Below are 230,686 nucleotides of genomic sequence, written 5' to 3' on the forward strand. Positions count from 1 at the left end.
ACCTCTCCAAGAAAGCAGGATGAGGTACAGACCTCATTCAAACCCTCATTTCCCCCCCTGAAATACTTTTTTTCCAAATGATTCGTTATGCTTTCGTAAACAAACAGGGGTTTCTCAACAGCCTGAAAAGTGCAGGTATTTTTCAGTAATCCGCTCGTTTGGAAGAAATGCCTGCAATTGTGCAGGCATTTCGGTAGCTTGGTCAGTCTTAGCCCCAAATTTAGCGAAAAAAACTGCACATTTGCAGGAATTGCTCAGATTCAGCGTATTGGGGAATAAAAAAGATGTATTTTTGCAGGTTTTCTGCGCATCCGCTGTCCGTTTTGCGGTGGAGACGTCGAAAGAAGTGACGAACGGCACGTGCGCCTTTTACAGTGAGGAAGAATTTGGTAAAATGCAGCAAATTTGCGGTTCGATGAAAGTTTTCCAAACGATGGGGAGCATGTCTGTCAACGGGTCTCCCCGTCATGTTGTCGAACGCGCCGGTGTCCAAAATCATTTCGGAAATTATTTGAGACGGGAAGCGAAATCGATGGACTAATCTTTGATCGAAACGAGCAGGGCGCGATTTCCGCCGACTATGACAAGGTCAGTCAGTTAACCGACAAAGTGACAGCGGTGCTCAGCCGCGGTAAGCAAGGCGATCTGCTGATTAAATAGCAAAAAGCCTGGTCCTTCGCCGAACCGAACGGCAGGGGGCCGGGCTTTTTCGTATCAGAGCCGTCCGGGCGGCTTTAAACGACGACGATATGCCCGGCATTCGGCTGCAGCCGGATATGTTGTCCTGGCTTTACGTCCTCTTGAAGACCGCAGTTCACAACGATTTCATGCAAATCCCGAACGCCCTGAATATGAACGGATATTTCCTGAACCGGGCCCATGAACGAGACGGATTTGACGATCCCCCGTATCGTTCCTTCGGCGCACAGGGTCAGACTTTCCGGGCGCAAACAAACGGTTGCCTTGCTGCCGCGGTCGGGAATGTCGCTGCAGGGGAAAGCGCCTATATCCGTCTGCACGAGTCCGTTCGCAATGTCGGCCTGTCCGGGCAAGGTGTACGCTCCGCTAAGAAAAGAGGCGACAAACGCCGTGCGCGGCCGGAGAAACACCTGCTGCGGCGTCCCGGCTTGCTCAATCGCTCCGTCTTTCATGACCAAAATCTGATTCGACAGCTGCAGCGCGTCCTTCTGATCGTGGCTGACGAAAATGGCCGCGACCCGTTCCCGGTTCAAAATTTGCTTCACTTCTTTGCGCAGCCCTTTCTTCAGCTCTTCATCCAGATTGGAGAACGGCTCGTCCAGCAATACGACCGCAGGCTTCGCCGCCAGGGCGCGGGCCAAAGCAACCCGCTGCTGCTGGCCGCCGGACAGTTCATGCGGGTAGCGGCCGGCCAAAGCTGTTAGCCCGACCAGCTCCAGAACTTCTTCAGTGCGCTGGCGGCGGGCTTTTTTCGGTAATTTGAAGAGTGCAAAGCTAATATTGTCATAAGCGGTCATATGCGGGAAAAGCGCATAATTTTGAAACACCATCCCCAGACCGCGGCTCTCCGGCGGAAGCGATGTTTCGGCGGAGGAAACGAGCCTGCCCTGAATGTAAATCTCGCCTGCATCGGGAGTTTCCAAACCCGCAACGAGACGCAAAGCCGTCGTTTTTCCGCATCCGCTAGGTCCAAGGAGCGTAATAATTTCCCCTTCGCCGACTGACAGGTCTATCCCGCATAAAGCTTGCTTGGAACTGCCCGGATAAGTTTTTGCAAGCGAACGGATGCGTATCACTTCTTTTGATGCATGATCTGTCACGTTGTTATCCTCCCATTGTTTTGGTTCCCAGCAGCGATTTTAAAGAAATAAGCGATAGGATCACGAGGATAAGCGCTACCGGTGAAGCTTCCATGAAGTAATAGCCTTGAGCTTCCGTCCAGACGCGAAAAGCCAATGTCTCAAAGCCGATGGGACGAAGCACCATAGTAGCCGGAAGCTCCTTCATGGAATTGACGAAAACGAGCGACCAGCCGGCGACAAGCCCCGGTGCGATAAGAGGCAGCGTCACTTTGGCCAGTGTCCGCAGCGGCGTATGCCCCATTACGCGGGATGCTTCATTCAGAGACGGGGCGAGCTGCTGCAAGGAAGCTTCCTGCGACTGCATCGCTTGCGGTAGAAAGCGGATGACATAAGCCAAAACGAGAAGCGCAACGGTTCCGTACAAAACAGGCACATAACGGTTAAAGAAAAAGATGATGCCCAGAGCTACCACTGTTCCGGGAAGCGCGTAACCGGCGTACGAAAGACGGGACAACAGCTCGCTTGAACGCGATGGATATTGGGTGCGCAGGAAAGCGACGGGAAAAGCGAGCAGTGTCGCGGCCGTTGCCGACAGGGCGGAGACCGATACGCTGTTCCAGGCGTACTGCAGCGTTTTAAAGCCTATCATGTTCGTTTGCAGTGCCTGCACCGTCCAAAATACCAACATGCCCAACGGGAGGGCGGCAGCGATGAAAACAATGAAAATCACATACAGCAGAGCGGCCGGCTTCCATTTCCCGAGCGGAATAAGTTTGACGTCTTTTGTCGAGGCGCCTGTCTGGAAGTATCGGACCCGTTTGCGGCTGCCCCATTCCAGTCCGATCACAAGCAAGGTCATGAGCGTCAGCACGAGGCTGAGCACGGCCGCCCCGGAACGGTCCGAGCCGCGGTTCAGCTGATCGAAGATCGCGTAGGTGAACGTGCTGTAGCGCAGCATGCCGACAGCGCCAAAGTCGGACATTACGTACAAGCTGACGAGCAGCGCCCCGCTTGCCACGCTCGGACGAAGCATCGGCAGAATGATTCGGAAAAAAGCGTGTGCCGGTGAATAGCCTCCCACCCGCGCCGCTTCTTCCAGGCTGACGTTCATTCGATTCAGCGCAGCCAGCACGAGCATATATACATACGGAAACATGAAGATCGACATAATGATCCACACGCCCCAAAAATGGTATACGGAAATGTACTTGAACGTATAGACGGGAGCGCCCGTCAACCGGCTCAGCCATTTAGGCACGAGTCCTCCCGGCGTCAACAAAGAAATATAGGCAAATGCCCCAACATAAATCGGGATGACCATCGGCGTCGCCAGAAGCCAGCGCCACGCCTTGCGCCCGGGCAAATCCGTGCGGGCGACCAGCCAGGCCAGCGATACGCCAAGCGCCAGCGACAGCAGGGTGACGCAGACGGTCAAAGAAATGGTGTTCCACAGCAAGAACGGCAAAAGGTGGCGGCTCAGTTCGCCCCACAGTTCGAGCTTGGCCGATAATGCATGGACGATAACGAAAACAAGCGGCAAAAGCATAAGAAGTACTGCCGCTACAGCTAAAGCGGCAGTACTTGCAGAAGGTCTCTTTCGATTGCGGATTCTCAGTGTCAAAGTGATGACCGTCCTTCTATTTAATCGGCAAGCCTCCGACCGAATCGATCAGCTTGCGGGTTTTGTCCAACTCGGCGGCGAGCTGCTCCAGCTTGACATTGGCGAATTTCAGCTCGCTCATAGGTTTGCCCCGCTCCTTGAACGGAACGCCCTGCACAATCGGAACCTCGCTGTTCAAGCCCGCAAACATTGCCTGGCCTTCATTCGACAGCAAAAACTGCACGAACTTTTCGGCTGCGTCTTTGTGCTGAGCTCCTTTGACGATGCCGATAGCGGCAACATCGTTGACAATGCCCATTTGGCCTTCCTGTTGGTCCGGATAAACGATCCCGACATGGTTGTTGTCTTTCTCGTCCAACTGCTGGTAGTAATAATAGTTGTTGATCAGGCCGAACTTTCGTTCGCCGGCTCCGACAGCTTTGCGGATATCGTCGTGATTGCTCAAGACGGAAACGTTATTTTTGACCAGACCGTCCAGGAACGACTTTGCCGCATCTTCGCCTTTAACAAGCCGGATTGCCGACACTTGAGCTTGCAGCGATTGATTGGACCCTGGCGTAATGAACAGCTGGTCTTTATATTTAGGGTCGCTTAGCTCAAGAACGGAGGTAGGCAGCTCGCTTTCTTTGACAAGATCCTTATTGTATAAAATGACCCGATAGCGCGAAGACAGGCCGGTCCAATAGTTTTTGGAGGAATGCCACGCAGGGTCGACCGGTTTCAGCGTCTCGTCGCTCATTTGCTCAAGCAGGCCGTTATTGCCCATGGAATCAATAATGCCCGCATCCAGCGATATATAGACATCTGCTGCGGGATGCGCCGCTTCTTCCTTGATTTTGTTGGCAAATTCATTGGAGGCGCCGAACTGGGCTTTCACTTTAATGCCGGTTTTCTTCTCAAAAGCGTCCATGATCGGAACAAGCAGCTTCTCCTTGCGTCCGGAATACATGACGAGCTCTTTGGATTCGGCTGCTGCCTTGGCTGTTTCCGCAGGCACGGCGGACTTGTCGTCAGGCTTCGGGCTTGTCCCGCAGGCGCTGACGATAGCGGCCATAATGACGATAAGGGAGGCTAGGGTGACAGCTTGTTTTTTTGCATGTCTGCGGTGCGGGTGTTTCTGGTTCAACTTGTTTCTCTCCTTTAAAATTGTTTTCGTAAAAAAGGTGATTTTGATAATCATTATCGTTATAATACATTAGAGTTGTGTAATTCGTGTGAATCGATTCAAAATAAATGAATTTTAATGTTAACATAGATGGCGCAAGAGAAATGAATGAGGTGAAAGCGTGCGGAGAACTGTTTTGATAATTGAAGATGAAAGGCGGATTCGCGAAATTGTAGCCGATTACTTTAGCGAGGCCTCATGGCATGTTTACGAGGCGCAGAACGGCGTCCAGGCGCTTGAACAATTCGGCAAGCATCGGGTCGATCTCGTTATACTTGACATTATGATCCCCCAGTTGGATGGATGGTCCGTATGCCAGCGCATCCGGCAAATGTCTGCGGTGCCCATCATTATGCTGACCGCCAAATCGAATGAAGAGGACAAGCTGCTCGGTTTTGAGCTGGGGGCGGACGATTACGTGACCAAGCCGTTCAGCCCGAAGGTGCTTGTGGCCCGTGCGAAAACGCTGATGAAACGGGTCGAAAGAACCGTCGGTCATGAAGATCATATCGTTTCATTCGGCAAAGTCAAGCTTGATAACTTGGCTCACACGGTGCACGTCGACGGGCAGAGCATCGATCTGTCGTCCAAAGAGTACGACGTTCTCTTGTTTTTAATTAAAAACGAGAATATCGCTTTGTCCAGGGAAACGATTCTTAACCATGTATGGGGGATCGACTATTATGGCGACCCGCGGGTCGTGGACACCTATATCAAAAAGTTGCGCGGCAAGCTGGGTGCGGATGCCCGGCATATCGCCACTGTTTTTCGAACCGGTTATAAATTCGGGGAAGTTCAATGAAAGGACAGGGGATTGTAGCAAAGCTGTTTGCCGTGACGTTTTTGTTTTTCGTCATGTTCTTTGCCGTCGTCATCTTGGGGCAGTTCTGGTTTTTTGAAAAATTTTATCAGCATCAACGAGCCGAGGAACTGGATCAGAAGGTGGCGGAGTTTACAGAACAGTACACGCGCCAAAATTGGACGCGAAGCGAAATGATGCCGGTTATCGCCCGTTTTATTAATCAAAATAGAGCGCAAGTCGCCATTCTTGATGCTGAAGGCAATGTCAAATACGACAACCCGTTTCGAATCCGCCTGCTGACGGATCAAGGGTTGTCCGTCGCAGTTCCCGTCTCCTTCTTCCCCGATATAGAGCGCTTGACGGAGCTTGGCCTGAAGCGCGGGGACCGGATTACAGTCCGAGGCAATTATTATTCGGAGATCAACAATCAACTGTTCTCTCCCTATGTGATCTCCAAACAAGGCGTGCCTGCAATCGGCAGCTTGCCTAACGGTCTTGCGGAGGGGCAAGCTCAAGAGGTGAGCGGTACGATAACGGACCTGCTGCTGCCTGCACCGGCACAATGGAACAAGCGTGAAGGGATTTTGGCCGCTGCGTTGAAAGAGTGGCTGCCGATTCCGCCTAAATATGCGGATAATGTGAAGAATGGACAGGCGTTTCATGCGGAGTGGACCGAACCGGTCAGCGGGGTCAGCAATATTATATTTATACGGCCTATTATGGCGGACGGCAAAATCAGGGAATATGTATTCGTTCTTACGCCGCTAACACAGCTCACGGAGTCATTCGGCGCGCTGAAAGTTTATTATTTATATTTGGGAATCGGCGGATTGTGTCTGATCGCCGTATTGTCCTTCCTTTTTTCCAGAATGGTTTCCCGGCCGCTTATTTCATTAAACCGCACTGCCGTTCGCATGGCGAACATGGATTTTTCAACGAAATCCCCCATCCGCAGTCATGATGAAATCGGCAGCTTATCCAAAAGCTTGAATACGTTATCGGAAAATTTGAACCGGACGCTATTTGAGCTGCAGCAGGCGAACGGCAAGCTGGTGGCGGACATGGCGTATAAAAACCGCATGGAACAGTTGCAAAAAGATTTCGTATCCGATGCGTCGCACGAATTGAAAACGCCGATCAGCATCATTAAAGGATATGCGGAAGCATTGCGTGACAATGTGAAGCAAAATAAAAGAGAGAGTTACATCGAGGTCATTCAAGACGAAGCCGAGAAAATGGAGAAATTGGTCGCCAGCATGCTGGAGTTGGCGAAGCTCGAATCCAAAACGGTTAAATTGAGAAAAAGATACTTTTCCATCCATCGTCTTATTCTGGATTCCGCGGAAAAGCTGGCTAAGCTTCTGGCCGACCGCAAATTGGAAATCGTTGCGGACGGAGCCGTGGAAACCGAAGTATTCGCGGACCCGGAAAAAATCGAGCAGGTCGTTCTCAATCTGCTCGGCAATGCGATCCGCTATGCGGCGGAAGGCGGCTTGATTCGGGTTCATGTCGAAGTCGAAGCCCGGCAAGCCGCCATTTTCATTGAAAATGAAGGGGAACGGATTCCCGAAGATCAGCTCGGACAAATATGGGAACGCTTCTACCGCGGAGAACGCTCCAGAAACCGCGACAGCGGCGGAACGGGATTGGGATTGTCGATTGTCAAACATATTTTGGAGCTTCATCAAAGCGAATACGGAGCCGCGAACACGGATCGGGGAGTCGTATTTTCTTTCCGCCTGCCTGTCCGCTGACCTGGCTTGCATTTGCCGGAGATCAGCCGAGCAGTGCGCCGGCCGAACCCCGGGAAAGTGCGCAGCTGCGGAAAGTTTTCATCCGCAAGCAAGCCGGTTCAGAGAGCGAACTGCTTAACGATTCCGTCCGTGATGGCGTCCGACATGTCCAAAGCTTCCTGCTCGATTTTGTCATAGGTGTCGATGCTCGCCTTATAGTCCTTGTTCAGCATAGTGACCGCTTCGTTTTTGGTCAGCGCCAAATGCTCGTAGAACATTTTTTTCACGTCTTTTTCGGATAAGTAAGGATTGATGCTATGCAGGAATTTGGCGATCTCGTCCGCATTCGCATACCACGCTTTTTCTTTCGCTTTTACCGCTTTTTGGTCTCCGGCTTTCGCCGCTTTGACGAGATCCGCCGCTAGAACCAGATGTTCTTTGATCAGGTTTGCGTACGTATCTCCCGCCTGGTCGCCGTAGTAAGGCTTGAGCAAGTTCCCCATATCCGGAGCGTTGCGGAGGAGACGAGCGATCGTATCGTTCGCATCCGGCAGGCCGAAGACGATGCTGACGATGGCAAGCCGCGTCCACGTAATATGCTGTTCCCAAAGCAGCCGCATCTTTCTTTGCAATTCGACTTCCGCCTGGCTCAGGCATGGGGCGGCCTTCTCCGCGCGAAACATCGGCTCATCGGGCATCCAGCCCGGAAATGCCGGCGGCATGCTTGCCGAATAATAGGGCTGCCATCCCGAATAGGCCGCATCGGCGGCGGGATAAGTCCGAACAGGCCAAGGCCGGTAGCTCTCCCGCGGATCTGAGGGATATCGGAATCCCTCGTACGGATAAGGATACATGAGGATACGCTCCTTTAAAAAGGTTATATCACATACTATGGGCGATCTGCCCAATGGGTTCATCGAGGGGGGCGGCCGCAAACATACGTATATTTCAAAAAAAAATAAATAATTATAACTTTTTCTAAAATAATTCCATTTTTATCCATATTGCTTCGCCTTATAATGGGGGTACGCCTTCAAGGGTGAATCTCAGAATGAAGGGGAGATGCGATGGAGGCAACTGCCTGTATTTCCGCTGCGGACGGCATGATGCGGGTTTTGAGGTAACGGCACATGCGTCCGGGTAAAAATGATTGCGCTTTCAATACATGCTTGTCATTCCAAATTTTCGAGGAAGGAATGAACATAATGGTGAAAAGAAGTTTTTCTCTGCTCATAATTAGCAGCATGATCTTCAGTTTGTTGACGGCAATTCCGGTCCCATCCCTGGCGGCGCAGCCCCAGCCGCAGCAGCTAGAGCAGGGGGGGCCAATCCTGTGGTACAAGTTCGATCAGACGAACGGATCGACGGTCACCGATGCGACCTACCATGGGCGGGATGGGACGCTGCATGGCGGAGCCTCGATAGGAACCGGGCCTGTCGGAGGCGCGTTAAGCTTGAACGGAACGGACGGTTATGTCAGCCTGCCGGAAGGCATTTTTCAGCAGGTCAACGATTTTACCGTTTCCGCCTGGGTGAGAGTGAATCAGAACAAAAACTTTCAACGCATTTTCGACATCGGCACGAGCAAGGACAGCAACATGTTTATGACCCCGAATGCAGCTGAAGCCGGGCTTCGGTTCGCCATTACGACCGGCGGCTTGAACAACGAGGACAGAGTCAGTAAAAATGCGAATATGGCTTTGAACGTCTGGAATCATGTGGTTCTTGTGCAGCAAGGCCGTACGGCAACGATCTACGAGAACGGCATTGAGGTTGCTCAACATACAAGCATGAACTTAAAACCGTCGGATTTGGGCCGCACGACCAACAACTGGATCGGCAAGTCCGTGTATGCCGCAGACCCTTATTTCGCGGGACAAATAGGCGATTTCCGCATCTATGACCGGGCGCTGAGCGGCCTGGAAATCAAAGATTTGTCCAGCGTTTCCGGCTTAACCGATAACGAGGCTGTAAACGCCGTGCAGCAGTCGCTCACAATCGGCGATACGAGCGCAGTCAAGGCAAATGTGCAGCTGCCGACAGCCGCGGGGCTGGGCGTAACGGTCAGCTGGGCTTCGAGCCATCCGGAAACGGTAAGCGCTGACGGTACCGTTGTCCGTCCCGCCGGGGGAGAAGCGGATAAGAACGCAGTCCTGACGGCGACGATCGCGAAAGGATCGGCGAGCGTTACGAAGTCGTTCAATGTCCGCGTGCTTGCGCAAACTTCCGTCAAGACGCTGACGGTCGATGCCGCTCATCCCGGCATCGAGATAAGTCCGACTTTGAACGGCATCTTTTTTGAAGATATCAACCATGCCGGCGACGGCGGAATTTATGCCGAGCTTGTCGCCAACCGTTCTTTCGAGGACAATGCCTCGAATGCGGCGAACTGGTCGCTCCTTAAGAACGGAACCGCCGGCGGGACGATCTTGCTTATTACGGACGGCCTGTTGAACCAGGCCCAGAAAAGGGCGCTTCGCCTGCAAATCGATTCCGTCGGAACCGGCGAAAGTGTCGGCATTGCGAATTCGGGCTACTGGGGAATCGGCGTTAAAGCCGGGGAGCGGTACGAACTGTCATTTTTCTCCAAAAGGGATGCGAATTTTAGCGGACCGCTTAGCGTTCGGCTTGAAAGCGCCGACGGCACCAAAACTTATGCGGAAAGCAGCGTCGAGCAAGTGACCGAAAGCTGGCAGCGGTACCGCGTAACACTGATGTCAACCGGCACGGATCCCAAGGCAAGATTGGCCATCACAGCCAGCCATGCCGGAAGCCTCGATTTCGACGTCGTTTCTTTGTTCCCGCAGACATGGAAAAACACGCCGAACGGTCTGAGAACCGATCTGGCAAGCAAGGTGGAGGAGATGAACCCCAAATTCGTCCGTTTCCCAGGGGGCTGCTTCGTGGAGGGAGACGTGCTCGCGAATGCGCTGCGCTGGAAGACGACGATCGGCGATATTTCGGAGAGGCCGGGCCATTACAATTTGTGGGGCTATCAATCGACCGACGGGCTCGGTTTTCATGAGTTTCTCGTATGGGCCGAAAAGTTGGGTGCAGAGCCGCTTTATGTGACCAATGTCGGCATATCGCACAAAGAGAGCGTGCCGCTCGATCAAATTCAGCCGTGGATTCAAGACGCCCTCGATGCGATCGAGTACGCCAACGGCCCTGTGACCAGCACATGGGGCGCCAAACGCGCAGCGAACGGGCACCCTGAGCCATTCAATCTGAAATATGTGGAGATCGGCAATGAGAACAACTTCCAGATGACGGACTATTTGCAAAGATACCCGCTCTTCTACAACGCAATTAAACAAAAATATCCGGAAATCACAACCATTGCCGATTCCTTCCTGAACGGTTTGCCTGTGGAATGGGTCGATGAGCACTACTATCAAACGTCAAAATGGTTCATGGACAACTCCAACCGCTATGACAATTACGACCGCAGCGGCCCGAAAATTTATGTCGGCGAATATGCGGTAACGACAGGCGCAGGCAAAGGAAACTTGGGCGCTGCGCTCGGGGAAGCTGCGTTTATGACAGGCATGGAGCGCAATTCGGATATCGTCAGAATGTCCTCCTATGCTCCGCTTTTGGTTAATTCGAACGACCGCACATGGAACCCGGACGCGATTGTATTTGACAGCTCGCGCTCTTACGGAACGCCCTCTTACTATGTGCAGAACATGTTTGCCGGCAATCAGGGCGACCGCGTGCTGCCGACGACGCTGACGGGCGGCGGTCAGGCTGCGAACAACGACGTAACAGGAAGCATCGGCTTCGCTACATGGAAAACGCAGGCCGAAATTGACGACGTCGCGGTTACGAGCAACGAGAATGGCAGCACCCTGTTCAGCGACAATTTTGCGGCGGCGAACGGCAGCTGGAAGACAAGCGGGGGAACCTGGAGCGTCCGGAACGGGACTTACGGCAATGCCGGCAACGGGGAAGGAGACCGCTCCACAGCCGGGGAGTCGAGCTGGAGCAACTACACGTATACGCTCAAAGCGAAGAAGAACGGCGGCAATGAAGGTTTCCTGGTCATGTTCGGCGTTAAAGACAGCGGCAACTTTTACTGGCTGAATTTGGGGGGCTGGGGAAATACGCAGCATGCGATCGAAAAAGCGACCGACGGGAACAAATCGTTGATCGGCGTCGCCAAAGCGGGTTCGATCGAAACGAACCGTTGGTACGACATCAAGATCGAGGTGTCAGGCAACCGCATCCGGTGCTATCTGGACGGAACGCTGCTGTTCGACGTGAAAGACAATCCTCCGAATTCGGGGCCTCTGTATGATGTGACAAGTATGGATCAGGACAGCAAAGAAATCATTATGAAAATCGTGAACAGCTCGGACAGCGAACAGCCGGTGCAGATCAAGATTGACGGAGCGGCGCATGTCAGCGAAAAGGGCCGGGCTATCGTGCTGACCTCCGGCAGCCTGAACGACGAGAATACGTTCGAGGCGCCGACGCGCATCGTACCGGAAGAAAGGCAGTTGACCGGATTGGGGCCTCAATTCGAGTACAGCGCAGATCCGTATTCCGTCACTATTTTGCGGCTTTCAACCGCGGATTCGAATCCTTCTTCGCCGGGAGCGGTTCTGCACGGGCCGGATCAGGCCGTCAAGGGCGCGTCGTTTGATTTGAATTACGGTCTAAACGAAATCCGGCAAAACGTATATGCGCAAGATTTAACTTTTACGTTCGATCCGAGTCAAGTGGAATACGTATCGGCGGACGCTTTGAAAGAGCAGATCGTCGTCGTCGATCAAGCGCTGAAACCCGGCCAAGTCCGGCTGATCGTTGCGAATATCGGAGCCGATCCTAAGCCTGGCGGCGAGCTGCTGAAGCTGCACTGGCAAGTGAAAGCCGATGCGCCGGAGGGTTCGGCGACGATCGCATTGACGAAGGCTGTGCTTGCCGATGAAACCGGGCGGGAAACCGAATTGGCGGGCAAGTCGCACACGGTTCAATTGAGCGTTGTCGACAAAGCGGCGTTGAATGCCCTGATCGCAGACGCACAGAATAAGCATGACGCAGCCGGCGAAGGCTCAAGTCCGGGCCAATATCCTGCAAGCTCCAAAGCGGCGCTGCAAGCGGCCATTCATCAGGCGCAGGCTGTCGCCGACAGCGCTTCGGCAACGCAGCAGCAGGTGGAACAGGCGCTGAGCGCACTGAATGCGGCGCTGCAATCGTTCCTGGACTCGGTCGTTCGCACCCTGCCTGGCGATACGAACGGAGACGGCCGCTATTCCATAGGCGACCTGGCTATTGTTGCAGCCGCCTACGGCAAAACGTCCGCCGATCCGGATTGGGCGAATTACCGGAAGGCCGATTTGAACAATGACGGCAAAATCGACATCGAAGACCTCGCCGCCATGGCTCGAAAAATATTGCAGTAGGGCCAATTTGTGTGTTTGATGATACAAATTGTATCAGAATCGCGAAGATGACGTTAATCGATCAAAAACACAAAATAGTGGCTATCTCAAAAGTCATGAATAATGACTGAGGGACAGCCTCTTTCGAGCTTGAGGCTCATTTTGAGGAAAGGTCTGCGATTGTGCAGGTGTGCAGGAATTCCCGTTAAAAATGGACCTGAGCTCATGCAACAGCCAAAAAGCCTGCACATTTCAGGCTGTTGAAAAACCCCCGCGATTAGAGGAGATAGCCGTAATCTGCCTGTCTGCACGAAAAAAACCTGCAAAAATACATGAATTTGCGTCCTTGATCGCTGGTCATGAAGAATTCCTGCAAAAGTGCAGGTTTTTCACTTAACACATGGACTCAAATTCACTTTCAGCGAAAATTCCTGTACATTTGCAGGTTTTCACCAAAATAGGCCGATTTCGCCGAAAAAAAACTGCACTTTCGCAGGTTTTCTCCCTGCAAAGCTATCTCCTGCCCAGTTGTGTAGCTCCGCGACCAACACTGGGAGAGACGCGCGCCCAGAAAAAGCGGATGCTCTCAAATTAGGGCCCCTCTTAAGGTTATATCACATACTATGGGCGATCTGCCCGATGGGGGTTCGTCGAGTCAAGCCGGTTCGGGCGCCAAAAGACCTCGCGCAGCCGGATCCCGCGCCCGAACGCAGTAGAAGACGCCTCCATGGAGGCGTCTTTTATATTGCCGAAGGGCGGGGCGCCCTACCTTATGCGCCGACGGTCGGGCCGGCTGCCGGAATGCTGCCGGCGGCGGAATCGGCCTCTTTGCGCTGTTTGCGCGATTTCCTGAAGAAGAACAGTTCGTAGACGACCGGAATGATGATCAGCGTCAGCAAGGTGGCTGCGCTAAGACCGCCGATGACGACGATCGCCAAGCTTTTGGAGACGATGCTGCCCGTTTCGGATTTGCCGAAGATGAGCGGCAGCATCGCGCAAACTGTAGCTACAGCGGTCATCAGAATCGGGCGCATCCGCGTGGCAGCGGCTTCCAGCAGCGAATCGCGAATCGTCATATGCTGCTCGTTATGAATGACCCGGTCGATGAGCACGATAGCATTGGTGACGACAATGCCGATCAGCATCAGCGCGCCGAACATCGCGGTGAAATCCGGCGTAACGCGGGAGATGACGAGCCCGAGCACGGAACCGATCGCCGCCAGCGGCAGCGAGGTCATAATGGCCAGCGGCGAGCGGAACGTTTTGAACGTGATGACCATAATCAGATAGACGATGCCGATGGAGATGAGCGCCGTCTTGCCGATCTCGGCAAAATCGTCCGCTTGCTGGGCGGAAGCTCCGCCGAACTTCATAGTGATGCCGGCATACTGGGGCATTGCGCTCACTTGAGCCTGCACGTCGTTGCCGACGAAGGACAGCTTGGCAGGTTCGGCCTCCGCGGTTACGCGAATGTACGGCTTCCCGTCTTTGTGGAACAGCGAGCTCGCTTCATTCGTTTTTTCGACTCTGGCGACCGAGGATACCTGGACGTTGCCTTTGGTCGTGCGGATCATAATTCGGGAAAGATCCAGCGTGCTGTTCGGCTCCACAACCGGGGCCATCTTCACGATCGTATCGTGGTCCTTCAGCTTGATTTGGCCGATCGCCACTTCATTCAGCATCGACTGCAGCTGCGCACCGACTTCCTGCGTGTTGGCCTTGGAAGGATCGACCTTGAAGGAGAATACAGGCTTGGTCTCTTCCTGGTTGCTGGTCACTTTCTGCACGCCGCTCACCGTTTTCATTTTATCCATAAGCTCGGCGGCGGCGACCTCGACCATTTTGGAGTCTTCGCCCATAACGTCGACGTAAACGGCGGAGGAGCTTGTGCTGCCGGTTTCCAGCTTGGCTTCGGGATAATTGTCTTTTTGTTCCTTGATGCGATTGGTAAACGCAGTGGCGTTGACGTCTTTGTTCAAGACGATCGAATAATCCACTTTGGACGGCGAAGTCACGTTCCCCCATTTGGCGGCGTCCGCGCTGTTGCCGTTTTGCATCAAAACGTATTTGGCTTCCGGCTGCTGCATAAGGAACGCCTCCAGCTTTCTGCCCTCTTCCAGCACTTTGCTGGACGGCGTGTCGCTCGGGTACGTGAGGGTAACGCTCGCAAAGGTGGAGTCGGACGAATCCAGCGCGCCTTTCGGCATCATCATATAAGTGGCGATCGATCCGACAAAAAGCACGATCGAGACGACGATCGGCACCCATTTATGATTTAAATTCCATTTTAAAAAGCCGACGAACCGCTGTGAAGGCGGATGCTCTTTCATTTTGTTGTTTTTCAGCAGCACCGAGCTGAGCAGCGGCACTACGGTTAAGGCGACAATGAGCGAAGCGAGCAGGGAATATGTCACGGTCAGGGCAAAAGGAAGCAAAAACGCCTGCAGAGAGCCCTTCAAAAGTCCCATCGGCATGAACACGGCGACGGTCGTAATCGTCGAGGAAGTGATAGCCGTCGAAACTTCTTTCGTCGCTTCGATGATCATGCCGATCGAAAATTTCTCTTTCTCCAGCTTGCGGTAAATGTTCTCGATGACGACGATACTGTCGTCCACGAGCCGCCCTACGGCGACGGCAACGCCGCCCAGTGTAATGATGTTGAGCGTGACGCCGGAAATTTGCAGCAGGTAAAGCGTAATTCCGAGCGAGAGCGGGATCGAGACGATGGTGATCAGCGTTGCCCGGACATTCCGCAGGAACAGCAGGATGACGACCGTTGCGAACAACGCGCCCATCAACACTTCCCGCAGCATGCTGTTCACCGAAGTGACGACCATGTCGGAGGAGCTGTAGAAGACGGCGAGCTCCGCTTTAGGTATATCCTTGTTCATACGGTCCACGGTGTTTTGCACGTCATGGGCTAGCGTCACCGCATTCGCGCTGGCCGCTTTCGAGACGATGGCATATAGCACGTCTTTTCCGTTCAAGCGGCTGACGCTGTCTTTGGAATCCTTGAGTTCTATGGTAGATATGTCTTTCAAAGTGATATCAGACGTTACTTTTAAATCTTGCAGCGTCTTCAGATCTTCGATGCTTGTGCTGACTTTGATGTTGCCGGCTTGCCCTGCGATCGTTTTTTCGCCGACGGCAGCGGAGATGTTGCGTCCTTGCAGTACGGTTGCCACATCTTGCGAAGTCAGGTTGTACATCGTAAGTTTATCCGGGTCCGTTTTGATCAGGACGATCGGCGACGTTTTGCCGTAAAGAATAACGCTGCCGGCGCCATTTATTTTTTGCAGCTCGGGAATAATTTTCTTTTCCGCCGTTTCCACATTTTCCTCGGTCAAGCCGTCCTGGAATGCAATGGAAATCTGCGAAACCGGAATCATCGACGTGTTGAGCTGCAGCACGTTCGGCTTCGATACGCGGTCAGGCAGCGTCACTTGCGCAAGCGCCTCTTGAACTTCGGTTTTGGCATCCTTCATGTTGGTCTTGGATTCGAAGTTCAGATCGATTTTGGCGAACCCTTCCCCCGATGTGGAGAACATGTCCTTTTTTCCTTTAACGAGCATGACGGCATCTTCGATCGGTTTGGTGACAAGGCTTTCCATCGATTTGGCATCGTAGCCTTGCCCGATTACGGTAATCGACACCTGCGGATTATCGGCCTGAGGCAGAAATTCCATGGGCAGCGATCTGTAGCTCATGAACCCCATGGCCAGCGCCATAATGACGAGAAACAGGATGGCCGCTTTATTGCCGAAGGACCATTTTGTAAGAAAAATCATTTATTTTACTCCCTTCAATTCCACTCGATCTTGTATGCTCCATTTTCCATTATAAAGTAGCATTACCAAATGAATAGATGAAGAAAGGCATTTTCTGACATGACTTCGGTCATATGACTTGGACGCATTTCTTTCAAAATGTTCAGAAATCCTTTAGAATATCATCAACCCGTTCTGAAGAATTGGCGGCTATTATAAAAGATATCAGGAAAAGGAAGGGAGCATCTTCATGATCAAGGCGCTTCAAGAAAAGCTGTTGTTTTTATATAAATTTTCCCAGGCTCCGGGGCAAATCGGCAGTGTAACGCCGAGCTCCGTGTTTTTGGCGAAAAAGATGATCGAGGCCGTTTCCTGGAGCCGCGTCCGGTACGCAGCCGAGCTGGGAGCGGGTACGGGAGCGATTACCAAATATTTGGAAATGGCGAGAGACGATGAGACGAAAATTCTTTTGTTTGAAAAAGATCCCATTCTCCGCGCCCAACTGGCCAGGCAATTTCCCGAATCGTCCTGCTATCCCGATGCCTGTGAGCTTGACCTGGTGCTGCTGAAAGAAGGTATCGAGCAACTGGATTGCATTTTGAGCGGCCTTCCGTTTTTTAACTTTCCGCAGCAGCTGCGCGATCGGCTTATGGAGCAAATCATAGCCTCGTTGAAACCGGGCGGCATGTTCATCGCTTTCCAGTACTCGCAGCAGATGAGAAAGCAGCTTGGCGAGCATTTTGACATCGAGCAAGTCCATTTCGTTCCTTTCAATCTCCCTCCGGCGTTCGTATATGTGTGCAGGAAAAGAGAAAATCCGGCTATTTCCAAACCTGTTGAAGGAGATGGGAAGGAAAGGGAGAATGCAGTCCATGAGCTATGAGACCCTGCTGACGTTTATTCAGCATTACGGCTATGCGGCGCTGTTCTTCGCCTTATGGCTCGGCATCGTCGGAATGCCTATTCCCGATGAAGTCGTGGTGATGACGGGAGGAGCCGCAGCCGGCAGTACGCTGCTGCATCCGCTGCCGGCTTTCATCGTCACTTACCTGGGCGTAGTGTCCGGTTTGTCGCTAGGCTACGTGCTGGGCCGGTTCATGGGAGTGTCGGTACTGGATCGGCTGAGGCGCAAAAACCGCTTCGCCAAGCAGCTTGAAATTTCCGAAAAGCTGGTGCAAAAATACGGCAGCTTCGCCTTATGCATCGGCTACTTTTTTCCGGTAGTCCGGCATGTGATGCCTTATGCGGTCGGTCTGAACAAAATGTCGTTTAGACGCTACGCCCTATTTTCCTACACGACGGGCTTCGTCTGGACGCTCCTTTTCTTTACGCTCGGCCGTTATGTCGGCGACCATACCCAGGAAATCGGCACGCTCATTTATCAATACGGATTGCGCTTCCTGTGGCTGCCGATTCTGCTTATTGCTGTCATTTATTGGATACGGAGAAGGAGGAGTTCGATTTGAGCTCAAAAGTGTTAGTGACTGACGACGATCCCGAGATTCGGGATGTAATCCGTATTTATATGCAAAATGAAGGCTTTCAGGTGTTTCAGGCTGAAGACGGTGTCCAGGCTTTGGAACTGTTGAGCGTGGAAACGGTCGATTTGATCATCCTCGACGTTATGATGCCGGTCATGGACGGAATCAAGACCTGCCTCAAGATTCGGGAAATTACGAAGGTGCCCATCATTATGCTGTCGGCGAAAGGCGAAGATATCGACAAAATTACCGGGCTCACGACGGGGGCCGACGATTACCTGGCCAAGCCGTTTAACCCGCTGGAGCTGATCGCAAGGGTCAAGGCGCAGCTGCGCAGACAAACTTTCACCAGCGCCGCGGCAGACAGGACAGTCGATGAAACCGTCATTGAAATCGGCGATCTGATTATTAATAAAAACCGCCACATGGTTTCCGTGCGGGGCAAAGAAATTACGCTCACCCCGATCGAATTCCAGATTTTGGAGCTGCTCGCGACCAATCGCGGGCGCGTGTTCAACGTGGAGCACATTTACCGGAAGGTGTGGAAAGAGGATAAGCTCGCATCGGATAACACGGTGATGGTCCACATCCGGAAAATCCGCGAAAAAATCGAAGACAACCCGCGTGAGCCGCAGTACATCAAAACCGTATGGGGAGTGGGATATAAGGTTGAATAGAGACCTGCTTTCGACTCTGAATTGGAAAAAAAACATCCGGGTCCGCATGTTTTTGGCCGCATTTCTGAGCTTTGTCATTGCCGTAGCCTTATCGTCGGTTTTGGATCATGCGGTAAAAATAGTAACGGGCCCCGTCGGCACTTTATTGGTTCTTTTTATATTGTTCCTGGTTTTCTTTTTCTTTTTTACGCGTCCTATCGCCCGCTATTTGCGGACGCTTGCCGACGGCCTTATGTATATCGCCAAAGGGAACCTCGATTACCGGGTGCCGCTGTCCACCCAGGACGAGCTTGGCTTTGTGGCGCAAAACATCAATTTTATGGCGGAACAACTGCAAATCATGATGAACAGGGAGAGGCAGATTGAAGTGTCGAAAATGGAGCTGATTACGAATGTATCGCATGATTTGCGCACGCCGCTGACGAGCATTATCGGATATTTGAATTTGCTTAAAAACGACGATTACAAAGATCTTGACGAGCACAAACGATACATAAACAACGCATACAACAAAACGCAGCAGCTGAAAAAGCTGATCGACGATTTGTTCGAGTATACCCGCCTGACGAGCGGGAACGTGAGCTTTTCGTTCGAAACGATCGACCTGAGCGGTTTGCTGGAGCAAATTATTATTGAATTCGAGCCGATTGCCCAGGAGCATGAGCTGACGATCCGCAAGATCTGGGAGCAAAAGCCGGTATTTGCCCCTGTGGACGCCGAAAAATTGGTGCGGGCGATCGACAACCTGTTGATGAATGCGCTTAAGTTTTCCAACAAACCGGGAGAAATTACCGTTCGCCTCAACGAAGAGGAGCAAAAGGTCGTTCTCGCCGTGGAAAATTCCGGCGTCCCGGTGACCGAGGAACAGGAGCAGCTTTTATTCGAGCGGCTTTACAAAGTCGAGCCCTCGCGCAATGTGAAGGATATGCCGTCCGGGGCGGGGCTGGGTCTCTCGATCGGGAATTACATCGTAGGCTCGCACGGAGGGCGCATGGGGCTGAACCATCAGGACGGGTATTTTTCGTTTTTTATTGAGCTGCCCAAGGCTGGCGCTGGCGGAATCCGGAGCGATAGAGCGGCGGAGAAATGAACTGCCGTGGAAAGCAGCCGCTTTCACGGTATCGGAGTAACGGCCGTTGACAAGCGCCCCGAACGCTGTTTAAATGTAGTAGTATTTATCTTACTAACGGGGTGTACATGTTGAACTCTTATCCGCCGGTTTTCCCTTATTCCGAGACGATGAACGATTTTACCGAGCCGGCGCCGCCGCCCGATATGAAAGAGATATGTTCGAAGTACGGGGCGTCGATTTTTTTTCGAAGATGGGCCGCGACGGTCCTGGACGCTGTAATCGGACTTTGCCTGCTCGGGATACCGTTCATTATCCGGCATTATTACGGAGAAGACGCCTATTATACGGCATTCGGGGTCTTTACTTTATGCTGTTTGTTTTATTACTTGTTTCTTGAAGGATATTCGGGCTACACGTTCGGCAAGTTCGCGCTGCGCATTCGCGTCGTGAATCAGGAGGGGAGAGCCCCCGGGTTTGTCAAATCGCTGCTCAGGACCTTGCTTCGCCTGTTTGAAGTCAATCCCTTCTTCATAGGCGGCCTTCCCGCAGGGATCAGCGTCCTGGCTTCGCAGAAGAAGCAGCGGCTGGGCGATATGGCTGCGAATACATACGTCGTCAGGACGCGAGATTTGGAGCAGGAGGTGCAGGGCAAAACGACGGCTATGATCGTCTTTTTATCCGGTATGCTGCTGGTAGCATTGGTTTCCGCGGTCTGGGGCCTGTATGCAATAGGTGCGGAGAGCGGCAAATTGAAAATGTTTTACAGCAGCGACAGGCAGTTTCACGTCTCGGCCCCTTCCGGCTGGACAGCCGACAAAAGCTTGAACGAGGACGCAGATATCGCCATTTCCAACCGCTATTCGGAAAAATATTTGTTGGTCATGTCGGAATCCAAAGACGATTTCGATGAGGATATGACGGTCGAGGATTTCGAAAATTTGGTCGAGCGGCACATGATGAAGCAGTTGGACGGAGCCCGCATGAAGGAGCGTCCTTATCCCGTCACCGTAAACGGTAATGACGGTTATCAATTTGTGCTGCAGGGAAAAGTGGACGGATATTCGATCACTTATATCATTACGGCGCTGGAAACTTCGGATCATTTCCACCAAATTCATACATGGACGGAATCGGCGAAATACGAACGGGTGCGCGAGGAGCTTCTGAATATCGTATCCAGTTTCAGCGACGCCGCCGAAATGTCCATTTGAAAAAAGGGCCGGTCACCAGGAGGTGGTGACTGGCTCTTTTTTTGCGAAGTGCAAAACATGGACTCCAGTCCACCTCCCGCTGGTAAAACTTGCTCCCGGTGTAGGCCGCAGAACTTCGCAGCTGGGCAGGAAGCAGCCTGACAGGGAGAAAACCTGCAAAAGTGCAGGAATTTTCGCTGAAAGTGATCTTGAGTCCATGTATTTGCTGAAAAGCCTGCACTTTTGCAGGAATTGTTCGCGGCCGCCGATCAAGGACGCAAATTCATGTATTTTTGCAGGTTTTCTTCGTGCAGACGGGCGGATTGCGGCTCTTGCCTTTGACGCGGGGGGTTCTGGGCATTTTGCAAAGGGAGCCCTTCTTTGTAGTAAAGAGCGGGGGACAGCAGGATGAAAAATATATGCACCTGGCTGAATCCGTACCGGCAGAGCAGCGCGTGCATGTCCCGAGCGATTGTATCGTGCATCTCCTGTTCCCGCGGAAACATCAATATTTCCAGCGAAAGGGGCGAGTTGGCAATCAGCTCCGCCTGAAGCAGCTCGACTTTCACTTTTTCATGAAGGAGATGGGCCGTTTCCGCGAACGTTTCCACGATTTCTTGGGAAATATCGGATAAAAAATGTTTGTCAAAACCTTTGAATCTAAGATAAGGCATGTCGGTTCCTTCTTCGCAAAGTAGTTGGAATTGTGCCATTATAGTCTAGTAAAAATAGCGCATGGAAATCAAAATAAATATTAGATCGAATCATTCTCGGTTTTAGAATGAAGGAACCGCTTAAGAGCGAATCGTCACCCCGGTATGAAGCGGGACAAGCCTGGCTAATTCGAGCACGTCATGGTTGTGCAGCCGGATGCAGCCGTGCGAAACGTGCCGTCCGATCGAGGAAGGATCGTTCGTGCCGTGAATGCCGTAGTGGGGCTTGCTGAGCCCCATCCAGAACGCTCCGAACGGGCCTCCGGGGTTCGGTACTTTATTGATAATGGTAAAGTGCCCGGTCGGCGTTTGCGTGAGCATTTTGCCTATGCCGATCGGATAAGATTTGACTACCGTATCGCCATCCAGGAGATAGAGCCGGAAGCTGGGAAGGTCGATAATGATGCGGTATTTGGGCATGATCGAATCACCTCGCTATATTCTATGCGGCGGGCGATGCGGCAAATTCAACTGCGACAAAAAAATAACAGTTGTTGTTATTTACCCGAAAACGCTGAATACAATATTAATGTGAGAGCGCTGCCATTTGCATGCCGGCCGGTTGGCTCCATTCATGTCATTCTTTTTCACGTATGCGAAACAGCCCAATCGTTTGGATGGGTTTATTATATAAGAGAAAATGTAATCGCTTACAACGTGTGATATGAAAGGGAAGGCGCCCTGCGTCCGACCTTGCATATACCATATGGGAACTTTTCCAAGTTTTCATATGAAATTACATGAATGGAGGGGCATACATGAAGTTTAAACATGCCGGCAGCCCGATTGCTGCGCTTACCATGGCGGCAGTCATGTTCACAGGATGCACCACACCGCCGCCTACCACCGCGAGTCAGCAGCCCAGTCCGACAGTGGGGCAAGAAACCGCCCGGACCGCAACCCCGCAGCCGACGGCGGCACAGCAAGCAGGGACGGGCGACGCCAAGGAAACGCCGAGAAACGAGACGCTTTACGTCAACGGTTTGCAGTGGGGGGCTCCCACCAACTTCAACCTGCTCAGCGGCAACCCGGCTTTTCCGATCAACTACGGAAATTCCCGGGAATTGATTTACGAGACTTTGTTCATGATCAACCAGTTGGATGGCAAAATGGAACCGCTGCTCGGCTCCAAATACGCCTGGACCGACGACATGACTTTAAAAATCGATCTGAATAAGGATGCGAAATGGAGCGACGGCAAGCCTTTTACGGCGGACGATGTCGTCTACACTTACAAGCTGGCGAAAAAATATGACATTAACTGGAGCAGTTACTGGGCTTATATAGAGGATGTATCCGCCGACGGAGCGAATGCGGTCAACATCAAACTGAGCAAATCGAATCCGAACAAGCTTACGGTGCTCGAAAGTATCGAAATGATCCCCATGCTTCCGAAGCATGTATGGGAAGAGGTGGAGAAGAAGGCGGGCAACGACCTGGCCGCGATCCGCAAGGAAGTCAATGCCGATCCGGTAGGAACGGGTCCGTACAAAATGTATTTTTACAACGACCAAAAAATTGTCGTCAGCCGGGATGACAACTATTGGGGCAAATCGCTGTTCGGCAAGCTTCCCGCGCCCAAATATATCGCGCATATCATTTACAAGGATAATGCCGCAGGCGACCTTGCTTTCAAGAACGGCCAGGTCGACGTATCCCAGCAGTTCACTCCGCAGGTATGGAACATGTGGAAGAACGGCGCTCCCATCAAAACGTATTTGAAGGACGCCCCTTACTATTTGCCGGGCTCGATGCCGTCCATTTTCTTCAATTTGTCGAAAAAAGGGCTTGATAATGCCGATGTCCGGCGGGCGCTCGCGATGAGCATCGACTACAAAAAAATATCCGATCTCGCCATGAGCGGATATTCGGCGGCCATGCAGCCTTCGCTGACGCTGGCCACCGACGCCGAAGCCAAGTATGTCGATCAGGCCGCCATCAAGCCGCTGCAGTGGACGACGGACGTCAAAGGCGCGAACGAGCTGCTCGACAAAATCGGCGCAAAGAAAGGCGCCGACGGCATCCGCGTGCTGAACGGCACAAGGCTCGGGCCTTACGACATCGAATGTCCGTACGGGTGGTCCGATTGGAACGCCGCGCTGGAAATCGTGGCGCAAAGCGCCAAGGCGATCGGCATCGAAATCAGAACGAAATTCCCCGAGGCGCCGGTATGGACCAACGATTATCAGACAGGCAAGTTCGATATCATTATGAACACCCCGGCCGGCGGAGTCAGCCCGAGCCAGCCATGGAACAGGGCGCGGACGATTATGTACTCCAAGGGCGTTGCGCCGATCGGCGAAATGGCGTTCTGGAACTGGGGCCGGTACAAAAACGACAAGGCGGACGAAATTATCGATAAAATCCCGACCCTATCCGACGGGGCGCAGCTTAAAAATCTGTATACGGACCTTACCACAATGTGGCTGACCGACGTTCCGTCCGTGCCGCTGATGTACAGACCATGGGTATTTCATACCGTAAACGAAACTGTTTGGAAAGGGTTCCCTGTGGACGGCGACGGAAGCAACATTCCTCCGCAGATCGCCATGGACGGGGCCGGCGTCAGAGCGCTGTATCAAATTCATAACTAACCGGAAAGGGGCCTGTATGGGAGAAGCGGATTTGTCCTGTATAGGCTTCTTTTTGTCCGAAAAGCTCAAGCAGGAGGTGCTCAAGCTTTGAATGCCTATGCCAAATATTTTGTCAAAAAGTTGTTCTGGTATCTGCTTACGCTCGTCATAGCGGTCGCCTTAAATTTCATTTTGCCGAGACTGATTCAGGGAAACCCTGTCAGCAGCATCGTCTCGCAAGTGACCCAGGGCATGACCGACAGCGATACGATCAAAAAAGTGTACGAAACGTTCATGACCGAATTCGGCGTCGATAAGCCGCTCGGCACGCAATTTGCCATCTACGTCAAAAACTTGCTGACAGGCAACCTGGGTACGTCCTTCGGCCTGTATCCGAAAAAAGTGACGGACATTTTGGCTTCCGCCATTCCGTGGACGGTTGCGCTCCAACTGCCCGCCATATTGGTCGGGTGGCTGCTGGGCAACATGCTCGGCGCCGTAGCGGCTTACAAAAAGGGCGTTCTGGACAAAGTGATTTTTCCGGTCGCTTTATTTATTAATTCGATTCCTTTTTTTACTTTGGCGATTATTATGCTGTTCGTCTTTGCGCTTCACTTGCATTGGTTTCCGCCGTCCGGAGGGTACGATTACCAGATGATTCCGAACCTGAGCATGGATTTCATCCTTTCCGTCATCAGGCATCATACGCTGCCGTTCCTCTCGATTGTGCTCGTAACCATCGGCGGGCAGGCGATCGGCATGAGGGAGATGTCGATTTATGAATTGAATTCCGACTATGTGCTGTACAGCAAGCTGCTCGGCATCCGCGATTCGAAAATCGCCAAGTACGTGTTTAAAAATGCGATGCTGCCGCAAATTACCGGCCTCGCCTTATCGATCGGCACGATGGTCGGCGGTTCGCTCATTTGCGAAATCGTATTCAGCTATCCCGGCATCGGCACTTGGCTGTTTACGGCGATCCGGCAGCTGGACTACCCGCTCATCTCCGGCTGTACGCTGTTGATCGCGGTCACCGTCCTGCTGGCGAATTTCCTGATCGAAATCATTTACGGCATTGTCGATCCGAGAATCAAGGCTGCGCAAATGGAGGATCAATGACTATGACGCATACGGTCCGAATTTTACTGAAATCCCCCAAATTTATGATCGGAGCGGTGGCGCTGGTGATCATGCTGGCGCTAGTTACCGTGTACCCGCTTATCAACCGCAGCGATCCGCTTGAGATGGTCGCGCTCGCTTTCCAGCCGCCGGGCGGCGGCATGATTTTGGGCTCGGACAACTTCGGCCGGGACATTTTTCTCGAACTGATGTACGGGATACGGACTTCCGTCAAGGTAGGGCTGATCGCAGGCGTCTGCGCCACCGTCATCGGGCTCGTTATCGGGCTGGCCTCGGGCTATATCGGAGGCTTGTGGGACAACATTTTGACGACCGTCACCAACATTTTTATCGTCATCCCGTCTTTTATTATTTTGATTCTGGTCTCGGTCAGCATCAACTCCCGGAGCTCCCTTGTGACGGCGCTGATCATCGGCATAACGAGCTGGCCGTGGACGGCGAGGTCGGTGCGGGCCCAAACAACTTCGCTGCGGGGCAGGGACCATGTGAACATCGCCAAAATTTCCGGACACAGTACGCCGACAATTATCGTTTCCGAAATTCTTCCTTACATCGCCTCCTATGTCGTCATGGCTTTCGTTCTGCAAACCGCATCCGGCATTTTGGCGGAAGCTTCCATTTCCATGCTGGGTCTGGGGCCTTACAACACCATTTCGCTCGGTATTTTGATGAACTGGGCTCTGGTGTTCGAAGCTCCGGTGGCAGGGGCCTGGTGGGCGTTCATTCCGGCGGCTTTCTCCATTGCGGTCATTACCTTCTCGCTGTACATGATGAATACGGGGATGGACGAAATATTCAACCCTAAAATAAGGAGCTAGCTATGAGCAAACTTATTCTGGAAGTGAAAAACTTAAAAACCTATTACAAAACCCGGTTAAAAGAAAAGGTGTACGCGGTCGACGGAGTTGACTTCGTGCTGGAAGACGGCAAAACTTTGGGGATCGCCGGCGAGTCCGGCTGCGGCAAGTCCACGCTGGCACTCAGTCTGATGGGCTTTTATTTCGCTCCGCTCCATTATGGCAGCGGCTCCATCTCGGTCGACGGCACGGATATTATGAAGCTTGACAAGGAGCAGCTCAGGAAGCAGGTCTCCGGCCGGGAAATCGCCTACATTCCGCAAGCGGCCATGAACGCGTTAAATCCGACGATGAAAATCATTCGCTTTATTGAAGATATAATGAAAGAGCATCGGCCCGAGCTGACCAAACAGCAGGTGTGGGCGCTGGCAGCGGAACGTTTTGAAACGTTGAATTTGTCGCCGAACGTGCTGAATGCGTATCCGAATGAGCTTTCAGGAGGCATGAAGCAAAGAACGGTGATCGCGATTTCCACCATACTGAACCCGAAAGTGCTGATCGCCGATGAACCGACCTCCGCGCTGGACGTCACCTCGCAGAAGGCGGTGGTTAAGCTTTTGAAGGATTTGCTGGAAAAAAAATTCATCCGCTCGCTCGTGTTCATTACGCATGAACTCCCGCTGCTCTACCATGTTACCGACGATATTGTCGTCATGTACGCCGGCGAAATCGTCGAAAGGGGGGCGTCGCACCAGATGATTTTCGATCCGCTTCACCCTTACACGAAAAAGCTGATGGGCTCCATCATCGTTCCGGAAGAAGGCATGAAGCGGCACAAGCTGGCAGCGATTCCGGGGGCTCCGCCGAACTTGAAAAATGTGCCCGACGGGTGCAGGTTCGCAGATCGCTGCTCCTATGCGCAGGATGCGTGCAAGGCGGGCAAAGTAGCCGGCGTAACGGTGGATGGCCGCATGTACCGGTGCCATTTTGAAGTCCGGACGTTAAAGGAGTGGTATGCGAATGAGCGGCAGTGACGTACTGATTAGCGGGCAGCAGATTACGAAAGTTTTCGGGTACGGCAAAAACAAGACGACCGCCGTGCAGGATGTGAGCTTCGACTTCCGCGAAGGGGAGATCGCCTCCATCGTCGGGGAAAGCGGCAGCGGCAAAACGACTGTGGCCAAAATCATCATGGGGCTGCTGAAGGAGACAAGCGGGACTATCGAGTACAAGGGGGAGCGGCGGCAGCTAAAAACGCACGCAAGTCGGAAGGCGTACTGGAAAGATATCCAGGCAATATTCCAGGACCCTTTTTCCTCGTTCAATTTGTTCCACAAAGTCGACAAGCTGCTGATGGATTGCATCAAACTGCAAGGGCTGAAGCTGACCAAAGAAGAGCAGTTTCAGAAGATGAAAGAAGCTTGTTCGTTCGTCAATTTGAAATTTGAGGAGCTGTACAACAAATATCCGTTCGAGCTTTCCGGCGGGCAGATGCAGCGGCTTATGATCGCGCGGATTTTCATACTGCACCCGAAGGTGCTGATTGCCGACGAGCCGACATCGATGGTGGATGCCTGCTCCCGCTCGACGATTCTCGATATGCTGCTGAAGCTGCGCGATGAAAACAACATGACGATCATTTTCATTACGCACGATGTCGGGCTGGCCTATTATGTAAGCGATACGATATACATTATGGAAAAAGGCAAAATCGTGGAAAGAGGCAGCGCGGAGGACATCATTCTCCATCCGTCGCACCGGTATACGAAGCAGTTGATCGCCGACGTGCCGAAAATTCATTCAGCCTGGAATCTGGCTTGAACATGCGGAAAGACGCCTTCCCGAACCCGAAGGGGAGCGTCTTTTTGCATCTTTCGCGTGCCGGGCGGGGCTCGTCCGCGGAGTACCGGCGCGGGCGAATCCCGGGCGCGCGTTGTGCCGCCGGGCACATGGCGGCGGTCGCCCCCGCGCGACGGTAGAAAGCCTGCACTTTCGCAGGCTATGGAGAAACCCGCGCGCCAGAGCCGGCCGGTCGCACCATCCGCCTGGTTGCGTGAAGAAAACCTGCAAAAGTACAGTTTTTGCTCGACGGATGCGCCGGCCACGGCATATTCCTGCAAATGTGCAGGCTTTTCGCCGCGAACATGGGCTCAGGTTCATTTTTGGCGAAAATTCCTGCACTTTCGCAGGCTTTTCGCTAAAATGAACCACTTTCCCGGAGAAAACCTGCACTTTCGCAGGTTTTTTTCCCGGGGAGCCGCCTTATCCCCCCAGTTCAGATACGGAGATAATGACCGGAAACTCATCGACCATGCGGTAGGTAAAATGAGAGAAATACTCGCGGCTGCGGGAGGCACAGTTGAATTCGTCATTCCTGACACCGCTCATATGATGGGGGGCTGCCGGATGGGGAATGATCCCAAATCCTCAGTCGTTAATTCGTTTGGACAAACTCACGATATTCCCAACCTTTTTATTTGCGACGCGAGCATTTTTGTCACGTCAGGTGCCGGAATTCTTACGAATATGGTCATGTCGCTAGCGCTCCGAACGGCAGACTATATCAAAGAGAAAGCGAAGAAGCATAAGAGCGGAGTTTTTTTCCATCATGGTTACTCAAGTGACATGAAGCATCCAAGAGATGGAAATATTCATGAAAGAAAATAAAATAGGGCAGGACATTTGCCGAAATTGAATATCGGGACATTTCCGATCTATAATGACGGCCCCGCCATAAAACGGCCCTGACGAAACACGCAGCGTGCAGGGTATGGCGGGCGAAAACCGGAGAGTGATCAGCTGTAATTGTCGGAGCAGTCTTTTTTCCAAAACGAGAATCCGCAGTTAAAATACAGGAAGCTGCACAATTGCAGGCCTTGTGGGCCGCCGCATCGCCGCGAACCTAGATGCCGAAACCTTTCATCAGCGGCATAACGAATTTAAGCACGCCCATGCCTATTTTCATAAAACTGCCGATTGATCCGAAAAAGTTTCCGCCCCCCAAACCGCCTAATCCTCCGGCTGCCCCGGCTCCTCCGGTTCCTCCGGTTCCTCCGGCTCCCCCAAGACCGCCCAAAAGCCCGCCTAAATCGCCTAAACCTCCGGATTTGCCGAGCAGATTGCCCAGACCGCCTAACGCGCCCAATCCGCCCAGCGACGAAATTTGCGCTTTCGCTCTGGCCGGATTTCGGGACAGCTTCCGCTTGCCTTTTACGCCTTCGATCAGCAGTTCCCCGTCCTGCGCTTCCCGGACAATTCCGCAATAGCAGCTTCCGTCTTTCGTTACAATTAGAACAGGCACTCTGTTCATAACCGCCTGAATTTGCGCCATCGTTTGCGGTTCCGGGCGGCTCCCGGCCCTTTTATGGTTGGATGTTCCCGCTCTTTTTTTCATAAATGCTTGCACGCCCTCTCGAATGTCTCGTCCTCTATTATTTATGTTATGACGAGCGTGCCGCCTTTGACTGCGCAAGTATGGAGAAATGCGCCCCATTTATTTCCGCTTAGGGGGGCTAAACGGAAATAAATTCACAAGGGGCACCTCACGAAACGGAAAAATCGTACGCTAAGCAATTCATTGCATGAAAAACCGGCCCCTTTATTCAAAAGGAATCCGGTATTTGGAATCGTCGTAACAACAATTGCTGTAATAATGCGTGACTTTACAAATGAGAGCCCCCACTGGCATCAATCAATTGCCCGGTTACCCAACGGCTGTCGGGAGAAGCTAGAAAAGCAGCAATATCCGCGACATCTTCTGGTTGCCCCCACCTTCCAAAGGTAGCATCAATGGGGAAAAAATCAGGACAACAGCCACTAAAGTATTCTTCTATTTTAATTTTAAAAGGAGAATATAAAATTAATTGTTCTACCCACCCAAGTACGCCAAAGCCAATAACCAAAAAAATGACTATCCGTAACAGTTCCAATAAGAATAAAAAAGGTTTAGACAGACTAATCAAGCTCCCCCTGGTTGAAGATTGTTGAAGCAGGGATTATCACCTATATATTACCATTCGATCCGGATCCGAAAGCACTCGACATCCTAGCGATTGAAGATTTGCTTCTGCTTTGGCAAGCCGATTCAAATCGTTCTCGGCCAGGTTCACAGTAGTTTTTCCTTGCCTATTTGTTGAAGGTCCTCTTCAAGAAGAAGATTTGCCCTATCCAAAATGTCATTTGCAAATTCACGCAAATCACGCAATTCTGAGGAAAACACTATTTTTTTCTTGAAATCCAAATTGACTATTTCTTGAATTCTCAGCGAAGACTCATTTTTGGCAATAATGGCCCATGATCCGCTTTTGGTTATCTGATTGGTTTCCCATAATTGTGACGAAACATGTATGATCTGACGGTATAACTCCTGCAGCTCCAGGATTAATTCTTGTTTATCTTTATTCATATTATTAGTCGTCCTTTTCAATCAATATATCAGCTCTGTAGTCTCCAGAAGTGGCAGTTCCTTTCACTCTACGTAACACTTATCGTAAAAGTCAAATCTATACTTGACCGGAGGATAATGCCGAAGATGAAACTGCTCTTTAAATAGCGGTTGAAAGCTATATTTTTATAACTTCGTTCACATCATATTTAAGCTTTCTGACTCAATTATACCATCAATGTATAGAGAAAACTTGCAGAATATGGGTTCGTATTGAATTGGGAACGGTGCGTACTCTCCGGAACCTAAAACCCTAAAGGGTAAGATCTGAATGAGCTGGATTGGGAGCTGGAAAAAGAAAAAGTACGATTCGTCCGCTATGCGGACGATTTCGTACTCTTTGGACGAGAGGAAGATGAGGTACGACGTGGGGAAGATATCGTTCAATCGACCATGATGAAATTGCGATTGAAACTTTCCCCCGAAAAGACCAAGACGCTTCACCTGATCGAGAAGACTACGCCAGAGGGAAGGATTATTCCTGAGCTGGAATATCTCGGCGTAGCTATCCAAGGCTGGTTTCGGAAGCGAGATGGGGCATGGAGCTTTGGATTGAGATGTACTTCGGAAGAGCTGAGGAATTACCGCGACTTACTTGTAGCCGCCTAACAAGTAGTTGTAAAACGGCTCGTCCACCCAAAATTTATAGCTGTCCACCTGCAGGCTCGAATCGATTTTGTTGATGCCTGCCGCGAGATCGGCGGATTTGTCGTTCAAGGTAAAGGATTGCGCGTAATAATGGCCTTTAGTAATTTTGTTGTTGGAAATTTGTTTATAATCCGGAAGCTCGGTCAAAGAATAGTAGAGCGGCTGCCACCAGGAGGCGTAAATCAGGCCTTTCGCATCCTCACTGTTCTTTTTGGCATATTGGAAAATGACGGATTGGAACTTATTCTTTTGCTCCGCATTGTCAAACTCGAACTCGATATCGTATTCTTTGGAATAAGCGATATAATTGCCGTTCTCGATCTGCACCACCTGGTAATCGTCCGTTTGCGTCGGCTCGCCCCATTCCTTCAAATAAATGAAGGCCGACGTCTTGGGCTCCAGCTGCACTTTGGCCTGAATGCCTTCGCTGCGCAGCAAGCCGATCAGCTGAACGGCATGCGTAATGTCGGAATGCCCGTAGGTGAGCGACAGCTTCGGATCGAAATTCGCGTCATACCGGGTATCCTTCAAGTTGTAGCCGGTCACGAGATTTTGCCTCAAAGCTTTGTCAAAAACGGCGCGCAGCTCCTTGGCGGAAATAAGATCCTCCGTCTTCCAGGCTTCCTGCACTTTGCCGAAAATGTCATCGTCCGTCGTCAAGCCGAGATAATGCTTGTAATGGCCCTGGAAATCGAGGATTTTGACTAGCAAATCGCCGGTAAAACGCTCATCAGCAGCTGCTTCAGGCTTGAAATCGGCGTGCCGCTCTTTGGCGAGGAGCCCCGTATCTACAGCGGCAGCCAGCTCTTGCGCAGCTTGCTCGGTGAGCGCCCCGGTCTGCCCGGCGCCCAGCTTAAGCTTGGCCAGCGCGGTTTTGATTTTGTCCTGGGGATATGTATAAGCCAGTTCCTTCAAACCGGCCGCTTTGACCGCGATAAAAGTCGCTTGCAGCTCGGTAAGCGGCAGCTCGCCCTGCAGCTGTTTTTCCGTAATAATTCCGTTCTCGTACAGCGCCCGGGCCGCGTCATAATAAGGGCTGCTCTTTTGCACATCGGTAAAAGGATTGGACTGATCTTTGGGCTGCAGCTTCAAAATGCTGTTGACCGCATTGACGAAGTCGCCTTTGGTTAAGGAAGCAGCCAGGCTGACGTTGTAATGATCTTTCAAAAATTGCTTGTATTCCGCGTTCGCTTGACCGGATTGCGCAGCGAATGCCGCCTGATGAACTGTACCGAACGATAATAGAGCGGCGGATAATGCGATGGCGCGTATGGTTTGGGCAGATTTCAATAGTTTCATAGATGACGTGCACCTCCGTTTATTAATTCACATGGGAATAGTATGAATTTGACGCATAATATATCATTATTCGGCGGGACTGTCAATGCGATTTTCGCTCGTTCCTTCTTCTTTTCTCAAAAGGAATCCGCCGACCGACCGCGAATTCATACATAGGAGTCTGTCCGATGAACCACGTATCTCCGTCGGACAGACTCATAGATGCCGGAAAACCGTACATGCAACGAGACTGGATTCGAAAAGGAAGGTGTTGTCATGAAAGCCGTATACGCCGGGAGTTTTGATCCGATTACGCTGGGTCATTTATCCGTTATTGAGAGGGCGCTGAAAATGTTCGACGAAGTCCACGTCGTCATCGCCAACAACCGTTCGAAGAAGCACCTGTTTACGATCGAACAAAGGACCGAGCTGGTCGGGGTATCCATTTCCCCCAGGCAGCAGGAGCGGACGAAGATCGTGCCCTATGAAGGAATCGTCGCGGATTACATTAATGCCCACGGCATTCATGTCGTCATTCGCGGCATCCGCAATGCGACAGATCTCGATTACGAGCTCCAGATGGAGCAGTACATAAGAAATACGACCGATGCGGATACGGTATACTTGTCGCCTTTTACTCCTAACATGCAAACGAGCAGTTCGCTTGTGCGCATGTTTTTGCTCTCGAATAAAGCGGAATTCGCCAGAAATTATATGGCGCCCGCAGCCTTTGAAAAAATCCAAACCTATAAGAAAGAGGGATAGCGATGAAATTTACGGTGATCGGCCAATGGGGCGCCTATCCGAAAGCGGGAGAAGCTACGGCAGGCTATTTGCTGGAGCATGGGCAGGAGCGCATCCTGATCGATTGCGGGAGCGGCGTGCTGTCCTGCCTGCAAAAGTATGCCAAGCTCGATCAGCTTACCGCCGCGATCATTACGCATACGCATCACGATCATATCGCCGATTTCGGCTGCCTGCAGTACGCCTGTCTGATCGACACCGATTTGCAAATAAGGACGGCGGATCTGCCGGTTTATATAGCTCGCGACCCGAAGCCGGCGGAGCAGGGCGGATACGCCTCGATGAAAGGCACAGCCGTCCGCGCTGTGTCCGCGGCGGATACGCTGCGTTTCGGCGACATGGAGCTGTCTTTTTTCCAAACGTTTCATGAAGTGTACTGCCTGGCGGTGAAAGTGAAAGTCGGCGGCCAAGTGCTGGTCTATACCGCCGACACGTACTACGACGATTCGTTGATCGAATTTTGCCGCGGGGCGGACGTGTTGATCGCCGAAGCTTCCTTTTACGCCGGATTCGATCAAGCGCGGAAATACGGGCACATGAACGCGCACGAAGCGGGGCGGCTGGCCGAGCAGGCGAATGTAAAAAAGCTGGCGCTGACGCATTTGCCGCATTTTGGAGACGTAAGCAGGCTGCCTGTAGAGGCGGGCGAAATGTACCGGGGCGAGATCGTTTTGGCCGCGCAGGGGACGGTTTTTACGTTTGCCGCCGAAGGTTGAGCAGGATCTGACATTGACATGCATGCCCGGCCATGTGTAAGTTTAAAGTAAAGGAACATGTCTGATCAGAACTGGAGTATCCACATAATGAAGAAGTTTAAAAAATTTTATATTGAAATTACGAGCGTCTGCAATTTGGCCTGCACGTTTTGCCCTCCGACGCAGCGAAAGGCCAACTTCATTGCCGTCGACGATTTTGCCAAGACGCTCGATCAAATCAAGCCGCATACGGACTATATTTATTTTCACGTAAAAGGAGAGCCGCTGCTGCATCCCAAAATCGACGAGCTGCTGGACCTGAGCCACGAACGCGGCCTTAAAGTCAATATTACGTCCAACGGCACGCTCATTGCCAAAAACAGGCACAAGCTGCTGAACAAGCCGGCGCTCAGACAGATGAATTTTTCGCTGCACAGCTTTGACGGGCACGAAGGTTCCAAAGACAAGGCGGGATATTTGGCCGGCATTCTCGGCTTTATCAAGGAAGCCGCCGCCGCCTCGTCCGACATCATCTTTTCGCTGCGCCTGTGGAATTTGAACCGGGACAACGCGACGAATCAGGAGCGGCAGCGAAACCGCGAGCTGCTCGGCATGATCGAGCAGGAGTTTAATCTCGACTACAAAATCGAGGAGCAAGTCGTGCGCGGGAAAGGAACCCAAATTGCCGACCGCATCTATATCAATCAGGATTACGAGTTCGTATGGCCTGCTCTGAAAGAAGAGGAGGACGAGGGCAAAGGGTTCTGTCACGGCTTGCGCAACCAGGCCGGCATTCTTGTGGACGGTACCGTTATTCCTTGTTGTCTGGACGGAGAAGGGGTTATCAATCTGGGCAATATTCATCAAAAGCACTTCTCGGACATCATCGAGGGCGAGCGCGCGACCCGGTTGTACGACGGCTTCTCCCGAAGGGAAGTCGTTGAAGAGTTGTGCCGCAAATGCGACTACCGGCGAAGATTCAGCCTGTGACCCAAAGGCGCGGCCAAAGCTTGGGGGCATGGTCCGCGGTCGCGGCGGCTCCGAACCGAAGCCGGCGCCCGGTCGCTAACGCCGCGACCTGGGCAATCCCTGCGAATCTGCTTACTGCAGGTCGGAGGGATTTTTCTTTTCGATATTTGCGTTGATTTGATCGAGCGCTTTGCGCAAAACCGCAACCTCATCCTTCGGAATGTCCTGAAGGACGCTTTGCACGAGCTCGGCCTCGATCGGCGCCAGCAGTTCGCTTAGCGCGCGGCCGCTGTCCGTTGCATAAGTCAAAAAGGAGCGGCGGTCTTCCTCGTTCGCGACCCTTTTGACCATACCCTTGCGCTCCAGTTGGTCGAGAATGCGGGTAACGTTCGTCGGGTCTTTTTCAATTCGGATCGACAGCTCTTTTTGGGAAATTCCATCGTCTTCGGCCAGTTTGTTCAGAACCGACCACTGTTCGGGGGTAATCTCGTAGGGTTGGAATCGAAGTGTAAGCAATTGATTCAGTTTCCTTGCCGTTTTGCTGATGATGAAGCCCATGGAATCGTTTACAGTCACTTGAAGTTTTCACCTTCTTATTTATGAAAATGGGAACGGATCGAACCCGCCGATCACTTTATTATCGCCTTCCGGGCGGTCCGATGTCAATGAATCCCGGACGATCCAAGTTCCAGGAGGACACAATTTCCCTGCGATATCGCCTATTTTAAAACGAATACCGTATAATGACAGTAAAGGGCAACGTGATCACAAGCATAGGAAGTGACTCTCTTTTGAACTCTACACGGTTATTAAGCGATTATCTCAAAGAGAAATGGTTGATGTATGCTGCCGCGGCGCTAATGATTTCGGTGGGAAATATCGTGTACTCGTACTACCCCAAGCTGCTCGGACAGTTCACGGATCATCTGCAGCAGGGCGACTTGACCCGTTCGCGCATCATCGAATACAGCCTGGGACTGCTCGCGATCGGCGTTACGTACGGGTTACTGATCGCCATCGGACAGTATATGATCATGCGGTTCGGCAGGCGGTTCGAATATGTTGCGCGGAATCGCCTGTTCGAGCATTTTACGAAGCTGAGCGCAAGCTTTTACTCGAAGCATGGCGTTGGGAAGCTTCTGAGCTATGTGGTCAACGATGTGACCGCCGTCAGGGAATCGATATCGATGGGCATCAACCAGATCGTGAACTCCACGATTTTGATCGGGGCCGTCATCGTTTCGATGCTGTTCAGCTCGATTCCCTATTACCTGATCGCGGTTTGCGTCGCGCCGATGGTCTCGATCCCGTTCATCGTCGTCCGGTTCAGCCCTGTGATCCGAAAGCGGTCGCTGCTCGTGCAGGAGGCGCTGAGCAAAATGACGGAATCGGCGGAAGAGCAATTCGGCGGCATCCGGGTCGCCAAAAAGTTCGCCGTCGAATCGATTATGAACCGCCGGTTCGGCGATACGGTCGACCGCATTCGCGACAGCCAGCTTCGCCTCGTACGGCTGTCCTCGCTGTTTGAGGCGCTGATTCCGTTTCTCGGCGCACTGTCGCTGATCGTCACGCTGGCGTATGGCGGCTATTTGACGATTCATCAGCGGATTACGCTGGGCCATTTTGTATCGCTGACGCTGTACATCCGCATGATGGTTAACCCGCTTCAGCAAATCGGCCGGGTCATCAATACGATGCAGCGGTCAAGAGCGTCGCTGGAGCGGATCAACGATTTGCTCGATCTGAAATCGGACATTCAGGAGCTTGAAGAGCCCGAGGAAGCGGATTTCGAGCATTCGGCCATACGCATCGAACACTTGTCGTTCGCATATCCCGGCGAGGAAGACGAAGTGCTGCACGATATCAGCCTGCGGATTGAACCGGGTAAGTCGCTAGGCATTATCGGCAAAACGGGCAGCGGCAAAACGACGCTCGTCAAGCTGCTGCTGCGCATTTACGATCCGCCGGAAGGCACGGTCTGGATCGGCGACAAAGATATCCGCGAGCATACGCTGGAAAGCTTGCGCAGCCAGATCGCCTACGTGCCGCAGGAAGGCTTCCTGTTTAGCACGACGATCCGCGACAACATCGCGTTTTACCGCAGGGATACGCCGCTCGATCAGGTGGAGCACGCCGCGCGCAAAGCGGAAATATTCGCCAGCATCGCGTCGTTCCCCGAGCGGTTCGAGACGAAGCTGGGCGAGCGGGGCGTCACGCTGTCCGGCGGGCAGCGCCAGCGAACGAGTCTGGCGAGAGGCATCATCAAAGATTCGCCGCTGATGATTTTGGACGACAGCGTCAGCGCCGTGGATTCGGTGACGGAGAAGCATATCATCGATACGATTCGCCGGGAGCGCTCAGCGAAAACGACGATCTGGATCGCACACCGGATCAGCGCCCTGAAGCACACGGACGAGATCATCGTGCTGGACGAAGGGCGGATCGTGCAGCGCGGGACGCACCGGGAGCTGCTTGAGCAGAACGGCTTGTATGCCAAGCTGCACGCCATCCAGGAAGGAAGGAGGATGGCGGACGATGACGAAACCTCCTTCAAATAAAGCCGGCATGTCGGCATTCCGCATGTTATCCTATTATGCCAAGCCGCATAAATATACGTTCCTGCTCGTGCTCTGCTGCACGCTGCTGGGCATTGCGGCGGATTTGCTTCAGCCGTATTTGGTCAAAATCGCCATCGACGACAATCTGATGAGCGGCCGCAACGATTACCGCTCGCTCGTGGTCATCTGTCTGTTTTACCTTGGCTTGTCCGTCGGCAGCCTGTTTTTCACCTATGTGCAAAACAATTTGCTGCAGTTTGCGGGCCAAAGCGTCGTCGCCCGCATACGCAAAGATTTGTTCGCGCATATTTTCCGCATGTCGATGTCCTACTACGACCGCACGCCGAGCGGCAGCCTGATTACGCACGTATCGAGCGATACGGAGACGCTGAATCAATTTTTCACGCAGGTGCTGCTCAGTTTGATGCGCGACGGCATGACACTGGTCTTTATTATTGTGCTGATGTTCCATCTCGATCCGCAGCTTACTTTATACAGCATGATCGTAATCCCCGTAATAGCGGTTATCGCGATCGGGTTTCGCACTTATATGCGCAAAACATACCAGCTGTCGAGATCGCAACTGTCCCAGCTAATTGGCTTCGCCGCCGAAAATTTGTCCGGCATGCACCTGATTCAAGCGTTTCACCAGGAACGCGAGCAAAACGGCCGGTTTTCCGAGCGCAATCAGGGGTATTTTCGCGCCAACCTGCGGGAAGTCCGGACGAACGTGCTGTTCAACCGCTCTTTTGATATGCTGGGCAATCTCTCGGTAGCGTTCATCACCTGGCTGGGCGGCATGGCGGTCTTTCATAAAACGATCGAGTTCGGCGTGCTGTATGCCTTCATCACTTATATTCGGCAATTTTTCCAGCCGATCAACAGCATCACGCAGCAGTGGAACACGCTGCAATCCGCAACCGTATCCGTGAACCGGATCTGGAACGTCTTTTCGACGCAGCCGGACATTACCGACGCGGAGCGTCCGGCGAAAGTGGATATAGCGCAGGTGAAAGGGGCCATCGATTTTAACCGCGTCAGCTTCGGCTACCGGGAAGATGCGACGGTGATCGATCATTTGAACCTGTCGATCCGGCCGGGGGAAATGATCGGCATCGTCGGCACGACGGGCGCGGGAAAAAGCTCGCTCATCAGCCTGCTGTGCAGGTTCTACGATGTGCGGGAGGGAAGCATCGAAATCGACGGCACCGATATTCGCGATATCCGGCAGGCGGATCTGCACCGCATCGTCGGGCTCGTGCAGCAGGAGCCGTACTTGTATTCCGGCAGCATTTTGGACAACGTCCGCATGTTCGACGAAACGATCGGACGGGAGGATGTCATGCGCGCATGCAGGCTCGTCGGCGCCGATCCGCTGATCATGCGGATGAAAGACGGCTACGATACCCGCGTATCGGAGCGGGGAAGCGGGCTGTCCGCCGGCGAGCGGCAGCTGATTTCTTTTGCCCGCATCATCGTGTTCCAGCCGAAGGTGTTGATCCTCGACGAAGCGACGGCAAATCTTGACTCGCACACGGAGCAGCTGATTCAAGCGGCTCTGCAGGTCGTAGCCGAGGGCAGAACTTCGCTCATCATCGCGCATCGCATCTCGACGATCGTCGGCGCGGACCGCATCATCGTGATGCGCGAGGGCCGGATCGTCGAGGAGGGCACGCACGGCGAGCTGCTGCAGCGGCAGGGCTACTACGAGCAGCTGTACTTGCATTCGCTGGGCGAGGCGGCGTCCGGCCGCACGGTTTGAGCCGGCGGTATGGGTGAGACCGGGCCGGGCCGTTGCGGGCCGGGGGTACAAGCCGCGGCGGTCTGGGACGCGAAGGTCCCGGACCGCGGGCGCTTCCGCCGGAAGCCGGAAGGCGCGAGTTATCGCGGAGCGATTATGGCCCGGCGGAAGGGAAGCCCCATGGCAGTCCCATGGGGGGCGCATGGCGCCGATCCGGCGACCATGTCTAGTTTCGCCGCCCAAGTTAGCGCAGCCGTTCATTGAAACGGCTTGGCAGGCCAAAAACCTGCGAAAGTGCAGGTTTTTTCCATGGATGCGGCCGGAATGGCGGGAAAGCCTGCAAATGTGCAGGAATTTCCCGGACATGACGGGGCGTAGCGTGACTTTGGGCCGGAAAACCTGCACATTTGCAGGAATTTTGCGCTGCAAGCGGATCAACGGGAAAAAACCTGCACTTTTGCAGGTTTTTGCCGTATCGGCGAGTAGAAGACCGTGCCCATGGCGATGCATTACTTTCATCTTCATGGGTACCGCCCAACGGCATAGGGGCTTTAGCAGGTTTTCTCCGCGTCGGCGAGTAGAAGACCGTGCCCTTGGTGATGCATTACTTTCATCTTCATGGGTACCGCCCAACGGCATGGGGGCTTTAGCAGGTTTTCTCCGCTGTTGCCTGCGCCCTTGGCGAAGCAAGCTTGTCTCCCGGAAGCACTGTGGATTTTGCGATTCACGCATCGTCGGAATTAAGCTTTATAGCAGGCGTATTTCCAGCGTTAGTGCGTCTGCCGACCGCCGTCATGCGGCGCAATACCGCGCACCGGGGGGCCGCACGGACCAAAGGCCGCCGGTTGACTGGCGGCCGTAATATTTTTGCGCATGTCAGGCGGTTTAATCGGCGGTGATCATCCAATTGACACCGTATTTATCCGTGAGTTCTCCGTAGAACAAGCCGAAAGGCTGCAGTTCAAAAGGCTTTTTCACTGCCGCCTAACGCAAGCTTTGCGAATGCTTCGCTGGCTTCTGAATCTGTTTTGTAGGATACATTTAGCAAAATACCAGAGCCTTGCGTCAACGGCTCCAATGAATCAGCCATGAAAATTGAATTTCCTCCGGCAACAGCCAGGCATAAATGCATGACTTTGTCCTTAAGCTCGTGTTGTGCGCCCATTGACTGCTCATGCGTCATAACAGACAAGATCTCTCCGCCTAGCGATTGCGTGTAGAACTCAGCTTGAGAACGCGCATCCTCCGATAAAAGAAAAGGCCTCAAATGTCCCAATGTCGACACATCCTTTCAATTTGGATTTTAGAATTGTACAAGTTTTATTATACGTGAATTGCACATCCGCCTTTCTTATGGATTGCTATATCCGCGTAGCTGCCGATCATCCGCAGCAAAAAAAGCCTGCGACCTGCAGTTCCAATAGGGAACATGCAGATTCGCAGGCCAAGCACATCGTTCTTCTCTTTGGCGTCCCGCTGAATAAACTCGGCCGGGCACAATTGAACGACAAGCGTCGCGTTTTGGTAATTTACAGGTAAAAATTGAATTGCTGCAATTTCTACGGAATGTCCGCATAGGCCGGATAGGCGAGCTCTTCGTTTGCGCCGGTGGCGGAACGAATCAAATGCTCCTTCGACATGCGCACCGCGCGGTTTTTCGCGTTTCGCGTTGCCTGTATCCTGCTGATTAACAATGATTGTAAATTTGTTGCGCATTAACGGGCTGCGATTTTCCCTGTGACACAAAGAATGAAGGATCGATGGATTTTATTCCAACGATCCTTATCTTTAAGCTTAAATATGTATTTGGGCAATTATTATATTACTTCGTAGGACCATTATCAACACTGGCCTTAAGGACATTTCGGATGCTGGTAGGTACTGAAGAAAGGAAATTATAGCCAGTCAAAGACTCAATATCATTTACACTTACTCGATAGTTGCCCCATGGCTGACTAGAAACCGTCTGATCATTTGGCATCAGAACAGAAATGACTCTGGTTGAAGATGTTATTCTGCTAATATCATTATTTCCGTTAGGCAGCACTACGATTATTTTCCATGTCTTTGACGGTACCACAACACCGTTCCCTACAGTAGTCATGTATCCATTGGACCCGGTGCCTCCGCTTCCGTAACCTCCGGCTATAATATATACCTCGTTGCCGGACGTAACAAGCGAACGTTCATAATCCTCCAAGTTTGCCCAGGTAACCTCGTTGTTATTTGGCGCTTGAGGAATCATATTATCCATCAGGAATGTTGCTGAATTGTTGGCAACGGAAGATGTACGGTCTCCGGAAGGGCACATGTGTCCTCTGTCGAATCCAGTCCCCGAAAATTCACTCGCTTTAACCTCATACCATCCTGACGGCAGTGTGGTGTCCGGGCGAAAATCATCCTGTCGCGCTGTACTGCTAAGATCAGCCGAACCCAAGTGCCAACTGGTCCAGTTAGGCTCGTGTTTGCTGTTATTGTAAGAAAAAACATATTGTGATTTAATCATCAAATAATTATTGGAATTGGATATATCGCTGGTTGCACCGCTTGGATTGCCTAATCCCATATTATCGTCATCATTAGGTGGCGCTAATGGCGGCTGTGCTGCGTTTGAGGAATTATGAGGATTTATGCTGCTTGTAATATACAGGTCGTTTGCATTATTGGCAGTGTCCCAACCATTACCTTGATCCTGAGCTGTTCCGCCGTTGTTATCTTTCCGTTCTGCACTTGTAGTATTTGAAAGTGTGCCTACAGGAGAAGTTTCTGAATCATTTGCAGAACCGTAGCCTACAAAATCCACAACATTTGAATCTGTTGAGCCGGATACCGATGTAGTGACTTTTGCCAATGCAACTTTTCCGCTGCTTGCGCTTAAGTTTATAGTGCCTGTTATATCAGGTGACGGCAGGTTAACTGTTCCGCTGCCTCCGCTTGCTTCTGCGATTAAAAAGTATTGATGAGCGTCAATGCTGCCCGATATATTTGTGATGTTACTAAATGAGCCGCTTGCAGAAGCGTACTGAACGGACCATCCGGACAAGTTTATGCTGGAATTCGTAGGATTGTAGAGTTCAATAAAATCATTTTTGTACGACGAACCACTGTTCCCGCCACCACCATAAATTTGACTAATAACAACATGAGATGAAGCAGCAGCATTTGCATGCGTATTGAAAAAAATTCCTGAAAAGCAGAAAAACGCAAACCACACGCCTAACAAAATTGCACCCTTTTTTTTCACAAATCCCTTTCTTCTTTTTAATAATTTCAACATGAGCCACATCCTTCTTGTAGTATAGTCTAGGGTTGCCGTAAACCCTTACTAAGAATAGAACGGATTTATTAACTCGCTGTTAGCTAGATATTAAGTCTATTTGTAGATATTTAGATAGGAAAAGCACTAAAATATAGGCATTTTGATCAGTAACAAGAGCGGAACTGAGTTCATATGTTGTCATGGGGGTAATCGAATAATGGGCGGATCTCATAGGGGAAGTTGTTTCCTGATTATCTTGGTTCTGTTCATTTTACCAGTGCCAGAGCATGCTGCCGGCACAACAATTTATTAAACGGAGGTTTTAGCAAATGAATGATTTCCAAAATGATCTACAGAAGTTGAATGTTTCCGAGTTCAGTGCGACAGAGGTGACGCCTTGGGACGCGCAAGGCCAGCAAGATGCTCGATTATGCGTCTTCTTTTGCTCTACCTGTACCAACTGCTCTACCTGCACCAACTGCTTTAATTGCACCAATTGCTTTACCTGCACCAATTGCTTCAATTGCTCCAATTGCTTTAATTGTCACCGATGCCACAATTGCCACAACTGTCATAACTGTCATAACTGCCATCGCTGCCACCGTTGAGGACATTGAATTGGTTCTTGCCGATAATGGAAAGCCCCTCCAGCAAACCGAGGGGTTTTTCCCATGTCTAGCTTCTCTTAAAGAATAAGACATGAGGGACAATTAGCTGTACATAAGATTATTTGTGAAGAGGTGAAGCAGATTGAGAACAGCTTACGGAGGAGGAATAGAATGGCAAATTTGAGCCCTTCGATGCGACCGAAGATGAATAGAGATACGTTTTTTCTCCCTGATCCAAACGGTAGTGTGTATTTTCGAAACAATGTAAGCTCGTTCCGCATGGAAGGAGAATCGATCGATCAGTGGATTGAAAAGCTGATACCGATATTCAACGGGGAGCATAGGTTGGCGGATTTGACAGACGGATTGCCGGACGGACACCGGAACCAGGTATATGGAATTGCAGAAATGTTGTATCGTAATGGGTTTGTTCGGGATGTGAGTCAAGACACTCCACATCAATTGTCTGAAGAGGTTCTTCAAAAGTATGCTTCTCAAATTGAATTTTTGGACCATTTCGGTGATTCGGGTGCGTACCGGTTTCAATCCTATCGTCAGTCCAAAGTATTGGCGGTCGGCTCCGGACCATTTTTGATCTCGCTCATTTCCGCGCTGCTTGAATCCGGATTGCCCAAGTTACACGTGCTGGTCTCGGGCTCAGAGCCGACCGATCGGCAACGGATGCTGGAACTGGCGGCATATGCTCGTAAAACGGACCCCGAGGCAGCCATAGAGGAGGTTACCCTGCAGAAGGAGGGGATTCGTAGTTGGCGGGAGGCTGTTAGGCCGTTTGATTCGATTTTGTTTGTGTCACAGGAGGGTGATATCGAGGAACTGCGGGTTCTACATGGGGTGTGCAGAGAGGAGAAGAAGCTGTTTCTTCCCGCTGTTTGTCTGCAGCAGGCGGGTATGGCGGGCCCTCTTGTGCATCCGGACTCTGAGGGCTGCTGGGAGTCAGCGTGGCGCAGCATACACGAATCCGCAATTTGTAAAGACCCGGAGCTGCACGCCTTTTCTTCCACAGCGGGAGCGCTGTTAGCGAATGTGGCCGTGTTTGAATTATTAAAAAAGATTACAGGAACGAACGATTCGGAACCAAGCAATCGATTCTTCCTGCTTAATCTGGAGACTCTGGAAGGAAAATGGCATTCGTTCATGTCCCATCCGCTTGTGACCGGACGTACCGCAGTTGAATGGATTCACGATTTCGAACAGCAGCTCGAGCGGAGATCAAGCAAAAGTGAGAGCGGCTTGCTTCCTTACTTCAGCCGGTTGGCATCGGCGGAATCAGGGATTTTCCATATTTGGGAGGAGGAGGACTTAAAGCAGCTGCCGCTCTCTCAGTGTCGCGTCCAGCCAATCGATCCGCTATCGGAAGGGCCGGCTAGGCTGCTGCCGGACATTATTTGTACCGATCTGACGCATGAAGGAGCGCGGCGGGAAGCAGGGCTGGCTGGGATTGAAGCGTATGTGTCGCGAATGGCAGGCCTGCTCGTAGCGGCGCTTTCCTCCCATCAGGAGGCAGAGGGCAGCAAGATAGAACCGCAGCAATTTATCGGCGTCGGAGCGGGAGAAACGGTTGCGGAAGGCATTGGCCGGGGGCTGCTAAGGTGTTTGGCTGAGGAGATGGGCAAGCAACTGGCGTGTCAGGAGCCGTCTGTCTTTCGAGTACAATTGTCTGCGATAGAAGATAAACATTGCCAGTTTTATTTGCAGGCTTTGACGACGATGATGGGAGCGCCGATGATTGGCTTGGGAGAGACAGTGTCCGGTTTCCCAGTGGTTTGGGTCGGTACGGGTGATCGCTGGTATGGCGGTGTAGGCTTGAATGTAACTTTTGCGTTGCGGAATGCTTTGCAACAGGCTCTATTGGAGGCACAAAACCAACCGGCTAGTCTCACATCGCAACATTTGGAGGTATCGTCCGTAAGTCTGGCGGAACAGTTGCCGCTAAGCCTTGAGATTCCATCCTGCGAAGCGACGGTAAAATCGGAGGTTCTGCAGTCCGCCTTGCAGGTCTTGGAACGGAACTGTAAACGGCTCTTGGTCTTCGATCTGGCCGTAGAACCATTTTCGAAAGAAGAAATGGCAGGAGTGTTTGGCGTGTTGCTGCGAGAGGAGGAATCCCGGTGAGCGCCATCGTTATGATTGTGGGAGACGGGGTGTTGGCGGACTGTGTTTACGAAGAACTGTCAACCCAATTCGAAGTCGTACGTCAGAACGATTTCCAGGCAGGAGTACCGGAAACGGTGGATTTGGCCCTGGTGCTGCACGATGCTTGGCATCCTTATGTTCATCCAAAGGCGGAAGAGCTGCTGCAGCCAGCCGGCATCCCTTGGCTGCGCGGCTTCGTTTCATTTGGCGAGGGCGTGATCGGGCCGCTGGTTCGCCCGGGTTCACAAGGGTGCTCCCAGTGTGCGGACACGCGGCGCCTCATGGCGGGACGCGACCGCAGGGAGATGCGGGCGCTGCAGCAGAGGCTAACGGCGCACGGGGGAATACCGCGAGATGCGTGGGCTTCGCGTACGGGACTTTTGCAAGCCGCTCATCTGATGGTGGCGGAGGCAAGGAGGATGCTGCAAGGCAAACCGGTTCAATTGGCAGAGAAAGTGTCTGTGATCAACCTGAAAACGCTGGAAAGCACACTTCACTTCTTTCTCCCTGACCCGCTGTGTCCGGTTTGCAGCCGATTGCCTGATGATTCATCGGCAGCAGCCCAAATTTCGCTGAAGCCAAGTCCAAAGATCAGCTTGGACAGTTACCGCTCGCGCCCGATGGATGATCTGAAAAAAGTGCTGACCAAAGACTATCTGGACAACCGGACCGGTTTTTTGAATGGGAAAATGGTTGACCTTGCGTCGCCGTTTGCCGATGTGAGCGTGAATCTGCCGTTGATCGCTGAGGACGTAGGAACGGCAGGTAGAACTCATTCTTACGCGGTGAGCGAGTTGACCGCCATTTTAGAAGGATTGGAACGGTATTGCGGTCTGGCGCCCCGAGGCAAACGGACGGTCGTTCATGGCAGCTTCCGCAATCTGGAAGATCAAGCGCTCGACCCCGTCAAGGTAGGGGTGCACACGAAGGAGCAGTATGCTCAGCCGGGGTTTCCGTTCACGACGTTCGATCCTGACCGCCCCATTGATTGGGTATGGGGCTATTCGTTTCTGCAAGAGCGTGCGATTCTGGTTCCGGAGCAGCTCGCCTATTACAGCATGGGCTGCGGTCACTCTTTCGTCTTCGAGTCTTCCAACGGATGCGCGTTAGGAGGAAGCTTGGAGGAGGCTATTTTTTACGGCATATTGGAAGTAGTGGAGCGAGATTCGTTTCTGATGACTTGGTATGCGCAGCTGCCTCTCCAGCGCCTTGACCCATATTCTGTTAACGACCGGGAATTGCATCTGATGATCGATCGTTTGCGAGCTGTGGCGGGGTTCGACGTGTATTTCTACAACTCGACGATGGAGCACGGGATTCCCAGTGTTTGGGGGATAGCGAAAAACAATAAACAAACAGGAGTTAATCTCATTTGTGCGGCCGGAGCTCATCCTGATCCGGTGCGGGCGGTGAAAGGCGCGGTTCACGAGTTGGCCGGCATGGTATTGAATCTTGATAAGAAATTTGAAGCGAACCGGGATGCGTATGATCGGATGCTTCACGATTCCTCCCTGGTGCATCAGATGGAGGATCATTCACTGCTGTACGCTTTGCCGCAAGCGCAGGAGCGCCTGCAATTTCTGCTGGATGACAATCGCCCGCTGCGATCGTTTGAAGAGGAATTTAAGCGGGAGGCCAGGCATGCTGATTTAACGGACGATCTGAAAGATGTTCTTCAGGCGTTCCGCCGATTGAATCTTGATGTGATCGTGGTGGATCTGTCATCGCCGGAAATCATTCGAAATGGACTGCATTGCGTGAAAGTGCTGATCCCTGGGATGCTGCCGATGACATTCGGACATCACTTTACCCGTGTGGCAGGGCTTGAGCGGATGTTGAGGGTACCGGTGGAACTCGGGTATGCGAAGCAGCCCCTGACGCTGGAACATCTCAATCCATACCCGCATCCGTTCCCATAAGTTGTCACTAGGGTAGCCAAAATTGAAGCGTGGAGTGGTTTACACCCTCGTTCCTATCAGGAGGGAAAAGTATGAATCTGGAGGCATTTCTGCACAATTTGCATTATGACATTGACAAGACCAAACCGCCGGACGCAGTGGTGGATTGGGAAGACGGACCGCTTGCATATAAGCTCTACCGCGGTTTGCCTGTGGTTCCGTTATCGCCGGAAGTACCGCTGACGCTTGATGGCGGTGAAGCGCAGGTGCTGCCTGACCTTCGCCATATGGGTCATTTTCTCTGGTACATATTCGGACTCACTCAATTGTCCCAGTCCGTCCCTACCTCGAATTCCATGATACAAAACATGGGCCTGCTGCAGTTGTACCGGCGGTTTGCCCCCTCGGGGGGAGCGTTATATCCAAGTGAATTATACGTGTATCTGAAACTGGAGGATTTGCCCGAGGGGGTCTATCATTATGATGTGGCGCACCACCGCTTGGTGCTGCTGCGCAAAGGCAGCTTCGATGCCTATTTAGCTCGGGCTCTTGGCAATCGCTGTGACGTTTCGGCTTGCTTTGGCGCTGTTTTTGTATCGACCCTGTTTTGGAAAAACTTCTTTAAATACAATAACTTTTCCTACCGTCTGCAAGGACTGGATGCGGGTGCGTTAATCGGGCAGCTCTTGGAAGTGGCGAAACGGTTCGGCTTCTCGTCGGGCGTGTATTTCCAGTTCCTTGATCGAGCCGTGAATGGTCTTCTCGGGATATCGGAACGAGAGGAGAGCGTGTATGCGGTGATTCCGCTATCGATGGAGCCTGCGAACCAATGGTTCGCGGGTAGGAATGAGGGAGAGCGGGAGTGCTCCGCCACCGAATTGTGCCGGGAGTTGAGAGCGGTTCAGCATGATCACTACGTCCGTTCCCGGAGGGTCAAGGAGTTTCCGATGCTCATCAAGATGAACGAAGCATCCTTGTTGGAATCGTTTCGGCCGTTAGGGAATATTGGCGCAGAGAAGATCGTTCGCTGCGAGGATCAAGCAGTGGCTCTGCCCCGCGTGAAGCGGTTGTCGTATGATCTGGCGTCAATAAGCCGAAAACGGTTTTCGCCTGACGGCGATTTTATTATGGGCAAGGTAAACCAAGAGCAGTTGGCCTTGCTGCTGCAGGAGGCAACGGCCTCCTGCAGGTACCGGAATGATTTGGATGGAGCCCATGAGAACCCCGTTTCTCGCGTCTCACTGTACAGCTGTTTGTATAACGTTGAAGGCATTCCGGACGGCGCTTACCATTATGATAGCGCTGCTCATACGTTGCGGCCGGTACGCCAGGGAGATCATCGGCTCAAGCTGCAGCAGGGCATGCCTTCCGACAACGTGAATCTGTCCCAGGTTCCGCTATGCTTTCATGTGGCAGGAGACAAAGATCATCTCGTAACAGCCCTGGGGTATAGGGGATACCGCATCCAACAGATGGAAGCGGGGATGCTTGTGCAGCGTTTACTGTTGGCGGCATCTGCAATCGGGCTGGGGGGACATCCGCTCCTCGGATTTGATGTCAGATTGTGTGATGAGATCTACAAGATGACTTCGCAAGGAATAACCAGCCTGATCCAAATCCCGGTTGGACCCTATCGTCATTGCCCCCGGTTAGTTGGGGGGTTGCATGGCTAGGAGTCTGTCCGACGGAGTTACTTTTGTGCATACTTCACTGAATAATGACTGCATATATTGCCGCTTACGCTACGTGGTTCATCAGACAGACTCCTGGATGCTCTTTAATCGCTTTATGGCCGCCAAAAGGCGGTCTTTTTGTTGTCATGAGCCTTTAGTCATGGCTGAATTTGTCGAATGGAAAGCCGCATCGGGAGTGATACGAATTGTATCTGATTTTTGAACAAATATAACGGTATTTTGTGTGGGAAACAGAGGGGCCGAAAAAGTAAGATCATAGTTGTGAAAGCACTTTCAATCGAGGGAGGGTTCAGGCCAAATGAACATCATCGTCCATGGCAAAACGAAACAGAAAGAGAGGTATCTATGCTGATGATGCGAAGAAAAGCGAAGCAAGCTTTTATGACGGTTCTAGGATTGCTCGTACTTGCGTCTTCCGTCCTGCCTTTGTCTCCGTCAGGCGTTCGGACGGCTAAAGCGGAAACCGCGCCCGCCGTCAAAAAGTTCGACTTCGGCACGAAGACAAGCCCTGTTATGGCGGGCTTTACTCAGGTTCACGAAGAGCTTTTGTATGCGCCGGAATTAGGATACGGGCTCGATAAAACGGTCGTTTCCAGGCTCCGTTCGGGCGGGGACGATCTGTTTAACGATTTTGTGCTGGGTCCGTCCTACACGTTTATGGTCGATGTGCCGAACGGCGAATACGATGTGACGGTATACTCGGGCGATCTGCTGGCGGGCACCTCCACGACGAAGACGACAACGACGCTTGAGGGCGTGACGGCGGGAACGATTACGACCAAGCAGGCGGTGGCGCAAGCCAAATACCATACGGCCGTCAATGACGGCCAATTGACCGTCGGCATTACCGGGACGGGGACCGGCGGGTATTTGAACGGGCTCGTGATCGAGCAGGTGATCCCGCAGCCCCCTGCCGTACCGCAAGGGCTGTCCGTCACGGGAATAACGGCGGCGGAAGGCTCGGCCTCCGTGAGCTTGCAGTGGAGCGCCGCAGCGGATGCCTCCGGCTACAATGTGTATCGGGCTCCGGCCGGGAGCGGCTCATACGTCAAGCTTGCGGCGGTCAACTCCGCAGTCTATACGGACACGGCCGTCAGTCTGAATGCGGGCTACTCCTACAAGGTCTCGGCGGTCAGCGCGAGCGGCCTTGAATCCGCCCTCAGCGGGCCGGTCGCAGCGGAGGTGAAGCCGGCGGTCGAACTGCCTGCAGCGCCGTCGCAAGTTGCGGTCAGCAGTGTGACGGCAAGCTCGGTCGCTCTGGCCTGGACGGCCGCCGAGCGGGCGACCGGCTACGCGATTTTCCGGGCTGCAGCTGCGGACGGGGAGTTCGCCGAGATCGGTACCAGCGAATCGGCGGGTTATACGGATACGGCTGCCGACACATCGGCTGCTTTATACTACAAAGTGAAAGCCTTGAACAGCGCGGGCTCGTCGGATTTTTCGAATGTGGCGGCAAGCGCGCCGTACAACGCTCCGCAGCCGCTTCCCGAAGGGGCGCCCATTCGGTTTGACTTTGGGCCCGGCGCCGTAGCAAGCGGCTACATCGGCGTCTCGGCCGGCGTCGCCTACTCGCCGCAGCTGAAATACGGCTTCGCCGACCCTTCCAAAGTCGGCTCAGGCGACAGAAATAGTTCCGATCCGTTGAAATCGGATTTTGTTTCGCCGGCGGGTACGTCTTTCATCGTCGATTTGCCGAACGGAGACTACACGGTTTCGCTCATTGCCGGGGATCAGGCGGCGGCGACCGATATCGCGATCAAAGCCGAAACGATCCAGAAAGTTCAGCAGACGAGCAAAGCCGCCGGCGAATACCTGGAGATGAGCTTCGACATCGCGCTTGTGGACGGCCAGCTGAATCTTGATTTTACCGGCTCCGCACCCAAAATCAATGCGCTTGTCATCACGAAGCTGCCGGACAGACAGGCGGGCGAAATTCCGGCCGTCTATATCGCGGGCGATTCCACCGTACAAACCTACGATCCGTACTGGAAGCCGGAAGCGGGCTGGGGACAAATGCTTCCGCGGTTTTTCACCGACGGCGTGCAGTTCGTCAACCATGCGATCGGCGGCAGAAGCTCGAAGTCGTTCATTGTGGAAGGCCGTTTGGACGCGGTGCTGCGCGCGATCAAGCCCGGCGATTACTTCCTCGTCCAGTTCGGCCATAACGATGCGACGATCAGCGTTCCCGAGCGTTACGCATCCGTTCCCGATTACAAAAATTATTTGAAAACGTATGTCAACGGAGCGCGCCAGCGCGGAGCGACGCCGATTCTGGTGACGCCGATGGGACGGCGCGACTACAACGAATCGACCGGCAAGTTCAACGTCAGCTTTCCCGAATACGTATCGGGCATGAAAGAAGTGGCGCAGGAGCTGAATGTGAAGCTCGTCGATTTGAGCGCCCTTAGCATCGCCTACTACGATTCGATCGGCCCGGCGGCCACTTTATCCGTATTCCTGCATGTGGAACCGGGCATGTACGGCGCTTTCCCGAACGGTTCGGCGGACAATACGCATTTTCAGGAATACGGGGCGATCCAACTGGCGCGCATGCTTTCGGGCGGCATCAAAGACCTCGGCCTGCCGCTCTCGGCTTTGGTCAAAGATATCGAAGTGCCGGCCCAAGTTCCGGCCAAGCCGACAGGACTTGCCGCAGGCAGCGTCAGCAACGCCGGTGCGGTTTTGAAATGGGATGCCGTGGAAGGGGCGGACATTTATAAAATTTACCGCAAACCGGCGGCAGATGCGGAGTATGCGATGGTGGGCACAGCAACTGTTCCGACCATCAGCCTCGGCGGAATGTCGGAAGGCAAAACCTACAGCGTTCGCGTGACAGCCGTCAACGGACGCGGCGAATCGGAGATGTCGGACGAGGTGCTCATCAGCACGAAATCCGCCGTTTACCGCTACGACATGGGAACGGCATCGAGCCCGGTGATGGAAGGCTATACAGCGGTTACGCTCGATACGCTCTACACGCCGGAGCGCGGTTACGGGCTGACGACGAACGCAGGCATGATTACGCGCGACCGGGGCAGCGGCGGCAGCGATCTGATCCGCGATTGGATCGGCTATTTTAACAACACTTGGGAATTCAAAGTAGACATTCCGAACGGCGTGTATGCGGTTAAACTGTACGTCGGCGATTTGCTCGGTTCGGCAAGGACGACCGTGCAGATCGAAGGCAAAGATTTCGGAACCGTATCTGCCGGCAAAAATACCGTCGTGGAAAAAGTCATCAACGAAGTTCAGGTCAAAGACGGCCAAATGAATTTCATTTTCGGCGGCGCCTCGGGCATCGTCAACGGCATTGAAATCACGCCGATTTTGCAATCGCCCACAGGGCTCAAGCTGGACGGCATGCAGCTGGATCAGGAGCCTCCGTCGGTTCAGCTATCTTGGACGGCGGTGAGCGATGCCGCCAAGTACCGCATCTACCGCAAATCGGCCGGCGCCGGGAGCGCTGAACGGATCGGCGAGACAGGGACGGTTGCTTTCACGGATCTTACGGCGGATGTCGGGATGACCTATGTGTACACCGTCACATCGCTGGACAGCTCCGGCTATGAGACGGTTCCGTCCCAGCCGCTCGAAGTGGCGGTCATCGACCCGGCGAAGCCTGCGCCTGCGGTACCGAACCGTCCGGCATTGACTTCGATTCATAAAAACGAGATCAGCTTCGTCTGGCCTGCCGTCGATCAAGCGGTCACCTATAACATTTACCGGGCGAAAAAAGCCGGGGGCGCATTCGAGCTGATCGGCAAAACCCGCAGCGCCTCATATACGGACACGACCGTGCTTACGACAATTTCGTACTACTATAAAGTAGCCGCCGTGAACGCGGGAGGCATTTCCGGGCTTTCCGAGCAAATGGCGACGGAGGCAATTACGGTGCTGAGCAGGCAGATGGAGTATATCGACCGCGCGCCGCTTGCTGTCAAATCCGATGCGGGCGTATATATCGGGTGGAGAATGCTCGGCACGGATGCCGATTCGATCACTTTTAACGTGTACAGAGACGGTGTCAAACTGAATGACGCCCCAATCGCGGGAAGCACCAATTTCCTCGATACTACAGGGACGAACGATTCCAAATACCAGCTGTTTACAGTGGAAAACGGTACGGAAAAAGCCGCATCGGGCGCGATTTCCGTATGGCAAAACAATTATTTGGCCGTACCGCTGCAAAAACCGGCCGATTCCTACACCAAAGACGGGCAGCCTTACACGTATTCGGCCGGCGATGCGAGCGTTGGCGATCTCGACGGCGACGGCACTTACGAAATCGTCATGCTGTGGTCTCCGTCGAACGCCAAGGACAACTCGCAAGCCGGATACACGGGTATCGTGTACATGGATGCATATAAGCTTGACGGAACGCGCTTGTGGAGAATTAACCTGGGACCGAACATCCGCGCGGGCGCTCACTATACGCAGTTCCTCGTCTACGATTTCGACGGCGACGGGAAAGCGGAGGTCGCCTTTAAGACGGCGGACGGAACGGTCGACGGAACCGGCCAAGTGATCGGTTCGGCCGACGCCGACTACCGGAACAGCAGCGGCTACGTGCTGCTCGGCAGCGAGTATTTGACCGTGTTCGAAGGGCAGACCGGCCGAGCGCTGGCGACTGTGGATTACGATCCCCCACGGGGAGACGTATCGGCATGGGGCGACGCTTACGGCAACCGCGTCGACCGCTTTTTGGCCACCGTCGCGTATTTGGACGGCGAGCGTCCGAGCATGGTTTTCAGCCGTGGATACTACACACGCACCGTCCTCGCCGCCTACAACTACCGCGACGGCCAATTGACGAAGGTGTGGCGCTTTGACACCAATGACGAAGGCAACGCCGCCTACACGGGACAAGGCAACCACAACCTGTCTGCGGGCGATGTCGACGGCGACGGCAAAGATGAAATCAACTTCGGAGCGATGGCGATCGACGATGACGGCACCATTTTGTACAGCACGGGGCTTGGGCATGGGGATGCGCAGCATTTCGGAGATTTGGACCCGGCTCGTCCCGGACTGGAGCAGTTCGACGTGCATGAGCATGTCGATTCCCCGTACGGCATGGAGCTGCGCGATGCGGCGACCGGAGAAATCATTTGGGGCATCCGCACGGGAATCGACACGGGACGCGGCATGTCCGCCGACATTGATCCGAACTATTTGGGCGAGGAATTTTGGGCCGCTACGATTACGAACGCCCAGCATATACCTTTGACGGGCTTGTACAATACGAAAGGCGAGCTGATCAGCCAGACGATTCCTTCTTCCACGAACTTCGGCGTTTGGTGGGACGGCGACCTGCTGCGCGAGCTCCAGGATGCCAACCGCATCGACAAGTGGGACTACGTCAATCATAAAACCGATAACTTGTTCACAGCGGTCGGCGCCGCCTCGAACAACTCCACCAAAGCGAATTCCAGCTTGCAGGCCGATTTGTTCGGCGACTGGCGGGAGGAAGTGATGTGGAGGTCGGAAGACAGCTCCGAGTTCCGGATTTATTCGACGACGGATTTGACCGATTACCGGATTCGCACTTTGATGCACGACCCTGTCTACAGATTGGGCGTAGCCTGGCAAAATGTCGCCTACAACCAGCCTCCGCATCCGAGTTTTTACTTGGGCGCAGGCATGACGGCTCCTCCCGCACCGCATATGTATACGGTCGGCGGCGAGTCACCGTCCGGCGATGTTACGGCACCGGTCATCTCCGGACTGCCTCCCGAGCGCATGACGGAATCGCAAACCTTGGAGGTGCAGGTAACGGCTGAAGACCCGGAATCAGGCGTGCAAACCGTTACGATCACCTTTGACGGAAATCCCGTAACCAACGGGCAAAAAATTCCGCTCCTCGGCTTGCAAGGCGCGCATACCTTTACAGTTACGGCGGTCAATCATGCCGGGCTGACGACAGTGCGCACCGTGAACATTCAAGTAACGGCTGCGGATGCCATTGCGTCCACACTAACGGGGCCGACCTCGGCCGTCGCCGGGCAGCCGTTCGATCTGGCGTACGGATTGAGCAATGTGACGAAAAGCGTGTACGCGCAGGATTTGACGCTGTCCTACAACCCGGACCAGCTTGAATTCGTATCCGCCGAGTCCGTCAGAGAAGGCTTCCGGGTGTTGGCCGTTTCGGACCCCGCGCAGACGCCGGGGCAAATCCGGATCGTTGCGGCTGCGCTCGGCGAGGGCAGCGCCATTCACGCCGACGGCGAATGGCTCAAGCTGAGCTGGAAAGCGAAACCGCTTGCCTCCGCAGCGGAAGCCGCCGTTTCCGTCGTCGGCTCCACCGTAGCCGACGGCGCAGGAGCGGAGAAGCAGGTGGAAGGCGTCTCCTTCCGCATCCGCGTGCAGCCGACGGCGGATAAAACCGCGCTTCGCGCAGCGATCCTGGACGCTCAGGCCAAGCACGATGCGGCGGTTGAGGGAGGCAGCGCCGGACAATATCCGGTTGGCGCGAAGGCGGCTCTGCAGTCGGCGATCGACAAAGCGAAAGCCGCAGCCGACAATGCTTCCGCGACGCAAGCGGAAGTCGAGCAGGCCGTGAGCGATCTGGCGGCGGCACTGCAAGCGTTCGCTGCCTCCGTGCACACGGCGGCCCCAGGCGATGCGAACGGCGACGGCAAGTATTCCATCGGCGATCTCGGCATCGTGGCGGTGGCATACGGCAAAACGTCCGCCGATCCGGACTGGAGCCAGTACCAAAAAGCCGACATCAACAACGACGGCAAAGTCGATATCGTCGACCTTGCTGCCGTAGCAAGGAAAATTTTGGAGTAGACGGATGGATGGGGCTGCCCCACTGCGCAGTTTAGTTGCCGAAGGGGCGGCCCCGCTTGACAGTTCGTAAAACTGCGAAGCACGGACTATTGAAAAAACTCGCCCGCCAGAAGCAGCGCATAGAAACCTGCAAAAATCAGCTTGTTGATAAAGTGAAGGAGTGTGGAACCAGAGGGGCACAGGCGTTCTACCCCAACCGAAGCCTCATACACGAGTTGCGGAACCGTCTACCCCAACCGACACCTCTCATACACGAGTTGTGGAGCCGTCTACCCCAACCGACATCTCTCATACACGAATTGCGGAGCCGAAGTGTGGGAGGGGGGCCAAGGCGGCTTGGCAGAGGAAAAAACTGCGAAAGTGCAGTTTTTTTTCCTGAAAAGGGTTCATTTTGGCGAAAAGCCTGCGATTGTGCAGGAATTTTCGGCGAAATTGAATCAGAGCCCATGTTCACGGCGAAAAGCCTGCACAATTGCAGGAATTTGCCGTGGCCGGCGTTTCAACCGAGCAAAAACTGTATTTTTGCAGGTTTTCTTCGCGTAACCAGGCAGATGGTGCGGCCGGCTCCGGCCTGCGGGTTTCCAGGCAGCCTGCACTTTCGCAGGTTTGTTGGCTTGCCTAACCGTTCATTGAACGGCTGAGCCATCTTTGCTGCATTGGTTGCATGTCAGCAGCAGCGGCGACGGACCGCTGTCATGCAGCGAAACACCGCGCGTAGGGAGCTGCGCGAGGTGCGAAAGAGACAGTCACATCGCTGTCGCAGGTTGGAATCATTGCAGAGCAGCCGCAAATTGGCCTCCGTCATAGCGCTGCCGCAAATTGGGCGGCGGGCAAAGCTTGTGAGGACCGAAAGTCCTCTCCGGTACGAATTGTTGCAAAAAAACGCCCCATTCCGCTTGTATAGCGGTTTGGAGGCGTTTTTTCAAGCGGATTATTAGTGTTTTTTTATAGCTAACGCGCTGAACGAGATCGGCCCAACGACATCGGCTCTTGTTCCTTTTGTCAGATTTTCGGCTGTTAACGTATATTGATGAGAGCCAGATTTTACGTCGAAATCAATCGCTTGGAACGTAACGATGTAATTTTGCTCGGATCCTGTAGACTCAATACCTTGTATCGTGTTGAAAATTTCTTTTCCATCCCGGAAAATTCTGAATTTAATCTGGGCGATACCTGTGATACCGCGCACGCCGACGCTCGCAATCAGCTCGACCCGTGACGCTTTGCGGGAAAGATGCAGCCGGAGTTTCGCAAGCTGGACTCTTTTGGGCGAGAACGGTATCGTAAAAGACTTGGCCAAATTGAATTTATTAAGCGGCTGTGTCGCTTGGTAATCAACGATGCGAACCATTCCATCAGCTCCTCTAAACTATTAACTTACAATACTATGAATATGCAATCCGAAAGCAATGCGATTGCACGGTTGTCCGAATCCATGAAACCATTTTCGCATCATGCGGCCTCCGCGATGCTCTTGATGCTGCATAAATTTCGTTGTAGGAAGCCTTAAGATGTGGTAAACTTTCCACCGGAAACGGAAATGAAAGGAGTACGCATCTTCATGTGGCTTATTTTCTCGGTATTCGCTGCGATCAGTTTCGGTTTGCGCGGCATTTTGTATCACTGGACAAGCCAGCAGTCGTTGAACCGCAATGCTTTGCTGAGCGGTGCTTTTTTTATGGGCGCGCTGCTTAGTCTTGTGTGCAGCGTCATATACAAGCAAAGCTGGACGGCGTCCTCCTTGATCGGCCTGCAAATGGGGCTGTTCTCCTTCGGCGCCAACGCCAGCATGTTCAAAGGCTTCGCCGTTGGCAAGGCGTCGCTTGTGGCGATTTTGACGGCGCTGCCTTCCGTCATCGTCGTTGTGGCCGCTTACGGATTGTGGGGGGAGAAGCTGAGCGGCATGCAGGTTATCGCCTTCGTCGTCATCGTCGCGGGAGTGCTGCTCGTCCGCTACTCGAACGACATTTCCATAAACAATCTCCAAGGAGCCCAGTGGGGATTGCTCTCGCTATTGTTGTTCGCCTGCAACGATTTATCCGGCAAATGGTCCACGCTTCAGGCGGCGCCGATGTTTCCGTCGCTTTTTTGCATGTTTGCGATGGGAACCGTCTGCTTCGGCGGCTGGTGGCTGAAGGACCGGATGCACTCGGTCCGTACTGAAGCAGCCCCTGCCCAATGGGGAGAGTGGCGGACGTTCGGGATAGGGATGGCCGTCGGCATTACGAATGTGGTCGGCATGATCCTTATTTTGCGCGCTTTCGACGTAGGCAAGGCGGGCCTTGTATCCGCGGTCGTAGCGCTTAACGTTCTGCTTGTTTTGCTTTATACGCGCTTTGTCGTTAAGGACAGGTTCAGCCCTTTGGAGCTGTCGGGAATGTCCATGGCTTTTGGCGGCATTATGATCATTCGGTTATTTGCAGGCTGAGGCCGGGAACCGGCAAGCGGCAGGGCGGCAGCACGGCGAGAGCCCCCTTGACAACCAGGCGGCGTTCCTGTATAAATGATTTTAAATATTCAGCCAATTACATATGTGAGTATTGATGAACGGGGAAGTAGTTTTTGACGTCCAGTCTCAGCGAGCCGGCTATGGTGGGAACCGGTACGGACGCCTTGAATGAAACGGTCCCGGGAAATGGTCTTCTGAAGCGGATAAGCCGACAGTAGGGAGATCCGGCTTTTGCCGTTATCGATCGAGAGGTTTATTTTGCATATGCGAAAATGAACACTTAGAGTGGTACCGCGGGAACTGTTGAGCTCTCGTCTCTTGTTTAAGAGACGGGGGCTTTTTGATTTTGCGCAAACCGAAGGAGGAATCGGCATGATTCATATTTTGTTGTCCGAAGAGATTAAAAAGCAGGCAAGCGCGCTGCTGGAACGTTCGGGGACGATTTGGCCCGATGCGCTTAAAGTGGTCATCGAGCATCCGCCGCATCCGGATCACGGGGACTATAGCTCGAACATCGCCATGCAGCTGGCCAAAGTTCTCAAGCAACCGCCGATGCTCATTGCCGCAAGCTTGCAGGAGCTGCTGGAGGAGGCGGGCGGCATGGAAGGGTTGTTCCGGAAAATCGCCGCTGCGCCGCCGGGTTTTCTTAATTTTTATGTCGACTGGCAGGCATGGGCGGTAAAAGATTGGCGCACGGCCCCCGCTGCGCCGCAGAAGCGGACGAAAGTGCTGGTCGAGCACACTTCGATTAATCCGAACAAATCGGCTCATATCGGCCATTTGCGAAATTCCTGCATAGGGGACACGCTGGCCCGCATGCTCGCGCGTACCGGCTGTGAGGTGGAGGTTCACAATTATATTGACGATCTCGGCAACCAATTGGCGGATACGGTGGTGGGTATACTGCATGCGGAGCCGGAACAACCGGAACAACCGGAACAACCGGAGCAAACAGAACAGTCAGTGCAGTTGGAACAGCCCGGACAATCCGTACAACCGGAACAACCGCAGCGGGCGTTCAGCCGTTTCGGCGATTTTTGCTGGGAGACGTATGCCTGGGTGAATAAGGAGTACAAGGCGAACCCTGCCTTGCTGGAAAAGCGCTCGACAGTGCTTCATGCACTGGAAGCGGGGAACTCCAACCTGGCGTGGATCGGCTCGCTGGTGGCGGAGCGCATCGTCCGCGAGCAGCTTGAGGAGATGAAGCAGTTCGGGATTGAATACGACGTACTCGTCTGGGAAAGCAGCATCGTGCGGGAGGGTTTATGGCAGGCGGCGTTCGAAATGCTGCAGCGCACGGCTACGTTCGGCAAAGTGACCGAAGGCAAGCTCGCCGGCTGCTGGGTGCTGAAGCATAGGGAGGAAGCGGAGGACGAGGCGCATGCATCCGATTTTCAAGCCGATAAAGTGCTGGTTCGGGGAAATGGTATTTTAACGTACACGGCCAAAGATATCGCCTACCATTTGTGGAAATTCGGGCTGCTGCCCAAAGATTTCGTCTACAAGCCGTTTGCCGACGGCATCTGGTCGACCGCGCCGGAAGGCTGCGGCAGGCCGGTCGGCCAAGCCGACATCGTGATCAATGTGATCGATCACCGGCAGGAATATCCTCAAGCGATGGTAAAGCTGGCGCTTGAATCGCTCGGCTGCGCGGAGCAGGCCGCCAGGCTGCGGCATGTGAGCTACGGCGTCGTTTCGCTGAGCCCCGATACCGCTGCCGGTCTGGGGATTGACGTTTCCGACGGCAAAAGCTCTTACGCGATGTCCGGCCGCCAGGGCATCGGCATCAAAGTGGCCGATTTGCTCCGTCGCATGGAAGCGGCCATCGATGCCAAGCGTTCCCGGAACGAGGGCATATCGAGCCGGGAAATCGCTGCGGCGGCGATCCGCTACCACCTGCTCAAATACAACCTGTCAACCGAGGTCGTATTCGATTTGCAGCAGGCCACCGAGGTGACGGGCAACTCCGGCGTTTATTTGCTGTACGCCTGCGCGCGAGCCAGCCGCATCATGGAAAAAGCCGGAGAAGAGCGGCTGCAGCAAGCTTCTTTCCTTGCGGACGCGACGCTGCTGCGGCCGCAGGAGCTCAGTTTGCTGCGGCATATCGCCTACTGGCCGGAGACGCTGGACACGGCGATACAGCAGTTGGCTCCGAATGTAATTTGCGCCTATGCCTTTGAGCTGGCTTCGCTGTTCAGCCATTTTTACAGCTCGTGCCCGATACTGAAAGGCCCGGAGGAAGTTGTTTCCCACCGCCTGTGGATCACAAAAACATATATGGAGGCACTTGAGGAAGCGCTCCGCGTGCTTGGCTTGCCGACTCCCGGGCAAATGTGACACGGAATTAACATACTCATAATTTGATCTTAATTTACAACTGATTTTGATTCAAGTAGCTTAATCCACCAAGCTATGACGACCGCGCCGGCGTGGCAAAATGCCGGCCAACGTCGCCCTTCACTTGCTGTGGCGGGAAGGTATTGATATGCTGGAGATAGTAACTAAATTCAAAAAGGCAGGGACCCACAATGGAAACCCGTATAGAGTACGAGTCGGTACCTCCAGCTACCGCGAAGCCCATCATCACGGTTGAGGGGTTAGTAAAGCGGTACGGCGATTTTACGGCTGTGAACGGTGTCAGCTTCGAGGTGAGGCAGGGCGAAGTATTTGGCCTGCTCGGACCGAACGGAGCGGGCAAAACGACAACGATGGAAATGATCGAGGGCTTGCGCAGGCCCGATGGAGGCTCCGCCAAGGTGGCCGGATTCGACACGATTAAGCAGCTCAATAAAGTGAAAGCGGTGATCGGCGTACAGCTTCAATCGACTTCACTGTTCGATCTGCTGACGGTGAAAGAAACTACCGAGATGTACGCAAGCTTTTACGAAAGCTCGGTTCCCGTCGAGCCTCTCCTTGACAGCATGATTCTCCGGGATAAACTGAACGCACGGGTCAAAGGTTTGTCCGGCGGCCAAAAGCAGCGTCTCGCCATCGCGCTCGCCATCGTGAACGATCCGCTCGTGCTGTTTCTGGACGAGCCAACGACCGGCCTCGATCCCCAAGCGCGAAGGACTCTGTGGGATATCATTCTGCGGCTAAAAAAGGAAGGAAAAACGATTATCTTGTCTACGCATTACATGGATGAAGCGTATATCCTTTGTGATCGTATCTGTCTCATGGACCGCGGACAAATTATCGCCCTCGATACGCCGCAAAATCTCATTCGCAGCCTGTCCTCCGAGAACGCTATCGAATTCCGCGTCCCGGATTGGGATGAGCGAAGCCCGGACGAGCAGGCCCGGTTGAAATCGTTTCTTTCCTCTGTGGAGCATATCTCCAGTATGGAGGAGCGTAAAAACATGTTCGTCCTTTACACCGACAAGCTTCAAGCGTCGCTTATCGACCTGATCCAACAGGCCGACGCCGAGGGGCTAAGGCTGACAGAGCTGAGCACCCGCACCGCCACGCTTGAAGATGTGTTCATCCATATGACGGGAAGGGGCTTGAGGGAACAATGAAAGCCTATTTGAAGCTAACGCAGGCGCAGCTTCGCCTTTTTTCGAGAAACCGGCAGGTGCTGTTCTTTTCCCTTTTATTTCCTATCCTCCTGATGGTTGCTCTCGGCTCCTTTCTCGGAAATGGAAATTCCGGCAATCTGAACGGCGTCGTCATCGATCAAGACAACAGCCTGGCTTCGAAGAAGGTTGTCGAAGCGTTTCGCGCTCAGAAGACGTTGAATCTCGATGCGGCGTCATCGGAGCAAGAAGCGCTGGATGCGCTGAAGCGGGGCGACGAGCAGTTGGTCGTCGTTGTTCCTAAAGGATATGCCGGCCAGCTGCAGGCGGGCGGTGGAAACCCGGCTAAGCTTAAGGTCTATTACGACGAAAAAAATATGGCCGTCTCCCAGCTCGGACTCGCCTTCGTGAACGGTGTCGTCGACGGCATCAGCAAGTCGATCGTTAGTTATGTTCCAGCCGTTACGGTCGACGCCCAGCCGCTTCAATCGCTTGGCCTGCGGTACATCGATTTCCTCGTGCCGGGTATCGTCGCCATGATGATTATGTCCAGCAACCTGAACGGCGTAGCCGGACAAATCTCCTCCTGGCGCGAGCGCGGCGTCCTCCGCCGCATGCAAAGCACGACGCTCAAGGCGCGCACGTTCATTGCCGCGCAAATTACGGCCCGCTTGCTGCTCAACGGAACGCAGGCGGTAATCGTGCTGCTGATCGCCCGGCTTGTGTTTGGAGTCAAGGTTATGGGGTCTTGGCCGCTTCTGCTGCTGTTCGTCATTCTGGGGACGCTCGTCTTCATGTCGATTGGCTTCATCATCGCCGGTCTGGCAAAAACGCCGGAGAGCGCCGGGCCGATCGCTGGGCTCATTTCGTTCCCGCTTATGTTCCTTGGGAACGTATTTTTCCCAGTGAAGAACATGCCTTCGTTCCTTCAGCCGTTCGTCAAGGCGCTGCCGATTACACACCTGTCGGACTCGCTTCGTGAAGTTATGAACGTCGGCACCGGAATCGGCGGCCTGTGGGGAAATGTGCTTCTGCTCGGTGCATGGGTCGTCGTCGCGTTCATAGTCGCTAGCTTTACTTTTAGGTGGGACTAGGGGTATGCCCTTAAGGTGCTGTCCGACGCCTGTATCAATGCGGATCCTGAGGTTCACCTTGTTCTCATCGAGAAGGTGTTCCCTCATCAGGCCGAGGTGGTTTCAGTCGACACGTGGGTAGAATCTTTAGATTAGGGCTTTGTTCAAGTGCATAATCGTTTGAAAGGGGCACCCGATCGGGTGCCTCTTTCGATTCGCTTTATAGAGAGGCCATCCCATAAAGGATGGCCTTACTATCGTTCCCATTGGCTTAATGCTGCACTCAGTCAAGACAGTGAAGGCAGGCGTCTTTTCTTTTGATGGAGTTTTCACAAAATTCAATCAAAAACATTGTGAAATCAACCAAATAAATGTGAGGTTTATTGACTTGTATATGACATCGATCATATATTTTAAATGAATTTACACAGAGCCTAACTAATCGGAGGGGAAGTTGAGTATGAAAGTATTGAACCGTGCTGACAAAATTTCGTCCAAACGCCTTGCAGTTGTCTCGTTTTGTCTCCTTTCCGCGACGAGCGTATTAGCCGCTTGCGGGAATACGTCATCGACAGCGCCAGCAGCTTCACCGACACCGGCGGCCGGTACGCCAGCAGCTTCCGCTTCCGCCCCGACGCCGGCAGCCGCCAAAGAGCTTGTTCCCGCGACGCTCGTCCTGAACTGGTTCGCAGAACCGGAACACGGAGGCAACTTTGCCGCGCTCGCAAAAGGCTTTTACAAGGATGCCGGGCTCGACATGACCCTGACCCCCGGAGGTCCGCAAGTATCGTCCACGCAAATCGTCGCTTCCGGCAAAGCGCAATTCGGGCTGTCCAACGGCGACGACATTCTCGTGGCCAGACAGGAAGGAATTCCGATCGTCGCGATCGCCACGGCGTTTCAAAAAAGCCCGCAAGTCCTTATTTATCACAAAGGCTCGGGCATTAAAGATTTTGGCGATTTGAACGGCCATAAGGTGTACGTCGCCTCATCGGCAAGCTACTGGCAGTACATTAAGCAAAAATACAAATTGGATCAGGCGCAGGAGATGAAATATACCGGCCAACTGGTCAACTTTATTAACGATAAAAATGCGGTGACGCAAGGCTACATCACATCGGAGCCGTTCACTCTGGATCAGCAAAAGGTCGATTTCGAAACGAAGCTGATTGCGGATTCCGGCTACGGCATTTATGCCAATACGTATTTTACGACGGAAAAAATGATAAAAGAGCATCCGGATCAAGTGAAGGCGTTCGTTGAAGCGACTGTCAAGGGCTGGGAGTACTACAAAGATCATTCCGATGAAATCAACCCGGCCATTAAAGAAAAAAATCCGGACATGGGCCTGGACATGATGAAATACAGCGCCGAAAAGCAAAAAGATTTTGCTTTCACCGGAGACGCTGCGACGAAAGGCGTCGGCATCATGACCAAGGAGCGCTGGGCCGAAGCGCAAAAGCAGCTTGTCGACGCAGGCGTGCTTAAAACGGCGGAAGATACGGATAAAGTGTTCACGACGCAATTTTTGCCTAAAAAGTAACGGGCGAGCAAACGGGAGGTGGAGGTATTGGCTTCGTGGATGAATGTGGATTTGTGGAACGTTCGCTTGCCGACGGTGGATGAAAGCTGTTTGTATCAGCTGTCGGTTCGCGACGGTGTGTGGACGCAGATTCAGGCGCAGCAGGCCCGTGTGCAGCGGCCCGACTCGATACCGCTTGAAAAATGGCACCCGCAGACGGCGCCTGCTGCGGCTGTCGCGATTTTGGATGCCGAAGGAAAAATGCTGCTTCCGGGACTCGTCGACTCCCATATGCATCTCGATAAATCGTTCTCTTTGACGGCCGTCGGCAACATAAGCGGCACGCTGGAAGAAGCGGTCGGCAATTACTCAGCGGCCGCCCCTTATTTTACGAAGGATGAAATCAAGTCGAGAATCGTCCGCTCGGCGATGCAGGCTTTGTCTTTCGGTACGACGCATATCCGTACGCATCTCGATTTTAATCTGAAGCATTCGCGGGAAGTTGCGCTGCGCACCGTAGAGGCGGCGCTGGAAGCGAAGCGGATGCTGGCTCCCTACATTAGCCTGCAGCTGTTTCCGATGTGCCCTTACTACATGGGCGCTGCGGACGACGAGGCTGTGGAAGAAGCGATCCGCATGGGCGTAGACGGAATCGGCGGAGCGCCTCATCTGTCCCAGACGCCGCAAGCGGACATCGACCGGATTTTCAGGCTCGCGGAAAAACACGGTCTCCCGATCGATCTGCATGCGGACGAGACGGACGATCCGGCGGTCCGCACGGTCGGGCACATTGCGCAGCGGACGAAAGAATACGGATTTGCGGGCCGCGTAACCGTCGATCATTTATGCGCGCTGGCTTCCATGACGGAAGAGGACGCGGCCCGATTGATCGCGCAAATGGCGGACAGCGGTTTGAAAGCAGTGTCTTTGCCGGCTGTGAATTTGTATTTGCAAGGACGGCGGGACCGGTTCCCGGTTCGGCGGGGCGTAACCCGATTGCGGCAAATATGGGAAGCGGGCATCCCGATTGCGGTAGCTTCCGACAATATTCATGATCCGTTCCATCCCTTCGGACGCGGCGATCTGGTGCAAATTGCGCTTGTCGGCTCCTACGCTGCCCACATGGGCCGTCCGGCCGATCTTCGCACATTGCTAAGGATGATCACCGACGTTCCGGCGGCTGTGCTCGGACTTGCGGATTACGGCCTCAAAGCCGGCTGCAGGGCGAATTTCGTTATTGCGGACGGCGAATCTCCGGAGGAGTTGTTCACCCTGCTGCCCGAACGAAGATGGGTGTACAGCCAAGGGCGATGGGTACGCGTGCCCGCAGCCAAAGCAGGGTGGCACGATCCGCAGCTGACCGGCTATTGGGAAGCCGCCGCCGAAGCGGTCTCTTTTCGGGGGCGCGAGCTGGTATGAGCGGAAGGAGGCTCGGGCGATGCGATGGCTAACATACTGATCGTGTATTACAGCGCCTTCGGGCACGTTTACGAAATGGCGCAGGCCGCCGGGGAAGGCGCCGCCCGGTCGGGCGCGAATGAAGTGCGCATCGTGCGGATTCCGGAGATGGCTTCCGCCGAAAACCGGGTGATCCGGGACGATCGCAAGCAGGATGAACCGGCTGCGCCCGAATCCGCCGTTGCCGGGAAATTTCGCCTGCAGGACCGCTATGACAAATATACCGCCGCCCTTGAGCGGCAAAGCGGGATTCCTGTCGCGACGAACGGGGATTTGCGCTGGGCGGACGGGATTTTATGGGGCTTCCCGACGTACTACGGGACGATGCCGTCGCAGGTGAAGCTGTTCCTTGAGCTTGCCGGGGAGCTTTGCGCCGACGGATCGCTGGAGGGCAAGCCGACGGGCATTTTTAACAGCACAGCTTCCATTCATACGGGGCATGAAGCGACCATTTTGACCTCGATGGTTCCTTTGTTCCACTTCGGGATGATTTTTGTAGGATTGCCGTATACGGCAAATCCGGAATATTTGACGGCGGACGCGATCGGCTGCTCGCCGTACGGCGCCTCGACGCTGGCGGGACCGGACAGCTCGCTGTCGCCGGACCCGCGCGAGCTTGTGATGGCCGCCCGGCTCGGCGAGCGGGTCGCCAAGGTGGCATCCGCATTAAAACGTGCGGACGCCGGGCGATTTTAACGGAATGCAGCTTGTTAGCAGGCTGCCCAGAAACTCGCGCGTAAGGCGATAGCGAGCGCATTTACTTGAAGCGCTGAGAAAGCCTGAGAAACCTGAGAAGGCCTGGGAAGGCCGAAAAAGCCGAGAAAGCCGAGAAAGCCGAGAAACCTGGGAAAGTTCGGGAAAGCCTGAGAAGGCTGAGAAAGTCTGAGAAAGTCTGAGAAAGTCTGAAAAAAAGCCGGAGAAGCTCTGAGAAGCCTGGGGAACCCAGGGAAAACCTGCAAAAGTGCATCTTTTTTGCTCGTTGAAACGCTGGCAGCAAAAATTCCTGCAGAAGTGCAGGCTTTTCATCAAACTTGCGGGTTCAGGCCCGTTTTCATCGGAAATTCCTGTACATTTGCAGGCTTTTTGCTAATATGGGCTGCTTTGACGGAAAAAGCCTGTACTTTTGCAGGTTTTGCTGGCTGCCCAGCCGCTTCACGAACGGCTGCGCCCCAAGTCAAAGCCTTCCCTAACTATGTGTCGCGACTTTCTCGGGTAATCAGCCAATCGCCTGCAGGACCTCCGGATTTTTTCGACAACTTGTTGTTATTTGGGATTTTTGGAGGCGTTAGGAGGCACGTCACGTGGAAGCGGATGGAGGCGCATAGCAGAGGACGGAAGTAAAGGGGATTCCGTGGTGGCATAGAAGCGAATAGTAGCGAGTGGAAGCTCATGGGGTTCATAGAAGTGTATAGAAGTAGATGGAAGTAAATGGGGTTACTTGGGTGCATAGAAACGAATGGAAGTGCATGGAAGCTCAAGGAGGTGCTTGATGAAATGAATGGACGATACGCAGGAAAAGCCTGGGATCGGTGCTTCTTCCCTCGTTTAAGCAAGCTTGAAGCGGCTCAATTGCCGAAGGACACGACTTTGCTTGTGCTGCCTGTCGGTGCTGTCGAGCAGCATGGCCCGCACATGCCGGTGTTTACGGATACGCTCATAGCGGAAACGTTCCTGACCGCAGCTTTCGACCAGCTGCCGGATGACGCAAATATATGGCTGCTGCCCGCCATTCCATATGGCAAAAGCACGGAGCATCTCGGCCATGCGGGAACGATCTCGCTGTCGGCGACTACGTTGATGGCCGTCGTAATGGACATCGCCAAAAGCATCCGCACAAGCGGGTTCCGGAAGCTGGTGATCGTGAATTCGCACGGCGGCAACACGGACCTTTTAAATATGATGGCCAGAGAAATCCGCATCGAAACCGGGCTCGCCGTATTCCGGCTGGACCCGGGCGGATTGGGCGGGGCGGACGAATGGATAACGCCGCAGGAAAAGCAGTACGGCATTCATGCCGGAGACATGGAGACATCGGTCGTCCTGTCCGCCAGACCGCATTGGGTGCATATGGAGCTTGCGCCGACCGAATTTCCGAATTACCCCGATTCGCGCTATTTGCAGCTGCGGAGCCGGGCTTTTGCCTGGGTGATGGACGATTTGTCCCATACGGGCGTTTCCGGCGATGCGGCCCTGGCTACGGCTGAGAAAGGGGAAGCGATGGTGCGGAAATACGGCGCGCTAATCGCGGAAGCGCTGCTGGACATATCGAAGTTTGAGATGAGTTCTTTGAAAATTCCGATAAATGACGGGAGATGAATCCGAATGCGTCTTGAATCTGCACCGGCGGGAGTATCCAATCCGGACGGCCCGTCCGATCAAAGTTTTGTCCATATGAAAAATTTATCCAAAATATACCCGAACGGCACTATCGCTTTGCAGGATGTCAACCTGACGATACGGGAAGGCGAATTTCTTTGTTTTGTCGGGCCTTCGGGCTGCGGAAAATCGACGATTTTCAAAATGATCACCGGTCTCGGCGCTCCGACAAGCGGCAGCCTCCAGGTGTTCGGCATGAGCCCGAAGGAAGCCCGTAAGCATAGCGACATCGCCTTTGTGTTTCAGGATCATACGCTGCTGCCCTGGTCAACGGTCGAGGCTAACGTGAGACTGCCGCTGGAACTGCGCGGCATCGATAAAAAGACGCAAAAGGAAGAAGCCCAGCGCGTGCTTGAGCTCGTCGGTCTGAAAGATTATATGAAAGTGCTGCCCAGACAATTGTCCGGCGGCATGAAGATGCGCGTTTCGATTGCCAGGGCGCTCGTGTCCAGGCCGAAGCTGCTGCTGATGGATGAGCCGTTCGGCGCTTTGGACGAAATTACGCGGCAAACGCTGCAGGCCGAGCTGCTCAACATTTGGCAGCAAAACAAGTCGATGACGGTTCTTTTCGTGACGCATAACGTGTTTGAATCGGTGTTTTTGTCCACCAGCGTCATCGTCATGACGCCCCGTCCGGGCAAAATCGCCGCGCAAATCGATATTCCGGTGCCGTTTCCGCGGGATGAAAGCTACCGCACAGCGGCACATTTCGGCGACCTTGTCCGCGAGGTGTCAGGCGCCCTGCATCATTAATTCGGAGGGAGTGAGGAGAATTATGGCGACGGAACTCAAGTGGAATCAGGAAATGATCGCCAGGCTTGGCGAAGACATCGTTGCGCTGGATGCGGATACCCGGACCAAGCTTTCCAAGGACTACTACTGGTACTCGCCGGTGCTGGACAGCAGGTTAAAAGGAATCGAGGCCGCCGAGGCGGTCGTGCTCCCGCGCAGCGAAGAGGAGGTTGCCGCCGCTCTCGCATTCGGCTACCGCCATCAAATTCCCGTAACGGTCCGGGGGGCCGGCACAGGCAATTACGGCCAAGCCGTCCCGCTGAAAAAAGGGATTGTGCTCGATGTCAGCCGCATGGATCAAATTGTTGAAATCGGCGACGGCTTTGCCCGCGTACAATGCGGAGTCCGGCTCGGCGCGGTTGACAAGGCCGCCCGCGAACGCGGACAGGAAATCCGCATTTATCCGAGCACCTTCGTGAAGGCGACGGTCGGCGGTTTTGTCAGCGGCGGTTCAGGAGGCATCGGCTCGATCACGTACGGAAACCTGTGGGACGGCAACGTGCTGGAAGCGGTCATTTATACGATGGAAGAAACGCCGCGGCGGTTAACGATCCAAGGCGCGGAACTTTACGATTACATTCACAGCTATGGCACGACCGGAATTATGACCGAGGTGACGATTCCGCTCGCTCCCCGCACCGAATGGGTGCAGGCGATCGCGCAATTCGCTTCGTTCGAGCAATCGGTAAAGTTCGGAGAAGCTTTGGCGCTGGACGAATCGATCCGCAAGCGGCTGATCAGCCCGATGGAATGGCCGATTCCGTCCTATTTTGTCCCTTTTGCCAAAGTGATTGAGCCCGGCGCGGCGGCGGTCATGCTGGAAATTGCCGAAGGCATGCTGACCCAAGCCGAGACGCTGGCGCACAGCTTCGGAGGAGCCATCGGGCATGTCATTGAATCCGATAAATACCGCAAAGGAATCGGGGTATCGGATTTTACATGGAATCACACGACGCTTTGGGCGATCAAAACGGACCCGGCGCTCACTTATTTGCAGGCCGGATTTTCGCCGACTCGCTATATCGAACAAATTCGCGAGATCAAAACGCATTTCGGCGATGAAGTGCTGCTGCACTTCGAATGGATTCGCAGCGGCGGCGCTCTTACACCGTCTTGTCTGCCGATCGTCCGCTTTGAAAGCGAGGAACGGCTGTACGAGATCATCCGCTTTTTCGAATCGGTCGGCGTGAAAATTTTCGATCCCCATACGTGGGTGCTGGATCAGGGCGGGCGCGGCGAAGTCGGAAGCATGGGGCGCAGAAAACGGCTTAACGATCCGCAGGGGCTGTTGAATCCGGGCAAAATCGTTTACGAATCATAAATGAAAGGAGAATGGTTATGGCCGTGGATCATGTGTATTCGCAGATTTTGCCGGACGAAATTTATCCGTCGCGGGAGCGGGCGGCTTGGACATATAGGCTGGAGGACGGGATGGCGCTGGGGCACCCTTTTTCCGCCATCATGAAGCGTCTGCTGCCGCCCCTGGTCGCTTTCATCGTGTTTATCGGCGGATGGGAGCTTATATGCTTGTGGTTTAACGTTCCGGCTTACCTGGTGCCGAAGCCGTCGGATATCGTCAAAGCGGCCGTTGAGAACAAGAGCGAGCTTTGGGTTTCCGTTTCGACGACGACTGTCGAGGCCGTGCTCGGATTTTTGCTGAGCATCGTTCTGGGCGTCTCCGGCGCGATTTTGCTGGCAAGCAACAAGCTGATCGAAAAGAGCGTGTATCCTTATGCGATTATTTTACAAACCATTCCTATTGTGGCGATCGCTCCGCTGATCGTGATCTGGTTCGACGCCGGGATGAATTCGATTGTCATTATCGCGTTTTTGATCGGATTTTTCCCGATGCTGTCGAATACGCTGATCGGGTTGAACTCTACGGACCACAATATGAGCAATCTGTTCTACCTGTACAATGCGAACGCTTTTCAAACGATGTGGAGGCTCCGCATCCCGGCAGCGCTGCCTTACGTGGTCGCCGGTTTGAAAATTTCTTGCACGCTGTCCGTTATCGGCGCGATCGTAGGTGAATACATCGCCGGGATCGGAGGCGGCAAGGGCGGTCTCGGCTATGCGATCACTTACGCGGCGGCCCGCCTGAAAACGCCGTATTTGTTCGCTTGCGGGCTTTCCGCCTCGCTGCTCGGCATCTTGTTTTTCCTATTGGTGAACGCCTTCTCCAAATGGATGCTCAGCTCCTGGCACGAATCGGAAATGAGCCGCGAAGGTTGACGGGACAACAGCGGGAGAGGATGATCGAGGGTGTATGAACTTGTATTTCGAAATGTCCGGCTGACCGGACCGGCAGACGCGCGATCGGTCGATCTGGGCGTGAGCGGCGGGAAACTCGCAGCCATCGGCGCGATTCCGCTGCAAAGCGGCCGGCGTGAAATTGACGGGAGCGGGCTTTTGGCGCTTCCTCCTTTTGTGGAGTCGCACATTCACCTGGACACGGTGCTGACTGCGGGAGAGCCGGCCTGGAACGAGACCGGCACGCTGTTCGAAGGCATCGGCCTCTGGCAGAAGCGCAAGCAATCGCTGACCCGCGAGGATGTGCTGCGGCGGGCGGAGGAGGTGCTTCGCCTGCAGATGGCTCACGGCATTCTCCATGTGCGGACGCAAGCCGACATATCGGACCCGGGGCTCGTCGCGCTGCGTGCGCTGCTGGAGCTGCGGGACCGCGTGAAGCCTTGGGTGAATCTGCAGGTAATCGCCTTCCCGCAGGACGGCCTTCGCGCCTGCCCGGACAATGAGCGCCGCCTGGAGGAGGCGCTTGCGCTCGGCGCCGACGGAGCGGGGGCGATCCCGCACCTGGAGCCTACGCGCGAGGAAGGGCTGGCTTCGCTGGACATCTGCTTTCGCCTCGCGCAGCAGTACGGCCGTTTCGTCCATGTGTTCTGCGACGAAATCGACGACGGCCAGTCGACCTTCCTGGAGGCGGTCGCACATATGGCCCTCCGCACGGGGCTTCGCGGCCGCGTGACGGCAAGCCATGCCAACGCCTCGGCCTACTATGGAGAGGCTTATTTTCAAAAGCTGCTCGGCCTGCTGGCGCGCTCCGGGATCAACGTCGTCTGCTGCCCGCTGATCAACAGCGCGATGCAGGGACGGTTCGACCGCTTCCCCAAAGGGCGCGGCATCGCGCGAATCAAAGAGATGCTGCAGGCCGGCGTGAACGTCAGCATCGCGCATGACGACATCCGCACGCCGTTTTATCCGCTCGGCAGCGGGAACATGCTGCAGGCCGCGCACATGGCAGCCCATCTTGCGCACATGACCGGCCGCGAGGAACTGGCCGAGCTTGTGCGCATGGTGACGCACCGCCCGGCGCAAGCTTTGCAATTGGACGGCTACGGGCTCGAGGAAGGCCGTCCGGCGGACTTCGTTCTGCTTCCGGCGGATGACGCGGCGGATCTTTTGCGGAGGCTGCCGGTGTGCCGGTATGTGGTCAGCAAGGGGCGGATCGTATCGGAAACGCTGCCTGCGCGGAACACTTTGTACGAGCCGTTTGGCTGAGGGTTCGGATGCATAAAAAGGAATGCTTTCTGCAAGCGCATAATTGAGGTACAATGTAAAAGAAGTATTTGTGCCAATTATGAATATGCAGGAGGCTACAATTGCAATGACCGAAAAAGATATCGAAACCCAAACGGACAATGAGCAAGAACAGCTTGATCCGGAACAGGAGCAGGCGCAGATCATTATGATCTGGTTCCAGCACATCCAAAAAGTATTGGCGGATTATTTCCAGGAATACGAAGTGGAAGGCCAGATCGGCAACAATCCCGCCTACGGCCCTATGCTGGCATATACGCTTAGCAAAGACGGAAAATCGTGCACCTGCGGTTTTTTCCTCAATGAAGTGATGAGAAATTTCCAGAACAATCCGAACGCCGTACTTTGGCTGACTTCGTTTTTTGTCGAATTGCTGCGCAGTCCGGAAAGCCATCCGCTGCCGGCGCCGCCGCAAACGGAAGACGAGGCGAAAGCTTTGTTTGATCAGCATATCGTGCCTTATTGCGCGAAAGCCGTTCGCGAGGAGTTTGCCGACCAAAAAGTGTACGTCGATCTTGAGCTCCATCCGGAGCACGGCCCCGTTCTTGAAACCGGGTTCGTCGCCGTGGATGAAGGGAACAACACCTGCGCGCTGCCGCTGCAATATTTGCTGACGCTGTATTTGCTGAACCGCGATCCGGCGGAGCCGATTATACAGGCGATGGACAAGCTTTACGAGGAAAACAATTTGGGCAAATAATTTCATTATTGACGGAAAAAGGACGCATTTCTTCTATGAAGAAACGTCCTTTTTTGGTTGTTTTGGCGGACGATGATGTTCGGCTGCCGGGCCGTGCAAAGAAAGCCTGCACACAAAGGTGCACAAAAGTGCACAAAGTGGGAGGCTTTTTCAGCGGAACCGGGCCTGTTTTAGGGAGAACGTGCGATTGTCAGGCTGCCCTGATACTCGCACGCCAGAGCCTGCTGCTCAATCTGCTTGTTTGTGCGGAGAAAACCTGCAAAAGTGCAGCTTTTTGCTCATTGAAACGCTGGCAACGAAAAATTCCTGCAAAAGTGCAGGCTTTCCGCCGCGAACATAGGCTCTGACTCATTTTAGCCGAAAATTCCTGCACAATTGCAGGCTTTTCGCCAAAATGAATCATTTTTACGGAAAAAGCCTGCACTTTCGCAGGTTTTCCCCTGCCAAGCCATGCTATGCCCCCACTTCAGCACCACAACCTATGCAGGAGAGGCGTGGGTTGGTGAAAAGCTGCCGCGTCCTTATGGTTCCTCTAACCGGTTACTTTATCTACAATCTGATTTCTTCACTCAGCTGGGAGCCTGGCGGGTGAACGCATTAGAAGGTATGTGTATGCAAAATGACGGATGCAATGCAATGCAGTGCAGTGTTAGCGGTAAGCAGCCTCCGCCCGCCAGACACCTAGGCAGATTATGCTGCCGCTCTGGTGTGTGGGTTTCTGGGGGGATCGCACAATTGTGGGAGTTACGGTGCTTAAAGCTGAATGTTTGGAGGCTTTCTGTCGCGCACAGCCCCCCAACACGCGGTGTTGCGCTGCAAGACGGCGGTCGTCGATCACGTGCACGTCGGCATAGTGACACCAGCTCTAGCGGGTTTTCGCATCGCGCACAGCCCCCCCCCAACGCGCGGTGTTGCGCTGCAAGACGGCGGTCGTCGATCACGTGCGCGTCGGCGTGGTGACCCTGTCACCAGCGGGTTTTGCACCGCGCACAGCCCCCGCGCATGGTTTGCCGTCACATGACTGCGGTCCGTCGAACCACCGGCAAGTTTCCAATGCCTCGCTCCACGACGATGAGTCGCCCCTCCAGCCCCCGATCGGGCAAAAAGCTTCCTCCTTTTTCACTCGTAAAGCGGCCAGTCGTATGATTTTACAATTAATTCATAGATGCATCACAGTTCTATCATAAATGTGCGCTATTTTGAGAGTAAAAGTGTTTGCCCATTTTATTTAAAAGATGTAGACGGAGGTTTCGATTTCATGAGGACGCTCAAAAGTATTTCTTTCATCGCAGTCATCACTGCGATAACCGTCACTGTGGCCGGCTGCAGCACTGCGGCCGATACTGCAAAAACAGGGGCAAACAACCGCTCAGGTACCCGCCAGATGACCGTGGAAACACAATCGGTCCAACTTTCCGACATTGGCGGAGGACAAGTATTTACAGGCTCTGTCACACCCGCATTTACGACGAACCTTTCTTCCAAAATAAGCGGACGGGTGACCTCGATGAAGGTGAATGTCGGGGATCATGTCCAGGTAGGCCAGGCTTTGGCGGAAATCGACACATCCACTTTGCGCCAGTCGCTGGAACAATCGCAGACCGATTACGCGGTGACGCAAGCCCAGTACAATAAGGCCGTCAGCGATCAGGCCAACTCTGTGGCAACCGCGCAAAAAGCGCTTGCCGTGCAGCAGGCCGCTTACGACAAAACGGTTAGCGACCAGAAAAACGCGGTAGCTCTGGCTCAAATTCAATTGAACAACGCGCTTGCCGCGCAGCAAAATACGGTGGAGAGCGCGAAGCAGGACGTAGCCGGAGCCCAGGCGAGCTTCAGCAAAGCCCAGGCCGATGCGAATACAGCGGTCACGGTCGCGCAGACGAATCTCAATTCGCAGCTGGACAGCTTATTGACGACGCAAAACAACAATATCGACACCTACACGCTTGCCGTGCAGCAGGCGGTCGTAGCTTATAACAACGCCGCGTCGGGCGGAGGCGATGCTTCTTCGGCGCTGGCCAAGCTGCAGAACGCACAGCTCCAGCTGCAGCAAGCGCAGCAGGCGCAGTACAAAGACACGCAAAGCGCGCAGCAGTCGCTGACCAGCTTGCAGAACGCGCTTCTTTCGGCGCAAAGCTCGCAGGCCGTACAGGTCGCGCAGGAATCGCTGAATTCCACGCTGGTGAAGCTGGCATCCGCGCAGGCGGCGGCTTCCGCCCAGATCGACCTGAGCAGGCAGCAGCTCGCTCAGAGCCAGTCGGGCCAGCAGACGGCGCTGAACAGTGCGGAAGCATCGCTCGATCAATCGAAGCAAAGCGTTCAGACGGCGGGATCTACGGACGGGCTGAAAGTCAGTGCATCACAGCTTGAGCAGGGGCAAACGAAAATTAAAGTGATCAGCGAGCAGCTTCAGGACGGCGTGCTGACGAGTCCGGTGGAAGGCGTCGTCACGTCCATCCTGACGCCTATCGGCCAAAACGCCGGGCAGTCCGCGGTTCTTTCGATCGCCGCAACCGATCCGGTCATCGCGACAGTGAATGTGTCCGAAGCGTCTATCGGCAAATTCAAGCCGGGCTTGTCGATGGCGGTTAAAGTGCCGACGCTGAACAAAAGCTTTGACGGCGAAGTGATGGTCATTCATCCTGCGATGGATGCGACGACCAAAACGTACCTTGTCGATATCAAGGTGAAAGACGATAACCACGAACTGCTGCCGGGCATGTTCGCCGAATCCTCTCTGAAAAGCGAAGGCAAGAAGTCGATCGTCGTGCCGGCCGATGCGGTTCTCAGCCAATCCAGCGGCAACGCGGTGTTTATCGTCAAAGACGGCAAGGCGAAAAAAGTGCTTGTCAAAGTCGGCGTGATGACCAGTTCTTCCTTTGAAATCACAAGCGGACTGAACGTAGGAGACGAGCTTGTCGTAAAAGGCCAGGAGCTGCTGTCCGACAACGTTCCGGTGCAGGTGGGCCAAGGCGCACAAGGCCAAGGCGGCGGGGCAGCCGGAGGCAAAGGGCAGGGCGGTCAAGGCCAAGGCGGCCAGGGTCAAGGCGGTCAAGGAAATAGAGGCCAAGGTCAAGGTCAGCGCGGCCAAGGTCAAGGTCAGGGTCAAAGCCAAGGCCAAGGGACGCAAGGCGAAAGCAAGTCTGGCGCCAAAGAAGGTGGAAGCGGCTCGGCCGACGCCAGTCCTAAGCCGGGCGGAGCGGATACGGGAGCTCAGAAAGCGGGGGCGGGACAGTGAAGTTAGCTAATTTCTCCGTACATCGTCCCGTCTCGATTTTCATGATCATGATTGCGCTCGTCATTGTCGGAGGGATTGCGATTCCGCTTTTGCCAGTGGATCTGTATCCGAATTTGGAAATTCCTTCCGCAACGGTTTCCGTTTCCTGGAGCGGCGCATCCCCGGGACAGGTTGAACAGCAAATTACGAAGCCTATCGAAAATGCGATGGCGACCGTAACCGGGGTCACCAGCATCACCTCAAACTCGCGTACCGGTTCGGCCAACGTAACGCTGGAATTCAACTACGGCACGAATATCGACCAAGCGACGTTAACGATGCGCGACAAGCTGGACAGGGTGCGAAGGTCACTGCCGTCCGACGCCGATGCGCCCGTCGTCTCGCGGGTCGATCCGAACAGCTCGCCGATCATGACGCTGGCGCTATACGGCGACAAGGATCTGATCACCCTCCGCGACTTGGCCGACAATATCGTCAGCCCGGACGTCCAGCGCGCGGACGGCGTCGCTTCCGTCGGCGTGTCCGGGGGCCGGGTCAGACAGATTCAAATATTGGTCGATCCGAGCCGGCTGCAGCAGTACAACATTTCGTTCAGCACGTTAACATCGGCGCTCGGCAGCGACAACTCCTCGACGGACGCCGGTCTAGTGAACAAAGGCCAGCAACTGGTTCCTCTGCACATTGACGGGGATTTTAAATCGGTTGCCGATATCGGCAAAGTCCAGGTCCAGCTCGGCAAAGGGCAGACGATTGCGCTCAGCGAGCTGGGACAAATTATCGATACGTACCAGGACGTTACGCTGGAAGCGAGAAAAGACGGCCAGGCGAGCGTCAGTCTGTCGGTTTTGAAGCAATCGGACGGCAATACGGTTTCGGTATCGGACAACATTCAGAAATCGCTGAAAGACATTCAATCCAAGCTCCCCGACGGCGTGAAAATCGCGGTGCTGAGCGATCAGTCGAAATTCATCCGGCAATCGCTCAACACGGTTGTGGAGCATACGCTCATGGGCGGCGTTTTCTCGGTCATTATTTTGCTTTTATTTTTGCGCAGCATCAGAGCGACCCTGATTATCGGAATGGTTATCCCGATTTCGATTATCAGTACGTTCTCGATGATGTATTTCGGACATCAGACGATCAATACGATCACTTTGGGAGGTCTCGCCTTGGGGCTCGGCTCCCTGGTCGACTTTGCCGTCGTCGTGCTGGAAAGCATTTTCCGCAAAAGGCACGAAGGCTTGTCGCCGGAGGAAGCGGCCAAAGTGGGCACCGCCGAAGTGGGCACCGCCGTAATGGCTTCGGCGCTGGCGCAAATTGCCGTATTCCTGCCGACGGCGTTTATCGACGGGCTGGTCAAGCAATTTTTCTGGCCGATGGCGCTGACAGTTTGTTTCTCCCACATTGCGGCATGGTTTGCCGCCGTTACACTCGTTCCGATGCTAGCGGCCAAATTTTTGCGCGGCAAAGTGGACGAGGAGCTTCCCGAAGGCAGATCGGCGAACCCGATGGTTTGGTTCGGGCGTTTTGTGAACCGTTTGACCAGCGGCTACAGCCGGCTGCTGCGCTGGTCGATGCTGCACCGCTGGATCATTATTCTCGTCACCGTCGTACTGTTCGGCGGCAGCGTGTATGCAACCCGGTTCGTAGGCAGCGAGCTGACGCCGAAGACGGATCAGGGACAAGTTAACCTGAATGTGAACATGCCGCAGGGCACGGCTTTTGATGTGACGAACAAAGTTGCGGCAACGCTGGAGGACCGGCTCAAGTCCGTTCCCGAGATCGATTCGGTGTTTACTTCGGTCGGTTCGTCGGGCGGCGGCGCATTCCAGTCGTCGGCGACGAACTCGGCGAGCATCCAAATTGCGCTGAAGCCGCTCAGCGAGCGGAAAAAAAGCACCGACCAGGTAGCGGAGCAAATCCGCGGGCTGACTACAGGTTTCGCGGGCGCGCAAATTAACGTCAGCGTTCCTTCCGGAGTGCGTCTTCCCGGACTGGGAGGCGGCGGCAACTTTGGCGGCGGAGATATCCAGGTGAACCTCTCGGGGCCGGACCTCGCCATTTTGCAAAAGCTGGGCGATCTCGTCGTGGAGGAAATCAGCTCCGTGGACGGCACGCGGAACGTACAAAATACGCTGGACCGCTCCATTCCGCAGTTCAATCTGACGGTTGACCGCGATGCCGCGGCACATTACGGGGTTTCCTTGCAAAGCGTTATGACGGCTCTGCGCACGGCTTATCAAGGCAGCGTGGCGACGCAGTTCAAGACAGCCAGCTCGCAGATTTCGGTTTTGGTGAAGTATCCGAACGATTTTACGAATAAATTGGAAAATTTCAACAATATTACCATCACTACGTCTTCCGGCGCTATCATTCCCGTAAGCCAGATCGCCAAGGTAGAGCCGGGCACAGGGCCTGCGCAAATTCGCCGTCAGGATCAAAACCGGGTCGCGACGATTCAGGCTTCCGTCTTCGGCGCTTCGGTCGGGGATGTCTCTGCGAAAGTGCAGGCTAAAATCGACTCGATTCAGCCTCCGGACGGCTATCAGGTGAAAATGGGCGGCCAGCAGACGAGCCAGGCTTCATCGTTTAAAAGCTTGTATCTCGTATTGATCCTGTCCGTAGTGCTCGTCTACATGGTTATGGCCAGCCAGTTCGAATCGCTGTACGGCCCGTTCATCATCATGTTCTCGTTGCCGCCGACGTTTGTCGGAGCGATACTGGGACTGCTCGTTACGCATCGAACGATCAATATGAACTCGATTATCGGGATGATCATGCTGATCGGTATCGTCGTCAACAACGCGATCGTGCTGATCGATTATACGAACCAGCTGCGCAAGAAGGGAATGCCTTTGTTCGATGCTCTTATTGAAGCGGGCAAAATAAGGCTGCGTCCTATTTTGATGACGACCGCGACGACCGTACTGGCTATGGCGCCGCTGGTCATCGGCTTCGGCGAAGGCGCGGAAACGCAAGCTTCGATGGCGACCGTAGTCGCATTCGGATTGACATTATCGACGCTTGTTACTTTGGTGCTCGTTCCGGTTATGTATACATTGCTCGACGGCTGGATGGAAGGCATTAAAAAGAAATTCAAAAGAACCCCGGCCAAGTTGCGCGATTCGGGGGAACCGGCATCGTCTTGACGACAATTAGCTTAAGGAGAAGGACCATGAAAACAGGAAAACGTAGCATTTCATTGTGGCTGTGCCTGATGCTTTTGGTCAGTGCGGCCGGCGGCTTTCCCCTGAAAGTTTCGGCGGACGAAGCCGCCGCCGCTGCAGGCGGAACCGACAGTACGCCGGCGGTTGTCACGCAGATTGCCGGCGGTAAAGGGTTTACGGTTCTGTTAAAGCAGGACGGGACCGTGTGGACATTAGGTGACAACTTGCGCGGGAAGCTTGGCGGCGGTCTGGAAGGCCGTAAAAATCCGGCTCCCGTGAACGGCTTGACGGACGTCACGGCGATCGCAGCCGGACAGTCGCATACGTTGGCGTTGAAAAAAGACGGCACGGTGTGGGCGTGGGGTCAAAATACGTACGGCCAGCTCGGCAACGGCACGAATGTAGACCAGAACACGCCGGTGCAAATTGCCGGACTACAGCATATTACCGCGATTTCGGCGGGCAACTTTCATTCCGTCGCGCTGCAGGACGATGGCACGGTGTGGACGTGGGGCGACAATACGTACGGCCAGTTGGGCGATTCGACGACCGATTCCAAAAATAAGCCCGTACACATTCAAGGCAATATGACGGGTATCAAGTCGATCGCGAGCGGAGCCTATCACAACCTGGCTATCGACGGCGACGGCGTCGTGTGGGGTTGGGGAGACAATTATTTCGGGGAACTCGGTTACGGTTACGACCAGAACCACCTCAGCACCCCGATCATGGCGACAAGCCAATCCTGGAAAATTACGCAAATCGCCGCAGGTCTCGATTTTTCCCTGGCGGTTAAGGACGACGGGACGCTGCTGACCTGGGGGCTGATGAGCAAAAAAACGAATGCGGTCGTGTATTCCCACGGCAACTCCATCAATTATGACGAGCACAAAATTCCGGTGCTGGTCAACGGCATCCAGGATGTCACGCAAATTTTGGCAGGCACTTCTTTTGCCGCGGCGCTGACCAAAGACGGGACCATGTATACTTGGGGAGACAACAGCGCCGGCCAGCTTGGCACGGGAACCGACGCCGACGGAAAGACCTGGGACCGCACTTTGCCTAATCCCGTGAACGGGATTTCCGATATCGCGCGGATCGGCGTAGGGCCGAATTTCACTTTTGCCATAAGCAAAGACAACAAAGTGACGGCTTGGGGGAACAACAGCTACGGCCAACTGGGCGACGGAACGAACAATAATCAGCCATCTCCGATCGCTACGAACTTGGCCGAAGCGTTAAACCCGGTCATCGCCAAGCCCGGAGAAGGCCCGGTGCTCATTCATAAGCCGCGGTCGTCTCTGCTGGCCGCCGGCGACAGCGATACGTTCGCGATACAAAACAACAGCCTGTACGGCTGGGGTACAAATACGTACGGCCAGTTGGGCAGCGGGACGAACGATTCGTCGCAATCCGCGCAGCATATCGCGCTGCAGGATGCCGTTTCCGTCTCGGCCGGCAATTCCCACACGCTGGCGGTGAAGGCGGACGGGACGCTGTGGAGCTGGGGGCAAAATTATTTCGGCCAGTTGGGCGACGGGACAACGGCGAACCGGAACGCGCCGGCGCAGGTTAGCTCCCTGAGCGGGGTCGTTGCGGCGGCGGCGGGAAGCAATCACTCCATTGCTCTGCTCGGCAACGGGACGGTATGGAGCTTCGGCGACAATACGTACGGCCAGCTTGGGCATGATGCGTCCGCCGCGCCGGCCGCAGTCTCTTCGCTGACCGATATCGTTGCCATCGCCGCGGGCGCGAACTTCAACCTGGCGCTCCAAAACAGCGGTACGATTTGGAGCTGGGGAGACAACACGAACGGTCAACTGGGTGACGGAACGTTCGTCGGCAAGCAGCAGCCGGTGCAAATTACCGGCGTCACCGGCGTCGTCGCGATAGCGGTAGGCAAAAACCACGCGCTCGCGCTGAAAAACGACGGCACCGTATGGGCATGGGGCTACGATGCTTTCGGCCAATTGGGCGACGGCGGTTCGACCAATCAAAATAAGCCGGTTCAGGTTGCGAAGCTGAACCATGCGATAGCCATTGCGGCCGGCGCGTACCACAGCCTGGCGATCAACCAGGACGGCAGCGTCTGGTCCTGGGGCCAAAACAGCTTCGGCCAGCTGGGCGACGGCACGACAAGCAACCGCAGCGAACCCGTGCAGGCCAAAGGAATTGCCGCAGCTTCCGCGATTGCGGGCGGCGGCGGCCACAGCGCGGCGCTGCTGAAAGACGGGTCCGTCTGGACCTGGGGCGGCAATTATTCCGGTCAGTTGGGCGACGGCACGCGGACGAATCGCAGCGCGCCGAATGTCGTTACAGGCCTGACGTCCGCAACATTTAACGATATCGCCGGCCATTGGGCGGAAAAAGAAATTTTGGCCGCGGCCGCAAAAGGCTACGTCGACGGTTACGCCGACGGCAGCTTCGGGCCTGACCGCACCGTCACGAGAGCGGAGTTTCTCAAGCTTGAGGCGGGGGCGCTGCAAGTGACGGCGGCGAACGCCGCCGCAGGTTCGGCCTGGTATCAGCCTTATGTCGATGCGGCGCAAAAATCCGGCCTGCTCCAGGGCGGCGATTTGCAAGCCGGCTGGGACCAGCCGATTACCCGCCGGGAAATCGCAACGCTTGCCGACCGTGCCATCGTAGCGGAATGGCAAAAGCCGAACACGGGCCTGCAGAGCAAAGAAGCGATGCTCAAGGCCGTGCAAACGGGCATTCTGCAAGGGCTTGACAACGGGGACCTCGCTCCTGATGCCGCGACGACGCGGGCGCAAGCCGTGATCGTGCTGGAGCGCATCCAGGCAGTCAAGCAGGGAACGACGCTTCCGACGGACGCTGCTGCGATCAAGCAGGCTGAAGCGGCGGCGAATTGAATATGAAAAAGCCATGAATCGGCCGGTTCCAACCGCCGAATCATGGTTTTTTTGCTTGATATAGGGGCCCTGGGAGAGAGAGGCTCCCTTAAAACGGTGCAGCCGTTCTTGAACGGCTTTGGGAGGGCGCAAACCTTGCCCAGAAACCCGCACGGCTGAGCCGGTCGCGCAATTTGCCTGGTTGCGCGAAGAAAACCTGCGAAGCCCGGATCTCGTAGGCTAGAGGCGGCTACAGCTTGACCATGCGGAGAAAAGCCTACAAAAGTGCAGTTTTTTGCGCGGTGATACGCTGTCCACGACAAATTCCTGCAAATGTGCAGGCTTTTCGCCGCGAACGGGGGCTCAGATGCATTTTCATCGAAAATTCCTGCACAATCGCAGGCTTTTCGCCATAATGAGGTACTTTCATGAAAAAAGCCTGCACTTTCGCAGGTTTTCTGCCTGGTTGCGCAAAGAAAACCTGCGAAGCCCGGATCTCGTAGGTTAGAGGCGGCTACAGCTTGGCCATGCGGAGAAAAGCCTGCAAAAGTGCAGTTTTTTGCGCGGTGATACGCTGTCCATGACAAATTCCTGCAAATGTACAGGCTTTTCGCCGCGAACAGGGGCTCAGATGCATTTTCATCGAAAATTCCTGCACAATCGCAGGCTTTTCACCAAAATGAGGTGCTTTCATGAAAAAAGCCTGCACTTTCGCAGGTTTTCCCCTGCCAAGCCCCTTGTCCCTACCACTTCAACGCTGCAACCCGTACAGGAGAGCCGTGGGTTGGGGAAGAGCGGTTGTGCCCCCTGATTTTTGCAAGTTTTTCTGCACATTAGCCCCCTTTGTCGTGCTCCGAGGCACCTCAGAGAATGAAAACTATCGCCGTGAGCGGTAATACGATTAACGCGACAAGCTCCTCGGCACCGCGGAGAATGAAAAGGCGTGGTCGATCGACCGCCGTCATGCGGCGCAGCACCGCGCGCTGGGAGATGCGTGCAATCACGCGTCCGGCGAGGAAGGTCGCGCTCTCTATGGTGCCGCGACCCTAGCCGTCTGGCCGACTCCGTTTTTTTGCTCGTAACGTCCGGTTACCCAGAAATGTAGGCAGCCGGGCTATCTCTTTTTTTCATCGGTGCTGACTATCGACGTATGAAACGCTATCGCTAAACCGCGGCCGCTCATTTTTGGACGATCTTCATCGGTGCTGACGTTCTTTTGCTGCATGATGCGTGCATGCTATGATATAGTTTAAATATTATTCCATTTATCTCAGTAAGCGGAGGACAATCACCTGCAACCGATTTTTGTTATCGACCGACTGCAAAAAAATCATCCGAGCGGAGGGACGACTCCGCTTTTTGCTTCCATTTCGTCCGTCATTGAGCGCGGCGACCGCATTGCGATACAGGGCCCTTCGGGGCAAGGCAAAAGCACCTTGCTTCGCGTGCTGGCAAGATTGGAGCCGGCGGACGGCGGCACGCTTGTTTTGCACGGCCAGCCGGCGGACAGATGGAGCCCGAACGACTGGCGCAAAAAAGTTTGCTACGTTCCGCAAATGCCTGTTATGCTGCCGGCTACGGTCGAAGACAATTTGGCCGTCGTCAGCAGGCTGCATCAGCGCGAATTCGACCGGAAGCTTGCCCGGCGATTGATGGAACAGGCCGGACTCGCGGAGCTGGACTGGACGGCCCATGCGGCCGATTTGTCCGGCGGGCAAAAGCAGCGGCTGCAGCTCATTCGCTCTTTGCTGCTGCGCCCCGACTTCCTGCTGCTCGATGAAGCGACTTCGGCGCTGGACGCGCAGAGCAAGCATGCCGTAGAAGCCATGCTGCTCCAATGGAACGAGCAGGAGGGGGCGGCTTTCGCCTGGGTCACGCACGACGAGGAACAGGCGCGAAGCATAAGCAACCGTTCCTGGCTCCTGGCCGACGGCACAATTGCGGACATTCTCCCGGATGACGGCGTTGCAAGCGCCGATCCGGCTGCCCGGAGGGGGGACGAGCCATGTCCACAATAGCTTTAGGCTTTACGCTCACTTTTGTAGCCATTACAATCGCGCTATCCAGATGGCAAAAGCTCGGCCTGGAAAAAGACATCGCCTGGGGCGCGATTCGCGGCGCTCTGCAGCTGCTTTTTATCGGATACGTGCTGCACTTCGTTTTCCAATCGAACAACATCCTGCTGAACCTGCTGATCATTGCCGTCATGATTGCCATCGCATCGCATAACGCTGGCACCCGCGGCAAAGGGCTGAAGGGCGTCCGCCTGCGGATCGCTATCGCCATCGTCGCGACGGAGACGTTGACTATGGCGCTCATGCTGGGACTGCATATTATTCAACCGACATCCCAATACATCATCCCGATCAGCGGTATGACGGTCGGCAATGCGATGGTCGTATGCGGGCTGTTCCTGAATCATTTGAAGCGGGAAGTGGATTCGTCGCGGGGCGAAATCGAGGCGCTGCTGGCGCTCGGCGCGACGGTCAGGCAAGCGATTCAAAGATCGCTGCGCCGGGCTGTCAAATCGAGCATGATACCTACGATTGACGGTATGAAAACGATCGGCCTCGTGCAGCTGCCGGGCATGATGACCGGTATGATCGTCGCCGGCGCGAACCCTGTAGAAGCGGTGCGCTATCAAATTTTGATCATGCTCGCATTCAGCGCATCCGCGGCCATTACAAGCATTTTGCTGAGCATGCTTACGTACCGTTTGTGGTTTTCAAAAGAAATGGCGCTGATCGCCGACCGGAAATGAACTGACCGCCGCGCCGCCGCGCTAAAAAACTTCCGGCTTTGTTAAAGCGATCGGCCGGATTATCAGAGTGGAGGCATCTGTCATGAAAGTGTTGGAAACAGAGCGGCTGATTCTTCGTCATCAAACCATTGAAGATGCTGCTTTTATTTTTGAGCTTGTGAACGATCCTTCCTGGATCCGGAACATAGGCGATAGAGGCGTGAAAACTATCGATGACGCGCGGGATTATATTTTAAGAGCGGCTCTGGACATGTATGCCCGTCTGGGCTTCGGATTTTATTTGACGGAGCTGAAGAATGGAGGCATCCCGATCGGCATCTGCGGATTGGCGAAAAGGGATTTTATGGAAGACACGGACATTGGATTTGCGTTTCTTCCCAGGTTCTGGGGGAATGGATATGCCTTTGAGGCTGCTTCCGCAGTAATGGGTTATGCACAAAACGAATTAGGCCTAAACCGCATTGTGGCAATTACGTCCGAAGATAATCATGCGTCGGCCAAACTATTGGAAAAGCTGGGGTTGCATTTTGAAGCCGTGATCCCCTATGCAGGTACAGGTGAAAAAGTCTGCTTATTTGCGATTCATGTCTAAAACGGACAGCGGACATCGTACAGCTAAAAAAACGACAAGCCGATTTTGTTAAAAGGGGCTTGTCGTTTTTCATGTTTATAAGAACCTCCGAACGGATTAAATCAGCTTCAATCCGCTGATCAGCACGAGACTGGCGATAATTGTGCGAAGCGCGGTCGTCGGCGCTTTGGCGGAAAGCATGCTGCCGACAATAACTCCCGGAATCGAACCGGCGAGCAGATTAAACACAAGCAAGTAATTGACGTTGCCCATGCTGGCGTGAAGCAGACCGGCAGTCGTCGCCAAAAAAAACGCGTGCGCGATGTCCGTGCCGACCAGAAGGGAAGTGTTCATACGGAAAAAATACAGCATTGCAATAGCATAAAGCGAGCCGGAGCCAATCGAAGTCAGCCCGACGATGAACCCGAACACGGCTCCAAGGGTGATGGTCAGTCCGCGTTTTTCTTCCAGCGGCTTTAGCTGCCAGCGGTTTTCTTTGATTTTATGGCCGAAAAATACTTTGAACAGCGTAGCTACAGCAACGAGAATAAGTACATATCCAAGCGCGTGCTTGATGATGACTTCCTGATTGTGGTAGTAAGACTGAAATACGTGCAAAGACGCTACTGCCACAATGACGCCGGGAATGCTGCCGTAAGCCAAATATTTGACGAGCCGAAAATCGATCGTTTTCTGCCGCCAGTGCTGGATCGTTCCGAAAAGCTTGGTGATGGAATTATAAAGCAGGTCCGTCCCTACCGCAATGGCAGGATTGACGTTGAACATGATCAAAATCGGGGTAAGCAGCGAAGCTCCTCCGACGCCGGTCAAACCAACCAAAAAACCAACCAATAATCCCATCAGTAAGATGCCTATAGTCATGTTATCATGTCCCCATTCGATATCCCACTAATCGCATTGGATTTATTTTATCTATCCACGCGCCGTTTGTAAAGAAAAATTTTATAACTAGTTACAGTATATTGATTATGTTATTATGGGTGAATGTCCATCTTTTGTAGTTATTTTTACAAATTTAAACATGCCGGAGGCTGCACCCAATGAAAAACCGGGTTATGGTTATGGTAAGCATCGTGCTTGCTATGCTCGTATCTTCGATGGATACGACCATTGCCAATACGACGATGCCGATTATCGTCAAAGAAATAGGCGGGGATGAATGGTTTGCATGGGCGTTTACTTCCTATATGATTTTTTCCACGGTGCTGGCCCCTGTCGCAGGCCGTTTGTCGGATTTGTTCGGGCGTAAAAAGATTTTAGCCGTAGGGATCGTCATCTTTTTGGCGGGCTCGGTATTATGCGGTTTCTCGCAGTCGATGCTGCAGCTTGTGCTGTTTCGGGCGATCCAGGGCGTTGGCGCCGGCATTATGACGCCGTTCCCCATGATTATCGCCGGGGATTTGTACACGGTTGAGCAGCGCGGCAAAGTTCAGGCGCTGTTTACCGGGATGTGGGGATTGTCGGCCGTGCTTGCGCCGTTATTGGGCACTTTTTTCGTTACCTATATGAGCTGGCGCTGGATATTTTACATCAATGTTCCTATTTGTATCGTCGCTCTGCTCACTCTGCTGCCCTACAAGGAAGTGTACCAGGCCAAACGTTCGCCGGTTGACTACGCCGGAGCGGTTCTGTTTGCGGCCGGCATCAGTCTGCTGCTGCTCACTACCGCCGTTCAGCATTTTGCCATTGTGTACGGCATCACGGGGCTCATTGTCATGGCTGTTTTTTATACATATGAGAAAAGGCAACAATCTCCGATCGTCCCGCTTCACTTGTTTCGCAACCGTCCCGTGGCGGTTATGATCGTCAGTTCGTTTATTTCCTGCGCGGCGTTGTTCGGAACTTCCAGCTACATTCCGCTGTTTTTGCAGAGGGAAGGCTATTCGCTGTTCGTCAGCGGAATCGCGCTGCTGGGCACTTCGATCGGATGGATGGTCATGGCCGTGCCCGCTGGAAAATGGGTGCTGCGCTTCGGTTACAAACGGCTGCTTGTCATCGGCAATTTGCTGCTCGTGGCAACGGGAGCGATGCTGTTTTTGATGAAAGAAGGAACTTCTTTCTACTATGTATTTGCAGCGATGACCTTGCTTGGCGCGGGGTACGGCATGTTATTCACGGTATCGACGATCGGCTCCCAGCAGTTGGTCGCCGCGCATGAGAAAGGGATTTCCACCTCTTTGCAGCTTTTTGCGCGAAATATCGGGACGGCGGTCAGCGTTACGATCATGGGCGCGATTCTTGCCAAAGCGGCGGGATTTTACAGCGGCATCCACGGGATGTTCCTTTTCGGCTTTATAGCCATCGTCGTCTCGCTGGCAATTCCTTTCGCCATGCGGACGACGGAGGTCGAAAGCGGCGGCTGATTCCGCGGCTTTTCCGACGCGTGCGCTGCCTCGCTGTACGGCGGCCTGCGCGCATCCCCGGCGAGCGGGAAATGACCGCATCGCTCCATCCGGCCTTGGAGACCCTCAGTCGCCAGATGCTTGCTCTCTGGCCATACGCCTAAAACTGCGGGACCTAGAAGTCCGGCGGACAGACTCCCAGACTGTTGAAACCCGCATACCGGGAAGCGGCACATCCGCGTGGTTGGGTGGAGATGGGCTGCAGAAGTCAGGCTGTCCAGAGCCCCCACACGCCAGAGCCGCTCGCACATTCTGCCTGGTTGGGTGGAGGTGGGCTGCAGAAGTCAGGCCGCCCAGAGCCCCACACGCCAGAGCTAGTCGCACAATCTGCTTGGCAGCGCGGAGAAGGGCTGCAAAAGTCAGGCTGTCTAGAGCCCCCGCACGCCAGAGCCGTTCGCACAATCTGTCGGTTACGTGATGAAAACCTGCAAAAGTGCAGTTTTTGCTCAATGGATGCGCCGGCCACGACAAATTCCTGCAATTGTACAGGCTTTTCGCCGCGAACATGGGTTCAGATGCATTTTCATCGAAAATTCCTGCACAATCGCAGGCTTTTCGCCCAAATGAGCCATTTTCAAAGAAAAAGCCTGCACTTTTGCAGGCTTTTTCTGTGCCACGCTGCCGTATCCCCTTCCCACTTGAGTTCCGCAACCCATGCAGGAGCGAAGGGGGGGTGGGGAAGAGCGGCTGTGCCCTGCTTACGCATGTTTTTCCTCTGCCACGCCGCCGTATCCCCCTTCCCACTTGAGTTCCGCATCCCATGCAGGAGCGAAGGGGGTTGGGGAAGAGCGGCTGAGCCCCGACTTTCGCAGGTTTATCGGCTGCCAAGCCGTTTCGCGAGTGGCTCTACCCGTGCATTCCACTGGCTTCCTTTTCGCATCCAAATAATGGTGGATTAAGGGGGCAAAGCTGGCTTGTCTGGACCGGCGATTTTGCAAAAGGACGAGGGGTTCCTGCAAATAAGCGATAGCGGACAAAGCAATTTGTGCCGCTGAAGGGTTTGCGACGGTTTCTTTGGCGCGTTAGCAGGAGTCGCGGAGCAAGCAAAATCCCCCAGTGGCAGCTCGTCCGCAGGGGGCAGAATAGGCTAAGCGCAAGGAAGGGGGACTATGCCCCCTTTCTTTGCGCTTATTTGGCTGCGCCGGTTAACCGCAGCACGAAATCTTTGACGTTGGCGAGGGCCTCCTTGCGGCTGGCCGGGTGCAGCCATGCATCGCCCTGCCGCTCAATCGCGTCGACGATGGCGCTGCCGACAATGACGCCGTCCGCATAACGGGAGACGGCTTCATACTGCTCGGGGCGGGAAATGCCGAACCCGACGGCGGCGGGCAAGCCGCCGGTCTGCTTGACGAGCTGCACGAACGACTCCAGCTCGGCGTGCAGCTCGGAACGCATTCCGGTGACGCCGATGGATGAGACGCAGTATATGAAACCTTTTGCACGCTCGGCGATTTGCTGCACTCGTTCTTTGGAGGTCAGCGCCGCCAAAGGAATGAGATGAATGCCGTATGATTCCGACACCGCCTGCGCTTGGCCGCTTTCTTCAAAAGGGAGATCGGGTATGATGATCCCGCTGATCCCGTGGTCGCGCATCATTCCAAATGCGGCGTCCAAACCCGTTTGCAGAACCGGGTTATAGTAGGTAAACAGCAAAAGCGGAACGGTCAGCCCCCGTTCCTTGGCCAATGCAGCACAAGCCGCAGCGTCGGCCAGCGTCACGTTGCCTGCGAGTGCCCTCTGCGAAGAGCGCTGAATGACCGGGCCGTCGGCCAACGGATCGGAGTACGGGATGCCGAGCTCGATCATACTGGCTCCGCCATCCTGCAGCGCCAGCAAAATGTCGACCGTTGCGTCCAGACTCGGATCGCCGACCGTGACGAATGGAATAAAAGCGGTGCGCCGTTCCTGGCGCAGCCGGGCAAAAGTCAAATCAATGGGATTCATTCCGGGTGTCCTCCTTGGTACTCAGCTATCGTTTCCACGTCTTTATCGCCTCGGCCGGACAAGCAGACGACCATGATATGGTCCCGGGGCAGCCCGGGCGCCAATTTCACCGCTTGCGCCACGGCGTGCGCGCTCTCCAGGGCGGGAATAATGCCCTCGGTGCGGCACAACAGCAACAGAGCCTCCAAAGCCTCCTGATCCGTAATGGAGCAGTACTGCACCCGGCCGCTTTCCTTCAAAAAAGCATGCTCGGGCCCTACTCCCGGGTAATCCAGCCCGGCGCTGATCGAATGCGCCTCTTTTACCTGACCGTGGCGGTCCTGGAGCACGTAGCTGTAAGACCCCTGGAACACGCCGGGGGTTCCTTTGGATAAAGTCGCGGCATGCGCCTCCGTTTCGAGGCCAAGGCCGCCGGCTTCCACACCGACAAGCGCGACGCCCGCATCATTGCGAAAAGGGTGGAACATGCCGATCGCATTGCTGCCGCCGCCGACGCAGGCGATGACGGTGTCCGGGAGCCGGCCCGCTTTTGCGGCAATTTGCGATTTCGTTTCTTCCCCGATGATTTTTTGAAATTCCCGCACCATCAGCGGATACGGATGCGGTCCCGCCGCAGTGCCGAAAAGCATGAACGTGTCCTCCACATTAGCGACCCAGTAACGCATCGTCTCATTGCCTGCATCCTTCAAAGTGCGGGAGCCGGATGTGACGGGCACAACTTCGGCGCCCAGCATTCGCATGCGGTGCACGTTCAGCTTTTGCCGCTTGATGTCCTCTTCCCCCATGAAAATTTTGCATTCGAGGCCGAGCAGCGCGCAGACGGTGGCGGTAGCGACGCCATGCTGGCCGGCACCTGTTTCCGCGACGATTTTTTTCTTGCCCATTTTTTTGGCGAGCAGCCCCTGACCGATCGTGTTGTTGATTTTGTGGGCTCCGGTGTGATTGAGATCCTCCCTTTTCAGGAAAATGCGCGCACCTCCAAGCTGCTTGCCAAGGCGCTCAGCCTCATAAAGAGGCGTAGGCCTGCCCGAGTAATCGTGCAGCAAATGCTGCATTTCCTGCACAAAATCCGGCTGCTCCGCGTAACGGTTGAAAGCCTGCTCCAGCTCGGTCAGCGCATGCATCAAAGTTTCCGGAACGTATTTGCCGCCGTATTCCCCGAATTTGCCGGGTGCCGCGATATTGCTTGTAATCGCCATTTTGATTCATCCTTTCTATTGGTTGGGGTGGATTTGTGTTGAGTATAAAACGGACTGAACATTAATTCAACGATGAACATTTGTTCAGGATAGAAAACGGAACCAGCAATGTGATAGCATGGGCGTATACCCTAAATTGCCACAATCGGAAGGAACGGTTCGGACATGGCGGACGAAAAAATGCGGCTTTGGGTCAAAGTCAGCACCTTGTATTACATAGACGGTCTGAATCAGCAGGACATAGCGGAAAGACTGGGCATTTCCCGGCCGCAGATCAGCCGGATGTTGAGCGCTGCGAAGGCGGAAGGAATCGTACAGATTACGATTAAAAACCCTTTTTCCGAAGAACAGCAAGTTGAAAAAGAACTGATCGAAGCTTTCGGCATCCACGATGCGCTTGTCGTTCACGTTCCGGGCGCGGACCGGCAGTTATTGGAGCTTCAATTGGCCAGATCCGGCGCAGTGCTGCTGGAAAACGGGCTGAAGGACGGGGACGTCGTAGGCGTGATGGCAGGCAAAACCATAGCCGCTGTTGCCGCTGAAATGCATTACTCGACGCAAAAGCACCTGCAGTTCGTGCCGATCATCGGCGGATGGGGAGCCGCGGGCGCAGACTGGCATGCGAATTCCAATGCGAGAACTTTGGGCGAAAAGCTGAAATCTCGCTACTGGCAGCTCAACGCGCCCGCAATCGTTGCGTCCGGCCAGGCGCGCGACGTGCTGCTTGGCGAGAGCGGGATTTCGCAGGTGCTGGAGCTTGCCGCCCGGGCGGACAGAGCGTTTGTCGGCATCGGGCAGGCAACCGCACAAGCGACGATCGTTCAATCGGGGCATATGGAGCGCAAAGAACTGGAGGAAGTCCGCGCTCTGGGGGCGGTCGCCAATATATGCACTTCTTTTATTAACGAGCGCGGGGAGGCGATCGCCTATCCGGGCGAATCGCGCATGATCGGATTGAGCGCCGCGCTGCTGCGGGGCATCCCGAACATCATCGCCGTGGCGCACGGCGCGGAGAAAGTCCAGGCGATCGCGGCAGCGCTGCGGGGCCGCTGGATCGACACCTTGATAACCGACATGACGACCGCGCAGCAGGTGCTGGACTGGCACCGGTCTCACCCGGTGTGAGACGGTTGAGATGCCTGTTCAGCGGAGATTATGGAGGAGAGCGATGAAGATCAAGGGCGCATGCAAAGGGATCATTTTCGATATGGACAACACCCTGCTCAAGTCCAGCATTGACTTTGCTGCGATGAAGCGGGAAATTGCCGGCTATTTGACGAGCCGGAACGTGCTTCCTGCGGACTTTCCCGTCGAGCGGCACACTTCATCGACGATCATCGAGCAGGCCGGAGAGCTTGGCATGACGGACGGCATGTACGAGGAAGTGATGCGGATTGCCTCACGTCATGAAACGGCCGGAATGGAGGGCGCCGGGCTTGAAGCGGGGGCCGCCGAGCTGCTGCTAGCGTTGCATGGCGGGTACGTCATGACGATCGTCACGAACAACTCCTTGGCGGCTGCGGTCAAAGCGCTGGAAACTACCGGCATTGCCCATTTGTTCGACCTCATTGTCGGCCGGGAACAGATGAAGGCCATGAAGCCGTCGCCTTCGGGTTTTATTTATGCCATGCGGCAATTTCCGCAGCTGTCGGCGGATGAATGGATAGCGGTCGGCGACTCATGGATTGACGCCAAAGCCGCCATGGATGCGAACGTTCCGTTTATCGGGTACAAGACCGACCGTCGGCAAATGGCAGACAAAGGAGTGCGGCCGGCGGCGGAAATTACCGACATCCGGCAGGTGCTGGATTACGTCTAAAAGGAGAAATAACAAATGCTGATAAATATCAAATCAAGATTGCAAGATAGCGAAATTCAGGAGCTCCTCGGCTACAGCACGTTTCCGGACCCGGATGCGTTGGAACAAGCGATAGAGTCTTACAAAACCGATGCGGAGCTGCAACTGTACGGATACGAGTCGGAGGGGTATTTGGTGGGGCTGATCGGCTTCCGCATGAGCGAGGACAACGAGCTGACGATCGTCCACCTTGCCGTTAAACCGGACAGCAGAGGAGCGGGCTTCGGACGCGGACAAATTCTTGAAGTGATTGAGCTTATGAAACCGGACCGAATCATTGCCGAAACGGACGAAGAGGCGGTTGAATTTTACAGAAGCATTGGATTCGTAATTGCCAGCCTTGGCGAAAAGTATCCTGGTGTGGAGCGCTTCATTTGCACGTACGATACGGAGGAAAACGAGGATTGAACTCCCCGCGTTGAAGATGCCCGGCTGCCGCATTGGCAGGCTTAACCGCCTCCAATTGCCCGGCCGGGAATTTTTTGTTTTCGGGCAGGATTTTTCCGTTTTGGTCAGAAGGAAATCGGGGATGGCGTCTTCTTACGGGGATGCCGCGACTTAGGAGTCTGTCCGATGAACTGAGTAGACCCGCCAGACTCCAAGACAAGCAAATTTGTTTTTCCAGATCAGGGCAGTCCTCAAAAAGCCTGCAAAAGTACATCTTTTTTCCCCCCCAGTACGCTTGCTACGGGAAAAGCCTGCAAATCTGCAGGCTTTTCGCTAAATCGCAGGGCTCAACCCCTTCATGGCGGATAATTCCTGCACAATTGCAGGCTTTTCCAAAAACGAACCGTTTTCATCGAAAAAGCCTGTACTTTCGCAGGTTTTCCGGCCAGGAGTCTGTCCGATGAACCGCGTTGAAGGTATACATGATGCAGCGTAAGCGGCAGCATGCAGTCATGAGCACAAAAGCATCTCCGCCCGCCAGACTCCCAGACCGGAAAAACGTGTGTCATCACTGAAGTAAGCTTGCATATATTGATGAGGAATAGGATTATCGTCATGTATATGTGTAAGCGATATCACTCAATCGTATAAGTGACAAATTTCACAAATGCATCTTGGAGTCTGTCCGGTGAACTCAGTAGAAGGTACATATGCGAAATGACAGGTTGTAGTGCAGCATGGGCGGCATATATGCAGTCATGATTCACCCCGGTATGCGCAAAAGTAACTTTGCCCGCCAGACTCCATGGAGCGATTGCGACTGCGACTGCGTGGAAAAGCTTCGTTACAGAACAGGAGGATGCAGGATGCTGCATATTGTTGTGTGTATCAAGCAGGTGCCCGACAGCCGGGAAATCCGGATTGATCCCAAAAATAACACATTGATCCGCCAAGGGGTCCCGAGTATTGTCAATTTTTATGACATGCACGGTTTGGAAGAGGCGCTGCGCATCAAAGATCAGCATGGCGCCAAAGTAACGGTCATTACGATGGGGCCGCCTCCGGCGGAAAAGGGACTAAAGGAATGCATCTCGCTCGGCGCGGATGAAGCGGTTTTGGTTACAGACCGCGGCTTTGCCGGGGCGGACACGCTGGCTACGTCTTATGTGGTCGCGGCGGCGATCCGCAAAATCGAACAAACCTGGGGCAAGGCGGACATCGTTTTTTGCGGAAAGCAGACGCTCGACGGAGATACCGGCCAAGTCGGACCGGGGGTCGCCTGCAGGCTTGATTTGGAGCAGCTGACTTATGTGAACAAAGTGGTGCAGGTAAATGAGCAGCGGCGAAAAGTGACCGTCCACCGGCTGCTGGAGGACGGCGTGGAGGTCGTGGAGACAAGCATGCCGGTTCTGATAACGGCGCTCAAAGAGCTGAACAAGGTGCGCAGAGCTTCAATGCCGGGAATGATTCGCGCCGCCCGCTATAAGCCTGTTGTCTGGACGACGGCGGATTTTCCCGATTTGGAACGGGCCAAAATCGGTCTGAAGGGCTCGCCGACGATTGTCGCCAAAACGTGGGTACCGGAAGCAAGGGCGGTGAACGCGCAGATGATCGCTTGGGACACGCCGGAAGCTGCGGCCGCCCGATTGGCTGACCGGTTGTGGGAAGCGGATTTGCCGGGCCGTCTGGGCTGGACGTCTTGAGCGCGCACGAATAACGATGAGAAGGAGAGTGAACTCATGGCGAAAGAGCAAGCGGACGGTCAAAGGGAAAGGGACGAAACGATGCCGGACTGGTCGGCCTATCGCGGGGTGCTGATCGTGGTGGAGCAGCGGGACGGCGAAGCGAAAAAGGTGTCCTGGCAGCTGCTCGGCGAAGGCCGCAAGCTGGCTGCCAAGCTGGACGTGCCGCTCATGGCGCTCGTCATCGGCGAGCAGGTGGCGCACCTCGCCGAGGAAGCCGTGCATTACGGCGCGGACCGGGTTTATTTATGCGAAGCCCCCGAGCTTCGCGCGTACAGAACCCGGCCTTACAGCCGGGTATGCCTGAAGCTGATCGAGGAGGCGAAGCCCGAGATCGTGCTGTTCGGCGCGACGGCGACGGGCCGCGACCTGGCGGGCGCGATTGCGACGCACCTGCCGACGGGGCTGACGGCGGACACGACGGAGCTCGACGTCGAGCCGCCGCCGTCGAGGCTGCTGCTGGCGAGCCGCCCGGCTTTTTCCGAGAAGATGATGGCCACCATCCTCTGCAAGCAGTACCGGCCGCAAATGGCTACGGCGCGCGCCGGGGTGTTTCAGGCGCTGCCGAAGGACGTACAGCGCCAGGGCGAGATCGTGCGCATCGAGTGCGCGATGCGCGAGGAAGAGATTGCCGCGCAGGTGCTCGACTTCCTGCGCGACAGCGGGGGCGTTAATCTCGAGGAAGCCGAGATTATCGTCAGCGGCGGCCGCGGGCTGGGCGGGCCTGAGGCTTTTGCGCTGCTCCGCGAGCTGGCGGATGCGCTCGGCGGCGTCGTCGGAGCATCCCGCGCGGCGGTCGATGCGGGATGGATCAAGCACGAGCATCAGGTCGGCCAGACCGGCGCGACCGTGCGGCCGAAGCTTTATTTTGCCGTCGGGATCTCCGGCGCTGTGCAGCATACGGTCGGCATGGGAAATTCGGAAATCGTCGTGGCGATCAACAAAGACGACAAGGCGCCCATTTTCCAGTTCGCGCATTATGGCATTGTCGGAGATTTGTTCAAAATCGTGCCCGCCATAACGGAAGAGGTCCGCAAGCGGCGAACGTTGTTCGGAGCGCCCCTGGCGGATCGGACGGCGGCCCCGGCCGCATCCAAGCCGTCATCCGGGACGCCTTCCGGGAGTTTTGAGCGTGAAAGGAGCGAATCGCGATGAACGAAAAGTTTGACGCTATCGTCGTCGGCGGAGGGCCGGCCGGTGCGGCGGCGGCGCTGACGATGGCGCGGGCGGGGCTGTCCGTCGTGCTGCTGGAGCGGGGAGAATTCCCCGGAGCCAAAAATATTTTTGGCGGCGTGCTGTACCGCAAGCAGATCGAAGAGCTCGTCCCCGAATTTTGGAAAGAAAAAAATTTCCCGATGGAACGCTACATTGTGGAGCAGCGCATCTGGATGATGGGCAAGGAATCGATGGTCACTTTCGGGCACCGGAACGAGGCGTATAAGGAGCCTTTCAACTGTTTTACGGGGCTGCGCGTCAAGTTCGATCAATGGTTTGCGGAAAAAGCGGTCGCAGCGGGGGCTCTGCCGATCTACGAGACCGTAGCTCTCGATGTCATCCGGGAAGGCGACAAGGTGGTCGGCGTGCGCACGGACCGCGAGGACGGCGATTTGTACGCCGATGTCGTCGTCATCGCCGATGGCGTCAATTCGCTGCTGGGCAAAGCGATGGGCATCCACCGGGAATGGCAGCCTGACGAAGTGTCGCTGGCGGTTAAGGAAGTGATCGCCCTGCCCAAAGAGAAAATCGAGGACCGTTTCGGCCTCGAAGGTGATGAAGGCGTGACGATTGAGTTCATGGGAGAAACTTCGCTCGGTATGGCGGGCATGGGCTTTTTGTACACGAACAAGGAAACGATTTCGCTTGGCGTCGGAGTGATGGTGAACCACCTGCGGGACAAAAAAGTGAAGCCGTACGCGATTCTCGATGCCGTCAAGCAGCACCCGATGATCCGCAAGCTGATCCAGGGCGGGGAGACGAAAGAGTACTCGGGCCATTTGATCCCGGAGGGCGGCTTCCATTCGATTCCTCCGCTTTCGGGCAGCGGCTGGTGCGTCTGCGGGGACGCCGCGCAGTTGATCAATTTCGTGCACCGCGAAGGCACGAATCTGGCGATGACGTCCGGGCGTCTGGCCGGCGAGGCCATTATCGAAGCCCGGGCGCGCGGCAATTTCTCGGCCGCTTCGCTTCAGGCGTACGACCGAAAAATCCGCGAATCGTTCATTCACAAAGATTTGAAAAAGTACAGGGGCATGCACCACTTCCTCAAGGAACAGGACCCCGAGCTCCTGTTCGACAAGCTGCCGAGAGCTTTGAACGAGGCCGCTTACAATATGTTTCTCATTGACGGCGTCTCCAAGGCGGATAAGCAGAAAATGGCCGCCGGCCTGATCAAAGGCGCAGCCGGAGGGACGCTGAATTTAATGAAGCTCGGACTTAAGGGATGGAGGGCGATGAACGGATGAGCGGAAGCGACGTTGCGGAGAAGCTTTTTACGATTCGTTACAAATGCGATACCCAGTCCCATTTGATCATCAAGGAAAAACAGACCTGCATCAGCTGCACGACCAAAGATTGCAACTATTTTTGCCCGTCCGACGTGTATGAATGGGATAAAAAACAAAAGGTGACGACTGTCGCCTTCGAAAACTGCATCGAATGCGGCACGTGCCGGATTGCCTGCCCTTCGAACAATATCGAATGGGTGTATCCGAAGGGCGGGTACGGGATCACGTACAAATTCGGCTGAACGGCCCGCGAACCGGAGGTGCAAAAAACGCTGAGCGGTCACGAGCCGAGAAGTGTGCCCCGCAACCCGCGAAAAAACGGCAGAGCAGCTCACGAGCCGGGAGATGCGCCTAGCAATCCACGAGGCTGCGAAAAAAAGGCTGGGCAGCTTACGATCCGGGAAGTGCGCCCCGCACAACCCGCGACCCGCGAAAAAAAGGCTGAGGCGCAGCCTTCGGGCAACAACACGCAATTTGCGCAAGGCAAAAGGCGTGTTGTTGTTTGTTTTTGCGGGTTTTGGCATTAGCACGATTCTCTACCGCCCGCCAAAACCTGCAAGAGTGGGAGAAATTCTCTGTGAAACAGCCAGCAATTGTCAGGCTGTTGAGCAAGTCGCGACTCTCTGTGAACGCTAGGGGAAAGAGTGTGACTGATTTGGGGAACAGCCGCTTTATCTGGGCACCCGCCTCTCCCGGTGTAGGTCGTGGGACTGCACGACTGGGCAAAAACCAGCTTGCTAAGGAAAAAACCTGCGAAAGTGCAGTTTTTTGCTCTTAAATTGGCTTGTTTTGGCGAAAAGCCTGCAAAAGTGCAGGAATTTTAGCCGAAAGTGAGTATGAGTCTATGTGTTTGGTGAAAAGCCTGCACTTTTGCAGGAATTGTTCGTGGCTAGCGGATCGCGGGCACAAATTCATGTATTTTTGCAGGTTTTCTTCGTACCGCTAGGCAGATTGTGGCTATCGATTCTGGCGTGGGGGCTTTTCAAGCGTGGTAGCTTCCCAACGGTTCGTTCAGCACCCAATCGAGCAGATCGATCATGTCCGCCAATCGGTCGGTCTGCGTTTGAAGAGACTCCGCTTCAGCGGGCGACGCCGCTTGCTCCAGGCGCGCCTGCAGTGATTGCCGCTGCAGCAGCAGCTCGTTTTTTTTGCGTTTCAGTTGGTTTTCGGTTCTCATGTGCGCACCTCGCATCGTTGAATGTATCTTTCCTATCATACTTGCTTTTGCAGTGATCCGCTATCCCGATTATGGTATCGTAGGAGTTAGCCGCTAGGAGTCTGGCGGGCGGAGTTACTTTTGTGCATACCAGGTAAATAATGACTGCATATATTGCCGCTTACGCTGCATAATTGCTGTCATTTTGCAGATACATACCTTCTACGTGGTTCATCGGACAGACTCCTAGTCGGACTAGCGCTTAGAGAGGGGACCGATAATGAAACTCCAGGGAATCAATCACTTGCTTTTTTCCGTATCCGATCTGGATCGCTCCATTCGTTTCTACGAACAGGTATTCGGGGCAAAGCTGCTGGTCAAAGGACGAAAGCTGGCTTATTTTGATTTGGACGGCCTTTGGCTGGCTTTGAACGTCGAGGAAGATATTCCCAGGAATGAAATCCACCAATCTTACACGCACATGGCTTTTACGATCAGCGAAGAAGATTACAAGGCCCATTGGGAACGCTTGACCCGGCTGGGCGTGAACGTGCTGTCCGGAAGAGCGAGAAGCGAGCGGGACCGTTTGTCGATATATTTTACCGACCCTGACGGGCATAAATTTGAGTTTCATACGGGAACTTTGCAGGACAGGCTCAGCTATTACCGCGACGAGAAAAGCCACATGATCTTTTATGAAGATTGAAAAGCTGCCTTTTCGCACGGCGTGCAGCTCCCAGCGCGCGGTGTTACGCTGCATGACGGCGGTCGGTCGACCACACTATTTCCGGTCTGCGGAGCCGTTTTGCCCGGACCACTTGGCGATGAATTGCGTCCTGTTGCGGACGTTCCATTTGCGGTAAATCGCGCTGAGATGCTTCTTCACCGTAATGACACTTACGAACAAGCGTTTGGAGATGTCGGCGTTTGCTAACCCGAGCAGCAGCAGTTGGGCGATTTCCGCTTCTTTGCGGGTAAGCTCCTCGTCCTGCGCATCGTACATCGCTGTGCGGGTCACTGGCGGCTCATCGGACGGCGGGACGAGATTATGGACGAAATCGCGCAGCTTTTTTCCGGTGAGATCCAGTTCGTAGTATGGCGCGGGCGTGACGCCGTCGTAAAGAGTATGATGAACGGGGGCGGCGGTAAAACCGAGGCTGGCCGGTCCGTCCTGATAATAAGCGAGTGGCGGAGGGCTGCTGACCGTAATGCCCCCGATCCGCATATAGCCGAGCCGCATCCGAAACGTATCGTGCCGCAGTTTTTCATCCTCGGCATTCTCGATGTCCACCGTGCGGATGAACCAGCCTCCCGATTTGCACTGCCTCGCCCAATCCTCCTCCGAAAGAGAGGCAAAATACGCGGAAGAGTAACGGTTTTGCAATAAATAGGCTCTGGTGTCCGGACGTATCGGGATTGCAGCGCTCAAACCGACGATCCGGCCGCTTTCATTCAGCAGCAGCAGCATGTCGGCTCCGTGGCGGAGCAGCGCTTCGGCTTCATTTTCGTCGATGAGCGTATATAAGTTTTCTTGTTTACTGATCCGGTAACGGTAAATATGCCGGTAATCGTTCGCGCCGCATACCACCGTTTGGTCGCGCGCCTCTGTGCGTCTGCGCTCGATGTAGGAGCGAAGTTCGTCCCAGCGGTCTTCATCCGCCTGTACCACCGTATTCGTCGACGCTTCCGTGGAGTGATAGTGCGTTCGAATGACCGGATTTCCGGTATGGTACAGCAGGTCGCCAACATGCGCTGATGCTCGCTTGGCGTGCGGATTTGCCAGCAGCGCATTTTTGTGAAAAAGAGCGGCCCGCCGTTCGAGCCGCTCGATCCGATCCAACCATGTTGCCGATGGAAATGTATCCATAGATGACCACCCTCGTCTTCCATTATCCACATTTGCTTCAAGTATACAATTGGGGATAACTTTGCGTATAGGTTTTTTATACGGCGGTATAGTGTTCCAATGCGCTTTTTCCTTGCTATACTTCAGAAAAACCAAGTCCAGGAGGAACGTATGGAGCATATGTATGGTCAAACATTTCGCAAAGATTCGAATTGGCGCAGTGGGCTGCTGAAGCCGGACATCCTGACCGGTTCGGAAATTTTGCTGAGAACTTTGCTGCTGGAAGAAGTGGACTGCGTATTCGGCTATCCGGGCGGTGTTCCGTTATCCGGAGCGCATTGAGATTGGCGGTTACCGGCCTTTTACGCCTTTTGACGCCGGCGCGGCAGACCGGCTGCTGGAAGCGATTGCCGAAGCGGAGCGTCCGGTCATTCTTGCCGGCGGCGGGGTCGTTCACGCTGGGGCCGGCGCAGAGCTGGTTCGGTTCTCCCGAACGAGCGGCGTCCCGGTTACAACGACGCTTATGGGGTTAGGCGGATTCCCGAGCGGACAACCTTTATGGCTCGGCATGCCGGGCATGCACGGCACAGTCGCGGCAAATCGCGCATTGGTCGAGACGGATTTGCTCGTGTCGCTCGGCGCGCGATTCGACGACCGGGTCACGATGAGTCTGGAAGGCTTCGCGCCCCGGGCGAAAATCGCTTACGTCGACATCGACCCGGCGGAGTTCGGCAAAAACATTGCCGCCCATTTTCAGGTTGCGGGGGATGTCAAGGAAGTGCTGTCGTATTGGAATCGGAAGGCGGTCCCCTCCGCAAAAATCGAACGATGGGTGCAAAAGCTGTACGGACTCAAGCAGGAGTTTCCTCTTACTTACAAAGATGACGGCCATCTTTTAAAACCGCAGTACGTCATCGAGATGATTTCCGATACAACGGGGGGGAGGCTATCGTTACGACGGATGTCGGCCAGCATCAAATGTGGACGGCGCAATTTTACCGGTTTGCCCATCCAAGGTCTCTGCTGACTTCCGGTGGACTGGGGACGATGGGTTTTGGATTTCCGGCGGCGATCGGCGCTCAGATCGGACGTCCGGACCAACTAGTGATCTCCGTCAACGGGGACGGCAACATGCAGATGTGCGTCCAGGAGCTGGCTATATGCGCTATCCACCGGCTGCCGGTCAAAATCGTCGTCATCAACAATCGGACGCTCGGCATGATCCGACAGTGGCAGGAAGTGATCTACAGCTGCAGATTCAGCCATATCGATCTGTCCGGCACCTCGGATTTTGTGAAGCTGGCCGAAGCTTACGGCGTGAAGGGGATGAGAGCGGCCACGAAGGCGGAGGCAAATGCCGCCTGGAAAGAAGCTTTGCAGCACCCGGGGCCTGTGCTGATCGATTTTTGGGTGGACAAAGACGAACTGGTCATGCCGATGATCGAGGCCGGCAAAACGCTGTCGGATATGATTTTGGAGGCGAATCGAAAAGCTCCGGCCGCGGCGGCGGCATCCGGCGTTACTGGTTAGCGGCGTTTCCGCACCGCGTGCAGCTCCCGGCGCGGGGTGTTGCGCTGCATGACGGCGTTCGGTTGAACGCGATACGGGCTTACAAAGATGGAAGCACCGGCTCTCGCCGAAAAGAAATTGTTCCACCACAGTGGTACACAATCCGAAATTCGGGGGATTATGGGAGAATATGCTCGGTTGATGGATGGCATGGTGATCGGTAAAGTTGGACGTGATGCCTTTATCAATTTCATCAAGTACGAAAGCTGGGTAAGCGCGCGTTTCTCTGTACATGCTATTTTTACCGGCGCCAATACAAATTTCATTGTCGCCACCACGAACTATAACGCGGACAACGAGGTCCTGACTGCCTACGCGGGCAATTGGAACTGCGATGAGGCGGCGAAAGACGCCTCTCTGGTGCACAGCAAGATAGTCTGATTTGTCCCTGAGCAAGCCGACTAGCTACCGTGGCTGCAAAAGTAAACAGCACCACAATCCCTAAGGTTGTGATGCTGCTTTTACTCTTTACTTTTGATCGCCGCCTAAACTGGCGCCTTTGGCAAATAATCGCATGATGTTTTTTTCAACCGTTGGATCCGGTATTAATGGCGGTGCTTGGTGCGGTTTAATTCGGGCATCAATCACAACATTATCGCAAGCCCAATGCTTATTCCCATAATAACTATTCACGCCATAAATATCATGTGAAGGATTGCTGCGCGTAAAGGTAGCCCAAAGAAAATTGTCAATTGCGGCGCTCATAAACTGGCTGTCATCGCAGACGATGATCATTGGACAAGCAGGGAGCGGGCCCTTTGCTCCAATAGCCTCGCATAAATCTTTCATTTCAACCTGCGACTCGCCGTAACTTTTAAATTCAGAAAGCTGAATCGTGACAATTCCCGGCATCACCAAACGCGCATGTTGGACCCCCGGTATTTCGTTGAAAATGCCAGGAACCTCTAAGCATAAATCCCTTTTTTTATCTCCGACTGCTGCGAACACAACCTTACTGCCGCTATTTAAGCCCGGACCTGAGTAATCTAGCGTGTCTATGGTCGTATTGGTATAAAAATGAAGATCCCGATGTAGGTCAATTCGAGCCAAAATATAGGTTAAGAAATGCTCCACATCATGTGAATTGAGTGGCTGGCTCTCTTCTGCTGTGATGAATAAATACTTGGCTAAGCTAACTTGTCCCGTCCCTAAAATTCGGTTAGCTATCGTGAGCAGCTCAGCAGGTTGTTTGACTTGTTGATAGGGCGTGTAACGTTCGCTGCCAATCGCAAAAAGTAAGGGGTGTACGCCCGCAGCATCTACGGCATGAACTTCTTTGACACCTGGAATTTCTTGCTTGATCGCGTCACCTGTCAGTTCGTGAATTAATGCGCCGAATGCCGTATCCTCTTGAGGCGGCCTGCCAACGACAGTAAATGGAAAGATTGCATTCTTCTTGGCATATACTTTGTGCACTCTCACGAGGGGAAAAGGATGCGTAAGGCTGTAATAGCCCAAATGATCGCCGAAAGGGCCCTCCGGCTTGGTTTCGCCAGGATATATTTCTCCTGTGATAACAAAATCAGCATCATGACTAATACAATAGCCATCGATATAGCTGTAGCGGAAGCGGCGCCCTGAGAGCAAGCCTGCAAAGGTAATCTCACTCATGCCTTCGGGCAAGGGCATAACCGCTGACAACGTATGCGCCGGCGGCCCGCCAATAAAACAGCTTACTTTTAAAGGGGCTCCTAGCTTGGTTGCCTTTGCCTGGTGGACTCCGATGCCGCGATGAATCTGATAATGCATGCCGATCTCTTTATTTAATTCATACTCGTTCCCTGTTAATTGAATCCGATACATCCCCAGATTGGAATTCATAATTCCGGGTTTCTCTGGATCTTCCGAATACACTTGAGGCAGGGTGACGAATGCACCGCCGTCCTCTGGCCAGTGCTTGATGAGAGGGAGGTCGGCAATGCTGATTTCCTCAAAATCAGCCGGCAGGCCACCGGATATTTTGATTGGCAGGGCTTTCCATGCAGCGAGTCCCGTACCGATATGTTTAAGGGGGCTTTTCATTGCTTTCATGGGATCGCTTCGCAAAGAGATTACGTTTTGCACGCCTTCCCAAGTATCTCGAAATATATATTTGCTGCGCTCCACTGTACCAAAAATGTTGGATACCGCCCTAAACTTCGAACCTTTTACATTCTCGAATAATAAGGCCGGACCACCCGCTTCATGTACTTTCATATGTATGGCAGCCATTTCAAGCTCAGGATCAACTTCTTCATGAATGCGAATCAAATGTCCGTTCTTTTCTAAATCAACTAAGCATGCTTCTAAATTTTGATAGATCATTATTTTGCTCCAATCGGATAGCTATTCCCCAAAAGGCCTATGTAATAATGTCATTCTACAACAAATATCGCCAAATACAAAAACACGTCACATCGACGTGTTGTATTATGCATTCCTTTAATGAGCCTGCATCCCGTATCCCCCATCATCTTGAACGTAAAAATTCCACAAAATCCTCTGGGACTCTATTGAAAATGTCATCCCTTAACAGCCCCACCCGTCAGACCTCGAACCAAGGTTTTTGATCCAAACAAATACAGAATGATGAGTAATAAGGTCCCCAAAAAAGACACCAAACGCGTTATTTAGTGCAGCTATCAGAAGAGGGACATGTCAGGTTGTTGAAAAACTCGCACGTTGTGGCCGGCCGCACAATCTGCTTGGCTGCACGAAGAAAACCTGCAAAAATACATGAATTTGCGTCCTTGATCGCCTGGCCACGAACAATTCCTGCAAAAGTGCAGGCTTTTCACCGAACACATACCCTCATACTCACTTTCAACGAAAATTCCTGCACTTTTGCAGGTTTTTCGCCAAAACAAGCCAATTTCAGAGGGAAAACCTGCACTTTCGCAGGTTTTTTCCCTATAAAGCTGCCTTGCGCCCCCCGCCCCCCCACTTCAGCTACGCAATCTGTGTAGGAGAGGTATGGACTGGGGAAGAGTGGTTGTGCAGGTTTTCTCTCTGCCAAGCGACCATGCCTTCCTGCTTCAGCCCCACAATTCGTGCAGGAGAGGCGTGGGTTGAGGAAAACTACATTTGTCCATATGAATGCGGATTTTGTCCATAGTATTGAGTCCCGGGAAATAGGATAATGAATCCATATGTCCCGGAAAGGTGAGAAAAGCATGAGCATTACGTATGAACCGTCGCAGCAGTTGTTTCATTTGCAAAGCAAAGATATGAGCTACGTCATTCAGCTTGTTAAATCCGCTTACCCTGCGCACGTATACTGGGGGCGCAAGATCAGGGACGGCCGGCTCGCTTCGATTTTGCAATTCACCGAGCGCAGCTCGTTCTCGCCGAACCCGGTCCGCGAAGACCGCAGCATCTCGTTTGACACGCTGCCGCAGGAATACCCGGCTTACGGCACCAGCGATTACCGCGAGCCCGCCTATCAGGTGGCGCAGCCTAACGGGTCGACGATAACGGAGCTGGTCTATGACCGGCACCGCATTTATAAAGGAAAGCCGAAGCTGGAAGGGCTTCCGGCAACGTATACCGAGAGCGAAGCGGAAGCGGAGACGCTGGAGCTGGAGCTGGTTGACTCCGCGATCGGCCTGCGTGCCGTGCTCGTATATACGGTTTTCGCGGGGCATTCGGCGATTGCCAGGTCGGTGCGATTGACGAACGAAGGCTCCGCCGATCTCAAGCTGCTTCGCGCGCTCAGCGCGAGTGTGGATTTTAAGCACGGCGATTACGATCTTCTTCACTTGTCGGGGAATTGGGCGAGAGAAAGGCACCTAGGGAAAAGATCGCTTGGGCCCGGCAAGCTGACCGTAGAGAGCAGGCGGGGTTCGAGCAGCCACCAGCACAATCCGTTCATTGCGCTGATGGCGAAGGATGCCGGCGAGGAGCACGGGGAAGTGTACGGTTTCAGCCTCGTATACAGCGGCAATTTTGCCGCTCATGCCGAGGTCGATCCTTACGGCAGCGCAAGGGTTTCGATGGGCATCAACCCTTTTGATTTCAGCTGGCTGCTTCAGCCGGGCGAATCGTTCCAGACGCCGGAAGCCGTCATGGTGTATGCGGGCGGCGGACTCGGGGAGATGTCCCGGACGTATCACAAGCTGTACCGGACCCGGCTGTGCCGCGGGGAATTCCGCGACAAGGCCCGGCCCGTGCTCGTCAACAACTGGGAAGCGACTTACTTTCAATTCGATGCGGACAAAATCGAGCGCATTGCCCGCGCCGGTAAGGAGCTCGGCATCGAGCTGTTCGTGCTTGACGACGGCTGGTTCGGTAAACGCGAGAGCGACAACAGCTCGCTCGGGGACTGGTTTGTCAACGAGGCGAAGCTGCCGAAAGGGCTGGAGGATTTGGCGTCCAGGGTTAACAGCCTGGGCCTTGAGTTCGGCCTGTGGTTCGAGCCGGAAATGGTTTCCCCGGACAGCGAGCTGTACCGGAGCCATCCCGATTGGTGCCTGCACGTGCCGGACCGGAGAAGAACGGAAGGCCGCCAGCAGCTCATCCTCGATTTCTCGCGTCAGGACGTTTGCGACGAAATCGCCAAGCAAGTCGGCGATATTTTGCGCAGCGCCCCGATTACGTATGTCAAATGGGATATGAACCGCAATATGACGGAAATCGGCTCGGCCGCGCTGCCTCCCGAGCGCCAAAGAGAGACGGCGCACCGCTACATGCTCGGCCTGTACCGGGTTTTGGAGCAAATCACGGCGGAATTCCCGCATGTTCTTTTCGAAAGCTGTTCCGGCGGCGGCGGCCGCTTCGATCCCGGCATGCTGTACTATATGCCTCAGACGTGGACAAGCGATAATACGGACGCGGTCAGCCGGCTGAAAATCCAATACGGCACGAGCATCGTGTATCCGATCAGCTCCATGGGGGCTCACATATCGGAAGTGCCGAACCATCAGGTTCACCGCGTGACATCGCTCGAAATGCGGGGGCACGTTGCGATGTCGGGTAATTTTGGCTACGAGTTGGATTTGGCCAAGTTCGGCGAGCAGGAACAAGCGGAGGTTAAGCGGCAGATCGAGACGTACAAGCAGATCCGTCCGCTCGTTCAGTTCGGCGAGCTGTACAGGCTGCTCAGCCCGTTCGAGGGCGGCGAGACGGCCTGGATGGTCGTCTCGGAGGATCGCTCGGAAGCAATGGTTGCTTACTTCCGCGAGCTTGCAGAAGCGAATTCGCCGCTGCAATGGCTGCGGCTGAAAGGGCTCGATCCCGACGCCGACTATGAAATCGACGGCAGCGTGTACCCCGGCGATCATCTGATGTACGCCGGGCTCCCTGTCCCCAGGCTGCGTGGGGACTTCCAGAGCAAGCTCTGGCTGCTGCGCCGCAGCGTGTAAGCAAAGATTTGGAACTCGGCTCATCTTACGCTAAAATGAGAGATAAACGCTATTATTCCATTTTCCGAGAGGAGCTTAGATCTTATGCTGAAACGCCCTGAAAGCAGTGAATATTACTCTTATGTCGCCGATTATATCCAACTGGTGCCGGACGGAGATTACGTGCAGTTTCTTCGCCGCCAAGGGGAAGAAATAGAAGCGCTCTTGGCCCCTGTCTCCGAGGAGCAGGGGAACACCGCGTACGCCGCGGGCAAGTGGAGCGTGAAGGAAGTGCTCGGACATATAACGGATACGGAGCGGATCATGAGCTACCGGCTGCTGCGGATCGCCCGCGGGGACTCCGACATATCGCTGCCGGGCTTCGATCAGGATACGTTCATGCAAGCGGCCTCGTTTGCGAAGCTGACGCTTGCCGAGCTGCTGGCCGATTTCAAAGCTGTGCGCCAAGCCTCGCTGACACTATTCCCGACGATTTCGGACGAAGCCTGGGTGCGGACAGGTCTGGTTATCGGCAACCGGATATCGGCCCGGTCGGTCGCTTATACGTTTGCCGGTCATGCCCAGCACCATTTGCACGTTTTGAAAGAAAAGTATCTCGTCTAACAGCCGAAATAAAGCGCAAAAAGGAACGAAGCCCGAAAAGCTCCGTTCCTTTTTTTGCCGCAAGCAACTATGTACCAGAAAAATCTTGCATCGCCCTAATAGAGAGACAATGCAAGAGAATCTCTTTCGTTAAAAGAATGAAGAATCGCTTCACAGCCGATAATCTCGATGCTGATGATGGAATCGAGACATTTTTTGATCGCTCTGCGTCCTTTTACGACTTTAGCTTCCAGGGCGGATTTAAGCAAATTGAATTTCTTTTTATTTTTTTCATCTGAGTATACGGGCACTGTTTTGTTTTGAATTGTAATAAACATTTTCATGACTTTCACCATCCTAACAATTGGATATGACACTAGCATAAAGGACAATTATTAATCTAACATTAAAATAGTTTTACAGTTTTAAAACAATACCCCGGTTCACTTACCTTATACGAGGAAAAACGATGAAATGTTCCAGTTCGCAGAGAAATATTTGCCATTTTGGATGGAGCGGTATGCGGTCAGGAGCTTTTGTGGTATTTTTAGTTGAAACAGGGAGAGGGAATGGGGAGAGAATAGCATGTTTGGGATCGATAATTTTGCGGTTTTTATCATTTCCGGGCTTGTTTTGAATATGGTGCCGGGCAGCGATACGCTCTATATTCTCGGGAGAAGTATGGCGCAAGGCAGGTCTGCGGGAATGATGTCCGTGTTCGGCATAGTTTCGGGGGCTTTGATACATACGGTGCTCGCCGCTTTCGGATTGTCGCTCATTTTGATGAAATCGGTGATTGCGTTCCAGGTGATCAAATGGCTGGGAGCGGCCTATTTGATTTATATGGGGATTAAAACGTTCAGGTCAAAATCGCCGGATAACGGATCGGGTCAAATCGGACATGCGGCGCAGCGGAAAATATATGCGCAGGGCTTGTTTACGAACCTGCTCAACCCGAAGGTAGCGCTCTTTTATTTGGCGTTTTTGCCGCAGTTCGTTTCGGCGGACAATTCGTACGGAGCGCTGCCTTTTCTCATTCTGGGTCTGACTTTTATTGCAACGGGGACGCTCTGGTGCACCTTCATCGTGCTCGCTGCGGAATGGGCGTCGCGGCGGCTGCGGACAGGCTCGTTGTCCAATTACATGAACAAGCTGTCCGGCATTCTGTTTATCGGCCTGGGCATCCATCTGCTCAGAATGACGAAGCCTTAAGAATTCGGCTTTCCGGGCCTAATGCGGGGCCTGCTGCCTGAACAGCTTCGGCGAAATTCCGTACTTTTGCTTGAAGGCGCGGTGAAAGTACGGGTAGCTGCCGAATCCGCAAGTTTCCGCCACCTGCTCCAGCGACATGGAACTGTCGTGCATCCGTTCGACTGCGCTGGACAGGCGAACCTCCAGGGCGTACTGGATCATCGTTTTGCCGAAGCATTCTTTGAACAGGTGAACGGCGCGGGAGACGCTGAGCTCGACGTGGTCGGCGACATCTTCGATTTTGAACGTCGATGTCGCATGCGCTTCGATAAACCGCTTCATCCTCGTCCCGGTAAAAGGTCTGCCCTGCAGCGTGATCGTCTCGCCGGCGGCTCTCTCCACATACAGGCAAAGCGCGCGCAGCAAATAGCCGCTGAGCTCCTTGTTTTCCTCTTCCATCCGCCGTTTTTCCAAAATGAGCTGGCGCCACAAGGAAATCAGCCTCGCATCCAAATCGATGCGGCTGCAGGTCGCCTTGGGCTTGCCCGCCCACCATGCCTCAATCCAGGAGCCTTTGCAAAACAAGTAATAGTCGCCGCTGGATATTTTGGCATCAGGCTGATCCGGCTGTCGATCGATTTTCAGCTCATACGGGTCGTCGGGCTGAAAAAGCAGCAGATCGCCGGCCTCCACCTTCCGCATGCGCCCATCCACAAGAGCTTCGCAGCGGCCTTCCGTCTGCAGGCGGAACAGGTAGGAGCTAAGTCCGCTTTTGCTGCTGACCTCGAATTTCTCCATATGATAGGAATAGCCGCAAGTTAAAATCTCCGTCTCCATTCGCTTCACCTTTCGTAGCCAAATAGGATATGTTCTGATTATATCGTGAATGTACAATATCCGCCACAATCCGTTATAATGATAATCAAATAGGTTCATTGTTTTTTAACAAAAATACGCATGATGGAAAAGAGGAAATCGAATGGAGCGCTTAGGAATCGGTCTTCAGCTGTACACGCTCAGAGATGATATGCAAAAAGATATGGAAGGAACGCTCCGCCATGTAGCCAAACTCGGTTACGAAGGCGTAGAATTTGCCGGCTACTACGGCAAGCCTGCCGGAGAGCTGAAGCAGCTTCTTGACGAGCTCGGACTGAAAGCTATCGGCAGCCACGTAAGCCTGGATAATCTGCGCAACAATCTGCAAGGCGAAATCGATTATTTGAAAACATTGGATGCGAAATATATCATTTGCCCTTACGTTTTGCCGGAACAGCGCCAAAATGCGGACGATTGGAAAGAAATCATCAGCTTCTGCGAAAGCGCCGCCGCGGAGTCCAAAAAGCAAGGCCTGCAATTTTTGTATCATAACCATGATTTTGAATTTCATGAAAAGCTGGGCGGCGAGTTTGTTTTTGACGCCATGTATGCCAATACAGGCGACAGCGCGATCAATGTGGAGATGGACGTTTGCTGGGTTCAGTTTGCCGGCCAGGATCCGCTTGCCTATATCGCCAAGTATGCGGGACGTCTGCCGCTCGTTCACTTCAAGGATTTCACGAAAAATGAAGAGGGCAAAATCGTTACGCTGGAGCTCGGACTGGGCGATGTGCAGCTGGATAAAGTCATTGAAGCCGCAGAAAAAGCAGGCGCTCAGTGGCTCGTCGTCGAGCAGGACCACTGCCAAAAAGCGCCGCTTACGAGCGTTGAAAACAGCCTGAACTGGATTAAAGAACACTACACCGGAGTTCGCAGCTAATTATTCTAACAGACTTTGCTAAACAAAAGGAGACCACGAAACTATGAGCAAAATTAGAGTAGCCGTCATTGGATGCGGCTCGATTTCCAAGCATCGCCACATTCCCGAGTATGGCTGGAATCAAGATGTAGAACTCGTTGCATTTGCAGATCCGGTTGTAGAAAGAGCCGAGGAATACGCGCAAACTTACGGCGGCAAAGCATACAGCAGCTACCAAGAGCTGCTGAAGCAGGAAAAAGTGGACGCGGTCAGCGTGTGCACACCGAACTATTTGCACGCGGAAGTTTCCATCGCCGCGGCAAACGCCGGAGCGCACGTACTGGTTGAGAAGCCGATGGCTTCCACGGAAGAAGAAGCGAAAGCGATGATCGAAGCGGCGAAGAAGAACGGCGTATTTTTGATGGTCGGACACAACCAAAGATTGATGCCTCCGCACGTCAAAGCGAAAGAAATTCTCGATACGGGCAGGCTGGGTAAAGTGCTGACTTTCCGCACGTCCTTCGGCCATCCCGGTCCTGAGCGCTGGAGCATTGACGGCCGCGGCAGCTGGTTTTTCCGCAAGGAAGAAGCGATCATGGGCGCCATGGGCGATCTCGGCGTGCACAAATCGGACTTGATTCGTTGGCTGCTGAGCGACGAAGTGGCGGAAGTTGCCGCATTCGTAAACACGCTTCACAAAGAAGGAACGGCGGTCGACGATAACGCGACTTGCCTGCTGCGCATGAAAAGCGGAACGATCGGCACGCTCGTTGCGAGCTGGACTTACTACAAAGGCGAAGACAACAGCACCGTCCTCTGGTGCGAGAACGGCGTCATGAAAATCGGCACGCATCCCGAAGATCAGGTGATCGTCGAACTGCTTGACGGCTCTGTGGAGCGCTACAAAGTGGGTGCGATCGCGACCAACGAGAAGCAAACCTCCAGCGGTGTCATCGATGAGTTTATCGATTGCGTCAAACAAGGCAAAGCGCCTAGAATTTCGGGAGAAGAAGGCATGCGTTCCCTGAACGTCATTCTTGCGGCTTTCGAATCTCAAGCTACCGGCAAAATCGTGCCTGTTTCCTAATCAATTCGAACTTTAGCAAAAATCCCCTTGCGGCCTCCGTGCCGCAAGGGGATTTGTTCGTACTGCGTCTATCTGCCGCCGATCTCGATCGGCCACGAGTTCGAGCGTCCGATGACGGCTTCCTTGGAATCTTTCACGGTAACTTGAATGTCCCAAATTCCGGGCTTTAACAGATCGCCTTCGACTTTGGCCGTAAGGGACTGCTCATTTTGCCACGTCGTCGGCAGAGGCTTGCCGTTGAGCGTGGCGCAGCCGAGCGGAGGGAAGTTCGTTCCGGTCAGGCTGATCGTCACCGAGGACCGCCCTGAAAGGTCCTGAGTATCGGCTTCAACTTTCTCGATCGTAATCGGCCCGAAGCCAAGCATATACTTCGGATCGATAATCGGGGCCGTGTATTCTTTGTACGCATGGCGGCCGCCGAAAAGGATGTCGTACTGCAGCGTTTCGTAATCTTTCAAATCGGCTTCATCGATGTTCATCGCCGCGAACTTGTCTTTTGGAGGAATAATGGGTATTTTTTTTGACAGCTCATGTAAAAAATCGGTATAATAATTACCCCGCTGTCTTGAAAGTTCAATTAAGTAAGGCCCAAGAAATGAAGGGCTGAAATTCAGCCGGTCTTTCCGCTCCTTGTCGAAGTTGTTCCAGACGACCAGTGGAACGCTGTACATTTTTTTCAGGAAATCCGGATCGTCTTTGCCGCTAATATATTTGGTGTCGATATATGTAGCGTAGTCGTCTCCAAGCGACGGCAGATGGTCCCCCCAAAACGCGATAATGGTCGGTTCGCCGCTTTTCTCATAATGCTCGACAAGCGATTTCAGCATGTTGTCTGCGGCGCTGATGCCCTGTGCCAGCGTTTCCAGCATGCCCTGCGAGGAAGGCGCCATATTGCCCGACACATCGATCGTATTTTTCGGAAACTTGCCCGGGAAGTAGTGAAAATGATTTTCCATCGTATTGGCGAACACAAAATCGGGCCCTTCGCTTGAACGGGTGGCGCGGAATATATTTTCCGCCACTTCGCTGTCGGCGATGTACGGTCCGGAATAATTCGGCTTGAAGTATTCGATTGGAATATATTTCCTGAAACCGAAATCCTGGTAAACTTTGTTGCTGTTGAAATACCAGTTGTGAAAAGGGCCTATGGCCGTCGACGTGTACCCTTGACGCGCATAGATGGCGGCCAAAGAATCGACTTCATGCATAATAAACTGGTTGTAGGCGATCGAGCCTTGCGGCAGAAAACGCATGGAATTGCCGGTTAACACCTCAAATTCCACATTCGCCGTACCTCCGCCGTATTGCGGAGACAACATCCAGCCGCTGGTCGCTTCTTTTTGAAGCTTATGGAAGAACGGGATTGGGTCGCGGCTGAACTGTACGCCTTTAATCAGCGTAGGGTCCCAGAACGATTCGCTGAGCACGACAATGACATTGGGCTTGATGTCGCTTGGCACAGCGCCGGCTTTGTCCGGTTTGGCGGTCTGGCTGACAATGGCCTCAACCGCTTTGTCGTTGTAGCCGTCGCGCTGATCGCCCCACATCGTCTTGGCGTTAAGCAGGGCAGCAAGCGCGAAGCCGTTGTCTTTCGTATTTTCCGCCTGGTTCCACATGTTGGCTTGGATACCGAACCACTTTTGTATGGGCAGCGGCGAGTCGGTATAGACCGCGGCAAGCATCAGGATGCCCGCAAGGGCGAGCATTCCCCGTTCCCGCAAAGGCACCTTTTTCATAAACAACCGGGTTCTGTAGAGCAAAAAATAGCTGGCGCCGATAAAAAGTACCAGGCCTGCCAACACGTGCACGTTGAAAATGTTGGTCACATATTGGACCATATCCGAAGTTTCTCCGGTCAATACAAAATCCCACGGCAGCAGAGGCATTCCAAGTATTTTCAGCTTGACGCCGCTGACCAGCGCCAAAATTAGCAGGACGGCGCTGATCGCCCAATAGGCGACTTTCGTACGGCCGATGGCGGCCATAAACAGAAGCAGGAAGGCGAGGACGATCCAGACATTAAAGATGAGCTGCAGCATATGCCGGGCGCCCCAGGAGACGGTCTCGAAATAATGCCCCCGGCTTAATACTTCCATAATCGCTACCGGAACGAAAGCAGTCAGAAGCAGCGGCAGCCTTGCCTTGAGCACGCTCCAGATTCGGTTAAGATGTGTGTTCATGCCATTCTCCCATGAGATTTGATTAAGAAATTGTAAACAATATATGAAATTATAACATGGGAGTTTGGAATATTCGATGGGACATTTACTAAAATGTAAAGGAATATGAAAGGAATTTCATTCTTTGGCAGGAAAATAGCGGCTGCGGGGAGAAAGTAGTGAAAGCAGACACCATATACAGAGAAGGAGGAGATCATTCTGGCTAATCAGCAGGTGAAATTTCAAAATAAGGCGGCAATCCCTCTGCAGCACAAGAAGATGACCAAGCTTAATTTTATTAGGCGCACGGTCTTTCTAATATTCGGTGCAGCATTAATGGCGGTCGGTCTGGAAATTTTTCTGGTTCCCAACAAAATCATCGACGGGGGAATCACGGGCATTTCCATTATTTTCTCGTATTTGTTCGACTTACCCGTAGGTATCTTTCTTACCATTCTTAACCTTCCGTTTATTTACTTGGGATACAAGATGATCGGCAAAACGTTTGCCCTCTCCACCTTGTTCGCCATCCTCGTTATGTCCATCGGTACGGCATTGCTTCATCCCGTTCAACCTCTAACAATCGATCCGCTGCTTGCCACTGTCTTCGGGGGAATTATTCTCGGTGTCGGCGTCGGCATGGTCATCAGGTTCGGCGGTTCCCTTGACGGCTCCGAAATCGTCGCGATTCTCGTAACCAAAAAACTGCCTTTCTCCGTAGGCGAAATCGTCATGTTCATCAACGTCTTTATTCTCGGCAGCGCAGGGTTCGTATTCGGTTGGGACCGGGCCATGTATTCCTTGATCGCGTATTATATTGCTTACAAAATGATCGATATTACGATCGAAGGCTTTGACGAGTCCAAATCGGTGTGGATTATTAGCGACCGGTTCCGGGAAATCGGCGAAGCGCTGGTTGACCGGCTCGGACGCGGGGTTACTTATTTGGAAGGCGAAGGCGGGTTTTCCGGTGAGAACAAAAAAGTCATTTTCTGCGTAATCACCCGTCTGGAGGAAGCCAAGCTGAAATCCATCGTGGAAGAGCTCGATGCGAGCGCGTTTCTGGCCGTCGGCAATATCCACGATGTCAAAGGCGGACGGTTCAAGAAGAAGGACATCCATTAAGAGTCCGTTTACTTATTATCCCGTTCGAACAACCCGAGGTCGCGCACTTTTTGCGCGGCTTCTTTGCTGCTGGAACTGCCGAGCTTTTTTAAAATATGGCCGACGTGAATTTTTACCGTTCTTAGGGAAATGACGAACCGGTTTGCGATTTCCGTCTGGGTGTGGCCCTGATCGATCATTTCCAGCACCTGAAGCTCTGTCGGCGTAATCAGGTCGCTTACTTCCTTTATTTTGAACTGATGCTCGATTCGTTTCAGCCTGCGGAATTCTTCCCGCATCTGCTCGGCTACGGCCGCATTGATCGGCGCTTGCCGCCTGTGCGCGGCGCGAATCGCTTCAGGCAGCTCCTCGAAGCCGGATTTGATCTGATAATCGATGGCTCCCGCCTGAAAAGAACGGAAGATCAAATCTTTTTCCTCCATGGAAGTCAGCATAATCACTTTGATTCCCCATGCGTTCAGCGCTTGCTCCGCGAGGCGGACCCCATCCGGCTTGTCGTCCAGCATAATGTCCATCAGCGCGATGTCGGCAAGCGGCTCTGAATCGTTCAAAAGCACCTGCGCTTCTTCGACCGTGGAAGCGGTCGCCACCACGTCCAAATCCGGCTGGCGGTTCAGGTAAGCGGTCAATCCCCGCAGCCAGTCCCGGTCGTCCTCGACAATCCAAATTTTAATCGTTTCCATGGCAAGTCCTCCTGAGCGTTATACGTTGGCAGCTATGTTGATTCGACCAGGCACGTTTCCGGAAAAGAGAGAAATACGCTGGTGCCTTTGCCGGGTTCGCTCGCAAGCTGCAATGAACCACCGTGCTTCTTCATCACGCTGTAGCAATAGGCGAGCCCGAGTCCGAAATTGTTGCGGCTCCCGCTTTTGGTCGTATAAAATGGTTCCAAAACTTGTTTGATGGCCGATTTGTCAATGCCGATGCCGGTATCTCTCACTTCGAGCACCCAATGTTTCTTGGCCGGAAACAGCTTGACGGTAAGCTCTCCGCCGCCGGGCATCGCTTCGACCGCGTTCATCAGCACATTGGTCAGCGTCTCCGCGATCTGAATGCGGTCGAGCCGCAGCGTCAGCGCCGCGGGAACGCTGTGCTGCACCTGAACGCCGCTGAGGTGCGGCTGCAGCGAGAGCAGCGTGTCCTGCACCAGCTGCTGCAGGTTGACGGGAGAGACGGAGAGCGGGAGCTCCTGCGTCTGCTCGTGCACCCGGCTGATCATGTCGCGGATGTGCAGCGAAGCGTTCATGACGACTTCGATATCCTGCAGCAGCTCGGTTTGATTCGTCTCTTCGGCGTGCTGCTTCATTTTATCGAGAAACAGCCGCATTTTGCCCACATCGTTCTTGATGGCGTGGTTGAGAATCGCCGTTCCCGAAGTGATGGCGCGCAGCGTCGAGTCCAGCTTTCGCCGCTCGATCAGCAGTCTGATGCCGAGGAAGCCGTATTTGAAAAACGTATACACAAAGAACGGCACGACGAACGCCAAAATCCACTGATGATAAATCCACATCCTGTAATAGCCGAGGCTGGGCATCAAGTAATTGAGCACGGCAAAGCAAAGAATCGGCGGCAGCAGGGCGAGACAAGTGAACAAATGCGTCTGCCGCATGGCCGGAAGGCGCTCTTTTTTGACGATAATAAGCATGGAACCCGCAATAATATAAGGGATGGCCCAGCTTGCAACGATCGGAAACGAGATCGGAATTTCTTCGTTATAGCCGGGCGTGAACAGCACGCAGGCTAGCGGCGGCAGAAGCAGCAGGTACGGTAAATAGCGGCGGATGGCCCCCTTCGGCCAGATCGGATTGTACTGCAGCGCCAGCATGGCGAAGGAATAAGGAAGCCCGTAGTAGGAAAGCAGCGAGCTTGCCGCTTGAATGCGAAACAAGAGCAGGGCGATCGATTCGTTGGGAACGACTTGCTTTATATAAGGAACAAAGTCGCTGGACATGACGGCCGCAAGCGCGCCGATACCGCCGGTGAACGAAACCGCGCTCATCCAGCGCATCGTGCCTGACCGCGGGTCCACGAACAGCAATAGCAGGGCGATAATCCATAAAGCGAACAAAACGAAAAGCATGAAGCGGGAATCCTCCGTCATCAGATGTTTCCTTATATTGTGTCATGGAGCTTACTTTTGCACAAGAGTGAAGTTTGAAAAAGGCATCAAGCAGGAAATCGCCTCCAATTCTCGAATCTCCTTTTGGTAGGATTCGGAGAGGAGGAGACATAATAGACGAACGCAAAAGCCCGCTGGCTTCCTGTTTCGCCATTTTGGGGAAATTGCTGCTCACGCTGCTTTTTGCTACGATCATCACAGTGCTGCTAGCTTTCGCGCTTGGCGCAGTTGTCCTTGGCAGGCGGCCCGATTTGATGGGCGGCTCCGAATCGTCTTGGCAAATCGCCCAGTTGATTATGCAGGATCCTTTGTTTGCGCAAGGATCGATGTGGGCGCAATTCGTCGGTTTTGCAGGCGGCGTCTTTGCTGCGTACGCCTTATTCGAAAGGCGCAAAGGCTGGCCGCTGGGATTCGCCACGATCCGGTTCTGGACGAGGATCGGAGAGGGCTTTGCCGCAGGCTTTATTTTCATCACCGCGAGCTGTGCGCTCATCTGGCTGTTCCGGGGAGTGAGGCTCGCCTCGTTCGAATGGAGTTATTTCCTGGGAAAAGAATGGCTGTGGGGATTTCTGCTATTCATCGGCGTGGCATTGAACGAGGAGCTGTTTGCAAGAGGGTACTTGCAGGGGCTCGTTAAGAACCGTTTCGGCTCCGCGCCGGGCGTAGCGGTATCCGCACTCGTATTCGCTTTGCTGCACTCCTTTAACCCGGGAATGTGGAGCACGCCGCTGCCGATACTGAACCTGCTGCTGGCCGGCTTGCTGTTCGGCGTCAGCCGGGAAGCGTCCGGAGGATTGTGGATGCCTGTCGGCATGCATGTGTCATGGAATTTTTTTCAGGGAAACATTTACGGTTTCCTCGTTTCGGGTACGCCGACGGGATCGGCCATACGGCTCGAACGAACCGGCAGCCCCCTGATTTCCGGCGGATCGTTCGGCGCGGAAGGCAGTCTTGTGACGACTTTCGTGCTGATTGCGGGAACGTATCTCGTCTATGCGTATTATCAAAAGAAGTCGCGATTTGCCGCTGTGGCTGGCAAAAGCGGCATATAAACATAAATACAAGGAGGCATTTTAACGATGAATCGCTATGAATACCATACGTCCAGCTGGGACGGCGAGCCGACGATCCGGCTCGTCGACCGAACTGCCGGGGCCGAGGCCGAAATCGTCCCGGCCGTCGGCTTTCACCTGTTTCGCTTCGATGTGCGAAACGAGGCTTACATCGCGAAGACGGCCACTTTGGCCGAGCTTCGCACCCAGTCTTCACGCTACGGCGTGCCCATCCTGTTCCCGCCGGGGCGCGTCAAGCATGCGGCCTTCACATTCGAAGGCCGCGAATACCGGCTCCCGCGGAACCGGGAGCCGCACCATGCCCACGGCGAGCTGCGCGAGCGGCCGTGGAAAGTCGTCGCCGGCGGCGCGGACGCGGCCGGCGGGGCGTACGTCTCCGCGGAGATGGACTTCGCGGAGCATCCGGACATGCTGGCGTACTTTCCGCACGCCGCCAGCTTTCGGTTCACGTACCGGCTGCTGGACGGTACGCTGTCGCTCAGCGGTGAAGTCGTGAACCGCAGCGACCTGGCGATGCCGCTCTCGCTCGGCTTCCACCCCTACTTCGCGTTCGCGAAGGGGGAGGCCGCGCAAGTGCGCGTCTTGATCCCCGCCGCGGCGGAGTGGCCGCTGAGCGAGGACGGCTACGCGACGGGGCTGCCGGAGCCATCGCCGCTGAGCGAGGCGCTCCGGCGCGGCATTGCGGTCGCGGAGCTGCCGGAGTACCCCGGCGGCTCGCAGATGTTCGCGATAGCGCCGGGCCCGCAGACGTGCGAGCTTCACTATGAAGCGCGGGGCACGAAGCTTGTGTTCGACATGGGCGATAAGTTCCCGATCCATGTGCTGTATTCGGCGCCATGGACGGACGCGGTGTCGCTGGAGCCGTACACCAGCATTATGAACGTATTCAATGAGCCGTATCCGGCGCAAACGTCCGGGGCTCAAGGCCTAGCAGCAGGCGGCAGCTTTGCGTTTGCATGGTCGATTCGCGTAGAAGCATTGTCATAAGCAGAAGAAATAAAAAAACCGAGGGCAGAGTGGTATGACCAAAGCCTCGGTTATTTTATTTGAGAACATAGCCCGACTTCCACCGTCCACCGCACGCTGACCTCGTACCCGCGCGCTGGGGACCGCCCATGCGTGCAGAAAGCTGCACCATATGTGGAGAGTCCGTACCGTGTATGCTGAGCTGAGGTCCCACCACCGCTCCACCGCACGCTGACGGTGCATCCGCGCGATGGTGACCGTGAACGTGTGCAAACCTCAACTGTATGGGCAGCCCCTTTGGTAACCCGCATCCCCGTTTTTCAGCAGTGGAAGCATGATCGCATAGTCACTACAGCCCGCTAACGCGCCTTAAATCGGTATAACAGCAGGTGGATGATATATCCTTCCGTCCATGCTGATCTGTGGCATGACCCGAAAAACCTGCGAAAGTGCAGGTTTTTTCCATAAAAATGGTTCATTTTGGCGAAAAGCCTGCAATTGTGCAGGAATGTTCGATAAAAACGAGTCCGAGCCCATTTTCGCGGCGGAAAGCCTGCACAGTTGCAGGAATTATTCGAATCAAGGTCATCGAGCAGCGAAGGGATGTGCGATTGCAGGTTTTTTTGCGCATTTGAGCTTCCCCTCGACCTGCGAGGGACTCCCAAGCTCAATTGCCGGCTAGCCTGCCGGTTTCCCGGCACTCAGGCGCGGTTTGTGCCCAGCACCGCTCGCCCCTTGTGCCCGTCTAGCCTGCCGGTTTCCCGGCACTCAGGCTCTGGTTGTGCCCAGCAATGCTCGCCCCTTGTGCCCGTCTAGCCTGCCGTTCCCGGCGCTCGGGCTCGGCCCGTGACCTGCGGCGCGCACCCATGTGCCCTTGCGCCCGGGCTGGCCGCTCCTATTCGCGGGAGCACCGGACGTCCATGCGCAGCACTTTTCAGGCTACGGCAAAATCGAGCCCTCATAGCCGAATCCTTTTGCGGAAACCCCGGAATACGAATGGCGGTGGGGCGTATTGATGAGCCCTTCTTTTTGGGCGGATATTTGGAGATCTCCACGTCTGGGTGTGTTATACAGGTTGGGTTCGACGATGCCTTCCATCCTGTGAACGTGGTTTCCTCCCGGCAGCGGGATGGCGGGACCGGTTATGCCGGAATATTGGTGATAATGTCCGTATTTAATCCCGGAAATGCCTTTGTATTGGTGCACATGACCGTCGTCGTCGGTACCGTTGACGCTGAATGTGTAGAGGCGCAGCAGATGGTGATGACTCAGGTCCGTCGACGTAATGGCGATAAAAAAATGCGCGTGAGCCGGAGCGAATATCGTTTGCGGAAGCGGGAGAAAGCACTTCACGGCAAAAGCCCCCTTGTATCAGGATGTTTACATCCTATTCCAAGGGGGCTTACGGCATTACTGCCCGATCCGATAAAGATTGGATTGGCCAATTTTCATCTTTTTGTCGTCGATGATGCGGACTTCGACCTGATGCGCGCCGCCGCTTTCCGGATGCAGGCTGTCGGGCATGTCCGCAAACAGCGTATTCGTGCCGTTGAAGCTTGATTTCAGCTCGATTCCGTCCACATAGACGCTGCATGAAGGGAAGAAATTCGTGCCCTCGATTTGCAGCTCTTTGCCCTTCACCGTAACGTTCGTGATCGACGGATCGCCATATCCGAGCGTGTAACCCGGCTGGACGATGGTATCCTTGATGCCAGCAGCCTGGTAGGCGTAGCGCCCTCCGAACAAATTGTCATACTGCAGCTTCGCGTAGTCGCTCAGATCGCCGGCTTTGATTTTGTAGGCGTCCCACTGTTCCTTCGGCGGAATGACGGGAATTTTTTGCGATAGGCCGTACAAATAGTCGGTATAAAAGCTGCCCTGCACGCCGGCCATATGCAGCACGAGCGGACCGAGAAAAGAAGGGCTAAGCCTGAGACCCGGCTTCTCCTGATCGGCCGGGAGAAAGTTGTTCCAGATCACGAATGGCGTGTAATGCGTTTTTGTATACAGCTCAGGATCGTCCGGCAGCACATATTTGGCGTCGCGGTATACTTTATAGTTGTCCTCCAGAAACGGCAGATGGTCGCCGAAGAACAGCAGGATGGTCGGCTCCGGCTTTTTGGAATAATAGTCGACCAGCGTTTGCAGGCATTTGTCCGCATCCGTGATGCCCTGCGCATACGTCTCCAGCAAGCCTTTGGACTCCGGTGTAATGTCGCCACTGACTTCGATCGTATTTTTGCTGAACTTTCCGGGGTTGTAAGGATGATGGTTTTCCATCGTGTTGGCAAAAATGAAATCGGGCCCAGGGCTCTTCTCGGTCTCTTCGATTATTTTTTGGGCGACAGCCCGGTCGGCGTAGTTCGGTCCCTCGAAATCGTTCGGAAAAAACTCGCTGCTGATAAAACGGGAAAACCCGAAATGCTTATACACCTTCCTGCTGTCGAAAAACCAGCTGAAAAAAGGATTGATCGCGGTAGCGTGATAGCCTTGCCTGGTCGCGATGCTGGCCAAAGAATCGACGCCGTGGTTCATGTACTCAATATACGGCAAAATTTTATCCGGCGATTGGCCGAAAAAGCGCATGGAGTTGCCGGAAAGCACTTCAAACTCCACGTTGGCGGTGCTGCCGCCGAATTGCGGAGACAGCATCCAGCCGCTCGTATACGTTTTTTGCAGACTGTGCAGGAAAGGGATCGGGTCCCGGCTGAAGCTGACGTTTTTCATCACGGTAGGATCCCAGAACGACTCGCTCAGCATGACGATAATATTAGGCTGCTTGCCTCCGTTTGCTTTATTTTCCGGAATTTGCCGCAGTATCGTTTCGATCGCATCTTTATTGTAGCCGGAAGGCTTGTCCACTTTCAGAAAAGGGAGCATCTGCACGGTGGAAAGCAGAAATCCGTTCTCGTCATACGTGATCGTCTGATCCCACGGAACCGTATAGATGCCGTACAGCTTCGAAAAAGGAATAGGTCCGTCCGCATAAATGCTGGTCATTAGCGCGGCAGCGGTCAAAGCGTACACCATTTGCTCCGGCCAACGGAACCGGATCGCCCGTTTGCGCAAAATCACATGAAAAAGCAGCGCGACCAGAGCCAGAAAACAAAGCGCAGATCCGACAATGGAATAAGTCAAATAGCTGCTTAAAAAAGCGCGGTATTCCACAATCTCATTGTGAAATACGAGATCCCACGGATAGTAGGGCGCCCCGATCGCATGCAGCTTGCTTCCGCTTACGGCTGCAAGAGGAAGCAGGACGGCGCACAGCAGCCAAAAGGAAAGCCGGCTCCTGCCCGTAACGGCTATCAAAAACAAATAAAGCGCCGCTGTAATCAAGTAGGCGAGAATCATGGCCAGCGGGTAATGCACCGCCCATTTATAAAGGTCTTCAAAAGTCCCGCGTTCAAGGTACTCGACCATCGCCATCAGGACAAACGGAAGAACGATAATCGTCACCCGGGAAAAGGCCAACTTGAGAAACTTCAACAGTTTTTGCATGAAAAATCTCCTGTTCATTTCGATCTGATGTCATTTGTCCATTATCCGATATATTGCCCGTCTTAGGAAGACGGCTATTGACACGTAAAACTATAACATTTATTATTACAGATAGGTTGCTGGTAAACTTTACATATTAGGCTGCATACAATTGCTGTCCCGGCAGTTTATTAAAATTATTTTTTCCTTCGTTTTTGCTTGTCTTTTTATGATAAGATGGCGGAGGACTAAAAGTCGGAGGTGGAACCATGCAGCAAGCTGCAGCTGTTTCCATGGAGCACCAAGCCATATCGGTAGATACAAAGAAAACGGTGCCCTGGATTATTTACTTGATTTTTTTCGCAGTATTGAATGAGACGGTGTTCAACGTATCGACGCCGGAGATCGCCAAGCAGTACGCCGTTTCGCCGACAGGTGTCAGTTGGGTGCTGACGAGCTTCATTATTTTCTTCGCTCTAGGCTCGGTCATCTACGGCAAATTGTCGGATATTTACAGCTTGAAAAAGCTGATCGTGACAGGAGTCATCATCTATAACGCCGGATCGATTATCGGCTTCGCGCTAAACTTCTGGTATCCCACAGTCATTCTGGGGAGAGCGATTCAAGGGGCGGGAGCTTCGGCTATTCCGGCGCTCGTTATGGTGCTTGTAGCCCGCTATTTCGCGCCTTCGGACCGGGGAAAAGTGTTCGGTTTGCTGACATCGACCGTATCTTTCGCCGTCGGCGTCGGCCCGGTACTCGGCGGATTCATCGCCGGTACGTATCATTGGACGTTTTTATTCCTGATTCCGCTGTTCACCCTCGTATCGATCCCTTTCTTCCGCCGCATTTTGCCTGACGAGGAGTCGAAGACAGGCAAGGTAGACATACTCGGAGCCGTAATGGTTGCCGTGATCGTCGCGAGCTTGATGCTGTTTCTAACCTACTCGGGGTGGTACTATCTAGCGCTCAGCGTGCTTGTGCTGGTCTGGTTCATATTTCACATCAGACGTTCGGCAAATCCGTTCATCGAGCCTGCGCTGTTTGCCAACAAACTGCTTCGCAACGGCCTCGTTATCGGTTTTATTATTTTCAACGTCGTCATGGGCGTTATGTTCGTCATGCCGCTTATGCTCACTGAGCTAAACGGGCTGAGCACCGGCACAATCGGTCTCGTGCTGTTTCCGGGGGCGATCAGCGCCGTCATTTTTGGCACGATAGGCGGAAATTTGGCGGACCGCAAAGGCAACAATTATGTGATCTACATCGGACTGACGCTGCTTTTTGTCAGCTTGCTTGCGATCGCCTTTGTCGCCGGGCTTTCACCGTGGCTCATCTCGGCCGCTATGCTGCCGAATTATATCGGTTTTTCTTTCATTCAAACAGCGTTGGCCAACCGGGTTTCCTTAACGCTCAAAGTTGAAGAAACAGGGGTAGGGATGGGCCTGTTCAATCTGGTCAGCTTTATTTCCGGCGCAGTCGGCACCGCGCTTGTAGCGAAGCTGCTGGACGGGTTCCTGCACCGTTTCCGGATCAATCCGTTTCAAGGTCTGGACATAGCCGTTCCTTACAGCAACCTGCTGTTTATTTTCCTCGCCGTCATTATCATTGTTTTTCTATTATACTACGGGGCTTTTGGCCGGAAAAAAGCCTAACATCGCCCCCACGATCTGTGTTATAATCAACAACGCTGCCGCAAAGCGGAGCCGCGGTTCGAAAACTCCCGCGTTATCAAAACTAGGAGGAATGAAAGATGTTTAATTTTGCTTGGGGCGTGCTTTTTGTCCTGGTCAACTTCGGGCTGTTTTTGTTGTGCTACCGAATGTTCGGCAAACAGGGCTTGTACGCCTGGGTCGGCGTTGCGACCGTTCTGGCCAACATCCAGGTGGTCAAAACGATCGAAATGTTCGGCTTCGTCATGACGTTAGGCAACACGATGTATGGAACCATCTATTTGACAACCGACCTGCTGAATGAAAAGTACGGCGAAAAGGATGCCAAAAAAGCGGTCTGGTTCGGCTTCTTCACTTTGATCATGTCGATGATCATCATGCAGATGGCGATGGTGTTCACCCCGCAGGCAGGGGACGTCGGCCAGCCTGCGCTGGAAACGATATTCGGCCTGCTTCCGCGAATCGCGCTCGGGAGTTTGACGGCTTATTTTGTAAGCCAGTTTCTTGATGTCAGAATTTATACGTTTCTGAAAAAAGTGTTTCCCGGCCGGAATCAGCTTTGGATCCGCAACAACGGCAGTACGGGAATCAGCCAGCTTGTCGATTCGCTCGTATTTTGCAGCATCGCTTTCAGCGGTTTGTACGATTGGGGCGTCTGGCTGCAAATTTTTGCAACTACGTATGTCATCAAATTTATCATCTCGGCGGCTTCGACCCCGGTTTTATATATAGCCAGAAATTTCAAAACCCGACAGCTTCCCTCGTAGGAAGGTCGGGTTTTCTTTTGCTCTTAAATTTCGAAATCGTATTGAATAATAATGAGTGATAAAATATAATAAAAATTAATAATAAAAGATAAAAAATGATAAAGGATGATAGCTGCATGACCGAACAAGTTCAGCATTCCCTGTTCAGCGAAGAGCGCCGCAACCAAATCATAGCGCTGCTGGAGCAGGAAGGGAGGGTCGAGGTCAAGCGGCTGGCAGCGCACTTTCATGTGACGGAAGACTCGATCCGTAAAGACCTGCGGGCTTTGGAAAAGAGAGGTCTGCTGCAAAAAGCGCATGGAGGAGCTGTGCCGGTACCCCGCGTTTCCGGGTTTGTCCCTTATCAGGACAGGGGAGAGCCGGAGCGGAAAAAGCCGATCGCCAAAGTGGCGGCCGCGCTCATCGAGCCTGGCGACACTGTTTTTATCGAATCGTCCAGCTACACCCATTTCATGTTTTACGAGCTGGCGGAAATGCCGGACGTCACCATCGTTACGAACAGTGTGAACGCCCTTTCCGCACTGGTTCAGCGGGTGAACCTGATTACGCTGGGCGGGGCTGTGCACAAGCAGGATGAAGCGTGCTACGGGCCGTTTACGCTGCAGGCTTTGGAGCAAATCAACTTTGACAAGTGCTTTCTTAAGCCGGCGGGCATTACGGAGGACGGCAAGCTGACGACGGCGCTGCAGGAGAGCCTGGCGGTCAAGCAGACAGCCATTCGGCAGTCGAACCGCGCCATTGTACTAATGGACGAGAGCGATTGGGGACGGCGCGACGTCTACAACGTTTGCGGCATCGATTCGATTCATACGATCGTGACGAACGGGCTGGCCGAATCGCTGGAAGCTAGGTGGGCCAAGAAAGGGATTCGCATCGTAAAGTGCGAGGCGCAGCAGAGCTAAATCTGTTGCGACGAACGTGAAATGGAATGCTCACAAGCAGGAGGTCGTCCAAATGGAATTTGTTTGCGCGGAATGCGGCGCTGTTTTGCCTGAAAGGAAATTTGCATATTTGTGCGCTTGCGGCGGGTTATTTGAAGTGCGGCATAACTTTGCCAGGGTCGATGCGGAGCGCTTGAAACGGCTGTTTGCGGAGCGGCTCGCCGAGCGGATGTCGCCTTACGCATCGGGTGTTTGGCGCTACAAGGAGCTCATAGCGCCCGATTTGCCGGAGCCGATGATCTGCACGAAGTTTGAAGGCAACACGGGTTTGTACCCGGCCTCCGAAGGGCTGCGCGCCTATGCGGGGGTCAGAGGGCTGATGTTCAAAGCCCAGAGCGAGAATCCGAGCGGCTCGTTCAAAGATAACGGCATGACCGTCGCGGTGTCTCACGGTCGTTCACTGGGCTATTCCCGGTTTACGTGCACATCGACCGGAAACACGTCCTCTTCGTTGGCGATGTACGCCGCTTTCGGCGGAGGCAGTTCCGTCGTGTTTGTGCCGGACAAGGACATCTCGCACAATAAAGTGCTGCAAACGATAGCGTATGGAGCCGACGTAGTCAGTTTCACGGGCACGTACGACGATGGCATACGCTTTTTGGAAAAGCATGCCGAGGCGTTAGGGCTGTATGTGTGCAACTCCGTGAACCCGCTGCGGATCGAGGGGCAAAAAAGCATCGTCTACGAGATTGCCCAATCCCTTGACTGGCAGCTGCCGGACTGGATCGTGCTGCCGGGCGGAGCGCTGAGCAACGCGTCGGCGCTCGGCAAAGGGCTCCGCGATCTCAAGGAGCTCGGCTTCATCCCGCGGCTGCCGCGCGTCGCGGTCGTACAGGCGGAAGGGGCGTCGCCCTTCCACCGCCTGATGGCAGAGGCCATGGAGGAGCTCGCGCCCGAGCGCGAGCCGCATACCCGCGCCTCTGCGCTGAACATCGGCAGCCCGCCAAGCTGGCGCAAAGCGCGGCGGGTGCTGGAAGAGACCGGCGGCGTCACGGCCAGCGTCAGCGACGCCGAAATCCTCGATGCCAAAGCGGTCATCGACCGCAGCGGCATCGGCTGTGAGCCGGCCTCGGCGGCTGCGCTCGCCGGGCTGCGCAAGCTGGTCCGCGAAGGCGTCGCGGACCGTGACGAAACGGCCGTCTGCGTGCTGACGGGCCATCTGCTCAAAGACACCGATGCGCTGCAGGAGTACCACTTGGACGCCAAGTGGCCCTCCGCTCCGCATCGGAATACGATCCGCACGTCGACGCTGGCGGTCGATGACGTGCGGCGCAGCCTCTCCCGCGCGGCCACCTGACGCGCGCGGTTCAATTCAGCTGACGGAACTTTTCCGGCGTCAGCCCGACATGCTTGCGGAAGCTCGCGACAAAATGGCTCGCATCCCGAAACCCGGCCAGCTCCGCAACGGTTTTTACCGTCAAGCTCTGCCTGTTCAGCAGCAGCTCCTTGGATTTGCGGAGCCGCAGCAAAATTAAATACGAATATGGCGATGAGCCGAAGGCGTGTTGAAACAGCGTGCTCATGCGCCGGGGAGTGACGCCCAGCACCCCGGCCATTTCTTCAAGCCCGGTGTCGGGATTGGCATAGTTCAGCTCCAGCCAGTCGAGCAGCGGCTGAAGACTGAGGAGCTGGCTGCTCAAAGAAGCGCGGTTATTGACTTGACCGTGCTTTTTGAGCAGGATGAGAAACCGGTACAAATCAGCGGAAGCGTCATACCCGGTATACTCCGTACCGGCCTCCGCGTAGGACAAAATCGTTCCCACCGCAGTTTCCAGCGGCGACGCCGCTTCCCAACGAAAAAAAGCGGCTTGATGCAGCTCCAGCATATTCAACATGCTCTCGGCCAAATGTCCTCCGAAAGTCACATACTCCGTACACCACGTATCCGAAACCGCCCAGTAGGCATGACCGACGCCCGGCGGGAGCAGAAACCCGCATCCTTTGCTCAGACGAAACGATTTTCCTCCCGTCCAGATCTCACCCTCTCCCGAGAACGTTTGCAGCCAGTGGAAGCAAGAGTAGCCATCGTCCCTGACCATCTTTTCCTGATCCTCGTGATGCCCGATGCTTTCAATAAAAAGCGGATAAGCCTGATCCGCCGAAGGTGTCAAAACGAACCTTTTATGCATACATCCAGCATCCTGTTCCATTTTTTTATATACACACGTAAAAATATTATATTTTAAGCGCGTGAATAATCCAATACAATGGTTATATTCTTATATTTCATGCATTCAAGCGGTTAAGGAGCGTGCAGGATGATTAACGAAAAGCTGCCAAAAATTTGGTATGGCGGAGACTACAATCCGGAGCAGTGGGAACCGTCCGTGATGGACGAAGATTTGCGTATGTTTAAGCTGGCGGGAATAGATGTAGCCACTATTAACGTATTTTCGTGGGCGCTTTCGCAGCCTAATGAGGATACGTACGATTTTGCTTGGCTGGATGAAATCATGGATCGGCTGCACCAAAACGGTACGTACGTTTGCCTTGCTACAAGCACGGGGGCCCATCCCGCATGGATGGCCAAAAAATATCCCGATGTGCTGCGGGTAGATTTTGAAGGCCGCAAACGGAAATTCGGCGGACGCCATAATTCTTGCCCCAGCAGTCCGACGTACCGCAAGCACGCTGCAGCCATTGCTTCAAAGTTGGCCGAACGCTACAAAGATCACCCGGCCTTGTTGATCTGGCACGTATCGAACGAATATGGCGGCTACTGCTACTGTGATAACTGCGCCCGGGAATTCAGGAATTGGCTGCAGGCGCGTTACGGAAACTTGGCAAAGCTGAACAAAGTCTGGAACACGCGTTTTTGGGGCCATACCTTTTATGAGTGGGATGAGATCGTTTCTCCGAATGCGCTTTCAGAAGAGTGGGCCGGAGACCGCACTTACTTCCAGGGCATTTCACTGGATTACCGCCGCTTTATGTCGGACAGCCTGCTGGATTGCTACAAATTGGAGTACGACGCCATTAAAAAACATACCCCGAACATTCCCGTCACAACCAATTTGATGGGCACGTACAAAGAATTGGATTACTTTAAATGGGCGAAGCACATAGACATTGTTTCCTGGGACAATTACCCGTCACTGGATACGCCGTTCAGCTTGACCGCCATGGTTCACGATTTAATGAGAGGGCTCAAAAACGGCCAACCGTTTATGTTAATGGAGCAAACGCCAAGCCAGCAAAATTGGCAGCCCTACAACTCGCTGAAACGGCCGGGCGTTATGAAGCTCTGGAGTTATCAAGCCGTGGCGCGGGGAGCGGATACCGTATTGTTTTTCCAGCTTCGCAGATCAATCGGAGCCTGCGAGAAATATCATGGGGCCGTAATCGAACATGTAGGCCACGAAAACACCCGCGTTTTCCGTGAATGCGCCGAACTGGGCAAAGAACTGCAAAATTTGTCCGGCAATCTGCTTGATTCAAGAGTGAATGCGCGCGTCGCGATCGTATACGATTGGGAAAACCGGTGGGCCGTAGAGCTTTCCAGCGGGCCGACCGTCGCCTTGAAATATGTGGATGAAGTGCACAAATACTACGACGCTTTGTTTCGGCAAAACATCCAGACCGACCTCATTGGCATCGACGCCGACCTAACCGAATACGATATCGTCATCGCCCCTGTACTGTACATGGTGAAGCCCGGATATGCAAAACGGATCGAGGATTTTGTAAAAGCCGGCGGTACCTTCGTCACGACCTTCTTCAGCGGCATCGTCAACGAGAACGATATCGTCACAACCGGCGGATACCCCGGGGAACTGCGCAGCGTGCTGGGCATATGGGCTGAAGAAATCGATGCGCTATTCCCGGATCAAAGCAATCAAATCGTCATGAAGCAGGAATGGGGCGCGTTGAACGGCACTTACACCTGCACCACCTTGTGCGACCTGATCCATTCCGAAGGAGCGGAAGTGAAAGCAGTCTACGGAAGCGACTTCTATAAGGGAATGCCTGTCCTGACAGTCAACAATTTCGGCCAAGGGCAAGCGTGGTACGTGGCGACCAGTCCGGATGCGGCATTCCTGCAAGGGCTGATGGCGAACCTGTGCAGCGCCAAAAACATCAAAGCACCGATCGCCCCTGTCCCTGGAGTCGAGATTTCCCAAAGAGACAAAGACGGAAAATCATACCTGTTTGTCATGAACCATAACAGCGGTGAAGTCAAGGTGGAACTGGGCGCCCTGCAGGCCGTTGATCTATTGTCCGGCAATGAAGTTTCAAACACCGTGTCACTTGCGGCAAAAGCCGTGCTTATCCTGCAATATTAAGCTGCCTCAAACCTTTGTCTGGTTATTACAAGACGAAGGTTTTTTGCTTTCCAGGTAAATATTTACTATAGTAAGTTCATAGAGATAGATAAAAGCACAATTGGAAAAGCAGAGGAGGTCATTATGTACGAACAGCAGCATTTATTTGTTTGCTCCGACTCCATCGGTGAAACAGCAGATGCCGTAGCCAAAGCAACCATACGCCAATTTAACGCAGAACAGGTCAAAATAAAAAGGTTCAGCCACGTCAGTCAGGAAACCGAGATCCGCCAAATGCTCAACGAAGCTGCCGCGGCAGGAGGTTTTGTTGCCTACACGCTCGTGCAGCCGGAACTGAGGGAATTAATGAAAGCCGAAGCATACCGCCTGGGCGTTCGCGCTGTCGACATCATGGGACCGATGCTGCAGGCGTTCATAGACACTTACGGCGATTCGCCCAAACGAAAACCGGGGCTGCTGCACGAAATGGACGCCGATTATTTCCGCAGAGTGGAGGCCATTGAATTCGCCGTCAAATATGACGACGGCAAAGATACGAGGGGCATGCTGGAAGCCGAAGTCGTGCTCATCGGAGTATCACGAACGTCCAAAACACCGCTCAGCATATACTTGGCCCACAAAGGCATCAAATCCGCAAACCTGCCGCTAGTACCCGAAGTCAAACCGCCCGCGGAACTGTTCAAAATTCCAAGCCACCGCATCATCGGCCTCACCATGGATGCCGAATACATACTGCAAATCCGTCAGGAACGCCTCAAAACCGTCGGCCTGCCCGGCAGCTCGCAATACGCCACCTTACAAAGAATCAACGAAGAACTCGGTTTTGCCGCCAGTTTGATGAAACAACTAAACTGCGAAATCATCGACGTAACCAACAAAGCCATCGAAGAAACAGCCGGACTCATCAACCAACTTATTAACGGCAGAACGTACTAACCCCCTATCATCCCAAAAAATAAGTCCAAGGCCATATCAACCGATCATTCAGCCTTGGACTCATCATAATCCTAAATCCACCCGCCCGACATCATCAAATAAACCCTCCACTTAGAACCGCAGCCTCCTAGGCAGCCTAAAACCAACCCCACACGCATGCGTCGAAACCATCCTTTAATTTCACGCATTCTACGAAAAACTATGTACAGCGGGATATCACCACGAGCGCAGGCCCAAATACCACTTTCCTTAGCAGACCTCCATCGCAACTGGCAAGTCCAAAAGATGGCCATGGCCTCCCAATTAGAGGGTCACACATTTGATTTTTCATGCATTCTGAGATATGTGCAAAAATTCTGCATGACGCAGCGGAGTACTACCACAGACGAAAATCGCACCATGATCGGCCCTCCCCGAGGGTCCGTGTATTTTAGATCTCGTGCATTCTGAGATATGTACAAAATACTGCGTTACTCTGAAGCCTCATCACAGATAGCAAGCTCAGGGAGGAACGGTCATAAATTTAAATTTCATACATTCTGGAATAAGTACAAAGTAAGCTCTAATCCCCAAGCTGGGCCTTACCATGAGTACAACCTCAAGAGGACCTCCTTCCGAAAGGGTCGTATAATGTGATTTTATCCATTCTGAGATAAGTGCAAAATACTACCCCTCTTTGCAGGGAATCACGACAAGGGTGGTCAGAAAATGCAACATCCCAAAGCGCAATTGTTGAGGTCAACATCACAATTGCATCATCAGAGAGGTTCAATAAGAGGTAAACATTGCGAGTAGAACATCTCGAGAGGGCAATCAGAAAGAGTATCAGTAGTGCAGTAACGTAGGTGAACAATTAGGCAGGTAAACCAAGGCAATTGCAATAACACATGAGGCAATTGAGCATTAAGAATACAGTATCGCAATGGAGTAACAGGAAAGCAACAATGCCAGTACAATAACACATGAGGCAATTGAGCGTTAAGAAAACAGTATCACAATGGAGCATCAGAAAAGCAACAACACATGAGGCAATTGATCATTGAGAATGAATTATCGCAATGGAGTAATCAGGAAGCCAACATTGTGAGTACAATAACACATGAGGCAATTAAGCATTGAGAATGCAGTAACACAATGAAGCAAGAGGAAGGTAACATTGTAAGTACAATATCGCATGGGGAAATCAGAGGAAGTAAATGGGAATCAAGTATCACAGAAGAGTAATCGGGAAGGCAATATTGCGAGTGTAATAACACATGAGGCAATTGATCATTGAGAATGCAGTAATTACAATGGAGTATTCAGAAGGCAACATTGTAAGTGGCAATGTCGCAAGAGGCAAGCATACGAAGCAATGGGAATGCAATATCGCAGAGGAGCAACCAGAAAGACAACATTGTAAGTGCAATATTGCAAGAGGCAATCAGAAGGAGTAATGGTATGTAGTTATTGCAGAGGAGCAATCAGAAAGGCAACATAGTGATTACAGTAACACGTGCGGCATCTAGAAGAAGCACCGGGAGTGCGGTATAGCAACGGATTAACTAGGCAGACAACAAGCAAATGTGACATTTACAAGAGGGCAACCCAAAAAATACACCGGGAGTGCCACTTTTGGGCATTTGGGTTTTAGTTTTCTTGCTTAGGACAGCGCACTATGTCCATACGACATTGAAAATAGGATGGTTTGAGTTTTCAAAGTATAATAATCTTTTGTAGTTACGACAGAAGAGCTGTCATCAAGATAGGACGTCTTCAAATGATGAGGGAGGAGTGGTTAACAACGTCGTGCCGCAAAAAAATTCAAAAAAAGCTTTAAATGCGAACGTATGTGTGCTATAGTAAACGAGAACAAATGTTTGCATTCAGGGCGGTGAAGCAGATGAATCTTTATGATATTCAATCCTGTCATTTTGATACGGAAGAGGAATGCGAAAATTTTTTGATGAAGATTCGTTGGTCGTCTGGTTTTTGCTGCCCGCGGTGCGATTTCGATAACGCTTATACGGTTCGGACCCGCAGTTTGCTTGAATGTTCCGACTGCAGGATGCAAGTTTCGCTGACAGCGGGGACGATCATGCACAAGTCTAAGCTCCCTCTACTAACTTGGTTTCGCGCTATACAATTGCTCATTCACGATCAGAAGGAATATTCCGCAAGTTCGCTTGCTGAAATATTGGGAATCAATTATCGAAGCGCCCGGCTGCTGTTGCAAAAGATTTATTTTGCGCTCAACAAGCAGTCTGTTTGGGAAAGCCGGCTTCAAGAGAGAAACCGGATGGAAAGAAGTCATAAGGAGAGCATCGAGTCGGAGATAGATAATCTTGAAGAAAGCGACCTGGAGGCGATCGTCCCCGCTGATCAGGTTCCACATAAAGCCGGCGTACAGCCGGATGCTCGAACGGCACACATATTGCAGAGGATCAACAGGAAGTATAGCGCAGTTGTTCGCAATAACAAGGTGCATGCCCAGTTGCCGACAAAGTATAAACAATTTTTGGAAAGCGACAATGCTGCTGAAGGGACTTACTCTGCGTTTTTTACATTCAGGGATTGGCTGAAGGCTTTTATAACTGCGGCTCTTTATCCCGTTTTCTTAAAGTGCTATCAATGTCCTTCATAAAACGTATGCTGCGATCGGCGAATTAGGCGGTACGTTGACGAACTGTTCTTTTTCAGTCATGATAGAGCGAGAGGTCAATCATGATTGTTTTGAGAAGGGTGGGTCGCCCAATGAGAAAGGCGCTGCAGCTTCCGGTTCGGTTTTATCGCAAATTTATTTCGCCTTTGACGCCGCCTTCCTGCCGGTTTTATCCGACCTGTTCGGAGTATGCTCTGGAGGCTCTTGAAGTTCACGGCGCGTTAAAAGGATCCTGGTTGACGGTTAAGCGGCTCTGCAAATGCCATCCTTTTCATCCTGGCGGAATCGACCATGTACCTCCTGCACTTAATTCTCAGCAATCGGCTTGACATGGGGCTTTACTTTTCGATATATTTTCCTTAAGGATAACATATGGAATTCGATGAACGGATAAGTACAGGCGGATGCCTATGAACAGAGAGCCGGGTCAGGTGAAAGCCGGTATAGGACGATGTTTGGAAGATGGTCCCGGAGAATAAGCCTTCGAGCTGCCTTTACGCAATGTGTAGAGGAGTGAGCTGGCTTCGTGTCCCAGCGTTAATGGGCAAGTCGCATTGACTTACTGAGCCCCGCTCTTGTGAAAGACGGGGGAAACTGGGTGGTACCGCGTGAGTGCAGCTCTCGTCCCAAGAAGGATGAGGGTTTTTTGTCATGTTTTGAATATTTTCCAGGAGGTTTTTTGTTATGTCGAATTCACGACCGACTTTTTACATCACGACGCCGATCTATTATCCGAGCGACAAGCTGCATATCGGACATGCGTATTCAACGGTGGCTGGGGATGTCATGGCCCGTTACAAAAGACTGCGGGGTTTTGACGTCATGTATTTAACGGGTACGGACGAGCACGGTCAAAAGATTGAGCGCAAGGCGCAGGAAAAGGGCATTACTCCGCAGCTTTTCGTCGATCAGATCGTTAAGGGCATTAAGGAACTTTGGGCCAAGCTGGACATTTCGTATGATGATTTTATCCGGACAACGGAGGAGCGGCATACGAAGGCGGTTGGCAAAATTTTTTCAAGGCTGCTGGAACAGGGCGACATTTATTTAGGCGAATATGAAGGCTGGTATTGTGTGCCTTGTGAAACTTTTTTCCCGGAGAGCAAGCTGGTGGATGGGAAGTGCCCGGATTGCGGCCGTCCTGTGGAGAAAATGAAGGAAGAAACGTATTTTTTCCGGATGAGCAAGTACGCGGACCGCTTGGTTCAATATTATGAAGAGAATCCTGATTTCATTCAGCCTGAGTCGCGCAAAAATGAAATGCTGAACAATTTTATTAAGCCGGGGCTAGAGGATCTGGCTGTTTCCCGGACGACTTTTGACTGGGGCATTAAGGTGCCCGGCGACCCTAAGCATGTTATTTATGTTTGGATCGATGCGTTGTCCAATTACATTACTGCGCTTGGATACGATTCGGATGACGAAAGCAAGTTTGAACGCTATTGGCCTGCGGATGTTCATCTGATGAGCAAGGAGATTGTGCGTTTCCATACGATTTATTGGCCGATTATGTTGATGGCGCTTGATTTGCCGCTGCCGAAAAAGGTTTTTGCGCACGGGTGGCTGTTAATGAAGGACGGCAAAATGTCCAAATCCAAGGGCAATGTGGTCGATCCGGTTACGCTGATCGACCGCTACGGTCTTGATGCGCTGCGCTATTATTTGATGCGCGAGGTTCCTTTTGGGGCGGACGGCACGTTTACGCCGGAGAGCTTTGTCGAGCGGGTCAATCATGACCTCGCCAATGATCTGGGGAATCTGCTGAACCGTACGATCGCGATGATCGATAAGTATTTTGAGGGCAAGATTCCCGCGTATGTGCCTGGCGCTACCGAGTTTGATGAAAGTCTCCTTGAGACTGTCAAGGCAACGGTAGCGAAGTACGAGGACGCAATGGAGAAAATGGAGTTCTCCATTGCGCTGTCGGTCGTGTGGCAGCTGATCGGCCGCACGAACAAGTACATCGACGAGACGCAGCCGTGGTCGATGGCCAAAAGCGAGGAGAGCCGTGAGAAGCTCGGCTCGGTTATGTATGTGCTGGCTGAGTCCCAGCGCATTTCGTCTGTGCTGCTGCGCCCCTTCCTGACGAAGGCGCCGCAGCTTATCTGGCAGCAGCTGGGCATCGCTGCGGAAGACCTGCCGCGTCTCACTTCGTGGGAGAGCGTGCAGAGCTTTGGTCTTCTCCCTTCCGGCACGCAGGTGCAGAAGGGAGAGCCGATGTTCCCTCGGCTGGACGTGGAGCCGGAAATCGGCTATATCGTCCAGGCCATGGGAGGCGGCGCCGCAGCCAGCACCGCCCAGCCTAAAGAGGCAGCGCCTGCGGCCGCTGCCGCGGTCCAGCCCGCGCCGGAGCCGAAGGAGGAAATCGGCATCGACGATTTCGCCAAGGTCGAGCTGCGCGTCGCGCAGGTGATTGCGGCCGAGCCTGTGAAGGGCGCGGATAAGCTCTTGAAGCTGCAGCTCGATCTCGGATACGAGCAGCGGCAAGTCGTCTCGGGCATTGCGAAGTTTTACTCGCCCGAGGATCTGGTTGGACGCAAAGTGATTTGCGTCACGAATTTGAAGCCCGCCAAGCTGCGCGGCGAGCTGTCGCAAGGGATGATTCTCGCCGCTTCGCAAGGCGATCAGCTGACGCTGGCAACCGTTCCGGACAGCATGCCGAACGGCGCCATCGTCAAATAGCAAAGCGCACCCCCATGCCGGATTTCAAGCGGCATGGGGGTTTTTTGCTTTAACTTTGGGCATGTTAAAGGAAAAAGACTGACGGAGTGACTCCTATGAAAGCTCGAACTGTGGCAAAAATCGCATGGACTGCCGCGTGCTTGCTTTTGTTCACGGCCTGCGGCATGGGCAACTCGCAAGGCGGCAACAAGCAGCAGGACCAAGGCCAGCAAAAGGAGCAAAGCTCAGGTAAGGGAAGCGTCATTGACCAGGAATTAAAGAGGCAGTACGACATGTACAAAGAGATGAAGCAGTATCAGACGGAGCAGGACAAAAAGGTCCAGCAGCAAGCCGAAGAACGGTACAAGAAGCTGAAGGAACAAAGCGAAAAACCATCCAAAAAAGAAGGGGAAGGCAAGGGCGCATCGAAGAAAAAAGGCGGAGGAGGCCAGTCGAAGAGCGGGGACGGCGATTCCCAAAGCGGCGGAGGCCAATCCGGCAGCGGCTAGCGAAGCGTTTTATTGTTCCCAGCGCGGTGCGTATGCGGTCGACCGACCGCCGTCATGCAGCGCAGCACCGCGTCATGATCTGTACCACGCTGCGACTGCAGGGTGGTTTTTTTGCTCTGTTTGATATTGACAACCGAAAAGCCTGCTCGTATAATCAAGTTCGTTAATAAAAAAAATTACGATTTAGACGAGCGGTCTTGAAGGGAGTTTCATCATGCGCAAGCGCACTATTTTTTACATGGCGATTTTCGCTTTGTTTACTATTTTATTGGCAGGCTGCGGCAAAGCGACGGACAAAGCCGGGCTGGTGGAAGGCAAGGTTAACGTTGTCACCAGCTTTTATCCGTTGTACGATTTTACGCGCAATATCGGCGGGGACTACGTCAATGTGATAAATCTCGTTCCGGCAGGGGTAGAGCCGCACGATTGGTCTCCCAAGAGCCGCGATTTGCAAAATATGACGAAAGCGCAAGTTTTTGTTTATCAAGGCGCAGGCTTTGAGGGCTGGGTGAAGGATTTCTTGGAGAGCCTTCCTGCAAATTCATCTTTGAAGGTTGTCGAAGCCAGCCAAGGAGCCGATTTGATTCAAACGTCCGATAGCAAGGAACAATTCGACCCGCACGTCTGGCTGAGCCCGTTGAATGCAGGCAAAATGGCCGAGCATATAAAAGAAGCGCTTATCGCGGCCGATCCGGCACACAAGACGGAGTACGAGCAAAATTACGCCAAATATGCCGCCAAGCTTGCGGACCTGGATGCCAGATACAAAAAAGAGCTTTCCCAGGTTCCGAAAAAGGAGATCGCGGTGTCGCACCAGGCTTTTGCTTATTTATGCCGCGACTACGGGCTGACGCAAATGGCGATTATGGGGCTATCGCCGGATTCCGAGCCGACCGCCCAGGATTTGAAAAAAATGAACGAGTATTTAAAAGCGCACAACCTGAAATATATATTTTTTGAAGAGCTTGTTTCCGATAAATTGGCGAAAACGTTGGCCAAAGATGCTGGCATCGGCACGATGGTGCTGAACCCGCTGGAAGGATTGACTGAGGAGCAGGCTAAAGCGGGCAAGGACTATATTTCGGTGATGGACGAAAATTTGAAAAATCTTGTGAAAGCTTTACAATAGGTATATAGCATGCTTTCATTCAAGTGAAGATAGGGGTAAAAAGGATGGAGAACAGCGGAATTCAGCCTTGCCACCGCAGTATCGTAGCAATGGATCAGATCGCTTTTTCTTATGAGCATAAAAAGGTTATCCAAGAGCTCCGGTTTGACGTTCTGGAGCGGGATTTCGTTGGGGTTATCGGCTCCAACGGCGCCGGCAAAACGACGCTCCTCAAGATGCTGGTCGGCCTGCTGAAGCCGACGCAGGGGGAGATCCGGCTGTTCGGCGAGCCGCTCGGCCGGTTTACCGACTGGGACCGGATCGGCTACGTCCCGCAAAAAAACGCGTTCAACCCGTTATTCCCGGCAACAGTCCGGGAAATTGTTTTGTCCGGGTTGTACAACAAAAAGCGGATCTACCGCCGTCTGACGAAAGCGGACGCGCAAAAAGCCGAAGATGCCATGCTCGCCCTGCGCATCGAGGATTTGGCGGACCGCCGCATCGGCCAGCTGTCCGGCGGACAGCAGCAGCGCGCTTTCCTCGCGCGCGCGATCGTGAACAATCCCGAGCTGCTCATCCTGGATGAGCCGACGGTCGGGATCGATGCGGAAACGCAGGCCGGCTTTTTCCGCATGATCCGCCACATGCACCAGCATCACCATATGACATTCATAATGGTGTCGCACGATATGGAGATGATGCAGTCTTACCTGGGCTCCGAGCCGCAGCAGGTGAGCGGTGGCATCAAATTTTACGTAAAGCATACCCATGATCCCGAGGATTGCCGCGAGACGAACCTGACTCACTCCATCGGCCAAATCCGCGAGATGATCGGAGCCCAGTAAGGAGCGAACGGTTTGGATATTTTTTCGGAATATTTTTTTCAAAGAGCTTTGATCGGAGGCATTTTGATCGGGCTTACTGCGCCTCTGATGGGCGTTTTTCTTGTGCTACGCAGGCTTTCCATGATCGGCGACACGCTCGCGCACGTGTCCATCGCCGGGGTCGCGCTCGGCTTTTTAATCAACATATATCCGCTTGGGGTCGGGTTGGTTTTTGCGCTTATCGCCTCCTTTGCCATTGAGCGGCTCCGCAAAGCGTACAAAACGTACGCCGAGTTGTCGATCGCGATCATCATGTCGGGCGGAGTCGCGCTGGCGACGCTGTTGTTTACGCTTGGCAAAGGGTTTAATATGAATGTGATGAGCTATTTGTTCGGAAGCATTTATACGCTCGATTCAACGGACATGTGGGTTGTTTTCATCGTATGCCTGATCGTCGTCGGGGTCATTGCGTTCCACTTCAAGGAGCTGTTTTTGATGTTTTTTGACGAGGATGCGGCCAGTGTCAGCGGGCTGCCGCTGCGCTTTTACAATATGATGATCACTATGCTGACAGCGCTTGTTATTTCCGTTGCGATTAAAATCGTCGGCGCGCTGCTCGTGTCGTCGCTGCTGACGATTCCGGTCGCCTGCAGCTTACTGATCGCCCGCAGCTTCAAACATTCGGTCGTACTCGCGGTCATTTTTTCGGAAATTGCCGTCATTATCGGCCTTGTCGTCGCCGGGGTGTGGGATCTTGCTCCAGGGGGCACGGTTGTAATGACTTTGATCGTTTTGCTTATCGGAACTATTTTGCGAAGGGGGTTAAGGAGCTGACATGGATTCCGTCAATCTGTGGATCGCCCTGTGGGCCGGCGTCGCCTCTTTTATTTCGCCCTGCTGCTTGCCGCTGTATCCGTCCTATCTTTCATACATAACAGGCATCTCGGTCAGCGAGCTGAAAGCGGGCCAATCCTCGGCCGCCGCTAGGCGTCAGACGATGCTTCATACGTTAAGTTTTATCGTCGGTTTTTCGATTATTTTTTATGCGCTCGGTTTGACGGCCGGATTTTTGGGCAATTTTTTTCTCGATTACCGCGAATTGCTGCGGCAAATTGCCGCCATTCTCATTTTTGTCATGGGCCTGTTCCTGCTCGGTATTTTTCAGCCGCAGTGGCTGCTTAAAGAGCGCAAACTGCAAATCCGCTTTCGTCCCGCCGGCTATGCGGGCTCAGTTCTTATCGGAATGGGCTTTGCAGCCGGGTGGTCCCCGTGTGTAGGGCCGATTCTTTCGGCCATTCTTGCCTTGGCGACGACGGAACCGGGGGCCTGGTTCCAAATGACGACGGCTTATTCGCTCGGCTTCGCCATCCCGTTCTTCGTGCTGTCGTTTTTCATCGGCTCTACGCGATGGATTTTGCGGTACTCCAATACGATTATGAAAATCGGCGGGGGGATCATGATTGTGATCGCCGTTCTGCTCTACACGGGCAAAATGACGCAGATCACGCTGTGGCTCAATCAAATTACCCCGGACTGGTTGAAATTTTAAGCGAATATTCAAAACATAAGCCTGATTTGACCGCATCCGGGTTCATGCATTATGATAGGTAAAGCTATAAAAAGGAAATTGAGTAAGCAGGGGGAACTAAGCTAATGGCTACACCAAGCATGGAGGACTATTTGGAGAGAATATACAAGCTCATCGACGAGAAGGGCTACGCTCGCGTCTCCGACATTGCTGAAGGGCTTGAGGTGCATCCCTCATCCGTTACCAAAATGATTCAGAAGCTCGACAAAGACAACTATCTGGTATATGAAAAATACCGCGGTCTCATGCTTACCTCCAAAGGCAAAAAAATGGGCAAACGTCTGGTGGACCGGCATCAGCTGTTGGAAGACTTTTTGACCACGATCGGCGTACAGGAAGACAACATATATAAAGATGTCGAAGGGATCGAGCATCATTTAAGCTGGGATTCGATCACCTGCATCGAGACGCTTCTCGAATATTTCCGCCGCGACCCTGGCCGGATGAATGAGCTGCAGCAAGTTCGCAAGGAATTGGAAGCCGATACTTAAGAAGGACAGATACTCTCGAAATAGCGAGGGTACTGTCTTTTTTTCTGCCCGCCGAGCGATGCAAGCGGCATAGTGACAAACTGTCCCCGCATACATAACAATGGAGCGCTTGGCGTCCGTTAACTGCGCTTCGGGGAGAGTGTGGGATGAAGATCAACGGCGTGTTTGAGGGCGGGGGCGTAAAAGGCATTGCTCTGGCGGGCGCAGTGAGCGCCGCGAATGATCGGGGATATGTGTTTCATGAGGTGGCCGGCACAAGCTCGGGCTCGATCGTCGCGGCTTTTCTGGCTGCCGGATATACGGGCGAAGAGATGAAGAAATTGATTTTGCAATCGCCGTTTAAATCGTTTTTGCAAAGGTCGGCGCTGTTCAATGCGAACATTATCGGCCCGGCGGCGAGGCTGTTTATTAAAAAAGGGTTGTATTCCGGAGAAGCGTTGGAAAACTGGGTGTACCAAATTTTGCTGGCCAAAGGCATCCGCACCTTCGGCGACTTGAAGCCGAATCAGCTGCGGATCATCGCTTCGGATATTACGCAGGGCAAGCTGCTCGTGCTGCCCGACGACATCGCGCAATACGGGATCGACCCGCGCAAGTTCCCGGTCGCCAAAGCGGTGCGGATGAGCACGAGCATCCCGTATTTTTTCGACCCGGTGATGATTCGCCTGAAAACAAGAAGCAAAGCAAAAAGCTCCGCCGCGGCGGATGCTTTTATAAAGCAATTTATTTACGTGGTGGATGGGGGCTTGCTCAGCAACTATCCGCTTTGGGTGTTTGACCGTGAAACTTATGCCGAGCGTGTACCTGTCATCGGTTTTCAGCTTGTAGGGAAAAGCACCAACCAAATGCACAAAATCAAAGGGCCGATCACGATGTTCGAGGCACTGTTCGAAACGATGCTCAGCGCGCATGACGAGCGTTACATTGAGCAGCACAACCGCTTTCGGACGGTGAAAATTCCGACCCTTGGCGTTCATAACACCCAGTTCGACATTTCCAAAGAAAAAAGCCTCGAATTATACGAGGCCGGGTATACAGCTGCGGATCATTATTTTACGAAATGGTCGATGCAAACTTACGAGCAGGACTACGAAAAGTATGTGCTCCGCAAAAATCAGTGATACTTCGGATAGTCGTCCGAATCGGCGTCCTTGTTTCCGGGAATGACGCGGAATTTCGCCGTCTTTGTTTTTCCTCTTGTGTTTTTGCGGGCGCCCTGATTCATCTTCCAGTTGGAAGGAGGAAACTTGTAGAGCAGGAAGATGATCCCCAGCACTAATATGGGTATGAACAAAGTCCGCAAGCTGACGAGCATGCCGATAGCAATCAAAACCGCAATAATGATGGTGCTCAGGGAAAATCGCTGCCTCATATGCGTCCCTCCAAAATTCTTTTTTCCGCTTCGCGCATACGGTTGAAAGAGGCGATCGAAACCTCTACCTGTCTGTCCTCCGGTTCTTTCGTAGTCAGAAGCTGCAGCCACAGGCCGGGATAGCCAAGGAAGCGCAGTACAGGCACCTCGCGAAGCGAGTTCGTAAAGCGTAGCACTTCATACGATACGCCGATGACGACCGGCAGCAGCAGCAAACGCTGCACGATGCGTTCCACGTAGCCGTCATAATGCAGGAAAGAGTAGATGACTACGCCGATAATAACGGTGAAGACAATAAAGCTGCTTCCGCACCGGTAATGGAGCGTGTTGAATTTTTGCACATTGCTGACCGTCAGTTCGACGCCTGCCTCGTACGCGCTGATCACTTTGTGCTCGGCGCCGTGGTACTGAAACAGCCTTTTGATCATGGGCGTTAAGGAAATGAAATAAATGTAGCCGATCAGCAGCACAATTTTAATTAATCCTTCTATTAGATTATGAAGAAATTGATTGCTGAATACATGCTGAAACAAAAACTGCTCAATGACCGCAGGAACAAGGGTGAACACGAATTTTCCGAACAGGAACGAAATGACGCCGACGACGGCAACGCCGAGCATCATGGAAATGTTGGAAAATATGCCGGGCTTCGCTTCTTTCTTGGCGCCGGCCTCCTGGCCATCTTCTTCTTCGGCGAACGTTTCCGCGGAGAAGTTCAAATGCTGCGCGCCCTTGGCGCTCGATTCGATAATGCCGACGATTCCCCGGATGAACGGAATTTTCTTAAGCGTTTGCACCCACGGAATTACTTTTTTGGGCACCTCCAGATATTCAAGAGAGCCGTCCTTTTTGCGCACCGCTGTCACGTGCACGTTTCTTCCTGCGAACATCACGCCCTCGATGACGGCTTGTCCTCCGTATATGCTGTTTTGCTCCGACAATAGATCCACCTTCTTATCTGTACTCGTTTTAAAATGGTTCATGCTATCTTCTCATTGTAACGGATTCGCGGATTGAATGCTACCGATCGCCGCAGAACATACTATTCCTGATCAGGAAAGCGCGAGCAAAGCGTGCAGGGAAAGGAAGAGGGGCCAAGGATGAACGGACTAAAGAAACGAATGCTGCGGACGAGCAGGTGGCTTTTTGCGCTATATATCGGGTTTTTCGCGGGTTTGATCTGGGGCGCTCTGAAAATCGTCGAGCAATATTTAAAATTTACAAAAGTCGCGATCGGCTTTTTGGTCGAGCCGTTTTTCAAGCACGATTTTTTGTTTACGTGGAAAGGAGGACTGGTCGGCTGGTTTTTTTTCACGCTATTTTCCATTGCCGCGGCTTTTTTGTATACGATTTTTCTCGGAAAATTAAGCGGGCCTTGGTGGGGCGTAGCATACGGGGTTGCGTGGTGGGGAGTGCTCTACTTGCTCGTCGGTCCTTATGTGGGATTGATGTACTGGATTCACGATCTTGATGCAAATACGATCATTAGCGACTTTTGCCTCTTCCTGTTGTGGGGGTTGTTTATCGGCTACTCGATCGCCATCGAATATACGGACGAAAGAACGAGAGAACCTATACACAACGCATGAAAGTTATGGTAAAATATTTAAGTTCAACCGCGCAGTTTCCCGACGGAAGTCTGGCGCATACTTAATGATAAGCTTTCCTGACGGGAAGGTTCCGGGGGGTTCCCTTATTTTGAAAAAAGTGCTCGTTATTAACGGTCCGAATTTGAATATGCTTGGCGTCCGCGAACCCGGGATTTACGGCAGTTCGTCGCTGGCCGCCATTATCCAGAGCTTAAGCGAGTTGGCCGGGGAGCTTGGCATCGAGCTGGAAAGCTTCCAATCCAACCACGAGGGCGCCATCATCGACAAAATTCATGAAGCTTTCGGCACGAAGGACGGCCTGCTGATCAATCCGGGCGCGTTCACGCATTACAGCTACGCGATCCGCGACGCGCTGTCGACCGTGCAGCTGCCCTGCGTCGAAGTACATATGTCGAACATTCATAAAAGAGAAGAATTTCGCCATCTTTCCGTAACAGCCCCGGTTGTCATCGGGCAAATTTGCGGTTTTGGCGCACAGAGCTATCAGCTCGGTCTAAGAGCGTTGTACGAACATTTGTAGGAAAGAATGGTGATACGAATGCAGGAAAAACGCCTTGAGCGGCTGCGCAAAGAGATGCGGCAGCTGGATTTGCCGGCAGTGCTTGTTACCAATGCGTACAACCGCGTATACTTGACGGGTTTTACGGGATCTTCGGGTTATGTCGTCGTTACAACGGATCGGGCGGTTCTGTTGACCGATTTTCGCTATATGACGCAAGCGCCGCAGCAGGCGAAGCTTTTTGAAGTGATCGAGCATAAACCCAAAGCCGTCGAATCGGTCGGCGATATTTTGCGGCAGCAGGGAATCGGTCAGCTTGGTTTTGAGCAGGCGGACGTGTCCTATGGCGATTACTTGAGCTACCAGGCCGCATTGCCGGGCATTCAGCTTGTCCCGACTGACCGGCTGGTCGAGCGGATCCGCAATATCAAGGATGAGACCGAACTGCAAATCATGCAGGAAGCCGCCGATTTGGCCGATGCGACGTTCTCGCATATTTTGTCTTTTCTGAAGCCCGGTGCGGTGGAAAAAGACATTGCTTTGGAAATCGAAATGTTCATCCGCAAAAACGGCGGGACTTCCACATCGTTCGAGACGATCGTTGCATCCGGCGAGCGGTCCGCACTGCCGCACGGCAAAGCGAGCGACCGCGTTTTGCAGAGCAACGAATTTGTCAAATTGGATTTCGGAGCGTATTATAAAGGGTATTGCTCCGACATTACCCGCACGGTTATGCTGGGCAAGCCGACGGATAAGCACAAAGAAATTTACGGCATCGTGCTGGAAGCTCAGCTGCACTGCCTGGACAACCTGAAACCCGGCATTACCGGCCGGCAGGGCGACGCCTTTGCCCGCGACGTGATCGCGCGCCACGGCTACGGCGAATATTTCGGCCACGGCACCGGACACGGCCTGGGCATGGAAGTTCACGAATCTCCGCGATTGTCCAAAGCGGAAGATACGATTTTAACGCCCGGCATGGTAGTAACGGTCGAGCCTGGCATCTATCTCCCCGGATTCGGCGGAGTGCGGATTGAGGACGACGTCGTCATTACCGACGCCGGAATTAAAATACTTACACATTCTAGCAAAGATTTTCTTATCATTGATTAGCGGAGGGACACACCAGTGATTTCAGTAAATGATTTTAAAACAGGTTTAACGATTGTAGTGGACGGCGACTTGTTTACCGTTCAAGATTTTCAACACGTCAAACCGGGCAAAGGCGCTGCATTCGTGCGCACCAAGCTCAAAAACCTGCGCAACGGCAACACCGTCGAGCGCACGTTCCGCGCAGGCGAGAACGTGGGCCGCGCTCACATCGACAACAAAGATATGCAGTATTTGTACGCCAGCGGCAGCGAACACACTTTCATGGATAATGAAACTTACGATCAGACCAGCTTGACGTCTGAGCAGCTCAAGTGGGAGCTGAACTTCCTGAAAGAGAACATGAACATTAAAATCATGAGCTATCAGGGCGAAATTCTCGGTATCAACCTGCCGAAAAGCGTAGAGCTGAAAGTCGTTGAAACCGAGCCGGGCATCAAAGGCAACACAGCTACCGGCGCTACCAAAAACGCCAAGCTGGAAACCGGACTGAACGTGCAAGTTCCGCTCTTCATCAACGAAGGCGACGTGCTGCTCATCGATACCGACGAAGGCAAATACATTTCCCGCGCCTAAGCAAGGGCCGGGCAATGATGAAGGGACTGACCTGCCAATAGCTTTAGCTATTGGGCGGGCCGGTCCCTTTTGCGTTCGCGCCGCCCGGGGGGCGGGGCGGAGTTTGGCTGAGCGCGCACGGCTCATGTGGTCGACCGACCGCCGTCATGCAGCGCAACACCGCGCGCTGGGAGCTGCGCGCGGTGCGACAGCAGGGGCAGCGCAGTAAAGCGAGCGTGGTAAACGCAAACTGGAAAAACCTGCTAATATCAAAATTGTTGAGAAAAGCAGAACGTATATTGGAGAGGTGCACAACCGTTCTTCCCCAACTGGCACCTCTCCCGTGCGGGTTTGGGGATACAAGGCAGCTGACAGAGAGAAAACCTGCGAAAGTGCAGGCTTTTTTCGCAAAAGTGGTTCATTTCGAAAAGCCTGCAAAAGTACAGGAATTTTCGCTTTTGATGCGTCTTGGAGTGGATTTGGGTGAAAAAAACTGCACATATGCAGGAATATTCCGCAGCAAGCGCATCTACGAGCAAAAAACTGCACATTTGCAGGAATTATACATCCTTCCACCATCATTATCGGCTTAACGCTACCTAACCCCCTCACCGTAAAGTAGTCGTGGAATCTTTCGGGTAACGTTTAATTCCTCCTGATCGCTCAACCTGCGACCGGGAGGATTTTCATATTTATTCGTGTTTTATCTACGTTATCTCCCACATTCCATCAGGTTTATGCTATAATATTGAATTGTTATGTTATTTGATGCGTTAGGAGTGGGTCAGCTTTGTCTCTTATTGTGATGAAATTTGGCGGCAGCTCTGTCGGAGATGCGGAGCGAATGAAACGTGTTGCAAAAAGAATCGTAGAACGAAAACAGGCGGGTCACAGCTGCGTCGTTGTCGTTTCGGCGATGGGAGATACAACCGATGATTTGATCGACCTGTCCAGGCAAATTTATGACGGCGCTCCACCTGCCCGGGAAATGGATATGCTGCTGACAACAGGCGAACAAGTATCGGTAGCCTTATTGTCGATGGCGATACATAGCCTTGGGGAAAAGGCCGTTTCGTATACCGGTTGGCAAAGCGGTATTTATACCGAAGAGGTTCACGGGAAAGCGAGAATTACGGATATTCAGCCGAAACGGGTGAGCGACGCCCTTGCGCAAGGAAATGTCGTCATCGTAGCCGGCTTCCAGGGCATGACGGAAGCAGGGGAAATTACGACGCTCGGCCGCGGCGGATCGGATACGACCGCAGTGGCGCTGGCTGCCGCGATCAAGGCTGATCTTTGCGAAATTTACACGGACGTTGACGGCGTATATTCCACAGATCCGCGAATTGTGAAAGTAGCCAGAAAGCTTAACGAGATTTCGTACGACGAAATGCTGGAGCTGGCTAACCTCGGTGCAGCCGTGCTTCATCCGCGTGCTGTTGAGTATGCCAAAAATTACAACGTAACCCTCGTGGTGCGTTCCAGCTTTACTTACAATGAAGGTACCAACGTGAAGGAGGAAGCAGTGATGGAGCAAGGAATCGTTGTTCGAGGCATCGCTTACGATAAAAATGTAGCAAGAATCAGTATTCTCGGTGTACCGGAGAAGCCGGGGCAACTGGCCAAAGTGTTCACGGCGCTTGCCGACGTGCAAATCGACGTGGACATTATCGTGCAAAGCGGCGTCATCGACGGTTCGGCCGATTTCTCTTTCACGACGTCCTTGTCCGACCGGGAAAAAGCGCTTGAAGTGATCGGGAAAATTCAAGGCGAAATAGGCTTCCGCGAAGTGACTTCCGAAGTGAATCTCGTCAAAGTGTCCATCGTCGGCGCCGGCATGGTCAGCACGCCGGGAGTTGCGGCAACGATGTTCAAAGTCATTTCCGACCTTGGCGTCAGCATCAGCCTGGTCAGCACGTCCGAGATCAAAATGTCCTGCGTCATCGACGGCACGCATCTGGCCGACGTTATCCGCGCGCTGCATACGGCGTACGGCTTGGACACTACGGAGCAGGCGTTCGTCGGCGGACCGCAGGATCGGAGATAACTACTTGATTTTATCGGCAAGAAAGTAAGCCACCTTGAGCAAAAACGCCGTGATTCCGGCGGCCATGAGAGGTCCTACCGGAATACCGCGCATAAATACAATGCCGAATATCGATCCAATGACAAGGCCCACAATTAATTGTGGGTCTATTTTTAATAGTTCCAGTCCTTTGCCGTTCATGTAAGTCGCGATAGCCCCTCCCGCCAATGCAATGAGGCCGGGCCAGGTCGTAAATACGGACACGATGTCCTTGAAGGAGATGCGCTCGCTTGCAAAAGGGACGAGTACCCCCATGGTCAAAAAAAGCAGGCCTAATTCCAGCCCCCGCCGCTCCAGGGTCGGCAGGTAGCGGTCGAGCCCGATCAGCTTCACGACAAGCAGGATGCAGGCGGCCGTCGTAATAATATGCGATCGGCCGATCAGCCCGATAATAATAAGAATGACCAGTAACAAGTCGCCGTTCATGCCAAAACCCCTTGTCTCATGAGTAGTCAATCCTAGTCTATGAGACGGGCTTTGTTTTAGAACACGATGGGGCTATGGGGAACCATCCGGTCATTTTGCAAAACGGGCACCGTGGCAAACGTATTCGACTCCCCGCAGAACGCGATATCGTCGCGGAACCCGAGCTTGCACAACCTTTTGCCGTTTGAGGTTTTCAGCAGCGTTTCCGTTATGTTCGATTGCAGGTGCAGGTAGCAGTTCATCATAGCGAGCCCGAAATCGTTGATTTGCGTATGCTTATCCCCGATCAAGCCAATGAGCTCGGTGACGAGCTGGCCGGCGCAAAGCCCGTCTTCCAGAGCAAACACGTCCTGCGTGCCTGCGCACACGAGCACGACGTCCCGTTTGAACTCCGCCGCGGCAGCCGCGCAGGCTCTTCCGTTAATCAGCGCACCCGCCAGCACATGGTCCGCTTTCATCGCCTTTTGAATGCCGCGCGTGCCGTTGGTCGTCGTCAGAATCACTTTTTTGCCGCCGACGGCGGACGGCGTATATTCACCCGGCGAATTCCCGAAATCGAAGCCGGGTATTTTTTTGCAGAAGCGCTCGCCCCCGAGCAGGTCTCCCTGCCCTTGCAGTTCTTTGGCCTGCAGCACGGTTTCCACAGGGACGACGGCGATGCAGCCGTTGGCTAAAGCTGCAATCATCGTGCTGGTAGCGCGAAGGACATCGATCACGACGACCGTTTTATGGATGAATTCATCGGACCTGGCTTCGCCTACGCTCGCGACCACATCGATTTGCATGGTTCAATCCTTCCCGGCACCGAAGGACAACGTATCGGAGCGAAGCCCTCTCCGCAATGCTTCCAAAGAAATAATGTCCGGAGTCGCGATATTGCCCAAATGAATGTCAGGGCCCAAAAGCTGCAGCAAATGGACCTGCTGGTGTTTCAGCGGCGCTTCCCACAAAAGCAGGTGCCGCCCCGGTATCGCGGAAAGCACTTTATGCAGCTCCTCGTCCTTACAGTTCCCCTGTTCGTCAAAAATGCCCACGCCCATCCCGGATTCCCGGGCTTCGATCGTCACAAGCTCCGCGCCGAACTGCGCATCCAGCGTTACCGTCTCGATAAGCTCCTCAAGCTCGATCGATGACCCCCAACCTTTTTTGCCATATTCGGTAAAGACCTCAAGACCGGCCTCCAGCCCCCGCAGGATCAATTCGTTTCTAAGCCTCCGATCCATACTGATCGTTCCGTCGGACACTTCAAGTCCGGTAAATCCGAGCGCGATAACCATATCAAAAAAAGAATCGACCGCATCCTGGGCGACAGCCACCTCCAGGAACGTGCCTCCCGGATAGACGCAAATGCCGGCAGCTTTGGCCATTTCGATTTTCTTTTTCAATATTTGCTGAGGGTATAGAGGCGAGGTTCCGAATCCGAACTTGATCATATCCACATGATCGCCGGAAGCGCTCAGCAAATCCTCAAAGGCGTTCATGCCCAGCCCTTTGTCGATTACCATCGTTTTTCCGAGCGTCCTCGGTTTGGCCTGTCTCCGCCCTGAGGGGTCGACCAGAACCGGGTTCCATTTCAGTTGAGAGGTCACTTCCATGGGATCTATCTCCTCGCTATCCTGTTAAGGTTCATTTCTGAGTTCATCATATGCATTTTTGATTGGGGTGGTGCCCACTATGCCTAAAATCAGACGAGCCCGCATAAGGTAGGGTAAAAAGGGTTAGCAGCCGTTGAACCTCTTTTGAAAGCTGCATCGGGGCGCTCCGCGATTTGAAAAAACCTCCGACTCCCGTTGTAAAGCCGTTTCCTTATTGGACTGGCCTTCGGGCGGTAGAAACGGCTTTACAAAAGCGCGTCTCCGGCTTTTTTCCAATCTCTGCGCTTTTGCAGCTTCAGCCCGGGTTCAAAAGGAGGAAGCCCTTTTTAAAGGAGGGAAGCAAGAAGGCATGATTAACAAAATTGTTCTGAGCATGGCGTCGCTGAGGTTGATGTCGGGAAGCATCGAGATCATTGCGGCGATTTTGATGATCCGGTTGAATCAGGTGGATAAAGCTTTGCTGGTCAACACGGGACTGGCTCTGGTAGGTCCACTAGTACTTTTGACGACAACGACTATCGGTCTAGTAGCTATTGCCGAAAAACTATCATTTGGCAAAATGCTATGGGTGATTGCGGGTGTAAGCTGCATTTTCATAGGCATATTAAAAAAGTAAACTGTCATATTTCTTTCTATCAGGCATACAAATGAATAGAGAAGACTGGACAACTTGGAGGCATGGCTCACTATGCTGGATTCGATAATAAACCTGCTTCCCCGCTCGCTGCAAACGATTTTGGCGCAGCTTCCGGCAGACGTTCAACAGGGCGTGGAAGAGATCAGGGTGAGAGAGTCGCGGCCGCTTGAGATCGGCTTTTGCGGCAAGTATGCGTTTTTGAACGGCCGGGGTCAAACGGTATACGACGAAGCGGCAGCCTACAAGCCCAGCGAGGCGGACTGCCGGTCCCTTCTGGAAATGCTGACGAATCATTCCTTGTACACGTTTGAGGAAGAACTGCGCCGGGGCTACATTACCGTTGCCGGAGGCCATCGGGTCGGACTGGCCGGGAGGACGGTGCTCGAGCAGGGGCAAGTCAAGCAAATCCGCGACGTAAGCTCCTTCAACATCCGGGTCGCGAGGGACGTCCAAGGGGCCGCCAAAGAGGTGATGCCGTACTTGTTCGATCCCGCGCTGCAAAGCATCCACCATACGCTCATTATTTCGCCTCCGCAGCAAGGAAAGACGACGCTCGTCCGCGATCTAGCGAGGTTGGTGAGCCGGGGCGACTGGGGTTCGGCTGTCAGGGAGGCGGCACATGAACCGCCGGCCCGGATCGGACGCAAAGTCGGCGTTGTCGACGAGCGTTCGGAATTGGCGGCCAGCGTCAGAGGCGTTCCGCGGTTCGATCTCGGCCCGCGCACGGATGTGCTTGACGGCTGCCCCAAAGCGGAGGGGATGATGATGATGATCCGCTCCCTGTCACCGGACGTGCTGGTCGTCGATGAAATCGGCCGGCCCGAGGATGCGTCGGCGATCCACGAGGCGGTCCACGCCGGCATCCGGCTGGTCGCGACCGCTCATGGCGCCGACTATGAGGATGTGCGGCTCCGGCCGGTTATGAAGCAGCTGCTGGACGAGGGCGTATTTGCCAGATATGTCGTGCTGGGAAGACGCAAGCAGGGTAACGCGCCGTTTCGGGTGCTGGACGGTTCCGGAAGGCAGCTCCAAGCCTATCGAACGGGAAGAGGATGATCGATGATGCTGAAGTTTGCCGGATCGGTGCTCATCCTCGGAGCCGCCGCTCTGCTTGGTTTTCTGCAAGCCGCCCACTATGCCAGACGCCCCAGGCAAATTCGGCTGCTGATCGGAGCTTTGCAGCGGATGGAAACCGAGATCGTGTTTGCGCTCACACCGCTTCCCGACGCTTTCCTGTCGCTCAGCAGGCAGCTCGCCGAGCCCGTATCCTCGCTGTTTCGGCTGACAGCGCAGCGGCTGGCATCCCCGGACGGAACAGGAATGTCCGCGCGTGAAATATGGCGGCAAACGGTGACGGACGTATGGAAGCGGACTTCGCTGCAAACGCCCGAGCAGGAGATCGTGCTTCAACTCGGATCGGTGCTCGGAATCTCCGATCGCGAAGATCAGGTGAAGCATCTGCGGCTCGCCGTCAGCCAACTGCAGGCTGAGGAAACGGAAGCGAGAGAAGAGCAGCGCAGGTACGAAAAAATGTGGAAAAGCCTCGGTGTCCTGATAGGAGCATTAATCGTGATCTTGATGTATTAAAAGATGCAGCGGTACATTCGCCAAGCTTTTATCAGTTGTCAACAGAGTGGGGTGCCCGGAATGAACGTAGATGTAAACGCCATTTTCCAGATCGCCGGCATCGGCATCATCATCGCGATGATTCATTCGGTGCTCAAGCAGATGGGCAAAGAGGATATGGCGCATTGGGTGACGGTAATCGGCTTCGTGGTCGTGCTGTTCATGGTCGTCAGCATGCTGGATCACTTGTTTAAAGAAATCAAAACGATATTCCTTTTTCAGTAGGCGGACCTCGCTATGGAAATTATTCAAATCGTCGGTCTGGGGCTTATCGTTACGATACTATCGCTCATTATTAAAGAGCAGAAGCCGATGTTCGCTTTTTTGCTCGCAGCGTTTGCAGGAATTATGATCTTCCTGTTCCTGATCGGCAAAATATCGGCGGTCATCCAAATGCTCGAGAATTTGGCGCAAAAGTCCGGTGTCAATATGGTTTTCCTGAAAACGATACTGAAAATCATCGGCATTGCTTACATCGCCGAGTTTGGCGCCCAAATCGTCCGGGACGCAGGTCAGGAATCCGTCGCTTCCAAAATCGAGCTGTCCGGCAAAATTTTGATTATGGTGATGGCGATTCCGATCATAACGGTCATTATAGAAACGGTCGTCAAACTGCTGCCCGCTTAAGGCGCAGCAACGTTTAAGGAGCTGAACCCAGTGATCCCACCCGCCCTGCGCCGCGCGCCCGACAACCGATGGACGATATTTGTGATTTTGCTAGCCAGCTTCTGGCTCGGATGGACGGGCACGTCTAACGCCTACTCTCCGGCGGATACGCTGATTAAAGAGCAGGCCAGCCATCTGAACACCGATCAGGTCGAGCAGTATTGGGATAAGCTGATGAAAGAATACGGCGGCTATTTCCCGGAAAGCAAGACGCCCAGCTTTATGGACTTGCTGCTGGGGACGAAAGGAATCAGCGTATCCAGCCTGTTCCGGGGACTATTGAATTATGTGTTCCATGAAGTGATTGTTAACGGCAAACTGCTCGCCTCCATCGTGATTTTAACCGTGTTCAGCATGATTTTGGAGACACTGCAAAGCTCCTTCGAAAAAAATACGGTCAGCAAGCTCGGATACTCCATCGCCTATATGGTCTTGATTATTATCGCGATCAACAGCTTCAGCGTTGCTATCGGCTATGCCAAGACAGCCATCACGTCGATGATCCAGTTCATGGTCGCTATCGTTCCGCTGCTGCTGACGCTGCTCGCTTCGATGGGAAACGTAACCTCGGTTGCGATCCTGCATCCGCTGATCATCTTCATGGTCCATTCGATCGGCACCGCCATCTATGTGTTCGTGTTTCCGCTGCTGTTCTTTTCGGCGGTACTGAACATCGTCAGTTCGCTCAGCGAACGGTACAAAGTGACGCAGCTGGCCAATTTGCTGCGGACGGTCAGCCTCAGCCTGCTTGGCGTGTTTGTAACGGTTTTTCTCGGCGTCATATCGGTGCAGGGCACCGCAGGCGCCGTCAGGGACGGAGTCGCGATCCGGACGGCCAAGTACGTTACGGGAAATTTCATTCCCGTCGTCGGCAGGCTGTTCTCCGACGCCACCGAAACCGTCATTGGCGCTTCGCTGCTCGTCAAAAATGCGATCGGGCTCGTCGGCGTCATCATCCTCATTCTGCTGTGCGCCTTCCCGGCGATCAAAATATTGACGCTCGCTTTTATATATAACCTAAGCGCCGCAATGATGCAGCCGATCGGCGACAGCCCGATGATCGCCTGTCTGCAGACGATCGGCAAAAGCATGGTGTACGTGTTTGCCGCGCTCGCTGCGGTAGGACTGATGTTTTTCCTGGCGATCACGATCATGATCGCAATCAGCAACGTGTCGGTCATGATGCGCTAGGAGTCTGTCCGATGAACCACGTAGAAGGTATGCACAAAAGTAACTCCGTCGGACAGACTCCCAGGAGTCTGACGGTCGGTATGTTTGAAAAAGATGCTCAGGAGGACCTCCCATGGACTGGTTAGGCGGATGGCTCAAAACCGTCATCATGGTCATCTTGCTTGCGACCTTCGCAGATTTGCTGCTGCCGAGCAATACGATGCAGCGCTATGTCAAAACCGTGCTCAGCCTGTTCATCCTGCTGACGCTGCTTTCGCCGGTCGTCCAACTGCTGCGCAAAGATTGGAGCGTCGACCAATTGCTTGCCTCGGCCGAAACGAGGCAGAGCGAAGCCGCCCTGCAGGCTGGCGGCGGGAAAAACCTGATGAAATCGCTTGACGACATTACGCGCGAAGCGCAAAAGCTTGCGGCCGAAGGGAACAAACAGTCCGTGCAGCTGATCCAAACCCGGCTGGCCGAATTGATGAAGGAAGATTTGCAAAAACAAACGGATCTCGCCGTCAGCGACGTTCAAGTGCGCGCTCAAATCGACAATAACGGGAAGCCCTTCATTACCGATGTCAGGGTAACCCTTCATGATATAGAGGCGAAGCGGCAGCCGCAGCCCGGGGCTAAAGACGGCAGCATCGCCGCGATGCAGCCGGTCAAGCCCGTCGATCCGGTGCGGATCGACATTCAAGCCGGCGGCAAGTCCGCGCCGGCAAGCAAAGGGCAGGAGCCGCTGCCGCAGCGGTTGCAGCAGGAACGCGACCGGCTCATTCAAGGAATCAGCCGTGACTGGCAAATAAAACCGGCGCAAATCGGCATCCGCATTCTAACCGATGCGGGCAAGCTGTAGCAGCGCACGGGCGGAGGGGCACATTCACGAAACGAAGCGGGGTGAACGGATGGGAACATTGCTGCAATGGATGGAGCAGAAATTCGGAGGAGGTCCCGGAGGACCCAAACGCAAAAATACAATCCTGTGGGTCGTATTGATTGGTCTCTCGGGAGCTGCGCTGATGATTCTGAACTCTTTTTTAACCGTAAAAGATGCCGATCCCATTAACGAAGGCAGAGCCTCTCCGCCTCCGAACCAAACGACGTTTCTCGGCAGCCAGCCGAAAGAAAATTCCGCTTTTCACGATTACGAGGAAGCTTACGGCGCGCAGTTGAAAGAAATTTTGCAAAAAATTGTCGGCGTCGGCGATGTGGAAGTGCTGGTAACGATCGAATCCACGGAAGAAGTGACCGTCGATAAAAACTACAACGACAGCCAGCAAATGACGACCGAGCGCGATACGAACGGCGCTACGAGAAACATCTCCCAGGTTACGCGGAGCGGGGAAGTGGTCATCTACCAGGTTTCGGGGGACCAGAAGCCGCTCGTGCTCAAATATATCAAACCCAAAATCAGAGGGGTTATCGTCGTCGCCAGGGGCGCGGAAAATTTGACCGTGAAAAAAATGATTTCCGAAGCGGTGGAGCGGGGCCTGGACGTTCCCGCCCATAAAATCTCGATTTTGCCGAGAAAAACAGGTTAAACGCTGCAACTGTTCAACCATTTCATTCATCATACCCAATTTCAAATATCCAAGGAGGAATTTTCAATGAACGCAAAAAGACAAACAATTTGGCTCGTATCCATGCTCAGCCTGATGGTGGTGCTGTCCGCTTACTACTTGTTTACCGAAGACGTGAACAAGCTGGATGTCGCTTCGACAGAAAACGTCAAAAAGCCGCAGGAAGTCAAAATCGACATGAGCCAGGTCGACCCGGGCGCAGCCGCCTCGAATACAGGCAAAACGGACACAAAAGCCGCTGCCGGCACAGATGCCAAAACGGACGCAAAAGCAAACGCCCAAACTAGCACGCAGACAAATACGCAAACAAATACGCAGACAGATGCCAAGGCGAACCCGCAAACGAACCCGCAAACGAGCGCGAAAACGGATGTGAAAACTGACACCAAAACAGGCGCGAAAACAGATGCCAAACCATCGGCCGACGCATCCGGTGACGCCAAGCAAAGCGCGGACGCGAAAATTTTGCAGCAGGTCGAGGAGCAGTCGAAAGCGACATCGGCCAGCGACTATTTTACGAACGAGCAGTTGAAACGTCATGAAGCGTACACGAAAAAATCTTCCGATCTGCTGGATCTGATCACGGACAAAAATCAAACTCCGGAAGCCGTAGCCAAAGCGAACAACGACCTCGAGAAGCTGTCCGGCGACTACGACAAGATCGAGAACCTGGAAGGGATGCTGATGAAAGATTATTCGCAGGCGATCGTGACGCAGGAAGGCAACGCCTGGAAAGTGACGGTGCAAAGCGGCAAACTTGAAAAAAGCCAGGGCGTTACGATCGTGGACATGGTCATGAAAGAGCTTGGCGCCGCTCCCGAAAATATTAAGATTCAATACGTCCGTCCATAGATTCTGGCGTCAAACCGCAAAAAATGACGCAATCCGCCGGAAAGGGTCCGCGAAACTGGACTCTTTCCATTTCTTGCGTTTATGGGTATAATACTAACGTTGCGGGTGAAGTAGCCCGCTTTCATAGGTTACGTGCCCGTGTTAAAGGTTCACCAACTTTGAAGGAGTGACTTTAATGTTCAAATTGAGTGAAATCAAAGAGCTGATCAAGCTGGTTGATCAATCCAATTTACAAGAGCTTGAAATCGAAAACGAAGGATCGCGACTTTCGATTCGTAAGCCGAATAAAACGGAATCTGTATTGGTTGCTGCGCCTGTTCAGCATACATACGCGCAAGCGGGACATGCCGGCGTTGTCCACCAGGCGCCTGCGCCTGCCGCCGAGACCGCGTCCGTGCAGTCCGTTCCGGCCGCGAAGCAGAACGACCCGTCCGTTCACACAATTGTGTCCCCGATGGTAGGCACATTTTATCAGGCTGCTTCCCCGGGCGCCGCTCCTTACGTCAGCGTTGGCTCCAAAGTCGTCGACAAAACGGTCGTATGCATCGTGGAAGCGATGAAGCTGATGAACGAGATCGAAGCGGAAATCAAAGGCGAAATCGTTGAAGTGCTCGTCGAAAACGGCCAGCTTGTCGAATACGGCCAACCATTATTTTTGGTCAGACCGGAGTAAGCGCGTTTTGTTCAGGAGGGAAAACCATGAAGTTTCATAAAATCCTTATCGCGAACCGCGGAGAGATCGCCGTTCGTATTATTCGGGCCTGCAGAGAGCTCGGCATCGATACGGTCGCCGTTTATTCGGAAGCCGACCGCGAAGCGCTGCATGTGCGCCTTGCCGACGAAGCTTACTGCATCGGGCCGACCGCGTCCAAAGACAGCTATTTGAATTTCACGAACCTCATGAGCGTAGCTACGCTAACGGAGTGTGACGCTATTCATCCCGGCTACGGATTTTTGGCGGAGAACGCCGATTTTGCGGAGATTTGCGAGAGCTGCAATCTAACGTTCATCGGGCCTTCCCCGGATGCGATCAGCCGGATGGGGGACAAGTCCGTCGCCAAGCAAACGATGAAAGAAGCGAGAGTGCCTATCATTCCCGGTTCCGACGGTCTGGTAGAGAACATCGAGGACGCGCTGAGCATCGCCAGAGATATCGGTTATCCGGTCATTATCAAGGCTACGGCCGGCGGCGGCGGCAAAGGCATCCGCATTGCGGAGGACGAGGATACGCTCGTTCAGCAAATTGCGACCGCACAGCAGGAGGCGCAGAACGCTTTCGGCAACTCAGGCGTCTATCTGGAGAAATATTTGACCGGCATGAAGCACGTCGAAATTCAAATTCTTGCGGACAAGCACGGCAACGTCGTGCACTTGGGCGAACGCGACTGCTCGGTGCAGCGCCGCAGGCAGAAGCTGGTCGAAGAAGCGCCGTGCCCGATTTTGACCCCGGAAATCCGCAAAGCGATGGGGGAAGCGGCGGTACGCGCAGCGCAGGCCGTGAATTATTCAGGTGCGGGAACGCTGGAGTTTTTGCTTGCTCCGGACGGTCAATTCTACTTCATGGAAATGAATACGAGAATTCAGGTCGAGCATCCGGTTACGGAAATGATCACGGGAATTGATATTATCCAAGAGATGATCAGCATCGCCGAAGGCAATCCGCTGTCGTTCTCCCAGGATGATGTCAAAATCAACGGCTGGGCTATCGAATGCCGTGTCAATGCGGAAGATCCGAACAAGAACTTCATGCCTTCCGCCGGACAAGTAAGATTTTACCTGCCTCCGGGGGGCTTCGGCGTCCGGGTGGACAGCGCGGCATATCCGGGCTATACGATTCCGCCGCACTATGACTCCATGATCGCGAAGCTGATCGTGTGGGGAACCGACCGCAACGACGCGATTGCCCGGATGAAAAGGGCGCTCACGGAGTTCGCCGTCGAAGGCGTGCATACGACAATTCCGTTTCACCAAAAATTGCTGGAGCACAAGAAATTTATCCAGGGCGACCACGACATCAAATTTTTGGAAGAACACGATGTGAACGATCCGGAATCCTAGGAGTCTGCCCAGACAGACTCCCAGACATTTGTTTGTCATATAATCGGCGAAATGGTATAGTATTTTATTATGACAGCTTATCCCAAACACGATAAAATTGATACATGCTGACGAGGCCGGTTATACTTTCGCGCCTGTGCAGCGCAAATGTTTACGAAGCCGGTTTTCTGGCGAAAATTTTTAGGAGGTGCCACAATGACCACAATCGCTCCGGATTACGTCAAGACAGACTTGGGCAGCATCCAAATTGCCCCTGAAGTTATTGAAATCATTGCCGGTCTGGCAACGGTTGAAGTGCAGGGAGTAGCGGGGATGAGCGGCGGTCTGGCAGGCGGAATTGCCGAATTGCTCGGACGCAAGAACTTGTCCAAGGGCGTAAAAGTTGAAGTGGGGCAGCGCGAAGCCGCCATTGACGTCTCCATTATTGTCGAATACGGAAATCGAATCCCGGAAGTGGCCGGCGGAATTCAACAAAATGTCAAGCAGGCGATTGAATCGATGACAGGGTTGAATGTAGTGGAAGTGAACGTACACATCCACGACGTCCATTTCAAATCGAACGACAAACCGGTCGAAGAAGAGTCGCCGGCCGCGCAACGAGTGAAATAAGCGGATCATTTGAAGCCCCCTACAGGTTGCAGGGGGTTTCTTCATAGGAAGGGGACAAGCTCTCGTGGGTAAAATTGCAGACAGGCTTCTGTTATTCCTGTACAGCCTTATCATATTCGCCGTTTCCATCGCCGTTTTATCCGTGGCAAGCAGCTGGATTCCGAAAGAACAGGCCGATGCCGTGCTCAGCAGTTTTTATTTTGATAAAAACTACGCTTACACAGCGATAGCCGTCAGCCTCATCGTGCTGCTCATCAGCATTCGCTTTTTATACATATCGCTGCGCAGAAGCCGCTCCCAATCCCCGTCCATCGATCAGCGTACGGAGGTGGGCGACATTCGGATTTCCATCGAAACGGTGGAGAATCTTTCCTTGAAAGCGGCCGGGCGCACGAGAGGGGTCAAAGATTTGCGGGCCCGCGTCCGGGTCAGCCAATCCGGTCTGGAGCTGTTGATCCGCACCGTGGTAGACGGGGAAAGCTCCATTCCCGACCTGACCGAAGAGATGCAGAACAACGTGAAACGGCATATTGAGGAAATTACCGGCATCCCGGTAGCTTCCGTAACCGTATACGTTGCCAATATCGTGCAGTCCGCTCCATCATTTAAAAGCCGTGTCGAATAGAGGTGAACCCACCCATGTGGAATGAGCTGTGGGAGCAGCATAGGGGCAAGACGATCGGAACTGGCTTGGGCGTATTTTTTGGCTTTATTTATTTGTTTTTCGGTTTTTGGAACATGCTCATTTTTGCATGTATCGTACTGCTTGGATTGTATGTCGGCAACAGGCTCGACCGCAGGGAAGGCTTTCCGGTGCTCGAAGACATTTGGCGCTATCTCACGCAAAAATGGAGAATGTTTCGCTAAAATCCTTGGGTTTTCCATGGATTTTTTTGTTTGGATTCATTCACGAATGACGTATACTAGAGGAAAAGCAATGATTCGGATACGAAACCCGAATTTTTAGGAGGACATGAATGAAACGCAGGGTCGCAAGGGAAATTGCGCTACAAAGTTTATACCAAATACAGATGAATGAGGCGTCTCCGAAGGAGGCCGTCGAGAACGCCATCCATGAAGCGGAACATGACAACGAAGCGCAGCTCGATGTCGCCGACGAGAAAATTTCGCCGGCCTATATTTATGAGCTGGTCGAGGGGACAACCGTCAACAAGGTCCGGATCGACGAAGTGCTGGAAGAGTATTTGAAAGGCTGGCAAATGGACAGGCTGTCCCGCATCGACCGCGAAGTGCTGCGGCTTGCGGTTTACGAAATGATTTACCGCGAGGATGTGCCGCCGAAAGTCGTCGTGAACGAGGCGATCGAGCTCGCGAAACATTTCGGCACGGAAGAATCCGGGAAGTTTGTCAACGGAGTACTCGGCAAAATGATCAAGGAACTGGCAAACATCAAAAGCAAGCCTGCGCATTGATTGGAAGGCGCTGCGTCTTCATACACATCATCGATTTCGTTGGAGGAGGAGTCCTGCATGTCCGGACAAGTAATTAATGGAAAAGAACTCGTAAGCTCGATTCGTGAGGAAATTAAAGCCGAAGTCGCCGAGCTGACCGCCAAAGGCCATCAGCCCGGCCTCGTCGTCGTCATCGTCGGGGAAGACCCGGCTTCGCAAGTATATGTCAGAAACAAAGCGAAGTCCTGCGACGATGTGGGCATTTATTCCGAAGTGCACCGCTTGGCGGAAAGCACGACGCAGGAGCAGTTGATCGACCTGATTCACAAGTTCAATGCGGACAGCCGGATACACGGGATTCTCGTGCAGTCTCCGCTTCCGAAGCATATTGACGAAGAAGCGGTCGTCGATGAAATCGATCCGGCCAAAGACGTCGATTGCTTCCATCCCGTCAACGTCGGCAACCTGATGATCGGCAAAGACGGCATGAAGCCCTGCACGCCGCACGGCGTCATCGAAATATTGAAGCGCACCGGCGTGGAAATCGCCGGCAAACACGCCGTCGTCGTCGGCCGCAGCAATATCGTCGGCAAGCCGATGGCGATGCTGCTGCTGCGCGAGCATGCTACGGTATCGGTCGTTCACTCCCGCACGCCGAATATGGAAGAGATTACGAAGCAAGCGGACATTCTTGTCGTCGCCGTCGGCAAGGCGCATCTGATCAAAGCGCATCACGTCAAACCGGGCGCCGTCGTCATCGACGTCGGGATGAATCGCCCTGCTGACGGCAAGCTGACCGGGGACGTCGATTTTGAAGCGGTGAAAGAGATCGCTTCGGCGATTACGCCGGTTCCCGGCTGCGTCGGCCCGATGACGATCACGATGCTGCTGCGCAACACCGTTGACGCCGCACAGCGCGCCGCTCAAGCGAATGTGAGCGTGTAGCGCGAAGTTATGGCTAAAAACGAGGCGAAAATCTTATCCGTCAAGGATTTGAACCGTTATATCAAAATGGCGCTGGAGGGCGACCCCCGTCTGCAGGACGTGTGGGTGCGCGGCGAAATATCCAACTTTACGCATCATTCCAGCGGGCATATGTATTTTACGCTGAAAGATGCGGACGGACGTCTGAAAAGCATCATGTTCGCTTCGCATAACCAGAAGCTTGCGTTTATGCCGAAGGAAGGCACGCGGGTCATCGCCCGCGGCAACATTTCGGTGTACGAGCGGGACGGAGCGTACCAGTTCTATGTGACGGCGATGCAGCCTGACGGCATCGGCAGCTTGTATCTGGCCTTCGAGCAGTTGAAAAAGAAACTCGAAGCCGAAGGGCTGTTCGCGGCGGAGCGCAAGAAACCGATTCCCCGGTTTCCGCGCGCGATCGGCGTGATCACGTCTCCGACGGGGGCCGCTATCCGCGATATTATCATCACGCTGCAGCGGCGCTACCCGTCGATCCCGATTCTCCTGTACCCGGTGCTTGTACAGGGGGCGCAGGCGGCGCCTTCGATCGTCAAGGCGATCGAAGCGATGAACCGGCTCGGTGAAGCCGAGGTGCTCATCGTCGGCCGCGGCGGCGGCTCGCTCGAGGAGCTGTGGGCGTTCAACGAGGAAGCGGTCGCGCGGGCGATCGCCGGCTCCGCGATTCCCGTCATCTCGGCCGTCGGCCACGAGACGGACTTCACGATCGCGGACTTCGTCGCCGATCTCAGAGCGCCGACGCCTACGGCGGCGGCCGAGCTCGCGGTGCCGCACCACCTCGAGCTGAAGCAGCAGCTGTCGCAGCATGCGCAGAGGCTGCATTACGGGCTGCTCCAGCAGCTGCGCCGCAAGCAGGAACGGCTGGAGCGCGCGAAGCGCTCCCCGTTCCTGACGAACCCGCGCAGGCAGCTGCTGATGCAGCCTGCGCAGCGGCTCGACCGGCTGGCGGAGCAGCTCGGTTACCGCATCCGGCAGCGGCTTGCCCGCGCTGCCGAGCGCCACATGAAGCTGGAGCGCAAGCTGTCCGGCTTCGATCCGCGCGAGCAGACCGTGTATGCGAAGCGGCGGCTGGTTACAGCCGGCCGGCAGCTGGACACGGCGATGCAGAGCCTCCTGCGCGTCAAAAAGCAGGAGTGGCAGTCCGGCGTCCGCCATCTGGACGCGCTCAGCCCGCTGAAAGTCATGCAGCGCGGCTACAATCTGGCGTACGACGAGAAGGAGCGGACGCTGATCCGTTCCACCCGTCAGGTGCAGATCGGGGACGTTATCAAAATCCGGCTGTCGGACGGCAAGCTGGATTGTCACGTATGGGGTATGGAGGAGATCGAGGATGTCAAATAGCGAAACGGAACTCAGCTTCGAGCAGGCGATCGAGCAGTTGGAACGCATCGTCGGCCAGCTGGAAAGCGGGGACGTTCCTTTGGAAAAAGCGATCGAGCTGTATCAGGAAGGGGTTCGTCTTTCCCACCTGTGCGGCTTGAAGCTGGAGCAGGTCGAGAAGAAAATCGAGATGTTGGTGGAAGGGGAAGCGGGCGTCACCCGCAAGCCTTTCCAACCGGCCTTGGAGGATAAGGGGAATTCGGTTGAATAACATAAGCACGATACGCGACTATATAACCGAAGAAGCGGAAAAAGTGGAGGCGGCGCTCGCTGAGTCGCTGCCTGCCCAGTGGCAAGTCCCCGGTCCGCTGCGGGAATCGATGAATTACTCTTTGATGGCCGGGGGCAAGCGGCTGCGGCCGATTTTCGTCCTGGCAGCGGCAGAGGCGCTTGGAGGTTCGAAGGAAGCGGCGCTTCCGGTCGCCTGCGCTATCGAGATGATTCACACGTATTCCCTGATTCACGACGATTTGCCTGCGATGGACAATGACGATTACCGCCGCGGCAAGCCGACGAACCATAAAGTATACGGCGAAGCGATGGCCGTTCTGGCCGGCGACGCGCTGCTGACGCATGCGTTCTACAGCGTTGCGCAGGCGCGCAAGGTTCACGGCGCGTCGGCCGAGCGCATACTTGCCATTACCGAAGAGCTTTCCATCTTTGCCGGAGCCCGGGGCATGGTTGGCGGACAAGCCGCCGACATGCTGGGCGAGCAGGGCATCACGAAGCTGGAAGAGCTTGAATATATTCATACGCACAAAACGAGCGATTTGATCGTCTTTTCCCTGCGCGCCGGCGGCCACATTGCCGAAGCGTCGGAAGAGCAGCTCGCCGCGCTTAGCCGGTTCGGGCTATGCATCGGCCTCGCTTTCCAAATTCAGGATGATATTCTGGATCTCATCGGGGATGAAGCAAAACTGGGCAAACCGGTTAAAAGCGATGAGAAGCAGGAAAAGGTGACGTACCCGTATTTCATCGGGATCGAAGCTTCGGAGCAAAAAGTGAGACAGCTGACCGCCGAAGGCAAAGAAGCGTTGTTGAAAGCGCAGCTGCCGAATCCCGCCCGTCTGCTGCAGCTGGCGGATTATTTGATGCAAAGGGATCACTAGCGAACGCCGATATAGTACGTCGCGCTCCATTTTATGTTATAATGGTGCAAACTTAGCATTTTGAACATTGAAAGCGAGGAAACAAGCGTGCTGCTCGAACAAATCAATCAGCCTGAGGATTTGAAGCGTTTATCCATAACGGAGCTTGAGACGTTGGCGGATGAGATCCGGCAATTTCTGATCGAGAAGCTGTCCGTTACAGGTGGACATCTGGCCCCCAACTTAGGTGTGGTTGAGCTCACCATAGCGCTGCATACCCTGTTCCACAGCCCGTACGATAAATTGATATTTGACGTGGGCCACCAGGCTTACGTTCATAAAATATTGACAGGCCGCATGGACAAGTTCGATACGCTCCGCAAATACAAGGGCTTGTGCGGTTTTGTCAAACGCTCCGAAAGCGAGCATGACGTCTGGGAGGCCGGCCACAGCAGCACATCGCTGTCAGCGGCGATGGGCATGGCGATGGCGCGGGATTTGCAAGGCGAGCATTACAAAGTTGTCGCCGTTATCGGCGACGGCGCGATTACAGGCGGCATGGCGCTTGAGGCCATGAACCATATCGGCCATGAAAAGAAAAATTTGATTGTCGTGCTCAACGACAACGAAATGTCGATTGCGCCCAACGTCGGGGCGATTCATAACTATTTAAGCAAGATCCGCTCGGACCGCCACTATTTGAAAGCGAAAGAGGAAGTCGAGCATTTACTTAAGAAAATTCCTGCCATCGGCGGAACGCTGGCCAAGACGGCGGAGAAGCTGAAGGACAGTCTCAAATATTTTGTACTGAACGGCGTTTGGTTCGAAGAATTGGGCTTCACCTATATCGGCCCTGTCGACGGACATAATTTGCCGGTGCTTATGGATACGCTCAAACAGGCGGAAAAAGTGGCCGGACCCGTGCTCGTGCACGTCGTAACGACCAAAGGCAAAGGCTACACGCCGGCGGAAAAAGATTCGCTGACCTGGCACGGCGCAGGGCCGTACAAGATCGAATCGGGCCAAATGCTGAAATCCGCAGGCCATCCGATGTATACGGAAGTTTTCGGCAATACGCTGATCGAGCTGGCGGAGAAGGACTCGCGGATCATTGCCGTCACGCCGGCGATGCCGGGAGGATCTGGGCTGCTGAAGTTTGCCAAACAGTTCCCGGATCGGATGATCGACGTAGGCATCGCCGAGCAGCACGCCGCAACGCTGTGCGCGGGACTGGCCAGCGAAGGCTTGAAACCGGTATATGCCGTGTACTCGACATTCCTCCAAAGAGCTTACGATCAAGTCGTTCACGATATTTGCCGGCCGAAGCTGAACGTGACGTTCGCCATCGACCGCGCGGGCTTTGTCGGGCCGGACGGCGAGACGCATCAAGGCGTGTACGATATCGCCTTTCTCCGCTCGCTGCCGAATATGGTGCTGATGATGCCGAAGGATGAGCGGGAACTGCGGGATATGATGCAGACGGCGCTTGAATACGGTGAGGGTCCGATCGCTTACCGTTATCCCCGCATTAACGGGCGGGGCGCGAAGCTTGACGAGGTCCCGAAAGCGATTCCGATCGGCACCTGGGATACGGTGCGGGACGGCGACCATGCGGCCGTGCTGGCCGTCGGTCCGATGGTGGAAATCGCCGAGGAAGCGGCCGAACTGCTGGCGAAAGAGGGCTTCCATCTGCGCGTTGTCAATGCGCGGTTTATTAAGCCGCTGGACGAAGCGTATTTGCTGCAATTGGCGCATGAAGCTCTTCCGGTCGTTACGATGGAAGAAGGATCGATTCAAGGCGGATTCGGCAGCGCGGTGCTGGAATTTTATGCGGCTCGCGGTATTGTGGGGCTGCCCGTCAAGCTGCTCGGCGTGCCCGACTATTTTGTCGAGCACGGTTCGGTGAAGGAGCAGCGCGAGGAAGTCGGCCTGACGCTGCAAAATCTTGTCGCGGAAGTGAAAGCTTTAGTTCCGCGCAAACGCCAGCGGGCGTAAAACCGGCGGGGCGGTGCACGCAGCCGCTTCGCTAACGAAGCTGCGAGACAAGGAGTTCAAACTTTACATGTCGTCGGATAAAGAACGAATTGATATTTTGCTTTTGGAGCATGGATATTTTGAAAGCCGGGAAAAAGCGAAGGCCGCTATTATGGCAGGCCTTGTTTTTGCGGATGAAGAGCCTGTGGACAAAGCAGGCACCAAAATCAGCCGCAAAGCCGCGCTCAAGGTCAAAGGCGCCGTGCATCCTTATGTAAGCAGGGGCGGGCTGAAGCTGGAGAAAGCGCTGAAACTGTTTGACATCGATTTGCAAGGGGCGGTGATGCTCGATATCGGGGCATCGACCGGCGGGTTCACGGACTGTGCCCTGCAAAACGGGGCTTCTTACGTATACGCTGTCGACGTGGGTTACAACCAGCTGGACTGGTCGCTGCGCAACGACGAGCGCGTGAACGTCATGGAGCGGACGAATTTCCGCTTCACCAAAAGGGACGATTTGACGGGACCGCAGCCGACTTTTGCGACGATTGACGTCTCTTTTATATCGCTGCGCATCATTTTGCCGCCGCTGAAAGAGATTTTCCGGGAGCAAGGCGCCGTCATCGCGCTGATCAAGCCGCAATTCGAGGCCGGCCGGGACAAAGTCGGCAAATCCGGCGTCGTTCGCGACCCCGAAGTACACGAAGAAGTGCTGAGGTCCGTGCTTGCCTTTGCCGATGAGCTGGGCTTTCGCTTGCAGGGGCTGACTTTTTCTCCCATTACGGGCGGGGAAGGCAATATTGAGTTTTTGGCGTACTGGACCTGCGGCGGGGAGCATTCTTCGATTGCAGCGGGGGGCATGGAGTCTGCCATTCAGACTACGGTTCGTGAAGCGCAGAAACTGCATGGCAAATAAACTCATCCTGAGCCCGTCCGTGTGACATGAGGGCGCAGAGATGGGTTTTTTGCTGGAAAAAAAGGATTTTCCGGGAACCCCGCGAATAGTAAGGCGAGGTGATGGACATGGAAAAGGGCGATATTACAGTCATTTTGCTAATCCTGATCGTCTTTACGGGCTTTATGATGCTGCGTTTCCAGCGGTGGCTGAATACGCCTGTAAAGAAGCGTTTTCGCGTGCCTGCCGAAGCGGATGTTCCTTATGACGATACTGTGGAACTGCTGGAAGGAGCCGGGTTTGATGTGCTCGCAGGGAAAACCAAGGTTCCCGTCACCATGGTTGTGAATGACAGCGAACAGCTGGAAAGCCGGTATTTTATCGACTATTTTGTGCAAAAGAACGAAGAGTTGTACCTGGTAAAGCTGGCCAAAGACCGCAAGCCTCTCGAAATGACGGGAAGCGCCGTTCGCGATATGCTGCTGCCCTACAGCCTTATTTATCCGGAAGCGTCCGGCGTGTTGTATGTAGATATGGAGCAGCAAAAAATTAAAAAAATTACGTTTCATATAGAGGTGTAAGCAATGAAGGGTCAAAGGCATGTGAAAATAAGGGAAATCATTACGAATCATGAGATTGAAACTCAGGATGAGCTTGTGGAATCGCTGCGCGCCGCCGGTTTTCATGTAACGCAGGCAACCGTTTCCCGGGACATTAAAGAGCTTCATCTGATCAAAGTTCCTTTGGATGACGGCCGCTACAAATATTCGATGCCGGCGGATCAGCGCTACAACCCGATGCAGCGGCTGCGCAGGGCGCTCAGCGATCATTTTGTGAGCATCGATTATACGGACAATCTCGTCGTCATGAAATGCTTGCCGGGAACGGCGAATACGATTTGCGCGCTGCTCGACAACCTGGAGTGGGCGGAAGTGATGGGAACGATCGGCGGGGACGATACGATTCTCGTTATTTGCCGCGGCAAAGATCAAAGCCAATCTTTTGTCAATCAAATCATGTCCTTACTATCCTAATGCCTGGAGGAAAACATGCTGACGGAACTATCGATTCGCAACCTGGCGGTCATTGAACATGTACATATTCGGTTTAAAGAAGGCTTTCATGTATTGACGGGGGAGACAGGCGCAGGGAAATCGATCATTATCGATGCCTTGACACTGATCGCAGGCGGCCGCGGCTCGTCGGAGCTGGTTCGTTACGGCGAAGATAAGGCGGAGATCGAAGCGATGTTCGAGCTGCCTGCCGATCATCCGGTTTGGCAAACGCTTACGAATCTCGGGATAGAAGCCGATGCTAGCGAGCATTTGATCATACGCCGGGAAGTGACGACAGCGGGGAAAAGTTCCAGCCGGATCAACGGGCAACTGGTCAATTTGACGATGCTAAAGGAAGCGGGCGAAAGCCTGGTCAACATTCACGGGCAGCATGAGCACCAGTCTTTGTTAAAAGTGGACGAGCACATTCATTCGCTCGATCTGTTCGGCGAAGCGGAAATCCGCCGGGCGAAGCAAACGTATCAGGAGGCGTACGACCAGTACACCGGTCTGCAAAAGGAACTGCGCGAGCTGCAGGAGACGAGCAAGCAGGCGCTGCAAATGCTCGATTTGTACCGGTTCCAAATCGAGGAGCTGTCCGCGGCGAAGCTGAAGCCGGGCGAAGACGAAACGCTGGCTGAGGAAAAGCGCAAGTTGGCCAATGCCGAAAAGCTGTACCAAAGCGCCTCGGAGTCTTACGATTTGCTTTACGCCTCCAATCGCGGACTGGATGCGGTGCGCAAATCGATCAACCGGCTGCAGGACATCGTCCAGTTGGATTCGGCCAAGCTGAACCCGCTTCTGGAGCAGGCGCAATCCGCTTACTACCAGTTGGAGGACGCGGCTTATCAAATGCGGGATTACCGCGATGAAATCGAATTTAATCCCGAGCGGCTCGATTTTATTGAGGAGCGGCTTGACCTGATTTCCTCTTTGCGCCGCAAATATGGGGAACATATACCGGAAATGCTCGCTTATTTGGATAAAATCATCAAAGAAGTGGACACCATCGAAAATAAAGACGAGCATATCCGCAGGCTGGAGGACCGCTTGGCCGTTCTGGAGCGGCAGCTCGCCGCGGCGGCGGTCGATCTCTCGGACATCCGCAAGCGGCTTGCGGAACAATTGGCCGTGCAAATTGAGGCGGAGCTGCGCGACTTGCAAATGGAACGAACCCAATTCCGGGTGCAAGTCCAGCGTGTACCGGATGAACGCGGAATCGATGTGGACGGCGGCAAAGTCCGTTTCAGCCGGGAAGGCATCGATCAGATCGAGTTCTTGATGGCGCCGAATCCCGGCGAACCGCTGCGCGGGCTGAGCAAAATCGCCTCGGGGGGCGAGCTGTCGCGGATTATGCTGGCGATGAAGGCGATATTCGCCCGCATCGATCAAATTCCCGTGCTCGTTTTTGACGAGGTCGACACGGGGGTAAGCGGCCGGGCCGCGCAGGCGATCGCCGAGAAAATGTCGGTGCTTTCGCGCAGCTGCCAAGTATTTTCGATCACGCATCTGCCGCAGGTGGCTTGCATGGCCGATGTTCATTTTGCCATCCATAAGGAAGTGGACCGCGAGCGTACGTTTACGCGCGTCAACGATTTGCCGGAAGCGGGGCGGACGCAGGAACTGGCGCGAATGCTCGGCGGCGTTGAAGTTACGGATAAAACCTTGCACCATGCGGAAGAAATGCTTACTTTGGCGAATGAAAAGAAATCAAGGATATAAAAGTTTGCACAGCTATCATTTTCAGTTATAAAACCGGGGGAGTGGGGTTAAGTTATAGGTACGCATTTGACGAAGCTGTTCGTCAGGGCTCAGGAAGTGTAAAGGAGCGTGAAATAGTTGCAATCCAGCAAAAGAAAAAGATTGATAGGACTCTTGCTCGTCTTCTTCGTTTGTATGGTTAGTTTGTCCGCGCCTTTCCAAAGCTTTGCCTCATTTCCCGAAGAGCTGCGCTTGTTCAGCGGCCAGAAAAAACAGCTCCAATTGACGATGCCGGTGAGTGCCCAGGTCACGGTCAACAATCCGGATATCGTAAAAGTCAACGGCAATGCCAAGCACTCATTTCAGGTTAATTTGAAAGAGCCTATTTCTTTGCAGTCCGACCGTTCCGGCCAAACGGAAATGAAAGTCAAGCTGTTCGGCGCCATTCCGATCAAAACGGTTAGAGTGAACGTCGTTCCCGATTTGAAAGTGATCCCCGGCGGCCAGACGATAGGCGTAAAAATCAAGTCGGCGGGTATTTTGGTCGTCGGCCACCATCTCGTTTCCGTTGCCCAGGACAAAAAGATTTCCCCCGGAGAAGAAGCCAAAATTCAGGTCGGCGATCTCATTACCAAAATTAACGGCAAAGAATCCAAAGATGTCAGCAAAGTAGCAGATCTCGTTACGAAAGCTGGAGAAAGTAAAGCACCGCTCGATCTGACGATTCGCCGCAATAACGAAGAGATTCTAGTCAAGCTGCAGCCTGCTTACGACATCGTCGATAAATCGTACCGGCTAGGGCTGTATATTCGCGATTCCGCGGCCGGTGTCGGCACCTTGACCTTCTATGCGCCTGATCAGGGCGTATACGGGGCGCTGGGGCATGTGATTACGGATATGGATACGCAGACTCCGATCGTCGTTGGCGCAGGGGACATCGTCTATTCGAACGTAACATCCATCGCCAAAAGCCACAACGGAGAACCCGGTGAGAAACGCGCCACCTTGTACAAAGACAGCAAAGTGATCGGCAATATCGAGAAAAATACCGCCTTCGGTATTTTCGGCAAAATGTACACGGCACCGGATCACAGCCTGGAGAAAGATGCGATCCCCGTTGCTTTTGCGGAAGAAGTGAAAGAAGGTCCAGCCCAAATCTACACGGTTGTGGAAGGTCAAAAAGTCGAGAAATTCGATATTCAAGTCGTCCACGTTTCCAAACAGGACTTCCCGGCCACAAAAGGCATCGTGATCAAAATTACCGACCCGCGGCTCTTGGAGAAAACAGGCGGCATCGTGCAAGGCATGAGCGGCAGCCCCATTATCCAGAACGGCAAAATGATCGGAGCGGTTACGCATGTATTTGTCAACGATCCGACGAGCGGCTATGGCTGTTTCATCGAATGGATGCTGCAGGATTCCGGTATCATTTTGAGACCTTCATCGACAGAATCAAAGGCTAGCTAGAGGCCTTTGATTTTTCTCTTATATGGCCTCTCTTTCTAATATGGTTCAATTTCCAAATAATCATGTCGAAAAATGTTGGAAATAGAAGATAAATATTTAATTATATAAGAAATCGAAAAAAAAGGAAAGAAAAATAATTTTCGACAGGAGGAATTTAAACCAGGGTGTCGAATACCTTAACCTAAGAGAGAAAATTTACCAAATCAACTTGTATTAGTAGCTAAAAGGAGGATTTCAAGTTGCAAAAAATTCAGGTGTTGCTGGCAGATGATAATCGTGAGTTCACTCACTTATTATCAGAGTTTATCGGTGAACAAGAGGACATGGAAATTGCAGGCGTCGCTTACAACGGAAATGAGGTGCTTCGCTTCATTGAACAGCAGCGCGAAGTGCCGGATGTACTGATTCTGGACATCATCATGCCTCATCTGGACGGCCTCGGCGTCCTTGAAAAGCTTCGCGAAATGAATTTGAATCCGCAGCCCAAAATCATCATGCTGACCGCTTTCGGGCAAGAAAACATCACCCAAAAAGCCGTTCAACTGGGAGCTTCTTACTACATACTTAAACCTTTTGATATGGAAGTGCTTACGAATCGAATCCGTCAGCTGGTTGGAGGCAATCAATCTGCGGCCATGACTTCGCCTTCACCCAAAGCGAACGTTGTTCATATGCCAAAAGGTAAAAATTTGGACGCCAACATTACGAGCATCATACATGAAATCGGCGTACCTGCACATATTAAAGGATACCAGTACCTGCGCGAAGCGATTACGATGGTTTACAACAACATCGAGATTCTTGGAGCCATTACCAAAACGCTGTACCCGGCCATTGCCGAAAAATACAAAACAACCCCAAGCCGCGTCGAACGCGCCATCCGCCACGCGATTGAAGTCGCCTGGACCCGCGGCAACATCGACAGCATCAGCTTTATTTTTGGCTACACGATTAATATATCGAAATCGAAACCGACGAATAGCGAATTCATCGCGATGGTGGCGGATAAGCTGAGAATTGAGCATAAGGTGTCGTGAAAGCGGGAATGACGCGGAGTTTGGACGGTTTCCAAAACGCTTGTTCGCGTAAATTTATCGTCCACTTAGCGGTAAGGTTCCGATAAACTTTTACGCAGCAATTGCGATAAACATTTACGATTTTACCTCCGTTTCCCGTTTTGATTTATCGGATATATGTACGCCTCAATCTTAACGCATTTTGCACGTATTTACAAACGTTTGTTCGAGAAACGCGATTATCTGCATTGGCTCGCGAATGAATTACGGAAGGCGGCCGGGCTGGCTGCGGAGTGATTACGAAAAAGGGCGTCGTTTGACCGTTTGATAGCGGTTGGGCGGCGCTCTTTTTTGCGTTTATAACTAGCCAGCGCGTAAGAAACAGTATACAATAGAGGAATATTATGGAAATAAGAGTGGCGTAGAGTTGAAACGAGGTCTATTCGTAATGTTAGCTGCGGCTATAAGCGGTTGCAGTAGCGGAGGGGAAGCGGTTAGAACTGCGGTAACAGTAGTAAGCGCGAGTCCTACGCCTGTACAGACGGCAGCGTCAACCACTAACATAGATGCCGAGTCAAAAGTCGTTGAGGAAGCGGCTGCCAAAACAAAATTGCTAACGTATATGTCGGAAAACTTCGGTGGCGGTATTGATCCGAAAGGAAAAACGTCATGGTATGATTATATAAGGGACTACGAAATCCATAAATCGGAGAATAAGTACACTATCGTAGTAAAAACGGATTTGTATCCAAAAGAGAGTACGAAGGCCGCAGCTAAAAATATATTGACCGCAGTAACGTTCTTCGATGACATAGAGATAGGGGACGTTTCAGTTTTCGCTAACGACGGGCTGACACTACTTGCAGGAAATTAATTCCGGCTTCTTGACGTCACAAAAAATCAGCGAATCTGACGCGGAAATTAAGCGTTAGTTATCGGCATTAGTATATTCGTTCCTTCGCGTAAAAAACGAGCTAATTTAGCGGCTAGATTCGCTCAAATAACGCAAAATACTTACCGTTTAGCCGCGCGGTAGGTTTTCTACGTTTTACAGGCCGCCGAAGTATAACAAAAAGCCTGGCTCAAATGGGAACCAGGACTCTTTTGTACCAACGAGTGCAACCATCGATACAACGCTAGCCGAACAAAGAACGCGCCTAGATATCTCGCGGCGCTCTTCTGTTACGCGGGGTTTATTCGTTCTTAGACAGCCCGAGCGCCTCTTTCAGCCCGTTCTGCAAAATCAGCGAGTAATTAAGCCCCGCATTATCGCCAGCATCGCGCAACCACTTTGGCAGCGTGCAGTTTTTCGTCACCGACTTATTGGCAGCCTCGTCGCGGTAGGGCGGCATATAGACCTCCACGAACACGATCCTGTCAGTAGCGTCCAGCAGTTCTATATGATCGGGAGCGGACGGAGGGGGCGCAGGGGTTCCTTCGGCCTCCAAGTCGAGCAACCGGCTAACTAAGACGTCTTTCGCCTGACGAACGCCTGCGGAAATATCTGCGGCTAATATGGCGGTGCCTGGGAAGTCAGGGAAATACATACCGATTCCGCCGTCTTCCGCTCTTTCCGCAACAACGGGGTACATGAAATGCGTTTGTAAACTCATGTCCATTCCTCCTGATTTCAAATAAAGGGAGCGCGATTGTGGGAAAACCGGGGTCAGAATTGAACCCCGGATGAGCGCTCTATGCTTCTTAGTGTTCCTTTCGGTATCGTTTCGCCGCCGCTGTGGCAACTTATGTCCGCAAACCGTGTCGGGTCATCTTTGTGTATGTAGCGGTTGTGGCTCGTTCCCTTACCGTGCGTCGGCGATTTAATGAATCCGGCCTTTTTAAGCGCCTGCAACACTTCTCGAACCGTTTTCTGTTTCCCCATCGCGCTCCCTCCTTTCCTACCTTTATTATAACACGCATTATAACGCGTGTCAACTTATTTATGCGTATAATTATGCGCGTTATATACGATGGGGGTATATCGATCAGATGGCGCAGCTTCTGAGAGGGGCTGTGTCTTTTGGCGGTTAGGCGAAATATGTGACATGGAAGGATTACCCAAAAGGGATCGCGAATACGTTAAGTGGAATAAGTGCAATTACGGAGGTTGTTATCGTGACTGATAAAAAGTTCGAAGACCGCTTTAATGAGAAGCCTCAACGAGTGCCCGGATTGTGGTTTGATGGTAATATACGCCATTGCAAACACTGCGACCGACCGGTAAGGCCCGTCAAGAGGCCGTCATTAATTGTGATCGCTGTGCTTATCGTTCTACTGATCTTCATGACAGTGATCGGCGCAATACTGTCCGGACTATACTTGCTTTACTACGTGTTTTTGCAGCGGAAAGAGTGTCCGATCTGCCGCGGGAACAATTTTAGAATGACAGACAAGCATCGTGAGGACTTAGCGGAGATTAAGCGTAGTTTTACAGGGAAGTAAAATACAAAAGACGGTAGCTTTTCGGATTATTCCGATCGGTCGCCGTCTTTTTCTTCCATTTCGATACCCATCAATTGAAGGAAGGATATATCATTAATTTCTTTGTGTTCCAATTCCTCTACTCTTTTCAGTGTTACTTTCTTACCGTGTATTTTCCCGGCAATTCCAAAAGCAGCTCTAATAAATTTAGCCCTCGAATTTCGCGGATTTTTATAGTCGCCGTGATGCAGCTCTTGAATCCGGGATGCTACTGGACCGTGTTCAAAGTCTATTGATTGTGATACATGGGCAAAGTCATTACGTATTTTACGAATAAGATTTAAGTCTCTTCTTACACTCTTACTTATTAGACCTAGTAAGTAAGCTACTTCAATTCGACTTGAAAATGAGGATAGTCCCCCAGAGCCACTTAGTAAATTATCAGCGGCATTTTCGTCGTCTACCATATAGCATCGTAATAATTCATATAGGAACTCGTCCAAGAATGCGGCAGCCATTAGAGCGCATCCCCTATCCGTCTCGTGAATTAAGGACTGACGAAATTCGAATACTTCATTAGAGATAGGCCTATGTCCTAAACTTTCAACCACAGCGTCAAGGGCTTCGCTCGTAAACTGCGCCAAATACTGTTGATCCTCGGTTGACATTAAATGTTCCTCCTCAATGAAAAGACGCTCAGGCAGCAGGCTTGCTGTTTACGGGGTCTTTTCGTTGTTGTCCGGTACGTATTCGAGAATATCTGAAACGGTACAGTCTAACGCTTTACATAAAGCTTCGAGAGTTTCGAATTTAATACCGTCAGTCTTTTCATTATAGAGCTTCGTTATTCCATTGCGGTGTAGACCGTTTCCCTGCTCTTTAGTCATTCGTTCAATATCCGCAATCTTCAAGCGACGTTCGCCCATGAGCCGGGATAAATGTACCTTTATCATAGATGTAATCGCCTCCTAATGTAATTATATTTCTAAGTGTTAAAAATTTCAATTACAGTGTTGACAATGCACACTATAGGGTGTAATCTGTGAGTAGCGAAATTAACACTTAAATGTGCATAATGTACACTAAAGTGTGAAAAATTATTTTTGGGAGGTTTCACTCACTATGCCAAACGTCCACATCCGCTTTATTACGCACTTATCCGGCACTATCCACACGACAATGTTCAACGGTACCGCCCGCCAGACCATCGCTGTACAGCGCGGCTTCTTTTGCGCGGTCACCGGGGTCGGCCGCGATGCCGTCCTGGGTGCGATAGAGGTTACGCCATTCATCGCGGCCGCTCTCGGCTTCATCGTTCCCGTTGCGGAAAGGAGGGAAGCGATATGACGTACGGAACCTCATTTTATCCGCCGCCACCCGTTCGCCGTCGCCGCATAAGTGGGCGCACGATCGCGAAATTACTCGGCATCGCGCTGGCCGCGCTTGTCCGCGAGCTTTTAACGTAAGGAGGCGGCTACCATCGATAATTACCAGGCTATTGCGTATGCGACTCTTGCGCTGCGTGACCTCGGTTTTGACCGCGAGACTATCGCCAAGGTTCGCGGCAAAATGTTGTACGTATTCGATATGAAATCGGAATCCGAGGCGGAAAAGGCCGCCGATCAATATTTACGGGAAGCCACGCGACGACTGACGGAGGTTTCGTCTGACCGGAAAGGGGGTGATGGCTATTCGCGAGATAACGGTACGAATGAAACATCGGGATGACGTTGCTAATGAAATGTTAGTTTTCGATTTTGGAACGCGTATCTACTGACAGAGGACGTAGCGATGATCCTTGAGCCGGAAGACGAAATCGTTACAATATCCCGCGTCAAGTTGCGGAATGACGGTACGTATTCGCGCACGTCCTCCGGCAGCTTCGAAATTCCGATCGATTTAAAAATGTATGTCCGCATTCAGTCCGCGCCAACGGAACTGCATGCATTAATCGCGGCTCTTGCTGTATGAAGGTGGCCGCTTTCTGACCGGAAATGGAACGTATGTTCTGATAAAATTAAGAAGTACGGATTTGCGAGCCGTGAATGACACGGTCGGGGAATGCGCGCTAACGCACACTTCGGAGCTAGGTACCGTTAATACGAATAGCTCCCGCTTTTTGGGTTAACTTTGTGCGCCAACGCTTCGTTAACCTGCGATTCGGAGGGAGCCAGCGCCAAATGGCTCCGATTCTTCCCCGGTGCCTAGCTACCGTGCTGCCAACGCGATAGCGGGATCGCCACGCCGGGTTTTTCTCCGCCGGTCTTGCGCTAACATTTCCGGTGGCACTTTTTACATCGTTTTTCTTTGCGGGAGTGGGTCGGCGGCAACCGACCGTTTGATACTCCGTTAGGCAACGCAGAGAGTTCAACATAGCGCGCGGGTGAGTGGAATCGTCTGCGCGTTTCTTTCTATACACTATGATACGAACGTGTATTCGATAGGTTTCAGAATTTCAAAAATATTTTTTAGAATGTCCTAAAACGTCGATCGGTGGACGTGTATTATATCCGATACCGTGAAATTTTCTTCGCGGGAAGTGTGCGGACAGGTACAGACCGTAGTATATAACAGTGTACGACATTCACATTTGTCAACGTGTTAGTAAGTATGTAACACAAATTTTTATTGCTCAGATACGTACCAAAAAGTTCAGTTTGGATGTGGGAATATAAATGATAGGGAACGAGTTGGCTAATCACTTTGCGCGGAAGTTGTGCGGTCAGAAAAATAACTTTGTACAATACAGTATAAGCAGAAAGCACTCGTTAAGGAGGCGGCAAAATGTCAACGCCAGCGCAAACGTTACAAACCGATATCCACGTAATTGCCGCAGAAATAAACTCCTACAAGCAAATCGCTGGGCACGCGATATTCGAGATCGGACGGCGGTTGAAGCACGTTAAGGAAAACGACCTGGTGCACGGTCAGTGGGAGCGGTGGTGTACCTCAGATATCGGGATGACACGCCAGCAAGCAGACAAGTTCATTGTCGTATACGAAGAGTTAGGCGGAAATGACAATCCAAATTGTCAAATCGGGATTACTCGATTGTATGAGATTGCGCTCTTCCCCGAAAAAGAGCGCGAGCGCCCGCACAAGGTTCCGTCAACTGGCGCGACAAAAACGGTCGACGAAATGACGGTGCGCGAGCTTCGCGAAGTCAAGGCTGCGCTAAAAGCTGCGGAAGAGGAACGCGACCAGGCGGAAGAAAAAGCGGCAGCTCTGGCGGATACAATCGAGTCGATACGTGCCGCGCCGCCGAAAATTGAGTACGTGCGCGATCCTACCGAGTCCGAGCGGCTAAGCAAAAGTGTACAAAAACGAAAGTAGAGTCGTATGTTACGGGGACGGCTATAGTCGGCGAAATCACTAGATTTTTTTCGCGAAAGTGTGCAAAATGCCTCCGGCCGTACATAAACGGTATGTGAGCGCGAATAAGCGCACCAACAAAACGATAAGGGAGCGATTGGAATATGGTAAACATCAAACATTTGCAAAACGGTAAAAACGCGGTTTACGTTAAAAACGACGAGCACGGTAGGAGACTAATAACGGAATTGCTGGCGTCCGAATGCGGTGCCACGATACGAGTTAGACCGCTATACGCTGGCAGGATCGCGATTTATATTGACAATAATGTGCCTGGACGAGCGCTTATTGCGAAGGTACTAGAATCGTACGAGCCACGCGTAAGCTAATCACAAATCTTACGAAACCTAACGCGGTGGCCGTCGCAATCCACTCGCTGCCGCGCTCTGGTTTTTCTTATGCGAACAATTACGAGGAGGGTATACGATGAAATCGACGACGGAGTTGACCGAAGAAAATCGCCAGCTTAAGCGGGAAATCCGCTGGCTACGTTCGAAACTCGATTTAATACGTAAGCGATGTACGGGCAGTTTTAGTCCTATCGTTCAACGCGACGCGTACATTATCGCCAATAGCGCATATAACACGAGTTTGAAGCGGATGAAAGATATATCCGATTAATTTTATCGGAATTGAAATCCATACTCCCAACGTTATATTTACGTCTATACTTCTTCTTACGGAAAAACGCCGAAAACCCGCGTCATTACTGGATTTTTTGCGCGATTTAGGGAGGTTAATTCCCTAAGTTGTTCCGATTGCGAAGCGGTCTTCTTCGTGATCGGTTGAATTGACGCGGTGATTTCCCGCGGCAAGAAACTGTGCTTAGGCTCGCGACCAGTTTGGAAACTGACCGTTGAGCGTAGTACCGCTATTACACTTCTTGTCCGAGAAACTCACTCGTCCAATTCATACGTCCAAGGCAAAAAGCGCCTTGAACGTGTCCATTATTACATACTCTCGCGATAACGGAGGTAACTATGCCGAACATAACGGTAATCGATAGCGTAATGGGCAGCGGTAAGAGTAGCTGGGCGATTCAATTTATGAGCGATGAAGCTAACGCATCCGAGCGCTTTATCTACGTAACACCGATTAATACCGAAGTTGACCGGATAAAGGAAGCGTGTCCTGGGCGCGCATTCCGTAGTACGAATTTAGATAAGTATAACGGCCGTAAGATGCACGTTGTTAAGGAGTGGCTACAAGATCGCGCTAATATCTGTACGACTCACTCGTTATTCCGTGCTGCTGACGCGGAGTTCTTAGCGTATGTACGCGAGAATAACTATACGTTGATATTAGACGAGGCTATGTCGGTAATCGAATTATCGGACGTTAAAGCGAAGGATATCGAGACGCTTATAGAGGCGAAGAATATCGCGTTTGATTCCGACGGGCGCGTTGTTTGGCTAAAGGATGATTACGACGGACGCTTCGTGGACATTAAAGCGTATGCTAAAGCCGGTACGCTATACCATCTTAGCGGCAAGATGTTCATTAAAGCGTTCCCGTCCGAAGCATTTAACGCGTTTTCAAAAGTATACTGTTTGACTTACCTTTTTAAAGCGCAGCAACAGCGGTGTTATTTCGACTTACACGGGATTGAATACGAAGTTAAAGCGATCAGAAAAATGCGGGAAGGTACTTATGAAATTATTGACCATGACGTAGAAAACGAAAGGCGACCCGGTCTTTATTCGCTTATCGATATCTACGACGGCCCGCTTAATGAAGTTGGCCGGAAGGAGACTGCCTTGTCTTCTTCGTGGTTCGCGCGCTCGACAACGCTAGACGATCGGAAAACGCTACAGCGTGCTACACGTAATTTCTTGCTAAACGTACAGCGAGCACGTACCGCGGATGCGTTGTGGACAACGAAAAAAGGCGCGTTTAAGGTAAAGGATTACGTAAACGCCTTCACACCGATCAACTGTCGCGGAACGAATCAATATTCGGATACGTGGGCGCTGGCATATGCGTTTAACCGTTTCGCTAATCCGGAGGAGAAGATGTTTTTCGGCAAATACGGAATCGTGATTGATCAAGACCTACTAGCCGTTAGCGATCTCTTACAATGGATTTGGCGCTCACGAATCCGAAGAGGAGAGCCCGTTAAACTTTACTTACCGTCAAGCCGAATGCGTTCTCTATTGATCGCGTGGAGTAAGTACGAAATTTAAGGAGGCGATCGTTTGACTGCGGTTCTTGATGTCGGCCAGCCACTAACACATGGCGAATTTAAACGAAGAGTAACGAAATTTAATCGTAATTTAACTGCTACCTATACCGACGTCCAACGTGTGATGGACTCTTATCGCGAAATGATCGATCGTCACACGGATACCGTCGATGTGCGTGATTTAGTGACGCCAGACACACGCAAAATGCCTGGCGATAAAGCAAATCGCGTTTATTCGAGCGAGTTTTGGCAGGCGGTTGGATTCATGTCGGACAAGATCGCGTATGTTTGCGAGAATATCGACCGCCAGCGGAACAAAACGGAGGCCGTGCAGCGGACTCGCAGCGAGTGGGAAACAATCGAACGGTCATATGTCGGCGTGAAACCAATTCCGCCGGAAGGATTTCGCGTATGTGAGGCGTGGAACTGCCATATGACCTATCGCGAAATCGGCAAACGAACATCTAAGTTTTGTAGCGCGGATTGCCGGAAAGAACAGAAAGCTGCAAACCAACGGTTACGGGATAAGGGCACATTCATACCGGTCAAAGTCTACGAGAGTCACCGTTTGGCGTACGTCGAGAAATTGCGGCTTTATACGGAAGTATCACTTCGGGCCGCGTTCGGTCTTGCTACGGATGGCAGGGACTATCGTATTCATCGGAAGAAAACACAAGTAGACCTCCGGCCGGGCGCGGACGAAGCGCGGAAGAAACACGGCGAGATCGTTTGCTTCAATATACAGGACGTTGAGCATACGATAGATGAGGCCGGGCGATATCGTTTCGGTAACGAATGGCGGCGAGTCTCCGCGCAATTTCGTGGAATAATTTTATAGTATAGATATAGGAAGACGTAAGGACTCGGGCGCGCTGTGTCTTTGCGATTTTCTAACGAAATGGGTGTTCCGTGTAAGCGGAGCGCCTTTTTTGTTGTCCGTATGTATAAAAACAATCACAAAGAAGGAGGTTCAATGAGGTGAAACTGAGTCCCGAATCGTTCCGCATTATCCGCGTTGTACATGGGCTGTCACAACGGGAGTTTGCGGATTTGCTCGACTGCTCTGTTTCGACCGTATCTAAAGTCGAAAAGGGCTATCGTAACCTCACGCATGGCATTGAGCGCAAGGTAGTCGAAGAACTTGCGCTGACCGTAGAAAAACTAGCGCGCATTCATACTCTTTACGAGGAAATTAGCGGGGGTGGCCGCCTATGAAAACACAAGAAACGGAAGTACTAGCAATGATCGTAAATCACCGGATTGACGATGGCACGCATGTCGTGATGATATCCCCGCCTGATGCTGACTACGCTTTTCGCGTTGCCCGCTGGCCTGTAGACGAGAAGACTACGTCAGTCGACGCAATTCTCGCGGGATATCACGAGGCATGGGCTTGGAGTGATCGTTTTGACGCAACGGCGGTTTTCGTTTACTCGACCGACACGGAAGCGCTAGGGGAATTTGATCGGCTAATCCACGGAAATGATGAGGAGCCCACCAATGCCTAAGCGCCTAGCGGAAATGACCGCGTTTCTCCTTTGCGACGGCGGCCGGTTCTATCCCGGAACGAAAGGGAAAATTGCCCGGGTTATCACTTCCGATGAGCGGACGCTATTTTATCGCGTTGGCGAGAGCTGCTCGGCGGCCCATGCAGGAGTACTGCTATCGACGCTACTGAACGATCCGAAAGTCAAGCCATTAAAACGGGAGGATTTACTATGAGTGGATATGCGCAAGCAAAAACGTGGTCGGGCGGAGATGCCACAGGCGACATGCTGGATATCGTGCCATTCGAAGGTTACGTAAGGAAGACGGAAGTTAAGCGGGAACGTCCGGCCCGAACGATCAGGCTGACCGGCACGGTTACGAAATGGAATCACGGCCGCGGTTTCGGTTTTATCCGCCCGGACAACGGCGGCCGGGACGTATTTATTCACGTTTCAGAACTACAGCGCGCCGGGATGGACGAACGGCTTACGTATGGGCAGCGAATGACGTATGAATTGCAGATGGATTCGCGCGGGAGAGAGACGGCGATACATGTCGAGGAAGCTCGATGAGGCCGCTATTGCAGATCGTGACGGCTCCGTTTGAGTCCGTACAATTAATCGTGGTTCACGCCTTCGACGATCAAGGCCGCTTCTGCGATCAGATTGTTCGCGAAGATGGCGCTGACGCGATACTCTTCGCGGTGGCCGACTTAATGACCGCACATAGTTTCGAAACGGTCGATATTGAGACAGACGACGAGGGGGCGTTTAAGGCGTTTATCTCGATATCGGGCGTAAATGTGAAGCTCGTATCGATCACGGAATTAACGGCGCTCTACGACGCGCTTACTCCGGCGAACCCGCAGTTCGGCGTTCTTCAAGACCTGTTCGCGCCGAAGTTGAGCGAGCATAAAACGGTAGCAGTCGGAGAGCGGGCGTCCTGGTGGCGGCGTCTATTAACGAAGATAACTAACGGAGGGATACGCGATGATAAAACAGGAACTACGAGAAAAATATAACGTTCAGCACGAGCAATACGGTCTAATTCTTGAGCGCTACCATCAGCACGAGATTGAGGCGGAAACAAGATTGCAAGCCCTGCGCGCGGAACAGGAGCAGCTCATACGAAGGGAGTTTCAAACGGGAGAAGACCTCTCCAGAGAAAAGAAGCTTCTGCGCGGTAAAATTGCCGACGCGGAGGAAGCTCTTGAGGCAGCGGAAACAGAGCACAAACAAGCGTGGGAGTTCGCCCAAGTTGCACAGCAGGATCGGATCACAGTTCGGCAGTTAGTGCTCGATTGGAACGGCCCTTACCGGAGCGCTGTACGTGAAACGGAATTAGCACCGATCGTGGAGCGGATCAAGCGTGCGCGTGAAGAGTACTTGAACGGTATCTTAGACTTTCTTGAATTTAAGTCGGACTACTCTCCGGCATATAGCGATTTACGCGATCTGGCACACGAAGATAATAGGAGCCATCCTGGCAATATGATGTACCCGCATGAAATCGCGGATTACAGCGACTTCCCAAGAATTTCTAATAGCGAGCTTATTGACCTGGAGGCTCGCCGAGAATTACCAAGCGATTTGAGACGAGTAAAAAACGGAGGCAGAAAATAATGACGAACTACAACCTTCTAAAACACAAATTAACTGCGAAAGTGATTGCGGGCGAGAAGATCACGAGAGAAGACGTTACAGCGGCCGCCGATGTAGCGAAAGAAACCGGCTCAATCGAGAATCGCGTGCTTTATGCGACATTGCGGCGGCTGCACGAAGTGAGCGAAAAGGCAGCGGAATAGGTTTCCGTTAGGAAGAATATCGCTTGGGAAGAGGTGAAAGATGGACGTATGGGTTATTGGTGGGAGCGGTTTGCTCGGATGTGTGTGCCCGTGTGTGATAATTTTTTTCAAGGTAAAGGTAACAAGACTATTATCCTAGAGAATATTGCACATTATATAGTTCTTAAAAATCAAGGACCTGGGTCAGTAACGGTCACAACTGGTGATAAATTTAGAGATACAATGGGGCCGATCAAATTAATCGTAGGGGATACGATGATGTTCCGTGTTCCGGCTTTCGACCGCATTAAAATTGAAGCCGGATCGGACACAGCGTACGACGGGCATACAGCGAGAGACCCTGACGAATGGCGGCACTCTGCGGAATATTTATATCGGTAACTTAGCGTAGGAGCTGGCGGGCTCCTTTTTAAAACCAAAACAATAAAAAAAGGGGAAATGAGAACATGGCAAAAACGATCACAACGGACGAATTTTTAACAGCATTCCTAACGACCGACCTCGTACCCGAAAGAGACGTGTATATGAAGCGATTCGGGCTCAATTTTCGGATTAAGGGGCTGGACGGCAAGCAACTCGCAAGGCTGCGTTCTCAGGCGTCTTACCCGACCAAAGGCGGCGGAACAACGGTTGACGAGGAAAAGCTGGCCGCGCTCCTTATCGTGAGCGCTTGCGTTCAGCCTAACTGGTCAGACGCGCAGGTTATCGCACAATTCGGGCCCCTTCCGGAAGATGCGGTACAAAAACGGCTGCTCGCGGGGGAGGCCGCTATGCTGAGCGCAGAAATTCTCGATTTGTCCGGATTTAGTAAGGAGAGCGAGGAAGTCGACCAAGTAAAAAACTAATAAGGGAGGGCGGAATGCCGTATGTGCTTCATGCGGTATTCCAGCGCCACAACCTCCCGCCTGACGAGTTTTACGCGAAGCCTGTAAATGTGCAACGCTTCATTATAGCGTCTACATTGCTGGCGATCGAAGAGGAAGATAGAGCGAAAGGGGAACGTTAACCTTGACGATTGATCAAAAATGGGAACGGTGCGCTCATAAGCGGTCGTTAATGAAAGGATTGATGTAGGATGTTCGACTTAACCGCGCGGCTGCGGCTGATTGACGATTTTAGCCCGAGAATCCGGCGTGTAATCAGCTCCACAAATGCACTCAGCGCGAGCATGAAACTCGGCTCCCTATCGACCGCTATCTTCACGGGTGCGGCGGCGGTTGCTGCAACGAAAATGACGAGCAACGCGCTCAAGCTGGCGTCGGATGCGGAGCAAGCAGGACTTGCCTTTAAGACAATGCTCAAAGACGGTGAGAAAGCGAATCAATTTATCGAGGAAATGACTGATTTCGCCGCGAAGACCCCGTTTGGACTTGCGCAGGTCCGCGACGCTTCGAAGTTGTTGTTAGCGTTTGGGTTCGACGCGAAAAAAGTTATTCCGATGCTGACCGGGATCGGTAACGCGTCCGCGGGGCTGGCGCTAGGCGAGGAAGGAGTAAACCGCATCACAAAAGCGCTAGGGCAAATGAAAGCCAAAACGAAAGTGTCCGCAGACGAAATGCTCCAACTTGTTGAGGCAGGGGTAAACGGCTGGGATATCCTATCGAAGCGTTTAGGCGTATCGACGGCCGAAGTCATGAAGCTGGCGGAAAAGGGACTGATCCCCGCAGACAAAGCGATTAGGATACTAGTCGACGGAATGAACGATCAATTTGGCGGTATGATGGATGAAATGAGTAGGTCGACTAAAGGCCTATACGATCAAATGCATGATACCTTCGATAATCGGATTCTTGTTAGATTTGGTACCGGGATTACGTCCGCACTAAAGCCTCGCTTTGAGAAAATCGTCGATTGGATTAATAAAAACGAAGCGACTATCAATCGTTGGGGCACTAACATTGAAAAAGTGGCGGGATTAGCGGTTGACGCGATTATACGCAAGTTCGAGCAAGCCGGAAACTACGTAAAGACGCATTTTATCGACAATCCGGAGTTTCAGAAGCTGGACACGTTCGAGAGTCAAGTTGACTTCGTCTTCAAAGATATTCAGAGATCGTTTGATAAATGGTATGCAGATACGGGCAACGCGAAATTAAAGAGCATCGCTGCGGACATTTCGTCTACGCTCGCGTCCGGCATTGAGTCTGCCTCAGGGCCGATTACGGATGCTGCGCTTAAGATAGGCGGATCGATCGGAACTGGGTTAATCAACGGACTCAGCGAAACTGTAAAGAATCATCCGATCTTGTCCGGATTAGCTGCCGGGGCGGCCGCGCCTGTTCCCGTACAAGGTAAAGTAGCTGTCGCGTTAGGTGTAGCCGCGCAGGGCTATTCAGACCAAGCCAAATCGGCAATTATGAACAGCGGAATCCCGCAATTTGCTACCGATCTGACCTCCGGCATCCAAAAGATTCCGGGAATGTCCGCTGTTACGAACGCTCTTTCTGAGATGAACCAGAGAATGTCGAGCGATTTAGGTTCGCTATTTGGAGGAAAGGCTACCGAGTCAACGCCGCCGGGCCACGCTGGCGGACTCGATCGCGTTCCTTACGATCGATACCCGATGTACGCGCATAAAGACGAAATGGTGCTCACGCCAGCGGCAGCGGACGACTACCGCTCATCCGGCGGCCGCCGCGGAGGAACTAACGTTAACGTGACGATGAACGGCGTAACGGTGCGCGAGAACGCGGATATTCAACGTATCGCGAAGGCAATTGCCGTAGAACTCGCGGGGAGGTAAGTGGCGATAGCCCCGATATTAGCGATGAGATTAGTGCCAGAGCATTAAAGCGAATGGATAAACGAAAGCAAAGAGGAAATCAGACGGGAAGGGGTGGCGAGGTGTCGGGAACGGCAGACAGACTTAGCCAATGGATTGAAGAAGCAAAGGAACGGAATAGAAAAGCGCGACTAGAACGCGGTCAATTACCGGAGCCTCCGGAAAAGTTCGTGACTTTGCCGCTATCGATCGTATTGGCCGAGCGGTTGAAGCTGTTTTTATTGCCAATCGCAACGAAATACGCGGCCATAATCGCAGAAGATCGGCTGATACCGATTGATACGTCTAAGTTCGAAAGTTATCGCAAAGACATAGAGCTTTTAAACATGTCGATCGGTTTCCATTGCGGATTGATTGCCGTTGGATACCGCATGTTGCTCGGAGTAATGGAAACAGTTAACTCCGCTATTAAAACAGGGATCGAACTTGATACGAATGTTACTCGGAGTCTGCATTTTGCTCTCAAGCTCGCAAGCGGTGATCCGCGGCAAGACGAATACAATCATAAAAGCGATGTACCGCCGTCTGAACAAGCACGCATCATCAGAGCCGAAGTTGATCGACTTAATGCGAATCAAGAAGCATTAGAGACGGAGCTGGCGGCAGCCTGGGCGCACTTTGAAACGATTAAGGACGAGATATAACGGAGGGAATCTGATGACACAACGGAGAAAAGTATTAGAGTCGCAACTAACGCCACAACAACGTAAGGCTGCGCAATTACTCGTTAATAATGAGTGGGCGGAATTGTTAAACGAGAACGGGAAGAAGAAAACGGCGCAAGAACTTGCCGATGAGATTGGAATTGCGCGGTCGACCTTATTCGAATGGAGATCACAGGAGGCATTCGCTGCCTACGTGAATTATCTTACCGATAAGCAGCTCGAAAGTATGCGGTCAGAGGTTAACGTCGCTATTATGAAGCTTATTCGCGGAGGTAGTAACGGTGTGCCGAGCGTAAGAGCACTCGATTTATATATGCGTCGATTCGCGCTATTGACCGATAGAACACTCGTAGAGGACGCACGCGAACACATCGAGACAAGACGGAAGACAGACGAAGAAATTCAAAAGGATATTGCGGCACTGGACGCGATGATAAACGGGGCGTAACCGTACTCTTAACGGGGTGCAGTTGCGCCCCAGTTTTTGCGTTTATTCCTCGTCCAACACCGTATAGGGAATCGGATTAGCTCCGCATATTTTACAGACTAGCGGATACTCGTCGTACTGCAACATTTCTAACTCTTCTTTGTTCACTAAGATAACCTCGGAGTACGGACACTCTTCCGAATATCCTCCCGGATAATCCTCGACCATAAAGCAATCTAATTGTACGCGGAATTGTTTATTAACCGTCATAAAAACACCTCGCTTCCATAGTAGCATTTTCCGAGCAAGTCCGGTAGGGTGAGCGTTGTGCAACCGTCAAAAAACGCTGACATGAGTATGATTGCGCGGGTAGACGTATCCGACAATATCGGACGATAGCGCCGTTTTATCGGGTGGAACTCTCTGGCGGACACGTGCTCTATAACTCAGGGGTCAGCGGTGTATAAACGATGCATACCGTTATGATTACGGATAACGAAGAACCGCATAACGACGGGCTTTTCGCGAGAATGCATATGAGTGTATAACGGGCTGTTTGAGCGTGAAGACGGAGAATGGCGTAGTAGTGCGGATTGCGGGGTTTTTAGCTATTCCGATAAACTACCTATTCGTCGGTTATTCAAGTGTATAAATAGTGCATAAAAACGTAGACCCCCCAAGTGGGGGGCTCTTGTGGCTTCGTTTAGGTGCTCGCAAAATCCGCGCAATATTTTTAATGTCGGGGGTTACGTTTTATTTGAATTTCATTTTACCGCGTTTGCGTTCGTTACCACTATCGATAAGGTTCGCGACAGGACTCGCTTTCTCGTGCTGCTCGTGTAAGTCAGATTTCGTGAACCTAACGTAGACTTGTGTCATTTCAAGCGATGTATGGCCGAGCAATCGTGCTAATGCGATTGGATCGCCGCCAGAACGAAGAAATTTTACCGCGAAGAAATGACGCCAAGTGTGCGGGGATACTCTTGCGTTAATGATGCCGACTTTCTTACCGTACTTTTTCAGCATTTTGCTGAACGAATCCGCGTAATAACGTTCACCGAATTGTGTAAGCCATAAGTAATCGTCTTCATTAACGTTCATGTACGAAATTAATTTTTCCAGCTCTTTAACCGTCTGCTTTGAAATTGGGATGATCCGTGTAGTATTAGTTTTAGTAATTTCGGCACGAACTGTTATTTGGCGTATTTTAAGGTCAACATCCGATATCTTTAGCTGCGTTAACTCGCCGCATCTAAGGCCGGTATCGCAGAGTACGAGCATCATGCATCGATCTCTCAGACCGGTATAAATCCGTGTATTCGGTGCACCTATCAATTTCAATACGTCCTCATCCGTAAATACCTCGAAAGTATCTTTGTCTTCCGTTTGATAATTTACCCCATCCATCGGTGAATATGATATTACACGTTCCCTAACGAGTTGATTGAAAAATATCTTCATATTACGAATGATGTTGTTAACCGATCTAGCAGACAGGCCGACTTCACCGTTAGGGCTGGTCGGATGGTCATCCCATCTCGTCTTTTCGAACGTTAAGTAATGAATATATTCGCGAAGTAAATCCGTGGTTACCGCTTCGTGTTTCTTATCTTCGTACCATTTACGAAATTGATTTAGCGTTTGTTCGTACGCTTGGATCGTTTTAGGTGAACGTTTCTCGATTCGCTTTGCGTAAATATAATCGGATATTGCTTTATTTACGTCAAATTTTACGGGCCTGTCTCGCTTACTAATGAACGTAAATTTCGGATTACTTCTATTAATATTGTGTGACATTTATCGGACGCCTCCATTGCGATAAAGTTTGCGTCATATATTCCGATAAAGTTTATCGCTATTGCGATTGCTGAACGTTTTGTTCCCGTAAATTTTCCGCGCCACTATGCGATTCCTTGACGTATAGTTCCGCTCTGTTCTCGGGACGAATAGCGAATTCATCGCGATGGTGGCGGATAAGCTGAGAATTGAGCATAAGGTGTCGTGAAAGCGGGAATGACGCGGAGTTTGGAAGCTCGCTAAACCACTTGATCGTTCCTTCATGTAACAAACGGGTTAATTTAGCGGCTAGATTTGCTCAGATAACGTAGAAAACCTACCGCGGCTAAACGGTAGGTTTTCTACGTTATTTATTCCGATCGCTTACGCCAAGATACGTTTTAAGCGCATCCTGTAATATATGCGAAAAGTTTACGTGCTGCTCTACTGCGATATCGTCGAGCCATTTCGGAATGGTCAGCGTTTTCTTTACGGACTTGTTCGCCATCTCATCGCGAAAAGGAGTCATCCACACCTCAATGAGTACGATTGCCTGACGCTCATTTTCCTTTTTGATATCAATTACCCGTGCTGGTTCCGGAATATCGTCATTATCACGTTCCATACCGTATAGATGAAGCGCTAAACACTCTTTAGCCATACGCAAGGCTTCATTGTCTGTATCGCCGCAAGTGAATTCTTTAGTGAAGATTGTTATTTGGGTAAGGTTGCCAACATCGGATAAAAGTCCGTAGTCATCACACCCGCTATAACGGCGGGATCTTCTGCGATGAGTTGTGGGACTTGGTCTGCATTTTCAACCTCGATGATGGCGAGCCCGTGAGGATCGTTCGGTTTTCGAATCGGTCCGAAAACCAGAACAATCCCCTGATTCTGTTTATCCGTCCAATAGGCAATGTGTTGGTGCATAACGTTCCGTTCTTCTGCGGTCATATCCTGTGGAAAAGTTGTTCTTGGCGGCGTAGACCATAACATAAAGTGCATTTTTCCCGGATTATTGCTGGTGCTATCCGACATTACGGAAAACCCTCCATTCCATTACCCTAAAATTGTATTTCATACCCATGACGCTCAATGTCAATTATCCCACAAATCCTTTTCGTTATACAAGTAACATAGATGATTCAACGCAAATAGCGTCTGCATTATACAGGCCCGCGTTTTCAGAATGACTCACGGCATACTAGCTAGCATTAACACAGATATGAACGTTACAATACTTGATTTTTCATTGCGAAGATTGCTCCACAAGGTTTATGCTTTTGAGGGGGACTAGCAATTTTGGAACTTGTAAATCGGGCGCATGTGGAAAGTGAGGATTATTTTGAATGGTGGATGAGTACATTTGGGCGATTTTTGTAGCTGAGAATACAGGAGGCTTCCCCAACTTTTATCCGATCGGAATTTACACTTCTCGCGATAAAGCTATCGCTGAACTGGATGCATTACCGAAAAATATGAATTATCATCTCCTCCAGTTGCCCATAAATCGTACGTTTCCTTACTATCATAAGAAGAGCGGCAAACTGATCGGAATGAACGGAATTTACCACGAACATTTTCACTTTAGGGATAATGAGAAGATGTAGCGATTCAGTGACTAAAAAGGCAGGGGAGATACTATGAGGCTAGAAACGGATCGTCTGATAATTAGAGAGTTCTTAATTGAAGATTATAACGCTGTTCATCGTTACGCATCAGATGCCGAGGTTGTTCGATATATGATTTGGGGGCCAAATACTGATGGAACAAAGGGAAATGGCACGATTCATACCAGTATTCGATCTTAGAACATGAATACGTTGGAGGTCGCTCATGAACATTAGAAAGGCCACTGAGAATGACATTGAGTCGTTGATTTTGATGCGGTGGGAATTTACTTTGGAACATCAACCCCATGTACGGGATGATTTCGATCTTTTTGCTGCAAAGTGCCGAGCATTTCTTGAACAAGCTATACTTGGCGAACGCTGGCATATTTGGGTTGCAGAATTGGATGGCATCATAACGTCTCATGTCTATATCCAATTGATCGATAAAGTGCCGCGGCCAGGAAGAAATACATATCCGTTTGCCTACATGACTAACGTCTACACCGACCCAGGCTATCGGTCACGAGGAATCGGTGGTCAACTTCTACATGTGATTCGTGAGTGGGCGACGGCTAGCAAGTTTGAATTCATTATCGTCTGGCCAAGCGAAGAGAGCAGGGAGTTCTATTCAAGGAACGGGTATACGCTATGTAACGATCCCATGGAACTGCATTTGTAACGTACGTGTATTAAGATTAAGGGTCTGTTTCCATTGGTTGAAGGCAAGCATTTCGCGGCTGGAAGATATAAGCGCTCGCATCGGCAAAGGAGCAGTTTTTCTTTAATAAAAGAGGGCTGGCCCTCGCATAACGTTGAAGCGATTGTTTGCACTCGCAAGTGGTTCAATCGACTGCGCTATGACAAGGGCCAGCCCTGCTTTTCATCCATTAATGTTTAACGATTTGTTTCATAAGCGGTGCCGTATTGCGGCGGATTATGATACCCCAACCGCGGAATAAGCATTTTTAACCGCTGTTACTTGACTGGAATTTGCTCCGTACAAGTCGGTTGCCGCCTGGATGGCACTAGCGCGCATAGCTGAGAAATTGGATGTAGGGGTCAGATAGTAAACAAGGGCACGATAATAAATATCTACAGCCGCACTCCGGCCGATTCCGGCTACGGTGACGCCTTTGAACGTACCGCCCTGAGCAAGCAGGTAGAACGCTTTGTTGTTGATTCCGCTGTTCGTATGCACACCGCCGTTGTCAGAGGAACCGGTGTAGCGGTTCGGATAGTAGTCGGGTTGGCCGTACAATGTTGGATTTGACATGGAGCGAAGTGCGTCTCCGGAGACGGAAGGCGTATATACGGCATCGCCGATCAGCCAGTTTTTGGATTCGATCGTATTTCCCATAATATCGGCAATGGATTCGTTTAGCGCCCCGGATTCTCCGTAATAATTTAAATCGGCGGAATACTCGATAACGCCATGGGTTAATTCATGGCCGACTACGTCCAAATCACCGGATAGCGGGATAAAAACAGATCCATCCCCGTCTCCGAACACCATTTGACTGCCGTTCCAAAAGGCATTGTTGTAAGCGGTACTGTAATGAACCGTCGATTTGATCCGCAAGCCGTTGCCGTCCAGGCTGTTCCGGCCGAATTTGGAGGAGTAGAAGTCATATACTTTTTCTGCGTACGTATGCGCGTCTACCGCTGCTCCATCCGTCCAAACATTGTTGGACTTGGTCAGTAAAGTTCCAGGCAGCGAGGTGCCGTTGGAAGCGGTATAAGTTACAATGCCGTTGCCACGGGTGCTATCGAATAATTGGTAAGTCGAACCGGATAAAGTGGTTGTGAACGTTTTGGTGTCGCCCAGTACGCCTGTGCCTGTACCCGTGGCATGCTGCAGCAAGTCGTATTTGAATATAATGCTGCCGTCTTCGGCGCTAATTATATAACGCGTGCGGGTCGGCGTTGGCTCCAGAACGTTGACCTCCGTTATATAGGCGAGCACAGGTTGTCCATCATTTAAGTATACGTTCAGCTCAGCTTTTGGTGTTTTTTGGGGCTCGCCAAGTTTACCGACGATGCTTTCTGTATCTTTCTCGGCAATAGAGATGGCTTGCTGTTCCGTAATTTGGGAAGCGATGCCTTTGGACAACGCTTGATTGTCATCCGGCAGCACACTGCCGAAGAAGGAAGTGACTTTTCCTTCTTTATCAATATGCACCGTCTGCTCCGCGCCATAAACCGGCACGCCTTGAATATACTGCTTTAACCGATAATGCTGTACGCCTGTCTTAGCGTCGGTTTCTTGTTTCACGATTTTAATTTGATCTTTAAGCGCAACGCGTTTGCCAATTTGCAGCTTCTCTTTTTTGCTGTCGAGATACTTCCAAATTTTTTCTTCGCCCGGAGTTCCGTTCGGTGCGCTCCAATTTTCCGCTGTGAACAAGGCAGGAGACCAATCTTTCAGAGCATCAGGCTTGCTCTGCGGAGCCGCTTGTGCGGATTGCACAGCCCCCAGCAAAAATGCACCCGTAATCATAGATACCCATACTTTTCTCATCAATGAATCTCTCCCAACTTAAATGGTTTAGTTTTGTTTTCCCGTTTAAAGGAAACAAATGGTTTGGATACTGCTACTTAAACATCGCCTCCTTTTTTAACCAATGGTCAATATTGGGCTGTACTAGTTTAGTGCGCATCTAAGACTAGCAAGCGCAATGGATAATGATGCAAGATTCTGCATACAAATGCCCATATAAAGGGTTATATGAGAAATAATAACATCATTATGATATATATAGTAACATAAAACTATCAATAATGAAATACATAAAATGGAAATAAATGAGAATTAATTTTGTTGACTATGATTTTAATCACAAGTGGAAGCGATTGCGGCCATTTTTGCTGTGAAAATTAATGTTGCTTTCATGTTCCTTTAATAAAACGGCCGAAAAAAAGGAGTAAGATGGAACTAAGTTCACAATATAGACAAAAGAATAGGAGTGATTATTGTGAAACAAGTTATGAGTTTTTTAAAAGGTTTTCTTTATGCATTTATTGCGATTGGTGCACTGCCGTTTTTGCTGATCCAAAGCTTTCTTGATTTGTAATTCGGTTTTCACATTTTTAAAAAGAATGCCGCTGTTTTATCGGTTTTTAACAACCGGTAAGCAAGCGGCATTTTTTTGATTAAATGGGTCTCATTTTGCTAACCGGGTTAGTTTCCATACATAGGAGTCAAAACGTCCGATTGATTTGAAGGATTCGTGCAAATGCTATGAAGGAAACTAACAGAGGAGTGAGCTAACAATGAAAAAGTTTTATTTGTGCTTATCGGCAGCCGTGTTGTCCATGTCCTTAATAGCCGGATGCACCAGCAACAATATGAGGGCGAGAAGCGTCGATCATTACCGTAATCCTGATATTGCCGCCAGAAATCAAGGCTATGTTCGGCCGCTGGATGTCGGAACGGCGACCCCAAGCCCGACAAATGCTGCCGGCACGGCGCAAAGCATTTTCAGCGATGTTCCAAGCGGACAATGGTATACGGACAACGTCCTCTGGGCAGCCAACTTGGGTTTGGTCAACGGTTACCCGGACGGCACTTTTCTTCCTAATGGAGCGATCACTAGAGCCGAAGTCGTCAAAATTATTCGCTCCCTGGCGGACAAAGGATATATTGTCATACCTTCGGCCACGACAACGCCAGTGCCGACTACGACGCCAACCGCTACGCCTGCAGCAACGGCAACTGGCACTTCGACGCCGACTACAACGCCTGCAGCTACGACAACTGCAACTCCGACCGCGACGCCATAAGCACGCTTAAATAAGCGAATATTCCGCCAAACTGGATACTCCGCATACGTCCATGTTATGATGAATGGTAGTCGGCAGTAGTATATAGGAAAGGTAAACACATCATAATATGGATGAACAAAACAAAAAAAGCGAAAAAAGTTTTCATTTTTTAGCCGTAATTTTAGGCGTAATTGTGGACAATGTAGGGACTTTTTTATCTTCTGCAAGCATAAGCCTCATTTTTTTGTCCACGCAATCTGACAATGAACAAGATCTGATGAAAATTTATTCTTACACGGGATGGCTGGCTGCGTTTTTGGTTATCGGCATGTTTTGGTCTTTCTACGGCGCTTACGTAGCGGCCAAGGTAGCCAAACGGGCCGAGTACTTCAATGCCGGATGCATAGGCGTGATTGGCGCGGCGGTCGGCTTTGATTCTCTGATTTCCAATCCCGGCGTTGCTTTTTGGTACCAAATCATCGGACTGATCGTCATCGTGCCGGTTTCTTTATTGGGCGGCCATGTGGCGTTAAGACGCAAGCATGCGCGGAGCATGAATCGCTAAAAAAAGAGACTCCAGCCTGTAAAGGCGGGTCTCTTTTTAGGTGGTTCAGCCTGCTGGCGCCGGTACGTAGGAAAGCATTGTGTTTTTCACAAGTTCCGTAGTCTGACTCAAGTCCATATTTTCAAATACATGTTCGCATTGCTTGCGGTAGGAAACTTCCTCGATATAGTGGTTCATATAATGATCGATAACGTCCATCGGCGTGCTGCGCGCCAGAAGCCTTTCCATAATCGTCTGCTTGTTTGCATAAATAAAAATTCGGACAGCCCGTTCGCCGAACTCATATTTGAAACGGTTGGCCGCATAGCGGTTGACGATAACGTAAATAGAGCCGTGTTCCTTGAGAGCTTGATCGATGTCCGCACGTTTGATTCCGTAAAAATTTCCGTCGATTTCCGCCGTCTGAAAAAATTCACCGTTAATATCCGCATCGATGAACGCTTTCCGTGAAATGAATTTGTAATCTCTGCCTTCGATTTCTTTAGGTCTTGGAGTTCGTGTTGTGTAAGATGCAACCGATGAGAAGCCGAGCTCTTTGGCAATTTGGTGCGCAATTGTTTTGCGACCGGAACCGCTTGTGCCTGTGAACACAAAGATCAATCCGCCGGTTTGCTGTCCGCCCATAATGAATCCTCCTCCAAATATGAAATTTTGAAAGCGATATCGTGATAGTTTTATTATAGTACGAATATTCGGAAAATTAAAGAGAGAATTCGTGTTTCATAGATTGTGCGGTATAATAGAAACGTCGAAAGGAGCTGTTCCTGCTGAATTTCAAAATATATGTGCAAATGAATCGGGCTTTGTTTTACTTGGTCGGTATGCTTGCGGTCGCGTCAGCGGCTTGTACGGCGCTGCTGCTGGTCCGTATTTACGGGTCGTCGGGCAGTTTTCTGTACAGATGGCTGATTGCGCCGAACTTGATGCTGGCCTGGATTCCGCTGGCGGCGGCGCTGGCCGTTCGTTACTGGTGGCATATGCAGCAAACATTCCGCATCAGACTGCTGATCGGATTGCTGGTATGGCTGCTGTTTTTGCCGAATGCTCCGTATATGTTGACGGATCTGGTGCATTTGACATATTTGAAATCGTCGGTTCCCGTACATTTTGACGTATTGCTGAACGCTTTTACGGCGATTATTGCCCTTTGGGTCGGCTTGTTTGCCTTCTATCTCGTGCACGAAATATGGCAGGGACTGCTTCGCCCGGCCGCAAGTTGGATGTTGGCCGGCGTCTTGCTGCTGCTGTGCAGCGTCGGCGTGTTTTTGGGCCGCTTTTTGCGGTATAATAGCTGGGATTTATTCCGCAAGCCCTGGGCGATCGCGCAAGATTCCTTAAAGCTGCTGGAGCAGCGGGATGCGCTCGTTTTTATCGGCGTGTTTATGCTGGTTCTTAGCTGTTTGTACCTTGTTTTTTACGCTTCTGTCCGATATCGGGCCGCCGCAAAGAACGTTCGTTAAGAAGGAGAGTTTTCATGCCCAAATACGCAAATCTAAGTATCGAGGCAACGCAATTTTTGCAAAATAAAACAGGCAGCACTCACCTGGAATGTTATACATACATCGATCCGGAGCGGACGGAAGAAAGTTTTTTTGTCGTGCGTACGACGAACAAAGTGATTCATGTCGGCTTTTCCGAAATTGCGTACGATCCGGCCGATTACAAGAGTTTGCTGGAAGGTCTCTACCGCTCTGTCTATGAATAATTGCATAGACAATGCATACGATTGATGATAGGATGATTTTAATTGCATATGGATGGAACCAGGTGCTGAATGATACGTTTCATTCAGTTAAAAGGGAAGTCCGGTGAGAATCCGGCACGGACCCGCCACTGTAACGATCGGGCTTTGGAGCAAAGCCTCTCCTTGGCAGCATGTCACTGGGCAATACCCGGGAAGACGCCGGGAGTATGATCGAAGTCAGGAGACCTGCCCGGTTTGAACGACACTTTTGCCCTACGAGGAATTAGGGTGTGTTAGAGGGCGGTTGCTCCTGTGCTTATTGAAAAGACGTTCAAACCAGGCATTTCTAACATGATGTTGTGTTGGAAATGCTTTTTTATTCGTGCAAAAGGTTTTTAGAAAGGGTGATTGCTATGCCGGGGAAATTGCTCGTCATCGGTTTCGGGCCGGGAAGTTTCGAACATATTACGAAGCGGGCGCGCGAGGCTATTCAAGAAAGTGAAATCATCATCGGCTACAATACATATGTCGATCTTATATCCGGCTTGATTTCGGAACAACAAATTGTAAGAACCGGAATGACGGAGGAAGTGAGCCGGGCGCAAGAGGCGGTCAGACAAGCGAAGCTGGGGAAAAAGGTAGCGGTCATCTCAAGCGGAGACGCCGGTGTGTACGGGATGGCCGGCCTTGTCTACGAAGTGTTGATGGAGCAAGGGTGGACGCCAGCGGGCGGCGTCGAAGTTGAAATCATCCCCGGCATCTCGGCCATCAATTCCGCTGCATCCTTGCTGGGCGCGCCTATTATGCACGATGCGTGCACGATCAGCTTGAGTGACCATTTGACGCCGTGGGAGCTTATTGCAAGGCGGGTGGAAGCCGCGGCGCAGGCGGATTTTGTCATTGCGCTGTACAACCCGCGCAGCGGAAGAAGGACGCGGCAAATCGTCGAGACGCAGCGCATTTTGCTTCAGCACCGTTCGCCGCAAACGCCGGTCGGCATCGTCAAGAGCGCATACCGGGATCGGGAGCACGTCGTCGTAACGACGCTGGCCGATATGCTGAATCATGATATCGGGATGCTGACAACGATTATTATCGGCAACTCGGCGACCCAAAATTATGACGGCCTGCTGATAACCCCGCGGGGGTATCAGCGCAAATATACGCTGGGCGCGGAGACGCAGCCGCTCAAGCCGCATCAGCGGCTGCGGGCCGAGGCGGAGCCTTGGGCGCTCGCGCAGGAGGAAGAGGCTCCGGCCGAAGACCGGAGCGAAAGCGCGGGAGCCGCAGCCGGCGGAGAGCCGGCCGTTCGGCAGGCAGCGCAAGCGGCGGCCCAAGCCAGCAGCCCTTTGCAGCTGGCGATGGAGGCGCTGGAGCTGGTTTCCCGGGGCAGCGGCGGCGCTGCGGGGGCTTTGGAGCCGATGGCGTTTACCGCGACAAAGTCGATCTTTGAATTTGCGGTAAGCCCGGGGATCGCAAATAAACGGTTGAGCGCGGCGCAGTTATGCGCGCTGGGCGAAATCGTCGGCGACAGGGGCGACATCGAATATTCGCCGCACCATCAATTGATCGTCCGCATCCAGACGGACAATCCGCAGGATATCACTTCCGAGCTGAGCGAGCTCGGCCTCATGCTTTCGCCGATCGGCGACGTTGCGCAGATTAAAGCCTGCGACTTTTGCAATCTGGAAAAAGGGGAATCGATTCCTTATGCGGAGGCGCTGCATCAAAGAATCGGCAATCTGGAGGTACCGAAGGAGCTGAAAATCGGCTTCAACGGCTGCGGCATGGCTTGCTATGGCGCGGTGCAGCAGGATATCGGCATCGTATACCGGAAGGAAAAGTTCGATTTGTTTTTGGGAGGCAAAACCGTCGGCAGAAACGCGCATCCGGCCCAACCGGTAGCGGAAGGCATCGATCCGTCGGAGCTCGTCGAGCAGGTCGTCAGAATTGTCGAGCGGTACAAGCGGGAAGGGCATCCGAACGAGCGGTTCCACAAGTTTTTTAAACGCGTTAAAGAAATAGAAGGCTACCGCCACCAGGAAGCGCAAGGATTCGTCATTGAAAACGCCGTCTGCGGCGATTAGAACGTTATACCAGCATGTTCGTTTTTTATGGATAGAGCACGGTGAAGTTTTGGGAGGGGATAAAGACATGAATGCTGTCTTGTTTGTAGGGCACGGAAGCCGGGATGAGGAAGGCAATGAGGAGGTCCGGCAGTTTATTGCGGAAATTGCCGGGAAGATGGACGGTTTTATCGTAGAGACTTGTTTCCTTGAATTCGTCGAGCCGACCATCGCTCAAGGAATCGATCGCTGTATCGAGCTTGGCGCGGACCGGGTTGTGGTCATACCTATTATTTTATTTGCGGCCGGTCATGCCAAAATTCATATTCCCGCGGCGATTGACGAGGCTAAGCGGAAATACCCGCATATCGGGTTTACATACGGCAGACCGATCGGCGTACACGATCAAATTTTGGACATTTTAACGTCCAGAGTGCAGGATTCCGGCGTTCGGCTGGAGAATGAGCTGGAGGACACGGCGTTTTTGATCGTCGGCCGGGGCAGCAGCGATCCGGATGCCAACAGCGATCTGTTCAAAATTTCCAGGCTGCTTTGGGAACGGCTGAAAGTAAAATGGGTGGAGACGGCTTTTATCGGCGTTACCGCTCCGCTGATGGATGACGGCGTGGAACGATGCATCAAGCTCGGCGCCAAAAAAGTAATTATTTTGCCTTATTTTCTTTTTACAGGCATTTTGATTCAGCGGATGGAGGAAATGGTGGAAGGATACCGCCGGCAGTATCGGGAGCAGGAATTTCATTTGGCTCCTTACTTCGGCTTCCATCCGCTGCTGCAGGAAATTTTGATCGGCCGGGCGCTGGAAGCGGTGCAGGACGAGGTTAAAATGAACTGCGACATGTGCCAATACCGTCTAGAGGCGATGAAGCATATCGATCACCACCATCATCACGACCATGACCATGATCACGGACATCACCATCACCATGATCATGATCACGACCATCATCATCACGATCACGATCATCATCATGACCACGACCATGACCAAGACCACCACGATCACGAGCATGAGCACGAGCACGCGGGAGGAACGAAGCGATGATACTCGTTTTAGCGGGCACAAGCGATGCCAGGGAGCTGGCGCTGCGGATCCGGTCAGCCGGGCATGCCGTGCTGACGACGGTCGTCACGGAGAGCGCCGCCAAAAGCATGGAAGCCGCAGGGCTGCCCGTGCTGACAGGCAGGCTGACAGCCGAGGATATGCGGCGGTTGATTGCCGACAAGGGCGTTCGCGTCGTAGCGGACGCCACGCATCCTTTTGCCGAGGAGGCGTCGAAGAACGCCATGGCCGCGGCGCAAGCTGCGCAAGTTCCGTATGTGCGGTTCGAGCGGCAAAGTCTTGCCTACGAGCAGAGCGCGCTCGTCACGATCGTGGACGACTACAAGCAGGCCGCTGAGGCCGCCGCGCAAAAAAAGGGCTGCATCATGCTGACTACGGGCAGCAAGACGCTGAAAATTTTTGCCGACCGGCTGAACGGTTTGCCTGACACGACGCTCGTCGCCCGCATGCTGCCGCGCAAAGACAACATGGAAAAATGCGAGGAGCTCGGCATCGAGCAAAAAAACATCGTCGCCATGCAGGGGCCTTTTTCCAAAGAGCTGAACAAAGCGCTGTATGCGCATTACAACGTAACTTTGATGATTACGAAGGAAAGCGGCAAAGTCGGAGCGGTGGACGAAAAGCTCGAAGCGGCGCTGGAGATGGGCATCGAAAGCATCGTCATCGGCAGGCCGGGCATCGAATACGGGACGCTGTTCTCGGATTTTGACGGAGTCGTTCGGCATATCGGGGAGTCGATCAATAAGGAGGCGTAATTCTACGTGGAATTTCATACAGAGTTCAAACCTTTAACCGTACAACCGCAGGAAATTGAGGAAAAAAGCTTCGAGATGATTACGGAGGAGCTTGGCGAGCATCCGTTTACGGACGAGCAGTACCCGGTCGTGCAGCGGGTCATTCACGCTTCGGCGGATTTTGAGCTGGGACGCAGTCTGGTGTTCCATCCGCGGGCGATTCAGGCGGGCGTGGAAGCGATCCGCGCAGGCAAAATTTTGGTGGCCGACGTACAGATGGTGCAGGTCGGCATCAGCAAGCCGCGGATCGAGCAGTTCGGCGGAGAAGTCAAGGTGTACATCTCCGATGCCGACGTGATCGAGGAAGCGAAGCGGCTGAATACGACGCGGGCGATCGTTTCCATCCGCAAAGCGATCAAGGAAGCGGAAGGCGGCATCTTCGCCATCGGCAATGCGCCGACGGCGCTGCTGGAGCTGATCCGCCTCGTCAAGGAAGGCGCGGCCAAGCCGGGCCTCATCGTCGGCGTGCCCGTCGGCTTCGTATCCGCGGCGGAATCGAAGGAGGAGCTCGCGAAGCTGGACGTGCCGTTCATCACGAACATCGGCCGCAAGGGCGGCAGCCCCGTGGCCGTCGCAGCGGTGAACGCGCTGTCGATTCTCGCCGCGCGCAAGGAGTAGCGCGCGTATGGCAGAGGACGCGAAGCCGCTGCGCTACGGCTACACCACCGGCTCCTGCGCCACTGCAGGAGCCAAAGCCGCGCTGCTGGCGCTCATCGGGCAGGCGCCGCAAGCGCAAGTGCGCATCCGTATCCCGACCGGGGATACGGTCGCCTTTGACCTGCACAGCTGCGAGTATACGCAGCTGTGGGGCGAAGCCGCCGTGATCAAGGACGGCGGCGACGATCCCGATGCGACGCACGGCGCGAAAATCGTCGTGCGGGTAAGCTGGCGCGATGAGCCGGGCATCGCGATTGACGGCGGCGTCGGCGTCGGACGCGTGACGAAGCCCGGCCTGCCGGTCGAGGTCGGCATGGCGGCGATCAATCCGGTGCCGCGTAAAATGATCCGCGAAACCGTGCAGGAAGTGCTCGACGGCTTCGAAGAAAAGCGCGGCGTCGACGTGACCGTATCCGTGCCGGACGGCGAAGAAATTGCGAAGAAGACGCTCAACGGGCGTCTGGGCATTATCGGCGGCATCTCGATTCTGGGCACTCGCGGAATCGTGGTGCCTTTCTCCACATCGGCCTACAAAGCGAGCGTCGCCCAGGCGATCCGCGTCGCCGTCAAATGCGGCTGCGACCATATCGTTTTGTCCACCGGTGGCCGGACGGAGACTTACGGCATCGGCATGTACCCGGAGCTGCCGGAGGAAGCTTTCGTCGAGATGGGCGATTTTGTCGGCTTCGCGCTCACCCAGTGCCAAAGACAAGGGGTCCGGAAAGTGACGCTTGTCGGGATGATGGGCAAATTTTCCAAAGTGGCCCAGGGCGTCATGATGGTTCATTCCAAAAGCGCCCCGGTCGATTTCGGATTTTTGGCGCAGGTGGCGGAAGAAGCGGGGGCTTCGGAAACGCTGGTTGCCGAAATCCGCGGAGCCAACACGGCGGCCCAGGTAGGGGACATGATGGCGTCAAACGGCGTCAGCGGCTTTTTTGAAAAGCTGTGCGACCGCTGCTGCCAGGCCGGACTGCAGGAAGTCGGCGGCGGGTTAGCGGAAATCGAAACCGTCATCATTTCCATGAAGGCGGAGCTGTTGGGACAAGCGGCCGTGCGGCCGCAACAATTTTGAACAGATAGGATGAAACGGATGAGCAGCACCATCAAAATAATCGGGATCGGCGATAACGGAAAGGCAAGCCTGCTCCCTTTGTATATCAAATGGATCGAAGAGTGCGAAGTGCTCGTGGGCGGCGAGCGGCAGCTGGCGTTTTTTCCTGATTTTCGGGGAGAAAAGATCGTGATCAAGGGCAGCCTGCAGAGCCTTATGGCGCAGCTTCAAAACGAGAGCAGAAGCACGGTCGTTCTCGCTTCCGGCGACCCGCTTTTTTACGGGATCGGCGGCTATGCGGCGAAAAAACTGGACGGCGTAAATATTTATCCGAACGTCAGTTCGATTCAGCTCGCTTTTGCCCGCATGGGTGAAAGTTGGCAGGACGCTTTCGTCACGAGCGTGCACGGACGCAGCATGAAAGGTTTGGCGCAGCGCATCGACGGCAAGGACAAAGTGGCGCTGCTTACGGACGACACGAATACGCCGGGGGAGCTGGCGGCTTATTTGCTGTCTTTTGGCATGACGGAGTACCGGGCTTTCGTTGCGGAAAATTTGGACGGCGAGAACGAACGCACCGGATGGTACGAATTGGAGCAGATGCAAGCGGCATCGTTTTCCCCGCTCAATGTCGTTATTTTGAAGCGTCAATCTGCCGGCCCCCAGTGGACGCTTGGCATCGAAGACGAGCAGTTCGCCCAGCGCAAGCCGGATAAAGGGCTGATTACGAAAAAAGAGGTCCGCGTGCTGAGCTTGAGCCAGATGGGTTTGAAGCACGACAGCGTTGTGTGGGATATCGGCACATGCACGGGATCGGTAGCGATTGAAGCCGCCAAAATAGCGAGAAACGGCGAAGTGTACGCCATCGAGAAAAATCCCGACGATTTGCAAAACTGCCTGGACAACAGCCGCAAGTTCCGCGTCGATCTGACGGCTGTGCAGGGGCGGGCGCCGCAAGGGCTGGAAGCTTTTGCCGACCCGGATGCGGTCTTTATCGGCGGCAGCGGCGGCGAGATGGAGGAGCTGCTCGGCATTTGCGCGGCCCGTCTGAAAGAAGGCGGCACGATCGTCCTCAACGCGGCGACGATGGAGACGCTGTACGAGGCGGACAAGACGTTCGCGAAGCTTGGCTTCGTTACTGCGGTTACGCTCGCGCAAGTGTCGAGGAGCAAGCCGATTTTGAACATGAAACGTTTTGAAGCGCTGAACCCGGTCTATATCATTACGGCCAAGCGGCGCGCAGTTTCGGAAGGGGAGGAAAGCAGCGGTGAGTAAGGTTGGAACTTTATACGGGCTGGGCGTCGGACCCGGGGACCCGGAATTGATTACGGTTAAAGCGTTCCGGCTCCTGAAGGAGTGCCCGGTGATCGCCTACCCGCGGAAAATGCGCGGAGCGAAAAGCTATGCGCTGGCGATTACGGAGCTGTACGTCAATACGGAGCAAAAAGAAATGCTCGGACTGACGTTCCCGATGACCCGGGACCGCGACGCGCTGGAAGCGCAGTGGACCAAAACGGTGGAAAGCGTATGGGGCTTTCTCGCGCAAGGAAAAGATGTCGCTTTCGTGACCGAAGGCGATCCGATGATCTACAGCACGTACATCCATCTCATGAGGCTGATGAAGGAGCGGCATCCCGAGGTGCAGGCGGTTTCGATCCCCGGCATTTCGTCCGTGAACGCATCCGCATCCAGACTCGGCTTTCCGCTGGCCGACGGTGATGAGCAAATCGCCATCGTGCCGGCTGTGGAGGACTACGATAAAATGCGCCGGGCGATTGAAGATCACGACTGCATCGTGTTTATTAAAGTCGCCAAGGTGATCGACCTGATGCTGGCTGTTTTGCGCGATCTCGGCCTGGTGCACAAAGCTTCCGTCGTGACGAAAGTCACTTCTTCCGAAGAAATGATTTGGCGCAACGTGGAGGAGCTGCAGGGGCGGGAACTGGAATATTTAACGCTGATGGTGGTGAGAAAATAGATGAACGTATATATCGTTGGTGCAGGACCCGGCGATCCGGATCTGATTACGGTCAAAGGGCTCAAGCTGCTGCAGGCAGCCGATGTCGTCATGTACACGGACTCGCTGGTGAACGACGAGTTGATCGCCAAAGCGAAGCCGGGAGCGGAAGTGGTCAAAAGCTCGGGCATGGAGCTTGGCGAGATGGTGCAGCTGATGGTCGACCGCGTCAAGGACGGCAAATTAGTCGTGCGCGTACATACCGGCGATCCGGCGATGTTCGGAGCGACGATGGAGCAGATCGCGCTTTTGCGCAAAGAGGGGATCGGCTGCGAAATCGTGCCGGGCGTCAGCTCGGTGTTCGCGTCGGCGGCGGCGATCGGCGCGGAGCTGACGATTCCTGACTTGACGCAGACCGTCATCCTGACCCGCGCCGAAGGGCGCACGCCGGTGCCGGAGCTGGAAAAGCTGCGCGACCTGGCGGCTCACCACTGCACGATTGCCTTGTTCCTCAGCGCGACGCTGACGAAAAAGGTCGTAAGCGAGCTGCTTGAAGCGGGCTGGAGCGAAGAAACGCCTGTCGCGGTCGTGCAGCGTGCGACCTGGCCCGACCAACTGATCGTCCGTACGACTGTCGGCCGATTGGAGGCGGATATGCGCGAGCACGGCATCCGTGCGCATGCGATGATTTTGGCCGGCTGGGCGCTGGACCCGGACATTCACGGCAAAGACGAGTACCGCTCCAAGCTGTACGACAAATCGTTCACGCACCGGTTCCGCAGAGGGGTGAAAGAATGACCATCGCGCTTGAGGAAGGCGTCGTGCCGGCGATCCGTCAGCAGGGCGATTACGCGATTGTGGCGATTACGAAGCACGGCGTGGAAACCGCCAGAAGGCTGCATGAGCGCATGAGCGGAACGGACATTTATTACATGGGCAAATTTGCCCGCGGCGATGAAGAGCAGCGGGGGATTCAGCTGTTCGACGGCAGCGTCCGCCTGCTGTTTCCCGCATTATTTCCCGCTTATCAGGGGCTGATCATCATCATTTCGCTCGGCGCGGTCGTCCGGATGATCGCACCGCTGCTGCAGGATAAAAAGAAAGATCCCGGCGTCGTCGTGATCGACGATAAAGCCGAGCACGTCATCAGCGTGCTGTCCGGCCATTTGGGCGGGGCCAACGAGCTGACGCTCGAAGTGGCCGCCGCTCTGGGCGCGCGGCCCGTCATTACGACGGCCTCCGACGTGCAAAAGACGATCCCCGTCGATCTGTTCGGCCGCAGGTTCGGCTGGCAGTGGGAGTCGGCCGACAAGCTGACGCCGGTCAGCGCCTCGGTCGTCAACGAGGAGCGGATCGCCGTCATTCAGGAATCGGGCGAGCCGAATTGGTGGACGCACGATCGTCCGGTGCCGCCGAACATCCGGGTGTTCGACACGATTGAGGGCGCCTGGGCGAGCGAGCCCCAGGCCGTGCTGCTTATCACGCACAGGCTGCTGAAGCCGGAAGAGGAGCACATTTTGAGCAATGGCGTGCTGTACCGTCCGAAAGTCGTTGCGCTCGGGATCGGGTGCAATCGCGGCACTTCGGCGGAGGAGATCGAGGCGGTCGTTCGCGAAACACTGGACGAGCTATGCTTCTCCATGCGCAGCGTAAAAGCGATATGCTCGATCGATCTGAAGCAGGACGAAGAGGGCCTCTTGGAAGTGACCCGCAAATTCGGCTGGGAATTCGTCTGCTATCCGGCGGAGGAGTTGAATCGGGTGAACATCGAGGCACCGTCGGAAACCGTCTTCCGGTTCACCGGAGCTTACGGCGTGAGCGAACCGGCCGTCAAGCTGTACGCCGGCACGGATGAGCTTCCCGTGGTGAAGAAAAAGTCGGGGAATGTGACGATTTCGGTCGGTTTGCTCAAGTTTCCTGCTCCGGCGCAGGCATCGGCAGGAGGCGCATGATGCAGCGGAGAATCGTGATTGCAGGAACAGGCAGCGGAGTCGGGAAAACGACATTGACCATAGCCATCATGGCCGCTCTGCAAAAGAAAGGCTGCACCGTGCAGGGCTTCAAATGCGGCCCCGACTATATCGATCCGACTTATCACACGGCGGTTACGGGCAGGCTTTCGCGCAATTTGGACAGCTGGATGGTCGGACGCGAAGCGGTCCGGGAAATATTCGGGCGCGGCAGCGCCGGCGCGGACATTTCGGTCGTCGAAGGCGTGATGGGGATGTACGACGGCAAAAATCCGCTGTCTGACGAAGGCAGCACCGCGGACATAAGCCGGATCATCGACGCGCCGGTCGTGCTGGTCGTGAACATAGCGAGTATGGCGCGAAGCGCTGCGGCGATTGTAAAAGGTTTCCAGCATTTCGATCAAGCCGGCAAAATCGCCGGGATTATCGCCAACAATGCGGGCAGCGTCGGCCATTACAAGCTGGTCAAGGAAGTGGTCGAGCAGGAATGCGGCATTCCGGTAATCGGCTGGCTGCCCAGGAACACGGACGTTACGCTGCCGGAAAGGCATCTCGGTCTCGTTCCTTCGATTGAAAGAGGAGAGCTCGGCGCTTTTTTCGATCGGTTGGCCGGGCTTGCGGCGGAACATATCGATTTGGACAAGCTGCTTGAACTGTCGGTGTGCGAGCCGCTGGAAAGCGTCCCTTACTTGTTTGCCGGACCAGTTTCGGACAAGCAGGTCAAAATCGCAATCGCCAAAGATTCGGCTTTTCACTTTTATTACCCTGAAAATATCGAACTGCTGGAAGCGGGCGGCGCGGAGTGCGTCTACTTTTCCCCGCTTGCGGGCGAAGAGGTTCCGGCGGATGCGGACGGACTTTATATCGGCGGCGGGTTTCCCGAGGAGTTTGCCGCCCGGCTTGCGGCGAACGACGCCGTGAAACAGTCGATCCGGCAGCGGATCGCCGGGGGCATTCCGACGCTGGCCGAATGCGGCGGCTACATGTATCTCACCGGGCAGCTGGCGGATACGGCGGGCAATGCTTACCCGATGGCCGGCATCGTGCCCGGCCAGGTCGTCATGCAGCGGAAGCTGGCGGCGCTGGGCTACCGGGAAGTCGAGGGCACGGAAGGCAACTTCCTCCTCGGACCGGGGGAACAAGCGCGCGGCCACGAGTTCCACTACTCGACGTTTCAGCCGGATGAAGGGGCGGAATACGCGCCCGCATTTCAGTCCAAGGGCCGCTTCGGCACGAAAGCGGAAGGGTTCACGGCGCCGAATGTGGTGGCGGGCTACACGCATCTTCATTTTGGCTCGAACCCGGTTCTCGCGGAGCGCTGGCTGGCTGCGTGCGCGGCTTACCGGCAAAACCGGCTTGCCGATTCGAACGGCGGCTCCGAGCGATGAGCCATCGTCCCGATCCGGCAGCGCGTTAACGATATCGCAGCGGTGAACAAAAAAAGAACCCGTCCATCATCGATGGTCAGGTTCTTTTTTGCCCATGAAAAACAATTATTTTATGTAATGCATGGATTGATCTGCGATACTTTGCTTATAGCGGTCAAGGCAGTTGCACAAGTAGTCCTTGCGGCAAATCGGGCAGGGCTCTTTCATCAATCTATTCAAATTCGTTACTTTACCGATCCCTGTTTCGGGATCTCTTTCGAAGATAAGGCGGCATTGGTTCCGGTCCTTAAGTACGGCAACGACTTCGAAAAGACCGTTTTTTTTGTTGTCACTAACAATTTTGGCATCTACAACCTGCGGATCATAAGCCACATGAATTCCTCCTCAAACTAGCATGACCTCATCTTTGTTAGGAAGGGTGCATTAGTATATTATATTAATAAACGTCATTTTATTCAATAGGAGGCGCGGACGAGTGATTATCGACTATCTGGAGAAGGAGCCGGCCGACGGCGGCAGCCTGCTGGTTCATATCGGACTGCAATTCGAAGACGAGCCGGATTCGCTGTATGTGGCGGAGCTTGAAGTCGGCGGGGACGGGCGGGTCGGCAGCTGGAAGCTGTACTTTAACGGTTTTGATTGCAAGTATGCGTTCAAGCCGGAGGAGCGGGAGCAGTTAAAGCGCTATATGACGGAGCAAGAGATTGCGATAACGGGTGAAATGTAAAAAGGAATCGTCCCCATGTGATTGGTTCCAATTCCCCGTTTTGTGTTTGCGGTTGTGACGAATTAGCGTTTCCTGCAAAGTCGGCGTCGCTCTGGTAACGGGACGTACACCGTTCCAATCCAGACGGTTGGCGGTTGGATCGGATTTTCCTGCGCGGCATCGTTTGCTGCGTTTCTTTTTGGCTGATGATGCGGACATGCGAATCTCCTCTTTTCGAACTGAAGTTATTTTGATTATACATAAACCATACGGGCGGCGGCAAAGGAAAGTTTCATTATACTTATGCGGCTGTTTTCAAGAAAGGTGAGGCTCATGCGCATTCAAGTGCAATTATCCGTGGAGGGCCGTGCGGTCAAGCAGGAAGTTCTGGAAATTGCCGAGCACAAGCTGGGCGAATTGACGGACGAAGAAATCGAGAGCTCGATTGAAATCAATATCCGCTCATGGCTCGACCGCATGCTGCAAGTCGAATGGGAAGTGCTGGAGTAAACGGCACAAAAAAGCTCCGAACGGGAACGAACAATCCTGTCCGGAGCTTTTTGCATTATGGGCCTATTGCTAATGCGCGGTGCTGACGCCGGTCTTTTGAAGCGCGTGTTCCCAGCTCGGATAATAATACAAAGCGTTTTTCATCAAGTCAGGATGCTGCTTCTTCACATTTTTTTTGGCTAACGATTCTCCGCTGCTGTGAAGCTGCACAATTTGACTCAGAACTTCGTCTGCACTCATGTTTAGCTCCATCGAATGGGTCCCCTTCTCTTAAAGTTATTAGTCCCAATACTTTCCATTAAAAAGGCAAATTATACATAGAATAATTCGCTGAAGGGCAAAATAAGGCCATGAATACAGAGGCAAAAGAAAGTCGGTGTTCTGCTATGAATTGGCCGTCTTTGTCGTTGTTTTCCGGCAAGCCGCAGCCTGTGTGCAAAGGAAGGGCGAGTGTCGGCGCCGTCACGAAAATGCTGCTGCGGGAACTGCCGCCCGGGCGAATTGCGGTGATCCGCCACCGCGATCTGGATGAAATGGCGGCTCAGGAGCTGATTGACCGCAAGGTCAAGGCGGTGATTAACTGCCAGGCGACGATGAGCGGCGAGTTTCCGATGCACGGCCCGCTGCTGCTGCTGCGCCAGGGCATTCCGCTCTGGGAGGCGGAGCCGGGCGATTTTGAAAAGTTCGTTCAGCATGCGGAAATCAGCATTTTTGCAGACGCCGCGGAAACGGCGGGCTGTACGATCCCGTGCCGGGCTTTTACAAAAGAGGAATGGCTGCACAAGCATCAGCTTGCGCAGAGCAAGGCCGCGGAGCTAACAGACCGTTTTATCGAAAATACGCTGGTGTTTGCCATGCAGGAAAAAAGCGCGGCGGCCGAGCCGGTGGCTCCGCTCCCGCTGCGAACTGAAATAGAGGGCAGGCATGTGCTTGTCGTAGCCCGCCGGAAGGGGAACAAACAGGAGCTTGAGGCGGCCGGAGCCTATATCCGCCAGGAAAAGCCGGTTTTGATCGGAGTGGACGGCGGGGCGGACACCTTGTTGGAGTGCGGCTACAAGCCGCATCTTATCGTAGGCGATATGGACAGCGTATCCGACCGGGCGTTATGCTGCGGAGCCGAGCTGGTCGTCCACGCCTACCGGGACGGAGAAGCGCCGGGCCTCCGGCGGGTGGAAGCGCTGGGACTCAAGGCGCATGTGTTTCCCTGCATCGGCACGAGCGAGGATGCGGCGCTGCTGCTAGCATACGCTCAGCGGGGCGAGTGGATTGTAACTGCCGGCGCTCACGCCCATATGGCCGATTTTTTGGAAAAAGGCAGACAAGGCATGGGCAGCACGCTGCTCGTCCGGATGAAAATCGGGGACAGGCTGATCGATATTAGAGGGCTCGGCATCCGGTACCGGCAAGCTTCGTCCCGGCTCCAGGATGCGCTTATTTCGATACTGCTGTCGCTGAGCTTCGTTGCGCTGAGCTTGCTGCAGCTGCACTGGATCACCAGGCGGCTCGCGCACGCCGTATGGAAACTGGGGGGGAACGAATGAAACCGGGTTTGTCGATCATCATCCCGGCCTGGAACGAGGAAAGCGCGATCTCGGAAACGCTCCTCCATGTGCTGAACATTGCATGGGAACGCCATGTCAAACAGCTGGTACCGGACGAAGGGCTCGACGGCAAGCCGTTACGGGACGGGGGCTTCCGCAAAACGTATGAAATCATCGTCGTGGACGACGGCAGCACAGACCGGACTTACGAGGAAGCGTGGCCGTGGGCCGATCGGCTGGTGAAGCATGCCAGGCGCATGGGCAAAGGCGCCGCTCTGGCCTCGGGCATTGCCCGGGCGAGAGGCGACATTTTTTTGTTCCTGGACGCCGATCTGCGGTCGTCCATCGCCCATGCGCCGCTGCTGCTGGAGCCGATCCGGTCGGCCGGGGCGGATCTGGTCATCGCCAGGCTGCCGAGGCCGGACCAAAGCGCCGGCTTCGGGCTGGCGAAGGGGCTGGCGCGCGAGGGCATCTACCGCCTCAGCGGCTACAGAACCGCAGCTCCCTTATCCGGACAGCGCGCGATTCGCGCCGACCGTCTGCGGGAGCTGGGGGCGCTGGCCCGCGGCTTCGGCGTCGAAGTCGCGATGACGATCGATGCGGCGCGGCGCGGCCTGCGCATCGCGGAGATCGACGTGCCATTCACGCACCGCGAGACGGGGCGGGATTGGCACGGGTTCCTTCACCGCGGCAGGCAGTTTGCCGCGGTGGGGCGCGCACTGCTGACTCGCTGGAAGGAGAGGAAGCCGGCATGGACATCGGATCGATCCTCGATCTGATCGGGCTTTTTGCGGCAGGGCTGTGGCTGCTGCCGCACGTTCGCCGCTTCCTGGAGGCGCATGGCCGCCTGGAAGCGAACTTTTTGGGCCGCCCGGTTCCGTGCGGGCTGGGGGTAGTGCTTTGGCTGCTCATCTGGCTGCAGGAAGGGATGCTGCAGGCGCGATTGCAGCTTGCGGCCGCGGGGCTGGCGGTCGGCGGCGGACATGTTGCCGCGCTTGCGCAGCGGGAGGCGGATTTTCGCGCGTTCGTGCTGGCCGCCACGGTCGTCTTTCTCGCCGGTTGGACGGATGACCTTATCGGCAGCAAATCCGTAAAAGGGCTTCGCGGCCACTGCCGGTATTGGCGGCAGACGCGAACCTTCAGCATGGGGGCCGTGAAGGCGGCCGCCGTTTTTGGCGCGGGCGCATGGCTGCTGCTTGCGACTGCCGGGGACGCCCGAATTCCCATCTGGCAAATGGGGATTCGGTTGCTGCTGTTGCTGCTGCTGACAAACACGCTCAATTTGCTGGACGTTCGTCCCGGAAGAGCATTGAAAGCCTTTTTGCCGGGCTGTCTCTTTCTGCTCCTGATTGTCGGCCCTTCGGCCGGTCTGCTGCCGCTGCTTCCCGCTGCCGCCGGAGGCCTCCTGCTTTTCTATCAGGACGTGCAGGGGAAGGGCATGCTGGGGGACGCGGGGGCGAACTTGCTCGGCTTTACGCTGGGATACGGCGTCGTCATGACGTGCCCGCCGGTCGGGCAAATCGGGCTGATCGCCGTCCTGGCTTACGTTCATCTGCTGGCCGAGACGAGCTCGCTGACGCTGCTGATCGAGCGGAACCGCATACTGAACTGGATTGACCGCTGGGGCCGGACATAGAGCAGCACTAGTGCCCTGAGTCCATCCGCCCTTTCCTGGATGGGTTGTGGAGCTGAAGTGGGGGGACAAGGAGGCTTGGCAGGGAAAAAACCTGCGAAAGTGCAGTTTTTTTCGTAGAAATGGTTCATTTTGGCGAAAAGCCTGCGAAAGTGCAGGAATTTTCGCTGAAAATGAGTCTGAGCCCATGTTCGCGGTGAAAAGCCTGCACAATTGCAGGAATATTTCTTGACCAGCCTATCAACCGAGAAAAAGATGTATCATTGCAGGTTTTCTTCGCGAAGCAGGTAGATTGGGCGACCGGGCCTGGCGCGTGGGTTTATGGGCAGCACATATACCAGGATATCCCTGTGTGCGCAGCGCTGCCAAGTAAATGTGCACGCTCTGACGGACTGCCTGAGCTTTATATGTGGCGACGTCCATGGCGTCATGAGTTCTTTCGGAACTTCGTGGGCCTGCGAACTGTATCCCGCGCAGTTGCGCCGTTTTCGGACGGCGGCGTCACGCATTCCATGAGCCCTTATGCGCCGCTGTAACGATGTATGGCATCGTTGTAATCGAGTATACCCGCGTCCATGACGCTGAAATAGTTTTCGGCCGGACCGCCTAATGCGCGAATGGTTGCTACGTCTACATGCTTTCCGATAAGGAGACTGCCGCAATGCGCGCTCCCGCCTCGGCCGTACCGATTGCTATTGAAGGGGGCGACCGGCCGCCCCGATGGAAGAAGCAGCGATATCCGCATCAAAAAAAGATCGCGCTCCAACTTGCCGGGAAGCAAGCGGGGAGAAGCGATCTTTTTATTCGATCGGCCTGGCCGCAGAGATTGCGAGTGCCGTCCGCTCCGCGGCCCCGGAGGCCAAATTCCCGGGGGCATGTAGGGGTTTATTTTTGCCGTTTGGCTTTAAATCTCGGAGCGACGTAGTTGCGTTTGCGGTCGCGGAAAAAGGTCCATCCGCCGATGAAAGCGACGCCGAGCAGAAAAAGAATCAGTCCGAGCGCAAATTTGCCCCACAGCATATGTCCGTCGTCGCTGTTGAATTGCGCAAAAAAAGCGTCCTTCATGGCGAGAAAGCCATAGGTCGCGGCAAGGCCGGGAATCACGAGCAAAAGAATCGCGATAAATCGATAAAATGGCGCTTTCATAAAGGCTCCTTACGTTGTTTTCTATCATCATACTCCGAATCGGTTTCCCTGTCTAATTCACAAATTAGACTATGATTCTCATACGAAAAAAGAGTAATATAGTAGAGATAAGCGTACAACCGTTACCAGGGATTGGATCATGCTCTTGCGAGCGAGGAGGAATCGAAATGAGCGAATATAGATATGATGTCGTCGTGCTTGGCGGGGGCATTGGAGGATATACGGCGGCGATTCGGGCGGCACAGCTCGGCAAAACGGTCGCGGTCGTCGAGCGGGACAAGATGGGCGGCACCTGCTTGCATCAGGGCTGCATCCCGAGTAAAGCTTTGCTGCGCAGCGCGGAGGTATTTCAGGCGATGCAGCACAGCGAAGAATACGGAATCGCGGCGGCGTCCGTAGAGCTGAATTTCGGCCGGGTGCAGGAACGCAAGCAGAAGATTGTGGATCAGATGCACCAGGGTTTGCAATTTTTGATGAAAAAAAATAAAATTACGGTCCATTACGGCAACGGCCGCATCATCGGCCCTTCGATCTTTTCGCCGCGCAGCGGGGCGGTTTCCGTCGAGCGGGAGGATGGCGAAATCGAGATGCTGCTCTCGCAAAATCTGATTGTCGCGACCGGCTCCAGACCACGCGATTTGCCGGGTCTTACGGTCGACGGGCAGTATATTTTGTCCAGCGAAGAGGCTTTGCGTTTGGACCGGCTGCCGGAGTCGATTATCATTGTCGGCGGCGGCGTGATCGGGGTCGAATGGGCGTCGATGCTGAGCGATTTTGGCGTCAGTGTGACGATTGTCGAGTTGGACAAGCATTTGGTCAGCCAGGAGGATGCGGATATTTCCAAAGAGCTGGAGCGTTTGTTTAAAAAGCGCGGCATTCGCATTGTTACGGGCGCAAAAGTGCTGCCCGAGACCGTCACGATCGCTGACGGCAAAGTGACGCTGCAGGCCGACCTGCAGGGCGAAACTATCCCGCTTACAGCGGACAAAGTGCTCGTATCGGTCGGACGCATCGCCAACACGGAAGGCATCGGGCTGGAAAATACGGATATTAAAATCGAGCGGGGCTTCATCAGCGTCAACCGCTTTATGCAAACGACGGAATCGCATATTTACGCTGTGGGCGACGTTGCAGGCGGCTTGATGCTGGCGCATGCGGCCGGTCATGAAGGCATATTGGCGGCCGAACATATCGCCGGTCGAACGCCGCACGAATTGGCGGCGCATTTGGTGCCGAAGTGCACGTATACAAGACCGGAGATTGCCAGCGTCGGCTGGACGGAAGTGCAGGCTGTGGAGCGCGGGCATCGCATTAAGACGGGCAAGTTCAGCTTCAAGGCGGTCGGCAAGGCGCTTGTATACGGGGCGGCGGACGGCTTCGTCAAAGTTGTGGCGGATGCCGATTCGAACGACATTCTCGGCGTGCATATGATCGGTCCGCAGGTGACGAACAGCATAACGGAAGCGGCTTTGGCGCAGGTGCTCAATGCGACACCGTGGGAAGTCGGCCAAACGATTCACCCGCACCCGACGTTGTCGGAAGCGCTTGGGGAAGCGATGCTGGCGGTTGACGGCGTGGCGATAAACGGATAACTCATTTTGCGGATTAGAAATTGTAATCGGAAGCAAATGCGTTTATAATAAGCTTATAGAGTCAAGTCTTAGGACCAGGTAATAAATATGTTTATTTTAAGGAGGCAACCTCCATGTCAATCGGTCAGCTTTATAAGCATAGAAGTTTGGGGCTTTCGGACGAAGATGCCGTTCGGATGTATACGATCATGTCGCTCACCAATAAGTACGATGAACGCGGCCTTATGCTGCAGCGCGCCGGTAAAGTTCCGTTCCATATCGGCGGAAGCGGGCAGTATGCAGGACAAGTGGGGATGGCTTTTGCGCTGCAGGCGAATAAAGATTATTTTCTGCCTTATTACCGGGATTTTGCTTTCGTGCTGGCGATCGGCATGACGCTTAAAGATCTGATGCTGTCGCTGTTTTGCAAAGCGGAAGATGTGAGCAGCGGGGGACGGCAGATGCCCGGACATTTCGGCGACAAGAAAAACAATATCGTGACGGGCTCGTCTCCGGTTACGACGCAAGTGCCGCATGCTGTAGGCATCGCGCTGGCAGCCAAGATGAAAAAGCAGGATTTCGTCACGTTCGTATCCTTCGGGGAAGGCTCCAGCAACCAGGGGGATTTCCATGAAGGCTGCAATTTTGCGGGCGTTCACAAGCTTCCGGTTATTTTTGTATGTGAAAACAATCAGTATGCGATTTCCGTACCGCTTCACAAGCAGGTATCCGGCAAAATCGCGGACAGGGCGATCGGGTACGGATTCCCGGGCTACCAGGTTGACGGAAGCGATGCGCTGGAAATGTACCGGGTCATGAAGGAAGCCAGGGAAAGAGCGCTTCGCGGCGAAGGCCCGACATTGATCGAAATGATGTCTTACCGTCTGATGCCGCATTCGACTTCGGATGACGACATGCTTTACCGGACTAAAGAAGAAGTTGAAGCGAACCGCCAGAAGGACGGCATCATTAAATTTAAAGAGTATTTGATGGAATGCGGTTTGTGGAGCGAGGAGCAGGACCGCGAGCTGCAGGACAAGCAAAAGCAGGAAGTTAACGAGGCTACAAAGTATGCGGATTTGGCTCCGTTTCCGAAACCGGAAGATACGCTCCTCCACGTTTATGCGGAAGGAGATGGCGTATAACATATGGCAGTGATCACATATTTGGAAGCGATCCGTTCTGCGATGCAGGAGGAAATGCATCAGGACGACAACGTCTTCGTGCTCGGCGAAGACGTGGGCAAGGGTGGTGTCCTGAACACCACCAAAGGGCTGCGCGATCAGTTCGGCGAAGATCGCGTGCTCGACACCCCGCTGGCGGAGTCCGCCATTGTCGGGGTGGCGATCGGAGCGGCGATGTACGGCATGAAGCCGATCGCCGAAATCCAGTTTGCCGATTTCATCTTCCCGGCAACGAATCAAATCATCAGCGAAGCGGCCAAAATCCGCTACCGCTCGAACAACGACTGGAGCTGCCCGGTCGTCATCCGTGCGCCTTACGGGGCAACCGGCGCCAGCGCCTTGTACCATTCCCAGTGCCCGGAATCGGTGTTTTTCGGCACGCCGGGGCTGAAAATCGTAGCGCCTTCGAATCCTTACGATGCCAAGGGGCTGCTGAAGGCGGCGATCCGCGACCCTGACCCTGTGCTGTTCTTCGAGCACAAGAAGTGCTATTTGGCGCTTTCCGCAGACGTGCCGGAGCACGATTTCATCGTGCCGATCGGCAAGGCCGACGTCAAGCGCCAAGGGACGGACATCACGGTAATCGCCTACGGGATCGCCGTTCATTATGCGCTGATCGCCGCCGAGGAGCTTGCGAAGGAAGGGATCAGCGCGCATGTGCTGGATCTGCGCTCGCTGCAGCCGCTCGATAAGGAAGCGATTCTTGAAGCGGCGTCCAAGACTGGCAAGGTGCTTATCGCGCACGAGGACAACAAGACCGGCGGCGTCGGCGCCGAAGTTTCGGCGATCATCGCCGAGGAGCTGCTTTTCGAGCTTGACGCGCCGATCGCCAGGCTGTGCGGTCCTGACGTTCCGGCTGTCGGCAACAATCCGCCGATGGAGAAGTTTTTCCTGCTCAGCCCGGATAAGCTGAAGGACGCGATGCGCAAGCTCGCCATGTTCTAAGAGAAGGCTTGATAACGGAGCTTGGCAGGTTGGATGGGGCCGTGTTCCGTTTTGAGCTGCCGGTTTGTACGGATTGGAACGGCTGTTTGCGGCCGGTTTTGCAATTATAAATTGTTATTATTTAGGGCGCCGCTGTCGAGAATGCGGAAAAGTTTTGCAGCTTTTCCGCATTGTGCGGGGGCCTGATTAGGAGGTACCTACATGAACGGTACAAACAGCCGGATCGCGGAGGTCACGATTCCGCACCTGGCGGAAAGCCTTGTGTCCGCAACCGTTGGAAAATGGCTCAAGCAGCCCGGCGACTATGTCGAGCAATACGACGTCATTTGCGAGTTGTTTACGGAAAAAGTAAATACGGAGATGCCTTCGCCGATTGAAGGCAAAATTGTTAAAATATTGGTCGGCGAAGGGGAAACCGCCGCTGTCGGCGAGGCGATCTGCCTGCTGGAGCTGCCTGCTGAGGATGGCGCAAGCGAGCCGCAGCAGGGCTTCGGGGCGCAAGGCGGAGCGGTTTCGCCTGCCGCCGGGGCTGCGCTGGCCGCAGGCGGCGATCAAAGCATGCGGGGCCGGTTCTCGCCGGCTGTCCATCGGTTGGCGATGGACAATAACGTCGATCTGTCCCGGGTAACGGGCACAGGTCTCGGCGGCCGCATCACCCGCAAGGATGTGGAGCAGTTCATCGCCTCCGGCGGAACTGCTGCGCCGGCCGGGCAGCCGGCTGCTTTGGCGGCTGCGCCTGCGGCAAGTGCGGTGCCCGTCCCTCCGGCTGCGCCTGCGGCTGCGGCAGATTTGACGCAAACCGCCGCCAAAATGCCGGTGCGCAGCTCTGGCATTCATCTGTCGGCGAATCCGCCTACGCCGCTGATCGAGGTGGAAGGCCAAACATCGGATGCGCGCAACGAATATTTCATCGATGTTACGCCGATCCGCAACGCGATTGCGACCCGGATGCGCCAGAGCGTAACGGAAATTCCACACGCCTGGACGATGATCGAGGTGGACGTGACGAATCTCGTCGTACTGCGGAACAAAGTGAAGGACGAGTTCATGCGCCGGGAAGGCATCAATTTGACATATTTGGCGTTTATGCTTAAAGCGGTCGTCAACGCCATTAAAGATTATCCGATCATCAACTCCGTATGGGCCGTCGATAAAATTATCGTCAAGCGCGACATCAACATCTCACTGTCCGTCGGAACGGAAGATTCGGTATTGACGCCGGTCATCAAAAAAGCGGATCAGAAAAACATCGCCGGACTGGCCCGGGAAATCGACGAGCTGACGAAAAAGACAAGAGCGGGGAAACTGGCGCTGAACGACATGGTGGGCGGCACGTTCACGGTCAACAATACAGGCTCCTTCGGCTCGATTTTGTCGTATCCGATCATTAACTACCCGCAGGCGGCGATCGTGACGTTCGAATCGATTGTGAAGAAGCCTGTCGTAATCCAGGATATGATTGCCGTGCGTTCCATGGTCAATCTGTGCCTGTCGCTTGATCACAGGATTCTGGATGGCGTAATTTGCGGAAGGTTCCTGCAGCGGGTGAAGGAAAATCTTGAGGGATATAATTCCGAAACGAAAATATACTAAGCTTGTTACAACCGCCCTGCCGAACTTGCTTACAGGAAGTAGCTGAAAGAAAGCAAAAGGCTGGACAACACCATCGTAATCAACATTACGTATATGACGATTTTGAAAACGAGCTTGTTTTGGAACATGCGGTTCACCCCTTTTATCCCGGATCGCCGGGAGATTTTACAGCTTGTACCTACTTATTGTAACTCATTGCATGTATCGGAGGAAAGTCCATGATCCAGGAGAAACGTTTGGTCCAAGAGTTTATCTCGCTCGTGCAGGTGGACAGCGAAACGAGATTCGAGCAAGAAATCAGCAAGGTGCTCAAAGAAAAATTCGCCAGCCTCGGCCTTCAAGTAGCCGAAGACGATTCTGCGGCCAAAAGCGGGCACGGCTCGGGCAATCTGATCTGCACGCTGGAGGCGACGGACGCGAATCCGGCAATTCCGGTCATCTTCTTCACTTCGCATATGGACACGGTCGCGCCCGGCAAAGGCATCAAGCCGCAAATCGGCGAAGACGGCTATATCCGCAGCGACGGAACGACGATTCTGGGCAGCGACGATAAAGCGGGAATTGCGGCGATGCTCGAAGGAATCCGCGTTTTGAAGGAACAGAATATTCCGCATGGCCGCATTCAATTCGTCATTACCGCTGGGGAAGAGAGCGGGCTCAAAGGCGCCCGGGCGATGGACGCCAAATGGATGGAAGCAAAATTCGGCTATGCCCTGGATTCTAACGGCAGCATCGGCGATATCGCTACAGCCGCTCCAGGCCGCGCGGAAATCGAAATTATTTTCCACGGCAGATCGGCGCATGCCGGCGTCAATCCCGAAGACGGAATCAGCGCCATTCAAGTGGCGAGCAAAGCGGTTGCGCGCATGCAGCTCGGGCGCATCGACAGCGAGACGACGGCGAACATCGGCAGCTTTTCCGGCGTCGGCCCGCTGAACGTCGTATGCGACCGCGTCAAGATGGAAGCGGAAGCGCGGAGCATCGTGCAGCCGAAGCTGGAAGCGCAAATCGCTTCCATGCGCGAAGCTTGCGAATCGGCCGCTGCAGATGCCGGAACGACCTGCGAATTCAATGCAGAAATCGTGTACGCATCCTATATGCATGCCGACGACGCGCCGGTCGTGCAGCTCGCTGCAAGAGCTCTGTCTACGCTCGGTTTGCAAGCTCATACGTTCCACTCCGGTGGGGGCAGCGACGCCAACATTTTTAACGGTATAGGCATCCCGACGGTCAACCTGGCTGTCGGCTACGAAGAAATTCATACGACCAAAGAGCATATCGCCGTCAGCGATCTCGTAAAAACGGCGGAACTGCTCGTCGCGCTTGTGAAAGAAGCGGCAAAAAGCTAAAAGTCTGTCCGACGAACTCAGTAGACGTGGGAAATGACGGATGCTGTGCAGCGTTAGCGTATATATGCAAGTAACTCCTAACATGATGGACCCGCTCGGCGTCAATAACAAACCACCCTTTGCTCAGCCGAATGGCTGGCAGAGGGTGGTTTTGTTTTGTGCCGTCCAGCAGCCCGCACACCCGCAAAACCTGCACAAGAGCACACAAGTGCAGGTTTTGCGACGCAAGCGGTTCATTTTGAGAGATAGTCAAATTGTTGATAAAGCGACGGGGGAGAGGAACCAAAGGGGCAGCCGACCTCAACATATGTCTCTCCTGCACGGGTTGCAGAACTAAGTGGGGGCACTAATCGGCTTGGTGAGGGAAAAAACCTGCGAAAGTGCAGGTTTTTCCTCTGAAATTGACTTATTTTGGCGAAAATCCTGCAAAAGTGCAGGAATTTTCGATGAAAATGAATCTGAGCCCCTGTTCGCGGCGAAAAGCCTGCACATATGCAGGAATTTGTCGTAGCCGGCGTAACCATCGAGCAAAAACTGTACTTTTGCAGGTTTTCTTCGCGCAACCCGGCAGATGTGGACCGGCTCTAGCGTGTGGGTTCCTCGCCAGCCTGGATTGTGCAGGTTTTTTCGATAAACGGGCCCGAGCTCATGTATTCGCAAAAAAACCTCCCACATTTGCAGGAATGTTTCGCGGAAAGCGCATCGACGAGGAAAGTCGACCGACCGCCGTCATGCAGCGAAACACCGCGCGCTGGGAGCTGCGCGCGGTGCGAGAAAACTACACTATAGCAGGCTTTCCGCTCGCTGCCAAGCAGAAGCGGGATCTCCCGGCGTGGCGGTTTTTTCAACTGCACGCCATAGCAGGCTTTCCGCTTGTTTATTTCACCTTGAATTGCGAAGCCGAGTTGGCTAGCTCATTGGTCAAGCTGTCGATGCTTTCCACCATAGCCGCGAGCTTTTGAATCAGTGCCGACTGTTCCTGGATTGTGGCGCTCACTTCTTCCACTGAAGCCGATACTTGTTCTCCCGAAGCGGACAAGTTTTGGGATGATCCGACGACTTCGTCTTTAACGACTTCCATCAGATCCACTTCGTCGGCCATGGATTTAATTTGCCCGATGATGTCCGTAACGTGCTCGATAATCGTTTCGAACGATTGCCGCGTTTTTTCGACGAATTCGTTCGCTTGGACTGCGATCGCGTGGATTTCGCTCACGCTTTGGTTGTTTTCATCCACTTGTTCCAGCGTCTGCTGAATGATCTCGTTGATAACGCCGGATTGCTGCGAGGATTGCTCGGCCAATTTGCGGATTTCCTCGGCTACGACGGCAAAGCCTTTTCCGTGCTCGCCCGCTCTGGCTGCCTCGATGGAAGCGTTCAACGCCAGCAGGTTGGTCTGTTTGGCGATATTGCCGATCGCCCCGGTTATATTGCGGATATGGTTGGAGCTTTCCACAAGCTGCGCCGTACTCGAAGAAATTTTTTGCACTTCCTGCTCGTTTTTGCCGTTGACTTCGATCAGGCTTTCTATAATTTCCCTGTTCTCATGGAATACCCCGATGATCGCTTCGGATCGTTCCTTGATGAATTGTGTCCTGCTGTTCAAATGCGCGATTTTTTCACCAAGCTCATAAAATTTGGAAACGATTTGTTCGGTCTCCCGAGATTGAGACTCCATGGCTGTGGCGATTTCCGTCGTTGTGACGGATGTTTCATTAATCGATTGGGACGCATTTTTCGACGTTTGTTCCAATTCGTTCGTGCTTTCGTTCAGCACTTCGATGGAGCTGTTCATACCGGCGATCAACAGTTTATTTTTTTCCGCCATAACATTAAAGTTAGCCGCCAGTTGCCCGAATTCGCTCGTAAACTTGCCTTCGGCCTGTACCGTTAAGTCCCCTTCGGACAGTTTTTTGAACAAGTCCGTCAATTTGACGATCGGCGATGTGATGGTTCTCGATAAAAGCAGGCCGGCCGCTATCGCGATGACGAAGGCGATAAGTGCCGCGATCACGATATCTTTGAACAGATCGTCCAAAGGTTTGTTAATATCCGCATATTCGTCGGCAACGACTACCGTCCAGTCGGACTTCGGAATTTTGACGTAGCGGAAATAAGTATCTTTGCTGGCGATGTTGCCTTGCAGCATTCCGTCCGTTGGATTTGGTTTCAGCACTTCCGCATACATATTGGCATCAAGCTTCTGTCCGACCATGTCCGGAACTGCGGAATGATAGATGATCGTTCCTTGACGGCTGGCGACGAACACTCTTCCGTCCCGGTTGATTTTAACATTTTTTAAGTTTTCGACGAATAAAGATGTGTTGATTGTGCCTATATATACGCCTAGAACTTTGCCGTCCTCATCTTTTACGGGCTGGGCGAACACCGTTACTAAGATATTTTGCGTTTTCGAATAGAGCGCATCGCTTATGGTGAATTTTCCCTGGAGAGCTTCTTTTAAATATTCCCGATCCGAAAGATCCACTTTCACACTGCCCGGATTGCTGCTGGCTACGGTAAGCCCTTGAGTATCAACCAGCGACAGTGTTTGCATGCCGGGAGATCCTTTAAGGCTTTGAGCGAGAATGGCGTTCGTTTTTGCCTGAAGGTCGTTTTTTGCGGAAAAGAAATCCGTGTCGGACAGCTTCTTTTGGTTTCTGAGCTTAAGCAGATCCTTGGATGTGTCCTGAACGGAGGTAAGGTAGGAGCTTTGCTCCTCCAGCTTCATGATCGAATACAGATTTTCCCCGATCCGCTCTGCGTTCATATCGATCTCGCCGCTGCTTTTGGCCAGCAGCAATTTTGATGCAAACATGTAGGAAAAGATGCTCGTACCTGCAAGAACAAGAATTACCAAAATGCTGATCCATATGGGCAGTTTCACCCGCAGGGATACTTGAGAAAATGTCTTTCGCTGTTTGTTGGCTGTTGATGTCGTCATTTTGGCTCCTCTTTCTGTTTTAAAAATGCAACTTGATTGCTCATTCATATATATCGGCGAATGCTTTTGAACTTTGAACCGCATATCGCCCAGATTGCTCATTTATTTTTGATTCGAACAGAATAGGGGATAACGCATGATTTTTTGGAAAAAAGGGGTTGTTGCGGAATGTTTGTCCGCTCGGAGCGGGATGCAAACCGTCATCGTGGCGGCGGCGGACGGGAGCAGGCAGCGGGCGGTTCATGACACATCCGTATTTCGGCTGCTGGAAGAAGGGGATGAAGTGCTGCTCAACGCAACGGCGGTCGAGCTTGGGCTGGGAACGGGAGGGGTCCATTTCGTAGCGGCGCCGCTCGGCGATGCGTCGTATCCGGCTGCGCAGTCATCTGAGGGCCATATCGTCAAGCTTAGATATACGCCACTGCAGCGGGTTGTCCGGTCCGTGGAGGAGGCGGGAAGTCCTTTTCACGATCTGTTTGACGGGGAAAAGACGCTGGAGGGAATGCCTGTGCTGCTTGGCGATCTGCACAGTATGCTGCCTGCCGCCGTTAGCTGGATTCGCTACCGGGAACGATGCGGTCCGCTGCGGAGAAAGCTGCGCATCGCTTATGTGATGACCGACGGGGCCGCGCTGCCGCTGGCATGGAGCGAGCATGTGCCGAGGCTGGAGAACCTCGGCTGGCTGGATGCGACCGTTACGTACGGTCACGCTTATGGGGGGAACTTGGAGGCGGTCAACAAGTTCAGCGCACTGCTAGCGGCCAGGCACGCGGTCGGAGCGGATCTGTGCATTGCCGCGATGGGGCCGGGCATCGTCGGCACAGGCACCCGCTACGGCCACTCGGGGCTGGAAGTCGGCGAGCTGTGCAGCGCGGTTGCCGTCCTCGGCGGGACGGCCGTCGTGATGCCGCGCCTCAGCTTTGCCGATCCGCGGGAGCGCCACCGCGGGATGAGCCATCATACGCTCACGGCTTTGCAGGTGGCCGCGAGCGGCGCATACGTCCCTGTTCCCGCATTGGCGGAGGAACAGCGGCAGTTGATCGAGGCGCAGTGGAACAGCGCCTCTTTGCAGAGGCACCGGCTTGTCCGGGCGGCCGGTCCGACGCTGCTAGCCGCGGCGGAGGCGCTGGGCGCCTACCCGGTTCCGATTACTTCGATGGGAAGGGGACTATCCGAAGATCCTGCGTTTTTTTGTGCCGTTTGCGCGGCTGCGGATTGGGCGTTCGATTTATGTAGTCGATCAATTTGACGTCTTTACCGGCGGTTTGCGCCATCCGCTGCAAGCAGTGGCGGATTTCCCAAGCTTTGCCTACAAGGCGGATTTGCCGGTCATCGATATAGCTTTTCATCGCGAGTCCCCCATCTTCTTCGAAAGATTTGATATAATAATCTTTATGCGGAGGCCGGACAAGCTATGTCAGCCTTTTGCCGGATGAGATATTCAATTAGGAGGAAAAGCAATTATGACCAATCCACATAAGAAGTTTGAGGAAATTACACTGCGGACCGAGCCTATCTTTACCGGGAAAATCATTTCGCTGCAGGTCGACCACGTGCAGCTGCCGAACGGGGAGACGGCTACGCGGGAAATCGTGAAGCATCCCGGCGCGGTTGCCGTTCTGGCGCTTGTCGACGATAAAATGATCGTCGTCGAACAGTACCGGAAGCCGCTTGAGAAAAGCCAGGTGGAAATACCCGCGGGCAAGCTCGACGCCGGCGAAGATCCGGCCAAGGCGGCGCTGCGCGAGCTGGAAGAGGAAACCGGGTACCGCAGCGAGCATATCCGGCACGTCAGTTCCTTTTATACATCGCCGGGGTTTGCCGACGAAATTCTTCATTTATACGTAGCGGAAAACTTGGTCAAAGGCGAAGCGCGTCCGGACGAGGACGAGTTCCTGGAGTGCGAAGCGATCACGTTGGAAGAGGCTCAGCAGTATATCCGCGAACAGCGCATCAGCGATGCCAAAACGATCATGGCCGTATACGCCTGGCAGCTGTATAAGCTGACCGGGAGCATTTAACAATGAATTTCTATTACGCTGATCTTCATATTCATATCGGGCGTACGGAAAAAGGGAGCGCGGTCAAAATCAGCGCCGCGGGCGATCTGACATTTTTCAATATCGCGCGCGAAGCTTCCGGGCGCAAAGGGATGCAGATGATCGGCATCATCGACTGCCACTCCCCGACTGTGCAAGAGGAGATCATGATGTATTTGGACCGCGGAGACATGCTGGAGCAGGACGGCGGCGGAATCCGTTACCAGGAATCGGTCATCATGCTGGGCAGCGAAATCGAAGTGCGCGACCCGGGCATGGGCCCGGCGCATCTGCTCGCGTATATGCCGGATTTGGCCACGATGCAGGATTTCACCCGGTTTATGCAAAAGCATATGAAAAATCCGGAGCTCAGCTCCCAGCGCATCTACGTGCCGGCCAAAACGCTGCAAGAGGAAGTGCTCGGGCGGGGCGGGATTCTCATTCCCGCGCACATTTTCACGCCGCACAAAAGCGTGTACGGCAGCAGCTCGACCCGCATGGAGCATCTGCTTGATCTGGACGGCATTGCGGCCGTCGAGCTGGGGCTTAGCGCGGATACGGAGATGGCGGGCCTGCTCTCGGAACTGGACCGGTTTGCGTTCGTGACGAACTCGGACGCGCATTCCCTGGGCAAAATCGGGCGCGAGTACAACGAGATCAAGCTCGCCGCGCCGAATTTTCAAGAACTGGTAAAAGCTTTGCGCGGGGAGGAAGGACGTGGTATTGCCGCGAACTACGGCTTAAATCCGAGGCTCGGGAAATATCACCGCACTTACTGCGGCGATTGCGAATCGATTCTTGACGAGAGCGTCACAACTGTGGAACGCTGCCTGTACTGCGGAAGCGGCAAAATTGTGCGCGGCGTCATGGACCGGATACTCGCCTTGGCCGACCGGGAGCAGCCGTATGTGCCGGCCAGCCGGCCGCCGTACCGCTACCAGATCCCGCTGGAGTTCATCCCGGGGCTCGGCCCCAAGAAGCTGGATCAACTGCTGCACGCTTTCGGCACGGAAATGAACGTCCTGCACCGGACGAGCAGCGACAAGCTTGCCGCCGTCGTCGGCGAAGAAATCGCCGCCTGCATCGTCCAGGCCCGGGAAGGCCGGCTTGAGCTGGAAGTGGGCGGGGGAGGCAAGTACGGCAAAGTAAGCAAAAATCATTCATAGATTCCCGCTCCCCTTCATAAGCTTGTCTTTGTAAAGGTTGTTTGATGAAGGAAGGGGCAGCGGGATGAACAGAAACCTGTCGATGAAGCAGTATTTGAGAGACAACGTGCCTCTCTTTGTATTTGTTTCCGTGCTGTTTGTGATTGGCGTCGTATTCGGGTCGGTGATGGTGGGCGCGCTGTCGCTTGAGCAGAAGCAGGAGATGTCCCGGTATCTCGGCAGTTTTTTTCACGAAATGACGGGCGGGGCCGAGATTGACGGCAGGCAATCGTTCGTGCAATCATTCGGCATGCATATGAAATGGATATTGCTCATTTGGCTGTTCGGTTTGTCCGTGATCGGACTGCCGCTAATATGGGTGCTCGATTTTCTGAAAGGCGTGCTGATCGGTTTCACGGTCGGGTATTTGGTCGGGCAAATGTCGTGGAAAGGGATGCTGTTCGCGCTCGTTTCCGTAGCGCCGCAAAACCTGATCGTCGTTCCGGCCATCCTGTTTTGCAGCGTTGCCGCCTCATCTTTTTCCATTTTTATGATCCGCAACCGGTTTATCGGGCGTAAAGGAACGATCTACCAGCCGTTCATGAGGTATACGTCCATTACGCTGCTGATGGGCATATTCATGATCGGCGCGGCGCTGTGGGAAGGTTATATGTCCCAGAGCATGATGAAATGGGTAACCCCGATGCTGGAAGGGTTGTATTGATTTGCTTCCTGACATCTTATGTTTGACTTTGCCAGTATGCTCCCCCTATAATGAAGAAAGTGGCTGAATACGGGCGTCTTTGCCCACCGGACCGAGGGGGAGGAGTATGGAAGCAAGAATCGAGAAGATCAAGCAGCAGCTGCAATCCCAAGGGTACAAGCTGACCCCTCAACGGGAAGCGACAGTGCGGGTATTGCTCGAGAACGAAGAAGATCATCTGAGCGCTGAAGAAGTATTCATGCTCGTTAAGGATAAAGCGCCTGAGATCGGTTTGGCGACCGTATATAGAACGCTTGAACTGTTAAGCGAGCTTCATGTGCTGGAGAAAATGAACTTCGGCGACGGCGTGGCCCGGTATGACTTGAGAAACGACAACACCCGTCATCATCACCATCATTTAATTTGCGTGCAGTGCGGCGCGGTCGATGAAATTATGGAAGATTGGCTGGGACCTCTCGAGGAGCGTCTGGAGAAGGAATTTCAATTTCATGTGCTCGATCATCGGCTTGATTTTCAAGGCATTTGCCATCGCTGCATCGATACAGTAAATCAGGACTCACCAGATAAACCGAAATAAGAATGCTTGTGTTCGCTGCGGCGAGCGCAGGCATTTTTTTGCATGATCAGCGGCCGCCTCACATAAACTTGCTGCAGGCATGGGTACATTATGAGGTATACTTCGGAATGGAAGAAGGTAGGGAATATGGCGTCCAGCCCATTTGTCATTGGAGTGCCCAAGGAAATTAAAAATAACGAAAACCGGGTTGCGCTTACGCCGGCCGGAGCGGGAATGCTGCACGCGGCCGGGCATCGGGTGCTGGTGGAGAGCGGTGCGGGAGCGGGCAGCGGATTTCCGGACGAAGATTACGTCAAGGAAGGAGCGGCCATTTTGCCGGAAGCCGCGGAAGTTTGGGCGCAGAGCGACATGGTCATGAAGGTGAAGGAACCGCTTCCATCGGAGTACGTTTTTTTTCGCGAGGGGCTTATTCTGTTTACGTACTTGCATTTGGCCGCGGCGGGACAATTGGCGGAGCAGCTTGCGAACAGTGGAGTGACCGGCATCGCCTACGAAACGATTCAACTGCCGGGCGGAGGGCTTCCGCTCCTGACACCGATGAGCGAAGTCGCCGGCAGAATGTCCGTGCAAATCGGCGCGCATTTTTTGGAGAAATATTACGGCGGCAGGGGCATTCTGCTTGGCGGCGTTCCAGGGGTGCCGCCGGCGGACGTGATCATTCTCGGCGGCGGCATCGTCGGCACGAACGCGGCCAAGATGGCGCTTGGGCTCGGGGCCAACGTCGTCATTATCGAGCGGAGCGCCGACCGGATGCGCGCGCTGGATGACATTTTCGGCGGCCGCATCCGCACGCTGATGTCCAATCCCTACAATATCGCCAATGCGGTGCAAAAGGCCGATCTGCTGATCGGCGCCGTCCTCATCCCCGGGGCGCGGGCGCCGAGGCTCGTCTCCGAAGCGATGGTCCGGCAGATGAAGCCGGGCGCGGTCATCGTCGACGTCGCGGTCGATCAGGGCGGCTCCATCGAGACGATTGACCGCGTAACGACTCACAGCGACCCGACGTACGAGAAGCACGGGGTCATCCACTACGCCGTGGCGAACATGCCCGGGGCCGTGCCGCGCACGTCCACCCTTGCGCTGACGAATGTGACGATCACCTACGCGCTTGAGCTCGCCGCCAAAGGGTTTGCGCAAGCGGTCACGGACAACTCGTCCCTGCTGGCGGGCGTGAACACATACCGCGGGAAAATTACGCATCCTGCCGTTGCGCAGGCGCTCGGACAGCCGTGGGTGAAGTTGTCCGAAATGGCATAAATGCGCGGGAACGATCATATCCTGTCCCTAAAAGGAAGCGGGAAAAGGGGACAGGACTATGATCTTTTCGTATCGGAAGCTGCTAGCCCGGTTGCGGTTCGCGGTGCTTTTTATCGTGCTGACGCTCGCTCTTTACCAGGTTATGGCCATGGTTTCCGGCTGGATACAGCCGGCGAACAAATACAAGCCGCCTGCCGGCAGAGCGGAGAAAGTATTTCAGCCGCACCAGCATGCGTCACTTCCGGAGTCGGGAACGATGAGCGACAGGCTGCGTTTGTTTTATTGGTACGGCGAATAACCGTAAAAAAGAGGAAAATGGGAGCGAATCGTGGAATGCTTACTTTAGCTTCAAGGAAATTTGGCGAGGGGGGCATACCGGCATGATGATCAATGACCTTCAGGCCTTCATCCGCTTTTTGTCGGCGGAACGGGGATTATCCCGGAATACGCTCGAATCCTATGAGAGGGATTTGCAGCAGTTTGCAGCTTATCTGCAAGAGCAAGGCCTTACAGCCTGGAGGGATTCGGGCAAGACGCAGGTTGCCGGTTATTTGGCCAAGCTCAAGCAGCTTGGAAGAGCTTCCGCTACGCTGTCCCGCAGCATCGTTTCCATTCGGGCGCTGTACCAGTATTTGGTTCGCGAACGTCTGGCGGATTCGGATCCTACTATTTATATAGAAGCGCCCAAGCCGGAGAAAAAGCTGCCCAAAGTGCTTTCGGTCAAAGAAGTAAGCACGCTGCTGGAGGCTCCCCGCGAAGATACGGCGAACGGCTCGCGGGACAAGGCGATGCTGGAGCTGCTGTATGCGACGGGCATTCGCGTTTCCGAATTGATCTCGCTGAACGTTGACGACGTCAACATCTATATGGGTTTTATCCGCTGCGTCGGCAAGGCGAACAAGGAGCGCAACATTCCGATCGGCACACTTGCGATCCGCTGTCTGCAAGCTTACTTGACCAAGCACCGGACGAAGCTGGCCAAGCAGACGGACCAAGGGGCGCTGTTCGTCGGACATTTAGGCACGCGCATGACGCGCCAGGGCTTTTGGAAAATTTTGAAGCGATATGCCGAAGAAGTGAACATTACCCGCGATATTACTCCGCATACGCTGCGCCATTCTTTCGCCGCCCACCTGATTGAAAACGGAGCGGATTTGCGGTCCGTTCAAGAAATGCTGGGACATGCCGATATTTCCACAACGCATATGTATACGCAAGTCACCAAGCTGAAAATGAAAGAAGTGTACGACCGTGCCCATCCCCGGGCCCATATGTAAACGCAGGAGCGGCTGTCTCGGAGCAGGAGGGCCGTTTTTTTGCATTCATTCCAGGGAAATGAGATAATATAGGGTGGTTATTGAAGCTTTATTTGGAGGGAAGCATATGCGTTTTGAACGGATTAGTGTAATCGTCCTTGACAGCGTCGGCATCGGCGAATTGCCGGATGCGCAGCGCTTCGGCGACTTGGGTTCGCACACGCTGGGCCACATTGCGCAGCGAGTGGAAGGCTTCGCA

The 230,686-nt window shown here is 53.4% G+C and carries 220 protein-coding genes, 4 pseudogenes, 1 riboswitch and 1 other annotated feature (1 of these 226 cut by a window edge); of the genes and pseudogenes, 171 read left to right on the top strand and 53 right to left on the bottom strand.

Annotated features, from left to right (window positions below):
* Positions 1-268: 268 nt before the first annotated feature.
* Positions 269-541: a DUF1177 family protein gene (locus tag AC3G2T_RS19220; protein ID WP_474685877.1), complete on the top strand. Its 273-nt coding sequence runs from the start codon at positions 269-271 to the stop codon at positions 539-541.
* A 193-nt stretch (positions 542-734) separates the two neighbouring features.
* Here AC3G2T_RS19220 and AC3G2T_RS19225 read toward each other — a convergent pair whose 3' ends face one another.
* The 3 genes from AC3G2T_RS19225 to AC3G2T_RS19235 all read right to left on the bottom strand — a co-directional run bounded on the left by AC3G2T_RS19225 (position 735) and on the right by AC3G2T_RS19235 (position 4,528).
* Entirely contained in the window at positions 735-1,799 is a 1,065-nt protein-coding gene (locus tag AC3G2T_RS19225) for an ABC transporter ATP-binding protein (protein WP_488436566.1), read from the bottom strand.
* A 4-nt stretch (positions 1,800-1,803) separates the two neighbouring features.
* On the bottom strand, positions 1,804-3,327 hold the full coding sequence (locus AC3G2T_RS19230; protein ID WP_488436567.1) for an ABC transporter permease: 1,524 nt from the start codon (positions 3,325-3,327) through the stop codon (positions 1,804-1,806).
* 91 nt (positions 3,328-3,418) lie between these two features.
* On the bottom strand, positions 3,419-4,528 hold the full coding sequence (locus AC3G2T_RS19235; protein WP_488436568.1) for an extracellular solute-binding protein: 1,110 nt from the start codon (positions 4,526-4,528) through the stop codon (positions 3,419-3,421).
* A 160-nt stretch (positions 4,529-4,688) separates the two neighbouring features.
* On the opposite strand from AC3G2T_RS19235, the gene AC3G2T_RS19240 reads away from it, so the two are divergent.
* Both AC3G2T_RS19240 and AC3G2T_RS19245 read left to right on the top strand, forming a co-directional pair.
* Positions 4,689-5,369 (top strand): response regulator transcription factor, encoded by a 681-nt coding sequence (locus AC3G2T_RS19240; RefSeq protein WP_488436569.1) that lies wholly within the window; start codon positions 4,689-4,691, stop codon positions 5,367-5,369.
* The gene (locus AC3G2T_RS19245; protein WP_488436570.1) at positions 5,366-7,123 is read left to right on the top strand and encodes a HAMP domain-containing sensor histidine kinase; all 1,758 of its coding nucleotides are present in this window, start codon (positions 5,366-5,368) and stop codon (positions 7,121-7,123) included. The genes AC3G2T_RS19240 and AC3G2T_RS19245 overlap by 4 nt, the downstream gene beginning before the upstream one ends.
* 98 nt (positions 7,124-7,221) lie before the next feature.
* Here AC3G2T_RS19245 and AC3G2T_RS19250 read toward each other — a convergent pair whose 3' ends face one another.
* On the bottom strand, positions 7,222-7,785 hold the full coding sequence (locus AC3G2T_RS19250) for an acetylglutamate kinase (protein ID WP_474685917.1): 564 nt from the start codon (positions 7,783-7,785) through the stop codon (positions 7,222-7,224).
* Positions 7,786-8,307: 522 nt separating this feature from the next.
* On the opposite strand from AC3G2T_RS19250, the gene AC3G2T_RS19255 reads away from it, so the two are divergent.
* The gene (locus AC3G2T_RS19255) at positions 8,308-12,510 is read left to right on the top strand and encodes a LamG-like jellyroll fold domain-containing protein (protein ID WP_488436571.1); all 4,203 of its coding nucleotides are present in this window, start codon (positions 8,308-8,310) and stop codon (positions 12,508-12,510) included.
* Positions 12,511-13,259: 749 nt separating this feature from the next.
* On the opposite strand, the gene AC3G2T_RS19260 is transcribed toward AC3G2T_RS19255, so the two are convergent.
* Positions 13,260-16,277, bottom strand: a complete 3,018-nt coding sequence (locus AC3G2T_RS19260; protein ID WP_488436572.1) for an efflux RND transporter permease subunit — start codon at positions 16,275-16,277, stop codon at positions 13,260-13,262.
* A 229-nt stretch (positions 16,278-16,506) separates the two neighbouring features.
* On the opposite strand from AC3G2T_RS19260, the gene AC3G2T_RS19265 reads away from it, so the two are divergent.
* From AC3G2T_RS19265 to AC3G2T_RS19285, 5 genes are all read left to right on the top strand, one after another.
* The gene (locus AC3G2T_RS19265; RefSeq protein ID WP_474685893.1) at positions 16,507-17,139 is read left to right on the top strand and encodes a class I SAM-dependent methyltransferase; all 633 of its coding nucleotides are present in this window, start codon (positions 16,507-16,509) and stop codon (positions 17,137-17,139) included.
* On the top strand, positions 17,129-17,722 hold the full coding sequence (locus AC3G2T_RS19270; protein WP_474685895.1) for a DedA family protein: 594 nt from the start codon (positions 17,129-17,131) through the stop codon (positions 17,720-17,722). The genes AC3G2T_RS19265 and AC3G2T_RS19270 overlap by 11 nt, the downstream gene beginning before the upstream one ends.
* Positions 17,719-18,414 (top strand): response regulator transcription factor, encoded by a 696-nt coding sequence (locus tag AC3G2T_RS19275; protein WP_474685897.1) that lies wholly within the window; start codon positions 17,719-17,721, stop codon positions 18,412-18,414. The genes AC3G2T_RS19270 and AC3G2T_RS19275 overlap by 4 nt, the downstream gene beginning before the upstream one ends.
* Positions 18,407-19,504, top strand: coding sequence for a HAMP domain-containing sensor histidine kinase (locus AC3G2T_RS19280; RefSeq protein WP_488436573.1), 1,098 nt, complete (start codon positions 18,407-18,409; stop codon positions 19,502-19,504). Before AC3G2T_RS19275 ends, AC3G2T_RS19280 begins: the two co-directional genes overlap by 8 nt.
* Positions 19,505-19,611: 107 nt before the next feature.
* Positions 19,612-20,697: an RDD family protein gene (locus AC3G2T_RS19285; RefSeq protein WP_488436574.1), complete on the top strand. Its 1,086-nt coding sequence runs from the start codon at positions 19,612-19,614 to the stop codon at positions 20,695-20,697.
* A 248-nt stretch (positions 20,698-20,945) separates the two neighbouring features.
* On the opposite strand, the gene AC3G2T_RS19290 is transcribed toward AC3G2T_RS19285, so the two are convergent.
* Together AC3G2T_RS19290 and AC3G2T_RS19295 are read right to left on the bottom strand one after the other, a co-directional pair.
* Entirely contained in the window at positions 20,946-21,350 is a 405-nt protein-coding gene (locus tag AC3G2T_RS19290) for a DUF1904 family protein (RefSeq protein ID WP_488436575.1), read from the bottom strand.
* Positions 21,351-21,470: 120 nt separating this feature from the next.
* Positions 21,471-21,809, bottom strand: a complete 339-nt coding sequence (locus tag AC3G2T_RS19295) for a L,D-transpeptidase (RefSeq protein WP_474685905.1) — start codon at positions 21,807-21,809, stop codon at positions 21,471-21,473.
* Positions 21,810-22,147: 338 nt separating this feature from the next.
* On the opposite strand from AC3G2T_RS19295, the gene AC3G2T_RS19300 reads away from it, so the two are divergent.
* The 6 genes and pseudogenes from AC3G2T_RS19300 to AC3G2T_RS19325 all read left to right on the top strand — a co-directional run.
* Positions 22,148-23,983 (top strand): ABC transporter substrate-binding protein, encoded by a 1,836-nt coding sequence (locus AC3G2T_RS19300; protein WP_474685907.1) that lies wholly within the window; start codon positions 22,148-22,150, stop codon positions 23,981-23,983.
* Positions 23,984-24,070: 87 nt separating this feature from the next.
* Positions 24,071-25,081 (top strand): ABC transporter permease, encoded by a 1,011-nt coding sequence (locus AC3G2T_RS19305; protein WP_474685909.1) that lies wholly within the window; start codon positions 24,071-24,073, stop codon positions 25,079-25,081.
* A gap of 2 nt (positions 25,082-25,083) precedes the next feature.
* Positions 25,084-25,920 carry an ABC transporter permease gene (locus AC3G2T_RS19310; RefSeq protein WP_474685911.1) on the top strand — a complete coding sequence of 279 codons (837 nt, stop codon included), beginning with the start codon at positions 25,084-25,086 and terminating at the stop codon, positions 25,918-25,920.
* 2 nt (positions 25,921-25,922) lie between these two features.
* Positions 25,923-26,933, top strand: a complete 1,011-nt coding sequence (locus AC3G2T_RS19315) for an ABC transporter ATP-binding protein (protein WP_488436576.1) — start codon at positions 25,923-25,925, stop codon at positions 26,931-26,933.
* A complete protein-coding gene (locus AC3G2T_RS19320; protein WP_474685915.1) occupies positions 26,920-27,720 on the top strand; it encodes an ABC transporter ATP-binding protein in 801 nt (266 codons plus the stop codon). The genes AC3G2T_RS19315 and AC3G2T_RS19320 overlap by 14 nt, the downstream gene beginning before the upstream one ends.
* 453 nt (positions 27,721-28,173) lie before the next feature.
* Positions 28,174-28,482, top strand: a pseudogene (locus AC3G2T_RS19325) (GMC oxidoreductase); the annotation flags it as partial.
* 319 nt (positions 28,483-28,801) lie between these two features.
* Here the strand turns inward: AC3G2T_RS19325 and AC3G2T_RS19330 are convergent.
* The 3 genes and pseudogenes from AC3G2T_RS19330 to AC3G2T_RS19340 all read right to left on the bottom strand — a co-directional run bounded on the left by AC3G2T_RS19330 (position 28,802) and on the right by AC3G2T_RS19340 (position 30,304).
* Complete coding sequence (locus tag AC3G2T_RS19330; protein ID WP_488436577.1) at positions 28,802-29,293, bottom strand: hypothetical protein; 492 nt, start codon at positions 29,291-29,293, stop codon at positions 28,802-28,804.
* Between the two features lie 268 nt (positions 29,294-29,561).
* A pseudogene (locus AC3G2T_RS19335) lies at positions 29,562-29,684 on the bottom strand (SDR family oxidoreductase); the annotation flags it as partial.
* Positions 29,685-30,004: 320 nt separating this feature from the next.
* On the bottom strand, positions 30,005-30,304 hold the full coding sequence (locus tag AC3G2T_RS19340; protein WP_488436578.1) for a hypothetical protein: 300 nt from the start codon (positions 30,302-30,304) through the stop codon (positions 30,005-30,007).
* A 315-nt stretch (positions 30,305-30,619) separates the two neighbouring features.
* Between AC3G2T_RS19340 and AC3G2T_RS19345 the strand changes: the two genes are divergently transcribed.
* Entirely contained in the window at positions 30,620-30,952 is a 333-nt protein-coding gene (locus AC3G2T_RS19345; protein ID WP_488436669.1) for a reverse transcriptase domain-containing protein, read from the top strand.
* Here AC3G2T_RS19345 and AC3G2T_RS19350 read toward each other — a convergent pair.
* Positions 30,935-32,290 carry an S-layer homology domain-containing protein gene (locus tag AC3G2T_RS19350; protein ID WP_488436579.1) on the bottom strand — a complete coding sequence of 452 codons (1,356 nt, stop codon included), beginning with the start codon at positions 32,288-32,290 and terminating at the stop codon, positions 30,935-30,937. The two genes, AC3G2T_RS19345 and AC3G2T_RS19350, sit on opposite strands and share 18 nt — an antisense overlap.
* 255 nt (positions 32,291-32,545) lie before the next feature.
* On the opposite strand from AC3G2T_RS19350, the gene coaD reads away from it, so the two are divergent.
* The 3 genes from coaD to AC3G2T_RS19365 all read left to right on the top strand — a co-directional run bounded on the left by coaD (position 32,546) and on the right by AC3G2T_RS19365 (position 34,758).
* On the top strand, positions 32,546-33,034 hold the full coding sequence (gene coaD / locus AC3G2T_RS19355; protein ID WP_474681670.1) for a pantetheine-phosphate adenylyltransferase: 489 nt from the start codon (positions 32,546-32,548) through the stop codon (positions 33,032-33,034).
* A gap of 2 nt (positions 33,035-33,036) precedes the next feature.
* A complete protein-coding gene (locus AC3G2T_RS19360) occupies positions 33,037-33,789 on the top strand; it encodes an MBL fold metallo-hydrolase (protein ID WP_488436580.1) in 753 nt (250 codons plus the stop codon).
* Between the two features lie 87 nt (positions 33,790-33,876).
* Complete coding sequence (locus AC3G2T_RS19365) at positions 33,877-34,758, top strand: radical SAM/SPASM domain-containing protein (protein ID WP_474681668.1); 882 nt, start codon at positions 33,877-33,879, stop codon at positions 34,756-34,758.
* A gap of 111 nt (positions 34,759-34,869) precedes the next feature.
* On the opposite strand, the gene AC3G2T_RS19370 is transcribed toward AC3G2T_RS19365, so the two are convergent.
* Complete coding sequence (locus AC3G2T_RS19370; protein ID WP_474681667.1) at positions 34,870-35,313, bottom strand: MarR family winged helix-turn-helix transcriptional regulator; 444 nt, start codon at positions 35,311-35,313, stop codon at positions 34,870-34,872.
* 215 nt (positions 35,314-35,528) lie between these two features.
* Between AC3G2T_RS19370 and AC3G2T_RS19375 the strand changes: the two genes are divergently transcribed.
* Both AC3G2T_RS19375 and AC3G2T_RS19380 read left to right on the top strand, forming a co-directional pair.
* Positions 35,529-37,295 carry an ABC transporter ATP-binding protein gene (locus AC3G2T_RS19375; protein ID WP_488436581.1) on the top strand — a complete coding sequence of 589 codons (1,767 nt, stop codon included), beginning with the start codon at positions 35,529-35,531 and terminating at the stop codon, positions 37,293-37,295.
* Complete coding sequence (locus AC3G2T_RS19380) at positions 37,273-39,057, top strand: ABC transporter ATP-binding protein (protein ID WP_488436582.1); 1,785 nt, start codon at positions 37,273-37,275, stop codon at positions 39,055-39,057. The genes AC3G2T_RS19375 and AC3G2T_RS19380 overlap by 23 nt, the downstream gene beginning before the upstream one ends.
* A 940-nt stretch (positions 39,058-39,997) precedes the next feature.
* Here the strand turns inward: AC3G2T_RS19380 and AC3G2T_RS19385 are convergent.
* Positions 39,998-40,228: a VOC family protein gene (locus AC3G2T_RS19385; RefSeq protein WP_488436583.1), complete on the bottom strand. Its 231-nt coding sequence runs from the start codon at positions 40,226-40,228 to the stop codon at positions 39,998-40,000.
* Positions 40,229-40,858: 630 nt separating this feature from the next.
* A complete protein-coding gene (locus AC3G2T_RS19390; RefSeq protein ID WP_488436584.1) occupies positions 40,859-42,313 on the bottom strand; it encodes a DNA/RNA non-specific endonuclease in 1,455 nt (484 codons plus the stop codon).
* 311 nt (positions 42,314-42,624) lie between these two features.
* Between AC3G2T_RS19390 and AC3G2T_RS19395 the strand changes: the two genes are divergently transcribed.
* The 6 genes from AC3G2T_RS19395 (at position 42,625) to AC3G2T_RS19420 (ending at position 55,984) form a co-directional block, all read left to right on the top strand.
* Complete coding sequence (locus AC3G2T_RS19395; protein WP_488436585.1) at positions 42,625-42,903, top strand: heterocycloanthracin/sonorensin family bacteriocin; 279 nt, start codon at positions 42,625-42,627, stop codon at positions 42,901-42,903.
* A 171-nt stretch (positions 42,904-43,074) separates the two neighbouring features.
* Entirely contained in the window at positions 43,075-45,036 is a 1,962-nt protein-coding gene (locus AC3G2T_RS19400) for a putative thiazole-containing bacteriocin maturation protein (protein WP_488436670.1), read from the top strand.
* A gap of 11 nt (positions 45,037-45,047) precedes the next feature.
* Positions 45,048-46,976, top strand: coding sequence for a TOMM precursor leader peptide-binding protein (locus AC3G2T_RS19405; protein ID WP_488436671.1), 1,929 nt, complete (start codon positions 45,048-45,050; stop codon positions 46,974-46,976).
* 71 nt (positions 46,977-47,047) lie between these two features.
* Positions 47,048-48,628: a SagB family peptide dehydrogenase gene (locus AC3G2T_RS19410; protein ID WP_488436586.1), complete on the top strand. Its 1,581-nt coding sequence runs from the start codon at positions 47,048-47,050 to the stop codon at positions 48,626-48,628.
* 375 nt (positions 48,629-49,003) lie between these two features.
* Entirely contained in the window at positions 49,004-55,441 is a 6,438-nt protein-coding gene (locus AC3G2T_RS19415) for a rhamnogalacturonan lyase family protein (RefSeq protein WP_488436672.1), read from the top strand.
* 336 nt (positions 55,442-55,777) lie between these two features.
* Complete coding sequence (locus AC3G2T_RS19420) at positions 55,778-55,984, top strand: hypothetical protein (protein WP_488436587.1); 207 nt, start codon at positions 55,778-55,780, stop codon at positions 55,982-55,984.
* A 391-nt stretch (positions 55,985-56,375) separates the two neighbouring features.
* Here AC3G2T_RS19420 and AC3G2T_RS19425 read toward each other — a convergent pair whose 3' ends face one another.
* Entirely contained in the window at positions 56,376-56,792 is a 417-nt protein-coding gene (locus tag AC3G2T_RS19425) for an exosporium protein C (RefSeq protein ID WP_488436588.1), read from the bottom strand.
* Positions 56,793-57,002: 210 nt separating this feature from the next.
* Here AC3G2T_RS19425 and AC3G2T_RS19430 point away from each other — a divergent pair, with 210 nt between their 5' ends.
* From AC3G2T_RS19430 to AC3G2T_RS19510, 17 genes are all read left to right on the top strand, one after another.
* Positions 57,003-57,869 carry an EamA family transporter gene (locus AC3G2T_RS19430; protein ID WP_488436589.1) on the top strand — a complete coding sequence of 289 codons (867 nt, stop codon included), beginning with the start codon at positions 57,003-57,005 and terminating at the stop codon, positions 57,867-57,869.
* A 106-nt stretch (positions 57,870-57,975) separates the two neighbouring features.
* Positions 57,976-58,212 (top strand) — a binding site (T-box leader).
* A gap of 50 nt (positions 58,213-58,262) precedes the next feature.
* The gene (locus AC3G2T_RS19435) at positions 58,263-60,227 is read left to right on the top strand and encodes an arginine--tRNA ligase (protein ID WP_488436590.1); all 1,965 of its coding nucleotides are present in this window, start codon (positions 58,263-58,265) and stop codon (positions 60,225-60,227) included.
* A 191-nt stretch (positions 60,228-60,418) separates the two neighbouring features.
* Positions 60,419-61,408 carry an ABC transporter ATP-binding protein gene (locus AC3G2T_RS19440; RefSeq protein ID WP_488436591.1) on the top strand — a complete coding sequence of 330 codons (990 nt, stop codon included), beginning with the start codon at positions 60,419-60,421 and terminating at the stop codon, positions 61,406-61,408.
* Positions 61,405-62,499, top strand: a complete 1,095-nt coding sequence (locus AC3G2T_RS19445; RefSeq protein WP_474681657.1) for an ABC transporter permease — start codon at positions 61,405-61,407, stop codon at positions 62,497-62,499. Before AC3G2T_RS19440 ends, AC3G2T_RS19445 begins: the two co-directional genes overlap by 4 nt.
* A gap of 439 nt (positions 62,500-62,938) precedes the next feature.
* Positions 62,939-64,021, top strand: coding sequence for an ABC transporter substrate-binding protein (locus tag AC3G2T_RS19450; protein WP_474681656.1), 1,083 nt, complete (start codon positions 62,939-62,941; stop codon positions 64,019-64,021).
* A gap of 27 nt (positions 64,022-64,048) precedes the next feature.
* On the top strand, positions 64,049-65,419 hold the full coding sequence (locus AC3G2T_RS19455; RefSeq protein WP_488436592.1) for an amidohydrolase family protein: 1,371 nt from the start codon (positions 64,049-64,051) through the stop codon (positions 65,417-65,419).
* A 24-nt stretch (positions 65,420-65,443) separates the two neighbouring features.
* Positions 65,444-66,154, top strand: coding sequence for an NAD(P)H:quinone oxidoreductase type IV (gene wrbA, locus AC3G2T_RS19460; protein WP_474681654.1), 711 nt, complete (start codon positions 65,444-65,446; stop codon positions 66,152-66,154).
* 798 nt (positions 66,155-66,952) lie between these two features.
* Positions 66,953-67,774: a creatininase family protein gene (locus tag AC3G2T_RS19465; protein ID WP_488436593.1), complete on the top strand. Its 822-nt coding sequence runs from the start codon at positions 66,953-66,955 to the stop codon at positions 67,772-67,774.
* A gap of 6 nt (positions 67,775-67,780) precedes the next feature.
* Positions 67,781-68,587: an ABC transporter ATP-binding protein gene (locus tag AC3G2T_RS19470; protein ID WP_488436594.1), complete on the top strand. Its 807-nt coding sequence runs from the start codon at positions 67,781-67,783 to the stop codon at positions 68,585-68,587.
* 22 nt (positions 68,588-68,609) lie between these two features.
* Entirely contained in the window at positions 68,610-69,947 is a 1,338-nt protein-coding gene (locus tag AC3G2T_RS19475) for an FAD-binding oxidoreductase (RefSeq protein ID WP_488436595.1), read from the top strand.
* 110 nt (positions 69,948-70,057) lie between these two features.
* On the top strand, positions 70,058-70,861 hold the full coding sequence (locus tag AC3G2T_RS19480; protein WP_474681689.1) for an ABC transporter permease: 804 nt from the start codon (positions 70,058-70,060) through the stop codon (positions 70,859-70,861).
* Positions 70,862-70,891: 30 nt separating this feature from the next.
* Positions 70,892-72,145, top strand: a complete 1,254-nt coding sequence (locus AC3G2T_RS19485; protein WP_488436596.1) for an amidohydrolase family protein — start codon at positions 70,892-70,894, stop codon at positions 72,143-72,145.
* A gap of 106 nt (positions 72,146-72,251) precedes the next feature.
* Positions 72,252-72,884: a hypothetical protein gene (locus AC3G2T_RS19490; protein ID WP_488436597.1), complete on the top strand. Its 633-nt coding sequence runs from the start codon at positions 72,252-72,254 to the stop codon at positions 72,882-72,884.
* A gap of 35 nt (positions 72,885-72,919) precedes the next feature.
* On the top strand, positions 72,920-73,231 hold the full coding sequence (locus AC3G2T_RS19495; protein ID WP_488436598.1) for a hypothetical protein: 312 nt from the start codon (positions 72,920-72,922) through the stop codon (positions 73,229-73,231).
* A gap of 911 nt (positions 73,232-74,142) precedes the next feature.
* On the top strand, positions 74,143-76,122 hold the full coding sequence (locus AC3G2T_RS19500; RefSeq protein ID WP_488436599.1) for an efflux RND transporter periplasmic adaptor subunit: 1,980 nt from the start codon (positions 74,143-74,145) through the stop codon (positions 76,120-76,122).
* Positions 76,119-79,271 carry an efflux RND transporter permease subunit gene (locus AC3G2T_RS19505; RefSeq protein WP_488436600.1) on the top strand — a complete coding sequence of 1,051 codons (3,153 nt, stop codon included), beginning with the start codon at positions 76,119-76,121 and terminating at the stop codon, positions 79,269-79,271. Before AC3G2T_RS19500 ends, AC3G2T_RS19505 begins: the two co-directional genes overlap by 4 nt.
* Before the next feature lie 26 nt (positions 79,272-79,297).
* On the top strand, positions 79,298-82,162 hold the full coding sequence (locus AC3G2T_RS19510; RefSeq protein WP_488436601.1) for an RCC1 domain-containing protein: 2,865 nt from the start codon (positions 79,298-79,300) through the stop codon (positions 82,160-82,162).
* 493 nt (positions 82,163-82,655) lie between these two features.
* Here AC3G2T_RS19510 and AC3G2T_RS19515 read toward each other — a convergent pair whose 3' ends face one another.
* Positions 82,656-82,835 carry a hypothetical protein gene (locus AC3G2T_RS19515; protein WP_488436602.1) on the bottom strand — a complete coding sequence of 60 codons (180 nt, stop codon included), beginning with the start codon at positions 82,833-82,835 and terminating at the stop codon, positions 82,656-82,658.
* Positions 82,836-83,520: 685 nt separating this feature from the next.
* On the opposite strand from AC3G2T_RS19515, the gene AC3G2T_RS19520 reads away from it, so the two are divergent.
* The 3 genes from AC3G2T_RS19520 to AC3G2T_RS19530 all read left to right on the top strand — a co-directional run bounded on the left by AC3G2T_RS19520 (position 83,521) and on the right by AC3G2T_RS19530 (position 85,494).
* On the top strand, positions 83,521-84,159 hold the full coding sequence (locus AC3G2T_RS19520) for an ABC transporter ATP-binding protein (protein WP_488436673.1): 639 nt from the start codon (positions 83,521-83,523) through the stop codon (positions 84,157-84,159).
* Positions 84,147-84,902 carry an ABC transporter permease gene (locus tag AC3G2T_RS19525; RefSeq protein WP_474681644.1) on the top strand — a complete coding sequence of 252 codons (756 nt, stop codon included), beginning with the start codon at positions 84,147-84,149 and terminating at the stop codon, positions 84,900-84,902. The genes AC3G2T_RS19520 and AC3G2T_RS19525 overlap by 13 nt, the downstream gene beginning before the upstream one ends.
* An 82-nt stretch (positions 84,903-84,984) precedes the next feature.
* Positions 84,985-85,494 (top strand): GNAT family N-acetyltransferase, encoded by a 510-nt coding sequence (locus AC3G2T_RS19530; protein WP_474681643.1) that lies wholly within the window; start codon positions 84,985-84,987, stop codon positions 85,492-85,494.
* Positions 85,495-85,590: 96 nt separating this feature from the next.
* On the opposite strand, the gene AC3G2T_RS19535 is transcribed toward AC3G2T_RS19530, so the two are convergent.
* Positions 85,591-86,355 (bottom strand): sulfite exporter TauE/SafE family protein, encoded by a 765-nt coding sequence (locus tag AC3G2T_RS19535; protein ID WP_474681642.1) that lies wholly within the window; start codon positions 86,353-86,355, stop codon positions 85,591-85,593.
* Between the two features lie 179 nt (positions 86,356-86,534).
* Between AC3G2T_RS19535 and AC3G2T_RS19540 the strand changes: the two genes are divergently transcribed.
* Positions 86,535-87,857 carry an MFS transporter gene (locus tag AC3G2T_RS19540; RefSeq protein WP_474681641.1) on the top strand — a complete coding sequence of 441 codons (1,323 nt, stop codon included), beginning with the start codon at positions 86,535-86,537 and terminating at the stop codon, positions 87,855-87,857.
* A 485-nt stretch (positions 87,858-88,342) separates the two neighbouring features.
* Here AC3G2T_RS19540 and AC3G2T_RS19545 read toward each other — a convergent pair whose 3' ends face one another.
* From AC3G2T_RS19545 to trpB, 3 genes are all read right to left on the bottom strand, one after another.
* A complete protein-coding gene (locus AC3G2T_RS19545) occupies positions 88,343-88,513 on the bottom strand; it encodes a hypothetical protein (RefSeq protein WP_474681640.1) in 171 nt (56 codons plus the stop codon).
* Between the two features lie 511 nt (positions 88,514-89,024).
* A complete protein-coding gene (trpA, locus tag AC3G2T_RS19550) occupies positions 89,025-89,840 on the bottom strand; it encodes a tryptophan synthase subunit alpha (RefSeq protein ID WP_488436603.1) in 816 nt (271 codons plus the stop codon).
* Positions 89,837-91,039: a tryptophan synthase subunit beta gene (trpB, locus tag AC3G2T_RS19555; RefSeq protein WP_488436604.1), complete on the bottom strand. Its 1,203-nt coding sequence runs from the start codon at positions 91,037-91,039 to the stop codon at positions 89,837-89,839. The genes trpA and trpB overlap by 4 nt, the downstream gene beginning before the upstream one ends.
* A gap of 165 nt (positions 91,040-91,204) precedes the next feature.
* On the opposite strand from trpB, the gene AC3G2T_RS19560 reads away from it, so the two are divergent.
* The 7 genes from AC3G2T_RS19560 (at position 91,205) to AC3G2T_RS19590 (ending at position 97,772) form a co-directional block, all read left to right on the top strand.
* On the top strand, positions 91,205-92,164 hold the full coding sequence (locus tag AC3G2T_RS19560; RefSeq protein WP_474681637.1) for a sugar-binding transcriptional regulator: 960 nt from the start codon (positions 91,205-91,207) through the stop codon (positions 92,162-92,164).
* 43 nt (positions 92,165-92,207) lie between these two features.
* Entirely contained in the window at positions 92,208-92,858 is a 651-nt protein-coding gene (locus AC3G2T_RS19565) for an HAD family hydrolase (protein ID WP_474681636.1), read from the top strand.
* Between the two features lie 15 nt (positions 92,859-92,873).
* Entirely contained in the window at positions 92,874-93,305 is a 432-nt protein-coding gene (locus tag AC3G2T_RS19570) for a GNAT family N-acetyltransferase (protein ID WP_474681635.1), read from the top strand.
* An 845-nt stretch (positions 93,306-94,150) separates the two neighbouring features.
* Positions 94,151-94,987, top strand: coding sequence for an electron transfer flavoprotein subunit beta/FixA family protein (locus AC3G2T_RS19575; protein ID WP_474681634.1), 837 nt, complete (start codon positions 94,151-94,153; stop codon positions 94,985-94,987).
* A 36-nt stretch (positions 94,988-95,023) separates the two neighbouring features.
* Positions 95,024-96,181 carry an electron transfer flavoprotein subunit alpha/FixB family protein gene (locus AC3G2T_RS19580; RefSeq protein WP_488436605.1) on the top strand — a complete coding sequence of 386 codons (1,158 nt, stop codon included), beginning with the start codon at positions 95,024-95,026 and terminating at the stop codon, positions 96,179-96,181.
* Positions 96,178-97,488: an FAD-dependent oxidoreductase gene (locus AC3G2T_RS19585; RefSeq protein ID WP_474681632.1), complete on the top strand. Its 1,311-nt coding sequence runs from the start codon at positions 96,178-96,180 to the stop codon at positions 97,486-97,488. The genes AC3G2T_RS19580 and AC3G2T_RS19585 overlap by 4 nt, the downstream gene beginning before the upstream one ends.
* Positions 97,485-97,772 (top strand): ferredoxin family protein, encoded by a 288-nt coding sequence (locus AC3G2T_RS19590; RefSeq protein WP_474681631.1) that lies wholly within the window; start codon positions 97,485-97,487, stop codon positions 97,770-97,772. Before AC3G2T_RS19585 ends, AC3G2T_RS19590 begins: the two co-directional genes overlap by 4 nt.
* A gap of 740 nt (positions 97,773-98,512) precedes the next feature.
* Here the strand turns inward: AC3G2T_RS19590 and AC3G2T_RS19595 are convergent.
* A complete protein-coding gene (locus AC3G2T_RS19595; protein WP_488436606.1) occupies positions 98,513-98,707 on the bottom strand; it encodes a hypothetical protein in 195 nt (64 codons plus the stop codon).
* 259 nt (positions 98,708-98,966) lie between these two features.
* On the opposite strand from AC3G2T_RS19595, the gene fosB reads away from it, so the two are divergent.
* Entirely contained in the window at positions 98,967-99,392 is a 426-nt protein-coding gene (gene fosB / locus AC3G2T_RS19600; RefSeq protein WP_488436607.1) for a metallothiol transferase FosB, read from the top strand.
* A gap of 75 nt (positions 99,393-99,467) precedes the next feature.
* Here the strand turns inward: fosB and AC3G2T_RS19605 are convergent, their stop codons facing one another.
* A complete protein-coding gene (locus AC3G2T_RS19605) occupies positions 99,468-100,553 on the bottom strand; it encodes a helix-turn-helix domain-containing protein (RefSeq protein ID WP_488436608.1) in 1,086 nt (361 codons plus the stop codon).
* 150 nt (positions 100,554-100,703) lie between these two features.
* Between AC3G2T_RS19605 and AC3G2T_RS19610 the strand changes: the two genes are divergently transcribed.
* From AC3G2T_RS19610 to AC3G2T_RS19620, 3 genes and pseudogenes are all read left to right on the top strand, one after another.
* Entirely contained in the window at positions 100,704-100,874 is a 171-nt protein-coding gene (locus tag AC3G2T_RS19610) for a hypothetical protein (protein ID WP_488436609.1), read from the top strand.
* 1 nt (position 100,875) lies between these two features.
* Positions 100,876-102,062 (top strand): annotated as a pseudogene (locus AC3G2T_RS19615) (thiamine pyrophosphate-dependent enzyme); the annotation flags it as partial.
* Between the two features lie 87 nt (positions 102,063-102,149).
* Positions 102,150-102,482, top strand: coding sequence for a hypothetical protein (locus tag AC3G2T_RS19620; protein ID WP_488436610.1), 333 nt, complete (start codon positions 102,150-102,152; stop codon positions 102,480-102,482).
* Between the two features lie 87 nt (positions 102,483-102,569).
* On the opposite strand, the gene AC3G2T_RS19625 is transcribed toward AC3G2T_RS19620, so the two are convergent.
* Positions 102,570-104,405: a UbiD family decarboxylase gene (locus tag AC3G2T_RS19625; protein ID WP_488436611.1), complete on the bottom strand. Its 1,836-nt coding sequence runs from the start codon at positions 104,403-104,405 to the stop codon at positions 102,570-102,572.
* A gap of 848 nt (positions 104,406-105,253) precedes the next feature.
* Here AC3G2T_RS19625 and AC3G2T_RS19630 point away from each other — a divergent pair.
* Both AC3G2T_RS19630 and AC3G2T_RS19635 read left to right on the top strand, forming a co-directional pair.
* Positions 105,254-107,440 (top strand): alpha-galactosidase, encoded by a 2,187-nt coding sequence (locus tag AC3G2T_RS19630; protein WP_488436612.1) that lies wholly within the window; start codon positions 105,254-105,256, stop codon positions 107,438-107,440.
* 84 nt (positions 107,441-107,524) lie between these two features.
* A complete protein-coding gene (locus AC3G2T_RS19635) occupies positions 107,525-108,043 on the top strand; it encodes a DinB family protein (RefSeq protein ID WP_488436613.1) in 519 nt (172 codons plus the stop codon).
* Positions 108,044-108,138: 95 nt separating this feature from the next.
* On the opposite strand, the gene AC3G2T_RS19640 is transcribed toward AC3G2T_RS19635, so the two are convergent.
* Complete coding sequence (locus AC3G2T_RS19640) at positions 108,139-108,366, bottom strand: 3-dehydroquinate dehydratase (RefSeq protein WP_474681624.1); 228 nt, start codon at positions 108,364-108,366, stop codon at positions 108,139-108,141.
* Between the two features lie 241 nt (positions 108,367-108,607).
* On the opposite strand from AC3G2T_RS19640, the gene AC3G2T_RS19645 reads away from it, so the two are divergent.
* Positions 108,608-109,234 (top strand): LysE family translocator, encoded by a 627-nt coding sequence (locus AC3G2T_RS19645; protein WP_474681623.1) that lies wholly within the window; start codon positions 108,608-108,610, stop codon positions 109,232-109,234.
* Positions 109,235-109,252: 18 nt separating this feature from the next.
* Here the strand turns inward: AC3G2T_RS19645 and AC3G2T_RS19650 are convergent, their stop codons facing one another.
* On the bottom strand, positions 109,253-110,050 hold the full coding sequence (locus AC3G2T_RS19650; protein ID WP_488436614.1) for an AraC family transcriptional regulator: 798 nt from the start codon (positions 110,048-110,050) through the stop codon (positions 109,253-109,255).
* Positions 110,051-110,192: 142 nt separating this feature from the next.
* Between AC3G2T_RS19650 and AC3G2T_RS19655 the strand changes: the two genes are divergently transcribed.
* Complete coding sequence (locus AC3G2T_RS19655) at positions 110,193-110,969, top strand: sugar phosphate isomerase/epimerase family protein (protein ID WP_474681621.1); 777 nt, start codon at positions 110,193-110,195, stop codon at positions 110,967-110,969.
* Between the two features lie 43 nt (positions 110,970-111,012).
* The gene (locus AC3G2T_RS19660) at positions 111,013-112,035 is read left to right on the top strand and encodes a Gfo/Idh/MocA family protein (protein ID WP_488436615.1); all 1,023 of its coding nucleotides are present in this window, start codon (positions 111,013-111,015) and stop codon (positions 112,033-112,035) included.
* Between the two features lie 68 nt (positions 112,036-112,103).
* Here AC3G2T_RS19660 and AC3G2T_RS19665 read toward each other — a convergent pair whose 3' ends face one another.
* Entirely contained in the window at positions 112,104-114,215 is a 2,112-nt protein-coding gene (locus tag AC3G2T_RS19665) for an LTA synthase family protein (protein WP_474681619.1), read from the bottom strand.
* Positions 114,216-114,473: 258 nt separating this feature from the next.
* On the opposite strand from AC3G2T_RS19665, the gene AC3G2T_RS19670 reads away from it, so the two are divergent.
* Entirely contained in the window at positions 114,474-115,319 is an 846-nt protein-coding gene (locus AC3G2T_RS19670; protein WP_474681618.1) for a YitT family protein, read from the top strand.
* An 8-nt stretch (positions 115,320-115,327) separates the two neighbouring features.
* On the opposite strand, the gene AC3G2T_RS19675 is transcribed toward AC3G2T_RS19670, so the two are convergent.
* Together AC3G2T_RS19675 and AC3G2T_RS19680 are read right to left on the bottom strand one after the other, a co-directional pair.
* The gene (locus AC3G2T_RS19675; RefSeq protein ID WP_474681617.1) at positions 115,328-116,002 is read right to left on the bottom strand and encodes a response regulator; all 675 of its coding nucleotides are present in this window, start codon (positions 116,000-116,002) and stop codon (positions 115,328-115,330) included.
* Between the two features lie 32 nt (positions 116,003-116,034).
* Complete coding sequence (locus AC3G2T_RS19680; protein ID WP_488436616.1) at positions 116,035-117,420, bottom strand: sensor histidine kinase; 1,386 nt, start codon at positions 117,418-117,420, stop codon at positions 116,035-116,037.
* A 53-nt stretch (positions 117,421-117,473) separates the two neighbouring features.
* On the opposite strand from AC3G2T_RS19680, the gene AC3G2T_RS19685 reads away from it, so the two are divergent.
* Together AC3G2T_RS19685 and AC3G2T_RS19690 are read left to right on the top strand one after the other, a co-directional pair.
* Positions 117,474-118,490: a CPBP family intramembrane glutamic endopeptidase gene (locus AC3G2T_RS19685; RefSeq protein ID WP_488436617.1), complete on the top strand. Its 1,017-nt coding sequence runs from the start codon at positions 117,474-117,476 to the stop codon at positions 118,488-118,490.
* Positions 118,491-118,517: 27 nt separating this feature from the next.
* Positions 118,518-119,498 carry an aldose epimerase family protein gene (locus AC3G2T_RS19690; RefSeq protein ID WP_488436618.1) on the top strand — a complete coding sequence of 327 codons (981 nt, stop codon included), beginning with the start codon at positions 118,518-118,520 and terminating at the stop codon, positions 119,496-119,498.
* Between the two features lie 918 nt (positions 119,499-120,416).
* Here the strand turns inward: AC3G2T_RS19690 and AC3G2T_RS19695 are convergent.
* Positions 120,417-120,830: a YmaF family protein gene (locus AC3G2T_RS19695; protein ID WP_474681613.1), complete on the bottom strand. Its 414-nt coding sequence runs from the start codon at positions 120,828-120,830 to the stop codon at positions 120,417-120,419.
* A 57-nt stretch (positions 120,831-120,887) separates the two neighbouring features.
* Positions 120,888-122,978 carry an LTA synthase family protein gene (locus AC3G2T_RS19700; RefSeq protein ID WP_488436619.1) on the bottom strand — a complete coding sequence of 697 codons (2,091 nt, stop codon included), beginning with the start codon at positions 122,976-122,978 and terminating at the stop codon, positions 120,888-120,890.
* A 248-nt stretch (positions 122,979-123,226) separates the two neighbouring features.
* Here AC3G2T_RS19700 and AC3G2T_RS19705 point away from each other — a divergent pair, with 248 nt between their 5' ends.
* The 4 genes from AC3G2T_RS19705 to thrC all read left to right on the top strand — a co-directional run bounded on the left by AC3G2T_RS19705 (position 123,227) and on the right by thrC (position 127,635).
* Complete coding sequence (locus tag AC3G2T_RS19705) at positions 123,227-124,612, top strand: MFS transporter (protein WP_488436620.1); 1,386 nt, start codon at positions 123,227-123,229, stop codon at positions 124,610-124,612.
* Between the two features lie 98 nt (positions 124,613-124,710).
* Positions 124,711-125,397 carry a queuosine precursor transporter gene (locus AC3G2T_RS19710; RefSeq protein ID WP_488436621.1) on the top strand — a complete coding sequence of 229 codons (687 nt, stop codon included), beginning with the start codon at positions 124,711-124,713 and terminating at the stop codon, positions 125,395-125,397.
* Positions 125,398-125,513: 116 nt separating this feature from the next.
* The gene (locus tag AC3G2T_RS19715; RefSeq protein WP_488436622.1) at positions 125,514-126,299 is read left to right on the top strand and encodes a DeoR/GlpR family DNA-binding transcription regulator; all 786 of its coding nucleotides are present in this window, start codon (positions 125,514-125,516) and stop codon (positions 126,297-126,299) included.
* Between the two features lie 52 nt (positions 126,300-126,351).
* Positions 126,352-127,635 (top strand): threonine synthase, encoded by a 1,284-nt coding sequence (gene thrC, locus AC3G2T_RS19720; RefSeq protein ID WP_488436623.1) that lies wholly within the window; start codon positions 126,352-126,354, stop codon positions 127,633-127,635.
* A 10-nt stretch (positions 127,636-127,645) separates the two neighbouring features.
* On the opposite strand, the gene AC3G2T_RS19725 is transcribed toward thrC, so the two are convergent.
* Positions 127,646-128,467, bottom strand: coding sequence for a helix-turn-helix domain-containing protein (locus AC3G2T_RS19725; protein WP_488436624.1), 822 nt, complete (start codon positions 128,465-128,467; stop codon positions 127,646-127,648).
* Between the two features lie 129 nt (positions 128,468-128,596).
* On the opposite strand from AC3G2T_RS19725, the gene AC3G2T_RS19730 reads away from it, so the two are divergent.
* The 12 genes from AC3G2T_RS19730 (at position 128,597) to AC3G2T_RS19785 (ending at position 142,500) form a co-directional block, all read left to right on the top strand.
* Positions 128,597-130,621 carry a beta-galactosidase gene (locus AC3G2T_RS19730; RefSeq protein ID WP_488436625.1) on the top strand — a complete coding sequence of 675 codons (2,025 nt, stop codon included), beginning with the start codon at positions 128,597-128,599 and terminating at the stop codon, positions 130,619-130,621.
* 123 nt (positions 130,622-130,744) lie between these two features.
* Positions 130,745-131,557, top strand: coding sequence for a pyruvate, water dikinase regulatory protein (locus tag AC3G2T_RS19735; RefSeq protein ID WP_488436626.1), 813 nt, complete (start codon positions 130,745-130,747; stop codon positions 131,555-131,557).
* A gap of 1,882 nt (positions 131,558-133,439) precedes the next feature.
* Positions 133,440-134,180 carry a transposase gene (locus AC3G2T_RS19740; RefSeq protein ID WP_488436627.1) on the top strand — a complete coding sequence of 247 codons (741 nt, stop codon included), beginning with the start codon at positions 133,440-133,442 and terminating at the stop codon, positions 134,178-134,180.
* A 110-nt stretch (positions 134,181-134,290) separates the two neighbouring features.
* Positions 134,291-134,527, top strand: a complete 237-nt coding sequence (gene yidD, locus AC3G2T_RS19745; RefSeq protein WP_488436628.1) for a membrane protein insertion efficiency factor YidD — start codon at positions 134,291-134,293, stop codon at positions 134,525-134,527.
* Positions 134,528-134,882: 355 nt separating this feature from the next.
* The gene (gene metG, locus AC3G2T_RS19750) at positions 134,883-136,880 is read left to right on the top strand and encodes a methionine--tRNA ligase (RefSeq protein WP_488436629.1); all 1,998 of its coding nucleotides are present in this window, start codon (positions 134,883-134,885) and stop codon (positions 136,878-136,880) included.
* 95 nt (positions 136,881-136,975) lie between these two features.
* The gene (locus AC3G2T_RS19755) at positions 136,976-137,368 is read left to right on the top strand and encodes a hypothetical protein (RefSeq protein ID WP_474681601.1); all 393 of its coding nucleotides are present in this window, start codon (positions 136,976-136,978) and stop codon (positions 137,366-137,368) included.
* Positions 137,369-137,582: 214 nt separating this feature from the next.
* On the top strand, positions 137,583-138,497 hold the full coding sequence (locus tag AC3G2T_RS19760; protein WP_488436630.1) for a metal ABC transporter substrate-binding protein: 915 nt from the start codon (positions 137,583-137,585) through the stop codon (positions 138,495-138,497).
* A gap of 44 nt (positions 138,498-138,541) precedes the next feature.
* Positions 138,542-139,321, top strand: a complete 780-nt coding sequence (locus AC3G2T_RS19765; protein ID WP_474681599.1) for a metal ABC transporter ATP-binding protein — start codon at positions 138,542-138,544, stop codon at positions 139,319-139,321.
* A 12-nt stretch (positions 139,322-139,333) separates the two neighbouring features.
* Positions 139,334-140,134, top strand: a complete 801-nt coding sequence (locus AC3G2T_RS19770) for a metal ABC transporter permease (protein WP_474681598.1) — start codon at positions 139,334-139,336, stop codon at positions 140,132-140,134.
* 1 nt (position 140,135) lies between these two features.
* The gene (locus AC3G2T_RS19775) at positions 140,136-140,849 is read left to right on the top strand and encodes a cytochrome c biogenesis CcdA family protein (protein WP_488436631.1); all 714 of its coding nucleotides are present in this window, start codon (positions 140,136-140,138) and stop codon (positions 140,847-140,849) included.
* 104 nt (positions 140,850-140,953) lie between these two features.
* Entirely contained in the window at positions 140,954-141,379 is a 426-nt protein-coding gene (gene mntR / locus AC3G2T_RS19780; protein WP_488436632.1) for a transcriptional regulator MntR, read from the top strand.
* Between the two features lie 146 nt (positions 141,380-141,525).
* Positions 141,526-142,500, top strand: a complete 975-nt coding sequence (locus tag AC3G2T_RS19785) for a patatin-like phospholipase family protein (RefSeq protein WP_488436633.1) — start codon at positions 141,526-141,528, stop codon at positions 142,498-142,500.
* Here the strand turns inward: AC3G2T_RS19785 and AC3G2T_RS19790 are convergent.
* Entirely contained in the window at positions 142,494-142,751 is a 258-nt protein-coding gene (locus tag AC3G2T_RS19790) for a hypothetical protein (RefSeq protein WP_488436634.1), read from the bottom strand. The genes AC3G2T_RS19785 and AC3G2T_RS19790 overlap by 7 nt on opposite strands.
* Complete coding sequence (locus tag AC3G2T_RS19795) at positions 142,748-143,734, bottom strand: DUF1385 domain-containing protein (RefSeq protein ID WP_488436635.1); 987 nt, start codon at positions 143,732-143,734, stop codon at positions 142,748-142,750. The genes AC3G2T_RS19790 and AC3G2T_RS19795 overlap by 4 nt, the downstream gene beginning before the upstream one ends.
* Positions 143,735-143,851: 117 nt before the next feature.
* On the opposite strand from AC3G2T_RS19795, the gene AC3G2T_RS19800 reads away from it, so the two are divergent.
* From AC3G2T_RS19800 to AC3G2T_RS19825, 6 genes are all read left to right on the top strand, one after another.
* The gene (locus AC3G2T_RS19800; RefSeq protein WP_474681592.1) at positions 143,852-144,340 is read left to right on the top strand and encodes a YqhR family membrane protein; all 489 of its coding nucleotides are present in this window, start codon (positions 143,852-143,854) and stop codon (positions 144,338-144,340) included.
* Positions 144,341-144,449: 109 nt separating this feature from the next.
* Positions 144,450-144,881, top strand: coding sequence for a type II 3-dehydroquinate dehydratase (gene aroQ / locus AC3G2T_RS19805; protein WP_474681591.1), 432 nt, complete (start codon positions 144,450-144,452; stop codon positions 144,879-144,881).
* Positions 144,882-144,899: 18 nt separating this feature from the next.
* Positions 144,900-145,973: a M24 family metallopeptidase gene (locus AC3G2T_RS19810; RefSeq protein WP_488436636.1), complete on the top strand. Its 1,074-nt coding sequence runs from the start codon at positions 144,900-144,902 to the stop codon at positions 145,971-145,973.
* Positions 145,974-145,988: 15 nt separating this feature from the next.
* On the top strand, positions 145,989-146,546 hold the full coding sequence (gene efp, locus AC3G2T_RS19815) for an elongation factor P (protein ID WP_474681589.1): 558 nt from the start codon (positions 145,989-145,991) through the stop codon (positions 146,544-146,546).
* A gap of 146 nt (positions 146,547-146,692) precedes the next feature.
* On the top strand, positions 146,693-147,118 hold the full coding sequence (locus AC3G2T_RS19820; RefSeq protein WP_488436637.1) for a hypothetical protein: 426 nt from the start codon (positions 146,693-146,695) through the stop codon (positions 147,116-147,118).
* Positions 147,119-147,315: 197 nt separating this feature from the next.
* On the top strand, positions 147,316-148,572 hold the full coding sequence (locus tag AC3G2T_RS19825; RefSeq protein WP_474681587.1) for an aspartate kinase: 1,257 nt from the start codon (positions 147,316-147,318) through the stop codon (positions 148,570-148,572).
* Here AC3G2T_RS19825 and AC3G2T_RS19830 read toward each other — a convergent pair whose 3' ends face one another.
* Genes AC3G2T_RS19830 through comA form a run of 3 tightly spaced genes read right to left on the bottom strand, consistent with a single transcriptional unit; the run spans position 148,573 to position 150,632 of the window.
* The gene (locus AC3G2T_RS19830) at positions 148,573-149,037 is read right to left on the bottom strand and encodes a DUF441 domain-containing protein (RefSeq protein ID WP_474681586.1); all 465 of its coding nucleotides are present in this window, start codon (positions 149,035-149,037) and stop codon (positions 148,573-148,575) included. It lies immediately after the preceding gene.
* A 56-nt stretch (positions 149,038-149,093) separates the two neighbouring features.
* Positions 149,094-149,822 (bottom strand): 2-phosphosulfolactate phosphatase, encoded by a 729-nt coding sequence (locus tag AC3G2T_RS19835; RefSeq protein WP_474681585.1) that lies wholly within the window; start codon positions 149,820-149,822, stop codon positions 149,094-149,096.
* A 3-nt stretch (positions 149,823-149,825) separates the two neighbouring features.
* A complete protein-coding gene (comA, locus tag AC3G2T_RS19840; RefSeq protein ID WP_474681584.1) occupies positions 149,826-150,632 on the bottom strand; it encodes a phosphosulfolactate synthase in 807 nt (268 codons plus the stop codon).
* A 349-nt stretch (positions 150,633-150,981) separates the two neighbouring features.
* On the opposite strand from comA, the gene AC3G2T_RS19845 reads away from it, so the two are divergent.
* From AC3G2T_RS19845 to AC3G2T_RS19975, 27 genes are all read left to right on the top strand, one after another.
* Positions 150,982-151,248 carry a YqhV family protein gene (locus AC3G2T_RS19845; protein ID WP_474681583.1) on the top strand — a complete coding sequence of 89 codons (267 nt, stop codon included), beginning with the start codon at positions 150,982-150,984 and terminating at the stop codon, positions 151,246-151,248.
* A 72-nt stretch (positions 151,249-151,320) separates the two neighbouring features.
* Positions 151,321-152,325 (top strand): stage III sporulation protein AA, encoded by a 1,005-nt coding sequence (spoIIIAA, locus tag AC3G2T_RS19850; RefSeq protein WP_488436638.1) that lies wholly within the window; start codon positions 151,321-151,323, stop codon positions 152,323-152,325.
* A 6-nt stretch (positions 152,326-152,331) separates the two neighbouring features.
* On the top strand, positions 152,332-152,856 hold the full coding sequence (gene spoIIIAB, locus AC3G2T_RS19855; RefSeq protein ID WP_488436674.1) for a stage III sporulation protein SpoIIIAB: 525 nt from the start codon (positions 152,332-152,334) through the stop codon (positions 152,854-152,856).
* A 60-nt stretch (positions 152,857-152,916) separates the two neighbouring features.
* On the top strand, positions 152,917-153,120 hold the full coding sequence (gene spoIIIAC, locus AC3G2T_RS19860) for a stage III sporulation protein AC (protein ID WP_029197158.1): 204 nt from the start codon (positions 152,917-152,919) through the stop codon (positions 153,118-153,120).
* Positions 153,121-153,132: 12 nt separating this feature from the next.
* The gene (gene spoIIIAD, locus AC3G2T_RS19865; RefSeq protein ID WP_474681581.1) at positions 153,133-153,522 is read left to right on the top strand and encodes a stage III sporulation protein AD; all 390 of its coding nucleotides are present in this window, start codon (positions 153,133-153,135) and stop codon (positions 153,520-153,522) included.
* Positions 153,523-153,552: 30 nt separating this feature from the next.
* Positions 153,553-154,752 (top strand): stage III sporulation protein AE, encoded by a 1,200-nt coding sequence (gene spoIIIAE, locus AC3G2T_RS19870; RefSeq protein ID WP_488436639.1) that lies wholly within the window; start codon positions 153,553-153,555, stop codon positions 154,750-154,752.
* A gap of 112 nt (positions 154,753-154,864) precedes the next feature.
* Positions 154,865-155,590: a stage III sporulation protein AF gene (spoIIIAF, locus tag AC3G2T_RS19875; protein WP_488436640.1), complete on the top strand. Its 726-nt coding sequence runs from the start codon at positions 154,865-154,867 to the stop codon at positions 155,588-155,590.
* 49 nt (positions 155,591-155,639) lie between these two features.
* Positions 155,640-156,275 carry a stage III sporulation protein AG gene (gene spoIIIAG, locus AC3G2T_RS19880; RefSeq protein WP_474681579.1) on the top strand — a complete coding sequence of 212 codons (636 nt, stop codon included), beginning with the start codon at positions 155,640-155,642 and terminating at the stop codon, positions 156,273-156,275.
* A 66-nt stretch (positions 156,276-156,341) separates the two neighbouring features.
* A complete protein-coding gene (locus AC3G2T_RS19885; RefSeq protein ID WP_488436641.1) occupies positions 156,342-157,166 on the top strand; it encodes a SpoIIIAH-like family protein in 825 nt (274 codons plus the stop codon).
* A 175-nt stretch (positions 157,167-157,341) separates the two neighbouring features.
* Positions 157,342-157,839, top strand: coding sequence for an acetyl-CoA carboxylase biotin carboxyl carrier protein (gene accB / locus AC3G2T_RS19890; RefSeq protein WP_488436642.1), 498 nt, complete (start codon positions 157,342-157,344; stop codon positions 157,837-157,839).
* A gap of 26 nt (positions 157,840-157,865) precedes the next feature.
* On the top strand, positions 157,866-159,224 hold the full coding sequence (accC, locus tag AC3G2T_RS19895; RefSeq protein WP_474681576.1) for an acetyl-CoA carboxylase biotin carboxylase subunit: 1,359 nt from the start codon (positions 157,866-157,868) through the stop codon (positions 159,222-159,224).
* A 195-nt stretch (positions 159,225-159,419) separates the two neighbouring features.
* Positions 159,420-159,833, top strand: coding sequence for an Asp23/Gls24 family envelope stress response protein (locus AC3G2T_RS19900; RefSeq protein WP_474681575.1), 414 nt, complete (start codon positions 159,420-159,422; stop codon positions 159,831-159,833).
* 64 nt (positions 159,834-159,897) lie between these two features.
* Entirely contained in the window at positions 159,898-160,458 is a 561-nt protein-coding gene (gene amaP / locus AC3G2T_RS19905; protein ID WP_474681574.1) for an alkaline shock response membrane anchor protein AmaP, read from the top strand.
* A gap of 14 nt (positions 160,459-160,472) precedes the next feature.
* The gene (locus AC3G2T_RS19910) at positions 160,473-160,700 is read left to right on the top strand and encodes a DUF2273 domain-containing protein (protein ID WP_474681573.1); all 228 of its coding nucleotides are present in this window, start codon (positions 160,473-160,475) and stop codon (positions 160,698-160,700) included.
* A gap of 110 nt (positions 160,701-160,810) precedes the next feature.
* Positions 160,811-161,266, top strand: a complete 456-nt coding sequence (nusB, locus tag AC3G2T_RS19915) for a transcription antitermination factor NusB (protein ID WP_474681572.1) — start codon at positions 160,811-160,813, stop codon at positions 161,264-161,266.
* Positions 161,267-161,323: 57 nt separating this feature from the next.
* Entirely contained in the window at positions 161,324-162,190 is an 867-nt protein-coding gene (folD, locus tag AC3G2T_RS19920) for a bifunctional methylenetetrahydrofolate dehydrogenase/methenyltetrahydrofolate cyclohydrolase FolD (protein WP_488436643.1), read from the top strand.
* Between the two features lie 9 nt (positions 162,191-162,199).
* Entirely contained in the window at positions 162,200-163,567 is a 1,368-nt protein-coding gene (gene xseA / locus AC3G2T_RS19925; protein WP_488436644.1) for an exodeoxyribonuclease VII large subunit, read from the top strand.
* Positions 163,557-163,817 (top strand): exodeoxyribonuclease VII small subunit, encoded by a 261-nt coding sequence (gene xseB, locus AC3G2T_RS19930; RefSeq protein ID WP_474681569.1) that lies wholly within the window; start codon positions 163,557-163,559, stop codon positions 163,815-163,817. Before xseA ends, xseB begins: the two co-directional genes overlap by 11 nt.
* Position 163,818: 1 nt before the next feature.
* Positions 163,819-164,715, top strand: a complete 897-nt coding sequence (locus tag AC3G2T_RS19935; protein ID WP_474681685.1) for a polyprenyl synthetase family protein — start codon at positions 163,819-163,821, stop codon at positions 164,713-164,715.
* An 87-nt stretch (positions 164,716-164,802) separates the two neighbouring features.
* Entirely contained in the window at positions 164,803-166,689 is a 1,887-nt protein-coding gene (gene dxs / locus AC3G2T_RS19940) for a 1-deoxy-D-xylulose-5-phosphate synthase (RefSeq protein WP_474681684.1), read from the top strand.
* Between the two features lie 67 nt (positions 166,690-166,756).
* The gene (locus tag AC3G2T_RS19945) at positions 166,757-167,584 is read left to right on the top strand and encodes a TlyA family RNA methyltransferase (protein WP_474681568.1); all 828 of its coding nucleotides are present in this window, start codon (positions 166,757-166,759) and stop codon (positions 167,582-167,584) included.
* A 107-nt stretch (positions 167,585-167,691) separates the two neighbouring features.
* Positions 167,692-168,144 carry a hypothetical protein gene (locus AC3G2T_RS19950; protein ID WP_474681567.1) on the top strand — a complete coding sequence of 151 codons (453 nt, stop codon included), beginning with the start codon at positions 167,692-167,694 and terminating at the stop codon, positions 168,142-168,144.
* A gap of 3 nt (positions 168,145-168,147) precedes the next feature.
* Positions 168,148-168,597: a transcriptional regulator AhrC/ArgR gene (gene ahrC / locus AC3G2T_RS19955; protein ID WP_474681566.1), complete on the top strand. Its 450-nt coding sequence runs from the start codon at positions 168,148-168,150 to the stop codon at positions 168,595-168,597.
* A gap of 15 nt (positions 168,598-168,612) precedes the next feature.
* The gene (recN, locus tag AC3G2T_RS19960) at positions 168,613-170,340 is read left to right on the top strand and encodes a DNA repair protein RecN (protein ID WP_474681565.1); all 1,728 of its coding nucleotides are present in this window, start codon (positions 168,613-168,615) and stop codon (positions 170,338-170,340) included.
* 117 nt (positions 170,341-170,457) lie between these two features.
* A complete protein-coding gene (gene spoIVB, locus AC3G2T_RS19965; RefSeq protein ID WP_474681564.1) occupies positions 170,458-171,786 on the top strand; it encodes a SpoIVB peptidase in 1,329 nt (442 codons plus the stop codon).
* Between the two features lie 239 nt (positions 171,787-172,025).
* Complete coding sequence (gene spo0A, locus AC3G2T_RS19970; protein WP_474681563.1) at positions 172,026-172,823, top strand: sporulation transcription factor Spo0A; 798 nt, start codon at positions 172,026-172,028, stop codon at positions 172,821-172,823.
* A 427-nt stretch (positions 172,824-173,250) separates the two neighbouring features.
* Positions 173,251-173,676 carry a hypothetical protein gene (locus AC3G2T_RS19975; RefSeq protein ID WP_474681562.1) on the top strand — a complete coding sequence of 142 codons (426 nt, stop codon included), beginning with the start codon at positions 173,251-173,253 and terminating at the stop codon, positions 173,674-173,676.
* A gap of 319 nt (positions 173,677-173,995) precedes the next feature.
* Here the strand turns inward: AC3G2T_RS19975 and AC3G2T_RS19980 are convergent, their stop codons facing one another.
* From AC3G2T_RS19980 to AC3G2T_RS19995, 4 genes are all read right to left on the bottom strand, one after another.
* Complete coding sequence (locus AC3G2T_RS19980) at positions 173,996-174,415, bottom strand: type II toxin-antitoxin system HicB family antitoxin (protein ID WP_474681561.1); 420 nt, start codon at positions 174,413-174,415, stop codon at positions 173,996-173,998.
* 53 nt (positions 174,416-174,468) lie between these two features.
* Positions 174,469-174,684 (bottom strand): type II toxin-antitoxin system HicA family toxin, encoded by a 216-nt coding sequence (locus tag AC3G2T_RS19985; RefSeq protein WP_474681560.1) that lies wholly within the window; start codon positions 174,682-174,684, stop codon positions 174,469-174,471.
* 586 nt (positions 174,685-175,270) lie between these two features.
* A complete protein-coding gene (locus AC3G2T_RS19990; protein ID WP_474681559.1) occupies positions 175,271-175,891 on the bottom strand; it encodes an MltR family transcriptional regulator in 621 nt (206 codons plus the stop codon).
* A 48-nt stretch (positions 175,892-175,939) separates the two neighbouring features.
* Positions 175,940-176,176 (bottom strand): helix-turn-helix domain-containing protein, encoded by a 237-nt coding sequence (locus AC3G2T_RS19995; RefSeq protein WP_474681558.1) that lies wholly within the window; start codon positions 176,174-176,176, stop codon positions 175,940-175,942.
* A gap of 169 nt (positions 176,177-176,345) precedes the next feature.
* Here AC3G2T_RS19995 and AC3G2T_RS20000 point away from each other — a divergent pair, with 169 nt between their 5' ends.
* From AC3G2T_RS20000 to AC3G2T_RS20095, 20 genes are all read left to right on the top strand, one after another.
* Positions 176,346-176,570: a hypothetical protein gene (locus AC3G2T_RS20000; protein WP_474681557.1), complete on the top strand. Its 225-nt coding sequence runs from the start codon at positions 176,346-176,348 to the stop codon at positions 176,568-176,570.
* Positions 176,567-176,689 (top strand): hypothetical protein, encoded by a 123-nt coding sequence (locus tag AC3G2T_RS20005; RefSeq protein ID WP_474681556.1) that lies wholly within the window; start codon positions 176,567-176,569, stop codon positions 176,687-176,689. Before AC3G2T_RS20000 ends, AC3G2T_RS20005 begins: the two co-directional genes overlap by 4 nt.
* Positions 176,690-177,014: 325 nt before the next feature.
* Entirely contained in the window at positions 177,015-177,194 is a 180-nt protein-coding gene (locus AC3G2T_RS20010; protein ID WP_474681555.1) for a hypothetical protein, read from the top strand.
* Between the two features lie 813 nt (positions 177,195-178,007).
* Positions 178,008-178,556 carry a DUF3102 domain-containing protein gene (locus AC3G2T_RS20015; RefSeq protein ID WP_474681554.1) on the top strand — a complete coding sequence of 183 codons (549 nt, stop codon included), beginning with the start codon at positions 178,008-178,010 and terminating at the stop codon, positions 178,554-178,556.
* Between the two features lie 465 nt (positions 178,557-179,021).
* Positions 179,022-179,216 (top strand): hypothetical protein, encoded by a 195-nt coding sequence (locus AC3G2T_RS20020; RefSeq protein ID WP_474681553.1) that lies wholly within the window; start codon positions 179,022-179,024, stop codon positions 179,214-179,216.
* 359 nt (positions 179,217-179,575) lie between these two features.
* Complete coding sequence (locus AC3G2T_RS20025) at positions 179,576-180,778, top strand: DEAD/DEAH box helicase family protein (protein ID WP_474681552.1); 1,203 nt, start codon at positions 179,576-179,578, stop codon at positions 180,776-180,778.
* A 12-nt stretch (positions 180,779-180,790) separates the two neighbouring features.
* Complete coding sequence (locus tag AC3G2T_RS20030) at positions 180,791-181,615, top strand: hypothetical protein (protein ID WP_474681551.1); 825 nt, start codon at positions 180,791-180,793, stop codon at positions 181,613-181,615.
* A 140-nt stretch (positions 181,616-181,755) separates the two neighbouring features.
* Positions 181,756-181,992 carry a helix-turn-helix domain-containing protein gene (locus AC3G2T_RS20035; RefSeq protein ID WP_474681550.1) on the top strand — a complete coding sequence of 79 codons (237 nt, stop codon included), beginning with the start codon at positions 181,756-181,758 and terminating at the stop codon, positions 181,990-181,992.
* The gene (locus tag AC3G2T_RS20040; RefSeq protein ID WP_474681549.1) at positions 181,989-182,285 is read left to right on the top strand and encodes a hypothetical protein; all 297 of its coding nucleotides are present in this window, start codon (positions 181,989-181,991) and stop codon (positions 182,283-182,285) included. The genes AC3G2T_RS20035 and AC3G2T_RS20040 overlap by 4 nt, the downstream gene beginning before the upstream one ends.
* The gene (locus tag AC3G2T_RS20045; RefSeq protein WP_474681548.1) at positions 182,278-182,499 is read left to right on the top strand and encodes a hypothetical protein; all 222 of its coding nucleotides are present in this window, start codon (positions 182,278-182,280) and stop codon (positions 182,497-182,499) included. Before AC3G2T_RS20040 ends, AC3G2T_RS20045 begins: the two co-directional genes overlap by 8 nt.
* Positions 182,496-182,837 carry a cold-shock protein gene (locus tag AC3G2T_RS20050; RefSeq protein WP_474681547.1) on the top strand — a complete coding sequence of 114 codons (342 nt, stop codon included), beginning with the start codon at positions 182,496-182,498 and terminating at the stop codon, positions 182,835-182,837. The genes AC3G2T_RS20045 and AC3G2T_RS20050 overlap by 4 nt, the downstream gene beginning before the upstream one ends.
* Positions 182,834-183,286 (top strand): hypothetical protein, encoded by a 453-nt coding sequence (locus AC3G2T_RS20055; RefSeq protein WP_474681546.1) that lies wholly within the window; start codon positions 182,834-182,836, stop codon positions 183,284-183,286. The genes AC3G2T_RS20050 and AC3G2T_RS20055 overlap by 4 nt, the downstream gene beginning before the upstream one ends.
* Positions 183,255-183,887, top strand: a complete 633-nt coding sequence (locus tag AC3G2T_RS20060) for a hypothetical protein (protein WP_474681545.1) — start codon at positions 183,255-183,257, stop codon at positions 183,885-183,887. Before AC3G2T_RS20055 ends, AC3G2T_RS20060 begins: the two co-directional genes overlap by 32 nt.
* Positions 183,887-184,069: a hypothetical protein gene (locus AC3G2T_RS20065; RefSeq protein WP_474681544.1), complete on the top strand. Its 183-nt coding sequence runs from the start codon at positions 183,887-183,889 to the stop codon at positions 184,067-184,069. Before AC3G2T_RS20060 ends, AC3G2T_RS20065 begins: the two co-directional genes overlap by 1 nt.
* Positions 184,070-184,117: 48 nt before the next feature.
* Positions 184,118-184,450, top strand: a complete 333-nt coding sequence (locus AC3G2T_RS20070) for a hypothetical protein (RefSeq protein ID WP_474681543.1) — start codon at positions 184,118-184,120, stop codon at positions 184,448-184,450.
* Between the two features lie 65 nt (positions 184,451-184,515).
* Entirely contained in the window at positions 184,516-184,914 is a 399-nt protein-coding gene (locus AC3G2T_RS20075) for a phage tail assembly chaperone (protein WP_474681542.1), read from the top strand.
* Positions 184,915-184,928: 14 nt separating this feature from the next.
* Positions 184,929-185,075 carry a hypothetical protein gene (locus tag AC3G2T_RS20080; protein WP_474681541.1) on the top strand — a complete coding sequence of 49 codons (147 nt, stop codon included), beginning with the start codon at positions 184,929-184,931 and terminating at the stop codon, positions 185,073-185,075.
* A gap of 69 nt (positions 185,076-185,144) precedes the next feature.
* Positions 185,145-186,812 (top strand): tape measure protein, encoded by a 1,668-nt coding sequence (locus AC3G2T_RS20085; RefSeq protein WP_474681540.1) that lies wholly within the window; start codon positions 185,145-185,147, stop codon positions 186,810-186,812.
* A 53-nt stretch (positions 186,813-186,865) separates the two neighbouring features.
* Entirely contained in the window at positions 186,866-187,495 is a 630-nt protein-coding gene (locus AC3G2T_RS20090; RefSeq protein WP_474681539.1) for a hypothetical protein, read from the top strand.
* 13 nt (positions 187,496-187,508) lie between these two features.
* Positions 187,509-187,964, top strand: coding sequence for a phBC6A51 family helix-turn-helix protein (locus AC3G2T_RS20095; protein ID WP_474681538.1), 456 nt, complete (start codon positions 187,509-187,511; stop codon positions 187,962-187,964).
* Positions 187,965-188,696: 732 nt separating this feature from the next.
* Here the strand turns inward: AC3G2T_RS20095 and AC3G2T_RS20100 are convergent.
* The 3 genes from AC3G2T_RS20100 to AC3G2T_RS20110 all read right to left on the bottom strand — a co-directional run bounded on the left by AC3G2T_RS20100 (position 188,697) and on the right by AC3G2T_RS20110 (position 190,757).
* On the bottom strand, positions 188,697-189,740 hold the full coding sequence (locus AC3G2T_RS20100) for a tyrosine-type recombinase/integrase (RefSeq protein WP_474681537.1): 1,044 nt from the start codon (positions 189,738-189,740) through the stop codon (positions 188,697-188,699).
* Between the two features lie 346 nt (positions 189,741-190,086).
* Positions 190,087-190,380 carry a type II toxin-antitoxin system HicB family antitoxin gene (locus AC3G2T_RS20105; protein ID WP_474681536.1) on the bottom strand — a complete coding sequence of 98 codons (294 nt, stop codon included), beginning with the start codon at positions 190,378-190,380 and terminating at the stop codon, positions 190,087-190,089.
* Positions 190,381-190,433: 53 nt separating this feature from the next.
* Complete coding sequence (locus AC3G2T_RS20110; protein ID WP_474681535.1) at positions 190,434-190,757, bottom strand: YciI family protein; 324 nt, start codon at positions 190,755-190,757, stop codon at positions 190,434-190,436.
* Between the two features lie 311 nt (positions 190,758-191,068).
* On the opposite strand from AC3G2T_RS20110, the gene AC3G2T_RS20115 reads away from it, so the two are divergent.
* On the top strand, positions 191,069-191,329 hold the full coding sequence (locus AC3G2T_RS20115) for a hypothetical protein (RefSeq protein WP_474681534.1): 261 nt from the start codon (positions 191,069-191,071) through the stop codon (positions 191,327-191,329).
* Positions 191,330-191,555: 226 nt separating this feature from the next.
* A complete protein-coding gene (locus AC3G2T_RS20120) occupies positions 191,556-192,011 on the top strand; it encodes a GNAT family N-acetyltransferase (protein ID WP_474681533.1) in 456 nt (151 codons plus the stop codon).
* A 255-nt stretch (positions 192,012-192,266) separates the two neighbouring features.
* On the opposite strand, the gene AC3G2T_RS20125 is transcribed toward AC3G2T_RS20120, so the two are convergent.
* Entirely contained in the window at positions 192,267-193,850 is a 1,584-nt protein-coding gene (locus AC3G2T_RS20125) for a M4 family metallopeptidase (RefSeq protein ID WP_474681532.1), read from the bottom strand.
* Between the two features lie 752 nt (positions 193,851-194,602).
* Between AC3G2T_RS20125 and AC3G2T_RS20130 the strand changes: the two genes are divergently transcribed.
* Both AC3G2T_RS20130 and AC3G2T_RS20135 read left to right on the top strand, forming a co-directional pair.
* The gene (locus tag AC3G2T_RS20130) at positions 194,603-195,112 is read left to right on the top strand and encodes an S-layer homology domain-containing protein (RefSeq protein WP_488436645.1); all 510 of its coding nucleotides are present in this window, start codon (positions 194,603-194,605) and stop codon (positions 195,110-195,112) included.
* Positions 195,113-195,371: 259 nt separating this feature from the next.
* A complete protein-coding gene (locus AC3G2T_RS20135) occupies positions 195,372-195,659 on the top strand; it encodes a hypothetical protein (RefSeq protein WP_474681530.1) in 288 nt (95 codons plus the stop codon).
* Positions 195,660-195,704: 45 nt separating this feature from the next.
* Here the strand turns inward: AC3G2T_RS20135 and AC3G2T_RS20140 are convergent, their stop codons facing one another.
* On the bottom strand, positions 195,705-196,283 hold the full coding sequence (locus AC3G2T_RS20140; protein ID WP_474681529.1) for a guanylate kinase: 579 nt from the start codon (positions 196,281-196,283) through the stop codon (positions 195,705-195,707).
* A gap of 167 nt (positions 196,284-196,450) precedes the next feature.
* On the opposite strand from AC3G2T_RS20140, the gene AC3G2T_RS20145 reads away from it, so the two are divergent.
* From AC3G2T_RS20145 to AC3G2T_RS20200, 12 genes are all read left to right on the top strand, one after another.
* Positions 196,451-197,119, top strand: coding sequence for a DUF1361 domain-containing protein (locus tag AC3G2T_RS20145; protein WP_474681528.1), 669 nt, complete (start codon positions 196,451-196,453; stop codon positions 197,117-197,119).
* A 14-nt stretch (positions 197,120-197,133) separates the two neighbouring features.
* Entirely contained in the window at positions 197,134-197,364 is a 231-nt protein-coding gene (locus tag AC3G2T_RS20150; RefSeq protein ID WP_488436646.1) for a hypothetical protein, read from the top strand.
* 43 nt (positions 197,365-197,407) lie between these two features.
* Positions 197,408-197,611, top strand: a riboswitch (cobalamin riboswitch).
* Positions 197,612-197,756: 145 nt separating this feature from the next.
* Positions 197,757-199,430, top strand: a complete 1,674-nt coding sequence (gene cobJ / locus AC3G2T_RS20155; protein ID WP_488436647.1) for a precorrin-3B C(17)-methyltransferase — start codon at positions 197,757-197,759, stop codon at positions 199,428-199,430.
* A 67-nt stretch (positions 199,431-199,497) separates the two neighbouring features.
* The gene (locus AC3G2T_RS20160; RefSeq protein ID WP_488436648.1) at positions 199,498-200,472 is read left to right on the top strand and encodes a sirohydrochlorin chelatase; all 975 of its coding nucleotides are present in this window, start codon (positions 199,498-199,500) and stop codon (positions 200,470-200,472) included.
* Positions 200,469-201,245 carry a precorrin-6A reductase gene (cobK, locus tag AC3G2T_RS20165; RefSeq protein ID WP_488436649.1) on the top strand — a complete coding sequence of 259 codons (777 nt, stop codon included), beginning with the start codon at positions 200,469-200,471 and terminating at the stop codon, positions 201,243-201,245. Before AC3G2T_RS20160 ends, cobK begins: the two co-directional genes overlap by 4 nt.
* 6 nt (positions 201,246-201,251) lie before the next feature.
* Positions 201,252-201,902: a precorrin-8X methylmutase gene (locus AC3G2T_RS20170; RefSeq protein WP_474681523.1), complete on the top strand. Its 651-nt coding sequence runs from the start codon at positions 201,252-201,254 to the stop codon at positions 201,900-201,902.
* Positions 201,903-201,909: 7 nt separating this feature from the next.
* Entirely contained in the window at positions 201,910-203,013 is a 1,104-nt protein-coding gene (locus AC3G2T_RS20175; RefSeq protein ID WP_488436650.1) for a cobalt-precorrin-5B (C(1))-methyltransferase, read from the top strand.
* An 18-nt stretch (positions 203,014-203,031) separates the two neighbouring features.
* Complete coding sequence (gene cbiE, locus AC3G2T_RS20180; RefSeq protein WP_488436651.1) at positions 203,032-204,267, top strand: precorrin-6y C5,15-methyltransferase (decarboxylating) subunit CbiE; 1,236 nt, start codon at positions 203,032-203,034, stop codon at positions 204,265-204,267.
* On the top strand, positions 204,260-204,970 hold the full coding sequence (cobI, locus tag AC3G2T_RS20185) for a precorrin-2 C(20)-methyltransferase (RefSeq protein WP_488436652.1): 711 nt from the start codon (positions 204,260-204,262) through the stop codon (positions 204,968-204,970). The genes cbiE and cobI overlap by 8 nt, the downstream gene beginning before the upstream one ends.
* Positions 204,971-205,747: a precorrin-4 C(11)-methyltransferase gene (gene cobM, locus AC3G2T_RS20190; protein WP_474681519.1), complete on the top strand. Its 777-nt coding sequence runs from the start codon at positions 204,971-204,973 to the stop codon at positions 205,745-205,747.
* Positions 205,744-206,901 (top strand): cobalt-precorrin 5A hydrolase, encoded by a 1,158-nt coding sequence (locus tag AC3G2T_RS20195; protein WP_488436653.1) that lies wholly within the window; start codon positions 205,744-205,746, stop codon positions 206,899-206,901. Before cobM ends, AC3G2T_RS20195 begins: the two co-directional genes overlap by 4 nt.
* Positions 206,898-208,307, top strand: coding sequence for a cobyrinic acid a,c-diamide synthase CobB (locus AC3G2T_RS20200; protein WP_474681517.1), 1,410 nt, complete (start codon positions 206,898-206,900; stop codon positions 208,305-208,307). The genes AC3G2T_RS20195 and AC3G2T_RS20200 overlap by 4 nt, the downstream gene beginning before the upstream one ends.
* A gap of 105 nt (positions 208,308-208,412) precedes the next feature.
* On the opposite strand, the gene AC3G2T_RS20205 is transcribed toward AC3G2T_RS20200, so the two are convergent.
* Positions 208,413-208,679 (bottom strand): hypothetical protein, encoded by a 267-nt coding sequence (locus AC3G2T_RS20205; protein ID WP_474681516.1) that lies wholly within the window; start codon positions 208,677-208,679, stop codon positions 208,413-208,415.
* 103 nt (positions 208,680-208,782) lie between these two features.
* Here AC3G2T_RS20205 and AC3G2T_RS20210 point away from each other — a divergent pair, with 103 nt between their 5' ends.
* Positions 208,783-209,034 carry a hypothetical protein gene (locus AC3G2T_RS20210; protein WP_474681515.1) on the top strand — a complete coding sequence of 84 codons (252 nt, stop codon included), beginning with the start codon at positions 208,783-208,785 and terminating at the stop codon, positions 209,032-209,034.
* On the opposite strand, the gene AC3G2T_RS20215 is transcribed toward AC3G2T_RS20210, so the two are convergent.
* A complete protein-coding gene (locus AC3G2T_RS20215) occupies positions 208,984-209,232 on the bottom strand; it encodes a hypothetical protein (RefSeq protein ID WP_488436654.1) in 249 nt (82 codons plus the stop codon). The two genes, AC3G2T_RS20210 and AC3G2T_RS20215, sit on opposite strands and share 51 nt — an antisense overlap.
* Positions 209,233-209,346: 114 nt before the next feature.
* Between AC3G2T_RS20215 and AC3G2T_RS20220 the strand changes: the two genes are divergently transcribed.
* A complete protein-coding gene (locus tag AC3G2T_RS20220; protein ID WP_488436655.1) occupies positions 209,347-209,523 on the top strand; it encodes a hypothetical protein in 177 nt (58 codons plus the stop codon).
* A gap of 69 nt (positions 209,524-209,592) precedes the next feature.
* Here the strand turns inward: AC3G2T_RS20220 and AC3G2T_RS20225 are convergent, their stop codons facing one another.
* Entirely contained in the window at positions 209,593-209,775 is a 183-nt protein-coding gene (locus AC3G2T_RS20225; protein WP_474681513.1) for a hypothetical protein, read from the bottom strand.
* A gap of 134 nt (positions 209,776-209,909) precedes the next feature.
* On the opposite strand from AC3G2T_RS20225, the gene steA reads away from it, so the two are divergent.
* Genes steA through AC3G2T_RS20240 form a run of 3 tightly spaced genes read left to right on the top strand, consistent with a single transcriptional unit; the run spans position 209,910 to position 212,700 of the window.
* On the top strand, positions 209,910-211,064 hold the full coding sequence (steA, locus tag AC3G2T_RS20230) for a putative cytokinetic ring protein SteA (RefSeq protein WP_488436656.1): 1,155 nt from the start codon (positions 209,910-209,912) through the stop codon (positions 211,062-211,064).
* The gene (locus tag AC3G2T_RS20235) at positions 211,040-211,843 is read left to right on the top strand and encodes a glycosyltransferase family 2 protein (RefSeq protein WP_488436657.1); all 804 of its coding nucleotides are present in this window, start codon (positions 211,040-211,042) and stop codon (positions 211,841-211,843) included. The genes steA and AC3G2T_RS20235 overlap by 25 nt, the downstream gene beginning before the upstream one ends.
* A complete protein-coding gene (locus AC3G2T_RS20240) occupies positions 211,816-212,700 on the top strand; it encodes a hypothetical protein (RefSeq protein WP_488436658.1) in 885 nt (294 codons plus the stop codon). Before AC3G2T_RS20235 ends, AC3G2T_RS20240 begins: the two co-directional genes overlap by 28 nt.
* Before the next feature lie 882 nt (positions 212,701-213,582).
* Here AC3G2T_RS20240 and AC3G2T_RS20245 read toward each other — a convergent pair.
* Entirely contained in the window at positions 213,583-213,843 is a 261-nt protein-coding gene (locus AC3G2T_RS20245; RefSeq protein ID WP_474681508.1) for a DUF2627 domain-containing protein, read from the bottom strand.
* A 167-nt stretch (positions 213,844-214,010) separates the two neighbouring features.
* On the opposite strand from AC3G2T_RS20245, the gene lpdA reads away from it, so the two are divergent.
* From lpdA to AC3G2T_RS20265, 4 genes are all read left to right on the top strand, one after another.
* Entirely contained in the window at positions 214,011-215,435 is a 1,425-nt protein-coding gene (gene lpdA, locus AC3G2T_RS20250; RefSeq protein WP_488436659.1) for a dihydrolipoyl dehydrogenase, read from the top strand.
* Positions 215,436-215,548: 113 nt separating this feature from the next.
* On the top strand, positions 215,549-216,559 hold the full coding sequence (locus AC3G2T_RS20255; RefSeq protein ID WP_488436660.1) for a thiamine pyrophosphate-dependent dehydrogenase E1 component subunit alpha: 1,011 nt from the start codon (positions 215,549-215,551) through the stop codon (positions 216,557-216,559).
* A gap of 3 nt (positions 216,560-216,562) precedes the next feature.
* A complete protein-coding gene (locus AC3G2T_RS20260; protein ID WP_474681505.1) occupies positions 216,563-217,543 on the top strand; it encodes an alpha-ketoacid dehydrogenase subunit beta in 981 nt (326 codons plus the stop codon).
* Between the two features lie 201 nt (positions 217,544-217,744).
* Positions 217,745-219,136, top strand: coding sequence for a dihydrolipoamide acetyltransferase family protein (locus tag AC3G2T_RS20265; RefSeq protein WP_474681504.1), 1,392 nt, complete (start codon positions 217,745-217,747; stop codon positions 219,134-219,136).
* A gap of 29 nt (positions 219,137-219,165) precedes the next feature.
* On the opposite strand, the gene prli42 is transcribed toward AC3G2T_RS20265, so the two are convergent.
* Positions 219,166-219,264 carry a stressosome-associated protein Prli42 gene (gene prli42, locus AC3G2T_RS20270; RefSeq protein WP_474681503.1) on the bottom strand — a complete coding sequence of 33 codons (99 nt, stop codon included), beginning with the start codon at positions 219,262-219,264 and terminating at the stop codon, positions 219,166-219,168.
* 90 nt (positions 219,265-219,354) lie between these two features.
* Between prli42 and AC3G2T_RS20275 the strand changes: the two genes are divergently transcribed.
* Positions 219,355-220,485, top strand: coding sequence for a M20/M25/M40 family metallo-hydrolase (locus AC3G2T_RS20275; RefSeq protein WP_488436661.1), 1,131 nt, complete (start codon positions 219,355-219,357; stop codon positions 220,483-220,485).
* A gap of 333 nt (positions 220,486-220,818) precedes the next feature.
* On the opposite strand, the gene AC3G2T_RS20280 is transcribed toward AC3G2T_RS20275, so the two are convergent.
* A complete protein-coding gene (locus tag AC3G2T_RS20280; RefSeq protein ID WP_488436662.1) occupies positions 220,819-221,145 on the bottom strand; it encodes a hypothetical protein in 327 nt (108 codons plus the stop codon).
* Between the two features lie 217 nt (positions 221,146-221,362).
* Entirely contained in the window at positions 221,363-223,429 is a 2,067-nt protein-coding gene (locus tag AC3G2T_RS20285) for a methyl-accepting chemotaxis protein (RefSeq protein ID WP_488436663.1), read from the bottom strand.
* A 136-nt stretch (positions 223,430-223,565) separates the two neighbouring features.
* On the opposite strand from AC3G2T_RS20285, the gene AC3G2T_RS20290 reads away from it, so the two are divergent.
* Positions 223,566-224,678: a DUF3866 family protein gene (locus AC3G2T_RS20290; protein ID WP_488436664.1), complete on the top strand. Its 1,113-nt coding sequence runs from the start codon at positions 223,566-223,568 to the stop codon at positions 224,676-224,678.
* A gap of 28 nt (positions 224,679-224,706) precedes the next feature.
* Here the strand turns inward: AC3G2T_RS20290 and mciZ are convergent.
* Positions 224,707-224,778, bottom strand: a pseudogene (mciZ, locus tag AC3G2T_RS20295) (Z-ring formation inhibitor MciZ); the annotation flags it as partial.
* A 114-nt stretch (positions 224,779-224,892) separates the two neighbouring features.
* On the opposite strand from mciZ, the gene AC3G2T_RS20300 reads away from it, so the two are divergent.
* From AC3G2T_RS20300 to deoB, 8 genes are all read left to right on the top strand, one after another.
* Positions 224,893-225,450: an NUDIX hydrolase gene (locus AC3G2T_RS20300; RefSeq protein WP_474681499.1), complete on the top strand. Its 558-nt coding sequence runs from the start codon at positions 224,893-224,895 to the stop codon at positions 225,448-225,450.
* A 2-nt stretch (positions 225,451-225,452) separates the two neighbouring features.
* Positions 225,453-226,634: an endonuclease Q family protein gene (locus AC3G2T_RS20305; protein ID WP_488436665.1), complete on the top strand. Its 1,182-nt coding sequence runs from the start codon at positions 225,453-225,455 to the stop codon at positions 226,632-226,634.
* Positions 226,635-226,698: 64 nt separating this feature from the next.
* Complete coding sequence (gene spoIIM, locus AC3G2T_RS20310) at positions 226,699-227,337, top strand: stage II sporulation protein M (protein WP_474681497.1); 639 nt, start codon at positions 226,699-226,701, stop codon at positions 227,335-227,337.
* Positions 227,338-227,443: 106 nt separating this feature from the next.
* Positions 227,444-227,914, top strand: coding sequence for a ferric iron uptake transcriptional regulator (gene fur, locus AC3G2T_RS20315; protein WP_474681496.1), 471 nt, complete (start codon positions 227,444-227,446; stop codon positions 227,912-227,914).
* A gap of 126 nt (positions 227,915-228,040) precedes the next feature.
* Positions 228,041-229,171, top strand: coding sequence for an alanine dehydrogenase (gene ald / locus AC3G2T_RS20320; protein ID WP_488436666.1), 1,131 nt, complete (start codon positions 228,041-228,043; stop codon positions 229,169-229,171).
* A gap of 58 nt (positions 229,172-229,229) precedes the next feature.
* Positions 229,230-229,469 (top strand): DUF4227 family protein, encoded by a 240-nt coding sequence (locus AC3G2T_RS20325; RefSeq protein WP_474681494.1) that lies wholly within the window; start codon positions 229,230-229,232, stop codon positions 229,467-229,469.
* Positions 229,470-229,554: 85 nt separating this feature from the next.
* A complete protein-coding gene (gene xerD / locus AC3G2T_RS20330) occupies positions 229,555-230,448 on the top strand; it encodes a site-specific tyrosine recombinase XerD (RefSeq protein ID WP_488436675.1) in 894 nt (297 codons plus the stop codon).
* A gap of 106 nt (positions 230,449-230,554) precedes the next feature.
* Positions 230,555-230,686 carry the 5' end (the start) of a phosphopentomutase gene (gene deoB, locus AC3G2T_RS20335; protein WP_488436667.1) on the top strand. 1,044 nt of this gene lie beyond the right edge of the window, so only the first 132 of its 1,176 coding nucleotides appear in the window; the start codon lies at positions 230,555-230,557; its stop codon lies beyond the right edge, outside the window.

The sequence above is a fragment of the Paenibacillus sp. sgz302191 genome (genome assembly GCF_057749925.1).

Excerpts from the sequence above, each read along its gene's own strand:
- AC3G2T_RS19975 (WP_474681562.1), top strand. The coding sequence starts at position 173,251 with ATGTTAGCTGCGGCTATAAGCGGTTGCAGTAGCGGAGGGGAAGCGGTT.
- AC3G2T_RS19515 (WP_488436602.1), bottom strand. The coding sequence starts at position 82,835 with ATGAAAGCACCTCATTTTGGTGAAAAGCCTGCGATTGTGCAGGAATTT.
- folD (WP_488436643.1), top strand. The coding sequence starts at position 161,324 with ATGTCCGGACAAGTAATTAATGGAAAAGAACTCGTAAGCTCGATTCGT.
- AC3G2T_RS19395 (WP_488436585.1), top strand. The coding sequence starts at position 42,625 with ATGAATGATTTCCAAAATGATCTACAGAAGTTGAATGTTTCCGAGTTC.
- AC3G2T_RS19635 (WP_488436613.1), top strand. The coding sequence starts at position 107,525 with ATGCTGAAACGCCCTGAAAGCAGTGAATATTACTCTTATGTCGCCGAT.
- spoIIIAD (WP_474681581.1), top strand. The coding sequence starts at position 153,133 with ATGGAAATTATTCAAATCGTCGGTCTGGGGCTTATCGTTACGATACTA.
- AC3G2T_RS19630 (WP_488436612.1), top strand. The coding sequence starts at position 105,254 with ATGAGCATTACGTATGAACCGTCGCAGCAGTTGTTTCATTTGCAAAGC.
- metG (WP_488436629.1), top strand. The coding sequence starts at position 134,883 with ATGTCGAATTCACGACCGACTTTTTACATCACGACGCCGATCTATTAT.
- AC3G2T_RS19650 (WP_488436614.1), bottom strand. The coding sequence starts at position 110,050 with ATGGAGACGGAGATTTTAACTTGCGGCTATTCCTATCATATGGAGAAA.
- AC3G2T_RS19535 (WP_474681642.1), bottom strand. The coding sequence starts at position 86,355 with ATGACTATAGGCATCTTACTGATGGGATTATTGGTTGGTTTTTTGGTT.
- ald (WP_488436666.1), top strand. The coding sequence starts at position 228,041 with ATGGCGTCCAGCCCATTTGTCATTGGAGTGCCCAAGGAAATTAAAAAT.
- AC3G2T_RS19270 (WP_474685895.1), top strand. The coding sequence starts at position 17,129 with ATGAGCTATGAGACCCTGCTGACGTTTATTCAGCATTACGGCTATGCG.
- comA (WP_474681584.1), bottom strand. The coding sequence starts at position 150,632 with ATGGAAGTGACCTCTCAACTGAAATGGAACCCGGTTCTGGTCGACCCC.
- AC3G2T_RS19540 (WP_474681641.1), top strand. The coding sequence starts at position 86,535 with ATGAAAAACCGGGTTATGGTTATGGTAAGCATCGTGCTTGCTATGCTC.
- AC3G2T_RS19645 (WP_474681623.1), top strand. The coding sequence starts at position 108,608 with ATGTTTGGGATCGATAATTTTGCGGTTTTTATCATTTCCGGGCTTGTT.
- AC3G2T_RS19250 (WP_474685917.1), bottom strand. The coding sequence starts at position 7,785 with ATGTTTCGCGCGGAGAAGGCCGCCCCATGCCTGAGCCAGGCGGAAGTC.
- AC3G2T_RS19255 (WP_488436571.1), top strand. The coding sequence starts at position 8,308 with ATGGTGAAAAGAAGTTTTTCTCTGCTCATAATTAGCAGCATGATCTTC.
- AC3G2T_RS19575 (WP_474681634.1), top strand. The coding sequence starts at position 94,151 with ATGCTGCATATTGTTGTGTGTATCAAGCAGGTGCCCGACAGCCGGGAA.
- AC3G2T_RS19310 (WP_474685911.1), top strand. The coding sequence starts at position 25,084 with ATGACGCATACGGTCCGAATTTTACTGAAATCCCCCAAATTTATGATC.
- AC3G2T_RS19265 (WP_474685893.1), top strand. The coding sequence starts at position 16,507 with ATGATCAAGGCGCTTCAAGAAAAGCTGTTGTTTTTATATAAATTTTCC.
- AC3G2T_RS20325 (WP_474681494.1), top strand. The coding sequence starts at position 229,230 with ATGATCTTTTCGTATCGGAAGCTGCTAGCCCGGTTGCGGTTCGCGGTG.
- AC3G2T_RS20110 (WP_474681535.1), bottom strand. The coding sequence starts at position 190,757 with ATGTCGGATAGCACCAGCAATAATCCGGGAAAAATGCACTTTATGTTA.
- nusB (WP_474681572.1), top strand. The coding sequence starts at position 160,811 with ATGAAACGCAGGGTCGCAAGGGAAATTGCGCTACAAAGTTTATACCAA.
- spoIIIAG (WP_474681579.1), top strand. The coding sequence starts at position 155,640 with ATGGGAACATTGCTGCAATGGATGGAGCAGAAATTCGGAGGAGGTCCC.
- AC3G2T_RS19795 (WP_488436635.1), bottom strand. The coding sequence starts at position 143,734 with ATGAACCATTTTAAAACGAGTACAGATAAGAAGGTGGATCTATTGTCG.
- lpdA (WP_488436659.1), top strand. The coding sequence starts at position 214,011 with ATGAGCGAATATAGATATGATGTCGTCGTGCTTGGCGGGGGCATTGGA.
- AC3G2T_RS20140 (WP_474681529.1), bottom strand. The coding sequence starts at position 196,283 with ATGGGCGGACAGCAAACCGGCGGATTGATCTTTGTGTTCACAGGCACA.
- AC3G2T_RS20070 (WP_474681543.1), top strand. The coding sequence starts at position 184,118 with ATGGGTTATTGGTGGGAGCGGTTTGCTCGGATGTGTGTGCCCGTGTGT.
- AC3G2T_RS19665 (WP_474681619.1), bottom strand. The coding sequence starts at position 114,215 with ATGAACACACATCTTAACCGAATCTGGAGCGTGCTCAAGGCAAGGCTG.
- AC3G2T_RS20290 (WP_488436664.1), top strand. The coding sequence starts at position 223,566 with ATGATTTTTTGGAAAAAAGGGGTTGTTGCGGAATGTTTGTCCGCTCGG.
- cobK (WP_488436649.1), top strand. The coding sequence starts at position 200,469 with ATGATACTCGTTTTAGCGGGCACAAGCGATGCCAGGGAGCTGGCGCTG.
- AC3G2T_RS19735 (WP_488436626.1), top strand. The coding sequence starts at position 130,745 with ATGTACGAACAGCAGCATTTATTTGTTTGCTCCGACTCCATCGGTGAA.
- AC3G2T_RS20085 (WP_474681540.1), top strand. The coding sequence starts at position 185,145 with ATGTTCGACTTAACCGCGCGGCTGCGGCTGATTGACGATTTTAGCCCG.
- AC3G2T_RS19605 (WP_488436608.1), bottom strand. The coding sequence starts at position 100,553 with ATGGATACATTTCCATCGGCAACATGGTTGGATCGGATCGAGCGGCTC.
- AC3G2T_RS20135 (WP_474681530.1), top strand. The coding sequence starts at position 195,372 with ATGAAAATTTATTCTTACACGGGATGGCTGGCTGCGTTTTTGGTTATC.
- AC3G2T_RS19625 (WP_488436611.1), bottom strand. The coding sequence starts at position 104,405 with ATGATCTATCAAAATTTAGAAGCATGCTTAGTTGATTTAGAAAAGAAC.
- xseB (WP_474681569.1), top strand. The coding sequence starts at position 163,557 with ATGTCAAATAGCGAAACGGAACTCAGCTTCGAGCAGGCGATCGAGCAG.
- wrbA (WP_474681654.1), top strand. The coding sequence starts at position 65,444 with ATGGCTAACATACTGATCGTGTATTACAGCGCCTTCGGGCACGTTTAC.
- AC3G2T_RS19510 (WP_488436601.1), top strand. The coding sequence starts at position 79,298 with ATGAAAACAGGAAAACGTAGCATTTCATTGTGGCTGTGCCTGATGCTT.
- AC3G2T_RS19660 (WP_488436615.1), top strand. The coding sequence starts at position 111,013 with ATGAGCAAAATTAGAGTAGCCGTCATTGGATGCGGCTCGATTTCCAAG.
- AC3G2T_RS20060 (WP_474681545.1), top strand. The coding sequence starts at position 183,255 with ATGATAAAACAGGAACTACGAGAAAAATATAACGTTCAGCACGAGCAA.
- AC3G2T_RS19320 (WP_474685915.1), top strand. The coding sequence starts at position 26,920 with ATGAGCGGCAGTGACGTACTGATTAGCGGGCAGCAGATTACGAAAGTT.
- prli42 (WP_474681503.1), bottom strand. The coding sequence starts at position 219,264 with ATGTTCCAAAACAAGCTCGTTTTCAAAATCGTCATATACGTAATGTTG.
- AC3G2T_RS20025 (WP_474681552.1), top strand. The coding sequence starts at position 179,576 with ATGCCGAACATAACGGTAATCGATAGCGTAATGGGCAGCGGTAAGAGT.
- AC3G2T_RS20260 (WP_474681505.1), top strand. The coding sequence starts at position 216,563 with ATGGCAGTGATCACATATTTGGAAGCGATCCGTTCTGCGATGCAGGAG.
- AC3G2T_RS19885 (WP_488436641.1), top strand. The coding sequence starts at position 156,342 with ATGAACGCAAAAAGACAAACAATTTGGCTCGTATCCATGCTCAGCCTG.
- AC3G2T_RS20300 (WP_474681499.1), top strand. The coding sequence starts at position 224,893 with ATGACCAATCCACATAAGAAGTTTGAGGAAATTACACTGCGGACCGAG.
- AC3G2T_RS19755 (WP_474681601.1), top strand. The coding sequence starts at position 136,976 with ATGAAAGCTCGAACTGTGGCAAAAATCGCATGGACTGCCGCGTGCTTG.
- AC3G2T_RS19380 (WP_488436582.1), top strand. The coding sequence starts at position 37,273 with ATGACGAAACCTCCTTCAAATAAAGCCGGCATGTCGGCATTCCGCATG.
- AC3G2T_RS19230 (WP_488436567.1), bottom strand. The coding sequence starts at position 3,327 with ATGCTTTTGCCGCTTGTTTTCGTTATCGTCCATGCATTATCGGCCAAG.
- AC3G2T_RS20160 (WP_488436648.1), top strand. The coding sequence starts at position 199,498 with ATGAATGCTGTCTTGTTTGTAGGGCACGGAAGCCGGGATGAGGAAGGC.
- AC3G2T_RS19315 (WP_488436576.1), top strand. The coding sequence starts at position 25,923 with ATGAGCAAACTTATTCTGGAAGTGAAAAACTTAAAAACCTATTACAAA.
- AC3G2T_RS19430 (WP_488436589.1), top strand. The coding sequence starts at position 57,003 with ATGTGGCTTATTTTCTCGGTATTCGCTGCGATCAGTTTCGGTTTGCGC.
- AC3G2T_RS19845 (WP_474681583.1), top strand. The coding sequence starts at position 150,982 with ATGATTAACAAAATTGTTCTGAGCATGGCGTCGCTGAGGTTGATGTCG.
- AC3G2T_RS19400 (WP_488436670.1), top strand. The coding sequence starts at position 43,075 with ATGGCAAATTTGAGCCCTTCGATGCGACCGAAGATGAATAGAGATACG.
- AC3G2T_RS20065 (WP_474681544.1), top strand. The coding sequence starts at position 183,887 with ATGACGAACTACAACCTTCTAAAACACAAATTAACTGCGAAAGTGATT.
- AC3G2T_RS19500 (WP_488436599.1), top strand. The coding sequence starts at position 74,143 with ATGAGGACGCTCAAAAGTATTTCTTTCATCGCAGTCATCACTGCGATA.
- AC3G2T_RS20100 (WP_474681537.1), bottom strand. The coding sequence starts at position 189,740 with ATGTCACACAATATTAATAGAAGTAATCCGAAATTTACGTTCATTAGT.
- AC3G2T_RS19245 (WP_488436570.1), top strand. The coding sequence starts at position 5,366 with ATGAAAGGACAGGGGATTGTAGCAAAGCTGTTTGCCGTGACGTTTTTG.
- AC3G2T_RS19350 (WP_488436579.1), bottom strand. The coding sequence starts at position 32,290 with ATGAAACTATTGAAATCTGCCCAAACCATACGCGCCATCGCATTATCC.
- AC3G2T_RS20105 (WP_474681536.1), bottom strand. The coding sequence starts at position 190,380 with ATGGCTAAAGAGTGTTTAGCGCTTCATCTATACGGTATGGAACGTGAT.
- AC3G2T_RS20265 (WP_474681504.1), top strand. The coding sequence starts at position 217,745 with ATGAACGGTACAAACAGCCGGATCGCGGAGGTCACGATTCCGCACCTG.
- AC3G2T_RS20040 (WP_474681549.1), top strand. The coding sequence starts at position 181,989 with ATGAAAACACAAGAAACGGAAGTACTAGCAATGATCGTAAATCACCGG.
- AC3G2T_RS20005 (WP_474681556.1), top strand. The coding sequence starts at position 176,567 with ATGACGTACGGAACCTCATTTTATCCGCCGCCACCCGTTCGCCGTCGC.
- AC3G2T_RS20120 (WP_474681533.1), top strand. The coding sequence starts at position 191,556 with ATGAACATTAGAAAGGCCACTGAGAATGACATTGAGTCGTTGATTTTG.
- spoIIIAF (WP_488436640.1), top strand. The coding sequence starts at position 154,865 with ATGGACTGGTTAGGCGGATGGCTCAAAACCGTCATCATGGTCATCTTG.
- cobJ (WP_488436647.1), top strand. The coding sequence starts at position 197,757 with ATGCCGGGGAAATTGCTCGTCATCGGTTTCGGGCCGGGAAGTTTCGAA.
- AC3G2T_RS20220 (WP_488436655.1), top strand. The coding sequence starts at position 209,347 with ATGCGCATTCAAGTGCAATTATCCGTGGAGGGCCGTGCGGTCAAGCAG.
- AC3G2T_RS20240 (WP_488436658.1), top strand. The coding sequence starts at position 211,816 with ATGGACATCGGATCGATCCTCGATCTGATCGGGCTTTTTGCGGCAGGG.
- AC3G2T_RS19360 (WP_488436580.1), top strand. The coding sequence starts at position 33,037 with ATGAAATTTACGGTGATCGGCCAATGGGGCGCCTATCCGAAAGCGGGA.
- AC3G2T_RS20285 (WP_488436663.1), bottom strand. The coding sequence starts at position 223,429 with ATGACGACATCAACAGCCAACAAACAGCGAAAGACATTTTCTCAAGTA.
- AC3G2T_RS19910 (WP_474681573.1), top strand. The coding sequence starts at position 160,473 with ATGTGGAATGAGCTGTGGGAGCAGCATAGGGGCAAGACGATCGGAACT.
- AC3G2T_RS19390 (WP_488436584.1), bottom strand. The coding sequence starts at position 42,313 with ATGTTGAAATTATTAAAAAGAAGAAAGGGATTTGTGAAAAAAAAGGGT.
- AC3G2T_RS19595 (WP_488436606.1), bottom strand. The coding sequence starts at position 98,707 with ATGAGAACCGAAAACCAACTGAAACGCAAAAAAAACGAGCTGCTGCTG.
- AC3G2T_RS19800 (WP_474681592.1), top strand. The coding sequence starts at position 143,852 with ATGAACGGACTAAAGAAACGAATGCTGCGGACGAGCAGGTGGCTTTTT.
- AC3G2T_RS19340 (WP_488436578.1), bottom strand. The coding sequence starts at position 30,304 with ATGAATAAAGATAAACAAGAATTAATCCTGGAGCTGCAGGAGTTATAC.
- mntR (WP_488436632.1), top strand. The coding sequence starts at position 140,954 with ATGGCTACACCAAGCATGGAGGACTATTTGGAGAGAATATACAAGCTC.
- AC3G2T_RS20020 (WP_474681553.1), top strand. The coding sequence starts at position 179,022 with ATGAAATCGACGACGGAGTTGACCGAAGAAAATCGCCAGCTTAAGCGG.
- AC3G2T_RS19950 (WP_474681567.1), top strand. The coding sequence starts at position 167,692 with ATGGAAAAGGGCGATATTACAGTCATTTTGCTAATCCTGATCGTCTTT.
- xerD (WP_488436675.1), top strand. The coding sequence starts at position 229,555 with ATGATCAATGACCTTCAGGCCTTCATCCGCTTTTTGTCGGCGGAACGG.
- AC3G2T_RS19470 (WP_488436594.1), top strand. The coding sequence starts at position 67,781 with ATGCGTCTTGAATCTGCACCGGCGGGAGTATCCAATCCGGACGGCCCG.
- AC3G2T_RS20175 (WP_488436650.1), top strand. The coding sequence starts at position 201,910 with ATGGCAGAGGACGCGAAGCCGCTGCGCTACGGCTACACCACCGGCTCC.
- fosB (WP_488436607.1), top strand. The coding sequence starts at position 98,967 with ATGAAACTCCAGGGAATCAATCACTTGCTTTTTTCCGTATCCGATCTG.
- AC3G2T_RS19585 (WP_474681632.1), top strand. The coding sequence starts at position 96,178 with ATGAACGAAAAGTTTGACGCTATCGTCGTCGGCGGAGGGCCGGCCGGT.
- spoIIIAC (WP_029197158.1), top strand. The coding sequence starts at position 152,917 with ATGAACGTAGATGTAAACGCCATTTTCCAGATCGCCGGCATCGGCATC.
- AC3G2T_RS20305 (WP_488436665.1), top strand. The coding sequence starts at position 225,453 with ATGAATTTCTATTACGCTGATCTTCATATTCATATCGGGCGTACGGAA.
- AC3G2T_RS19580 (WP_488436605.1), top strand. The coding sequence starts at position 95,024 with ATGGCGAAAGAGCAAGCGGACGGTCAAAGGGAAAGGGACGAAACGATG.
- AC3G2T_RS19775 (WP_488436631.1), top strand. The coding sequence starts at position 140,136 with ATGGATTCCGTCAATCTGTGGATCGCCCTGTGGGCCGGCGTCGCCTCT.
- AC3G2T_RS19260 (WP_488436572.1), bottom strand. The coding sequence starts at position 16,277 with ATGATTTTTCTTACAAAATGGTCCTTCGGCAATAAAGCGGCCATCCTG.
- AC3G2T_RS20050 (WP_474681547.1), top strand. The coding sequence starts at position 182,496 with ATGAGTGGATATGCGCAAGCAAAAACGTGGTCGGGCGGAGATGCCACA.
- AC3G2T_RS19990 (WP_474681559.1), bottom strand. The coding sequence starts at position 175,891 with ATGTCAACCGAGGATCAACAGTATTTGGCGCAGTTTACGAGCGAAGCC.
- AC3G2T_RS19680 (WP_488436616.1), bottom strand. The coding sequence starts at position 117,420 with ATGACGGAGGATTCCCGCTTCATGCTTTTCGTTTTGTTCGCTTTATGG.
- AC3G2T_RS19710 (WP_488436621.1), top strand. The coding sequence starts at position 124,711 with ATGTTTAATTTTGCTTGGGGCGTGCTTTTTGTCCTGGTCAACTTCGGG.
- AC3G2T_RS19620 (WP_488436610.1), top strand. The coding sequence starts at position 102,150 with ATGGAAGCACCGGCTCTCGCCGAAAAGAAATTGTTCCACCACAGTGGT.
- cobM (WP_474681519.1), top strand. The coding sequence starts at position 204,971 with ATGAACGTATATATCGTTGGTGCAGGACCCGGCGATCCGGATCTGATT.
- AC3G2T_RS20045 (WP_474681548.1), top strand. The coding sequence starts at position 182,278 with ATGCCTAAGCGCCTAGCGGAAATGACCGCGTTTCTCCTTTGCGACGGC.
- trpA (WP_488436603.1), bottom strand. The coding sequence starts at position 89,840 with ATGAATCCCATTGATTTGACTTTTGCCCGGCTGCGCCAGGAACGGCGC.
- AC3G2T_RS19565 (WP_474681636.1), top strand. The coding sequence starts at position 92,208 with ATGAAGATCAAGGGCGCATGCAAAGGGATCATTTTCGATATGGACAAC.
- AC3G2T_RS19700 (WP_488436619.1), bottom strand. The coding sequence starts at position 122,978 with ATGCAAAAACTGTTGAAGTTTCTCAAGTTGGCCTTTTCCCGGGTGACG.
- AC3G2T_RS19465 (WP_488436593.1), top strand. The coding sequence starts at position 66,953 with ATGAATGGACGATACGCAGGAAAAGCCTGGGATCGGTGCTTCTTCCCT.
- AC3G2T_RS20235 (WP_488436657.1), top strand. The coding sequence starts at position 211,040 with ATGGAAACTGGGGGGGAACGAATGAAACCGGGTTTGTCGATCATCATC.
- AC3G2T_RS19980 (WP_474681561.1), bottom strand. The coding sequence starts at position 174,415 with ATGAGTTTACAAACGCATTTCATGTACCCCGTTGTTGCGGAAAGAGCG.
- AC3G2T_RS20215 (WP_488436654.1), bottom strand. The coding sequence starts at position 209,232 with ATGTCCGCATCATCAGCCAAAAAGAAACGCAGCAAACGATGCCGCGCA.
- AC3G2T_RS20095 (WP_474681538.1), top strand. The coding sequence starts at position 187,509 with ATGACACAACGGAGAAAAGTATTAGAGTCGCAACTAACGCCACAACAA.
- AC3G2T_RS20130 (WP_488436645.1), top strand. The coding sequence starts at position 194,603 with ATGAAAAAGTTTTATTTGTGCTTATCGGCAGCCGTGTTGTCCATGTCC.
- AC3G2T_RS19285 (WP_488436574.1), top strand. The coding sequence starts at position 19,612 with ATGTTGAACTCTTATCCGCCGGTTTTCCCTTATTCCGAGACGATGAAC.
- AC3G2T_RS20125 (WP_474681532.1), bottom strand. The coding sequence starts at position 193,850 with ATGAGAAAAGTATGGGTATCTATGATTACGGGTGCATTTTTGCTGGGG.
- AC3G2T_RS20245 (WP_474681508.1), bottom strand. The coding sequence starts at position 213,843 with ATGAAAGCGCCATTTTATCGATTTATCGCGATTCTTTTGCTCGTGATT.
- AC3G2T_RS19415 (WP_488436672.1), top strand. The coding sequence starts at position 49,004 with ATGCGAAGAAAAGCGAAGCAAGCTTTTATGACGGTTCTAGGATTGCTC.
- AC3G2T_RS19760 (WP_488436630.1), top strand. The coding sequence starts at position 137,583 with ATGCGCAAGCGCACTATTTTTTACATGGCGATTTTCGCTTTGTTTACT.
- AC3G2T_RS19730 (WP_488436625.1), top strand. The coding sequence starts at position 128,597 with ATGATTAACGAAAAGCTGCCAAAAATTTGGTATGGCGGAGACTACAAT.
- AC3G2T_RS19705 (WP_488436620.1), top strand. The coding sequence starts at position 123,227 with ATGCAGCAAGCTGCAGCTGTTTCCATGGAGCACCAAGCCATATCGGTA.
- AC3G2T_RS20255 (WP_488436660.1), top strand. The coding sequence starts at position 215,549 with ATGTCAATCGGTCAGCTTTATAAGCATAGAAGTTTGGGGCTTTCGGAC.
- AC3G2T_RS19985 (WP_474681560.1), bottom strand. The coding sequence starts at position 174,684 with ATGGGGAAACAGAAAACGGTTCGAGAAGTGTTGCAGGCGCTTAAAAAG.
- AC3G2T_RS19995 (WP_474681558.1), bottom strand. The coding sequence starts at position 176,176 with ATGATAAAGGTACATTTATCCCGGCTCATGGGCGAACGTCGCTTGAAG.
- AC3G2T_RS19405 (WP_488436671.1), top strand. The coding sequence starts at position 45,048 with ATGATTGTGGGAGACGGGGTGTTGGCGGACTGTGTTTACGAAGAACTG.
- AC3G2T_RS19560 (WP_474681637.1), top strand. The coding sequence starts at position 91,205 with ATGGCGGACGAAAAAATGCGGCTTTGGGTCAAAGTCAGCACCTTGTAT.
- AC3G2T_RS19790 (WP_488436634.1), bottom strand. The coding sequence starts at position 142,751 with ATGAGGCAGCGATTTTCCCTGAGCACCATCATTATTGCGGTTTTGATT.
- AC3G2T_RS20150 (WP_488436646.1), top strand. The coding sequence starts at position 197,134 with ATGCCCAAATACGCAAATCTAAGTATCGAGGCAACGCAATTTTTGCAA.
- thrC (WP_488436623.1), top strand. The coding sequence starts at position 126,352 with ATGGAATTTGTTTGCGCGGAATGCGGCGCTGTTTTGCCTGAAAGGAAA.
- AC3G2T_RS19690 (WP_488436618.1), top strand. The coding sequence starts at position 118,518 with ATGAATCGCTATGAATACCATACGTCCAGCTGGGACGGCGAGCCGACG.
- AC3G2T_RS20225 (WP_474681513.1), bottom strand. The coding sequence starts at position 209,775 with ATGGAGCTAAACATGAGTGCAGACGAAGTTCTGAGTCAAATTGTGCAG.
- AC3G2T_RS19525 (WP_474681644.1), top strand. The coding sequence starts at position 84,147 with ATGTCCACAATAGCTTTAGGCTTTACGCTCACTTTTGTAGCCATTACA.
- AC3G2T_RS19295 (WP_474685905.1), bottom strand. The coding sequence starts at position 21,809 with ATGCCCAAATACCGCATCATTATCGACCTTCCCAGCTTCCGGCTCTAT.
- recN (WP_474681565.1), top strand. The coding sequence starts at position 168,613 with ATGCTGACGGAACTATCGATTCGCAACCTGGCGGTCATTGAACATGTA.
- AC3G2T_RS19835 (WP_474681585.1), bottom strand. The coding sequence starts at position 149,822 with ATGCAAATCGATGTGGTCGCGAGCGTAGGCGAAGCCAGGTCCGATGAA.
- AC3G2T_RS19655 (WP_474681621.1), top strand. The coding sequence starts at position 110,193 with ATGGAGCGCTTAGGAATCGGTCTTCAGCTGTACACGCTCAGAGATGAT.
- trpB (WP_488436604.1), bottom strand. The coding sequence starts at position 91,039 with ATGGCGATTACAAGCAATATCGCGGCACCCGGCAAATTCGGGGAATAC.
- AC3G2T_RS19765 (WP_474681599.1), top strand. The coding sequence starts at position 138,542 with ATGGAGAACAGCGGAATTCAGCCTTGCCACCGCAGTATCGTAGCAATG.
- AC3G2T_RS20275 (WP_488436661.1), top strand. The coding sequence starts at position 219,355 with ATGATCCAGGAGAAACGTTTGGTCCAAGAGTTTATCTCGCTCGTGCAG.
- AC3G2T_RS19945 (WP_474681568.1), top strand. The coding sequence starts at position 166,757 with ATGTCGTCGGATAAAGAACGAATTGATATTTTGCTTTTGGAGCATGGA.
- accC (WP_474681576.1), top strand. The coding sequence starts at position 157,866 with ATGAAGTTTCATAAAATCCTTATCGCGAACCGCGGAGAGATCGCCGTT.
- AC3G2T_RS19610 (WP_488436609.1), top strand. The coding sequence starts at position 100,704 with ATGGAGCATATGTATGGTCAAACATTTCGCAAAGATTCGAATTGGCGC.
- AC3G2T_RS19480 (WP_474681689.1), top strand. The coding sequence starts at position 70,058 with ATGGCGCTGGGGCACCCTTTTTCCGCCATCATGAAGCGTCTGCTGCCG.
- AC3G2T_RS19675 (WP_474681617.1), bottom strand. The coding sequence starts at position 116,002 with ATGGAAACGATTAAAATTTGGATTGTCGAGGACGACCGGGACTGGCTG.
- AC3G2T_RS19900 (WP_474681575.1), top strand. The coding sequence starts at position 159,420 with ATGACCACAATCGCTCCGGATTACGTCAAGACAGACTTGGGCAGCATC.
- AC3G2T_RS19290 (WP_488436575.1), bottom strand. The coding sequence starts at position 21,350 with ATGCCTTATCTTAGATTCAAAGGTTTTGACAAACATTTTTTATCCGAT.
- yidD (WP_488436628.1), top strand. The coding sequence starts at position 134,291 with ATGAGAAAGGCGCTGCAGCTTCCGGTTCGGTTTTATCGCAAATTTATT.
- AC3G2T_RS19330 (WP_488436577.1), bottom strand. The coding sequence starts at position 29,293 with ATGAAAAAAAGAGCGGGAACATCCAACCATAAAAGGGCCGGGAGCCGC.
- AC3G2T_RS19810 (WP_488436636.1), top strand. The coding sequence starts at position 144,900 with ATGCAGGAAAAACGCCTTGAGCGGCTGCGCAAAGAGATGCGGCAGCTG.
- coaD (WP_474681670.1), top strand. The coding sequence starts at position 32,546 with ATGAAAGCCGTATACGCCGGGAGTTTTGATCCGATTACGCTGGGTCAT.
- AC3G2T_RS20200 (WP_474681517.1), top strand. The coding sequence starts at position 206,898 with ATGATGCAGCGGAGAATCGTGATTGCAGGAACAGGCAGCGGAGTCGGG.
- AC3G2T_RS20080 (WP_474681541.1), top strand. The coding sequence starts at position 184,929 with ATGCCGTATGTGCTTCATGCGGTATTCCAGCGCCACAACCTCCCGCCT.
- AC3G2T_RS20055 (WP_474681546.1), top strand. The coding sequence starts at position 182,834 with ATGAGGCCGCTATTGCAGATCGTGACGGCTCCGTTTGAGTCCGTACAA.
- AC3G2T_RS19670 (WP_474681618.1), top strand. The coding sequence starts at position 114,474 with ATGACCAAGCTTAATTTTATTAGGCGCACGGTCTTTCTAATATTCGGT.
- AC3G2T_RS19475 (WP_488436595.1), top strand. The coding sequence starts at position 68,610 with ATGGCGACGGAACTCAAGTGGAATCAGGAAATGATCGCCAGGCTTGGC.
- spoIIIAA (WP_488436638.1), top strand. The coding sequence starts at position 151,321 with ATGCTGGATTCGATAATAAACCTGCTTCCCCGCTCGCTGCAAACGATT.
- AC3G2T_RS20115 (WP_474681534.1), top strand. The coding sequence starts at position 191,069 with ATGGTGGATGAGTACATTTGGGCGATTTTTGTAGCTGAGAATACAGGA.
- AC3G2T_RS19640 (WP_474681624.1), bottom strand. The coding sequence starts at position 108,366 with ATGAAAATGTTTATTACAATTCAAAACAAAACAGTGCCCGTATACTCA.
- AC3G2T_RS19450 (WP_474681656.1), top strand. The coding sequence starts at position 62,939 with ATGAAAGTATTGAACCGTGCTGACAAAATTTCGTCCAAACGCCTTGCA.
- AC3G2T_RS20090 (WP_474681539.1), top strand. The coding sequence starts at position 186,866 with ATGGATAAACGAAAGCAAAGAGGAAATCAGACGGGAAGGGGTGGCGAG.
- AC3G2T_RS19530 (WP_474681643.1), top strand. The coding sequence starts at position 84,985 with ATGAAAGTGTTGGAAACAGAGCGGCTGATTCTTCGTCATCAAACCATT.
- xseA (WP_488436644.1), top strand. The coding sequence starts at position 162,200 with ATGGCTAAAAACGAGGCGAAAATCTTATCCGTCAAGGATTTGAACCGT.
- AC3G2T_RS19830 (WP_474681586.1), bottom strand. The coding sequence starts at position 149,037 with ATGAACGGCGACTTGTTACTGGTCATTCTTATTATTATCGGGCTGATC.
- AC3G2T_RS19440 (WP_488436591.1), top strand. The coding sequence starts at position 60,419 with ATGGAAACCCGTATAGAGTACGAGTCGGTACCTCCAGCTACCGCGAAG.
- AC3G2T_RS20145 (WP_474681528.1), top strand. The coding sequence starts at position 196,451 with ATGAATCGGGCTTTGTTTTACTTGGTCGGTATGCTTGCGGTCGCGTCA.
- spoIIM (WP_474681497.1), top strand. The coding sequence starts at position 226,699 with ATGAACAGAAACCTGTCGATGAAGCAGTATTTGAGAGACAACGTGCCT.
- steA (WP_488436656.1), top strand. The coding sequence starts at position 209,910 with ATGAATTGGCCGTCTTTGTCGTTGTTTTCCGGCAAGCCGCAGCCTGTG.
- AC3G2T_RS19740 (WP_488436627.1), top strand. The coding sequence starts at position 133,440 with ATGAATCTTTATGATATTCAATCCTGTCATTTTGATACGGAAGAGGAA.
- AC3G2T_RS19590 (WP_474681631.1), top strand. The coding sequence starts at position 97,485 with ATGAGCGGAAGCGACGTTGCGGAGAAGCTTTTTACGATTCGTTACAAA.
- AC3G2T_RS19365 (WP_474681668.1), top strand. The coding sequence starts at position 33,877 with ATGAAGAAGTTTAAAAAATTTTATATTGAAATTACGAGCGTCTGCAAT.
- AC3G2T_RS19425 (WP_488436588.1), bottom strand. The coding sequence starts at position 56,792 with ATGGTTCGCATCGTTGATTACCAAGCGACACAGCCGCTTAATAAATTC.
- AC3G2T_RS20015 (WP_474681554.1), top strand. The coding sequence starts at position 178,008 with ATGTCAACGCCAGCGCAAACGTTACAAACCGATATCCACGTAATTGCC.
- accB (WP_488436642.1), top strand. The coding sequence starts at position 157,342 with ATGTTCAAATTGAGTGAAATCAAAGAGCTGATCAAGCTGGTTGATCAA.
- AC3G2T_RS19490 (WP_488436597.1), top strand. The coding sequence starts at position 72,252 with ATGACCGAAAAAGATATCGAAACCCAAACGGACAATGAGCAAGAACAG.
- AC3G2T_RS19570 (WP_474681635.1), top strand. The coding sequence starts at position 92,874 with ATGCTGATAAATATCAAATCAAGATTGCAAGATAGCGAAATTCAGGAG.
- AC3G2T_RS20000 (WP_474681557.1), top strand. The coding sequence starts at position 176,346 with ATGCCAAACGTCCACATCCGCTTTATTACGCACTTATCCGGCACTATC.
- AC3G2T_RS19785 (WP_488436633.1), top strand. The coding sequence starts at position 141,526 with ATGAAGATCAACGGCGTGTTTGAGGGCGGGGGCGTAAAAGGCATTGCT.
- AC3G2T_RS19435 (WP_488436590.1), top strand. The coding sequence starts at position 58,263 with ATGATTCATATTTTGTTGTCCGAAGAGATTAAAAAGCAGGCAAGCGCG.
- cbiE (WP_488436651.1), top strand. The coding sequence starts at position 203,032 with ATGAGCAGCACCATCAAAATAATCGGGATCGGCGATAACGGAAAGGCA.
- AC3G2T_RS20010 (WP_474681555.1), top strand. The coding sequence starts at position 177,015 with ATGATCCTTGAGCCGGAAGACGAAATCGTTACAATATCCCGCGTCAAG.
- AC3G2T_RS19410 (WP_488436586.1), top strand. The coding sequence starts at position 47,048 with ATGAATCTGGAGGCATTTCTGCACAATTTGCATTATGACATTGACAAG.
- AC3G2T_RS19725 (WP_488436624.1), bottom strand. The coding sequence starts at position 128,467 with ATGCATAAAAGGTTCGTTTTGACACCTTCGGCGGATCAGGCTTATCCG.
- AC3G2T_RS19715 (WP_488436622.1), top strand. The coding sequence starts at position 125,514 with ATGACCGAACAAGTTCAGCATTCCCTGTTCAGCGAAGAGCGCCGCAAC.
- AC3G2T_RS20075 (WP_474681542.1), top strand. The coding sequence starts at position 184,516 with ATGGCAAAAACGATCACAACGGACGAATTTTTAACAGCATTCCTAACG.
- AC3G2T_RS19300 (WP_474685907.1), top strand. The coding sequence starts at position 22,148 with ATGAAGTTTAAACATGCCGGCAGCCCGATTGCTGCGCTTACCATGGCG.
- ahrC (WP_474681566.1), top strand. The coding sequence starts at position 168,148 with ATGAAGGGTCAAAGGCATGTGAAAATAAGGGAAATCATTACGAATCAT.
- spoIIIAB (WP_488436674.1), top strand. The coding sequence starts at position 152,332 with ATGCTGAAGTTTGCCGGATCGGTGCTCATCCTCGGAGCCGCCGCTCTG.
- AC3G2T_RS20195 (WP_488436653.1), top strand. The coding sequence starts at position 205,744 with ATGACCATCGCGCTTGAGGAAGGCGTCGTGCCGGCGATCCGTCAGCAG.
- AC3G2T_RS19820 (WP_488436637.1), top strand. The coding sequence starts at position 146,693 with ATGCAGCGCAACACCGCGCGCTGGGAGCTGCGCGCGGTGCGACAGCAG.
- AC3G2T_RS19495 (WP_488436598.1), top strand. The coding sequence starts at position 72,920 with ATGAAGAAACGTCCTTTTTTGGTTGTTTTGGCGGACGATGATGTTCGG.
- AC3G2T_RS19445 (WP_474681657.1), top strand. The coding sequence starts at position 61,405 with ATGAAAGCCTATTTGAAGCTAACGCAGGCGCAGCTTCGCCTTTTTTCG.
- fur (WP_474681496.1), top strand. The coding sequence starts at position 227,444 with ATGGAAGCAAGAATCGAGAAGATCAAGCAGCAGCTGCAATCCCAAGGG.